Genomic DNA, 230,686 nt, shown 5'->3' on the forward strand with positions numbered 1-230,686 from the left:
GAGGTGGATCGCGGCGGCACCCGCGTGCCGCTCAAGGTCATCCCCGCCCCCGGCCGATGAGCCCGGGCCCCCGTCGCGCCGCGCCGCCGGCTGCTCCTCGTCGACGGCGCTGGGCCGTGCGCCGGCCCAGCGCGGGGTGCCTCGCCTTGCTGTGGGGCCTCGCGGCCGCGCTCCTCGCCTGCGATCGCCGCGAGCCCGCCCCGACCGACGCCGCGGTCCCCGCGAGCGCCGGCGCAGCGGCGGACGCCGAGCCTGCGCCACCTGACGGCGCCGCCGCGGAGCTGCCCGACGCCGCCACGGAGCTGCCCGACGCCGCCACGGAGCTGCCCGACGCCGCGGCGGCCCCGGATGGCGCGACAGCGGAGCCGCCGCCCGACGGCGGCTCGTCGGACGCCGGGCTGCCTGGCAGCTCCGAGGGGTGCCCGGACGACATGGTCCTCGTCGACGGCGACTACTGCCCCCTGGTCCAGCAGATCTGCCTGGAGCACCACAAGGAGTTCCTGAAGGACCAGGCGAGGCGGACGAACCCTTACGGCGAGACGGAGGGCTCGACGAGCGTCAGCGAGCGCTGCCTCGAGTACAAGCAGCCAACCGCGTGCCTCTCGAAGAAGCGCACGCCGATGCGCTACTGCGTCGACCGGTACGAGTGGCCCAACGAGAAGGGCGAGCTCCCCGCGCTGCTCGTCTCGTGGCGCGAGGCCGCCAAGGCGTGCGAGGGCGCGGGCAAGCGCCTCTGCACCGAGGACGAGTTCAACTTCGCCTGCGAGGGCGAGGAGATGCTCCCGTACACGTACGGGTTCGCGCGCGACGCGACGAAGTGCAACATCGACCGGCCCTTCCGCCAGCGCCAGCTGACGCTCTACCGCTACGAGCGGTGCATGCGGCACCCCGAGTGCAAGGCGGAGCTCGAGCGGCTCGATCAGCGCGTCCCTGCCGGCTCGATGCCGGCGTGCGTGTCGCCGTTCGGCGCCTACGACCTCAACGGCAACATCAACGAATGGGTCGTGCGGCCGGGCCGCAAGTCGCCGGATCGGAGCGGGCTCAAGGGCGGCTGGTGGGGCCCGATGCGCGGCCGCTGTCGCCCGACGGTGGGGTTCCACAAGGAAGAGGATTACGGGTACGAGCAAGGGTTTCGTTGCTGCAAGGATGCGGCTCCGCGGTGAGCGCGCGGTGGCGCCTTCATTTTGAGGGGCGCGTGGCCGCCGACCGGGGGTACGCTCGCCTCCAGCGGGCCCGCGGCGCGGCGCTCGCCGGCGAAGGGCCTGCGGTTGCTCCTCCGGGGGGGCCAGGGCTCAGATCTCAGCGGCGGGTCGACCCGGCCCGTTGCCTACGCGGGGGAAAGCCCCGCATCTGCGGGAGACCTTGATGAAGCGATCCATGTGGTTCACCAGCGCGCGCTCGGCTGCGGCGGTCGTCCTTGCTCTCGGGGGCCTCGGGCTCCTGTCCTCCGCGTGCCGGGGCAGCGAGGCCGAGGATCCGTCGACCCAGCAGCAGAACGCCTACAACCAGCAGCCTGGCTACCAGCAGCCTGGCTACCAGCAGCCCGGGCAATATCAGCAGCCTGGGCAGTACCAGCAGCCTGGGCAGTACCAGCAGCCCGGCCAGTACCAGCAGCCCGGGCAATATCAGCAGCCTGGGCAGTACCAGCAGCCGGGCGCGCCCGCCCCGACGACGACGGCGCAGCCGAGCCCGCTCGCGCTCCCGTGTACGAACGACATGGTCTGCGGCACACACAAGTGCAACACGGCCCTGGGCAAGTGTGCCTTCCCCTGCGCCGCGAACACCGACTGTGCGGCGGGCTTCTCGTGCATGGGCGCCGGCTCGGCGACGGCGATCTGCGTCCCCGGCGGGCAGTAGGGAGCGGCTGAGGCCGGCCGCGCGAGGTGCGCGGCGGCGACCGGAGATCCGCAGGAGCCGCCTGTCGCGCCATCCCAGGGATCGGCTCGCGCCGAGGCAGCTGGCAGCCTCGCGGCAACCGGATCCGGTTGTGCCAGGGCAGCTGGCAGCCTCGCGGCAACCGGATCCGGTCGTGCCAGGGCAGCTGGCAGCCTCGCGGCAACCGGATCCGGTCGTGCCAGGGCAGCTGGCAGCCTCGCGGCAACCGGATCCGGTTGTGCCAGGGCAGCTGGCAGCCTCGCGGCAACCGGATCCGGTCGCCCTGGGGCAGCCGAGCTTGCCTCCGGCATCGGATCCGGTCGTGCCAGGGCAGCCGAGCTTGCCTCCGGCACCGGATCCGGTTGTGCGGGATAGCTCAGCTACCTGCCTGCGACCGGACCCCGTCCCGCCGGAGCAGCAGCTGCTCCGCATCCGAGCTGCTCCGCATCAGGAACCCCGGACAGACGCGGCCCCCGCAGAACGGCTTCGCCAGCGCTTGCGTACTTCCTACACCGGTTATCCATCGGCCCCGGCGACGCGCGCCGTCGAGTTCGTGTACAGCGCGCCGCAGTCGGGGGGCGCGTGTTCTACTCGCGCGGGATGGAGCTGGAGCTCCAAGGAATGGGAGCACGACTCAGGGCGGCGCGGCGGCGGACGGCTCCACCGTTTCGCGGGAGAAACCATCAAGCGAACAGATCGGGGCGCTGGGCGACGAAATCGCGCACGGTCGACGCGGGCCGCCCGAGGATCGCCTCGACGTCGTGGGTGAGGCGATCGTACCGATTGTCGGCGTGGAGGCGGGCCATGGTCGCGAGGTGCTCGAAGAGGTGATCGGGCAAGCCCCGACTCCGCAGCTCTTGATCGCGCCACGCTTCGAACGGGACGTCGACATAGTTGACGGTGCGATGGAGCGCATCTCCGTACTCTGCCGCCATGGCCTTCATGTCCAGCGATCGCGGCCCGGTCAGCTCGTATACCTTGCCGACGTGCGCCGTGGGGCTCGCCAGGATGGTGGCCACGACCTCTGCCACGTCGCGCGCGGCGATCGGCGAGGTTCGCCCCGCCCCGAAGGGGAGCCGGATCGTGGCGTCCGCGGCGATCGACTCGGCGGCCCAGGTCGAGAAGAAGGGGTTCTCGAGGAAGACCGTGGGCCTCACCTCCACGACGGGCAGGCCTGACCAGCTCAACACCTGCTCGGCGAGCCAGTGCTGGCGCTGCTGGGCAGAGTCCGTCATATGGGTCAGGCTCATCTGCGAGACGGTCATCTGTGAGATGTTCACCAGCACCTCGAGGTCGCCGCGCGCCCGCGCGACGGCCGCGGCGAGGACCGTCGCCTCCAGGTAACGCGTGGACACGCTCATGCCGAAGTACATGCGCCGGCAGCCCTCGAGAGCGCGCGCGACGTCGGCGGCGCGGGTGAGATCGCCGATGACGATGTCCGCGCCGGTCGCTCGCAGCGGCGCGACGCGCTCGTCCTCGCGGTGGACGAGCGCTCGCACCGGCAGATCGCGCCGGCGCAGCAGCTCCACGATGGTGCGACCCACGCCGCCGATGCGGCCCGCGGCGCCCGTGACGAGGATGGAACCGGCCGTGGACATGAGCGCTCCCTCCAGCGCTCGGTGAGCGCTGGAAGCATCCATAGCTACCGCGTTCTCCGCGGCAAGCTGGCGATCCGGCCCGGCGAGGCAGCGACCGCGAGATCAGGCGCGTCGGAGCGCGTCGCCCTCCTCGTGTGCGCAGACCTAACGCCGACGCCGCCAGCTCGCCGGGCGGTTCGCGACGCGAAGGCGGTGCGGGAGAGCATCGAGCGGCTGCTCGACCCGAATTTCGATCGCGCGGCGATCGCGCGCGGCGAGCCGCTCGCGTCGGGCGCGAAGGCCGCCGCGGCGCACGCCTTCCCGTTCCTCTGATTGGGCGGCGAGGGCGCCTGTCGGGCAGGACGAGCGTGTCATCCCCCGCCCCGAGGCGGCGTCACTCCGCCCCGCCCTCGGATTCGGGCGGCTCGGCGCGGAAATGGCTCACGGCCTGAGCTCCCGCGGGCGCCTCCGGCGAGGCGGCCGGCCTGCGCTGGGCCGCGCCTGCGCACTTGTCGCTCCCCATGGCGAAGCTCCAGATGCTCGTCCAGAGCATGTCGAACTGGCTCTGATCGAAGCTGGATCGGGACTGGAAGAGGTCGTAGCCGCCATAGTTCGGGTCGGTCCCGTCGCCGTCCTCCGGGCTGATGAATCGATAGTGGCCCATGACGTCGGCGTGATCGGCGTCGACAAGGAAGCTCTGCGACGCGTCCGGATAGACCATCGATACACAGTTGACGATCCCGTCGTTCATCGCCGGCGCGAGCGGCTCGAGCCGGGTCGGGTCATCGAGCCGGGGGACGGCGCAGGGCGGTCCGAGGGCCGTCACCACCTCCGGATTCGTGATGTTGGCCGTGATGCCGTAAAAGATGCCAAAGGCGCCGAGGAATGCCCCGCCGGGATCGAGCTTCGCCCGGGTGACGATCGACCGGAGCGCGACGCCCCTCCGCTTGTAGTACCTGCTCAGGTCCTCCTCGACCTCCGCCCCGAGCTGGCTGGCTCTCCCCGCCTGTCTCGCGCTCTCGATGCAGCCCACGAGATCGCGCGGCCAGGCGCCGACGCCGCTCACGGGCTGGCCCGCCGCGAGCTGGCCTTGGCCTGCAGACGACAGCGGATCGAGATCCCCGAACACGTCGGCGTCCTCTGCGACGTGCAGCAGCCAGCGGAGCACGTTGTAGTACTCGCCGCGCGCCTCGGCCCTGGCGAGGCCGTCGCACTCCGTGGCGTGGAAGCGTTCGAGCGTGTCGAGGGCGGCGCGGAAGATGCCGTCCGAGTAGCCGAGCGTCCGCAGGAGCGTCCTGATGTGGCGGGCCACGGCGCTCGCGTCCCTCGGGCGAGCCGCGCGGAGCCACAGGTGGAGGAGCGCGGCCGCGCCCGTGACGAGCGGCCTCCTCCGACGGAAATAGTGGGCGAGGTTCGTCCCGCGGTGCGGCGTCGAGAGGAACTGGATCGAGCAGATGCTCTCGAGGATGCTCTCCGCCGGGACGCCGTAGAGCCGCTCGTGCCGCTCGCTCGCGGAGAGGAGCAGGAGCATGAGCGTCTTGATATCCCTGCCGCCGGTCGAGTGGCCCACGAGATGGAGGCTGTCCCGCTGGCCACGGCCGGCGTTCTCGTGGAACACCCCCTGCCTGAACCGATCCGCGAGCCAGCGGAGGAGCCCCTGCGCGCGGGTGTCCACGCTCGCCGTGGGCAGGTTCGGGAAGCAGTGCACAGAGAGCGGGCCCAGATAGGGCCCGGTGTCCGTCTTCCGGAGGACCTCGGTGACGCCGCAGTAATAGATGACCGAGCCCAGGATATCAAAGCCGGCAAAGCCGGGCACGAGCACGAGATGGCTTCTTGACTGACTCATGCCTTTCCCTCCCACATGGAACAGCCGGGAAGGTTAACGAAGCATCATAGTTCGGGGCAAGCGGAATCGTGGCGCTCGTGAACGGCCCGAGGCTTCGGTCTCCACGCCGGCACGATAGCCCTTGATGCCGTCCAAGTCGTACGAGCGCGCAGGCTTCTGGCGATCTGCGCCGAGGCGGGGGCGCCGGGCAAGGCGCTGCGTCGTCGGGATACGCCGCCACGTGGAAGCTGCGCAGGTTGTAGAACGGGATCCCCGGGAGCTTGTGGTGCTCGTTGTGAAGCACCGGGTGGACACGAGCTACGATGAGCTCGGGCGGGTGCGGCAGATCAAGTATCCCGAGGTACCACCGGCGCTCAGGGGAACCACACCGCGACCTGCACGACCTCGCGCGCTGCTCCGGCCAGGCCGTCGTCGCCCGCGAGCGCCGCGATGAGCGGAGCGAGCCGCACGAGGGTCACGCCGTCGCCTGCGAGCGCGGCACCGCGGTATTCGCCGGCGAGCGCGTCGAGCAGGAGGCCGAACGCCGCGGCGGCGCCCTCGGGCGGGAAATGGCGGGCCAGCGGGACCAGTTCGAGCAGGCACTCCGGCTCGTCGGCGCCGAAACGCAGGGCCAGGGGGAGGGCCTGACGCACCAGCTCGGGCGCGCGCGCGGGATCGTGGCGCGCCAGGATGCGGAAGGCGGTGAGGCGGCTACCGTCGCTGAGCGGCGCGACCGCGGCGAGCAGCGCGTCGCTGTGGCCCGTCGCCGCGAACCAGGGGCAGACGTCGAACAGCATCCAGCCGCGCTCGCGCGGCTCGGCGTTCTGAATGGCCTCGGCGATCCGCGCCCGCAGCCGCGCCGGCTCCGCGGCGAAGGGGAGGCTCCGGGCCAGCGCACGCACGCGCGCCTCGATTGGCAGTGCCTCGAGCAGGTCCTCGGCGGGATCGCCCAGCGCGATGAGGCGCGGGATCAGGTCCTCGAAGAGCTCGGTGGCCCGCTCGCCGAACTGGGGCGCGAGCGCCGCGGCGCGGCGGGCCTCCGGGGCGTCGAGGACCGGCACGAGTTGCGCGAGAGTCCGTTGCATCAGCAGGTCGTACGGATTGACGTGCTGCTCCACCGCGGCGAAGGCGGCGCACACGCGCTCGGGATCGCCGAGGCCCCGCGCGAGCGCGGCGAGCGCTCGCGCCCGCGCGGGCCCAGGCAGCGCCTCCGCGTCGGGCCAGAGCGCCTCGGCGACCGCACGCGGGTAGCGGTCGGCGAACAGGTCGAGATCGCCAGGATCTCCGCCGCCGTCACGGAGGAGGGCGAGCGCCTCGCGCACGACGGCGATCCCTTCCTCTGGAGGCAACCACTTCGCCACGAAGAGCATCTGGTGCGCTCGAGCCTCCGCGCTCTCCGTGGTCCGAAACGTGGCGAGCGCTTCCCGCGCGAACGCGTATCCCCTCTCGCCCCCGACGATTTCGGCGAGGCTCAGGAGGACATCCCCGCGGAAATCGGCCTCCGGGGTGCGCCGTGCAGCGTCCGTGGCCCATTCGAGCACCTCGGCGCGCGCCGGGCCGGCTGTCATCGCCGCGCCGAGCGCGGTGAGCGCCCTGGCCTGATCTCGCTCGTCGGCGAGCCGCTTCTCCCGAACGATGGGCTCGACGCCGACGGGAGCATCGTCGTCCTCGCGGCGGGCGCACCAGTTGATGCTCGCCTCGACAAGGGCCGCGCGCACCGCGAGGGCCGTTGCCTCGTGACCCATTGGAAGCGCCTCGACGGCGCGGCGGCGCACGCGCTCGAGGTCGGCGACGAAGCCGAGATAGGCCTCGGGCCGAGCCATCCAGCGGGCGAGGTGCTCCTCGGTGACCAGCGCGGCGAATGCCTGGAGCGGCGCGGCGGCCTGCTCCAGGTGGGCGCGCACGTAGGCGCACGGATAGCCGTCCGGCGGGAGCGACAGCAGGCGGCGGATCAACGCGTCCCGCGCGCCGCGGTCGAGGTGCTTCTCCACCTCGCGCCGGGCCGCGTTCGAGCGGAACGCGAAGGTGCCATCGATGGCCGTGAGGAGCGGCTCGATCCCGGCGAGGGCATCCTCGATCGGGACCCCGAGGGCGGTCGTGATCTCGTCCTCACGAAGCCGGCCGTAGGCGACGGAGAGCAGGCCGAGGAGCTTGGCTGATGCGGCGCCCGCGGTCGCGAGGAGCTCAGCGGGATCGCCCGGCGCAGGCCAGGGCCGCGCTGGCAGCGGATGGATCGGCGTGCGCGCCGGATCGAAGCCGAGGCGCTGGATCCACGCGCGGGCCGCGGCGTCGTCGCCCTCGACGGTGGCGAGCACCTTGACGCGGGGACCCACGGCGGCAAAAAGCGCCGGCCAGGAGACGAGCGGCTCCGCCTCCTCCACGTCGGTGATCGCGAGCAGCAGCGGCGGCTCGGCCTCGGGCGGCCCCTCGCGCAGGTGCTCTTCTGCGATTCGCGAGCGCAGCAGCCGGGGAGGACCGCCACCGCAACCGGCGAGTAGCCGCGAGGTGAGCAACGCGAGGATGTCACGCTCGAGCTTGAGAACAGGCCCGATCGGCACGAGCTGCGCACCGTAGGCGACTCCTTCGTGCTGTGCACGGACCAGGTGGGCGGCCACGACCGCGCGCCGGCTCGGGCGCGGGCCGTGCAAGATTGCATAGGGCCGGTCTGGCTCCTCGAGCCACCGGCCGAGCGCTGCCAGCGCGCGTTGCTCTGTGGGGTCGAGCGTGGCGCGCAACGCCTCGTCCCAGGCGCAGCGGCAGGCGCGCTCGATGGAAGCGGGGGCGGGGATTCGGGGCCGGGGTTTCGTCATCGCGTGCGTCAGGTGGTGAACGGGGGGGTTGTGGAGCGCGTCGTCCGAATGTTCCGTTGTCGAGAGTGTCTATCCTGGCTGCTCTGCGTGATGTTCCCATCCCACCGCCCCATCTTGTTCACCTTGGTTTCCGTCTCGTCGTTCGGGCCGATCACACCGCCCTTTGCATCGTCCCCGATGTTGGCTGGGTGGAGGCCGAGCTCGCGGAAGATCTGCGCGCACATGGGGCATGGCGCCATGCCCTCGCCGGTCTTGTTCGTGGTCTCGATCGTTGCGCCGTTCCTGAAGCGCTTCTGAAGCTCGGCGCGCACCTCCTCGTTGGTCATTTCCCGCTTCCCCTGCGCTGTTCGCTGTGCGTCCCCTTCGGAGCGGATCTGGCTCGCCATCTTGTGCAGCGCGTCCACTTCCGAGCACGTTGTGTCCCCCGTCGCGGTCTGATTCGGATTGCGCGCCTTCTGCGCGTTCTTGACGGCCTCGGTGATCGCAGGGTCCTTGTACCTCTCGCGCTGAGCCTCTGCCTTCGGCCCGCCGCGCTCTCCCTGGCTCTTGCCCTCGATGTCAGCCGGCACCCCGCGGCGGTTCTTCGGATCGGTAAAATCCTTGCCCCCAGGGTTGTTCCCGGCCGCGTTCCGGACGGTCGAGAACGGCATCAGGCCGCTGGGATCGACGAAGCGTGTCGGCGCGTTGCCGGCGTAATCGAAGCCGTTGAACCCGCCGTCGAGCCCCGCCGGGTCCGCGCTCAGGTACCGGCCCATTGCGGGATCGAAGTAGCGGTAGCGGTTGTAGACGAGCCCCGTCTCCTCGTCCTCGTACTGGCCCGGGAAGCGGAGCGGCGTCGTGGTTCGCCCGCCCTCCTTCACCTTCGCGCCGAACGCGGATCGGTCGAGCTCGCACACCACCTCGCCCGCTGGACCGACCAGGCGCTCCGGCGCGCCCACGTCGTCGTTGAGGTAGTGGAACCACGGGCTCTCCTCGCGCCGTCCGCCCGCCACGCGCGTGTCGCGGTGGGCCCACGGGGCGTACCGGGCCTCCTCGAAGCAGTACGTGCGCTCCTCCACGACGGGATCGCCCGAGACCTGCGCCACGCGCTTGATCTCGTGGACCAGCACGCCGCCGTCCCACACGAAGCGCACGCTCGACAGCTCGCGCCGCTTCCCGTCGGGCGCTCGCTCGAACGTGCGCTTCCCGACGCGCCGCGCGAACGGATCGTAGCTGAGCTCGATCACCTTCCCGTCGGGCCTCTCGACCGCGGCGAGCAGCCCGAGGGCGTCCCAGGTGTAGCGGGTCAGCCGGCCCTCCGCGTCGCGCGCGCTCGTGAGCCTGCCCGACTCGTCCCATGCGTACGTGGTGCCGCCCTTCTGCACCAGGCGGTTCCCGGCGCCGTAAGCGCGCTGCTCGCCGTCCGGCTCGTGCAGGTTGCCCCCGGCGTCGTAAGCAAAGCGCTGCCCCCGGCCCCGCTCGTCGCGGATCCCCAGGAGCTGCCCCGCGGGGTCGTGCTCGAACAGCCTCCGGCCGAGCGCGTCGTCCCACGACTCGGCGAGCTCCGAGCACGGCCCGTAGCGGAACGCCTGGTACACCGTCGTTCCCGGCGGGCGAGGGCCGACCCACTCGGGCCGGCCGGCGCCCGCGCTGGCTTGCCCGGGGTGGCCCACCCAGCGCTGAGCCATGCGGCCGAGCGCGTCGTAGACGACCTGGATGCGCCCTCCGTCCGGCAGCGCGCGGGCGATCTCGCGCCCGAGCGCGTCGTGCGCGACGCCAACCGTGACGCGCCCGTCCAGGACCACCTGCGTGGCCCGGCCGCAGGCGTCCCGCGCGAAGGCGACCGAGTGGCCGAGCGACGTCGTCCGCTGCACCACGTTGCCCATGAGATCGTACGTCCGCCGCACGAAGAACGCTTCCCCCGACGCGATCTGCCGCTCCTCCACGACCCAGCCCACGGCGTTGCGCGTGAACGTGAGCTCCCCGGCGGGCGTGACGGCGGCGATCAGCTGGCCGCAATGATCGTACTCGAACGACTCCGTGGCGCCGTCCGGCAGGGTGCGCTGGACGAGCTGGCCGGCCGCGTCGTAGACGAACTCCGTGATCTCGCCCGCGCCGGTCCGCTCCATGGTGAGCTGTCCGGCCATGTCGTGCCGGTAGTGCTTCTCCAGCCCGGCGAACGTCCGCTCGTACACCATGCGGCCCGCTGTGTCGTAGCGCATGAGGTAGGCGTCTCCCCGCGCGTTCTCGGCCCGCACGAGGCGACCCTCGCGATCGTAGCCGAGCCGGTTCACCTCACCGTTCGGGCGGCGGATCGCGCAGACCTTGTGCAAGCCTCCCCGATCGAAGCGCGTCGATGTGCCGTCCGGGTGGTCGACGCGCACGACGTCCCCGTTGCGGTCGTGGACATAGCGGGTCACGCCCCCGTCCGGGTGGCGCACGGCGACGCGATCGCCCCGATCGTTGTAGGCGTACGACGTGATCTGCCCGAGCGCGTCGCGCACCGAGAGGCAACGTCCCCAGTAGTCGTAGACGTGCTCGGTGACGGCGCCTGTCCCGTCGATCTTCTGGATCACGTTGCCGTGCGCGTCGTGGAGGAAGCGCGTGCGCGCGCCGTTCGGCGCGACGGTCTCCGTGATGAGCCCGCGCGCCTCGACGCGGACCTCGAAGGTCGCGCCGATCGGATCGGTCCAGTACAGGACGCCCGCGGTGCGCGTGACCTCCGTGATGCCGCCGGCCGGGTCGGTGACGCGACGGATATGGCCGCCCGGCTCGCGCTCGATGACGGTGGTGCGGCCCAGCGGATCGCTCACGCGGAGCGTACGGCCGCGGGCGTCGCGGACCCAGGCCGTGGTGGCGCCCAGCGGGTCGGTGAACGAGCGGAGATTGCCGTTCTCGTCGTAGGTGCGACTGTAGACGGCTCCGCCGGACACGGCCTTGTCGAGCTTGCCGAACTCGTTGGCGAAGTAGCGGTGCACGGTGATCGAGTCCGCCACCTCCGAGTACCCGTCGTCGCCGTAGAGGAGCTTGCAGTGGTAGATCCCCCGGGCCTTCGTGCCGTCGGCGAGCGTATCGGGCACGCCTTCGGCGAGGCCGAGGCGCCCGGGATCGGGGTGGACTCCCCAGGTCTCGACGCAGCGGCCGCGCTCGTCGTACCGGAAATGGAAGGTGAGATCCTCGGGATCCGTGCGCGAGGTCAGCCGGTGATCTTCGTAGGTGTACCGGGTGACGCAGCCCTCTGCGTCCGTATCGGCGACAAGGACGCCGCGCTCGTCATAGGTGTAGCTCCGCAGGGTCACCCACCTGCCTTGCTCGGGCGCATTCTTGATATCGAGCGCGGCGATGCGGCCGGCGGGCGTGCGCCGAACGCGCGCGACGCGGCCGGCGGCATCGGCGATCGACTCGATGCGTCCGTCGCGGTAGGCGAGCCGCGTCGTGTTGCCATGGGCGTCGCGCACGGCGGAGAGGCGGTAGATCGAGCCGGCGTGCTCGGAGAACAGGTAGAACGTGCCGGCGGCGTCGTCGAGGACGAACCCGCTGGCGTCGCGGGTCAGGACCCAGCCGTCGGGGCCGAGGCCCGCGTCTCCTTCGGCGATGGCGTCGAACGAGAGCTCCGCGCCCGTGTCGGTCCACAGCACGGTGGTCCGACGCCGCACCTCGACGGCCCACGCGAACGAGTGCACCCAGCCGAAACCGAGGCCGACGTCGCGCTCATGGGCGCTCGTGCTGTAGCGGCGCACGAATCGCAAGCCGAGAGGGCCGAGCAGCTCGAGGTCGACCACGGGATCGGTGAACACGCGGCCGGTGGCGACGTCGACCGGGTCGCCCTTCGATACCTTCCCGCTCTTCTTCGACCCGTGGTGGTTCGGGCAGCCGGAGCCGTCGCCGCCCGCGCCGCCGCAGGCCGATTTTCCCCCTCCACCGGCGCCGTTGCCCCCGTCGGAGCCGTTGGCGCCCTGGTCCTTGCCGCTCCCCTTGCCGCCCTTGCCGTTGCCGCCGCCGCTCTCGCCGCCGCCGCCCATGACGAATACGCCTGGGTTCATGCCGGGGATTGCGGGGATATTCGGGACGGGGGCCGTGCGCGCCATGGGACCGAGCGTAACAGGGGGAGCGCAGCACCTGAAAGGCGCGTCTTCCGGCCACGGCCGCACAGAAGCGCACGTCGACCCGATGGGGCAGTCGCAAGGTCTGTCGCGCTATCCAGCTGCGCCATCCATTGCGCTACCTATCGCGCCAACGATTGCACCCTCACGATATTTGTGCTCGCACGGCGAGCGCCAGGACGGCGAGATCCCGAGGGTTGCGGAGAGGGGCCAGCTGTCGGTATGGTGCCACCATGCGCCCACTTAGGAGCTATCCAGTGCACAAGTTCTACTTCGTCCTCTCCGCTGCCTTCCTCGCGACCTTTGCGGCATGTTCGGATGAATCCGGTTCGAGCGGTACGAACGGGGACCCGGCCAGCAGCAGCGCTTCGACCAGCGGCGCTTCGACCAGCGGTGCCGGGGGCAGCGGCGCGTCGGGGAGCTCGGGCGTCGGAGGAGGCGGGGCTGGTGCGACGGGCGGATCGGGTGGCGCAGGCGAGGGCGGCACCGGGTCAGCAGGCGGGCCCGATGCCGGGTCCGGCGGGGACCCGGGCGGCACAGCGCTGGGCTTCTTCGTGTCCACCCCGAGCGACAGCGGGGGTGATCTGGGAGGGATCGCCGGCGCGGACGCGACTTGCCAGGCGCTGGCAGCCGAGGTGGGCGCCGGCAGCCGCACGTGGCGCGCGTACCTGAGCACGAGCACGGAGGATGCTCGTGATCGCATCGGGCAGGGGCCCTGGGTCAACGCCAAGGGCGTCACGGTGGCCGCCACGCTCGCGGAGCTGCACGCGCTGCCCGGGGGCAACGTGGACCTCTTCGTCGATCATCAGGGCAAGCCCATCAATGGTCAGTGGGCGGGCTCTCCCACGCCCAACGAGCACGACGTGCTCACCGGCTCGGCAGCGGACGGCACGGCCCTGGCCGACACGTGCAACGACTGGACGTCGTCCACCGCCACGCCCGGGCCGCAGGTGGGGCACGCCGACGGCCTCGGTCCGGGCATGAACGGCGCACCCCCCTACAACTCGTGGAACTCCGTGCACGCTCCCGCCGGCTGCAGCCAGCAGCAGCTCGTGGCGGTGGGCGGCGCCGGCCGGTTCTACTGCTTCGCCGCGGACTGAGAGCCGCTCCGAGCCCGGCTCAGGCGGTCACGCCGGGCTGGATCCCGTTCAGCGCCATCATCTTCTGCCGCTCGGCGTCCTTGTTGATGTCGCGGTACCGCTCGTCGAGCTTCGCGATATCGAGCCTCAGGATACGGCCGTACAGCGCGAAGGCGATGCCGACGATCGACGGGTGGCAGGCGGACTTCACCCGCTCATCGTAGTGGGGATACGCCGCCACGTGGAAGCTGCGCAGGTTGTAGAACGGGATCCCCGGGAACTTGTGGTGCTCGTTGTGGTACGTGACGTTGTTCCAGAGGAAATTCGTGACGTGCGCCCGGGTCCCGTAGGTGCGAGAGCTGTACGCGTCCTCCCCCGGGAGCATCTCGTAGTGCTCGATCATCGAGGTCGCGCTGGCGAGGATCGCGCCGAAGACGAACGGCAGGACGTAGAAGAAGAAGAACACCTGCCACGGCATGACCCAGAAGAAGAAGGCCATGAGGCCGTAGAAGCCGAGGAGCTCCAGGTTCATCCTGACGCGCTGGAGCGACGACAGCCGCTTCACGTACCGCGCCATGCAGCCGAGGAAGTAGAGCGGGTAGGCGAACGTGTAGACCGCGAGGAGCAGGAGCTTCGCGAGGACGGGGTTCCGCGTGTAGTCCGTGACGACGAAGTTGTCGACGTCAGGGTACGTGTTCGCGATCTTGTGATGATGAAGGTGGTAGTTCGTGTACAGCGTCACGCTCATGCCGGTCGGCGCCCAGCAGAGCAGGGCGATGAGGTACGAGGTGAGCTTCGAGCGCGAGCAGCTGCCGTGGACGGCGTCGTGCGCCACGGCGCCGAGGCCGCGGACGAGGTTGGCGATCAACCACGAGCAGGCGACCCCGATCGGGATGGCGAGCGCGTGGTGCTGCGTCGCGTACAGCACCCACGTCAGCGCGGCCCAGATGCCGAAATGAAGCGGTATCTTGAGCAGGTGAATCGGGTTGCGCTTGTAGGCAGCCTGCAGCAGCTCCCGCGGTACCGTATCCATGCCGGCCATGCTGATCTCCGTGTTTCTCGCGCTTGCGCGGCCCGGAACTTCGCAAAAAAAGGGCGAGAAAACAAGAGCACGCCCGCTTTTTACCCCGGGGCGCGAAGGCTTTTACGCAGGGGCACGCAGGCGCCGTCGACCGGGCTTCGCGCCGCTTGAGGGGCGCGTTCACTGCCGCTAAGACGCGGCGATGGGGACTCGCATCGAAAAGGACAGCTTCGGGCCGATCGAGGTGCAAGCCGACCGCTACTGGGGGGCGCAGACGCAGCGCTCCCTCGAGAACTTCCGGATCGGCGGCGAGCGCTTCCCGCGGGAGATGATCGCCGCGCTCGCGACGGTCAAGAAGGCGGCCGCGCTCGTCAACCGCGACCTCGGGCTCCTGCCGGCCGACAGGTGCGGGCTCATCGCCGCGGCGGCCGACGAGGTGATCGAGGGGAAGCTCGACGACCATTTCCCGCTCGTCGTCTGGCAGACGGGGAGCGGCACCCAGACCAACATGAACGTGAACGAGGTCATCGGGAACCGCGCGATCGAGCTGAGCGGCGGCGTGATGGGCTCGAAGTCGCCCGTTCACCCGAACGACGACGTGAACCGGTCGCAGAGCTCGAACGACGTGTTCCCGACGGCCATGCACGTCGTCGCCGCGCTCCAGATCGAGCGCCGCCTGCTCCCGGAGGTCCGGCGGCTCCGCGACACCCTGGCCCAGAAGAGCGCGGCGTTCGCCGAGATCGTCAAGATCGGCCGCACGCACCTGCAGGACGCGACCCCGCTCACGCTCGGACAGGAGTTCTCCGGCTACGTGGCGCAGCTCGACGCCGGCGTCGCCGCGATCGAGCGGGCGCTCCCGCCGCTCCACGAGCTCGCGCTCGGGGGCACGGCGGTCGGGACGGGGCTCAACGCCCACCCGGAGTTCCCGGCGCGGGTGGCCGCCAAGATCGCCGAGCTCACCGGGGCGCCCTTCGTCACCGCGCCGAACAAGTTCCAGGCGCTCGCGTCGCACGACGCCCTCGTCGCGGCGCACGGCGCCCTGAAGACGCTCGCCTGCAGCCTGAACAAGATCGCGAACGACATCCGCTGGCTCGCGAGCGGGCCGCGCTGCGGGATCGGCGAGATCACGATCCCCGAGAACGAGCCGGGCAGCTCGATCATGCCGGGCAAGGTGAACCCCACCCAGGCCGAGGCGATGACGATGCTGTGCGCGCAGGTGCTCGGCAACGACGTCGCGGTCGGCGTCGGCGGGGCGAGCGGCAACTTCGAGCTCAACGTGTACAAGCCGCTCATCATCCACAACGTGCTGCAGTCGATCCGGCTGCTCGCCGACGGCTGCGCGTCGTTCGACGAGCACTGCGCGCGCGGCATCGAGCCGAACCGCGAGCGGATCGCGCGCAACGTCCGCGAGAGCCTGATGCTCGTGACCGCGCTGAACCCGCACGTGGGCTACGACAGCGCCGCGAAGATCGCCAAGAAGGCGCACGCGGAAGGGAGCACCCTCCGCGAGGCGGCGCTCGCGCTCGGGCTCCTCGACGCGCGGACGTTCGACGAGGTCGTGAGGCCGGAGCGCATGATCGGCCCGTCGGCGGACAAGGGATGATCGTGGCGCGGGACGACCGCGCTTCTCCGCGAGCTCGCGAGCGCGCGAGTTCTCGTGTGAGTGCGCGCGTTTTCGTGCGAACGCGCGCGTTTTCGCGCGAGCGCGCGCGTTGACACCCTGTCGCGTCCTGGGATAGACGAACAGCGCCTGCCAGCGGCGCCGCTGCAGCTTCGCAGCGGCTCCCACCCTCGCCGCCGGCCGACACGGGATGCCGATGACACCTTGCGCATGGATGCGTGGCAGCGCGGATCCTCGGTGGTCCAGGGTGCGGCGGCGCGCAGGCGTCATCGCCTCGAGGGCCTGCGCCGCCGGAAGGTCCGTCGCCGCCGGAAGGGGCTGCGTCGCCGGAGAGTCCGTCGCCGCCGGAAGGGGCTGCATCGCCGCCGTCGTCTTCGTGGCCGCGGCGGCGCTCTGGTGTCCGCCGGCGGGCGCGCAGCCCAGCCGGCCGCTGCCGGTTCAGCCTCCGGCCGCCGACCCGCTCCCGGTGCTCCCGCCCGCCGCGCCGGCGCCCCCGGACCCGGCGCCGCCCGCCGGCGCCGCCCCGGTCGCGCCGCCCGCCGCCCCGACACCTGCCGCGCCGCCTACCGCCCCCGCGACACCGCCTGCCGCGGCCGCGCCGGGCGGTGCGGCCGCGCCGTCTGCTGACGCCGCCTTGCCACCTGCCGACGCCGTCTTGCCACCTGCCGGCGCCGCCTTGCCGCCGCCCGCCGGCGCCGCCTTGCCGCCTGCCGGCTCCGAGGCCGCGCCCGCATCCGACGGCGCGGCCGGCCCGCCGTTCCAGCTCAGCATCGGCCGGCTCTTGCTCTCCCCCCTCGTGCTCGTGCAGGCGCAGGCCGTGCCGTACGTCGGCGAGCACGCCTTCCTGCAGGCGGGCGACGTCGCCGAGGGGCAGGGGTTCCGCGTGCGGCGCGCCCGCGTCGGCTTCGCGGGGACGCTCGCCGGGTACGTGCCGTTCGCTGTCGCGGGCGAGCTCGCCGCGGGCGAAGACGCCGCTCCGCGGCTCTCCGAGGCGTGGATCGGCTACGCCCACTTCCCGTTCGCGCACCTCTATCTCGGCGCGCACGACGTGCCGTTCAGCCGCTCGGCGATGACGGGCGCCGGGGAGGGCGCGCTCATCGAGCGGCCCTTCGCCGTGCGCGCCATGGCGCCCTTCCGCCAGGTCGGCCTCCACGTCGAGGGGCACTTCCGCGACAGGACGTTCAGCTACTTCGCCGGCATGTTCAACGGCTTCCAGCGCTCGGATCAGTTCTTCACCGGCTACGTCGAGAACGCCGGGAGCCTCGGCAACCGCTTCGACCACGTCGCCTACGTCGCGCGGCTCGCCACCGAGCCGCTCGGCCCCCTCCCGCGCTCGACGCAGGACCTCGCCGTCTCGCGCCCCCGCGTCGGCGCGGGCGCGAGCTACTTCTTCAGCGACGGCGGGACGCGCGACATCCATGGCATCGGCGCCGACGTCCTGGTCCACGCCGCGGGCGCGCACGCGCTCGCCGAGCTCCTCTGGAACCAGAGCGACCCCGAGCGCGCCCCGACGCAGCCGCTCGGCCAGCTCGGCCCGATCACGTCGCTCGGCCTCGTCGGCGAGGTGGGCTACTTCGTGAGGCGCATCAAGCTCGGCGTGAGCGCGCGGTTCGAGTGGCTCGATCCCAACGTCGATCTCTCCGACGAGACCGACAGCTGGGCCCTCACCGCCGGCGCGAGCTACCACTTCATCGACAACGTGCTCAAGGCGCAGGCCGACTTCACCCACCGGCAGGAGATCCACGGCGTCGCGCTCGACAACGACGCCGTGGCGCTGCAGCTCCAGCTCAACCTCTAGCGGCCCACCATGCGCACCCGCCGCTCCGCCCCCGCCTTGCTCGCGCCGCTCGGCGCCGTCGGCCTCGTCGCCCTGGCCGGCTGCGACGAGCCGAACCTGCTGCGCGCCAAGCCGATCGAGAACCGGTTCGAGCTTGTCGGCGGCCCTGTGGCGATGGCCGATGTCGGCGATTTCCTTCTGGAAAACGACCAGATCCGGGTCGCGATCCTCGGGCCGCGCCACTCGCCGGGGCCGGGCGTCTACGGCGGCTCGCTTGTCGACGCCGACCTGCGCCGCCCCGACCCGCGCTTCGCGAGCGCGTCGGGGCGCGATCGCTTCGCCGAGTCGTTCCCTGTCGCCAACCTGCTCGTGCCGGATCCGGGCGCCACCGAGGTCTTCGTGGCGCGCGACGGCTCCGACGGGCAGGAGGCGATCGTCCGGGTCGAGGGCGACGGCGGGTTCCTCTTCCACGCGCTCGGCGTGCTGAGGACCCAGGAGGACCTCCTCGGCCTCCTGTTCGACGGCCTCAAGCCGGACCTGCGCTTCCGCACCGACTACATCCTTCGCCCGGGCGATCGGTTCGTCACGATCCGCACGACGCTCCTCCTGCCGGACAGGGCGGCGGGGTGCCCGAGCGTCGGCTCCTGCGCGCTCGAGTGCGAGCACGGCCTCGCGGCGGGCAACGACGGCTGCCCCGCGTGCGCCTGCGGGGAGCCGCTCTCGCTCGACAACTACACGGGGCCCTCGGACATCTTCCGGGGCATCCTCGGCGACGACCGCACCAAGGGCCCCGAGCGGAAGGGCGGCATCGTCGCCGGCGATTTCGTCTTCTTCGGCAACCAGAACGACATCTTCGGCCCCGGCATCGGGTTCGACGAGGAGAAGGCGGTGTTCGAGGCCCTCTTCTCCGGCCGGGACACGTTCCAGCGGCCGCTCAGCTTCGACTTCGTGGCCGCGGCGGGCGGCGACGTCAGCTACGGCTACTTCACGAAGGCGCGCCCGGGCGACCCGCCCTCCACGGTCAACGTCCCGGTCTTCACGAGCGCGGCCACCGCCTTCCTGAGCGCCGGCAAGAGCTGCCTCGCCGCGGGCGACGACGACGAGGCGTGCGACAGCAAGCGGTCGTTCACCTACGAGCGCTACTTCGCCGTGGGCGAGGGCGACATCGCGAGCGTCGCCGAGGTGATCCACGCCGCCCGCGGCACGGAGACCGGCGCGCTCGAGGGCGTGGTCCGGTGGCGGTCGACCGGCGAGCCCGTGCCGAACGCGCGCGTCCACGTCTTCCGCGACCCCGATCCGGGCGCGCGCTTCGCGAGCGTCGACGCGCTTGTCGAGGCGAACCTCGCGCGCTCGGGCGACGTGGGGCTCCTCGTCTCCATCGACGCCGACGTCGGGCTCGATCCGGTGGAGGACGGCGATTTCCACGCGCGGCTCGTGCCCGGCGGCTACCTGCTCGTCGCGGAGAGCCCGGGGGGCACGGCGCTGTCCGCGCCGATCCGCGTCGCGCTCGGCGCCGGGGCCGCGGTCTCGGTCGCGGCGGACCTGCCGAGCCCGGCGCGCCTCGCGTACCGGGTCGTCGACGAGGGCGGCCGGCTCGCCCCCGCCAAGCTGACGTTCGTCGCGCTCGACGCCGCGGGGCAGCCGCGCGAGGGCGACGGCCTGCGGCGGGTCTACCTCGGCCACAGCCGCCTCGGCAGCGGCGTCCGGCAGATCGAGCGCTCGGCGACGGGCGACGGCTCGGTCGAGCTCGAGCCTGGCCGCTACCGTGTCCTCGTCACACGCGGGCCCGAGTTCGGCCGGTTCGAGGTCCCGGACCTCGAGGTGCGCGCCGGGGAGATGCGGCGGATCGAGGCGGTCGTGCCGCGCGAGGTCGACACGACGGGCTGGATGTCGATCGACATGCACCTGCACCAGCGCCCGAGCTTCGACAGCGGCATGCCGCTCGAGGAGCGGGTGACCTCGGCGGTCGTCGAGGGGCTGGAGGTCGCGGTGGCGACCGATCACGACGTGCACACGGATCTCGAGCCTGCGGTGAAGCAGCTGGGGCTCGAGCCGTTCCTGAAGACGGCGATCGGCGCCGAGGTCTCGACGCTCGAGCTCGGGCATTTCATCGGCTTCCCGCTCCGTTACGACGAGCTCTCGGTGCCGGATCACGGCGTCTTCGACTGGGTTTGCCGCGCGGGCGGGGACGTGATGGACGGCATCCGCGGCACGGCGGCGGACGGGGAGGACGCGCTCATGATCGTCGCTCACCCGCGCGACGGGTTCATCGGGTACATCGACCAGCTCGGCGTCGACCCGTTCACGCTGGACCGGACGATCCCCACGCTCGAGGCGAGCAACCCGCTGTTCCAGGCGGGCAGCTGCGATTTCGACGCGATGGAGGTCTTCAACGCGAAGCGGTTCGATCTGCTCCGGACCCCCACGGTGCAGGAGGTGGTCGATTTCAACCGCTGCCTGTCCCGGATCGACGCTGCGGAGGACGAGGCGTCGCTCGGCGCGGCGTGCAGCGAGCTCCCCTCCGGCCTGCCGGCGTGCCGGCCTGGCGAGCGGTACGCGGTGTGCCAGCAGCGCGCCCGCTCGGCGCTCGCCTGGGCGGTCACGAAGCGGATCCTGACGAGGACGCCCGAGGAGCAGGAGGCGATCTGGGGGTTCGACAGGACCGCGGCCGAGGGGGAGGCGCTCTGTCGGGTCGGCGAGGGGGGAGCGGTCCCGGAGGAGGACGCGGATCGGCCGTGCACCTTCCATGCGGGCCAGGTCGACGACCTGTTCCGCTACCTCGATCACGGCTTCTTCCCGACGCAGATCGCGAGCAGCGACAGCCACGGCGCCTCGCCGGAGCCGGGCTTCCCGCGCACCTACTTCCGCTCGCCGACCGACCAGCCTGCGGCGATCGAGCTCGGCGAGGTCACCGGGTCGCTGCGCGCCGGCAGCGCGTTCGCGACGTACGGTCCGTTCGTGCGCGCGGGCGTCGGCGGCGTGACGTTCGGCGGCGTGGCGCGGGTCGAGGGGGACACGGTGCCGCTCGATCTGCGGATCGAGACGGCGAGCTGGTTCGGCGTGGATCGCGTCGAGGTGTACATGAGCGGCCGGCTGGTCCGGGTGCTCGAGCCGGACGCGGGCCCCTCGGCGATCGTGGACGTCGACACGCGGCTCGAGCTGCCGGCGCCGCCGTCGGACGGCTGGGTCGTGGTGGTGGCGATGGGTCTCCGCGACGAGAACCTCCTCACGCCGGTCGCGTTGCCTGTGTCGTTCGGCGAGCTCCAGCTGCCGCGGGTCGCGAGCCTCGCGTTCACGCAGGTCGAGGCGCTCTCCCGGTTCTTCACGGCCTCTCCGCCGGTGCCCGACTGGTACCCGGTGGCGCCCTATGCGGTGACGAACCCCATCTTCCTGGATCGCGACGGCAACGGCGTTTACGACGCCCCGCGCGGCCCGCCTCCGTTCTGCGCGAGGCCGTGCGACCCGGCGGTGATCGACCCGTCGCAGTGCCCGCAAGGGCAGGAGTGCCTTCAGGAAGAGGCCGTCTGCGGGATCTTCGTGCTGGGGCGCTGCGAGGACAAGCAGGCGTCGCAGTAGCGCCCGGCGGGTGGGCGCGCGGCCGCGCCGACCTCCGGGGCGGCGGCGGTGGCTGGCGGAGCGCGCCGCGGGTTCAGTGGGCCGCTCCGGCGCGGGGCGGCGCGAGCGCGTGGGCGACGGCGCTCTGCAGCGTCGAGTGGGCGACGATGCCGCGAAGGTCGATCCCTCCCTGCACGAGCGCGCGGGCGACCTCCGGCTGCATGCCGGTCAAGATCGCGCGCGCGCCGAGCAGCCGCAGCGCCGACGCGGTGCGGATCAGCGTGTCGGCGACCCCGGCGTCGACGTGCTTCAGGCCCGTGATGTCGATGATCACGACGGACGGGTTGTGGCGCTGGACGCCGACGAGGGTCGCCTCCAGCACCTGCGCGGCGCGCGCCGCGTCCATCGTCCCGATGAGCGGCATGACCAGGACACGATCGGTGATCGGGATGATGGGCGTCGCCATCTCGGAGAGGCGCAGGCGCTGCACCTCGATGACCTCCTCCTGGAGCGCCGCCCGGTCCTGCTCGGCGCGCTCGCGTTCGCGGAGCTCCTCGAGCAGCCGTTCATTGGTCCGGTTCAGCTCTTCTGCCTTCTGCGACAGGCGTTCGTTGACCGAGCAGAGCTCTTCGGTGCGTCGCTGCACCTCGCTCTCGAGCCGGTCGTTCATGGCGCGATGCCCCTCCGAGACCTCCTGCAGGCGACCGTAGAGCAGCGCGTTCTCGAGCGCCGCTGCGACCTGCGCGCCCAGGAGGCGGACCAGCTCGGCCTGCTCCGGGGTGAAGGCGCCGCTGGCGAGCGCGTTCTCGACGTACAGCACGCCCGTGAGCCGGTTCTGGTGGATGAGCGGAAGGCCCATCACCGACTTCGGCCGGCGCGCGGAGAGGTAAGGATCCGCCGCGAAGCGAGGGCTCGCCGCGGCGTCGTCCAGGATGACGAGCTCTCGCGTGCGGGCCACGTAGTGGACGATGCTGACCGGCAGATCCGAGGACTCCTCGAGCGGACGCCGGAGCTCCACCTCGATCGATTCAGGGTCGATCGTGATGGCCGCCTCGATGACCAGCCGTCCCTCGCGCGCGAGCACCAGGAAGCCGCGCTGGCCGCCGGCGCTCGAGAGAACGGCGCGCATCACGCGCTCGAGCGCCCTCCCGAGCACGAGCTCGCTGGAGATCGCGTGCGTCGCCTGCAGCACCGCCGCGACATCGACGAGCTTGTTGAGGAGCGGGTGGCTCACCGACACGGTGCTCGATCGAGAGAGGGTCTGATCGCGCTCCGCCGCGGGCGCTCGATCGACGGAAAGCGCGTCGAGCCCGTGCTGCCGGATCAGCCCCGCGGCCTTTCGTTCAGCCCCCCACTGCCGGTAGGCGTGCATCGCGGCGTTCAGGTAGAGCGTGGCGATGCGCCGCCGGCCCTTGCGAGCGTAGTACAGCCCGGCCAGCTCCGACGCGAGCGCTTCGTACTGTATGAACTCGCTCTGGCGGGCGGCGTCGATGGCGTCGTCGTAGAGCTCCATCGCCTCCCCGTCGCGGCCGGAGGTGCGCGCCATCTCGCCGAGGACCAGGAGGTGCTTCGCGCGGAAGTTGTCAGGGCACTGGCTCGCCCAGAGCTCGAGCTTCTCGAGCGACGCGGAGAGCGCCTCGGCGTGCCGCTGCCGCTCGCGCTCGTCGTGCTCGCCGAGCGCGATCAGCGTGAGCGCGAGATAGAAGTGGTATGTCGCCTCGATCGGCATCGCCATGACGGCCCCGAGGACGGGACGCGCCGCCTCCGCCGCAGCGAGCGCCGCCTCGGGGCGGCCGTGGGAATAGAGCAGGATGAGCCGGATGATATGATAGAAGGCGATGCCGCACCCGAAGCTCGCCCGGGTGAGCGCGGCCAGGCACTCCTCCTCGGCGAAGCCCTCCTCGTTCAGCGAGGCGTCGGCCTCCGTGAGCCCCTTCAGGCTGCGCAGAAACTGCTGCTCCAGGCGGATGGTCTCGAGGACGGCGTGATTGCCTGTCTTGCGCGCGAACGACGCGAAGCGCTCGGCGACGCGGTGGACCTCCGCCAGCGGATCGCCCTTCTCGTAGACCTGCCAGACGGTCTCGAAGGCGAGGTAGCTCGCGTACACGAGGTCGCCGGCCTCGAGGCACGCGAGGAACGCCCTCTCCAGGATGGGCAGGTCGTCCCGGATGTGATGGACCCAGAAGTTGATGTGATCGCCGTGGAGGTGCAGCAGCGTCCCCCGCAGCGCGATGTCCCCGAGCTTCTCGTTCAGGCGGATCGACATCTCCGAGAAGCGGAATCCAGAGGGGATATCGCCGAACGCCGAGACCAGCATGAACCCGTACACGCTGTAGGCGAAGCACGACGCCTCGGTGTTGCCGTGCCGCAGCGACAGGTTCAGCATCTTGAGCGCGATGAGCGGGAACACGCTTGGCCGCCCGATGTACGCGCAGGGCGCGCAGTCGGCGAGCAGGTGGATGACCGCGCGGATGTGCTCATCGGCGAGCAGCGGCGCGTGCAGGATGTCCTCGATGCTCCTGCCCGCCATGCTCTCGGGGATCTGCGCGATCTCGGCGGAGACCGCGGCGCCGATCTCCTCGCTCGTCTCAGGGATCTCGACGTCGAACAGGCGCAGCGCCTCCTGCCCCACGGTGACGCCCTCGTCGTAGCGGCCCGCGACCTGATAGAGCTTCATCCGCAGGCTCTGGACCCGTGCCCGATCGAGGTTTGACCGCGCCACGTCGAGCAGGCGCTGGAACAGCGCCTCGGCCTCGACGAAGCGGCCGCACAGGTACTCGCACTCGGCCGCCTCCAGCGTGAGCGCCCAGCGCAGCGCGTGGTCCCCCGAGGCGCCGTCGTCTCCGATCGCGCACCGTCCGGCGCTGAAGTACTCCGCCGCGGCCCCGTATGCGGTCGAGCCCTTGGCCTTCCTCCCGGCGCGCAGGTTCAGGCGCCCGAGCAGATCGCGCTCGCCGGGATCGGCGATGAGGGGGGCTCCGTAGTTCAGGTGGTTCACGATGTCGAAGAGCTGCTCTTCCTGCGGCTCCCCGCGTTGACTGGCCAGCATCAGGCGGCCGACGCGCAGGTGGGCGGCGCGCTTGTGCTCGTCCGCGATGAGCGCGTAGGCCGCCTGCTGGACGCGATCGTGCAAGAACTGGTAGGAGACGGCGAACGACGCCTCGCTCGCGGGCTCGTCGTGGGATTGCTCTCCCGGCTGCACGAGCCGGTAGTCTGCGTCGATGGGGAGCAGGAGCCCTTCCTGCATGGCCCCCCACAGGTCCTGCGCCGACTGCGCGGCAGGCTGCTCGGAGATCGTCGCGAGCGTGCGCAGATCGAACCTGTGCCCGATGCACGCGGCGAGCTGCAGGGCGCGCTGGGTGGGCGGCGAGAGCCTCTGCAGCTTGGCGATCATGAACTCGACGACGTTGTCCGTCACGGCCCGCGACTCGATGGCCGCGAGGTCCCATGCCCATTGGCCGATCTCCGGCTCGCAGCGGAGGAGCCCGTCGTCGCTCAACATCCGCAGGAACTGCCCGATGAAGAACGGGTTGCCCTGCGTCTTCCCGTGGATGAGCTCGGAGAGCTGCGCGACGTCCTGCGCCGTGCGTCCCAGGGCGTCCGAGACGAGCGCCGCCACGTCCTCCGGCGAGAGCGGCGCGAGGGGGATGTCCGTCACCGCCGCGTTCGCGGCCCGGATGGCGTCGAGGGTGATGATGAGCGGGTGCGCCGGGCTCACCTCGTTGTCGCGGTACGCCCCGACGACGAGGAGATGGCCCGTGTCGGGGTCGGTGAGAAGGAGCCGCAGCAGCCTGAGCGACGCCGGATCCGCCCATTGCAGGTCGTCGAGGAGCAGGACCAGCGGGTGCGACGGGGCGGTGAACACGCCGAGAAAGCTCCGGAACACCATGTCGAAGCGGTTCTGCGACTCGGAGGGGCCGAGGGCCGCGACGGCGGGCACCTCGCCGAGGATGAGCGCGAGCTCGGGGATGAGATCGACCAGGACCCCGGCGTTCGCGCCGAGCGCCGCGCCGAGCTCTGCTCTCCAGCGGGACAGCACCTCGGTCCGCTCGGAGAGGAAGTGCTGCACGAGCCCCCTGAACGCCTGGACGACCGAGGCGCAGGGCACGCCGCGATTCAGCTGATCGAATTTCCCGTGGGCGAAGTGGCCCCCGACCCTGGCGATCGCCTTGTAGGTCTCGTGGACCAGCGCGCTCTTGCCGACGCCGGAGTAGCCGGAGACGAGCACGAGCTCCGCGGCGCCGGCCCGGGCCCGCTCGAAGGCGGAAAGGAGCCGGTCCCGCTCCACGTCCCGGCCGTAGATCTTCTGCGGAACGCGCAGATCGTAGCTGCGATCGCTCCGCCCGATGGGGAAGGGACGGACCCGGCCCGTCTGCTCGAGGGAGCGCAGGCACTCCGCGAGGTCCACCTTGACGCCGTACGCGCTCTGGTAGCGGTCCTCGGGGGTCTTGGCGAGGAGCTTCATGACCACCTCGGACACCGGCTGAGGCACGTCCCCGCGACGCTCGTGCGGCGGGACGGGCGGCCGCGCGATGTGGCTGTAGATGACGTCGATCGGATCGGCGTCCGAGAACGGCAGCGCGCCGGTCAGCATTTCATACAAGGTGACGCCGAACGAGTAGAGATCCGCGCGGTAGTCGATGCCCCTGTTCATGCGCCCGGTCTGCTCGGGCGATATGTACGCGAGCGTCCCTTGCAGGGTGGAGACCGAGGTCGACTCCTGGAACTCCTGCTGGAGCCGCGACGCGGCGCCGAAGTCGATGAGCGTGGCGCGGCGGAGGTCTGAGCTGATGATGATGTTTCTTGGATTGATGTCCTTGTGCGTGATGTGGCAGCGGTGCACCGCGCCGATGGCGTCGGCGATGGCGACCGAGAGCGCCAGCGCCGTGCGTAGATCCGCCCGGCGATCGTGGAGGATTGCCCGCAGGGTCGTGCCCTCGACCGCCTCGGTGACGAGGGCGAGCCCGCCGCGCGTCCTCTCGAGCCCGCACACCCGCACCACGGCATCGAGGTCCAGATCGCGCAGCAGATGGAACTCGTGCCGTAATAGGGCGAGATCGCGGACGCTCGGGTGCTCGCCCTTCAGCGTCTTGATGACGACCGGCCGCTGATCCGCGGCGCGGCGGCCGCGGTAAACGAGGGTCTTGCTGCCTTCATGGATCAGCTGCTCGACGACATGTCCCGCCAAATCGAACGATGCTGTGGTCATGCGTACTTGTGCTCGCGCTCGTGATGGCCCTGTCCGCCGCTGGCGTTTGCTCAACTACAGACCGAGAGCATCAGTATAGGAGAGTCCTCTGCGGGTTTGCGCGTCGAATGCAAATATCAGCGGATCGACGTGTGCTGCGTCACGCTCCCGCGTCGTGTCGCTCGTCGTTGAGCGTCACGCGGAGCGCTTGTCTAGAGTGCATCTCGTTGCATCGTCAGCGCACCTCGCGCGCCGGGGAGGTCGAGCTCTGGCGCTCGGCTTACCCCCCCTGCGAGGTGTGGATCATCGCGATCGGTGGGCCGCGATCGTCCTCGCGTCCCCGTGATCTCCCCTCGATGCGGCAGGATTTATGACGCGATGCGTTATGGTGACTGCACGACCGCGAGGAGCCCTCGCGGCTGCGACGCCAGATCGAGCGTCGGGTCGACGAGGGCGCGGTAGGGCCCTCCGTTCAGCGACGCGACGACCTTGGCCGTGACGATCGGCCGCACCCCGAAGTCCTCCCGCCAGCGGTCGGCGACGTGGTGCGCGAAGTCGACGATCATGTCGGGCCGCGCGCTCATCTCTCCGAGCTGGCGATGGGTGAGCCACGCCTCGAGGTCGAGCGACTCGCGCACGCCGGTCCTCGGATCCAGCACGCGGATGTCGAGCTCGCTCACGTTCTTGTCGCGCAGCTTCATTCGCCACGAGAAGCGGTGTCCGGCCTCGTTCCAGGCGACGTCGCCCGGATAGACCCAGTGGCGGAGCGGCACCACGAGGTGGACCAGGAGATACCCGTGGAGCAGCGCGAGCGGCAGGGCGTGCCGCGGCGCCGCCGAGGGGACCTGGGCGCCGCCGCCCGGGCGCTCGGCGCCATTGAAGAGGAAGGGCAGCCGCCGCCTCGGCCACGAGGGATCTGCGAACAGCGCGAGCGAGGCGATCATCGCGTAGGGGAAGATCCCGATCTTGAACAGGAGAGCATTGGAGAGGTTGAACACCACGGCGAGCGCCGCGCCGAGCGGGAAGGTACGTCGCGAGAAGAGCAGGAAGCCCATCGAGAGGTCGATGAGCAGCCCCGCATACGAGAGCGCGAGCCCCGCGGCCGGCGTGGCGAGGAGCGGCCCGACGAGGGGCGCGCCGCGGTGCTCGGCGAGCCACATCGTGAGCGGCTGTCCCCGGAGCCAGTCGCCGTTCAGCTTCGCGATGCCGCCGTAGAAGTAGACGAGCCCGATCTGGGCCTTCAGGGCGAAGAGGTAGAGGCGCGGCACGGTCTCCGCCGGCGCTCTCTGCCCCTCGTCGGCCGGCGAGGCGCGCCGCGCGCGGAGGCGATCGAGCGAGAGGGCGCGGTGCGCGGGGGCGGCGGCGAGCAGCAGGCCGAGGAGGCAGAGGAGATAGAGGTGGTTGAGGTACTGTGCCTTGTCGAGGAGGAAGACATACGTGAGCGCGGCGCAGAGGAGCGCGGCGCTCACCCGGTAGAAGAGCCCGACGGCGCAGAGGAGCGCGAGCACGAAGAGGGCGGCGAAGTGCCAGTACATCCCTGTCCCGCCCCAGGGGCGGATGAAGGGGACGAAGCTGAAGAAGAAGCCGGGCTCGATGTAATAGCGAGAGATCCGATCGTGGAGGACGTACCGGACGACCTCCCACGCGATCAGGGCGCCATAGCCGACGCGGAAGACGGCGAGCGAGGCGGCGTCGACCTCGGCGGTGAGGTGGGCCGCCCAGCGCCGCGTGAGGTCACTTTCAGTGCCCGTGCCCGTGCCCGTGCTCGTGCTTGTGCCCGTGCTTGTGCTTGTGCCCGTGCTTGTGCTTGCCGTGCACGTGGATGTGGACCGGCCGTCCGTCGTCGTCGTCGTCGTCGTCATCGTGGATCACCACCACGCCTGGGGTCGTCTTGACCTTCACGGCCACGTTCCAGGTCGTCGCCACGATCACGCTCACGGCCGGCGCGCTCGGGCCGACCACGACGTGCACGCCGGGGCGATAGCCGACGAGCACCACGTCGGCGTGCGTCGGGTGGGCCACGACGACGGTGAGCTTCACGGGGTTCACCCTGGCCGCGACCGTGCCGACGCAGTAGAGGCCGTCGGGGCCGGGGGTCAGCAGGACGACCTCGGAGCTCGACCCCACGAAGCCGAGCTTGATCTTGCGGTCGCCGACGGGGATCGGCTTGAGGTTCGCGTCGAGGACATACACCCTCACCTGGCCGGAGGCCTTGTCCGCGACCACCTCGACGGTGTCGTCGCCGACCACCTGGATGATCCCGCCGTTCGGGCCCGTCTTGCCCGGCGGGATGGGCTGCCTCTCGGCCTTCCGCGCGCCCTCGACGAGGACCTTCGTGCCTCCTACGGGCACGTGGAGCGTGCCATTCCACGGGTTTCCGGCGACGACGACGTTGTACTTCACCTCGGTGAGATCGGCCTCGAGCTTGGGCCCGGCCGCGATGAGGAGCCCTGTCTTTGCGTCGAGCGCGAGCGGGACCTGCGCGTCGCCGTTCGGCCCTTTCCAGGTGAGCGTGCCGCTCACCTCCTTGTCGATGGGCTTGCCGTCAGGCGCCCTCACGATCGCCCTCACGGTGCCGTCGGGCGCGATCTCCCATCCGACCGAGCCGCCGTCGTGCTCCTCGGTCAACGGCTCTTCGAGGGCCACCGGGACGGCCTCGATCGACTCCTCGGTCACGGTGGCCTCGGCGGTGCTCTTGCACCCTGCCGCGAGGGAGCTGCCGGCGATCAGGGCGGTCAGGGCGACTACGGAAAGGACGCTCTTGGCGTGCATCAAAGCCTCCAAACCGAGGAGGCTATCGCAGGGGCTCCGCTGCGTCTGTACGAACCCTCTCGCTCGGCGGCGATGGGGGTCATGGGCGACGACATTGGGCGCGCCGAGACCACGTCTCCCGTGATCCTCGCTCGTGCGGCCCTGCGCGACGAGATTGTGAGCGTCGAAGGGGCCTTTGGCAGAGCGCCTCATGGGATGACGAGCGCTGTGGACGCTCGAGGCGGCTCGCCAGGCGCGATCGCGAGCGTTTGCGAATGCCTCTGGCGGCTCGCCAACGCGCCGCCGCGCGCCTCCGTAGGCCCCGGATCGTCCGCGCCGCCGGGCTTCCCTCCAGGGGCTCTTCGGGCTAGCGTCCCGGGCGAGCCCGTCCTGCCATGTCCCAGCGCGTCTATGTCGGCCTCATCGGATACGGCCTCGCCGGCGCCGTCTTCCACGCCCCCCTGATCCGGTCCATCCCTGGGCTGCGCCTCGCCGCCATCGCGACCCGCCGCGAGGGCCAGGTCATGACCGACCACTCGGGCGTCGCCGTGCATCCGACGCCCGAGGTGCTGATCGCCGAGCCCGGGATCGACCTCGTGGTGATCGCCTCGCCCAACGAGACCCACTTCCCGCTCGCGCGCGCGGCGCTCGATGCGGGCAAGCACGTGGTCGTCGACAAGCCGTTCACGATCACGAGCGCCGAGGCGGACGAGCTCATCGCGCTGGCCGCGCGCCGGGGCCGGCTCCTGTCGGTGTTCCAGAACCGCCGCTGGGACGCCGACTTCCTCACGGTGCGCCACTGCATCCAGCAGGGCCTGCTCGGCGAGGTGGCCTCGTACGAGGCGCACTTCGACCGCTTCCGCCCCGCCATCAAGCAAGGCTGGCGGGAGCAGGAGTCGCCGGGCTCGGGGATCCTGTACGACCTCGGCGCGCACCTGATCGATCAGGCCCTCGTGCTCTTCGGCCCGCCGCGCGCCGTCACCGCCGACCTCCTGGCGCAGCGGCCCGAGGCGCGCACCGTCGACTATTTCCACCTCACGCTCGACTACGGCAAGCGCCGGGTGATCGTGCGCTCCTCCACGCTGGTGAGCGAGCCCGGCCCGCGCTTCGCGATCCACGGCGACGGCGGGAGCTTCCTCAAGCACGGGATCGACGGTCAGGAAGACGCCCTCAAGGCGGGCAAGCGCCCGGGCACGCCGGAGTGGGGGCGGGAGGACCCGCGCTGGTTCGGCACGCTGGTCACGGCGGGCGGCGAGCGCCGCGCGATCGAGAGCCTGCCCGGCGCGTACGAGGCCTATTACGAGGGCATCGCGGCGGCGATCCTCGACGGCGCCCCGCCGCCGGTGCGCGCCGAGGAGGCGCGCGATGTGATCCGCGTCATCGAGGCCGCGATGAAGAGCTCGGCCGAGCGGCGGACGATACAGCTCGGCGCGTGATCGGAGCGGCGCGCGCGCCGTTCAAAGAAGGACAGGGGAGGCCACGGCGAGCCCCCTCGCCGTGGGCCTGGCAGCTCGGAAGAGCGGCCGCTGTGCGGGGAGGATCAGCGCGCCGCCGCGAGCGCCGCCTGCATCGCGACGCCCATCTCGGCCGGCGTGGCGGCCACCTTGGCCCCCGCGGCCTCGAGCGCCGCGATCTTCTCGGCCGCGGTGCCCTCGCCGCCCGCGATGATCGCGCCGGCGTGGCCCATGCGCTTGCCCGGAGGCGCCGCGCGGCCGGCGATGAACGCGGCCACCGGCTTCTTCATGTTCTGCTTGATCCAGGCCGCGGCGCGCTGCTCGGCCGTCCCGCCGATCTCGCCGATCAGCACGACCCCGTGCGTGTCGGGATCCTGGTTGAAGAGCTCGAGCACGTCGATGAAGTCCATGCCGCCGACCGGATCGCCGCCGATGCCCACGCAGCTCGACTGGCCGATGCCGAGCGCGCTCAGCTGGCCGACCGCCTCGTAGGTCAGCGTCCCCGAGCGGGAGAGCACGCCGATGTGCCCCTTCTTGTGGATATGGCCCGGCATGATCCCGATCTTGCACTCGCCGGGCGTGATCACGCCGGGACAGTTCGGCCCGATGAGGCGCGCCGGCTTGCCGTCGAGGAAGCGACGCACGCGCACCATGTCGAGCACCGGCACGCCGTCGGTGATGCAGATGACGAGCTTGCAGCCCGCGTCCACGGCCTCGGTGATCGCGTCCGCGGCGCCGACCGGCGGGACGAAGATGCACGAGACGTCGGCGCCCTCGTTGCGCACGGCCTGCTCGACCGTGTCGAAGATCGGCACCTTGTCTTCGAAGCGCTGGCCGCCGCGACCGGGCGTCACGCCGGCGACGACCTTCGTCCCGTACTCGATGCAGGCGCGGGCGTGCTGCGACCCGTAGGCGCCCGTGATGCCCTGGAAGACGACCCGCGTGTCCTTGTTGACGAGGATGCTCATCGCTTGATTACTCTACCTTCAACGTGGACAGGAGCTCGGCAATCGCCGGTCGCTCGCTGCTCAACTGGGTTCGGGGCTCGGTGCTCGCGGGCGCCTAGGCGCCGCTCTGGGCCTTGCCGCCGCGCGTGGCGGCGACGATCTTCTGCGCGCCGTCGGCCATGGAGCTCGCCGACTGGATGGTCAGGCCGCTCTCGTCGAGCAGCTTGCGGCCGGCCTCGACGTTGGTCCCCTCGAGGCGGACCACGAGAGGCACCTTGAGCCCGAGCTCCTTCGCCGCGGCGATGACCCCGGCCGCCACGACGTCGCAGCGCATGATGCCGCCGAAGATGTTCACGAAGATGCCGCGGACCCGCTCGCTCCGGAGGATGATCTGGAACGCGGTCTTGACCTGCTCCTGCGTGGCGCCGCCGCCGACGTCGAGGAAGTTCGCCGGCTTGCCGCCGTAATGGAGGATGATGTCCATCGTCGCCATCGCGAGCCCGGCGCCGTTCACGAGGCAGCCGATGTCGCCGTCGAGCGACACGTAGGAGAGCCCGGACCGCTTCGCCTGGAGCTCGACCGGATCCTCCTCGTCGACGTCGCGCATGGCGTTCCACTCGGGGTGGCGGAACTCGGCGTTGTCGTCGAAGCTCACCTTCGCGTCGAGCGCAAAGACGTCTCCCGCGCGGGTCACGACGAGCGGGTTGATCTCGAGCAGCGAGCAGTCCTCCGCGGTGAAGCACGTGTAGAGCGAGGCCACGAGCTTCAGGAACTGGCGCTGCGTCTCCTTGGCCGTGAGCCCGAGCGCGATCGCGAGCTGCCGCCCCTGGTACGGGGCGAGGCCGAGCACCGGATCGATGAAGAGCTTGACGATCTTCTCCGGCGTGCTGTGGGCCACCTCCTCGATGTCCATGCCGCCCTCGGTCGAGGCGATCACCGCGACGCGGCGGCGCTCGCGATCGACGAGCATCGCGAAGTAGAGCTCGCGCGCGATGTCGAGGCCCTGCTCGATGTAGAGCCGCCGGACCTTCTGCCCCTCGGGGCCCGTCTGCTTGGTGACGAGCTGCATGCCGAGGATCTTCTCGGCGAGCGCGGTCGCTTCGGCGCTGCCGCCCTTGGCGACCTTCACGCCGCCGCCCTTGCCGCGGCCGCCCGCGTGGATCTGCGCCTTCACGACGACGACCGGGTTGCCGGTCTGGGCGATCAGCCGATCGGCGATCGGCGCCACCTCGCTCGCCTGGAAAGCGGGCTCCCCATTCGGTACCGGCACCCCGTAGCGGGCGAAGAGCTGCTTGCCTTGATACTCGTGGATTTTCATGAGAGGGGCCGCCACCCTATCACAAGGGTCGGCCCCGCGAGACGCGAAAAACAGGGTCGCCGGGCGTCAGTCGCGTCGCGCGTGGTCGCGTGGTCGCGTGGTCGCGTGGTCGCGTCGAGCTCGCTACGTTTCGAGTGTTTCGTGCCGACCCCCGCCCATCAATGGAAAAGTCCGGCGCTGCGGCGCTCGACGTCGTCTGCCTCCGTCGCTGTCAGGCGCCCGCCCTGACGCGTCGAGCGCCACAACGCCGCTCCCGTCTCGTCACTTGGCGGCGTACGGGGGCGGCTCGGGCCGCCGGAGGGCCACGAGGGCGAACAGGCCGGGCAGGATGTCGTCCTCGACCTTGGAGACCTTGCCTTCGAGGCTGATCTTGAGCTCGTCGAACGGCGTATAGGTGAGCCCGGCGCTCGCGGAGAGGCTCGGCTGGGGGGCGAACAGGAACGCAGAGAGCGCGCCCCCGGGCTCGTGGAGAGCCTGGACTCGAAAGAGCGGATGGATTGCCACCGTCGGAAGGATATTGGCGATGATCTCGCCTCCCACCCAGGGCTTCAGCTCGATCGCTCCGGCCTCGTCCGCCGCGCCGACCAGCCCGACGCTGCCATCGATCGACACCGACAGCGCCTCGGCCGGATAGAGCTCCAGGGCGACGACCGCCGAGTAGAAATCTATCGTCGGATAGAACGCCACGCCCGACCAGGTCGACCAGAGCGCCTGCATCGTGGTCAGGCCGGCGCCGAACGTGGGCGCGTCGACGTCGAGATCGAGGCCGCCGAAGACGTTGACCTCGTATCCATCGCCGAGGACGAGCCCGGGCTCGACGCCGAGCATCCGGCCAGGGACCGTGTTGATCATCGTCGAGAAGGTCGGGAAGTAGTTGATCCAGCTGTCCCAGTCCTCGATGCCAATCGCGTGCGAGACGATGCCGAGCCGGAGGTGGTAGTCCTCCCGGCCGATCTGGAGCATCGCCCACTCGGGAGGGCCGATCTTCAGCTCCTGCGCCGGCAGGGACCACTCGGGGTAGACGAACGCCGGCAGGCCGAACGCCGGCAGGCCGAGCGGCGCCGAGGTGGCCTGCATGTCGAGATCGAGCCGGAAATACAGCGACTCGCTCGCGAGCCGGAGCCCGACCTCGGCCTGGGCGACGGCGTCGAAGCGGTGGATCCCCGGAGGGTCGCGGTGCACGCCGGCGACGATGCTGGTCCCCCCTCCCACCCACATGTCGATGTCGGCCGGGAGCGCGGCGAAGTGCGTTAGCAGCTGGGCCTCCTCTCTCTGTGTCTCGGATGGGCGTCGATCTCGATCCGCGGGCGGCGAGCCGCGCGCCCGCGGCGATCACCGCTGCGCGCCGGTCGTCGCGGCCCGCAGGCGCTCGATCAGCGGGCGCACGACGTCGCTCCGCAGCTTGTACGACGCGCGATTCGCGATGAGAAGGGTGCTCACCTCGGTGACCGTCTCGAGCACCTCGAGGCGATTCTCGCGCAGCGTGGCGCCCGTCTCGACGATATCGACGATCAGGTGAGAGAGGCCTACGAGCGGCGCGAGCTCCACCGAGCCGTGGACGGGGATGATCTCCGCCACCACGCCCTTGCTCGCGAAGTGATCCCCGGCGATCCGCGGGTACTTCGTGGCGACGCGCGGCAGATCGGGGATGGGCGTGCCCTCCGGCCCGGCCACGACGAGGCGGCAGCGGCCGATCCCGAGATCGAGCGGCGTGTAGAGATCGTGACGGCGCTCGAGGAGCGTGTCGCGGCCGGAGACCCCGAGGTCGGCGGCCCCGTACTCGACGTAGGTCGGCACGTCGTCGGGCTTCAGGAATACGTACCGGAAGGCGCCGTCCGCGGTCGGCCGGACCAGGCGGCGATCGTTCTCCTGGAGCGGCGTGCTGTCGAGCCCGGCGCGCTGCACGAGCGGGATCAGGTCCTTCAGGATCCGCCCCTTGGGCACGGCGATGGTGAGCGGCTTCGTCATCCGGCCCGCCCCTCGACCCGCGCCGTGTCGGCGCCGAGCTGCGCGAGCTTGCGCTCCATGAACTCGTAGCCGCGATCCAGGTGGTAGACGCGCAGCACCTCGGTCTCGCCCTCGGTCGCCACGAGCCCGGCGATGACGAGCGAGGCGCTCGCGCGCAGATCCGTCGCCATCACGGTCGCGCCCGACAGCGGCGCGCCGCCGTGGACGTGCGCCGTGTGGCCGTCCACGTCGATGTGCGCCCCCATGCGCGAGAGCTCGGGCACGTGCATGAAGCGGTTCTCGAAGATGGTCTCGACGATGCGCGACGTGCCCTGCGCGAGGCACATCAGGACCATGAACTGCGCCTGCATGTCGGTCGGGAAGCCCGGGTGCGGCGCGGTCGTGATGTCGACGGCGCGCAGCGGCCGGCCGTCGCGGCGGACGCGCACGCAGTCGCCCTCGCGGCCCACCTCGACGCCCGCCTGGCGGAGCTTGGCCGCGACCGCCTCGAGGTCCTCGAGCGGCGCGTTCTCGATCAGCACGTCGCCGCCGGCCGCGGCCGCCGCGACCATGTACGTGCCGGCCTCGATCCGATCCGAGATGATCGCGTGGTCGAACGGCTCGAGCTCGTCCGCGCCCTCGATGTGGATGACGTCCGTGCCGGCCCCGCTCACGCGCGCGCCCATCTTGTTGAGCACCCGGCCGAGCTCCTCGACCTCGGGCTCGCGGGCGCAGTTCACGAGCGTCGTGCGCCCCTTCGCGAGCGCGGCGGCCATCATCAGGTTCTCGGTGCCGGTCACCGTCGGCAAGTCGAACACGACCTCGGCGCCGCGCAGCCGCTTGCACTCGGCGACGATGTAGCCGCGCGACAGCCGGATCGTCGCGCCGAGCGCCTCGAGCCCCTTGAGGTGCTGGTCCACCGGGCGCGTGCCGATCTGACAGCCGCCGGGGAGCGACACCTTGGCGCGGCCGAAGCGCGCGAGCAGCGGTCCGAGGACCATCACGCTCGCGCGCATCTGCTTGACGAGCTCGTAGGGGGCCTCGGGCCGCACGTTGTCGCCGGCGCCGACCCTGACGAGCGGCGGGGCGACCTCGACGTTGCGGCCGAGGAACCGGAGCAGCGCGGAGGTCGTGTCGATGTCGCGCAGCGCGGGCACGTTGCGGAGCAGGCTCTCGCCGTCGGAGAGCAGCGTCGCGCAGAGGATCGGTAGCGCCGCGTTCTTCGCGCCGCTGATGCGGATCTTGCCGGAGAGCGGCTTGCCGCCCCGGATCCGGATTGAGTCCATGCCCCGCTATCGCACAACCCGCGGCGGAACGCGATGTTTCGGGGACGCCGCCCGCCGCTCGCGTCCGACGCGCGCCGCGCCGGGCCACCTGCCGCTTGCGTCCGGCGCGCGCCGCGCCGGGCCACCTGCCGCTTGCGTCCGGCGCGGCGCGCGCCGGACGACGGGCGCCCCGCTTTGCCCGGCGCTGGTCTAGTCTCCTCCGGCCATGCGACCGAGCGCCATCGCCCTGTCCTCGCTGCTCGCCGCCTCCGTGGTCTCGCCGGCCGCCGCCCAGCCGTCGGTGGACCTGCGCGGGTTCCGCGCCTCGATCGACCCCGGGGCCGGCGTCTACTCCGAGCCCGCCGCCACCCCGGACACGGGCGAGTGGAGCGCGAGCCTCTGGGGCTCGTACGCCTACCGCCCCATCGTGCTCCGCGATCCGGCCTCGAGCGAGGTCCGCTTCGACGTCATCCGCCACCAGGTCAGCGCCGACTTCGCGGCCGGCGTGGGCATCGCGCGGCGCCTCCTCGTGGGGCTCACGCTGCCGGTGGTCCTCTACCAGGCCGGCGACGCGCCCAGGTCCGACGCCACGCGGGTGCTCGGCGACACGTGGGTCCCGGCGCAGGCGCTCGGCGATCTCGGCCTCGTCGGCAAGCTCACGCTCGTGCAGCCCACCGGCGGCGATCTCGGCGGGCTCGCGCTCGCGCTGCACGAGCGCTTCACGCTGCCGACGGGCGACGAGGCGTCGTTCGTGGGCGAGGGGAGCGTCACGAACGAGCTCCGGCTCCTCGCCGAGTACCGCCTGATCGCGTTCGGTGCGCACCTCGCGGCCGGGCTCAAGCTCCGCGCTGCCCAGGCCCGCTTCGCGTGCCAGGCGACCCCGGCCCCTGCCGCGGGCAGAGATCCGTGCCCCACGGTGTTCGGCCACGAGCTCCCCTTTGGCCTGGGCCTCTCGTTCCGGCCGCAGATCCTGGGCATCGACCCGGAGGGGCGCGCCACGATCTTCCTCGAGGCAAGCGGGCACCTGCCGCTCTCGCCGATCGCGCCGTTCGAGAACCAGGAGACGGCCGCGCTGGAGCTCGGCCTCGCGGCGCGCTACGCGATCGGCGACGTCTCGTTCCTGGGCGGCGTCGGCACCGCGCTGGTCGGCGGGGTCGGCACCACGCCGCTGCGCGCCGTCCTCTCGGTCGCGTGGACCCCGCGCGTCCACGACGCCGACGGCGACGGCGTCGACGACGAGGTCGATCAGTGCCGCGAGCTCGCCGAGGACCTCGATGGCTTCCAGGACGAGGACGGGTGCCCCGAGGGGGACAACGACGAGGACGGCGTCTTCGACGACGAGGACCGCTGCCCGACGCAGAAGGAAGACGAGGACGGCGTCGAGGACGAGGACGGATGCCCCGACCCGTGACGGCGGCGGGGACGGCGCCCCGGCGCGCGGGGGACGCGCGCCCGGACGAGCCCCGCGCGGCGCCCGTCCGGCGACGTCGTCGCTACAGCGCGGGGGCGCGCTGCACTAAGCTCCGGGTCTCCGCATGAGCGACGACGGCTACACGAAGCACGGCGGCGGCCGCCACGAGGGGCCCGCCCGCACCTCGCCGTACCCCCTGAGCCGGCTCTCCGCGCCGCACGACCTTGTCGACGTGGCGCGCGAGATCCAGCAAGCAGACGCGCTGCTCGGCGCGGTCACCGGCGGCAAGCTCGCGCAGATCGCCCGGCAGATCCGGTCGCTGCAGGAGCAGGCGCGGCAGGTCCTCGAGGCGGCGCAGCGCGACAGCGAGCTCCACCGGGCGTCGTGCAACTTCAAGAAGCGGCCCGGCCACGTCTACCACCTCTACCGGCGCGACGACGGCGTCCGCTACCTCTCGCTGCTCTCGCCCGAGGAGTGGGGCGGCTCGCCGCCGCACGCGTTCGAGGGCTCGTACCGGCTCGAGCTCGACATGTCGTGGACGCCGGCCGACGAGGCCGAAGCGCACGACGCCGAGGCCGGCGCGCTCGCGCGGCTCCTCGGCCGCGGCGAGTGACGATGCGCTCGCGCGCTCACGCGCCGATCCGGAGCAGGACCTTCCCGAACGAGGCGTTGCTGGCCACGTAAATGTGCGCTGCGGCTGCGTCGTCGATCGAGAAGATCCGGTCGATGACGGGCCGCACGGCGCGGCTCGCGAGCCACGGGGAGATGTTCCGCTCGAGCACCTGCGCCGCCGCGATCTTCTCCTCGAGCGGGCGCGAGCGGAGCACCGTGCCGATGAGCTCGACGCGCTTGCGCAGGAGCTCGCGCAGGTCGAGCTCCGCGGACGCGCCGGCCGTCAGCCCGACGAGCGCGATGCGGGCCTTCGCCGCGCACGCCCTGAGGTCCTCGCCGACATACGCGCCGCCGACGAGATCGAGCACCGCGTCGACCCCCGCGCCGCGCGTCGCCTTCAGCACCTCGTCGGCGAACTTCCCGCCCGACGCCGCGATCCCGGCGTGCAGCCCGAGCTCCCGGCAGCGGTCCAGCTTGTCCTGGGTGCGCGACGTCCCCACGACGAAGCACCCGAGCGCGCGCGCGATCTGGAGGCCGGCCGTCCCCACGCCGCTGCCGACCGCGTGCACGAGCACGCGCTCGCCGGGGGCGAGCCGGGCGCGCGTCACGAGCGCGTCGTAGGCGGTGACGAACGCCTCGGGGACCGCCGCCGCCTCCTCGTCGGAGAGCCCGTCCGGCACCGGCGCGACCTCGCGCTCGTGGGCGACGATCCGCTCGGCGTAGGCGCCGCCCGCGACGAGGCCGAAGACGCGATCGCCCGGCGCGAAGCGGCGCGCGCCCTTGCCCGCGGCCTCGATCACGCCGGCGTACTCGAGCCCCGGCACGTCCGGCGGCGCGCCCGGCGGCGCCGGGTACAGGCCGAGCCGCTGCAGCAGATCGGCGCGGTTCACCCCGGCGAAGCGGGCGGCGATGCGCACGTGCCCCTCGGGCACCTCGGGCGCGTCCACCTCGCGCACCTCGAGGACCTCGGGACCGCCCGGCTCACGAATGAAGACGGCTCGCATGTTCGATGCTCCACATGGACCGCTCAGTCTTCCATGGGCGGCGGGAGCACGCTCTTCCGGTAGAAGTACTCCACCTTCTCCGAGTCCGGATCGACCGGCTCGCCCGTCCGCTCGGCCGGCGCGCCGCCGCCCATGGCCGCGTCGATCTGCACCTGCTCGAGCGCGTCCATCATGGAGGCCGCGCTCGGGAAGCGCTCCTCGCGGTCGAGCGCGAGCGCGCGCATCGTCACGACGTCGAGCGAGTGCGGCACCTCCGGCCGCAGCATGCGCGGGCGGATCGGCTTGACGCGCTGGATCTCGGCGAGCAGCGCCGCCGGCGTCGGCGCCTTGAACGGCAGCTGCCCGGTGAGCATCACGTAGAGCAGCATGCCCACGGAGTAGAGGTCCGCGCGCGCGTCGAGATCGCGGACCCCCTGCGCCTGCTCCGGCGCCATGAAGGCGGGCGTGCCGGCCACCGCGTGGCTCCCCGCGGCGCCCGTCGAGACGAGGAACGACGCCGCCGACCCGGTGTTGAACGCCTCCGCGACGCCGAAATCGAGCACCTTCACGGTGAGCGGGCCGCGGTCGCCGCCGACGAGGCAGATGTTGTCCGGCTTGAGATCGCGGTGGAGGATGCCCTCGTTGTGCGTGACGACCAGGGCGCTCAGGACCTGGACGGCCACGTCCAGCACGACGGGAATGGGCATCGGGCGCTCGCGTCCGAGCCGCTCGGTGATTGTGTCGCCTTCCAGCCGCTCCATCACGAGGTAGGGCGTGCCGTCCTCGAGCACGCCCAGATCGTACACCTCGACGATGTTCGGATGGCCGAAGCGGCCGGCCACAGCGGCCTCGTTGTGGAAGCGGGCGATCGCCGTCTTGCTCTGCGCGTACTGGCCGCGGAGCGTCTTGATCGCGACCCGGCGCCGCAGGCCGATGTGGATCGCGTCATAGACCATCCCCATCCCGCCCTTCGCGATGACGCCGAGGATGCGGTACCGGTCGTGCAGAAGCCGGCCGACGAGCGGGGCCTCCTTCGTCGGCCGGGGCTGATCTGGGTCGATATCTGGCGGCAGCGGGCCGTCCATCGGCCACCCCGACTCGCCCCTGCTCGTCGGCGGCATCCGCGTCGAGGAGGGCGGGGCGATGCTCGGCGTGAGCGCCGTGCCGTGCACCGGGCACCTTTCGGTGTCCGACGGGTGCGGCAACCCGCACGCCTGGCATCGGATAAAGTGCTGCGGCGGCATCGGGGACCCGGTCAGAGTACGGGTACATCCGCCCATGCAGCAAGCTCGTTCAGGGACCAGCGTCCGGGCCGGGGGAACACGCCCACAGCGTGTGGTCGGGTAGCCAACGAATGTCATCTTCAGCAGCTGGGTTGGATCGGCTCGCAGCTTACGGTAGGCTGAGCTCAAACGTGCCGCAGCCGGTCCGGAAGCCAAGCCGACGAGCGCGGGCGGTGCCGCAGCGAGGGCAGGTCCCAGAATTTGCACCTGAACGTAAACCAGGACGTAAGTCGCAAATAGGTCGCACGTTAGCCGAACGTCAGGCGGCGCGTGATGGGCACGGGGTACGCTTTCCCCGAGCGCCAGCAGTGGGGGCCAGCGGGATGGGAAGGGGAAAGAGACACAGGCCATGAGCACGGCGGAGAAGCTTTCGGACGGTGCCTCGGCCAGCGGAGAGTCCGACCCGCTGCTGGGAAAGGTCTTGAATCAGAAGTTCAAGGTCCACTCCCTGCTCGCGACGGGCGGCATGGGCGTCATCTATCGCGGAGAGCAGATCGCCCTCGAGCGGCAGGTCGCGATCAAGGTCCTGACGCCAACGAACTCATCGAATCAAATCGACCCCAACTTTCATAAGCGCTTCTTCCTCGAGGCGAGCATCCTCGCCAGGCTCCAGCACCCGAACATCGTCACGGTCTTCGACTACGGCCGAGTCGAGAACATGGAGCCCGAGCGGTACTTCATGGCCATGGAGTTCCTCGAGGGCGAGACGCTCTTCCGGCGGCTGCGCAAGGCCGGCCGGCTGTCGGCGCCCGACGCGATGGGCGTCGCCCGGCAGATCGCGCGCGGGCTGCGCGAGGCGCACAAGCACGGGGTGGTGCACCGCGACCTGAAGCCGTCGAACGTCATGCTCGTCCCCGGCGAGGACATCGGGGAGCTCGTCAAGATCCTCGATTTCGGCCTCGTGAAGGTGCTCGCCGACGACTCGGAAGAGCTCACGCAGCAGGGCTCGTTCCTCGGCTCCCCGCGCTTCATGTCGCCCGAGCAGATCTCGCACGGCAAGGTCGATCTCCGGACCGACGTGTACTCGCTGGGCGTGATCGTCTATCAGATGCTCTGCGGGAAGGTCCCGTTCGAGGCGCAGAACTCGGTCCAGATCTTGATCGCCCACCTGCAGCAGCCCGTCCCGCGGATGCGCGAGCGCAACCCCGAGGCCGACGTGCCCGAGCCGCTCGAGGCGTTCGTGCTGCGCTGCCTGTCGAAGGAGCCGGACGGCCGCCCGGCCAACATGGAGGCCTTCATCCGTGGCCTCGGCGAGTGCGCGCAGGCGATGGGCCTGTCCCCGGCGTTCGGCTCGACGGGCCTCGTGACCATGGATTCCGGCGGGACCGGCAGGATGCCGACGCCGATGCCGCCCGTGCGCGTGATGACCGCGATCCCGGCGAGCCCCTCGCCGCCGTCGTCCTCCGGCTCGGCCTCGCAGGTGGACGACGCGTCGCTCGGCGCCGCCTCGCGCCCGGCCGACGCCGCGCCGCAGGGCCGCAAGGGCATCGTGCTCGTGGCGGCGGGGGTCCTCGCCGTCGCGGGCATCGGGATCGCGATGTCGCAGATGCGCTCCAGCGAGCCGGCGCCGCTCGCGACGCAGCCGGAGAAGCCGCAGGTCGCCCCGGCGCCGCCGCCGCCGCCGCCGCCCGCCGACGTCGGGACGTTCGTGCTGATGGTCGAGTCCATGCCCTCGGGCGCCGAGGTCCTGGAGGACGGCAAGCCCCTCGGGAACACGCCGCTCCAGCTCTCGATCTCGAACAGCTCGGTGCGCGCCAACCCGCGCCGGCTGACCGTCCGGCAGGAGGGATACGAGCCGTACTCGATCGTCCAGGGTCACTCGGATCAGTCGGTTCGCCTGGTCGCCACGCTCACGAAGCACGCGGCCGCGCCGACGAGCACGCCGGCCGCGCCCACGCCGCCGCCCCAGGCGGCTCCCGCGCCGCGACCCTACTCCGCGCGGCCGGCCCCGAGGCCCACGCCCTCTCCCGACGCGCCGCCCCCTCCTTCTCCCCGGCCGCTGGACATTCAAATCGAACGATGACCTTCCAGCGCCCCGCACGCCTCATCGCCGTCTCCCCGTCTGTCCTCTCGGCGCGGCCGCTCCGGGCGGATGTCCGTGCCGACGTGGAGGCGCCTCGTTCCAGGCTCTCCACCGAGGGGAACCCCCCGCGAGGCGCCGGTGTGCTGCGCTCTGCGGGACGGGCGCATGCGCGCCAGCCCGCGCAGCGGCACGACCAGCCCGCGCAGCGGCACGACCAGCCCGCGCAGCGGCAGGCCCGCGCCGCGCGGGCCGGCGACGTCACCGCCGATCGAAGATCCCGGTATTCATCTGTTCCCGCCGGCAGTAGACTCCAGGCTCTGCGTCCCGCAGACGCGCTTCCCAGGCTGATTCCCAGCGGGATCCGTTGCTGAGGAGCAAGGAAATGAACCCGCTCGTCCCCGACTTCATCATCCAGCAAGACGCTCTCGGCAACACCGAGGGCAGCTTCACGGGGGCGGTGCTGATGATCGACATCCCCGGCTTCACCGAGCTCACGGAGAAGCTGATGCAGCACGGGCGCGCGGGCGCTGAGACGCTCGCGGGCACGCTCCGGTACTACTTCGACCCGCTCATCGCCGCGGTCCACCACGCCGGAGGCTTCATCACGAACTTCGCGGGCGACGCGTTCACGGCGCTGTTCCAGGACACGCCGGACCGCAAGGTCGCGGAGTACGTGCTCGGCGCGGCGCTCTCGATGCGCGATCTCTTCGCCGAGCACCCCGAGCGCGACACGCCCTTCGGCAGCTTCCCGTTCTCGTTCCGGATGGGGCTCGCGTGGGGCTCGGTCGAGTGGGGCATCGTCCGCATCTCCCCGGAGCGCGCTTACTACCACTTCCACGGGCAGGCGCTCGCCGCGTGCGTCGCGATCGAGCGGCAGGCGCAGAAGGGGGACATCCTCCTCGACCGCGCGCTCTGCGATCGCATCCCGCCCGCGAGCGCGAAGTACCACGGCGAGGGCGTCTACAAGCTCGGCGACGTGCCGGCGCCCAGGATGCCGCAGGTCCCGAGGAACCCGCCGCGCGGCGAGGGCACCTCCTTCGTGGCGAGGGGCGTCGCCGACATGCCCCCGGAGGGCGAGTTCCGCAACGTCACGAGCGTCTTCCTCTCGTTCGAGCAGATCCCGAGCTTCGCCGAGCTCACGCGCCTCCTCCACGAGCTCTCGGAGCTCTACGGCGGCACCTTCACCGGCATCGACGCGGGCGATCTCGGCATCGCCGCGCTGATCCACTTCGGCGCCCCGATCACCCACGAGAACGACAACGATCGCGCGCTCGACTTCGCGCTGGAGCTGAAGAAGCGCGGCCTCCGGCAGATGCGCCTCCGCGCGGGGATCACGCGCGACGTCCGCTACGCCGGCTTCAACGGCGGCACCGAGCGCAACGAGTTCGCGTGCATCGGCCGCGCGACGAACCTCGCCGCGCGCCTCGTCGCGAAGGCCCCCTGGTCGGCGATCTGGGCCGACGAGCAGGTCTTCCGCGCCGGCGAGACGAGCTACCAGTGGACGACGGAGAACATCTTCCGGTTCAAGGGCTTCGACCTGCCCATCCTCGTCTACTCGCTGGAGCGCCGCCGCATCTCGGTCCAGAAGGAGTTCTACGACCTCGGCCTCATCGGCCGCGAGGCGGAGATCGAGCAGCTCGCGCGCTACGTCGGGCCGATCTTCGAGGGCAAGCCGGCCGGGATCACCTACATCGACGGCGAGCCGGGGCTCGGGAAGAGCTACCTCGTGCAGCGCTTCCGCCACCGGTGCGAGGAGCACCAGACCGACCGGCCCTTCCTGTGGATCGACGCGCGCTGCGATCAGACGCTCCAGAGCTCGCTGAACGCGTTCGAGTTCGCGCTGAAGGAGTACTTCTGGGAGTCCTCCGCGCTCGGCAAGGAAGAGAAGCTCACGAACTTCGACGACGCGTTCGAGTACCTCCTCGAGCGGCTGCCCGAGAGCCAGGCCGCGCTGAAGCGCGAGCTCGACCGCGCGCGCTCGGTGTTCGCCGCGCTCATCGGCATCCGCTGGGAGGACTCGCCGTACGAGCGCCTGCACCCGAAGCTCCGGTACACGAGCACGCTCTCGGCGCTGAGCTTCGTGTTCCTCGCCGAGGCGTCGCTCCAGCCGGTGATCCTGCACCTCGAGGACGCGCACTGGGCCGACGAGGACTCGCTCGAGGCGGTGCGCGTGATCGCGCGCGCGTGCCGGGGGCTGCCGATCGCGATCATCTGCACGACGCGGCGCAAGGATGACGGCACCCCGGTGCGCATCCCGCTCGATCCCGGCATCTCCGAGAAGGTGATCGAGCTGAAGCCGCTGCCGCGCGAGCAGCTCCTCGCGCTCGCGGTCCCGTTCTTCGGCGGCCCGATGCCGGACATGCTCGCGACGCTCCTCTGCGAGACGGCGGGCGGCAACCCGTTCTTCGCGCAGGAGATCCTCGCCTACTGGCTCGAGGACGGGCGCTACGGCTCGAGCTCGAGCTCCATCTCGATCTCGAACACGTTCATGCCGCCGAAGAACGTGAACAGCCTGCTCATCTCGCGGCTCGACCGGCTCGACGCGAAGGTGAAGCAGACGATCGTCGCCGCGGCCGTCCTCGGGCGCGAGTTCGACCTGCGCGTGCTCGCGCTGATGCTCCCCGACGCCGCCGTGCTCGAGGAGCACGTGCGCATCGGCGAGGCGCAGTGCATCTGGTCGCAGATGACGGAGCGGCGCTTCCAGTTCAGCAACGCGCTCCTCCGCAACGCGGCCTACGAGATGCAGTCGCGCGCGCGCCTGCAGGAGCTCCACCGGCTCGCCGCCGAGGCGATCGAGAGCCTGTACGGCGACGACCTCGAGGACCAGCTCGTGGCGCTCGGGCGCCACTGGCGCCGCGCGGGCAAGGTGGATCACGCGCGCCGCTACTTCCTCGCGGGCGCGCGCAAGGCGGCCGCGCGCTACGCCCACGAGGAGGCGACGCGCCTCTACCGCGTCTACTTCAAGCTCTCGCCGGAGCCGACGCCCGAGAGCGTCGTCGTGCGCTACGAGTTCGCCCGCGACGTCCTCGAGGCGAGGGGGCGGTACCAGGAGGCGCGGCAGGAGCACATCCGCGTGCTCACCGACGCGCAGAAGCTCGGCGATCGCGGGTCGGAGTCGCTCGGCTTCCTCGGCCTGGGCCGCACGCACTGGGCGATGCAGCAGCCCGACGACGCGCGCACGTACTGGGAAGAGGGGCTGCGCGCCGCGCGCGAGGCGGGCAACCTGCCGACCGAGGGGCTCACGCTCGCGAGCTTCGGGATGGCCTACGCCGTCCAGGGCCGATACGACGCCGCCCGCACGCTCTACGCGCGCGCGATCGCGGTCGAGCGGCAGATCGGCAACCGGCGCGAGGAGGCGAGGCTCCTCGCCGAGTTCGCGAAGCTGCACCGGCTGAGCGGCCACCCCGGCGAGGCGGAGGCCCTGCAGGAGCAGGCTGCGGCGATCGAGCGTGAGCTGGGTGCCTCTTGAGCCGGCGCGGGGGGCCGCGGTGCCCCCCGCCCGCCACGCCGCCAGCATCGTCGTCGCGACCCTCGCTGCCGCATACCTGCCCGGCTGCAGAATCGCTATGCTCGGCTCGCCTGCGGAGCGGCGCTAGCGCCGCTCCGGCCTAGAGCGGCGCGGATTTCGCCACATCGTCCGAGAGGTCTCTCAAGAGCATGACACAGCAGGAAGCAGGGGACGTTGCGGAGCCGGTGCGCGAGGAGCAGCGCGGGTCGGCGAAGCGGCTCAAGCTGGTCCAGGCGGCCCTGGCGGCCGCGGTCTCGGGGACGCTGGTCGTCACCTTCGACATCTCGCTGGCCGCGCTCGTGTTCACGCACGACTTCGCGGACCGGCTGTCGAAGGGGATCGGGATCTTCCTTGTCAGCTCGGTGATCGTCGGGGTGATCGTCGCCCTCCTCAGCTCCTTCCGCCCCGTCATCGCCGCCCCGCAGGAGGACGCCGCCGTCATCTTCGCCTCGATGGCCTCGGCCATCGCGGCGGGCGTCCACAAGATCGACCCGAACGCCGACGCGTTCCCGACGGTGATCGTCGCGATCGCGCTCACGTCGGTCGTCGCCGGCGGCTTCTTCCTGCTGCTCGGCATACTCCGCCTCGGGGTGCTCGTCCGCTTCATCCCCTATCCCGTGGCCGGCGGCTTCCTCGCCGGCGCCGGATGGTTGCTCGTCCAGGGGTCGCTCTCGGTCATGTCCGGCAAGCCGGCCACGCTGAACATGCTCCCCCACCTGTTCTCGAGCTCGCTGGACAAGGTCCTCACCGGCCTCGTGTTCGGCGTGCTCCTCGTGGCGCTCCTCCGGCGCTACACGAACCTGCTGCTCCTGCCGATCCTGCTCGTCGGGTCGACCGGCGTCTTCTACCTGATCCTCTACATCTCCGACTCCAACGTGACGCAGGCCTTCGCGGACGGGTGGCTCCTCGGGCCGTTCCCGCGCGAGGCGCTCTGGCCTCCCGTGGAGGTCGCCGACCTCAAGCAGGTGAACTGGCCGGTCCTGTTCGACAGCGGCGGCAACATGGTGGCGGTGACGGTCATGGCGGCCATCACCGTGCTCCTGAGCGCGTCCGGCGTGGAGCTCGCCACCGAGCAGGAGATCGACCTCGATCGAGAGCTGCGGGCCACCGGGGTCGCGAACATCGTCGGGAGCATGTTCGGGTGCGTCGTCGGGTACATGTCGATGCCCGAGTCGTCGATGAACTTCAAGACCGGCGCGAACACCCGGCTCGCGGGCCTCTTCGCGGCGTCGATCAGCGCCCTCGTGCTGGTCATCGGCGCCGACGCGATCAGCTATTACCCGCGCCCGGTGCTCGGGGGGCTCATCGCGTACCTCGGCTTCCACTTCCTGATCAACACGCTGTACGAGGGCTATTTCCGGCTGCGCCGGACCGAGTACCTCGTCGTGGTGCTCATCCTCCTCGTCGTCGCCGTCTGGGGCTTCCTCCTCGGCGTCGCCGTGGGGCTCGGGGTGTCGCTCATCCTGTTCGCGCTCAGCTACAGCCGCATCGAGGTGATCCGCAACGCCATCTCCGGCCTGCACCTCCGCAGCAACGTGGCCCGCAGCGACGGCGAGGAGATGACGCTGCTGGAGCGAGCCAAGCAGCTGTACATCCTCCAGCTCCAGGGCTATGTCTTCTTCGGGACGGCGTACAACCTCCTCGTCAGCGCTCAGCAGCGCATCCAGAGCACGGACGGGGAGATACGGTATCTGCTCCTCGACTTCCGGCACGTCAACGGGCTCGACTCCTCGGCCATCGCCAGCTTCCTCCGGCTCCGCCGGCTGGCGAAGGCGAACGGCGTGAGGCTCATCCTCACCGAGGTCCCGGCGGACATCAGAAACCACCTCGAGCGCGGCGAGGTCGTGATCGAGAACGACGACCAGTGCCGGATCTACCCGGATCTGGACCGCGGCTTGGAGGCGTGTGAGAACGAGATCATCCAGGAGGCGCCCCCGAGCATGCTGCCGCCGCCCATGCTCTTCTACGACCTCCAGGATGTCTTCAACGGCAGGCCGGAGATGCTCCGCTTTCTTAGCTACCTGGAGCGCGTCGAGGTCCCCGCGGGGTTCGACCTGTTCCGGCAAGGGGACATCTCGAAGGACCTATACCTCATCGAGGGCGGTGAGCTGACGGCGTGGCTCGAGATCGACGGGAAGAAGATAAAGCGGCTCCGCACCATGGGACCGGGCTCGGTGGTCGGGGAGTCAGGGCTTTACATGGGCGAGAAACGTTCTGCGACGGTGACCGCGAGCCGCCAGGTCACGCTCTACAGGCTGTCGGAGGAGGCGCTTCAGCGGCTCACCGCCGAGGCGCCCGAGCTGGCAGCCGCGTTTCACCACTTCGTGGTCACGTTGCTCGCGCGCCGAATCGTCCACTCGACTGGTCCTGTCAAATCATTGTTCAACTAGAGCGAAGAACGTCCAGTCACGCCGCGTTCCCGCGAGATGCCTTGAACAAGAAGGAGAAAGGACTGACTGATGCAATACAGACGTAGACCCCTGGTGCTTGTTTCGGTGCTGCTGGGGGTCCTTTCGCTCATGGCTTGCTCCAAGAAGGAGCCCCCGCCGGCGGGGCAGGACCCTGGAGCCGGCGCCAAACCAGCCGCGCCCGCCGAAGTAGGCGAGCTGAACCTGCTGATCTTCCCAGACTATATCGATGAGAAGATCGTCAAGGATTTCGAGGTTCTGACCAAGGCCCAGGTGCGGCTGACCCGATACGACTCCACCGAGGAGATGGAGAGCAAGCTGGCCTACGCGGGCGCGGAGAGCCAGTACGACGTCGTGATCATGGCCAGCCAGATCCTGCCCAGGATGGTGCGGCGCGGCCTGGTCAAGCCGCTGGAGCACGCGCAGATCCCGAACCTCAAGAACCTCGAGCCGCGGTTCTCCGGGGCCGGGTTCGACGACGGCAACAAGCACGGCGTGCCGTACCAGTGGGGCACCGTCGGCATCGTCTACAACAAGAAGAAGCTGCCCAACCTCGATCCTTCGTGGTCGGTGCTGCTCGATCCGAAGAAGGTGGCCGGTACGTTCGTGCTGCTCGACGAGCAGCGGGACATGCTCGGCTCGGTGCTCAAGTACAAGGGGTTCTCGAGCAACACCACGAACGCGGACGAGATCCGCGAGGCCGGGACCGTCCTCAAGGACGTGAAGAAGCAGCCGAAGTGCCTCGGGTTCAAGGGCGGCGTGGGCGCCATGGAGGATGTCAGGGCGGGCTCCGTCGACATGGCGGTCGTCTGGAACGGGGACGCGCAGAAGGCCATCCAGGCGGACAAGGACCGCCTCGCCTTCGTGATCCCGAAGGAGGGCTCCGTCATCTGGGTCGACGTGATGACGATCGCGGCGAAGGCGCCTCACCCTGAGCTGGCCCACAAGTTCATCAATCACGTGCTCACGCCGGAGGGTGGCGCGCAGCTCTCGCTGTACACAAAGTACGCGTCGCCCAACGCCGCAGCGCAGGGCAAGCTGCCGCCGGAAGACCGCACGAACACGCTCATCTATCCGACGAAAGAGGTGTCGGATCGCCTCGAGCACCACCGCGACCTGGGCGAAGCGGCCAAGGTGTTTGACGAGGTCTGGACGGAAGTGAAGTCCCAGTGACTTCGCCGTGCCGTCGTCATCGATGGCAGCGCGGCGCGCCACCGCGGGCTCAGGGAGGCACCTGCGCCCACGTGGACGGACACGCACCCTCTGTAAAGTCTCCTCTCTGACCCTCCGAGACCAGCGGCGTGTGGGATCTGCTTCGGTCCCAGCGCCTCGTGTGAGGCGGAGCGCGACCTCGTGTGCGGCGCGCGGCGCGGACCGCTGGTCGGCGCCTGCGTGCGGTGCGTGCGGTGCGCATCGCACGCAGGCGCCGAGCCTGGATGCACAGTGGACACAATCGGAACGCGCGCCGTGAGATTACCGCACGATGCCGCGGAACGATGATAGGCTGGGCGTTATACCTGGGAGAAGCCCCTGATGAGCAGCCCTCTCGACCTTCCGTTTGCCGTTCATCCTCGTATCGAGACAGAACGCCTTGTACTGCGTGAGATCCAGGAATCCGATGCTGAGGCCCTGTTCTCCGTCTGTTCGGACGCTGAGTGGCTGAGGCTATGGGGCGCTCCCGTTCACAGAGAGGTCGCCGATACTCGGAAAATGATCGGCATGCTCAAGCGTGCGCACCAGGAGGGCTCGCAGCTCCGATGGGGTATCAGCATCCGGGGATCGGAGCACCTGATCGGCGCCGTAGGGTTCTATCGCTTCCTGATGCCGCACTATCGCGCCGAGATCACCTACGAGCAGGCGCGCACGTCGAGCGGCAAGGGGTACATGACGGAGGCGCTGCGCGCGGTCGTGCGGTTCGGGTTCGAGCAGCTCGACCTGCACACGATCGAGGCGGGCATCGACCCCGGGCACGGGCCCTCGCTCCGGGTCGCTGAGCGGCTCGGCTTCCAGCGGGAAGGGTACCTCCGGGAGAACTACTTCTTCCAGGGGAGTTTCTACGACACCATCCTGTGTACGCTGTTCAGCCCGAAGGCGGGGCAGCGGCCCTACAACAAGTAGCGGGGCTCCTGGTGGTTCTGTAGGATCTCAGGTCCGCTCGATGTGCCCGGCCCCCGGCGAGGGGGGTCGTCGCGCGGGGCGGGCGGTGGGCCGAACTCGCCTGGGGCGTCCTGTCCCCGTCGTGCGATGCACGACGGAGACAGGACGCCATTCGGGCTCAAACATCGGCCCATCGCCCACCCCGCGCGACGACCCCCCTCGCCGGGGGCCTGCCGTTTGTCCATGGAATGACCGTCCTCGGCGCCGGCAGACGTCGACGAGCGCGGGCGCCGCTTGACGGTGCGTGCCGCTCGCCTCCGCCTTCGGCGCTGGCAGGCGTCGATGAGCGTGGGCACCGCTTGATGGTGGGTGGTGCGGTCATTTGCCAAGAGAGATTCCACATGAAGGCGGGAAGGTGGGAAGATCATTCAGGTTTTCTTCCCGCCTTCCCGCCTTACTGTTCAAATGACTGCACTACCTGATGGTGCGTGCCGCTCGCTTTCGCCTTCGGCGCTGGCAGGCGTCGACGAGCGCCGGGGGCGCTCGACGGTGCGGGCTGCTGGCTTCCGCCTGGCGGGGATGATCTCGGGGGGACAAAAAGACAGCGCCCCTCCGCTGGAAGGGGAGGGGCGCTTCGCGATGCAGGCAGCTGGCGAGGCCAGCGCCCGCGGTTCTCAGAGGCTCATGTTGAGCGAGGCGAGGAACGTACGGCCGTTCTGAGGCATCTTGGCGATCGTGTACTGCGCGGCCGTGGGCGCCGTGTAGCGCCAGTCGCCGACGTTGTAGACGCCGACGTTGTACCGGAGCCCGCCGACCTCCAGCTGCCCGGAGACCACGATGTCCCAGATCACCGCCGGCTCGGTCTTGGTCTGATTAGGCACGCCGTCCGGCGGAGGTGTCTCGCCCTCGTACGTCTTCACGTTGCGGTCGAACCGCGGCGCCTCGACCGTCAATCGCGACGCCAGGACGACCGCCTTCCCGAAGAGCGGGGCCGCGCCGCGGACCGATCCCATGTGCTCCGGTGAGTTCGGGACCTGGCGCAGCTTGTCCACGCCGTCCTCTTCCAGGTACTGCGCCTTCGCGTAGGAGTACGAGGCCGAGGCCATCCATCCCTGCCGCCACTCGCGGCGCAGCTCAGCCTCGCCGCCCACGACGAGGATGGGGTCCCCGGTGTTCCTGTATTGCGTCGGATCATCCACTGGGATCCCGCTCCCCTGCTGGAAGATCAAGTTGTCGAGGTGGTTCACGTAAGCGGCAGCGAGCATCGATACCGTGGAGGAGAGCCGGTGCGTGAACTCGATCTCTCCCGACCAGACAAATTCGGGCACGAGATCGTCCCCCTGCTTGTAGGTCACGTCAACACCCGTCCCGGCTTCGTTGAGCAAGGCGTACCCGTAGAACATCTCCTGGATGGACGGCGCCCGGAACGCGCGGCCGCCGGTGATCTTCAGGTTACCCTGCTCGTACGGCTTGGCGATGAGCGCGATCCGAGGACTCGGCACGACCTCGCCGAGCGTCGAGTAGTAGTCGAAGCGAGAGCCTGCCGAGATGCGGAGCCGCTCCGACGGGGTGATGTCGACGAGCGCGTACCCGGCGAAGATATTGTAAGGACGCTTGTCCTCTCGGTCCATTTTCGCGAGCTCGTCCGCCGCCTGCGACTCATTCAGACCCTCCAGGTTTGGCAGCGGCAGGTAAATGAACTCGTAGCACCCGGTGCCGTCGCAGACCGTGTCCAGGCCGCGCTGCGTGGCCTGGAAATGTATTTGTGCCTCGGCGCCAACGGTGACCTTCACCTGGGAGATCGGGCTGAACTCGACCCGCTGCTCCGCCAGAAGCCAGAGACCGTTGAAGTCTTCCTGGTCATGGATCTTGTCGAACCCCGGCGGCATCAACGCCGAGTCCGGGTCGTACCAGAGTTTGTCGCGGAAATTGTACCAGTTGAAGCTCGCGCGGGTGAGCGTCGCCAGTTTGTCTCCGAAGCGCGGCGCTAGCGAGAGCTCAACGAACCCGCGGGTGTCTCGATAGGTGGTATTGTCGCCGCCAAGCTGAGTCGTGGCGACGCCGTTCGGGAGCGTCTTCCAGCGGGAGTTCAGGTACGCCTGCGCCGAGAACGACTTCATCCAGAGCCGGCCCTGGAATGTCCCGACGTTGAACTTGTCCGTATCCCGGGCATACCCGTCGAAGCTGGGGGTCGTATAGTGCTCCCTGTAGTCGCCGAAATAATAGTCGCGCCCGAGGCTGCGCCCGGCGGCGGCCGACATCCAGAAGCCGGAGTCGCGCCCGAGCGGCATCTGGGCCGACACGCGGCCTCGGATCAACCCGTTGTCCGCCGTGCCCACGCCGAAGCCGACGCTGGTCGCCGTCGGGCGGCCCTTGGTCACGATGTTGACGACGCCGGAGAACGCGCCCGTACCGTAGAGGACCGAGCCGGGACCTCGCACGATCTCGATCCGCTCCACGTCCTCGAGGTCTGTCCGGGCCAGGTAGTCGAAGTACGACAGGTTGACCCAGCTGTCGTTCATCGAGTGACCGTTGAGCAGGGTCAGCATGCGGTTGCCGAAGTCGCCCGGCAGGTTGATCCCGCGGACGCCCGCGAAGGTGTACGCGCCGTCGTACGTCGTGAAGACGCCGCGCGTGCCCCTCAGGGCCTCCGCGACGGTGGGATAACCCATCGCGCGCAGCTCCGACCCGGGGATGATGGTGACCGAGCCCGGCGCGTCCTCGACGGCCTCCGCCGAACGAGACGCGGCCTCGACCTCCTCGAGCTGGCGGAGCGAGATGTCGATGCGGGTCTGCTGGCTCGCCACGACGTTCGCGACCTGCTCCACAGGGCGGAACCCGCGCAGCGAGACGCGCACCCGGCGCTGGCCGCTCTGCACGTTGAGCACCGCCGGCGTGAAGCCCATCGGCTTGCCGTCGACCTCGACGAGCGCGTCGCGCTCGTCCGCGTTGACCACCAGGCTGCCGGTGAGCGGGTTGAGACGGTAACGCGCGGTCACCGTGCTCGCGGCCCCGACGTTCACGTCCTGCTCCGACGGCTGATACCCCTCCTGCGAGAGGTACAGGCGATGCCGGCCAGGCGGCAGCGTGAGATCGCACGGCGCGGTGCACGCCGGCGGACCGCTCGCGTCGTTGATGCGCACCGTCGTGCCCGCCGTCTCGCCGACCACGCGCACCGTGCCGACGATGCGCTTCAGCTTGATCGCGACGTTCGTCTGCTCGCCGACCTTCGCCTCGACGTTCTCGACCTCCGCCGGCTCGTATCCCTCGAGGTCGACGATGATCTTGTGCTTGCCAGGCTGGAAGCCGAGCAGGCGGGGCGTGTTGCCGCGCCCGCCGAGATCGCGGCGGTTGATGTACACCGTCGCTCCGGGCGGGTCCGACGTCACGTTGATGACAGAGACGTTTGGCCGGATGCGCGCGAGCGCCTCCTCGATCGCGGGCCTGCGCGCGGCGTTTGGCTCGAGATCGAGCGCCTGAACGTAGTAGCGGAACGCGTCCGGGTACTCCTGGAGCGCCTCGTACGTTCGAGCGATGTTGAAGATGACGTTGCGGTTTGGCACGAGACGGTTCGACACCAGGAAGTGCTCCAGGGCGCCCCGGTAATCGCGTGCTGAATAACGCTCCGTGGCGATCCTGAAGTGTAGATCGGCCTCGTCGGCCAGATCGTCCGCCCAGGCAGGCCGACCGGAGAATGTGAGGAGTGAAACGAGTATGAGTAGGAGTGCGGAACGACGAAAGCTCATCTTTCGATCTCGATTCCCAGCGGTCGTAGTGTGGAGCGGAAGGCGCCGTCCGCCGGGTCCAGCAGTGACGCTGAGACACGGCGAGCTTGGGACGAATAGCCGCATTGCCGGGTCAGCTTACCGTAAGCCGTGGGCCGATCCAACCTGTTCGCACAAGCGGTCGATGCCTCCTCCTCCACGTGGACGTCGCTGTGTAGGCGCTTCTGCGCGGCGGGCCTGATAGCGTGAGCAAGACCCAGCGGCGCGGCGCGCACGGAGCGCGGCGCGCGTGGGGATCTCGTCGTGGATGTTCGCGCATCCGAGCGCCGGAAGGCAAGCGACCCGAGGTCGCGCTCGCTCGCGCGCCGCGCCATCGCCCGGGCCCGGTCACAGCGCGCTGGATGCGCCGCCGCCACATGCATAAGCGCTCGTGAGGCGCCGCGCGGAGGCGCCGGCGCCCGCGCCGCCCGCGGGAGCGGCGCGGGCCCCTCAGCGGCCGCGCGGCTCGATCTCGAGCTCGGCCGTGGCGCGGAGGCGACAGCTCAATCGTGCCGCCAGCGGGTCATCCGCTCCAGCATGATGATGAACACGATCACCCCGAACACGAGGAGCGTTGAAATCGCGAACAGGTCCGTCCGCATCCCTCGCACCTGAGAGTGATAGACGAAGAGCGGGAGCGTGACCGAGCGCGGGCCGGACGTGAAAAAGCTGATCACGAAGTCGTTGAGCGACATCGTGAACGCGAGCATCGCGCCCCCCACGATCGCCGGCCACAGGAGGGGGAGCGTGACCCTGCGGAAGTGGATCCAGGACGAGGCGTAGAGATCCATCGCGGCCTCGCTCAGCGTCGGTCCGATGGAGATGAGGCGGCTGCGGACGATGAGCGTGACGAACGCGATCTCGAACGTCACGTGGCCGATGATCATCGTCGTCATGCCCAGATCGAACCAGTCCACCACCCGGCGGAGCAGGTTGAACGCCATGACCAGCACCGCCGCGAACGTGATGTCCGGAGCGACCGCCGGGATGTCCACGATCGACTCGAGCAGGCGGCTCACGGAGCTCGTCCACGGAAAGCGCATCCCGAGCGCGAGCAGCGTCCCGAGGATCGTCGAGATGACCGTCGAGGCGCCGCCGAGCAGCAAGGTGTTCACGGCCACCTCGCGGATCTCCCTCGCGCGCCGGCTCGTCTCGGGATCGGCGAAGAGCTCGATGTACCAGCGCACCGAGAAGCCCGTCCAGACCAGGCCCCGCTCCGCGGCGTTGAACGAGTACATGGCGACCGCGAGCAGCGGCACGTAGAGGAGCCCGAAGCCGAGGAAGGCGGCGACGGTCGTCAGCGCGCGCCAGGGACCGCGGCCGCTGTTCACAGGATCTCCACGGAGCGCCCATTTCGACGGTACAGCGAGACGCCGCCCAGGGTCAGGATGATGAGCAGGAGGCTCAGCGCCGCGCCATAGGGGATGTTCCGGCCCGGGCCGAACTGGTGCTGGATCAGGTTGCCTATCAGCCAGTGCTTCGCGCCGCCGAGCATGTCGCTCACCACGAAGACGCTCATCGCAGGGACGAACGTCAGGATCACGGCGACGCTGAGGCCGGGCAGGGTCTGGGGCAAGATCGCGGCGAAGAAGACGCGGAGCCGCGAGGCGTAGAGGTCCTGCGCCGCCTCGACGAGCGACCAGTCGAGGCGGTCGATGCTCGTGTAGAGGGGGACCACCGCGAACGGGAGCGAGGCCGCGACGAGGCCGAGCGCGACCGCGGTCCAGCTGGGATAGATGTCGCGGCCGGGGTCGATCCAGCCGAGCCAGGCGGCGAGCTTGGCAGGCATCAGCTGCGCCGACAGGAGGAGCTTCCAGCTGAACGTGCGGATGACGAGGTTCGTGCAGAGCGGGACGATGACGAGCGCCAGCCAGAAGAACCGCCGGCGCCGCGAGCCGCGAGCGATGAAGAAGCCCATCGGATACGCGAGCATCACGGAGGCGCTCGTGGCGATCAGCGCGAGGACGATGCTCCGGATGAGGATGCGCGCGTTCTCGCCCGACGCGGAGCCGAAGATGCGCACGAACGACTCGAGCGTCAGCTCCCAGATCAGGACGCCGTCCGCGTCGCGCTTCATGAACGACACGACGAAGAGCGCGAGGCTCGGCAGGAGGAGGAACACGGACAGCCACGAGATGCCGCCCGCGATGAACAGGAAGCCCCGCGCGAGGAGCCTGCGCCGCGTCGTCAGCTGGCCATACCAGACCGTCGGCTCAGTCACTGAGCACCTCGAGCCGCTCGGAGGGCAGCGCGAGCCAGACGGACGAGCCGGGCGTGAGCCGCGAGCGGGGGCTGAGCTGCACGCGCAGCGGCCCGGGCTCGATGATGAGCTCCACGTGATCGCCGCGGTAGAAGCTCTCGCGCACGACGCCGCGCACGCCGTTCTCCGGCGGCTCGTTCTCGCACAGCTCGATCCACTCGGGGTGGATCGCGAGGGTGCCGAACTCCCACTGTGGCGTGGTCTGGACCCTCAGCGCGCCCACCGTCGTGAAGACGAGCGTGGCGCCGACGCGCTGCGCCGAGATGAGGTTGGCCGCGCCGAAGAACTCGGCGGCGAAGCGGCTCTGGGGCCGCTCGTACACCTCGGCCGTCACGCCCTGCTGCTCGATGCGGCCCTTGTTCATCAGCACGATCCGGTCCGAGACGGTCATCGCCTCGTCCTGATCGTGAGTGACGAGCACGAACGTCTTCCCGAGCGCGCGCTGGAGGCGGCGCAGGTCGAGCTGGACCTCGGCGCGCAGCTTGGCGTCGAGGGCCGACATCGGCTCGTCGAGCAGCAGCACCTCAGGCTCGTTGACGACCGCGCGCGCGAGCGCGACTCGCTGCTTCTGACCGCCCGAGATCTGGTGCGGATATCTCTCCCCGAGATCATCGAGCTTGAGCATCGAGAGGCTCGAGCGCACACGATCGCGCACCTCCGGGTCAGGGATGCTGCGCGACCTCAGGCCGAACGCCACGTTCTCGAACACGGTGAGATGCGGGAACAGGGCATAGTTCTGGAACACCGTGTTCACCGGCCTGCGGTTCGCCGGCAGGTGGTCAACCGCCCTGCCCGCGAGGAGGATGCGCCCCCGATCGGAGCGATCGAGCCCCGCGATGATGCGGAGCAGCGTGGTCTTTCCGCAGCCGGAAGGCCCGAGGAGCGTGACGAACTCGCCGGCCTCCGCCGTGAACGACACGTCGTTCAGTATCTGTGTCTTCCCGAAGCTCTTGCTGACATTCTCTACAACGAGGCTGCATCCCGGGTTCCGCGCGGCCTCGCTCTCGGTCGGGGGCCTCGTGATGCGCCGCGCCGATGACGAGAAGAAGTCTCTCAACCTCTGGATCACCCCAGCAAACCCTTTGCGCGTGGCGCTCTCGGAACCGCTTCCGATGCCTCGGAGCGTACTACGCAGACCATGATGCTCTCCCGTTGTCAACTGGGTGCGCGCCGGGTTGACCGGCTGAGCGGCGCGCGTCGGACCGGGTTCTTTTCGCTCGCAGGCCGGGTACGCTACCCCCCTTCCCTTGAGCGTGCCAGCTTTCTGCCGATCCGGCTCGCGGCGCGACGCATGCGCCACGCAGGCCGCGCGCGCCGCCGACGCACGCCGCGCGTCGTGTGCGCTTCCCCCGCGCACGCCGCGCGCTCAGAGGCGCCATCCGCGCGTCTTCCACGCGTCGTCCACGCACTGCTTGCCACCGCTCGGCGCCGGTGATTTCTTGGTCCACGCATGGGCCTGAGGAGCGCGAGACCTGAGTTCGGAGGCACGCGTCGCTTCCAGGTCGTTCGCGTCGTGGGGGTCGGCGGGATGGGGGTTGTCTACGAGGCCTTCGACCGCGAGCGAAAGGGGCGCGTCGCCCTCAAGATCCTCCGGAATCTGAGCGCCGATGCGCGCCTCCGGTTCAAGAACGAGTTCCGTTCGCTGCAGGACATCCAGCACCAGAACCTGGTCAGCCTCGGCGAGCTCCACGAGGAAGAGGGGCAGCTCTTCTTCACGATGGAGCTCATCCGCGGCGTCGACTTCGTGGTGCACGTGCGGCTCCACGAGGAGGGCGACGCCGGGCCGAGGGGCGAGCCCGCGAGCGGCGGGCGGCGCTCCACCCTGCCGTCGATCCCCCTCTGGCATTCGCAGGGCCCCGCGTCCGAGCCGCAGCCCCGGATCACGCGCCCCTTCCACGAGGCCCGGCTCCGCTCGGCGCTGGCGCAGCTCGCCCAGGGGCTCGCGGCGGTGCACGCGGCCTACAAGGTCCACCGCGACATCAAGCCTTCCAACGTGCTCGTCACCGCCGAAGAGCGGGTGGTCGTCCTCGACTTCGGCTTCGTCGCCGACGCGAGCGGCCCAGGGCGCGAGCACGCCGTCGTCGGGACGCTCCACTACATGGCGCCCGAGCAGGCCGAGGGGAAATCGGCCGGGCCCGAGGCGGATATCTACAGCGTGGGGGTGATGCTCTACCTCGCGCTGACCGGCGTCTATCCGTTCCAGACCGCGCCCAAGGCGGCGATGGACATGATGCGGCGGGCCGAGCCGCCGCCGCCGAGCCGGCTCGTCGAGGACATGCCGGCCGACATCGACGAGCTCTGCGTGGACATGCTCCGCATCGATCCGGCCGCCCGCCCGACGGCGCGCGACGTGCTGCGGCGGCTGCGGGTGCAGGAGCTCATCGAGGAGCCGCCCGTCCTCTCGCAGCGCATCGGCTTCGTCGGCCGGCAGAGCGAGCTCGCCGCGCTCGAGGGCGCGTTCGCCGAGGCGAAGATGGGGCGCGGGATAACGCGGTTCATCGAGGGCGAGTCGGGCGTCGGCAAGAGCGCGCTCCTGCGCCGGTTCCTGGAGCGCATCGACAAGGAGGCGCTCGTCCTCGCCGGGCGCTGCTACGAGCGCGAGGCGGTCCCCTACAAGGCGGTGGACGAGCTCATCGACGCGCTGAGCCGGCACCTCGTGCGCCGCCCTCCCGAGGAGATGAGGGCGTTCCTGCCGCCCAACGCCGGCCTGCTCGGCACGGTGTTCCCCGTGCTCCGGACGGTCCCCGCCATCACCGAGGCGCGCGCGCGGCGCAAGGCGATCGACCCGCCCGAGATCCGCGCCCTCGTCTTCACCGCCCTGCGGGAGCTGCTCGGCCGGCTCGCGGCCGAGCGGCCGCTCGTGCTCGCGATCGACGACCTCCAGTGGGCCGACGCCGACAGCGTCGCGCTGCTCTCGGAGGTGATGCGCCCGTGGACCGAGGCCGACCTCTGCGCCGCGAGCCGGCCCGGCTCGTTCGCCGGCCTCGACGGCGCCGCGCCCGCGGGCGCGCCTGTCGATCCCTCGCGCCCGCGGGCGATGATGCTCGTCGCCGCGGTGCGGACCGCATCGGAGACGGCGCCGCCGGTCTCGCGGCAGCTCGGGGTGCCGGTCGACTCGCTCGGGCACATCATCCTCCATCGCCTGTCGCTCGCGGAGGCGCAGGAGCTCTGCGTGCTGCTGCTCCGGGGCGCGCCGCTCGGTCGGCCGCTCAGCATCGAGGCGATCGCGCAGGAGGCGGGCGGCCACCCGCTGTTCATCGACGCCCTCCTGCGCCACCGGCTGGCCCAGGACAACGACGGCAGCCCGGTGCGCCTCGACGACGTCCTCTGGGCGCGGATCAGCCGGCTGGATCCACGGGCGCGCCAGCTGCTCGAGCTCGTCGTCTGCGCCGGCGTGCCGGTGCTGACGTCGGTGGCCGCGCACGCCATGGCGGCGGACTTCGTGGAGCTCACGCGGGTGCTCTCGGCCCTGCGCGCGGCGAACCTCGTGCGCACCGGCGGCTCGGGGCAGGACGAGTTCGCCGAGCCGTTCCACAACCGCATCCGGGAGACCGTGACGAGCCGGCTCGACGAGCAGACGTCGCGCAGCTGGCACGGCCGGCTCGCGCTGGCGCTGGAGGCCTCGGGGCGCGCGGAGCTCGAGGCGCTGGCCGAGCACTGGCGCGCCGCCGGGGACGCCGAGCGCGCGGCCGGCTACGCGGTGCGCGCCGGCGAGCAGGCCGAGGCCGCGTTCGCGTTCGACCACGCGGCGCGCCTCTACCGCATGGCGATCGATCTCCACCTGCCCGGCGGGGCGGAGCGGCGGGTCGTGCTCGCCAAGCTCGGCGACGCGCTGAGCAGCGCCGGCCGCGGCGCCAAGGCCGCGGAGGCCTACATGGCCGCGAGCGACGGCGCCCCGGAGGCCGAGGCGGTCGATCTCGGGCGCCGGGCCGCCGAGAACCTGCTCCGCGCCGGCTACGTCGACGCCGGCATGGCGGGCCTGCGCTCGGTGCTCGGCGCGGTGGGCATGCAGGTGCCGAAGACGCCGGAGCTCGCGGTCGCGTCGCTGATGCTGCGGCGCGCGCAGGTGCGCCTGCGCGGGCTGAACTTCGTCGAGCGGCCGGCCGACGAGGTCTCGCCGGAAGATCTCATGCGCATCGACGTCTGCTGGTCGGCCGCGATGGGGCTCGCGATCGTCGATCCCACGCGCGGCGCGGACTTCCAGGCGCGCAACCTGCTGCTCTCGCTCAAGGCGGGGGAGCCTTACCGCGTGACGCGCGCCCTCGCCTTCGAGGCGACCTACCTCGCGATCGACGGCGGCCCCTCCGCGTCGCGCGTGACCGATCTGCTCTCGACGGCGAGCGCGATCGCGGCGCGCATCGGCCGGCCCCACGCGCTCGGCCTCGTCGGGTTCGTCGGCGGCGTCACGGCCACGCTGTTCGGCCGCTGGCACCAGGGCGTGGCCGATCTCGATCGGGCGGACGTCATCTTTCGCGAGCGCTGCACCGGCGTCACGTGGGAGCGGAGCTGGGCGCACACGTTCTCGGCCTGGGCGCTCTGGTACGGCGGCGAGACGCGCGAGTTCATGCGCCGGGTCCCCATGTACCTGCAGGCGGCGGACGAGCGCGGCGACCGCTACCTCGCCACGAGCCTGCGCTCCTCGCAGAGCAACGCCTACTGGCTCGTGGGCGACGACCCCGACTCCGCGCAGCGCCAGGCGCAGGACGCGATCCGGAGCTGGTCCAAGGCGGGTTTCCAGCTGCAGAGCTACTTCGACCTCGTCGCCCGCGCGCACATCGGCCTGTACCGGGGCGACGGCCAGGCCACGCACCGCCTCTTCGCCGAGCAGCAGTCGGGCATCGAGAGCTCGCTCGCCCTGCGCATCCAGGCCGTGCGCATCATCATCACCCACCTCAGGGCCTGCGCCGCGCTGGCCGCCGCCGCCGCCGTCACGCCGGCCGACGCGGAGCCGCTGTACGAGGAGGCGACGCGCGCCGCCCGCAAGATCGAGGCCGAGCACATGCCCTGGGCCGACCCGCTCGCCGCGGCGGTGCGCGCCGCGGTCGCCGCCGCCCGCGGCCAGGCGGAGGCAGCGGGCCATCAGCTCGCCGACGCCGTCCGCGGCTTCGATGCCGCCGGCATGGCCCTCTACGCCGCGGCCGCGCGCCGCCGCCACGGCGAGCTGCTCAAGGGCGACGAGGGCCGCGCCGCCGTCGCGACGGCGAACGGCTGGATGCACGACCAGGGCATCGTGAGCCCCGATCGCATGACGAACATGCTCCTGCCCGGCTTCTAGTGCGGAGCTCACCCGCTTCGGATACGGGCCCATCTCGACGTTTTCGGTGCTCAGCGTACAGGAGTACGCTTCCGCGCCGAAAACGCCGAGCTGGACCCGTCTCCTGTGCGGGTGAGCTCCGGCTGCGGCAAGGGGGAGGGGGGATGAGCCGGCGGGGGCGCGTCAGGGCTTCACGCGCAGGATGGCCGTGCCCCGCTGCTTTCCGTAGAGCTGCTTGATCTCGATCTTGTACTCGCCCGGCGACGACGCGCTGAACTCGACCGGCGAGGCGCTCTGCGGCTTGCCGGTGGGCAGGTCGCGCAGCACGCGCTCGATGATGATCTTCCCCGAGGGGGAGCGGATCTTGATGTTGAACGGGGGCGTCGCCTCATCGTAGGCGCGGAACACGAGGCGCACGGTGTCTCCAACCGAGACCGGGGTGGTCTGGCTGATCGTCTCGATGTCGCCCTCGTTCTCCACGGTATCGGCCACCCGTCGCTCATCTCGTGAGGTACCGCACCGTGGGCCCTCGACGCTCATTGTAGACGCGTCCGGCGGAGATTCGCGAATTTGGAGCGCGCCGCCGGCCGGCGCCGCCTGCCAGAGGAGGCCGCGCGGCGGCCGCCTCCTCCGGAGGGATCACGTCCGCGACCATCGCAGGCGCGGCTGGCGCGCGGCCCGGGCCTCGTCGAGGCGACCGACCACCGTGCCGTGCGGCGCCTGCTTCACGACGTCCGGCGTCTCCTGCGCCTCCTTGAGGATGCTGAGCATCGCCGCGGCGAACTCGTCGAGGGTCTCGCGGGTCTCCGTCTCCGTCGGCTCGATCATCAGGGCGCCGGGCACGACCAGCGGGAAGTAGACCGTGGGCGCGTGGAAGCCGTAGTCGAGCAGCCGCTTCGCGATGTCGAGCGTCTTGACCCCGGTCTCCTTCTCGATCTGGCTGTCCGAGAGCACCACCTCGTGCATGCACGGCTGCGGCACCGGCGCGCTGTAGTGGTCCTTCAGCTTGGCCCAGAGGTAGCGCGCGTTCAGCACGGCGAGGCTGCTCGCCGTCGTGAGCCCCTCGCCGCCCATCTCCCGGATGTACGCGTACGCCCGGATGAACATCCCGAAGTTGCCGGTGAAGGCCCGGAGCCGCCCGACGCTCAGGGGCCGGTCGCGGTCCCACGCGAACGCGTCGCCGCGCCGCACGAGGACGGGCGACGGCTGGAACGGCTCCAGGTGCTTCTTGAAGCAGACCGGCCCGGCGCCGGGGCCTCCGCCGCCGTGCGGGGTCGTGAACGTCTTGTGCAGGTTGATGTGGATGACGTCCATGCCGACGTCACCCGGCCGCGCGTGCCCCATGATGGCGTTCGTGTTCGCGCCGTCGCCGTAGACGAGCCCCCCCTTGTCGTGGATGAGCTTGATGATCTCGGGCAGGTGCGTCTCGTACGCCCCGAGGGTGTTCGGGTTCGTGATCATCAACCCGCAGACGTCGCCGTCCGACCCGTGGCGCTCGATCGCGGCGAGGACCTGCTCGGGGTGGGTGATGCCGTCGGCGGTCTTCTCGATCCGCACGGCCACGAGCCCGTTGAGCGCGCAGCTCGCCGGGTTCGTGCCGTGGGCGCTCTCCGGGATGAAGACCTTCCGCGGCGAGCGCCCCTTCGACTCGTGGAACGCCCGCATCATCATCAGCCCCGCGAGCTCGCCCTGCGCGCCCGCCGACGGCTGCAGCGAGCAGCCGTCCATCCCGCTGATCTCGCAGAGCGCTTCCTGCAGGCGCCACATCACCTCGAGCGACCCCTGGCTGAGCTCGTCGGGCGTCATCGGGTGCAGCTTCGCGAAGCCCGGGATGCGCGCGGCCCACTCGTTGACCTTCGGGTTGTACTTCATCGTGCACGACCCGAGCGGGTACATCTGCCCGTCGATGCAGAAGTTCCACTGCGACAGCCGGACGAAGTGCCGGAAGGCCTCCGGCTCGCTCACCTCCGGCAGGCCGGCCGGCTCCTTGCGCGCGAGCGCGCCGTAGTGAGCGCCGGGATCGACGTCGGGCACGTCGAGCGGCGGGAGCGACGCGCCGGTCCTGCCCGGCGTGCCGCGCTCGAAGATGGGGGGTTCGCGGAACTGAATGCCTCGCGGCTGCGGTTGGGTCATCGGGGGCTGTTATGTCAGAGGCCGGGGGGCTCGGCAGGTGCTTCGTCGGAGGGGGAGGCGGGCGGCTCGGGCGCCCCGGACTCCTGGTTCTGGCTGTCCCAGTCGCCGCCGCCGATGTCGGCGCTGCCGGTGCCCCCGATCGACTGCAGGTCCGGCAACATGTTGCGCTGCTTGACCGCTTCCCAGGGCTCGCCGACCTCATCCTTGTTGCGGCCGATCTCGCCCACGACCTTGTCGTCGACGTTCTCGCCCTCCGGCCGCGTGTACTTGAGGTACCCCCGGCCTTCCTTCGTCGAGTTCGGCCCGATGGCGCCGATGACGTGCTCGGTCCAGGTGAACTTGATGAGATCGCCCGTCACCGTCCCGTGCAGCTCGCCCCACCGATCCTTGACCGGGCGCATCCAGCGGCCCTCCATGGAGTCGTTGTCCTGGACGAGGTGCAGGTAACCGTAGAGCTCGCTGTAATAGACGCCCGTCCAGTCGCCGCCCTCGGGCATGTCCCCAGCTTGCACCTTGGCCGTCTTGGGCGGGGGGGTCGAGCTGCAGCCCAGCGCCGTCGTCCCCAGCAGCAGGGCACAGGCGGCGCCGGCAATCCAAAGCCGTCGCGATACGTTCATGGCGGCGGAGCCTAGCACAGCACCTACCCGCACCCATACCCCCGCCATGTGCCCCGCGGCAGCGGCAGAGGAACGAACGTGCGTCACGCGCGTCACGTGCGTTACGTGCGCAACGTGAACGACATGCAGCCTACCTGCCCCGCTGAAGGAGGAGCGTAACGCACCGTTCAGCGCATCCGCGACGGCGTCAAATTTCCGCTTCGCCTCTTCGTGGACCGCGAAGCGCTGGTAAGCTTCGGAGCATGATGAAGTCCTTTGTCTGCAACCGAGGTTTTGTAATTCCCGGTAGAATTGCTCTCTTGACCAGCCTCCTCGCCCTTGCGGCCTGCGAGGGGCAGATCGGCAACACCGACGGCACCCTCCCCGACGACGGCGACGACGGCGGCGGCAGCAGCAGCAGCAGCTCCTCGGGCGGCCCTCGCCCGGTCCCCGGGGGCTCCAAGCCGTTGCCGACCGCCGCGTCGTGCGCTCCTGCGGCGAACGGCACCGCCGACGTCGCGGAGCCCCAGCTCCTCCTCCAGCTGTCCGACGACGACGAGAGCGCGTGGCTCGGGTCGCCGGTGGTCGCCGATCTGGACGGCGACGGCGAGAGCGAGATCCTGGTGACGCACAACGGCAACGTCGTCGCCTGGGGCCCCGACGGCGAGCAGAAGTGGCGGTTCGACGAGTCGCGGCAGCACGGCCGCATCTGGGCGAGCCCGATCGTCGCGGATTTCCGCGGCGACGCGCAGCTCGAGGTCGTCTTCGCGGCGCGCACGAGGATCTACATGCTCGACGCGAGCGGCCGGGTGGTGGACGGCTGGCCTGTCACCTGGAACGACGAGATCCGCGCCCTCGCCGCCGGCGACGTCGACGGCGACGGCCAGCTCGACGTCGTGGCCGCGAGCACCGACAGGTCCCCCGACGTCCTGATGGCCTTCCACGCGAGCGGGGCGCGGGTCGCCGGCTTCCCGCCGATCGAGAGCAACACGATCGGGTGCGACGCGCGCCGCAGCGACGACGCCGAGTGCTGGATCGTGGGCGTCTACGACCAGAACCTGGCCATCGGCGATCTCGACGGGGACGGCGCGCAGGACATCGTCGCGCCGATGGACAACTCCTATGCCGGGTTCTACCGCGGCACGGGGGAGGCCTTCGACGCGAATCCCATGTTCGAGGGCCGCCCGAAGACGCCGGGCGTGCGGTACATGCACGACCTCGCGCTCGCGCAGCAGGGCTTCGGCGACAGCCGCGACCTGCAGGCCTATTTCAAGAACTCGGCCCCTGCGATCGCGGACGTCAACGGCGACGGCACGCCGGAGATCATCATGCTCGCGGCGGCCGAGGACGTCGACATGTCGGACCAGTCCCAGGGCGTCGGCCTCTGGGTGGTCCGCAACGACGCGAGCCGCATCGAGGGGTGGGAGAGCCCGTTCTATGCGCCGGACTACCTGTCCGGCGGCGAGGATCTCGGCGGCAACATCGTGGCGGCGACGCAGCAGGTGACCGTGGCCGACCTCGACGCGACGCACCCCGGCCCCGAGATGATCTTCGCGGGCCTGGACGGGCGGATCCACGCGGTCCACGCCGACAAGACGGCGTACTGGGACGTCCAGTACACGGACGACACGCAGGTGCTCACGGGCGGCGTCGTGGTCGGGGACCTGTCGGGCGACGGCATCCCCGAGGTCGTGTTCAACACCTACTCGACCGAGGAGAACCGGAGCCACCTCTTCGTCCTCAACGCGGGCGGCAAGCTCCTCCACAAGATCCCGCTGCCGCGGCTCGGCGCGATGCCCGTGCCGACGCTCGCCGACGTGAACGGCGACGGCACCATCGAGATCGTCGTGTCGCTCCGCGAGATCGGGTGGATCGGCAACCAGCCGGAGCCGTGCACGTACGTGTACACGGTGCCGCAGTCGGCGACGAACTGCCTGCTCTGGCCGACCGCGCGCGGAAACTACTACAGGAACGGCTGGGTCCGCGGCGCGGACTGACGCGCTCCGCGGGGCCCGCGCGGGCAGGCTCCGCGCTCGCGCGCTCGTGAGGAGGGCCGATCGCTCCGGCGGTCGGCCCTTCGCCGGCGGGCCGGTCCGGCCTCAGGCCGCGAGCGCCTCGCGGCAGGCGGAGACCGTCCGCTCGATGTCTTCCTCGGTGTGCGCGCCGCTCAGGAAGGCCGCCTCGTACTGCGACGGAGGCCAGTAGATGCCGCGCGCGAGCATGCCGGCGTGGAAGGCGCTGAAGCGCTTCGTGTCGGAGGTCGCGGCGTCGGCCCAGGAGCGGACCGGGCCCTCCGTGAAGAACAGCGTGATCATCGAGCCGACCCGCTGCACGCACGCGGTCACGCCGGCGCCCTCGGCGGCGGCCCTGAGGCCGCGCTCGAGGGACGCGCCGAGCTGCTCGAGCCGCTCGTAGAGGTCGGGCGTGAGGCGCTCGAGCGTCGCGAGCCCCGCGCTGACCGCGAGCGGGTTGCCGCTGAGCGTGCCGGCCTGGTACACGGGGCCGAGCGGCGAGACGACGCGCATCACGTCGGCGCGGCCGCCGTAGGCCGCGAGGGGAATGCCGCCGCCGACGATCTTGCCGAGCGTCGTCAGGTCCGGCCGGAGGCCGAAGCGCTCCTGCGCGCCGCCGCGGGCGACGCGGCAGCCGGTCATCACCTCGTCGAAGATCGAGAGCGCGCCGTGCTTGCGGCAGAGGTCGATCACGAGGGCGAGGAAGCCCGGCTCCGGCGGGACGCAGCCCATGTTGCCGACAACGGGCTCGAGGATGACCGCGGCGATGTCGCCGCCGCGCGCCGCGAAGGCGGCCTCGAGGGCGGCCGGGTCGTTGTAGGGCAGCGACAGCGTGGCGCGGGCGACGCTCTCGGGGACGCCGGCCGAGTCGGGCGCGCCGAAGGTGGCGAGCCCGCTGCCTGCCTTGACGAGCAGGTGGTCGGCGTGGCCGTGGTAGCAGCCCTCGAACTTGATGATGACGTCGCGGCGGGTGAAGCCGCGCGCGACGCGGATGGCGCTCATCGTGGCCTCGGTGCCGCTGGAGACGCAGCGCAGCATGTCGATGCTCGGGTAGAGCTCGCGGATCTTCTCGGCGAAGCGGACCTCGAGCTCGGTCGGGGCGCCGAACGAGAGGCCGCCGAGGGCGGCTTCGCGGACGGCCTCGACCACGGCGGGGTTCGCGTGGCCGAGGATGGCCGGCCCCCAGGAGCCGACGAAGTCGATGTACTCGGCGCCGTCGACGTCGACCAGCCGCGCTCCCTGCGCGCGGGCGATGAAGAGGGGGTCGCCGCCGACGGCGCGGAAGGCCCGCACCGGGCTGTTCACGCCGCCGGGCAGGACGGCGGCGGCGCGGTCGAACAGGGCCTTGGAGGCGGGGGCTCGGCCCCCGCGGGCAGGCGGAGGAGCGCTTGTCGCGTTCGTCATCGTGCTCCGGCCATAGCAGGGGCAAGGCGGGGGAGCGACGCGGAACGAGGCTGCCGGGCGCGGGGCGTCGAGGTTTGCCGGACGCGGGGCGTCGTGGTGGCGGGGCCTGAACGACGGACGGGGGCTGGTGGCGAGCCGCCTTCGGTCCACACGATCCTTTGCGGCGCGGTCGCGCTTGGCTATGGTGATCGCCTGGAGAGAGGGGGCCGCGCGCTGCGGCCCGGGCTGCTCCTGGGGACCGCGGGCGCGGATCCCCGAGCACAAGCTTCTGGTGAGCCATGCGGATCTCCGAGGACCCCGGTCCGGGGCAGCGTCTCGGGCGATATGAGCTTCTGCGCCTCATCGGCGAGGGCGGGATGGCGCAGGTCTGGGCCGCGCGCATGGAGGGCTCCCGCGGCTTCCACAAGGTCGTCGCGCTGAAGACGCTCATTCCGGCGCTCGCGCGTGATCCGCAGTTCCAGCGCATGTTCCTCGACGAGGCGAACCTCGCCTCGAAGATCCACCACCGCAACGTGGTCGAGATCCTCGATCTCGGCGACACGGACGGCGTGCTCTTCCTCGTGATGGAGTGGATCGACGGGCAGACGATGCAGCGGCTGCTCCGGCCGGGGCTGCGCCCGATGCCGATCTCCCCGGCGATGGCCGCGCGCATCGTGGCCGACGCGGCGCACGGGCTGCACGCGGCGCACGAGCTCCACGACGAGCGCGGGGTGCCGCTCGGCATCGTGCACCGCGACGTCTGCCCGCAGAACATCCTCATCGATCGCGACGGCACGGTGAAGGTGGCCGATTTCGGGATCGTGAAGGCGTTCGAGCGGCTGGGCGACACGACGCAGACCGGCGAGATCAAGGGCAAGGGCGAGTACATGTCGCCCGAGCAGGCGCAGGGGCACCCGGTCGATCGCGGCTCGGACATCTTCTCGCTCGGCGTGGTGCTCTTCGAGGCGGTGACGGGCGCGCTCCCGTTCCAGGTGCTGCACGATCTCGTGCTGCCGCAGACCGGGGTGCCGGAGCCGCCGCGGCCCACGCTGATCGCGCCGCATTGCCCGCGGGATCTGGAGGAGATCATCCTGAAGGCGCTCGCGCGCGACCCGCGGCAGCGCTTCCAGACGGCGGGCGAGATGGCGAGCGCGCTGGAGGACTTCCTGATGCGCAGGTCGGGCGTGATCACGACCGCGCAGGTGGCGGAGCTCCTGATGGCGCGCTGCGGGGACAAGCTGGAGGAGGAGCGGCAGATGATCGCGGCCGCGATCGTCCCGCAGCAGCGCTCCGGGTGGCGGCCGAAGCCCGGCGCGACGCTGAGCTCGGGGCCGCCCTCCTCGAGCCGTTCGCGGGGGTCGCGCACGCCGCCGCGGAGGGGGCTCGGCGGGCTGATGCGCGCCGGCAGCGACGCGCTGCGCCCGGTGGCGCTGCCGTGGCTCGTGGCGTCGGTGTCCACGGGGGTCGCTGTCGCGTCGCTCATGTTCGTCGCGCTGAGCCGGCCGAGGGATCACCGGCCCCTCGTCGATCCGATCGCGGTGCAGACCCAGCCGAGCGTCGCGGTGGTGAAGCTGAACGGCGTGGTGCTCGGCGTGGGCAGCCAGATCATCGCCCGGCCACAGCCGGGGGTGTCGCTGCTCGTGGAGGCGCGGTCGAGCGATGGGGTCTCGCAGACCGTGGAGCTCACGTCGGAGTCCCCCGCGCGGATCCAGATCAACCTGGAGCCGAGGGGCGAGCCGGGCCCTGAGGCCGCGGCGCCGCCGGGCAGCGGGAGCGCGCCGGCGTCGCGGTAGCCGCATGGCGCCGCTCGAGGATCGGGGTGCGGAGCCGCTCGCCGCGCTCGAGGAGGCGGAGGGCGCCGCCGGCGGCGAGCGCGGGGCGGCCTCCGGTGCGCCGGGGTGCCGCGTGCGCTTCGCCCGCGGGATCACCGAGCTGCCCGGCGATCAGGTCGTGGTGGTGCTCCACGAGGACGCGTTCCTGCGCTGGCGGCCCACGCCGGAGCGGCCGGAGGGCGCGCCCTCGCGGCTCGCCGAGGTGACCGTGGGCGCGGCCATCGCGGTCGAGCACGGCGGCATCTGGGACGAGGGGCTCGTCCTCGGCCGCGTTGTGCGCCCTGCGCGCGCGGGCGGCTTCCGGGTCGACGGCGACGTGGAGGGCTACCCATCCATCGCTGACGCCGAGCGGGCGCACGGCCCGCTCGAGGCGGGTGAGCCGCAGGAGCAGCCGGCGAGGGCCGGCGATCCGGCGTTCGAGCTGGGCGAGCCGATCGGGCGCGATGCGCGCGGGACCGGCCGCCGAACGAGGAGATAGCCGCGGGCGTGGTGCCCTCGGGGCGCGCTGCCGAGCGGGCGCGCCGTCGTCCGAGCGCGCTGCCTTGCGAGCGCGCCGCGCGTCCCGCGTTGCTCAATCGAAATCGGTGAGCGCGTCGCCGCGCGCCTCGGTCCAGCTGTCGCGGCTGCGCAGCCGCTCGCGGTACGCGATCACGTTCGGCCAGCGCGCGCCGTCGTCGAGTTGCGACCCGCGGAGCATCGCGAGGGCGGCGCCCACGGCGCAGTCCGCGAGCGACATGGAATTCTTGAGCAGATACTGCTGCTCGTCGAGCTCTGCCTCGAGCAGGTCGAGCGAGCGCGTCGCCTCGTCGGCGGCCCGCTTCAGGACCGCCTCGGCGGGGGCAGGGAAACCGGTCCTCGGCGCGACGATGCTGGCCCACCAGACGACGCCGCAGTGCGGGGTCAGGTGCGCGCTGTCGAAGAACAGCCACTGGAGCGCCCTGGCCTCGGACGTCGGCACGTCGGGCCAGCGCGTCGTCCGGTGGGTGCGGCCGAGGTAGGCGATGATGGCGTTCGACTCCCGGAGCACGAGCGGGTCGTCCTCGAGGACAGGCACCTTCCGGTGCGGGTTCAGCCGGGTGAACGCTTCGGCGCGCTGCTCGCCTCGAAACAGGTCGACCTCGACCGGCTCGTAGGCGAGCCCGAGCTCGGCGAGGGCGAGGCGCACCTTGAGCGCATTGGGCGACCGAAGAAACGTGTAGAGGCGCATGCCGGCGCAGTAGCGCATGCGGCCGGAAGGCGCGAGCGTGCGGGGTGGGGGGACGGTCGGGGGAGCGCCGGGGGAGAAGTGAGCGCCTGGATCAGGCGATGCCGAGGACGGGCGCCTCGCCGGGCGCCGATTCGGGCTTCACGGGGCTGGCATCCGGCTTCTTGTCGGGCCGCGGGGACGCCGGCGTGGAGCGTGTCGCCGTGTACAGGTTGGGGAAGCGGCCTTCGGGATCGTCGTAATAGAAGAGGAACCGGCCGACACGGACGGCCTCGTCGTAATGGCGGAAGAGCAGCTTGGCGGCGCGTGCCTGGTAGCCTTTCCAGAGCGTCTGTTCGGGCGTCGCCGTGGCGCCGAGCAGCCGGAGGATCTGCTCCGCGAGGGCGCTCGCGTCCTGCTCGTCCTCGCTGCGGAAGTTCCGCTTGTCGTCCTTTATCGCGTCGCGATGCTTGCGGTACATGTCGGCGGCGCCGGACAGGTCATTGGCGAGGTCGAGGTGGCCGCTGCCCGCGCGCAGGTGCGCGAGCTGCGCGGTCGCTTCCGCGTCGCCGTCGAGGTGGTACTCGAGCGTCTTCAGCATGCGCGCGCGCGTCTCGTAGGCACGCTCGACGAGCGTGGCCGGGAGCGCCGCGCCGGAATGCGTCGCCGAGGTAAGGAGGAACTTGTACCGGGCGAACCAGGTCGCCCAGGCGACGCTCTCGAGCCCGTCGATCCGCGCGGCATCGAGCGCCCCCGCCGCGGCGATGGCCGCGATGCGCTGGCGCAGCTGCGGCGTGGAGAGCGTCTCGGCCACGCCGATGGCCTGCACGGCGGCTGCCTGGAGGTCGAGCCGCGGCGTGTCCAGCTCGGCGAGCGGTATCGCGTCGAGGTCGGGCTTCACGCGGTGGAAGGCCGCCTCCGCGGTATGGATCTGGGTGGGTTCAACGGCGGGTGTACCTGATCTGTTCGGTTTTTTGGGTTTGGACATGAAGGCAATGACTAAGTCGCGCGGGAGCGAATGTCGCGAGAGAGCACGAAAACGACGCGATTTATGTGGTTGCATCCGGGCGGCGGGGAAGGCCGGGGACACGAGCGCTCAGCGGCGCGGGCGCGAGGGGGGAGCGGAGCACAAAGTGGACGGAACCGACGGTGCTCCGGCCGGTGCGTCGGGGTTGCCGGAGGTGGCTGAGGACGTTGCGGGAAGCGCGCGGGGCTTGGCCGGAGGTGGTGGAGGACGTTGCGGGCAGTGCGCGGGGCTTGGCCGGAGGTGGTGGAGGACGTTGCGGGAAGTGCGCGGGGCTTGGCCGGAGGTGGTGGAGGACGTTGCGGGAAGTGCGCGGGGCTTGATCGGAGGTGGTGGAGGACGTTGCGGGCAGTGCGCGGGACTTGATCGGAGGGGGTGGAGGACGTTGCGGGCAGTGCGCGGGGCTTGGCCGCAGTGGATACGGGGGTGTGGGAGGTTGAACGTGCTGCGTTCAGCTTCGTCGGCGGCTGCGGGTGCACCTTGGTCGCTGAAGCGGTGGCGGAGCCCGCTTATTCGCAACGGGAAGCCGGAAATTAACGCCAAGGCGCAATGGCGCAAAAAGGCAAGGGAGGGGGAAGTCATTCCTGCAATCCGTCGACCACGCGATGGATACCCTGCCTCAAAGGCTGCGATGCACCTCGATCGCCGCGTCGACGACGATCCTGGCCATCTCATTCTCGTCCATTCCTCCTCCGTCGTTTTTGTGCCTTTGCGCCTTTGCGTTGAATTCTCGCTGCTCCGCAGAATGTGCGCTGTGCGTAGGGATAACGTCTCGGCATGTCCTTGGCCGCTTCCATGTCGCGCAGCTGCTCAGCGAGACCGTCGATGCCGTACGTCGCGACGAGGTTGAGCTCTCAGGAAGGCAGGACAGCAGGCCGTGCTGACGACGACACTCGTCCGGCCTGTCTCAAACCTGTTGGTAACTTCCGGGCGCGCGCCCGACCCCGCGGCTCCCGCCACGCCGCGCGCCCGATCGTCGGCCGCGCGCGCCGCTCTGCTACCCTCGCGCCATGGACCGCCACCGCTCGCTCCGCATGACCCTCCTCCTCGCCGCCGGCGCCGCCGGCTGTTCCAGCTCGAACAGCCGTGACATCGCGGTCGTCACGCTCGCCGAGCCACAGGCCGCGGGCGGCGACGCGGGCGCCCTGGACGAGCTGGCGGCGCCCGCGCCCCGGACGCCGCGCGCGGCGGGCTGGGTGCAGGAGCCGGACGGCACGGTGCACCGCGCGTCGCGGGTGCGCTGCGACGCGACCATCGCGCAGCGCGCGTGCAGCGGCGCCGAGCGAACGTTTCAATGCAAGACGGACGCCGACTGCAGAGAGGGACCCCGCGGCAAGTGCGTGAGCGCCTTCGGGCAGATAGGGGCGTATTGCGGCTGCGAGTACGCCTGCGAGAGCGACGTCGAGTGCGGCGCATCCGAGGTGTGCGTCTGCAAGGGGACTGGCGCGCTCCGAGAGGAGCACTCGGTCTGCGCGAAGGCGCAATGCGCGGTCGACGCCGACTGCCCTGACAGCACCTGTGGCCTGTCGGCTTACTTCAACGGGTGCTGGGAGCAGGTCACGCTCGCCTGCCGGACCAAGGACGACACCTGCCGGAGCGACGCCGACTGCGCGTCCGACACGATCCCGGGGGCCGCCTGCGTCGCCCCCGACATCGACGGAGAGAGCGCGCGCTGGCAGTGCGCAGGGATCTCCTGTGCCATCGGGCGCCCCCTCGTCGTCGACGGCCGGCCGCGCGCCGCGCGGGGCGCCCCGCGCGATGACTGGCGCGCGCCCGCGGAGCTCGACGTCGCGTCCCTCTCGCCCGAGGTGCGCGAGCGCGCCGCGGCGCACTATTCCGCCGTGGCCGCGCTCGAGCACGCGTCGATCGCGAGCTTCGCCCGCTTCTCCCTCCAGCTCCTCGCGCTCGGCGCGCCGGCCGCCCTCGTTGGCGAGGCGCACCGGGCCGCGCTCGACGAGGTGGAGCACGCGCGCCTCGCCTACGGCATCGCCTCGCGCCTCGCGGGCCGGGCGATCGGCCCGGGGCCGCTGCTCGAGGCGGCCACGGCGCCGCTCGGCGCAGGCGTCGCGGAGGTGGTGGAGGCGCTCGTCGAGGAGGGGTGCGTCGGCGAGACGCTGGGCGCGGCGGAGGGCCGGGAGCTCTCGCAGATCGCCGGGGATCCTGCGCTGGCGGCCGCGCTCGCGCGCATCGCCGCCGACGAGGAGCGGCACGCGGCCCTCGCGTGGAGGGCGCTCTCGTGGATGCTCGCGACGTTCGGCGAGCCGGCGCGCGCCGCGGCGGAGCGGGCGTTCTCCCGCGCCGTCGCGCGGTATGCGGCCGACCCGGCGCCCGGGCCCGCCGCGCACGAGGCGCTCGGCGTGCTCCCGGCGCGCGCGCTCGGAGCGCTGCGCCGCGAGGTGCTCGCCGAGGTCGTCGCGCCGTGCCGCGCGGCGCTCCCGGGGCTCTCGAGCGACAGCGCTCCCGCCAAGTCGTCGAGCTGGTCACAAGGCATCTCGACCTGACGGCAGCAAAGCGCTCCGTCGCGACGGATGCTGCGATGATGCGCGCCCGCGAGGCGAACACAGGAGTTGCCTGACACCGCTGTGGCTCGGGCTCTATCGCCGCGTCGCCCAAGACCTTCCCTGGCTTCATGTGGGAAGGAACCACAGAGGCACAGCGGACACAGAGTTTCTTTGCTCTGTCCTCTGTGTCCTCTGCGCCTCTGTGGTTCAGTTGCTTCTACAGCCCGCTCGGATCAGGTGAGCGATAGCCAGACGGACTTGAGCTGCGTGAGCTCGTCCAGCACCGCGCGCCCGTTCTCCCGCCCGAAGCCGGATTGCTTCATTCCGCCATACGGGCTCGCGGCGTCGAACCGGTTGTACGTGTTGATCCAGACCGTGCCCGCCTCGAGCCGCGCCGCCAGCGCGTGCGCCTTGCCCACGTCGCGCGTCCAGATGCCCGCCGCGAGGCCGTACTCGGTCGCGTTCGCGATGCGCGCGGCCTCCTCCACGTCGTCGAAGGGGATGACCGCCAGCACGGGGCCGAAGATCTCCTCGCGGGCGACGGTCATCGACGGAGAGACCGCCGAGAACACCGTCGGCTCCACGAAGAACCCCGGACCCTCGCCGCGCCCGCCGATCTCGCGGCGCGCCCCCTCGGCCGCGCCGCGATCGATGTAGCCGAGCACCTTCGTGAAGTGCGCCTCGGAGACGAGAGGGCCCAGCTGCGTCGACGGGTCGAGCGGATCGCCCGAGACGAGCCGGCGCGCGCCGCTCGTGACCGTCTCCAGCACGCGATCGTGCACCGCGCGCTCCACGAGGAGCCGGCTCCCCGCCGTGCAGAGCTCGCCCTGGTTGTAGAAGACGGCCGTCACCGCCGCCTTCGCGGCGCTCTCCACGTCCGCGTCCGCAAAGACGATGTTCGGGCTCTTGCCGCCGAGCTCCAGCGACAGCTTCTTCAGCGTGCCCGCCGCCGCGCGCATGATCGTCCGGCCCGTGTCCGTGCCGCCCGTGAACGAGATCTTCGCCACGCCCGGGTGCTCGACGAGCGCCGCTCCCGCCTCCTCGCCATGGCCCGTGACCACGTTGACGACCCCCGGCGGCACCCCCGCCTCCGCGAGGACGCGGGCGAGCTCCAGCGTCGTCAGGTTCGCCTCCTCCGGCGGCTTGATGACCACCGTGTTGCCCACCGCGAGCGCCGGCGCCACCTTCCGCGCCGCGAGCAGCAGCGGGAAATTCCAGGGGATGATCGCGCCGATGACGCCGAGCGGCTCGCGCACGGTGTAGTTCAGGAACGGGCCCCGCACCGGGATCGTCTCGCCGCCGAGCTTCGTCGCCCACCCGGAGAAATAGAAGAACGTGTCCGCCGTGCGCGGCACGTCGATCGTCCGCGCCGCCGTGATCGGCTTGCCCGTGTCGACGGCCTCGAGGCGCGCGAGCTCCTCGCACCGCGCGAGGATCAACTCCCCCGCCTTCCACAGGATGCGCGCGCGCTCGTTCGGATCCATCGCCGCCCACCGCGGAAACGCCGCGCGCGCCGACGCCACGGCGGCGTCGACGTCCTCGCGCCGGCCGCGGGCGAGCCGCGCGAGCACCCCGCCGGTCGCGGGGTTCGCGGTCTCGAACGTCTCGCCGGAGAGCGCCTCCCTCTCGGCGTTGTCGATCCAGAGCTTCTTCACCGTCTCGCGCGTCTCGGGCATGCCCTCGTCGTAAACCCGCGCACCCGGGCGCGGCAAGCGGCGATGACACGCGCCCTGCCGTGCGGGATACTCGCCCTGCCCATGGACTTCTCCGACCGCCCCACGCTCCCGTCCGTCCCTCCGCGAAGAGTCGTCACCGAGCTGCCAGGGCCGAAGGCGCGCGCCTGGATGGCGCGCGGCGGCTTCGACATGCAGTCGCGCTACCGCGCGGTCGTGATGGACGACATCGCGAGCCGGGGGTGCTCGCTCGTCGACGTGGACGGCAACGTGTTCCTCGACCTGTTCGCGAACTTCGCGCTCGGGGCGCTCGGCTACAACCACCCCTCGCTCGTCGAGGCGGCGCACCGCGACGGCTTCATCCGCGCGGTCGCGAACCCGACGTCGACGCCGTTCGTGACGACGCCGGCCTGGTTCGAGTTCGTGGAGGCGCTCGAGCAGCGGTACGCCCCGCGCGGCATGGCGCGCGTGTTCTGCGTGGACGCGGGGGGCGAGGGCGTCGAGGCGGCGCTCAAGGCGGCGTTCATCCGGCACGGCGAGCGCCGGCGAGAGGCGGCCGGGCTGCCGAGGAACCCGCTGGAGCTCCCGGAGGAGCAGCAGAAGAGCATCCTCGACAACGCGGGGACCGACGCGGTTGTCGTGTCGTTCGCCGGCGCGTTCCACGGCCGCGGCCTCGGGCCGATGTCAGCGACGCACTCCAAGGTCATCCACAAGGCCGATCTGCCCGCATTCCCCTGGCCCGCGGCGCCGTTCCCCGCGAGCCGCTTCCCGCTCGCGCGCTTCGCCGACCAGAACGACCGCGCCGAGGCGGAGGCGCTCGCCGACCTCGAGCGGATCCTCGACGCGCACCAGGGCAGGGTGGCCGCCGTGATCGTCGAGCCCGTGCAGTCCGAGGGCGGCGACCGGCACGCGAGCCCGGTCTTCTTCCGCCGCGCGCAGGAGCTCGCCGGCAAGGCGGGCGCGGCGTTCATCCTGGACGAGGTGCAGACGGGCCTCGGGATCACGGGCACGCTCTGGGCGCACGAGCAGCTGGAGCTGCCGCGCCCGCCCGACCTCATGTGCTTCGGCAAGAAGATGCAGATGGGCGGGTTCTTCGCGACGTCGGCGTACGACGTCGCGCAGTTCGGGCGCATGTACCAGACGCGCAACGGCGACCGCGCGCGGGCCGCGATCGCGCTGGCGACGCTGCGCGCGATCGAGTCGGAGGATCTCCTCGCCAGCGTGCGCGCGGCGGGCCGCCACTTCCTCTCGCGGATCGAGGAGCTCTGCGAGCGCTACCCCGCGCTCGCGAGCGAGCCGCGCGGCCGCGGCTTCCTGCTCGCGTTCGACCTGCCGACGACCGCGGCGCGCGACGATTTCCTCGGGCGCGCGCTGCGCCGCGGGGTGTTCGCGAGCTACACGGGGACGCGCTCGGTGCGGCTCCGCCCGCACCTCATCACGACGATCGCGGACGTCGACGAGGCGGTCTCGGTGTTCGACGCCGTGCTGCGCGAGATGGCCGGATGATCGTCGACCCGCGCGACGTGTGCCCGGGGGAGGGGCCGGAGAAGGTCGCGCGGGCGCTGGCTCAATTCTCCGTGGACGAGGTGCAGGGCGACGCGGCGTTCGACGAGGGCTACAGGGCGCTCGACGCGGTCTTCGGGCCGAAGGGCGAGCTCGAGCGCCGCGAGGTGCTCTCGGCGTGGTTCGCCGGGCAGAAGACGGACCCGGCGGCGCCGATCGTGGCGACGTACCATATGCTGCTCGCGCGCGGCGTGGAGGACGGCGACGGGCGCCTCGCCGGCGTGCGCGACTGCTACGTCACGCTCGACCGCGCGGCGCGGCGCTGCGTCGTGCTGCTCTCGCACGCCCTCGTCCTGCCGGCCTTCCGCCGCACCGGCCTCGCCGCCCTGCTGCGCGCGGCGCCCGTCGCGCTCGCGCGCCGCGCGATCGCCGAAGCCGGGCTCGGCGGGAGCCCGGGGGGCGGCGAAGGCGGCGTGGAGGTGATGCTCGCCGCCGAGATGGAGGCCGTCGACCCGGACGACCGTGACACGGTTGTGCGGCTCATCGCCTACGGCCGCGCGGGGTTCGCGATCATCCCGCCGGCGGTGCTCCCGTACGCGCAGCCCGACTTCCGCGACATCGCCGCGCTCGGCGTCTCGCCGGTGCCGCTGCCGCTGCTCGCGGTGGTGCGCCAGGTCGGCGAGGAGGAGCGCGACGACATCCCGCGCGCCCGGGCCGAGTCGTTCCTGCGCCACTACCAGACCGCCCACGCCGCCGAGGTGAGCCCGGGCGAGCTCGCGCCGATCCGCGAGAACGCGCTCGGGCGCCTCGCGGCGTTCCCGGGCGAGCGCGTGCCCCTGATCCGGATCCCGCGGGGCCCGGCGGAGATCGCGGGGCTCGCGCCGGCGCTCCGGAGCGCGGTGATGCCGCTGTTCCCGCCGGCGTGGCGCGGCAAGGCGCCGCTCGATGACCCGGCGCGGGAGCTCGAGCGGCTCTCTGCGGCGTGGCCCCCGGGATAGCCGCCGTCGGGCATCCCCGGGCACCGCGCCCCGCCGTGCGCGCCGTGCCGCTCGGCGGAGGGCCCTCGCGAGGGCTCCGCCCGGGGCGCCCCGGAGAACGGCCGGCAGCGGCCGGGCGAGCGGCTCCACGCGGAGGCTCCTCGGCGGTTCGCCGCGGGCTACGATGGAGAGCGCCGGACACGCCGCCATGCCGTCAAGCACCACCCACGTTTCGATCCGCAGGATCACCGACGAGAGCGCCGCCGACGCCGAGGATCAGCTCGCCGTCGAGGCGCCCCTCGAGATCGTCGTCGTCGCGCGAGCCCGCGGGGCGCTCCCCTTGGCCCCGCAGGAGCGCGCCGCGCGCCGCCTCGGCATCACGATGCGCACGCCCGGCCACGACCGCGAGCTCGCGATCGGGCTGCTGTTCGCCGAGGGGATCATCTCCCGCGCGGCCGACGTGGTCGCCGTCGACGAGGCTGCCGGCCCCTCGGGCGAGCTCGTGCGCGTCACGCTCGCCGAGGACGTGACCGTCGACCTCGGGCGCACCGAGCGCGCCCTCGCGGTCGCGAACGCGAGCTGCGGCGTCTGCGGCAAGGCGTCGATCGACGTCGCGTCGTGCGCGCCGCCCTCGCCGCTCGAGCGGGGCGCGCCGCGGCTCGCGCCGCGCGTCGTGCACGGGCTCGCCGCGCGTCTCCGCGAGGCGCAGCCGGTGTTCGGGCGGACCGGGGGGCTGCACGCGGCGGCCCTCTTCGACGCGGGCGGCGCGCTCGCCGACCTCCGCGAGGACGTGGGCCGCCACAACGCCGTCGACAAGCTGATCGGCGCCGCGCTGCTCGCCGGGCGGCTGCCCGACCCGGGCGCGGTGCTCATGGTCAGCGGGCGCGCCGGGTTCGAGCTCGTGCAGAAGGCGCTCCGGGCGTCGATCCCGGTGATGGTCGCGGTGGGCGCGCCGTCGAGCCTGGCCGCCGAGCTCGCGTCGGCGCACGGGATGACGCTCGTCGGCTTCGCGCGCGACGGCCGGTTCAACGTGTACGGGGGCCGGGAGCGCATCGCGGTCGCGCCGGAGGCGGCGTCGTGACGGCGCGCGACGTGCGCGACGTGCAGGCCGAGCCGCCGGTCGAGGCCGAGCCGCCCCGGATCGGCGAGCGCAGCGGGGCGGCCGGCGGGCTCGCGGCGGTCGGGGCGACGCTCCGGCACGCGGTCGGCGAGATGGGGGTCGCGCGCGCCGTGCGCACGCTCCTGCGCGTGAACCAGGGCGAGGGCTTCGACTGCCCCGGCTGCGCCTGGCCCGAGCCCGAGGAGAAGCGCTCGGTCGCCGAGTTCTGCGAGAACGGCGCCAAGGCGGTCGCCGAGGAGGCGACGCTCCGGCGCGTCACGCCGGAGTTCTTCCGCGAGCACAGCGTCGAGGCGCTCTCGCGTCAGTCGGACCACTGGCTCGGCAAGCAGGGGCGGCTCGTCCACCCGATGCTGCTCGACGAGGGCGCGTCGCACTACCGCCCTGTGTCGTGGGACGAGGCGCTCGAGCTCGTCGCCTCGTCGCTGCGCGCGCTGGCCTCGCCGGACGAGGCGCTCTTCTACACCTCGGGGCGCACCAGCAACGAGGCGGCGTTCCTCTACCAGCTCTTCGTGCGCGAGCTCGGGACGAACAACCTGCCCGACTGCTCGAACATGTGCCACGAGTCGAGCGGCGTCGGCCTGAGCGAGGCCATCGGGGTCGGCAAAGGTACCGTATCTCTTCATGATTTCGAGCTGGCTGACGCGATCTTCGTCGTCGGTCAGAACCCGGGGACGAACCACCCGCGCATGCTCTCGGCGCTGCGCGAGGCGCGGCTGCGCGGCTGCGAGGTCGTGACCGTGAACCCGCTCCCCGAGGTCGGCAACGAGCGCTTCCAGCACCCGCAGCACCCGCTCGATCTCGTCGGCTCGGGGGTGCCGCTCTCGACGCTCTTCGTCCAGGTGCGCATCAACGGCGACGTCGCGCTCTTCACCGGGATCATCAAGGAGATGCTCGAGGAGGAGGAGCGCAGGCCGGGGGCCGTGCTCGATCGCGCGTTCATCGCGCGCCACACCCACGGCTTCGAGGCGTTCGCGGCCGCCGTGCGCGAGACGCCGTGGGACGACATCGTGGAGCAGAGCGGGGTCCCGCGCGATCGGATCCGGGCGGCGGCCGAGATCGCGATGCGGTCCGAGCGCACGATCGCGTGCTGGGCCATGGGCCTCACGCAGCACCAGAACGGCGTGGCCAACGTGCAGCAGGTCATGAGCTTCCTGCTCCTGCGCGGCAACATCGGGCGGCCGGGCGCGGGCGCGTGCCCGGTGCGCGGGCACAGCAACGTGCAGGGCGACCGGACGATGGGCATCTGGGAGCGCCCGCCCGCCGAGCTCCTCGACCGCATCGAGAAGAACTTCGGCTTCTCGCCGCCGCGCCGCCACGGGCTCGACACCGTCGCCGCGATCGCCGCGATGGCCGACGGGCGCGCCCGCGTCTTCTTCGCGCTGGGCGGCAACTTCCTCTCGGCGACGCCGGACACGGCGTTCACCGCCCGCGCCCTCGCCCGGTGCGAGCTCACGGCGCACGTGTCGACAAAGCTGAACCGGGCGCACCTCGTGACGGGGCGGCGCGCGCTCATCCTGCCTTGCCTCGGGCGCACCGAGCGCGACGTGCAGGCGGGAGGGCCGCAGCTCGTGACGGTCGAGAACTCGATGGGCGTCGTCTCGAGCTCGCGCGGCAACCTCCCGCCGGCCTCGGAGACGCTGCGGAGCGAGGTGGCGATCGTGGCGGGGCTCGCCCGCGCGACGCTGGGCGCGCGCTCGCGCGTGCCCTGGGAGGAGCTCACGGCCGATTACGATCGGATCCGCGATCTCATCGAGCGCACGATCGACGGGTTCGACGATTTCAACGCGCGCATCCGGGACCCGCGCGGCTTCGCCCTGCCGAACGCCGCGGCGCGGCGCGAGTTCCGCACCGCCACGGGCAAGGCGAACTTCATCGCCCACGCGCTCCCGCGGCACGAGCTCGAGCCGGGCGAGCTCCTGATGATGACCATCCGCAGCCACGACCAGTACAACACGACAATCTACGGGCTCGACGACCGCTACCGCGGCGTCCGCGGCGGGCGCCGCGTCGTGTTCATGAACGCCGAGGACGCGGCCGAGCGCGGGCTCGCGCAGGGGGACCTCGTCGACGTCACGAGCCGCTTCTCCGACGGGGAGCGTGCGGCGCGCGCGTTCCGCGTCGTGCTCTACACGATCCCCCGCGGCAACGTCGCGGCCTATTTCCCGGAGGCCAACGTGCTCGTGCCGCTCGGGAGCATCGCCGAGAAGAGCCACACCCCCGCGTCGAAGTCGATCGTCGTGCGCGTCCGGCCGGCCGTCGCGAACGACGGAACCGCGTGACGCTCTGCCGCCCCCCGTCGCACTGGAGTCCGACCATGACCGCTCAGACCAGCATCTCTCCGCCCATCCCCGGTGAGCCCGAGCGCGCCTCGATGCGCACCGCCATCCCGGGGCCCGCGTCCGAGGCGCTCCGCGCTCGCCACCATCGCTACCAGGACGCGCGGCCGATCCACTTCTATCAGGACGCGCGAAAGAGCCTGGGCAACTACATGGTCGATGTGGACGGCAACGTCCTGCTCGACGTGTACGGTCACATCGCGGCCGTGCCCATCGGCTACAACCACCCGGACCTGCTCGCCGCCTGGCGCGATGGCCGCTTTGATTGGGCCGCCGGCTACCGCTCGTCGCTCGGGGTCGCGCCCGCGCCCGAGTGGGTCGACATCGTCGAGAACACGCTGATGCGCGTCGCGCCGAAGGGGCACGCGCACGTGTTCACCTTCACGACCGGCGCCGAGGCGGTGGAGAACGCGCTCAAGGCCGCGTTCATCCGGCTCGCGCGGCGCCGGCGCGGCGGCGCGCAGCCGAGCGACGGCGACCTCGCCGCCGCCATGCTCAACCGGCAGCCCGGCATCAACGCCTTCAAGGTGATCTCCTTCGAGGGCGGGTTCCACGGCCGCAGCATGGGCGCCCTCTCGGCGACGCGGAGCAAGCCGATCCACAAGCTCGATATCCCCGCGTTCGACTGGCCCGTCGTGCCGTTCCCCGCGAACCAGTTCCCCGAGGCGGCCCACGCCGAGCAGAACCGCGCCGCCGAGGCGCGCTCGCTCGAGGCGATCAAGGCGGTGATCGACGCGCACCCGGACGAGATCGCCGCGGTCATCGTCGAGCCCATCCAGGGCGAGGGCGGCGATCGCCACGCGAGCCCCGCGTTCTTCCAGGCGCTCCGCCGCCTCACCTCGGAGCACGGCGTCGCGCTCATCATCGACGAGGTGCAGACCTGCGGCGGCGGGACCGGCGCGCTGTGGGCGCACGAGGCGTGGGACCTGCCCGAGCCGCCGGACATGGTCACGTTCTCCAAGAAGATGCAGCTCGGCGGCTTCTACTGCCGCGAGGAGCTCGCGCCGATCGAGCCGCTGCGCATCTTCAACACCTGGCTCGGCGACCCGATCCGCGGCGCGCAGCTCGAGGTGATCCTCGAGGTCATCGAGCGCGACAGGCTCCTCGAGAACACGCGGGCGACGGGCGCGCGCCTGGTCGCCGGGCTCGAGGACCTCTGCCTCCGCTACCCCGGGGTGCTCTCGGGCGCCCGGGGCAGCGGCACCTTCGCCGCCGTCGACTTCCCCCACGCCGCCCGCCGCGACGCGGCGCTCACCGCGCTCCGCAACCGCGGCCTCGAGGTGGGGGGCTCGGGCGACCGCACGCTCCGCTTCCGGCCGGCGCTCGTCTTCGCCCCGCGCCACCTCGCCGAGGCGCTCGACCTCCTCGAGTCGGTCTGCAAGTGACCGCCGCCTCCGCCTCCGCCTCCGCCTCGCTTCCGATCCGGGTGTTCCACTCGGCGCGCTACTTCGCGGACATCGGCGAGCACGTCATGCCGATGCGCAAGTTCGCGCTCGTGCGCGAGGCGATCGAGCGGAGCGGCCTGCCCGCGCGCATCGACGAGCCCGATCCGGTCAGCGACGAGGACCTCCTCCGCGTGCATACGCCCGAGTACCTCCGGGCGATCGCGACCGGCGAGCCCCGGGCGCTGGCCGAGTCGCAGAAGTTCCCCTGGTCGCCGGCGCTCGCCGGGGCGGTGCGCTTCACGAACGGCGGCTGCATCGCCGCCGTCTCCGCGGCGCTCGAGGGAGGCATCGCGGGCAACCTCGCGAGCGGCTTCCACCACGCGCACGCCGCGCACGGCGAGGGCTTCTGCACCTTCAACGGTCTCGTCGTCGCGATGGAGCGCGCGCGCGCCGAGGGGCGCATCCGCCGCGCCCTGGTCGTCGACATGGACCTCCACTACGGCAACGGCACCGCGTCGCTGCTCGCGTCGCGCCCCTGGGCGTTCGCGCTCTCCATCTACGGCAACTGGTACAAGCAGAACCGGGCGTACCGGGACGTCGAGGGCGAGCGCGCTCCGGACACGGAGAACAGCTGGTCCGTCCCGGTGCCGGGCGGGAGCGGCGGCGCCGCGTACCTCGAGATCCTGGAGCGGCACCTCGGCCCCGCGATCGACCGCGCCGCGCCCGACCTGATCCTGTACCAGGCCGGCGCGGACCCGTTCCGCGAGGACCCCTACTCGCCGCTCGACCTGACGCACGACGACCTGCGCGCGCGCGACGAGATCGTGTTCCGGACCGCGCTCGAGCGGCGTATCCCGATCGCGTGGGTCCTCGCGGGCGGCTACACGCCCGACGTGAGCCGGGTGGTCGAGGTGCACCTCGGCACGTTCGTCGCGGCGGTGCGGGCGCGGGAGGCGCGCCGGGAGGGGCGGTGATCCCGCAAGAAGGGGCCATTCGCTCGACGCGTCTCCGCGCGGCGCAGGTGATGGCTCATCGCGCGGGCGCACACGGCGGCGCGGCGCGGCGCCTGCCCCGGCGCGGCGACCTTCGCGCCGGCCTTTGCTGGTAGACTCGCGCCCATGGCCGATCTGAACGACCCCGTCCGCCTGGCCGAGCTGCACGGCGCCATGCTGCGCACGGACGCGGACGCCATCCTCGACGCCTGCGTGGCGCGGGCCGCCAGGCTCGCGCGGGCGCCGATCGCCTTCGTGAGCCTCGTCGTGCGCCATATCCAGCTCCTGCGCGCGCACCACGGGCTGCCCCTGGAGCTCGCCGTGAGCTGCGCGACCTCGCGGAGCAACTCCTTCTGCCAGCTCGTCGTGCGCGACGAGGTGCCGCTCATCGTCGAGGACGCGCTGCGCGACGAGCGCGTCCCGAAGGAGCTCGTCGAGCATTACGGCATCCGCGCCTACGCCGGGGTGCCGGTGCGCGTGGGCGGGCACGCGATCGGCTCGCTCTGCGTGCTCGACGTCGTGCCCCGCCGCTTCGACCCGCGCGCCATCGACGGCCTCGAGCAGCTCGCGCTGGAGGTCGCCGGCCGGCTCTCCGACCTCGTCGAGCGCGACGCGCCGCTCGGCAGCGCCGACCTGCAGGAGCGCCTCGTCCGCGTCGAGCAGGCCACGCGCGTGCTGGAGCGCGCGCTCCTGGCCCTCGCCCCGGTCGTCGCCGCGGCGCAGAGCGCGGCGGGGCCGCGGCCGCCGGTCGACGCGATGCACGCGACCCCCTCGGCGCTCGTGACGCTCGCCAGCCTGCGCGCGGCCGTCGGGTGCTGGCGCGACATGGGCTCCGTCGCCGAGGAGCTCTGCGACGAGGCCGCGGCCATCGCGAGCTCCGCCCCCGCGGCGTCCGGGCTCGTCGCGGCGGCCCGGGCGCTCGCGCGGGGCATGGCCGAGGTCGGCCCGCTCGTCCGCCTCGCCGAGGGCGTGCTCGAGGGGACGCTCGAGGAGACCGCCGCCGAGCGGGGGAGGTCGCTCGTGCTGCGCGGCGCGCTCGAGGCACACGAGGCCGCCTGCGCTGCGGTGGGCGAGATCCGCGCGGGCGCCCTGCGCGCGCGGGCGGCGCCAGCCGGCAGCGCGGCGTGAGCGCCGGGCGCCGCGGGGAGCGCCGCGGCGGCGCGCGGTAGGTGATTTGCAGCGCGCACATAACGTAGACTCGGCGCTCGAGCCATGCCGCGCCTCTCGCTCTCGTTCGCGTCAAAAGAGGAATCGCTCTCGGTGCGGCGCTTCGCGGTCCGGGAGCAGATGTCGTCGCTCTTCGAGGTGTCGATCCTGGCCGTCTCGGAGCTCGAGGACCTCGATCTCGACAGCATCGTGGGCAAGGCCGCTGCCTTCAAGGTCGAGTCGGCCGTCCTGCAGTCGGTCGTGCCCTCCCGGGTCTGGGCCGGCCTCTGCTCCCACATGGAGCAGGTGCAGGCCGAGCCGACGGGGCTCTCCACCTACCGGCTGCGCATCGTGCCTTTGCTGTTCCGGGCGACGCTCCGGCGCAACAACCGCATTTTTCAGCACATGACAGCGCCCGACATCGCGCTCCTCATGCTCAAGGAGTGGGATATCGAGCCGGAGGTGAAGCTGAGCGCGAAATACCCCGCCTACGAGTACCGAGTGCAGTACGGCGAGACCGATTTCGCGTTCATGTGCCGGCTGCTCGAGGAGGCGGGCATCGCCTTTCATTTCGCGCACCGCCCGGGCAGCGGCATGGGCGCCGAGCTGACCCGCCTCGTCCTGAGCGACGCCCCGCAGCGCAACGAGCCGCGCTCCGAGGCGCCGATCGCCTACGTCGAGAACCCGAACCGCGCCGCCGGGCGGGAGTACGTGAGCGAGGTGATGGTGAGCCACGAGGTGCGGCCGGGTCACGTCACCCTCCGCGACTTCGATTTCAGGATGAGGCCGGATTACCAGCTCTTCGCCGAGGCGAAGGAGGGCCTCGAGGACGAGCTCCGCTACGAGCACTACCACTACCTGCCCGGGGCGTTCGTCGTCGAGCCGGGCAAGGGCGGGGATACGCCGGTCGCCGACGACAGGGGCGTCGCGCGGGTCGACATGAAGGAGGCGGAGGGGCTCGCGACCCGGAGCCTCGAGAGCGAGCGGCGCGGACGGCGCTCGGTCCAGTACCGCACGAACGCCCTCGACCTGTGCCCCGGCGTCGTCCTGTCGATCGGCCAGCACCCCCGCAAGGAGCTCGGCCCGGGCCAGGCGCTGCTCGTCGTCGCCTCCACGTTCGAGGGCGAGCACGACGGCGAGTGGACAACCACCGGCGAGGCCGTGTTCGCGGAGCACCCCTACCGCCCCGCGCGGCGGACGCCGAGGCCGCGGGTCGTGGGCGTGCAGAGCGCGATCGTGGTCGGCCCGCCAGGCGAGGAGATCCATACCGACGAGTTCGGGCGCGTGCGCGTGCAGTTCCACTGGGACCGCGAGGGGCGGTTCAGCGACGCGAGCTCGTGCTGGATCCGCGTCAGCCAGAGCTGGGCGGGGAGCCGCTATGGATTCATGGCCATCCCCCGCGTCGGGCAGGAGGTCCTCGTCGACTTCTTCGACGGCGACCCCGACCGGCCGGTGATCGTGGGCCGCGTCCACAACAACACGACGCGCGTGCCGTACCCGCTGCCCGCCGAGAAGACCAAGAGCGGCTGGAAGAGCGACTCCTCGCCGGGCTCGGGCGGGTTCAACGAGCTCTCGTTCGACGATGCCGCGGGGCGCGAGCTCATCCACGTCCAGGCGCAGCGCGACTACTCCGAGGTGATCAAGCACGATCAGCGCTCGACCGTGCTCTCGAACCGCTCGGCCAGCGTGACCGGCGGCGACTCGGTGACCGTCGGGGGCAGCCAGAGCTCCAGCGTCATCAAGGATCAGAGCCACACGATCGGCGAGCAGCAGATCAACAACATCGGCGCGGGCCGCACGTCGATCATCCGCACCTCCGACGCGGTCGACGCCGGCGACAGCCAGAGCGTCACGGTCGGCGACGGCGTCGGATACACGATCAACAAGGACAGGACCGTCCAGATCACGAACGGCGTCGCGTCGATCCGGATCACGCCGGAAGGCATCTTCATCGACGCGAACGGCAACCTCGAGATCTCGGCGGGCGGGCTGCTCAAGCTGTCCGGCGCGGAGGTCCAGATCGACGGCGGGCCGAACGTGTTCATCAACAGCACGTCCGCGAAGGCGCCCTCGGTGGCGACGATCGGCAAGGCCAGGGCCCCGAGCGCGCCGGGCGGGCCGGGCAGCGGGGGCGCGACGAGCGTGCTCGCGGAGGTGATGCGCGGCGGCGGCGCCGTCGCCTCGCCGGGGGGCATCGCGGACGTCGAGGTGAGGAGCGCTCCGCTGGGGCTCGACCGCGCCATCGCCACGCCGCCGCTCAACCCGGCCGCGGCGCCGGCGTCGCTCCAGATCGGGCCCGGCGCGGGCGCGGCGATCCTGGAGGCGGTCCGCGCGCCCTCCTCGCCGCTCGCCGCGCTGGTGAAGACGGGGGCCGGCGCCGTGCAGCTCTTCCGGCTCGCGGAGGGGGAGAGCCTCGCCTCGCTGCCGTCGACGCTGGACGTGCTCGGTCCGGTGCTCACCCGGCCGATCCCCGCGCTCGGCGACCTGAGCGCGAGCGACATCGGGTCGCTCGTGAACGCGGGCAGCGCGGCCGGCCTCCTCCACGTAGGCGGCGCGGGCGGGCAGGTGATGCAGCTTCTGGCGCTGCGGACCGCCGCGGCGCCGCGGTCGGTGAACGGCGCGGCGGTGAAGGCCGAGGCGCAGGCGACCGAGGCCTCGGGCGCGCCCCCCGAGCGGGCCTACGCGGGGGCGCTGTCGGCCCAGGGCGTGGCGCTTTACCGGGGCGATCTGAAGGGCGGCTTCGCCAGGGTGGAGCCGTGACGCCGGGGGCCCGTGGGATGCCGGAGGGCGAGCGCAGCTCCTCGCGGCGTGGAGGCGGAGACGATGCCGCGAGTTGAGAACACCGACGTGTCCTTCGACGTGCCGCGCGACTGGGAGGACCGCTCGGTGGTGGCCTTCTCGGCGCCGGCGAAGCCCGGGCAGGGGATGGCCGCGAACCTCGTGATGACGCGCGACACGCTCGCGGCGGGCGAGGACATCCGGCGGTACGGCGACCGGCAGCTCGTCGAGATCGCCAGGCGGCTCGACGGCTTCCAGCTGCACGCGCGGCAGGAGATCACGCTCGGTGGCCAGCCGGCGCTGGAGCTCCGGTTCGTGTGGCGGGGACAGAGCGGGCCGCTCGAGCAGCGGATCGTGTTCGTCGCCGGGCGCAAGCCGGCGGTCCTGAGCTTCACGGCGACCATGCCGAAGGGCGAGGCCGCGCGGCTCAACCCGGTCTTCGACCGCATCCTCGCGAGCGTGAAGCTCGGCCAGGACTGAGGGGGCCGTGAGGCCGTGAGTGCCCTCGAAGCGGCCCGGATGGGCGACGAGATCGGCCACACGTCCGCGTGGGCCGGCCTCATCGCGGGGGCGTGCATCGGGCTCGCGATCGGCGGCGCGATCCTGTTCACCGCGGTCACCGGGGGCGCCGGGGCGATCCTCATCGGCGCGGCGATCGCCGGCGGCGTCGGGCTCGGCGCCACCGGCGCGCTGGCCGGCGCCGAGATCGGCAAGATGTTCGAGGGGTCCCCGTGCGGGGCGATCGAGACGGGATCTCCCGACACGTTCATCGAGGCGAGGGCCGCCGCGCGCGCGGAGCTCGACGTCATCGAGCACGGCGACAGGAAGGTCGCGCAGGGCAGCTCCACGGTCCTCGTCAACGGCAAGCTCCTCGGGCGCAAGAGCGAGAAGGCCGAGTGCGGCGGCGTCATCCGAAAGGGGGCGTCGTTCACCTTCATCGGCGGCGACACGCTGACGGTCGTGCCGATCGAGGACGAGGTGCCGTCCTGGCTCATCACGACGCTGCAATGGACGGCGCTCATCGGGGGCGGGGTGGCGCTCGTCCTGACGGGCGTGGGCGTCGGCCTGCTGGCGAGCGCGAGCGCCGGCGTGCTGGCGGGCGTGCGCGCCGGCGTCACCGTCACGGCGCTGGGGCTCGGCGGCTCGCTCGGCGGCGGGTTCATCGGCAAGCACGTGGGCGGGGCGGTGGGCAGCCTCGGCGGCGAGCGCGCGGCGCGGATCGGCGAGATCGTCGGCGAGCTCGGCGGGAGCCTCTACGGCGGCGTCCGCGCCGTGAAGCTCGGTGAGCAGCTCGGAGCGCTCCGGCTGCCCGCCGCGACGCCGGCCACGCCGGGGAGGAGGGCGACGCCGAGCCCGCAGGAGGTGGCGAGGGCGCGCACCTGGACCAACGAGCGGATGGCCGAGGCGCCGCCCCCGGACCCCGCGGCGAACGCGAGGCTCGACGCGAGGATCGCGGAGAACCGCGCGGCGTACGAGCGGGTGCAGCGGGGCGAGCTGGAGCACCCGAACACGACCCCCGAGCGGCTCAAGATGGCCGTCGAGGGAGATGGCGACGGCCAGCGCGTCCCGCTCACGTACAAGGATCGCGCGCAGCTCGACCGGCTGCAGGGGGAAATGAAGAACGTCTTCGAGTCCGAGGGGATCACCGACGCGACCGTGCAGCAGCTCGGCTCGGCCACGGACGGGTTCAAGGGCAACCCGGACAAGCCGTTCGGGTTCTGGTCGTCGAAATCGGACACCGATTTTGCGATTCACAGCGATCAGGCGCTGGTGCAAGCGCAGCAGGCGGGCGCGCCCTACAACGCCAGGTACGGGATCTTCAAGAACGGCGAGGCGCCGAGCGCGCTGAACCCGGAGGGGAGGCCGGGGCTGGCGAACACGTCGCTCGGGAGCAAGCTGAACGCGCTCGCGGAGAGGTGGAACGTCGAGATCTATGGTGAGCCCAACCCGAGCAACGGCGGCTTCGACTTCAAGCTCAACGGGGCGCAGGAGCCGAACGGCAACTTCCCGACGATCTACCGGGGTCCCGAGGCCTACGGCGCGACGCCCCCCGCCCCGCAGATGCCGGCGGGCAGCGCCGGGACGGCCGGCGCGGGCGGGACGAGCGTCTCGACCCCTCCAGGCGACGGCGACCCCTGAGCGGAGGCGATCATGAGCAAGGCAGCCAGCACGACGCTCGCGTGGTCTTTCAAGAGCGATCTCTCGCAGGACGAGATGCGCAGGCGGCTCGACGAGCGATGGCCGTCGGCGTGGGCGATCTCGGACAGCGATCGTCACGGCGACTACCTCGCCGGCAAGCTCACGCCGGAGGCGGCGGCGCGCATCTACGAGGACGGCCCCAGGTTCGTTGTGCACCTGCGCTTCTACTCGGCGGGCGGCGACGTGAGGATGCAGCTCCTGGAGGCGCAGCAGCGGCTCATCGTCGAGGTGCTCCCGCTCGTCGGCGCGCGCGACGTCGAGCCGACGGAGCCGCTCGACTGACGCTCCCCTCGGTCCGGATCAGTCCGACGCGCGCCCGGGCCGCAGCTCGTCCGCGGTGAAGACCCTCCCGAGCGCGATCGCCTTGAGCGCGTAGCGGCTCGGCTCGAGCTGATCCTGCCTGAGGTGCGCCTCCGCGAGGATCCGCACCTTGAGGCTCGTCATCATGGGCAGCCGGTGCTCCAGGGCCTTGGGCAGGTACAGCGGCAGCGCGCGCTGCACGCCCCCCGCGAGCAGCGCGCGGATCCACACGTCGCCGAGCACCTTGCGGGTCTGGTACCGCCGCTGCTCGAGCAGGAGCCGCTCGGTGTACGCCTCGATCTGGCCGGCCGGCAGGGCGCGTTGCGACTGGGCGAGGTGCTCCTTGAGCTGCTGGGTCAGCCGGTCCACGACGCCGGTCGAGCTCTGGAGGTAAGGCGACTTCAAGAGCTCCCCGACCGAGTCGATGGCGTCCTTGAGCTGCTTGTCGAGGCCCGCGAGCGGCGTGACCACGGCGACCGTGGCCCTGAGCGCCTCGAGCTCGTCGAACGGGAAGCGCGCCTCGCCGGTCACGAGCACGAGCGGCGGGGCGAACCGCTTCCGGTCGCCGAGCGACGCGAGGATCGCCTGGTGGACGCCGCCCGGATCGATCGGCGACCCGTCGGTGAGCACGCCGAGGACGTGGTGGCGGTCCCTCGCCGCGGCCGCGTCGTCGGCCGGCAGGTCGTGGCGGGGGTCGAGCTCCTCGAAGTCGAGCTCGAGGATCAGCTCGCGCCATCGAGCGCGGACGCGCGGCAGCGCGTCGGGGTCGAACCAGAGCAGCTCGACGATGTCGTCGGGCTGCGCGGCCGCGGGCCGCGGCGACGGCGCGCTGGCCCTGGCGTCGCCGTCGCTCTCGGTCGAGCGAGGCAGCGGAGGGCGGGCCGCGCTCTCGGCGGCCCCGAACCTTTGACCCACCGTCATCGGCGGCGTCGCGTCTGCCGCCCAGGGCGCGGGCGCGAGGGCGCTCAGCGGCGCCTGCTCGGCGGGGGGCGCGGGCGGAGGCGGCGGGGCTTGCCGCACCACGGACGAGACCGAGAGCGCGGCGAGGCTGCTCAGGGCCTCGGGCGCGCGGAACGGGAGCCCGGCGCCCGAGGGCCGGCTCGAGTGGGGCACGCTGTCGGGCCCGCGTTCCTCCGTCTTCCAGGGCAGCACCGGCGCCTGCTCGGACTGGAGCGCGGGGATCTGCGTCTGGGTCGTGCTCATGCCGGCGCGCCGGGAGGTCGGGGGCATGGACCGCTCGGCCTCGCCCCACGAGAGCTGCGACGGCTCCAGGCTCACCACCACGCGCCCGTGCTCCTCCGGGTGCTCCAGCGCGATCTGCGCGCGCCAGGTCAGCGAGCCGCGCCCCCGCGCGGCGTCGATCCAGAGCGTGTCGCAGCGCATGGCGACCTGTCGGGGGCCGCCACGCCGGCCCTCGACGGTCGCCACGGGGCGGAGGCCGGGCAGGCTGGTCACGAGGCGCGGGTGCTCGGGGTGGAGGTTCTCGAGCACGAGGCGCTCGTCCTCGCGCAGCGACGAGAGCTGCTGATCGGCGGGGGCGATGTTGAAGTAGGCAGGGTCGAACCCGGCGGGCAGCGGCTTGCGGTTCCAGTCGCGATGGGGCCACCCGGCCGCGTGGCGGCCGAGCTTCTCGACGCGCGACGGCCACGTCGCGGCGATCGGGCCGAAGCCGACGGGCTCGATGGACTTGCCCGGCTCCGAGATGACCACCCCCGGAGGCTGGAGGTTGGGGACGGCGAGCTGCCCGTAGGCGTTGCGCGAGGCGCCGCTCACCCCGACCGGATTCCACGACCCCGGCCCCCCCGCGGCGCGCTCGTAGACCAGCGGCATCTGCGAGAACGGCGGGCCCTCGTGGAGCGCCCCGTCCTGGGAGAAGACCCGGTCGCACCACACCTCGATCGACTTGTCGACGTCGCCGACGATCATCCTGGTCGTCAGCGAGCGAACCGGCGCCTTGCCCGGAGCGAACGCGCACCCGACGAGCACGACGTCGGCGCGCGGCTTCGCAGGCGCGAGATCGCTCGCGGACTGCGGGCTCCTCGACGGCGCTTCCTCGGACGTCGCGTCGCTCGGGTTCGGCGCGTCCTGCTCGGGGGCGAACAGCGACTCGCCGGGGCGGAGCAGGAACGTCCCTTTGCAGACGACGGTGAGCACCCAGGAGCCGGCCTGGGGTTGCCAGAGGATCGAGGCGACAGGGAGCGGACCAGCGGCGATGACGTTCATGGTGGAAGGGGTCTCCAGGCGCGCTCGCGCGCCCGCTCGATCACCGCGGCGCGGCGGTCGAGGGCGGCCCCGGCAGCTCGCGGGTGACCTCGCCCGCGTCGGCGCCCTCGGACGGGGGCGGCTCCGACCCCGGCGTGACCGGCGTGCCCTCCCAGGTCGCGCTCCTGTCCCGGCTCCCGTAGACGTACGGCGGACGGGCCTCCAGCTCCCGCGCGATGCGGGCGAGCTCCTCGTCGAGGTAGCGCGGGTTCGCGGCCAGCCGCTCGCGGACGCCGCTGTTCACCACGTAACCGCGGATGTCGGGGCTCTCCGGGTAGTACTTCGTGAACACGTTGTACCGGAAGAGCGGCTTCAGCCGGTGCATGTCCCTGGGCCCGGTCGGCAGCGGCAGGAGCTCGACGAAGCTCTTGCGCTTCGCCCGCTCCTCCAGCCGGTCGAGGACGAGCTGGAGGCTGTTCTCGAGCAGGTGGGGCGCGCAGTGATCCGCGAAGTCGTCGTAGAGCAGCCGCATGAGCGCCCGCGCCTCGTCGATCGGCAGCTGCGCCTGCCGCTCGCGGCCCATGCGCCGGATGAGGACCATGAACGGAGAAGGCTGGTTGCCCGTCGCGCGGATCTCGTCGGGATCGCGGAAGTCGGGCTGGCGGTAGGGGAAGTGGCGCGGGTTGATCGCGTCGAACCCGCCGCGGCCGTAGAACAGGATGCGCTGCCACGACAGGCGCTCTTCGGGCGTGAAGTACTCGACCTCGGCCGCGAGATCGAGGTTCATCCCGAAGTACTTGCCCGGGGCCGCGGGCGCGGGGAGCGTGATCTTCCCCATCGCGTGCAGGTCGGCCAGGTACTGCATGGCGAGCTCGACCGGGGCGATGCGCAGCCAGTACGACAGCACCGTACCGCGCGACTCGGGGATCATGAAGATATGGGCGAGATAGATGACGCAGAGATCCGGCGCGTACGCCGGGTTGATGAGCACGGTGCCGTCGCGCACCCCGCGCACGTTCCCGTCCGAGTCTCGCGCCACGAGCAGGAAGTAGCGCATGTAGGTGCCCGACGGCTCGGGCGTGAACGGGTCGTCGCGCAGGAAGGCGTGGATCGCCTCCTTGCGCTCCATCTCTCCATGAGGGCCGAAGCAGTCCCAGAGGATCTGATACGCCGTGTCGAAGTCCGGGTCGGATGGGTCTTCGATGGACCAGATCTGGTATTTCCGGGTTTCGCGCTCGATCATCTCCACCACGTCCTGGTGGAAGAGATCCTTCATGCAGAGCCGGACACGTCTCTTCAAGCAGGGCTCCCGGGGTCCATGGTGCCAGACGGAGCGTTCATCTGATAGATAATCATCGTGACCCGGGCAGCTCTCGTCGACACGCGCACCCACATCGATTCCGCTCGCTCGGTGTGGAGCGAGGCGGGGCCGGTCTATGAGCCCGTCCCACCGCTGCGCGGGGACGCGGTGGCCGATGTGGTCATCATCGGGGGAGGGTTCACCGGCGTCTCCACGGCATACCATCTAATCCGCCGATTTCCGAGCCTTCGCGTGATGATCCTCGAGGCGCGTCACCTCGCGAACGGCGCGAGCGGGCGCAACGGGGGGATGATGCTGAACTGGATTAACGGGGTGAGCTACCGCGATCCGCTCCTCACGCGCCGCGTCTACGAGGCGACGCGCGCGGGGATCGACGGTATCGTCGCGATGATCCAGGAGCACGACCTCCCGGTGCGTCACCGGCGCGACGGCTGCCTGGAGGTGCTCACGGATGCCCGGCGGGCGGAGGCGGCGCACGCGCGGGTGGAGCGGCTCGCCGGGTGGGGCATTCCGCTACAGTACCTGGACGGCGCGGCGCTCGCGACGCGGCTCGGCATCCGCGGGGCGGCCGGGGCCGTGCTGGACGCGACCGAGGGGCAGCTCAACGGGGTTGACCTGCTGCGCAGTCTGCGCCCGCTCCTCCTCGCGTGGGGGGTCGCCCTCCACGAGGACACACCGGTGCTCCGGATCCAGGAGGGACGCACGATCGAGCTGACAACACCGGGCGGCGTCGTCCGGGCCTCGGCCATCGTGCTCGCGACAAACGGCTACACGCCGCGGCTCGGCTACTTCAAGACCGGAATTTTCCCGCTGCACTCGCACGTGCTCGCGACCGAGCCGCTCGATCCTGGGGTGCGCGCCGCGCTCGGCTGGGGGCAGGTCGCCGGCTTCAGCGACGACCAGGACCGGATCGCGTACGCCAGCATGACCCCCGCCGGCGAGCTCGTGTTCGGCGGGGGCAGCAACGCGGCCTATGCCTATCTCTACGGGAACCAGACGTCCTACCCGGGCTCCCCCGGCTCGGCGGGGCCGGCGTTCGAGGCGATCCGGCGCCGGCTCGTCGGCTATTTCCCCGAGGCCGAGCGGGCGCGGATCGCGCACCGCTGGACGGGGACGCTCGGGATCACGATGAGCCGGATCTGCAGCATGGGCGTGCGCGGCGAGCACCGCAACGTGTACTACGCCCTCGGCTACAGCGGCCACGGCGTGACGCTCGGCAACCTCGCGGGCCGCGTGCTGTGCGACATCTACGCGGGCGACGACGCGCGGTGGCAGGACTTGCCCTTCTACATGTACCCGCTCGGGGGCGTCCCGCCCGAGCCGCTCCGCTGGCTCGGCTATCACGCGTACACGAAGCTGACGGGGCGCTCGCCGCGCAAGGCGGCGTGAGCGCGGCGCCGAGGTGAGCGCGGCGCCGAGGCGCGCGCGGCGCCGAGGTGAGCGCGGAGCGCTTGCATGGCCGGAGCGCGGGGCGCTATTCGATGCGGGGCCATGTTCTGCGCGCGCTGCCACCGGGAGTACGACGCGGGCCATCGGTTCTGCCCCTACGACGGCGCGGAGCTCGCCGAGGCGCGGCGCGTCGACCTGTTCCGGTTCAAGCCGACCCGGCTGCGGGGGACCGTCCTCGGGGAGCGCTACGAGGTGCGCGGCTACCTCGGCAAGGGCGCGATGGCGCGCGTCTACCTCGCGATCGAGCTCGAGACAGGGCAGCCGGTCGCGATCAAGGTCCTGGAGTCGTTCGCGGCCCGGGCGGAGCGGACGCGCGAGCGGTTCGTGCGCGAGGCGCAGAGCGCCGCGATGATCGGGCACCCGAACATCGTCAGGGTGCTCGACGCCGGCACGCGCTCCTCCGACGGCGCGCCGTACATCGTCATGGAGTACCTCTTCGGCGAGTCGCTCGGCGACTGGCTCCGGCGCGAGCGCCGCATGGAGGCGGACCTCGCCATCCCGGTGCTCGCCCAGGCCGCGTCCGGGCTCGCCGCCGCGCACCGGGCCGGGATCATCCACCGCGACGTGAAGCCCGACAACCTCTACCTCGTGGGCGCGCAGGGGGACCCGTACGCGGTCAGGGTGCTCGATTTCGGTCTGGCGAAGATGCAGGCCGCGGACCACATCACGGCGACCGGCACCGCGGTGGGCACGCTCGAGTACATGGCGCCCGAGCAGGTCGTGAGCGACAGGCCCGACGCCCGCACCGACGTCTACGGGCTCGGCGTCGTCATGTTCCGGACCTTCACCGGGGAGCTCCCGTTCCCGCGCTCGGATCAGTCCGAGCTCCTCGCCCGGCAGCTCGTGACGCCGCCGCCCCGCCCCTCGGAGCGGCGCCCGAGCATCGATCCGCTGCTCGAGTCGGTGATCCTGAAGGCGATCCGCAAGCGCCCGGAGAACCGCTATCCCTCGATGGAGGCGTTCGTCGCGGACCTCGAGCGGCTGGCCGGCGACCGCGACGGGCCGCTCTCGGCGGAGGAGCCGCTCCCCGAGCCGGACGACGTCTACGTCCCGCAGGGATCGTTTGCCAGGAACGCGGCGATCTACTTCTATAGGCGGCTCGGCATGGAAGCCCCACGCTTCGACTGAACCCAACACCACCTCCCGCGGGCGCTTCCCGCCACCCAGGAGATCCGTATCGCCATGGCCTACTCTGCTGCATTCCGATGTCTGACCGGCTGCCCCGGGAGCTACCCGCTGACGCAGCCCCTCTACCGCTGCCCGACCTGCGGCGGCCTCCTCGACGTCGCCCACGACATCGACGCGCTCCGCGATCGGAGCCCCGCCACGTGGATGAAGCTCTTCGACGAGCGCTACAAGCGCACGGTGTGGCCCTACGGCTCCGGGGTCTGGGGCAAGCGGGAGTGGGTCTCTCCCCAGGTCCCGGACGATGCCATCGTGTCGATGGACGAGGGCGGCACCAACCTGTTCTGGGCAGATCGCTACGGCCGCTCGCTCGGGCTCGATGAGGTCTGGGTGAAGCTCTGCGGCAACAGCCACACGGGGTCGTTCAAGGACCTCGGGATGACGGTGCTCGTCTCGGTGGTGAACAAGGCGATCCGCGAGGGCCTCGAGGTGCGCGCGATCGCGTGCGCGTCGACCGGGGACACGTCGGCCTCGCTCGCGGCGTACGGCGCGGCGGCCGGCCTGCCGGTGGTCGTGCTCCTGCCGCGCGGCAAGGTGTCGACGGCGCAGCTGGTCCAGCCGATCGCGTCGGGGGCGCTGGTCCTCTCGCTGGACACCGACTTCGACGGCTGCATGGCCATCGTGCAGCGGCTCTCGGCCGACGGCGTTGTCTACCTGGCGAACTCGATGAACGCCCTGCGCCTCGAGGGCCAGAAGACCGTGGCGTTCGAGATCGTGCAGCAGTTCGACTGGACGCTGCCCGACTGGGTCGTCCTGCCGAGCGGCAACCTGGGCAACGCCTACGCCCTCTACGCCGGCTTCAAGATGCTGAAGGATCTCGGCCTGACGACGCGCTTCCCCCGCCTGTGCGTGGCGCAGTCGGCGCGGGCCAACCCGCTCTACCGGGCGTGGGCCGAGGGGCGGAGCGAGGTCGAGCCGATGAAGGCGGGCGAGACGCTGGCGAGCGCGATCCAGATCGGCAACCCGGTGAGCGCGCCGAGGGCGATGCTGGCCCTCCAGGCGATGAACGGGGTCGCCGAGGAGGTGACCGAGGACGAGCTCTGCGACGCGGCGGCGCGCGCCGATCGCACCGGGATGTACACGTGCCCGCACACGGCGGTCGCCCTCGCCGCCCTGGAGAAGCTCGTGAAGAAGGGCCTCGTGGAGAAGCGCCAGCGGGTCGTCGTGGTCTCGACCGCGAACGGCCTCAAGTTCACGGAATTCAAGGTGAAATACCACGAGCGCGCGCTCGCGGACGTGACGAGCCGGCACGCCAACCCGCCGGTCGAGGTGCCGCCCGACTACGACCGCGTCCTCGCCGCCCTCGACAGACACGCGGGCAAGCGCTGAGCGGAGCAGGCCTGCCGATGCGCTGAGCGGTCGCGACGTGCGATGATCGGCGCGCCCGATCGGGGCCGGAGGGGGCGTCGAGCCTGCGGGACAGCGGCGCGGGCGCGTCGTGACGCGCTCGGTCCCCCCGGCATCCTCGTTCGGCAGAGGCCTCCGTGGACATCCGCCATCGCACGCTGCTCTCGTTCGCCCCCCTCCTGACGGTGGCGGTCGCGCTGGCTGTCTTCCTCCCCCGGGTCAACTCGACGCTATCGCGGATCTCGGCGCAGCAGCTCTATCTCCTGGGCGACCTCGTCGCCATGCAGGACATGGAGCTCGCGGTGATCACCCAGCGCGAGGGCGTCGGACAGGCGCTGCGCGGGTTCAACGTGTCGCTGGCCGCGACCGATTACGCGCGCAGCCGGGACCATACGCTCGTTCATTTCAATGGGTCGCGGGGCGAGCAGGGCTCGCCGCAAGAGCAGCTGTGGCAGCACCTCGCCGCCGTGTACGCCGATCTCGACGCGCAGCACGCGGCGATCTTCGACGCGATGCAGGAGGGCGACGCGGCGCGGGCGACGTCGGTGTTCTACGGCGATGCCCAGGAGCTGACCTACGTGCTCCTCTCGACCGCGCGGGTGGGCCAGTCGCAGAACAAGGAGATGCTGAGCGACCTCCAGGCGAGGAGCGGCACGCTCAAGCAGCGCGCGCTGTTCGGGCTCGCCATGGGCGTGGGCGGCAGCCTCTTCCTGGCGCTGACCTTCGGGTGGCTCCTGATCCGCGAGATCGTGCGCCCCATCGAGCGCCTCGCCGCGGACGCCGCGCGGTACGCCTCGGGCGACGTCTCCGGGGAGCTCAGCCCGGCCGGTAAAATCAAGCAGATCAAGCACTTGCGCGACGCCTTCCAGCACCTGCTCGGCGTGACCCTGGCGCGGCAGGGCCGGCTCCAGCACGCCTACGCGGACCTCACGGATCGGGTCGCCCGCGAGCAGCAGCTCCGGGAGACGGTGCAGGCCCTCAACGAGGATCTGGAGCGCGCCAAGGGCGAGCTGGAGCGGCGCGTGGCGGAGCGGACCGGGGAGCTCATCGTCGCCAACGAGCGGCTCCAGGTCGAGCTGGCCGAGCGCGGCCGCGCGGAGGCGGCGCTGAAGGCGAGCGAGGAGCAGCTCCGGCAGCTGAACGAGGCGCTCGAGCAGCGGGTCGTGGAGCGGACGGCGGAGCTCGCGACGGCCCAGCGCCAGCTCCTCGACACGGCGCGGCGCGCGGGCATGGCGGAGGTCGCCACGAACGTCGTGCACAACATCGGCAACGTGCTGAACACCGTCAACGTGTCCGCCAAGCTCATCGCGGAGGAGCTCGGAGGGCTCAAGCTGGAGAGGCTCCAGCGGGCGACCCAGCTGCTGTCGAGCCACCGGGACGACCCCGGGCGGTTCCTCGCCGAGGACGAGCGGGGGCGACACCTCATCTCCTACCTGGAGGCGCTGTCCGCCGCGCTGGAGAGCGATCGCCAGCGCACCCTGCTCTACGTGGATCAGCTGGGCAAGAGCGTCGACCACATCAAGGACATCGTCCGGACGCAGCAGACCTATGCCGGCACCACCACGGTCGTCGAGCCGGTGCAGCTCTCGGAGCTCCTGGAGGACGCCGTCCGGATGAACGACGCGGCCCTCTCGCGCCCGCACCTCAGGATCGTGCGGGCGTTCGCGTGCCCGCGCCCGGTCTACGTCGACAAGCACAAGCTCTTGCAGATCCTGATGAACCTCATCAGCAACGCGAAGTACGCGATGGACGAGCTGCCCGGCAGGGAGCACGAGCTCACGCTGCGGATCGAGGCGAGCGGGGCGGAGCGGGAGGGCGTCGTCCGGATCTGCGTGCAGGACACGGGGGTGGGCATCGCGAGCGATCACCTGACCCGGATCTTCTCCCACGGGTTCACGACGCGCAGGGGCGGCCACGGCTTCGGGCTGCACAGCTGCGCGCTCGCCGCCGAGGAGATGAGCGGCGTGCTGTCGGTGAAGAGCGACGGCGCGGGGCGCGGGGCCACCTTCACGCTCGAGCTCCCGCTGCGGCTCGGGAGCGCCGCCGCGCTGCGATCCGCGGCGCCGTGAGCGGCCGGCGCCGGCGTTGCGCGCCGCCCCGCCGCTACCTGCGCCGCCTCGCGCGGCGCCGCCCGGGCCTCCGGCGCGCGCCCGCGGAGGTCATCGCCGAGGCGATGCCGTCCTGCAGGGTGGCGTGCGTGACGATCCCGCTCATGTCGACGCCGAGCGCGACGAGGGTCCTGGCCACATCGGGGCTCAGGCCCGTGATGATCACCTCCGAGCCGAGCAGGCGCACCGCGGTGGCGGCGCGCAGGAGCTCGTCGGCGCACTGGCCGTCGATCCGCGGCACCCCGGTGATGTCGAGGATCGCGACGCGCGCGCGGCGGGACGCGACGCCGCGGACCAGCGTCTCCTGCACGCGGCGCGCCCGCTGCGCGTCGAGGGCGCCGACGAGCGGCATCACGACGATATCGTCGCTGATGGGGATGAGCGGGGTCGACAGCGCCGCCAGGATCTCGTTCTGCGCCCGGAGGGCCTCCTCCCGGGCGCGCCGCGCCTCGGTCTCCGCCTCGGCGCGCTTGCGCTCGGTGATGTCCCGCACGATCACGACCGCCTCGGCCCGATCGCTGCCGGCGATCCGGACCTCGTAGTCGCGCGTGCCCTCTCGGAGCTGCTCCTGGTACTCGAAGACGTGCGTCGCGTCGTCGGCCAGCGCCCGCGCGACGAGCTCGGTGATCTGCTCTGCCACGCGGGCAGGGAACACGTCGGCGACGTGCCGGTGCAGGAAATCCTCGGCGCGGAGCGACGGCCTCGACTCCCTCGACGCCTTGAAGTCCAGGCAGATGCCGTCGCTGCTGATCCGGAGGATCGTGTCGGGGATGGCGTAGAGCAGCGCGCGGTTGTTCGCCTCGCTCCGGCGCAGGGCCGCCTCGACGCGCTTGCTGCCGATGAAGTGGCCGGCCTTGGCGGCGATGGCGAGCAGCACGTCGAGCAGCCCCGGGTCGGGCTCGCGCGGCTCGGCATCCATGAGCTCCAGCACGGCCGCGACCCGCGCGTCGGCGCGGACCGCGATGGGGAGCTCGACCGCGAAGCGGAGGCCGGCGCCCCGCGCCGCCCGCGCGCGCGGGTCGTCCTCGACCGCGTCGAGGTCGCAGAACCAGCTCGGCTCCCCCTGGGCGAGCGCGCGGCCGGGCAGCCCCGCGTCGCGCGCGAACCGGGTACCCCGGGTCGCCGCCTCGAGCGCGGCCGAGTCGTCGGGCGCAGCGCTCCAGGTGTGCTCGCAGCGCAGCCCGTCGCTCTCGTCGTCGCCGAGCCACAGGGCGCCGAACCGGAAGCCGAGCGTCTCCCCGAGCGCGCTGAGGAGCGCGAGGACGCCCGAAGACAGCGTCGTCGACTCGACAAGGATCTTGGTCACCGTGTACTGCGCCGACACCTTGTGGTTGGCCCCGGACAGGGCGCGGCGCTGGTTCCACTTCTCGGTGAGCGCAAAGGCCATCTGGCGGACCTCGTTCGGGTCGAACGGCTTTGCGAGGATGAGGAGGTTGTCGGTGTTCCCGAACCGGGTGGAGATCTCCTCCCAGGCGTAATCCGAGTACGCTGAGCAGAGGACCGCCTGGATCGCGCCGTCTTCCTGCCAGATGCGCGAGAGCGTCTCGATGCCGTCCCACCCCGGCGGCATGCGCACGTCGACGAAGGCGAGGGCGTACGGCGCGCCGCGCTGCTGCGCCTCACGGACCTTCTCCAGCCCCTCCGCGCCCTGGGTCGCGGTCGTGAGCTCGAACCTCACCGGCCTCCGGCCGGGCGCTTCGCGGAAGAGCGCCGACTCGAGGCCATCGAAGGTCGACCGCTCCGCGTCGGACCGGAGGATCCTGCGGAAATCCCCGTGGATGGCCTCGTTGTCGTCGATCAGCAGAATGCGCCGGTTCTGCTGCCAGCTGGGGTCCCGCATGGCCTTGTCCTTGGAGCGTGAGGTCGAGATCCTATTCGACCGGAGGCGCGCCCTCGCCCCCCGCGGGCGGAGGAGGCGTCGGCCGTGACCGCGCCTCGCCCGTGGGGGATTCATCCTCGGTGGACGGCGGCGGCGGCGGCGGCGGCGGCGGCGGCATCAGCGGAGGAGGGCTCGCCTCCTCCTCGCTGTCCCGCGCGGGGGCCTCCGAGGCGCCGAGGGGGAGGTTCACGCCGCCGGGCTTCCTGGCGGTCGCGGCCGCGCCCGAGCCCGCAGCGTCGCCGGCCTTGCCGCGGCCCCGCGCGGCGGGCGAGTCCGCCGCGTGCGGATCGAACCGCGGCCGCTTCAGCGCGCCGTGGACGTGCCAGCCGTAGAAACCGTCGGCGCGCTTCGACCGCTTCATCTTGGGCTGCTGCATCTCGATCAGCCCGGGCACGCTCGACCCCGGCGCGCCGAGCAGCGACTTTGTGACGTCGTTCTTCGACCGGTAGGCGTCGGCGAACTTGAAGCGGACGTAGAGGTCCGCCGTGGAGTTGTTCCACGGCTCGCGCATGTTGACCTTGCCGTCGCCGTCGAGCTCCAGGTCCCGGCCGTTCGCGGTCATCTTCGTGATCTTGAGGACGCCGTCCTTCGCCTCCGCCGACAGGAGGAGCTCGCCGAGCTTCGCCTCCGGGAGCGCGATGAGCCCCTGGATCTTCGTCTTGCCGTCGCCGACCGAGACCTCCTTGGCCGAGACCTCGAGCGCGCCGTTCGCCTTGTTGAACTTGCCTTCGGGCGCGCTGAGATCGAGGTTCGCGCTCAGCGTGCCGGCGATCGGCAGGCCGAGGATGTCCCCGAGCGGCTCCACCTGGGCGAGCTCCACGTCCGAGACCTCGACGTGCACGTCGCCGTCCGACTTGCCCATCGGGACCACGCCCTCGACCTCCCCGCCGAACACGCTCGCCCAGAACGAGATCCGCGTCCGCCCGATCAGGAAGGGCAGGATCTTCACCCGGGCGTGCGCCTCCTCGATCTCGATGACGCTCGGCTTCGGCGCGCTGTCCTTGGCGGCGTCGCCCGAGGTGAAGGCGGCGGCGCCGCTCGACCTGCTGCTCGATCCGAGCTCGTTCGGCGGCAGGATGAGCCGCACGCCCTTCATCTCCACGCCCGTGAACCAGTACGAGTCGAGCTCGTCGATCTCGAGGCGCTGCGCCGGGCCGGAGCCCCGCTTCTGCTGCGTGCGATCGAACTCGGCGATCAGCCGATCCTTGAGCCGGTCGTAGGGGAACGTGAGGTAGCCGAAGAGGCCCAGACAGAAGAGGTAAAAGAGCGGGTAGGCCGCCCACTTCGCGATCTTGACGAGGCGCTCCTTCATGGCTCTTGCTCCTCGTCGTCGGCCGCGGGCGCGGCCGGCGCAGGGCTCGCCGGCTGGGGGTCGCCCTTCCGGTCGAACGCGGAGACGCCGAGCTCCACCTCGTACGAGTCCGGCTCGCCGGCGCGCGGCTTGATGTTGAGCTTCGTCACGGCGACCGGGTGGCCCGAGCTCTCGATGCGCTCGAGCATCTTGGCGAGCCCGAGCATCCCGATCCGGTGCATCTTCACCACCGTGACCCGCTCGGTGTACTTCTTGCCGTGCGGGACGTCGGGGCGATCCTGCGACTCGGCCGCGGCGAGCCCCTGCTGCTTCGCCGCGTCCTCGATGAAGCCGGCGAGGGGCGGCGCAGGCCGCGCGTAGCGCGCGAGCAGCGCGTCCTTCTGCGCCTTTCGCTCGCTGACCTTCCCCGAGGCCTCGTAGATCGACTGGAGCAGATCGCGCACCTCGTGGTTCTCGGCGCGCTTGCCGGAGGCGATGCTCGCCAGCCCGATCGGCACGAGCAGGAGCACGATCACCCCGAGGAATCCGAGGAGGATGGTGAGGAGCCGGCGCTCGCGCGGCTCCAGCTTGTCGAGTCGCTCGCGGAGCGTCATCGCGATCCCTCGGGTTTATCCGGCGCGCCCGCCGAGGCGCTGTCCGCTCCATCCGCGGCGCCGGTCTTCTTCTTCTTCTTGTCCTCGCACTTGAGATCCAGCTCGAGGACGTACTTGTGCTTGCCCTCCGTGAACTGGCTCGTCCGCCCGATCTTCACGTCGCGGAAGCAGCGGTGTTCCTTCAGGTGATCCGCGATGATCTGCGCGTCCGACACCGACGGGACGACGCCCTGGAGGGTCACGTGGCCGCGGTTCACGTCGAGCTCGAGGACGTCGTGCGTGATCTCCTTCGGCACGGCCTTCGAGAGCTGCACCATGACGTCGAAGGCGTCGACGCGGGGCATCGGGTCCTCGTCGGCCGCGGCGGGGCCCTGGTCGAGCAGCTCGCGCGCCTTCTGCGGGTCGCTCGTCTCCTCGCCGAGCACGTCGCGCGAGGCGGTCGCGAGCGACGCGAGCAGGAGCTCGCGCTCCGCGTCGAGGGTGCGCAGCTCCGCGACGATGGAGAACCCGAAGCTCAGCGCGATGACGGTGCCGAGGCCGGCGAGGATCGGGATCTTCTCGCGCAGGAAGGGGTAGCTGCGCTCGGCCTCGAGCGCGCCCCGCCTCAGGTTGAACCCCTTGGTCTTCGGCGTCAGCCCGAGCGCCAGCCCGAGCGCCTTGGCGAAGCGGGGCAGCGCCGTGGCCTGCTCGGGCGTGAGCCCTTCGAGCCGCGGGGTCGGCAGCGGCAGGATGGTGAGGCCGAGCTGGGTCGACAGGAACATCTCCGCGCCCTGGGCGGTCGCGCCGCCGCCGACGAGGTACAGCCCGGCGAGCGGCTCGCCGCCGAGGTTGCGCCACGCCGCGAGCGTCTGGCGGAGCTCGCGCGCGAGCGCCGGCGCCGAGCCGGGGAGCCCGGCCGTCCCCCGCGACAGCGTGCGGGCGAAGACCGGCTCGCCGCCGGAGAGGATCACGATCTCGGAGGTGAGGTGGTCGAGATCGAGCAGCGCGATCGGCACGCTCGCGCCGGCGGGCGACGGCGAGGCGAGCTCCGGCATCACGGCCTCGAGGTTGGCGAGCGCCACCGCGCCGAGCGCGACGCGCTCCGGCTCGAAGCCGAGCGCCTCCTTCACGACGGCGATGCGCTCGCGCACGTCGTCCGTGCGCGCGACCGCGGCGAAGATCGGCAGCGTCTCGGCGTTGAGCGGCCGCTTGAGCACGCGGTAGTCGAAGACCGCGTCCTCCATCTCGAACGGCACCGTGGCCTCGAGCTCGAAGCCGAGGACGTTCTCGACCTCCTTGTGCGCGGCCGCGGGCAGATCGAGGCGGCGGTAGAACGACCGCTCCCCGGAGAGCGCGATCGCCGCGCCGTCGGGGCGGTGGAGCCCGACGGCGGCGCGGATCGCCTCGGCCTCGGAGACCGCGTCCGTGACGGCCGCCTCGCCGAGGGCCTCGACGAAGACCCTCCTGTACGAGGTGCGGATGAGCGCCGCCCGCACCACGGATTTTCCAGCATCTATCCCGAGCAGCCTGTGCATTTCCGCGCTTCTTCCCGGAGGGGTGTCCTATTCGATGCGATAGTAGATGATCGTCCCGGCGGGGTTCGATCGTACCTGCTTTTCGTACGTCTCCGGCGTCGCGGGGGCGCCGGTCTGATTCGCGTTGAGCTGATTGGGGTCGAACCCTGGGGAGCCCGGCCCGCCCGGCTTGTTATCGGTGATCTTCGTTGCCCCCGTGAGATCGAGCACAGCATGTACGCGCACGCGCGTCTCACGCTTGTTCCCCGGGACGATGCCATCGGCATAGATGCTCAGGAAGCTGGTCCTGTTGCCGAGGGACTTCGTGGCGTTCGCCTTGAACTTGACCGCTTCGACGCCCATCGCCTTGAGCTGCTGCCCGAGCATCGCCCCGAGCGTATTGCCGGTCTTCTGGGTCATGGCGTCGACGAAATCTTTCGGGGTGGGGAAGAGGATCCCGCCCGTCATGCTCTGCACGAGCGACGCCACGGTCAGGAACGCCGTCTGCTGGTTCACGTCGGTGCAGAGCGGCGTCGTCGCGATGTCCACGAACTGGTCGCTGCAGGTGAGCGTGAGGAGCATCTGCGCGTTCGCCGACGTCACGTTCACCTTCTGCTTCCGGCTGCCCCAGACGGTCAGGACCCGCTTGTCCGGGTTGTTCGGGTCCGGGTCGACGAACGTCGCCCAGAAGTCGTCGCTCATGCCCCGGATCAGCCGGAGCTCCTCGAACGAGTCGAAGGGGGCGTTCTTGCGCTGATAGGGGAGGCCGACCGTCTGGTAGAAGCTGTCCTCCGCGCCGGTGGAGCTCGGGGCGTTCGTCGACGTGTCGCAGGAGAACGTCTGGTCGCCGGGGTCGGCCCAGTCGATGAGCGCGCTGCAGATGGTCGCGCGATCCGAGAACTGGCCGTCGCCGTCGCGCTCCTCGAAGAGCGCATTGTACTGGGCGGGGCTCATCAGGCTGACCAGCTGTGCCCCGACGGCGATCTGATCCGCGATGCCGCCCACGTCGTCGGCGGCGCGGTTGATGTTGATCTTCGAGTCCTCGTCGACGATCTTGAGCTCGAAGCGGCCGCCGCCGGTGAGCCCGAGGTTCTTGCCCGCCGCGGCGCCGGCCTCGGCGGGCGGCGCCGCGCCCGGCTCGACGAGCTGCGCGTTGAACGGGCCGAGGAACATGTCGGTGAACTTCCAGACCGGCACCTGGAAATTGCCCTTGAGCCCGATGATCGCGAGCATCGGCCCGAGCGTCGAGCTGACGCTCGGCTCGGCGGCGATGAGCATCCGCGACAGGTTCACGGCGCTCCGCGCGTAGTACTCGGCCCGGAGCGCGTCGCGATCGGCGAGCGCCGCGGAGAGCTCGGTGGAGGTCTCTTCCTGGAGCTCGGTCAGGAACACGGTGAGCACCGTGATCGCGCCGAGCACCATGACGAGCGCCACGCCCCGCCGGTCGCGCCGCCTCCGGAGGCGGCGGCGGCCGCGTCCACCCGGCGGGGTGGGGGCGGCGCGCTCCTCGGCGTGGGGGCTCCTCGGGTGGCTCATGGCTCAGTTGGCCCCGAAGGCGATGGGGACCTGCATCGCGATGGGCACCTTCGTCTCGAACTGGATGGGCTTGCCGCCCGGCCCGCCGTTCAGGACCAGCGTTACCCACACCTGCGACGGGAGCCGCTCGAACTGCGCCGCCGGCTGGGTCGAGTCCCACGAGTCGACCCACTCGCCGGTGACGGGATCGAGGTACTGGACATTGAAGCTCTCGATGTCCTCGGCGAGCACGTTGACGACGCCTCCCCTCGTCGGCTCGAGGTCGATGACCTTCGCCTCCCTCCGCACGAGATCGAGCTTGTCGCGATCGGGGTCGCGCGAGCCGAAATAGCCGATCTCGCACTGGTCCGACTCGTGCGTGTTCCTGAGGAGCCTCCGGTGCGCGAACGCGGTGAAATCGACGCGGTCGGCGGGCGACGAGTCCTGCCCGGCGAAGGCCGTGAGCCGCACCGCGGCGTTCTTGTCGGCCGGCTGGTGCCGGGACAGGAAGGCCGCCTGGAGCTCGCGCGAGATGCGGGCGATCGCGCCGCGGCCCTGGTGGTAGCGGTCGCTGATGCGCGAGATGCCCGCGCGCGACCGGCTCATGCCGTCGAACGCGCCGTAGATGAGCGTCCCGATGAGCGCCAGGATGGCGATCGAGACGAGGATCTCGAGGAGGGTCACCCCGCCCGAGCGGCCGCGGCGCCTGCGGAGAGAGCTCGCCCTTCGCGCCGTCATGGTCAGCCCCCTCCTCCCTGGCCCGCGCCGCCCGCGCCGGTCTCGTCGGGCTGGCCCATCTGGGGCACCGTGACCCACTGCACGAGCTCGAGCGCGTGCTCCTGCGACCCTTGCTGCCAGGTCAGCCTGACCGTCACCCGCCGCGCGCTCGCCTCGAAGATCGGCTGGAGCGTCGGCGCGAGCATGTCCACGAACGGCTGCAGGAGCCCCGCGATCCCGCCGGCGGACTCGCCGCTCCCTTCGCCGCCCGGCGCGCCGACGAGCGACTGCGCGAGATCATCGAGGCTGCCGCTCGGGGCGGCGGAGCCGCTCGACTCGGGCGGCTTGGTGAGCTCGCCGAGCCCCTCGAGGTTCGTATCGAGATCCAGCTCGCCGTAGTTGGGCTCGGGCATCTCCGGCTTCTCGATGCGCCAGGAGCACTTGATGAAGGTCGACTCGTCGCCCTCGCAGCACGGCCCGTTGTCGGCCTCGTCGAGCGCCGGCAGGCCGTCCCTGGCGAGCCGCTCCTCGATCTCGGTCATCTTGCAGCGCGCGAGCCCGTTCGCGAGGCTGATGTTCCGCGCGTGCGCCGCCGCCGAGAAGGCGCCGGCCTGGGCGGAGAGGATCGCGGTGAGCCCGAGGCCGAGGATGGCCACCGCCACCATGATCTCGAGCAGGGTGAAGCCGCGGGCGCGCATCAGAACCCCGTGTCCTCGCGCTCCGACTCGTCGGCGTCGTCGCGCGGCCTCGGCATGCTCACCTTGCCTCGCCTGATCTCGGTCTTGCCGGTCAGGGGCGAGACGAGCAGCGTCATCACGGCGTCCTCGGTCTCCTGGCCGCCGAGCGAGAGCTGGACGGCCGCGCGCTCGGTCTGGCCGCCCGGCCAGAAGTACAGGTAGGCGCGCCCCTCCGTCACGGGCTCGTCCTGGTGCCCTGTCTCCACCTGGAGGAAGCGGACGCCGCTCGACAGCTCCTTGCCGGGCTTGTCGCTCGTGGGGTCGAAGCCGAACGCCTTCGTCGGCTGGAACGACGGCCGCGGCGCGCGCGGCCCCTTCAGGATCGCCTCGGCCTCGGCCACCGCCGCCCGCTCGGCCTCCGTGGCCGCGGCGGCGCCGCCGGTCCGGTCGTTCCTCTCGACGAGGAGCTCGCCCGTGGACTCCTCGAGCACGATCATCCGCTCCTCGAAATCGAAGACCAGGCGCATCGGCTTCGACTTCGCGTTCGCGTGGGCGTAGGCGACCCGGACGGCGCCCGCGGCCAGCGCCGCGCTCCGCTTCAGCCGGGCGCTCGTGACCGCGCCCATGCCGAGGATCACCGAGCCGCTGATGAGCGCGATCACCGTGACGGTGATCAGCACCTCGACCAGCGTGACTCCCCTCGTGCGCAGGCGGCGTGTCATGAGCGCTCCCTCCGCGTCGGCGTCACATCTCCGCGATCTTGCTGATCTCGGATTGCCTCATGTTGTCCCGGATGTCGTCCGGGGTGTTCTCCTTCTTGTCCTTGCCGATCGAGTAGACGCGGATATCGCCCTCTTCGCACTTGATCCGGTACGGCTGCCCCCAGGGGTCGTCCGTCTTGTTGGCGTCGATCTGCTTCGCGCTCACGAGCGCTTGCATGGTCGGGCAGCCCTCGCCGCCCGCGCCGAGGTTCTGGTACTGATCCGCCGCCGTCTTGATGACCGACGTGCCGGTGTACGCGCTCCTGACCTTCGCGGCCTCGAGCTTCGGCCACAGCACGAGCGTGGCGCCGCCGGCGATGATCGCCATGATCGTCACCACGATCAGCACCTCGACCAGGGTCACGCCCCGCGAGAGCCTCCGGCCCAACCTTCGAATCCTCTTTGCCCTGTTCGTCTCCATGTCCCTCACTCCACCCTGTCAAGGCCGCCGATTTCGCCGTCCGGACCGTCGCTCATCAGATCGTATCTCTCCGCGTCCGTCCTGCCAGGGCAGGTGAGCCGGAGCGGCCTCCCCCAGGCGTCGACCGCATCGATCGCGAGGTATCCCTCGCGCTTCAGCTCTTCCAGCGAAGCCGGGCACCGCCGCTCGTGGTCGGCGCGGTACAGCGTGACGGCCCCGTGGACGACAGACAACGTGGCGCGCGTCGAGCGAATTCCCACGAGCCGCCGCTCGCGCGCGCCGAGGAGCAGGAGCAGGAGCACCATCCCCAGGCCAGCGGCGAACGGCCGCGCGCGCGCCATGCCGCTCCGCCGGAAGAGCCCGCCGCCGCGCTCCCACGGGAAGAAAATCGTGCTCTCTCGGTGTCTCCGGCGCCCCATGAAGCCCTCTACCCGACGAAGTTCGACATCTGCATGAGCGGCATGAGGATGGATATCGCGATGAACGCGACCGTGCCGCCCATGATGACGATCATGAGCGGCTCGAGCAGGCTCGTGAGCACCTGGACGCGGGTCTCGACCTCGGAGTCGTAGGCGTTGGCGACGTTCTCCAGCATCGCCTCGAGCTGCCCGCTCCTCTCGCCGATGGCGATCATGTGGATGACGATCGGCGGGAAGCGGCCGCTGCGCTTCAGCGGATCGGCGATGCTCTGGCCCTCGCGGATCGAGCCGATCGCGTCGGCGATGACCTTCTCCAGGGCGGCGTTGCCGAGCACGCTCCGCACGATGTCCATCGCGCTGAGGAGCGCGACGCCCGACGACAGCAGGGTCGCGAGGGTCCGCGCGAAGCGCGCGATGGACAGCATCTGGATGAGCTTGCCGAAGATGGGCGCGCCGAGCACGAACGTGTCCCACTTGAGGCGCCCCTTCGGCGTGCGCAGCCAGCGGCGGAACCCGTACACCGCGGAGACCATCACGATCAGCACGAGCCACCAGTAGCTCGAGGCGAACGCCGACGTGCCGATGAGCGCCGAGGTGTACCAGGGCAGCGTCTGGTCCATCGACGCGAAGATGTCCTTCACGTTCGGCACGACCGCGATCATGAGGACCGAGATGAGCCCCATGCCGATGATCGCCATGAGCGCCGGGTAGGCGAGGGCCGCGGTCACCTTGCCGACGAGCTTCGCCTGGTTCTCCATGAAGACCGTGAGGCGGAGCAGCACGCCCTCGAGCGTGCCGGACGCCTCGCCGGCGCGCACCATGCTGACGTAGAGCGGCGGGAAGACCGTGGGGTGCCCCTCCAGCGCCTTCGCGAAGCTCGTGCCCTCGCGCACCTGCTCGCGCACCTGCGTGAGGGCCCGCTTCAGGGACTCCTTCTCGACCTGCTCGATGAGCGCGTTGAGCGACTCGAAGAGGGGGATGCCGGCGCCGATGAGCGTCGCGAGCTGGCGGGTCATCATGGCGACCTCGGACGTCGAGGGGCGGCCCGCGAAGGCGAAGAGCTTGAGATCGCGCTTCGCCTTCGCCTTCGCGGCCTGCTCCTCGGTCGCGCCGGTGAGCATGATGCCGTCCTTGCGCAGGGCGACCCGGAGGGACTTCGCGTTCTCCGCGTCGCGGACCCCTTTGACCGGTTTGCCGGTGCCGACGAGGATGCCTTTGTATTCGAATACCGCCACGGCCTTCCCTACTCGTCGACGATGACGTCTTCCTGCGTCGCCGCGAGGACCTCCTCGACGGTGGTGATGCCCTTGAGCACCTTGCGCGCCCCGTCGTCGCGGAGCGTATCCATCCCCTGGGAGATGGCGACCCGCTTGATGGTCTGCGCGTCTGCGCTCTTCAGGATGAGCGGACCCACGGCGTCGTCGATGACCATCAGCTCGTAGATGCCCCGCCGGCCGACGAAGCCCTTCTGGTTGCAGGCGTCGCAGCCCCCGGGTTTGTAGAACACCGCCCGGTCGAGGTCCTGCCCGATGTAGTCATATTTCTGCCCGTGCACGCTGTAGCGGTTCGAGACCTTGCGCCGCACCTTCCAGGCGATCCGGTCCTGGTCGAGGCCGAGCTGCTGGAGCTCGTAGTCCGAGGGGCGGTAGGCGACCTTGCACGCCGGGCAGAGCAGGCGCACGAGGCGCTGGGCGAGGATGCCGATCACGCTGCTCCGCACGAGGAACGGCTCGATCTCCATCTCGACGAGGCGCGTCACGGCGCCGGCCGCGTCGTTCGTGTGGATGGTCGAGAGCACGAGGTGGCCGGTCAGCGACGCGTGGATGGCGATCTCGGCGGTCTCCTTGTCGCGGATCTCGCCGACCATGATCACGTCCGGATCCTGGCGGAGGAACGCGCGGAGCGCCGAGGCGAAGGTGAGCCCGATGCCGGGGTGGACGTGGATCTGGTGGATGCCGCCGATCTCGTACTCGACCGGGTCCTCGGCGGTGAGGATGTTCCGGCTCGGCTCGTTGATCCGGTTGAGGCAGGCGTAGAGCGTCGTCGTCTTGCCGCTGCCGGTCGGGCCGGTGACGAGGATGATGCCGTCCGGCCGCTGGATGAGCGCGTCCATGATGGCGTACTCGCGCGGCGCGAAGCCGAGGTCGTCGAGCCCGAGCAGGACCGACGCCTTGTGCAGGATGCGCATCACGATCCGCTCGAAGCCGCGGCTCGTCGGCACCGTCGAGACGCGGATGTCGACGCTGTTGCCCGCGATCTTCAGGGTGATGCGGCCGTCCTGGGGCAGCCGCTTCTCGGCGATGTTGAGCGACGCCATGATCTTCACGCGGGCGATGATCGGCGCCATGAACTGCTTCGAGGCGCGCTTCGCGATGTAGAGCTCGCCGTCGATCCGGTAGCGGACGACGACGTCGCGCTCCTCGGGCTCGATGTGGATGTCGCTCGCCCGCTCGCGGACCGCCTGCGCGAAGAGGCCGTTGACCCAGGCGATGATCGGGGCGTCGTCGTCCGAGTCGATGATGTCGACGAGGTTGTCCTCCTCGAGCGCCGTGTCGCCCTCGAGCTTCGCGCCGCCGTCCTCCTTGCGCTCCCAGATGCGGTTGATCGCGTTCAGCACCGCGTCGCTCGTGGCGACCGCGATCTCGACCGGCTTGCCGAACAGCGCCCGCACGTCATCGATCGCGGTCGTGTCGAGGGGGTCGGCGACCGCGCAGTAGACGACCCCGTCCTGCTCGGCGAGCGGCAGGATCTTGTGCTGCTTGGCGTAGGTGATCGGCACCCGGCTCGCGAGCTCGAGCGGCACCGCGTCGATGTCGATGCGCGGGAGGAGGCCGACCTCGCACTCCTCGGCGAGCGCCTTCGCGATGCTCGCCTCGTCGGCGATGTTGGAGGAGACGATGAGGTCCGCGAGCAGCTGCCCGCGCTCGCGGACGGTGTCGTAGAGCGGCGCGAGCCGCTCCGCGGGGACGACGCCCCGCCGGACCAGGATCTCGCCGAGGTACTGCTGCTGCATGCTCATTCGACGCGCTCCATCTGCCGTCCGCCGACCGGTCGCCGCGGGCGCGCCGGCGGCGCAACGTTCGGGGGCGGGGGCGCGTCGCCCTCCATGTCGACCATACCAGGAGCCATCGGCCCGCCGGCCTTGCCGCCGAACGTCGGCAGCCCGACCGGCTCCACCGGCGCGTGCTCCTGCGGCACCCTCGGCCGCGCCTCCTCCTCGAGGCGCGCCCGCTCCTCCTCGGTCAGGATCGACTGACGGATATCCTCGACGAGCCCGTTCGCCCGGCTGAAGTCGCGCGGCGGCTCCCAGGCGGCGCTGTCGCTGAAGACGAAGTAGCGATCGATGAACTCCTGTCGCTCCTGCATCTTGCGCTCGAAGATGGCCCGGAGGTCCTCCTGGTCGCGGATGACGTAGGGCGTCAGCACGAGGAGCAGGTTCGCCTTGGTCATGGTCTTGACCCGCTGCCGGAACAGGAATCCGAGCACCGGGATGTCCCCCAGCACCGGGATCTTGGTCTCCTGGCTGGTCTGGGCGTCGCGCACCAGGCCGCCGATCACCACGGTCTGCTGATCCCTGACGACGAGGGTCGTGCTCGCGGTGCGCTTGTTGATGGGGATCGCGCCGAGCGCGCCCAGGGGGGCGCCGGCGTCCGAGATCTCCTCGGTGAGCTCCAGCCGCACCTGGTCCGAGTCGTTGACGTGGGGGATGACCTTGATCTTCGTGCCGACGTCCTGGCGCGCGGCCGTGCCGCCGAGCCCGCCGAGCCCGCCGAGCAGGCCGCCGAGGCCGCCGAGCGCCCCCGCCGCGCCGCCCGCGCCGCCCGCGAGGCTCGCGAGCTGGCCGAGCCCGCCGCCGCCCACGTTGGTCTGGAGCGGGATGTTCTGGCCGATCGAGATCTCGGCCGGCACGTTGTCGGTCGCGAGGATGTGCGGCGTCGCGAGGATGTTGGAGTCGCCGTCCTGGGCCAGCGCGTGGAGGACGACGCCGAACGCCGGGATCGAGATGCCCGTCCCGAGGATGTTGCTCGTGCCCTGGATCTCGGGGCCCCGGACGCCCAGCGCGAGCGCGCCGAGCTGCGTCGGCAGGCCGCCGACCGAGGGGACGATGTTGTTGCCGCCGTAGATCACGCTGTCGTCCGCCGCCTGGCCGGTGAACGGCGCGCCGGCGTGGTAGCCGATGCCGAAGTCGAGCGAGCGCTTGACGTCGACGTCCATGATCACGGCCTCGATGAACACCTGCCGCCGCGGCTCGTCGAGCTGGTCGATCACGGTGCGCAGCTGGGCGTAATCGTGGGGCGACGAGGTGATGAGGAGCTTGTTGCTCGCCTCGTCGCAGGTGACCTTGACCTGGCCCTCGAAGATGTCGTCGGTCGAGCCGGGCACCGCAGGCGCGTTGCGCGCGGCCGCCCTGCCGCCCACGGCGGCGCCGCCGCCGCCGCCCCCGCTGCCGCCGAGGACCTGGTTCAGCGTCGCCGACAGCTCCTTGCAGCCGGCGTGCTGGAGCGAGAGCACGTGGACCTGCCCCTCCCCCGACTGCGGCACGTCGAGGCGCTTCAGGATGCCGAGGACGCGCAGGTAGTCCGGCTCGGAGGCGGTGATGATGAGCGAGTTGGTCCTGTCGTCGGCGATGATGCGCGCGCCGGTGCCGCCCGCGCCCGGAGCGCCCCTGCCGGCCCTGCCGCCGCCGCCGCCGCCGGCCCTCGGGTCCACGATCTCGTTCAGCTTCGTCGCGACCTCCGCGGCGGAGCCATAGTGGACCGGCTGCACCCACAGCTGGTCGCCGGCGCCGCCGACGTCGATCTCCTCGACGATCCGGAGCATGCGCTGGATGTTCGACCCGGTGTCCGTGATGATGAGCAGGTTGCCGGGCGGGTAGACGGTGACGTCGCCGTCCTTCGATTTGAACTTGGTCAGGACGCCGCCCGCGTCGTTGGCGTCGATATGGGACAGCCGGTACAGGCGGGTGACGAACCGGTCCTCCGCGGGCACGGGCGCGGCGGTGCCGAATATGGGGGTCGTCTCCGAGACCGCGCCGGGCGTCTCCACGATCTTGAGGAAGCGGCCGTGGGGGATGACGGTGAGGTCGTTCGAGGCGAGGATCGACAGGAACGCGCTGTACGCCTCGGCGACGGTCACCTTCTCCGGCGCGTACACCGTGGCCTTGATCTGCCGGAGCTTGCCGCCGTAGATGAACCTGCGCCCTGTGATGTTGCTGATCGCCTTCACCAGCTCGGGCAGGTCGGCCTCGTCGAGGTTGAAGCTGACCTTGTAGCCGCCGGGCTTCGGCTTGAACTCGATCTCCTGGACCCCTTGCTTGACCCCGGCGAGCGGGTCGTCCCCCGGTTCGCCCGCGGCGCCCGGCGCGCCTGCAGCGGGAGCGCCCGGCGCTGTCGAGGGGGCCCCGGGGCGGCCGGGCGCCGGCGTGCCCTGGCCAGGGGTCCGCAGCACGGGGGTGCTGCGATTCGCGGGCTGCGCTGCGGCCGGCGGGGCCGCCGCGGCGAGCACGAGCGCCGCCACCGGCGCGGCGAGGAGCCTCCTCCGGAGGCAGCAGGGTCGCTCGAGGGTCGTCATCACCATCAGTCGGCTCGATATTCTCTGCGTGGGGTTGGTATGGAGGGGGGGCGGCGCCGCTCAGTCGGCGCTCGGCGCGCCTTCGCGCTCGGCCGGCGAGGGGGGCCGCGGCCGCTTCGAGCGGGATGTCCTGCCCAGGGCGCTCTTGCTCGTCCCGGTGGTGGCCTCGCCCTCGGCCTGCTCCGCCGTGTCCGACGCGGATCCATCGGCGCCGTGGGGCGGCAGGACGGTCTTGGCGACCGACACGAGGACCAGGCTCGTGACCCCGACGAACGTGAGTGAGCCGAGGACGAACGTGCCGATATACACCAGCGTTCGGCGGAGCAGGCTCCCCTCGTTCAATCTACCTATCCATCGCGCCATGCCACTACCCTGCTTTCGTCCCTGGAATTCAGTCCGCAGCGCTCATTTGATGTTGAAGTCGATGTTCATCGGCTTGCCCTTGCGGTTGATGCTCACCGTGAGCCGGTCCGCCGTCCGGAGCCGCGCATAGGCCTCGAGGGCCTTCTGCGGATCGCTCATCTCAAACCCGTTGATGCTGGACAGCCGATCGCCGTTCTCCAGCCCGAGCGTCCCGAGCAGCGAGTCCGGTCGAATCCCGAAGAGACGGATCCCGACCACCTTGTCGCCTTCCTTTTCGGGGACGATACGCGCAGAGCGCATCAGCTCGCCCTGGTTCTCGAGGATATGGTCGACGGCGCTGCGCTCCACGTTGAACTCCGTCTCGCTCACCCGCTGGATCTTCGAGGCGATCTCGGGCGGGACCTTCTTGCCGCCGCGGGCGGTCGCCTTCGACGTCGTGGCCGTCGGCGCGGGCGCGGGCGTCGGCGCCGCGGCGGTGCGCGCGCCGGCGTTCTTGCCGCCCACGATGGACTGGCACCGCGAGCTGCCGGAGGTCAGCCAGACCCGGTCCCACCCCACGTAGTAAACGGTCTGCCCGCTGATCTCATCCCCCTGCCGCCGCAAGATCGCCTTGCCGTCCGAGCCGGCCATGGCCGCGAACGACCACTCGGGATCGTCGGCCTGCGTGATGAGCAGGACGCGGGCGCCGTCGCACGACGGGTCCGCGTACGGGTCCTTGTTGTTCATCTCCTGCTCGATGGTCGGGAGCTCGACCGGCTTGCCGTCGAGCGGCCCGGTCACCGAGTCGAACGGGTTGCGCGAGAGGATCGGCCCGGCGTGCGTCGCGTGGTCCGTGTTCGCGGTCGACCCGAACGACGGCGATCGCGGCGGCGGGCTGACCGGCGCCGGCGGCGCGTCGACCGCGACGCTCGAGGCCACGAGCTGACCCATGCCAGACGCCTGGAAATAGGCGGCAAGCGCGATCAGCACGCCCAAGAGCCAGGGAAAATACCGCTTCAGGATCGCGTCGATGCCCATGCGCCCATGCTCCTCTAAGCGGGTTCCATGCCAGGGGTCAATCGCTGGCAGTTCCCCCGCTTTTTCACGGAAATTCGGAGGTTGCCCCGCCAAGGTGACGCACCCGAGGCGCGCGGGACAGCCTCCCTTGCCAAAGTGACAAGCGGATCTTCACGGGGGGTGCCGGCGCGCCGGAGCGCGCCCGGTCCGCCGGGCGGCGCGCGCGGGGTCACTCCAGCTCGCCGAGCTTTCGGTAGATCGTGCGGGTGGAGATGCCGAGCAGCTGCGCGGCCACGGACTTGTCCCCGCGGGCGTGCCGGAGCGTCTCGCGGATGAGCCGGCGCTCGACCTCGTCGAGGGGCGTGCCGACCGAGAACGTGAGCGAGCTCGGCTCGGCGGGGGCGGCCTCGCGGATGAAGTCGGGCAGGTCGTCGACCGAGATCTGGTCGCCGCGGCAGAGCACCACGGCGCGCTCGATCACGTTCTCGAGCTCGCGGACGTTGCCTGGCCACGTGTAGTCGGTCAGGCGCGCGAGCACGTCGCGCGGCGCCTCCAGGCGGGGGCGGTTGTTCTTCGAGCAGTAGACGCCGAGGAAGTGGTCGACGAGGAGCGGGATGTCCTCGCGCCGGGTCCGGAGCGGGGGCGCCGTGATCGCGATCACGTTGAGCCGGTAGAACAGGTCCTCGCGGAAGCGCCCCGCGGCGACCTCGGCGCGGAGGTCCTTGTTGGTGGCCGCGACGACGCGCACGTCGGCGCGGACCGTGTCGCCGCCGACGGGCTCGTACTCGCCCTCCTGCAGCACGCGGAGGAGCTTCACCTGCACCGCCGGCGAGAGCTCGCCGATCTCGTCGAGGAACAGCGTGCCGCCGGCCGCCTTGGCGAAGCGGCCGTCGCGCTTCGCGAGGGCGCCGGTGAACGCGCCGCGCTCGTGGCCGAAGAGCTCGGCCTCGAGGATGGTCTCCGGGATGGCCGCGCAGTTGACCGCGACGAACGGCCCCCGCGACCGCGCGCTGCGCTCGTGGATGAAGCGCGCGAGCAGCTCCTTGCCGGTGCCGCTCTCGCCGAGCACGAGCACCGTGGCGCTCGAGGGCGCCGCCTGGGTCGCGATGTCGAGCACGCGGCGGAGCGTCGGGCTCGAGCCGACGATCTCGCGCTTCATGAGCAGCTTGATCTCTTGCCGCAGCGAGCGATTCTCGGCGACGAGCGACTGGCGCTCGGCGGCCTTGCGGACGCTCTTGATGATCGTCATCCGCTTGAGCGGCTTCTCCACGAAGTCGTAAGCGCCCTCGCGCATGGCCTGGACCGCGGTCTCGACGGTGCCGTACGCGGTCATCATCACGACCTCGGTGTCGGGCGCGAGCTGCTTCAGCGCGCGGAGCAGCTCGAGCCCGCTGACCCCCGGCATCATGAGGTCGGTGAGGACGACCTCGACGCGGCGGCTGCGCACGATCTCGAGCGCCGTCTTCGCGCTGTCCGCCGTGATGACGCGCATGCCGTCGCGCTGGAAGATCTTCTCGATCGAGGCGACGTTCGACGGCTCGTCGTCGACCACGAGGACCGTCGGCGCGCCGGGCGGCGGCGCGGCGCCGGCGGGCGGCGGCGCGCTCGGGGGAGCTCCGCCTTGTGCCAGATCGTCAGCCATGCGTCACCATGTCACAGGCGGCGCCGCCGTGTCCAGCTGAGCACGAGTCTGACAACGTCCGAGCCGGCGGCTGACAAATTGACACGGCGACCTTGTCGCCGCGCGCTGCGGCGGAGAGGGGGGCCGTCTCAGCGGATGAGCTTCGACAGGTGCTTGAAGTCGTCCGTTCCGGCGACCCTGAGCCAGTCGAAGACGACGGTCTCGGCGGTGGTGATTGTGGCGCCTGCGGCGCGGCAGAGGTCGAGGCCGGCGAGCCGGTGGTCGTCGCGGCGCGAGGCGACGCCGTCGAGCGGCACGTGGACCGCGACGCCGCGGGCGGCGAGCTCGCGCACGGTCTGGAAGACGCAGACGTGCGCCTCCATGCCGACGACGATGGCGGCGCGGGGCGCGCGCTCGTTGAAGGCGCGCTCGAAATCGAGCGCGTCGCAGGCGGAGAACTCCAGCTTGTGGATGACCGGCGCGCCCGCGTGGGCGAGCTTCTCGGCGATGGGCGCGACCGTGCGCCCGAGCCCGGCGGGGTACTGCTCGGTCGCGATGACCGCCGCGCCGAGCCGCCGCGCCGCCTCGATCAGCACCGTGGCCGCGCGGGTCAGGGCGTCCATCTGGGGCGCCGGCATCGCGGCCGCGAGCTTCTCCTGGACGTCGATGACGATGACCGCGCTGGTGGAGGGGTCGATCCTTCGCATGGCTACCTCGTGGTCCGGAAGCTCCTGAGGAACCGGAGCAGGTCGCTCCGCAGGTCGAAGCGGAGGAGCGCCTCGCCGAGGACGGCGCCCCCGTCGCCGACGAGGACCCCGGGCAGGACGGTCATCGACGCCAGGAGATCGCGGGGGCGCACGGTCTTCCGGCCGGCGAACGCGCAGCGGCGGCCGTCGTTCGCGGTGAACTCGAACGAGTAGGGCAGGGTGCCGGTGCGCGCGAGATCGAGGCCGAGCCGCCCGGACAGGTAGCGGTGGTCGGCGAACCCCTCGGCGTCGATCTCGCCCTCGATCTCGACCTCGGGCCTGCGCAGGAAGTCGAGGAGGCCGCGCGAGCGCGCGCGGATGGTGAACGACATGGGCCGCTCGTCGGCGGGGGACTCGACGAGGTGGAAGCTCCCGGCCATGGTCTCGCAGAACTCGAAGCCGCGCATCACGCCTCCGCCCATCACGCCTCCGGGGGCGCGCCGCGGGGCGGCGCCGGCAGCGGCGGGCCGGCCGTGGCCTCGGTGAAGTCCTCGGGCGGGAGCACGAGCCGCTCGACGCGGCGGCCCGCGGCGAGGGCGTCGACGATCTCCGGGATGTCCGCGGGGGTCACGCGGCCGTAGAAGTAGCCGTCGGGCTCGACGGCGATGACGGGGCCGACCCAGCAGACGTCGAGGCAGCTGGCGGAGCAGGCGCGCGCCTCGAGCTTCGCGAGGCCGCGCTCGGCGAGGGCGGCCTTGAGCTGCGCGTGGATGCCCTCGGCGCCGCGCTGGGCGCAGGAGCCCTTGGGGACCCCGTCCGGGCGGCGGTTGACGCAGACGAAGAGGTAGCGTTTTCGCTGGGGCACGGGGCGGATCCTCGTGCGGGGCGGGCGCCAGGTCAAGCCAGGCGCCGGCGCAGCGCGAGGTTCACGAGCCCGATCGGCGCCACGACGAGCGCGAGCGCGAACCCCACGGCGCCCACAACGAGCCCCGCGAGGCTCGCGAGCGCGAGCCAGAGCACGTCGAGCGCCGTCGGGCTGGGAAAAGGCGCATCCACGCGCATCTCCCTGCGGAGATCGCCCACCGTGCGGCCCAGCAGCTCCTCGAAGGGGCGACCGTACAGGCTCTCGCTGCGGCGGCCGCGGAGGAACGCCCGCACCGTCCGGCGCGGGGCCGAGAGCAGCCCCGCGAAGAGACCGCCCAGGTTGAGCTGCCACGCCGCGACGAAGTCCTTGCAGCCGGCGCCGAGCTCCCAGGCCGAGATCTCGAACTCGCCGATCGTGTTCGTGTCGTAGCCCGTGAGCACGTGGTGCAGGTCGTGGTACCGCACCGCCCGCACGCGCCCCTGGGTGTTCGGGAACGGGACGGGCAGCGGGCCGAGCTTGAAGTCGACCCACGCATCCCCGTACCCGCCGTCTGCGCCGAACCGGTTCACCTCGAAGTAGATCGCCCGCGCCTCCCGCATCGTGAGGCCGTCGTCGTAATGCACAAGCGCCATGGCACCACCCTCGTTCAATGACTTCAGTCACTGACCATGGTCATTCATCGAGGCTGATCTGTCAAGGAGATCCGGCTTGACTTGGGGACAGGTGCGGCAACACATTGCGCAGTCGATGAGCAAGGTCAGCCAGATGGCGGCGAGGCGCCGGAAGGGAGCCGCCTCGCCGGACGCGCCTCCGGCGCCGGCGCCCGAGCGCGGCGGTCGCGCCCAGCAGAAGCTCGACACCCGCCGCCGGATCCGGGACGCCGCGTGGGCGCTCTTCACCGAGCTCGGTTACGACGGCACGACGACAAAGGCGGTGGCGGAGCGCGCGGAGGTCGCGGCGGGGACGGTGTTCGTGCACGCGCGCGACAAGGCCGACCTGCTCATGATGGTGATGCACGACCGGCTCGCGGCCGCGGTCGACGCGGCGTTCGAGACGCTGCCGCGGAGAGAGCCCCTGCTCCCCCAGCTGCTCCACGTGTTCCAGCAGCTGTTCGCGATGTACGGCGAGCAGCCGGTCGTGTCGCAGGCGTTCGTGAAGGCCTTCCCCGGCGCGTCAGGCCCGAACGGAGAGCGGCTGAACGCCCTCACGTTCGCGTTCCTGCACCGCATCGCGGGCCTCGTGCGCGACGCCCAGGCGCGCGGCGAGGTGGGCTGCGACATCGACCCGCTCGCCGCGGCGCACAACGTGTTCGCCCTCTACTTCGCGGCGCTCCTGTCCTGGCTCAGCGGCTTCGTGACGCTCGGCGCAGCGCTGGACCCGGTGCTGAAGAACGCCCTCGCCCTCCAGTACCGAGGGCTCCGGGCATGAGGCAAGGCTCCGGCGCGCCACCGTCAGCGAGCGTCCCGCTCCGGTAGGCCGGCGCGGAGCGCGGCGAGCACCTCGGCGTGGGCGCGCGGGTCGCCGGCGGCCACCACATCGCCGGCGCTCGCTGCGTCGAGCGGGCGCCCCTCCCAGTCGGTCATGAGCCCGCCGGCGCCGGTGATCACGGGGACGAGCGCCGCGAAGTCGTGGAGCTTGAGGCCGTGCTCGACGACCACGTCGATGCTGCCGCTCGCCACGAGGCCGTACTGGTAGCAGTCGCCGCCGTAGCTCAGGAGCTTCGCCCGGGCCGCGACCGCCCCGAAGGCGCGCGCCGCCGCGGGCGGGAAGTACTGCGGGCCCGTGGTGGAGAGGCGCGCCAGGGACAGCCCCGCGCAGGCGCGGACGCGCGCCGGGCTGCCGTTGAAGAGCGTCGGCCGGCCCAGGGCGCCGAGCCAGCGATCGCCGAGCACGGGCTGGTCGATGACGCCGAGCACCGGCTTCCCCCGGTGCAGCAGGGCGATGAGCGTTCCGAAGAGCGGCTTGCCCGTGATGAACGCCTTCGTCCCGTCGATGGGATCGAGCACCCACACGAGCTCTGCCCCCTCGTTCTCGCGGCCAAGCTCCTCTCCCACGATCCCGTGCCCCGGCGCGCGCGCCGCGAGCAGCTCCCGTATCGCCGCCTCGGCCTCGCGATCCGCGACCGTGACCGGGCTCGCGTCCGCCTTGTCGTCGGCCTCGATGCCCTTGCGGAAATACCGCCGGATCACGGCGCCGCTCGCGTCCGCCAGCCGCTCGGCCAGATCGATCAGGTCTTGGGAAGGCGTCATCGTCTCCTCCGTGGGGCTCGAGGTGATCCTGAGGGGCGCCATTGGAGTACGCGTGGCGCCCGCCCACCGCAAGAGGCGCCTTGCCGTCGGCGGGCGGGAGGAAAGTGAGCAGGAGCGACGCCCGAGCGTGCAGCGGTGGCGACGCTCGGAACGCGCGCCGAGGCACGGAAGCTGGTGCGCGACATCGGTGGCCTGCTCGCCCTGCGTCATGGCATCAGGCCGAGCGCGAAGAGCGCATCCGACCAGAGCGGCCAGAGCGTGCGGTACGGGTGGGTCGCTAGCACCACGCCGCCACTCGGGAGGCGCCGGACGTGGAACCGGGCGTGGTGGACCAGGAACTCGAAGTGGTCGAGGGTGATCTCGACCTGCGAGAGGGGCGAGCCGTTGCCCGTCTCCGTGCCCTGCTCGTCGCGCCCCCTGAATGGGAGCGTCCGCTCGTAGATCTCGCGCGCGCGCGGCTCTGCGGCGCGCCACGCGCCATCGGGCTTCTCCGCCGCTGCTTCGAGCGCCTCGAGCAGGGCGGAGGGCGGCGTCGCCAGCGCCTTGAGAACGGTTTCACGGGAGAGCGAGCTCGAGTGCCCGCTGCTATGTCTCAGCGCGACGCACGCCCCAGGCGGCGCGGCTTCCACCCGCGCGCGGAGCGCTTCCAGCGGCAGGCCCGCGATGCGCGACACCCTGTCCTTGTCGTGGAGGCAGAGCCACGAGAGGGCGAGATCGCGCGCGATGTCGCGGGCGTCCGCGTTGTACGTCGCGCACAGGGCGACCGGCGCGAGCCAGGTCCGCGCCGTCGTGCAGCCGCCGGTCGGGACGCGCCCGCTCGCGTCCGGCGCGCAGAGGCGGAGCAGGACGTCGTCGATGTCTTCCAGCGCCATGTGCCACGCGAGCACGGCCTCGGCCTGCACGGAGCGCGGGCCCCTCCCCAGGGCGAGGTCCATGTGCATGGGGGCAAAGGCCTCGATCCGGCGGCCGTGCATGTGGATGGGGCCCATCGGCTTGAGACGCTCGCTCCTGTCGGTGAAGCAGCGAAGGATGCAATGGACGAAGTGTTCGTGACTCAACGATGCGACGAAATAGGTTTCCGCGTCGGTGCGCCCGAAGTGGGCGCGGAGCATCGCGACCACCTCGTCCACGGAGGTCGTGTTGCATTCCGTGTCGCGGTCCATGATCGCGCGCATACTGTACTGTGGCTCCTTGATGAGGGCCGACAGCGCCGCGCCGAACGCATCGACCCTCTGTGCCTCGTCACACCAGGCGAAGAAAAACGGCCCTTCTCTCATCGCTTGATCATCCTCATGAGGTAGCCTGCGTCAGGACAGGAGGCCGAGCACGAAGAGCGCGTCGGCCCAGAGCGGCCAGAGCGTGCGGTACGGGTGCGTGGCCAGCAGCACGCCGCCGCTCGGCAGGCGGCGGACGTGGAAGGGGGCGTGCTCTTCCAGGAAGCGCGTGTGCCCGCGCGTCGTGACGTCTACCCAGAAGGCGGGTGGGACCTCCCCCGCGGCTTCGTCGTCAAGCTGGCGGCGTAGCTCCAGGAGCTCGCGCGCTTTTGGCTCGGCCGCGCGCCACGCCTCGTCGGGCACCGCCGCGGCCTCGAGCGCTTCGAGCAGCGTGGCCGGCGGCGTCGCGAGCGCCTTGAGCACGGTCTCGCGCGAGAGCGAGCCCGTGAGCTCGCTCGTGCTTTTCATGGGCACGCGCGCGCCGCGCGGCGCGGCTTCCACCCGCGCGCGGAGCGCCTCCAGCGGCGTGCCCGCGATGCGCGAGACGCTCTCCTTGTCGTGGAGGCTCACCCACGAGAGGGCGAGGTCGCGCGCGAGCTCTGCGGCGTTCGCGTTGCAGGTCGCGCACATCTCGACCGGGGCGATCCAGTCCTCCTCGCCCGTGCAGGCGCCGGTCGGGACGCGCCCGCTCGCGTCCGGCGCGCAGAGGCGGAGCAGGAGGTCCTCAATGTCGCCCTGAACCAGATGGTAGGCGACCGCGGCCTCGGCCTCCACGGAGCGGGGGCCCTTGCCCACGGGAATCTCGTAGGGGTAAAAGTCCCGCTTGCGTTCGCCCGCATCCACCCTGAGGGGGCCGTAAGGATGGCGACGTTCGCTTTCTTCGGGGTAGCACGCGAGGTCGAACCTCATGACGCGCTTGGAATCGTTCGGCCTCACGCTTGAGCCCACGTGAGCGCTCTTCAAACCTCCGAAGTGGGCGCGTACCATGGCGAGCACCTCGTCGATGGAGCACGTCTTGCACGTTAGGCTCGCACTCATCCCCAAGCTGATCATATACCCTGGGATGACCAGCGCGGACAGCGCCGCCGCGAACGCATCGATCCGTTCTGGCTCGTCGCACCAGGCGACGAATTGAGGTCCTGAATAGCTCATAGCCGGATCACCATGATGGGTTTGTTGAAACCCTCGAGGGTAACGGTCTCGCCAGCATCCCAATCGAACAGGTAGCCGTCCTTCACGGTAAACTTGTTCGGATCGAACTTCGCCCCCTGCTCGATGATGATCTCGACCCGCGCCACGTCTCCATCGAGCCTCCTCTTCTTCAACGCCTCCATCGCGTTCAAAAGCTGATCGCGCACCTTGAAGAAGGGGATCGTTCCGCCGCCCTTGGCCTCACTCACGATCAGCTTGTGCCCGCTGGATATCGACAAGAAGTCGGGCGCTGCCCCCTCGCTACCCCCAGCGCTCGATTCCCTCGGAATCTTGAGCACGTCGCGCACGCCGTCGTCGCCGACCCCGATGAGCGATCGGCCGTCGTCCACCAGGAACTTGGCCGCCTTCTTCTCGAAGATGTCCACATCGAACTTGGTGATCGCCCCGGTGAGCCCCTTGTACCCCCTGACGCGGTTCGTTTTCACGATCTTGGCGAACGCCTCCTCGATCTCGGCGATCTCCCCGGCCACCCGGATCGCCGACGGCCTGAGCCCCCCGCTGGTCTTGATCACCCGCCACATCGGCCCGACCGCCCCGAGCCCGAAGCCCAGCCCCGAGAAGATCCGCTCCTCGTCGCTCAGCTCCTGCCCCGACGGCAGGCACCACGCCTTCCCGGTGACCGCCTCGCACAGGTCGAGCGCCGGCCCCACCACCGGCACGAAGCCGACTCCGATGCGCGTCGTCGCGTGCACCAGCGTCTGCATCACCCCCGCGTACGCCTCGAAGCCCTCGCCGACCGTCGACATCGCCCCCGCGAACGCGCTGATCGTCTGGTAGAGCTGCGTCTGTTCCAGGTCGAGCCCGTCCCCCGTCCACTGGTTCAGGCTGTCCTTCATCTGGTCGGCCAGCGCGTCGAACCGCGGCTTCAGCACCCTGTCCACCTGCGCCCGCAGGTCCGCCGGCACCGGCGAGTCCTCGAACCAGTCCGACGCATCCATGAACTGCCGCACGAACCCGGTGATCCGGTTCTGCGCCTTCAGGAACGCGTTCGTCTCCGCGAGCGACACCCCCATCCGGTCGCGCAGCGCGATCTCCAGCGCCGCGCTGTTCGCCCGCCACGCCCGCACGTTCGCCACGAAGTCCGCCCGAAGGACCACCACCCGGCCGCTCACGTCCGCCGAAAGCGCCGCGAGCACCGCATCCGCGTACGCCGCGTACGGGTCCCTCCCCTCGTCGAACGCCCCGTCCACCTCCGCGATGTCCGGCACCTCGACCCACGGCACCTCGCTCTCCCCGAGCGCATACGCGCCCGGGTCGTCCGGGTCCCATCCCTCGGCGCGCGCGTCCTGCGTCGCGAGGTCCGCCACCTCGTCCGCCTGCGCGCCGAACTCGTCCATCAGCCGCGCGAGCTCGTCCGCGAGATCGCTGACGCTCTTCTTCAGATCGTCGACGAGCTGCTCCATCGCCGCCCGCGTCTCCGCGCCGACCGCGTCCTTGTACCGGTCGAGGATCGCGTCGAGATCGGTCCGCGAGATCTCGTCGAGCGGCCGGCTGACCAGGTCCTTCAGCTCGGTGTCGAGCTGCTGGAGCAGGTCCATCTTCTCCGCCAGGCGCGCCACCCGCGGGGCGTTCGCCACGAGATCCCTGCGCTCCTTGGCGATCTCGGCCAGCAGGATCTCGATGTCGCGCGCGAGCGCCGGGTTGATCTCCGCGAGGCTCAGGTCGAGGGTCGTGTCGCCGGAGAACGCCACCCCGCGCCGCCGGACGTCGAAGAGCGGCTTGTTCAGCCCGAGCGGCACCGACACGAGGTTCACCACCTCGCGCGCATTGACGCAGGTGTTGTCGCCCCCCTCCCTGCTGGCGCGGAAGTGGAAGTCGTTCATGCCCATCCCGAGCAACACCGAATCGAACGCCGCCTCCATCCGATTGCTCTCCGAGCCATCGTCATGGAACGCGAACTCGCCCGGGACCTCGTAGGTGGGAAGCGGCGTATCGTTCACGCGAAAGTACGGCGCTCCAGGGTTGGCGAGCTCGGGGGTGAGACACCCCGGGTTGAACTGGGTGGAGACCCAGTCGAGGGTGTACGGCGTGCCAGCCCACGCGAACGAGGGCGCCACCAACACCACCGCAGTGATCAGCGCGACGAGCTTCTGCAGCGCCGCGGCGCGAAAGCCAGGCCGCGCCACATCCTTCGAGCCTCTCATGTCCCCTCCGCGCCGCGCACGGCGGCGTCATACGCGACCGCGGCGCCCTTCACGTCGCCCGCGTCGAGCCTCGCCTGCGCCGCGTCGAGCGCCGCCACCGCCATCCCCTTCTCCCGCAGCGCCGCCAGGCCCTCCGCGATCTTCCGCGGCAATCCCGTCCTGAGCTCGGCCTCTGCGGCGTCGAACCGCTCCCGAAGCGCCGCGCACCCGGCCTCGCGCCACGACGACCCCGCCGCCTCGCAGAGCGGCCGCATCTGCACGAGCCCCGCCAGCTCCCCGCACCGCTCGGCCAGCAACGGCAGCCCGAGCTTCTCACTCACCGGCGGCGCCGCCGACAGCGCCGCGACCTGCGCGCGCGCACGCTCCCCGAAGGTCTCCGACGCCCTCCGGGTCCGCGCCCTTGCGATCGCCTCACGCGCCCCCTCGTCCATCCGCAACACGCGGAGCGCCTGCCGGCGCAGCGCGATCCCGCCGAGCAGCGCCGCCGCGGTCGCGTCGCTCCGGCCGACCCGCCGCTGCACGTAACCCAGCATCGCGCTCAGCGAGCGCAGCGCCCCCGAGGTCATGTCCGGCAGGACCGCGCCGTGCGTCGCGAGGAACTCCCTGTGCGGCGCCATCGCCTCGTCGAAGGAGGCCGCGAAGACTTGGAGCGCCGCCGACGACCTCAGGATCTCCGCGGCGAGCTCGCCGGGCGCCCGGCTCGCCTCGCGCGCCGCCGCGAGCACCGCCTGCTCCACGCCGTCGAGGCCGTCGATGTCCGACCGCGACGCCTGCTCCGAGAGCGCCGCATACGCCGCCGTCTCGGCCGCTTCGGTCGCGCGGTACGCGGCGAACCGCGTTGCAGCGCCCGCGTACCTCGATCGCAGCGGCGCGGCCTCGTCCCTGGCCTGGTCGAAGATCGCCTGCACGACCGCCATGGCCTGCTTGTCGGCCGCGAGCGCGGCGGCGAGCGGCTCCGTCTCGGCGCTCGCCTTCTCGATCATCGCCGCCTTGAAGCTGCCTGTCGCGTCGACCGGCGCCCGCGCGAGCAGCGCCCTCTGGCGGTCCCCCGCCTCGTCGAGCAGCGACTCGAGCTTGCCCGAGAGCGTCGCCCGCAGCGACTCGGCGTTCCTCGCGTCGTCCCGCACGTAGTCGATCGCCTCGTCCACATGGCGGAACCAGACGTCGAGCGAGGTGCCGCTCGCGACGATCTCCTCCAGCGTCCTGTTGGTCGGCCACGTGGCCCACATCTCGATGGGCAGCGCGCCATCCTTCTCGGCCTGGGTCCACGCGGCGCCAGGGCCCAGGTTCTCACCCACGCAATGCTCCTCGCCACCCACCGAGGCCGCGCAGAAGCTCCCGAACGTGCGGTCCTCCCGCTCCCACAAACACCCGGCCCCCGCCGCGCCAAGCGCCAGGACGCCGACAGCCACCGCAAGGATCGTCCTCCGTCGCCACGGTCTCGATCTCTCGCTCATGCTCATTCCCTCCACCCCGCGATTTTTCTCGCCCGCGCACGCTCGTCCGCACCACCCCCCGAGGCAAGCATTCCCACGAGAGCGGTAGGACATTGCTCAGCCGAGGCGCGAGCCCATGGCGAGACGACGCTGGAGCCGCTCCGCGGGCGACGAGCCCATGGCGAGACGACGCTGGAGCCGCTCCGCAGGCGACGAGCCCAGGGCGAGACGACGGCGGAGCCGTCGGATAAGGCGAGGTCCGGCGGCGCAGGAGCTGCCGACCGCCTCGGAAGGGCTGCGCCCGCGGCGACGGCCGAGGGGAACGGCTCGGAACGCGGCTCGCCGCGGGAACATCGCGTTTCCCCGCCGTGGCAGCGCGATTTGGGGGAGCGCGGGGGCCTCTTTCAGGTTCGGCCGGCGGTCAGCCGCCTTCGGCTTGATCTCCGCGTCCCGCAGGGCGCTCGCGACCCGCTCGCCGCTCGTCACGAGCACGGAGGGGTCCTCGGGCACGGCCCCGTCCAGCCGCAGCTTGCCGCCTCGCAGTGCCCCGGCGCGAGCTCCTCACCCCGGCGCGTCGCCCGAGCGGGCGCCCGACGACAGGCTCGCTCGGAGATACGATCCCAGGGGGCCTGTGCCCCGCACCCCCTCCGGGGGGTAGTCGGCCAGGACCGGCCGCGCGTACGCGTTGGCCCCGCGTCAGCGCCGCTTCCGCGGATCGCCCCGGAGGATGGGGTACGCCATCAGGAGGCTCAGCCACACCACAATGAACTTCGGATCGGCCAGCGTCTCGAACGGGATCTCGAAGCGCTCGCTCGTGGACTCCACCTTGCGCTGCTGCGCCTGCGCCGCCGCGGGGCCCACGACCGCGGGCAACCGCCTCCTGCCGCCCTCGATGCTCGCGCCGCCGGCCGCGGGCAGATTCGGCAGCAGGGCGCCCTCGGCCGCCAGCGCCTGCTCCTCGGGCGTCCGCCGCGTCACGAGATCCGGATCGATGATCACCGCCGCCGGCGCGATCTCCTCGGGACGCTCGGCGCCGGGCTCGTCGCGACGCTCGGCGTCGGAACGCTCCCCGGTCGCGATCCGCCCGTCCCCCTCCGGCTCCTCCGGGCGGTCCAGCGGGGCGTAGCGCGGTGCGATCTCGCCCCGCTTCCGGTCGCGGAGCTCGACCGTCACGCGGGTCGGGATGTACAGGCGCCGCACCTCCTCGACCGTGACCACGGTGGCCTCGGCCGACCCCCCGGCGAGCTCGGGCACCTTCGCGCGCGCGGCGTCGATCTCCGCCTGCTCCGCGTCCATCGCGGCCCTGCAGCTCGGGAGGGACGGGTCGAAGTCGAGGCCGACGGCGCTGCTGTCCCCCCTTCTCTGCTCGGGGCTCGCCGTGCACTCCTGGAGCACGCGCTCCGCGACGGCGTCGTCCTCCCGGTGCAGGAGCCCGAGCGCGATCTCCTTGCGATCGTCGATGGTGTTCGCGACCTCCGGCCGGGCGACGAAGCGGTAGCGCACGCGGAGCGCGACGTTGCGCCGCCCCGACGCCGTATCGACGACGGTCACGGCCTCCTTGACGAGGTTGTCCATGGTCGCGCCCTGGACCTCGCGCCGGCTCACCATCACCCGGGACCGCCGCAGCCCCGTGAACACCGAGCGCGTCTGCGCCCGCACGCGCTCGAGGATCTTGAAATCGCTCGTCTCGGCCGGGACGTAGATGTAGCCGTCGAACTCCATCCGGGCGGGCGGACGCTTCACGTTCTCGTTGCCCGCCGTCTTGCCCCGATCGCCACACCCCGCGAGCGCCACTACCCCGACGAACGGGATAACGCGGAACACTGCACGGAGAAGTACTACCACAACGGATCTCCCCGACGGCGAGGGTGCAATCTCGGTGAATCTAGCGCTGCCGCCCTTCTGAAGAAACCCTTACCCTCCGGAAAAGCCGAGCGAGGATGCGGGGATCGCGGTGCCGCGACCTGAACGTCAGGACCCGGCGCGCAGCTCCCGACCTCGGGTCAGGTCTCGACCTGTGACCCCGTGAGCCCCCACCTCGGCAGCGAGCGCCATCGCCGGTGAGCCCCGCTGCGTGAGCCGCCTCGCGAGCGCGCGCCGTGGAGGGGGGAGCGCCGAGCAACGCGACGCCCCGCGGCGTGGTCCGCATGTCGCTCCGCAGCGCGCCAGGGGATTGCCCTTTCGAAAATCGGATCCATTTGGTCGCCGAGATGAACACGGAAAGCCAGAACCCCGAAACCAGCGGTGCCACGCCCTCTGCCGAGCCCACGGGCGCGGCTCCGGGCCCCCAGCCGCCCGCGTCGACCGCGTCCGAGGAGGCCACGGCGGCCGGCGCGGTCGAGCTCCCCTTCCAGGCCGAGGTGCAGCAGGTCCTCGCGCTGGTCATCAACTCGCTCTACGCGAACCAGGAGGTCTTCCTGCGCGAGCTCATCTCGAACGCGTCGGACGCCCTCGACAAGGGCCGCTTCCTGGCCCTCACGCGCGAAGGCGTCGCCGAGCAGGCCGGCGAGCCCGCGATCCTCATCACGCTCGACGACGACGCCCGGACCCTCACCATCGAGGACAACGGCATCGGGATGACCCGCGACGAGGTGGTGGAGAACCTCGGCACCATCGCCCGCTCGGGGTCCCTGGAGTTCCTGAAGGCCAACGCCGAGGCCGCGAAGCAGAAGAAGGACGGCGGCAAGCTCCAGCTCATCGGCCAGTTCGGCGTCGGCTTCTACGCCGCGTTCATGGTCGCCTCGCGCGTCGACGTGCAGACCCGCTCGATGCTGCCGGGCGCCGAGCCCGTGCTGTGGCGCTCGTCCGGCGCGGGCTCCTTCACCGTGGCCCCCGGCGACCGCGAGCACCCCGGCACGAAGATCGTCCTCCACCTCAAGGAGGACGCGCGCGAGTACGCGAAGGCCTGGCGGGTCAAGGAGATCATCCGCAAGTACTCCGACTTCGTTCATTTCCCCATCAAGGTGAACGACGAGGTCGCGAACCGCTCGGCCGCCCTCTGGACGCTGCCCAAGTCGCAGATCACCGAGGAGCAGCACGCGGAGTTCTTCCGGCACGTGACCGGCGGCTACGAGGGCGACAAGCCGCTGCTCACGGTGCACCTGTCGATCGACGCGCCCGTGCAGTTCCACGCCCTGCTCTACGTGCCCGAGAAGGCGCCGGCGGACATGTTCCACAAGGACCGCAGGGCGATGCGCCTCTACGCGAAGCGGGTCCTCATCGTCGAGGAGTGCGACAAGCTCACGCCGATGTACCTGCGCTTCCTGCGCGGCGTCGTCGACTCCGAGGACCTCTCGCTGAACGTCTCGCGCGAGATGCTCCAGGAGAACCGCACGCTCTCCCAGATCGAGCAGCAGATCGTCAAGCAGGTGCTCAAGTCGCTGAAGGACCTCTCCGAGTCGGATCCCGAGCGCTACACGACCTTCTGGAAGGAGTTCGGCCGGGTCATCAAGGAAGGGGCCACCAGCGACTGGAAGAACAAGGACGCGATCGCCGAGCTCTGCCGGTTCGAGTCGATGAACACGGAGGACGGCAAGTTCATCTCGCTCCGCGACTACGTGGAGAAGATGCCGGAGGGGCAGAAGGAGATCTACTACGTGACGGGGCTCGGCCGCCGCGCGGTGGAGCAGAGCCCGCACCTCGAGGCGTTCCGGAAGCGCGGCTACGACGTGCTCTTCCTCGTGGATCCGGTCGACGAGTGGCTGGTGAAGGCGCTGAACGAGTTCGACAAGCGCCGCCTCAAGAGCGTGACGCACGGCGACGTCGACCTCGGCGGCGAGCCGGAGAAGAAGGACCAGCCGGAGGAGTCCGTCGACGCGGCCGTGGCGGCGGTCAAGGCGGCGCTGGGCGACCGCGTGAAGGACGTGCGCGTCTCGCGGCGCCTGACCGACAGCGCGAGCTGCCTCGTCGCCGCCGAGGGCGACCCAGGGGCGAACCTCGAGCGGATCATGAAGCTCATCGACCAGAACACCGAGGAATCCAAGCGGATCCTGGAGCTCAACCCGGGCCACCCGGTCGTGAAGAACCTCAACATCCTGGCAGGGCGCGAGCCCGGCTCGGAGCGGGTGCAGCAGTGGTCCGAGCTCCTCCTCGACCAGGCCCTCCTCGTCGAGGGCGTGGTGCAGGAGCCGGCGAAGCTCGTCCGGCGCATCCAGGACCTCCTCGCGCAGGTGAGCACGGCGGCGGTCAGCAGCAACTCCTGAATCGGCGAGCGGGCTGAAGCGAAAGCCGCCAGGACGCCACGAACGCCAAGGGGAGCAATTCTCTTGGCGTTCTTGCTTCCGGGCTCCGGCGCCCTCTCGGTTTCTTGGCCCGGATCGGGCGCCCGGGGTACGCGCGGGTGGCATCGGACGAGGTCGCCACGATGTCCCGCTTCGCAACTCCCGCGCTCAGCCGTCGGACCTTCCTCCATGCGCTCGGCGCGGCGGGGGGCGCGGTGGCCGCGTCCGCGCTCCTCGGGCCGGCGCCGGCGCTCGCCAGGGGGGCCTCGAAGGTGAAGCGCGTCGAGGCCTCGGACATCGGCGTGACGCTGAAGCTCGAGCTGTCGCACGCGCCGTTCCCCTGCGACGGGGCCCCGTACAGGGACGCGACGGTGCTGGTCTTCGTGCCGGCCCACTACCGCGCGCCGGAGAGCGGTGAGCTCGACCTCGTGATGCACTTCCACGGTCACGTCACGACCGCGGAGCGGGCCATCGCGGCGCACAAACTCCGCGAGCAGCTCCACGAGAGCAAGCAGAACGCGGTGCTCGTCGTGCCGCAGGGCGCGGTGAACGCCGCCGAGTCGCCCCCGGGCCAGCTGGGGCAGCCGGGCGGCCTCCGGCGGCTGTGCGGAGAGCTCGCGGCGGTGCTCGCGAGCCCGGCGGCGCGGCGGGCGCTCGGCGACTGCGCCGTCCCGAGGCAGGCGAAGCTCGGGATGCTCTGCCTGTCGGCGCACTCGGGCGGGTACCGCGTCGCGGCCGCGTGCCTCCGCCACGGCGGCTGCGAGGTGAACGAGGTGTACCTGTTCGACGCGCTGTACGGGGAGGTCGACGCGTTCCGCGACTGGGTGCTCGCCCGGAAGGACAGGGCGGGGCGGGACAGGCACAAGCTCATCAGCCACTTCGTCGCGGGCGACGTGCGGCGGCTCAACCTCGAGCTCGAGCGCGCGCTCGAGGCCAAGGGCGTCGCCTGCCTGCACGAGCGCCGCCCGGGCGAGCTCTCGCGCAAGCAGCTCCTGAACGGCCGCGCCATCTTCATCGAGACCGCGCTCGCGCACAGCGCGGTGACCTTCCAGCAGAACGCGTTCCGCGATTGCCTGTTCGCGTCGGGCCTCCGCCGCCAGCTCCGATCCAGCTGGTTCAAGAGGAAGAACGAGCCGCGCCAGATCGACGTGCGCCCCCCGTCCTGAGGCGACCCGCCGCGCCGCGCCGGCGCGGGCGTCAGCGCCGGGCGCGGCGGCGGGCGTCAGTGCCGGAGCGAGACGTCGGCCAGCGCGAGGCGCGCGTCGTTGATGTACGCGCTGTCCGGGAAGCGGCGAATGAACGACCGCAGCGTCGTCTTCGCGTCGTTCCAGGCCTGGATGTCGAGGAGGCACTCGGCGAGGAGGAAGGTCGCGTCATCCATGACCTCGCGGTCGGGCGACGCCTCGGAGAGCGTCATGAGCAGCGGGATCGCGTCGCGCTGCCGGTTCAGCCTGCGGTAGGCGCGCGCCAGGTTGAGGCGGGCCGACGGGGTGTGCGACGCGGTCTCCTTCTGGCGGATCGCGTCCTCGAAGGCGACCGCGGCCTCGTGCCAGCGGCCCGTCCGCATGTGATCGAGGCCCGTCTGGTACGATTTGATCGAGAGCTCCGAGCGCGCCTTGTCGACCGCGTCCGTGAAGAAGGCGAGCTCGGCCCGGGTGAGCGGCGCCTTGCGCAGCGCCTCGAACCCCTCGAGCACCTCCTGCCGCCGCTCGGCGCGGATGAGCTCGTAGAAGGCCGCGGCGTCGCTCTCGGCCTTGGCGCGCGCGTCGTTCCGCTGCTGCATCTCCTTGAGATCCGCCTCGTGCTTCGCGATGCGGTCCCGGGCGCCCTTCGTCTCGGCCTGGACGGCGTCGACGCGCGCGTCCCAGGCGAGCTTGACCACGCCGATCACCACGATCACGAAGAGCAGGTTCGCGCTCGCGCTGTTCCAGAAGGCGCGCCGCTCGTACGCCATCTGGCGCTTGGAGATGCTCTTCAGGTCCGCCGCGAGGGCGTTCGTGAGGTTGTTCGTCTTGATGATGAGCCCACGGGACTCCACGATCTCACGCTTGATCTCCCGGAGCTCGTCGTCGAAGTCGTGCATTTTCAGGTCCTGAAACCGCGCGCTGTGCAGGGGGCCACGCTCGTGCTAAGGGGGCCGCGACGCGGACCCCTCAGCCGCGCCCCGGAGGCCGCGGACGCGGGCTCCCGGGCCGCGCCAGGGGCCGATGACGCGGATCCCCGGCCTCGCCGACAGGCCGCCCTTACGCTACCAGGAAGCTCTGCCCATGGACACAAGCGACATCCGAAAAGGCCTCAAGATGATGGTCGACGGCCAGCCCTACTCGGTCATCGACTTCCAGTTCGTCAAGCCGGGAAAGGGGCAGGCGTTCACCCGCGTCAAGATCCGGAACATGGCGACGGGCGCGGTGCTCGAGCGCACGTACAAATCGGGCGAGAAGCTTGAGCCGGCGGACGTGGAGGAGCGCAGCCTCCAGTACATCTATCCCGAGGGCACCGACTTCGTGTTCATGGACCCGGCGACCGGCGAGCAGCTCACGGTCCCCGGCGAGAAGATCGGCGAGGATTCGCAGTGGCTGAGCGACGGGATGTCAATCGATGTGACCCTGTTCAACGGGCAGCCGATCGGCGTCAGCATGCCCCCGCACGTGGTGCTCCAGATCGTGACCAGCGAGCCGGGCGTGAAGGGCGACACGGCGAGCGGCGCCACAAAGCCCGCCACGGTGTCGACCGGCGCGACCGTGAACGTCCCGCTCTTCGTGAAGGAGGGCGAGTGGATCAAGATCGACACGACCGACGGCAAGTACCTGGAGCGCGTCAACAAGGGCTGACCCTCGGCTGACCCCCGGGGCCACGGCCGCGGGGGTCACTTCGCCTCGAAGATCACCGCGGCCGCGCCGGCGACGCACGCGACGCGGGCGCCTCCGTTGGCCGGCGCGCACGCGGTCGCCTGCGCGAGGTCGCCGCCCGACCAGAGGCGCGCGGCGCCGCCGGCCGTCGCCACGAGGAACCCGCCGGCGGCGGGGACGGCGAGCGTGGTGCCGTCCGGCGACCGCGCCGCGCCCTGCGGGGCGGGCGTGGTGAGCGGGAACGAGAGCGCGGACGAGGCCGGCGCGGCCGCGCGCAGGTCGATCGAGACCAGCGCGGCGCCGAGGGCGATGTCGAAGCCGCCCTCGGACGCGGCGAGCGGGGAGTACGGCAGCCGCTCGGTCCCGGCGCAGCGCTCGGGCGAGGCCGCGCCCGCCCGGGCGCGGGGCCCCTGGCCGCGGAGCAGCGGGAGGGGGACCTCCATCTCGCCGACGGCATCGGGCGAGCTGCGGAAGAGCGCGAGCAGCGTGGGCGCGTCGCAGCGCCGCTCGACGGCGACGAGCTCCGCGGGCCCGGCGCGGACGGCGGTGGGCCAGGGGGGGATGTCCGTCGCGGACTCGGTGGACGCCGCGGGGTCGACGCGGACGACGCCCTGCGCGGTCCGGACGAGCAGGGCGCCGCTCGCCTCGAACGCGAGCGGGCCGAAGGCGCCGGGCCGGGTCGGCTGCGGGGCGGCGGCGGTGCGGTACACGGCGCTGGGGGTCACCGGCGGCGCGAGCTTCGCGAGGAGCTTGCCTTCCTCCTTGGTGCGGGGCTCGGCGCCGCCGCGGTCGAGCGCCGCGACGGCCGCGAGCGGCGCGCCTCGCGTCGAGGCCGCGACCGCCTCGGCGTGGTCGATCGCCGCCGCGAGCCCCGGCTCGCCGCAGCGCACCGGGCCGGCGCCCGTCCAGACGCGGGCCTCGCCGGCGCGCGCGGCGTCGCGGCCGGCGATCGCGCCGCCGCCGCCCGCGGCGTCCGCGCAGAGGAGCGCGTGGAGCCGGCGCAGCCGCTGGGCGGAGGCGGCCACGGCCGGCGCGGTGGACTTGCCGCGCGCGTCGCGGAGCAGGGAGGCGGCGAGGGCGCGCAGCGTCTCGCCGGGCTGCGCCGCGTCGCGCGACAGGCCGGCGGGGCGATCGAGGAAGACGAGCGGGGCGCGCAGCTCGGAGGCGGCGCCCGCCGGGGCGGGGAACGGGCGCAGCGCGCCTTCGATTCCGACGGAGACGACGAGGTCGTCGCGGCCGTCCGCGTCGCGGTCGGCGACCTCGAGGGCGGCGGAGAGCGCTTCCGCCGGCGGCGGCGCGCGGAGGCGGAGCTCCAGGGCGAGCTCCGGCGGCGCGCCCGCGCCCGCGGCGGGCCCGGGGAGGCGGATCACGGCGATCCAGCGCGCGGCGCCCGCGCCGGCGGCGCGCTGCGGATCGGCGCACTGCGGCGCGAAATCGAGGGCGAGCGTCGAGGGGCCGATCTGGCTGAGGCCGACGCGCGGGGTGCACCCCTGCGCGGCGAGATCGCCGGGGAGCGCGGTGAGCGTGCGCAGCGCCTGGGGCCGCGCGGCGGGCGCGAACAGGAGCTCGCCGCGCAGGCCGTCGGGCGCCCGCGTCCAGGCGACGAGATCGCGCGCGCCGTCCCCGTCGAGGTCGAGGAGGAGGCCGGTCTCGAAGGTGCGCCCGGTCGGCGCGGCGACCACGGCGCCGCCGTCGAGCGGCCACCGCTTGCCGCCCTCGGGCGCCGGGACGCTCGGCACGGCCGCGAACCGGGGCGGGGCGGCGGCGTCGGGCGCGCCGGCGTCGGGCGCGCCGGCGTCGGCATCGGGGCCCGGGTCCGGGGCGCCGGGGCCGACGCCGCTCGGCGGGGGCGGGGCGCCGGAGGGCGCCGCCGAGCCGAGCGTGTAGGGCGTGTAAGGCTTGGAGCTCGGGCAGCCGTCGCAGCCGGTCGCGGCGAGGAGCGGGAGCAGGGCGCGGAGGAGCTTCGAGCAGGATCGATCGGGCATTGCGGGCGGACCCGCCGGATCAGCGGCGTGCGGCGGGCGGCGCAGGCGTAGCACGGGCGGCGCGCGGGCGGCGTGGAGCCGGCGCGCCCCGGGGCCGGATGGCGCCGGCGCGCGTTTCGGAGTAGCTTGATCGAGGGCAGATGCGCGGGCCGAAACCTCCCAGGGCCATCGAAGGCGAAGACTATTACCTCGAGGGAGGCCGGGTGGTGTTCACAGAGGCGTATCACCTGAAGCGGGGATACTGCTGTAACTCGAAATGCCGTCATTGCCCTTACCGTGAGAGCGCGCCGACGGAATCGATAACCGTCATGGCACCTCGCGTGAAACTTCTCTGAAGCAGGGGCAGCGCTCGGGCGCCCGCGGCGGAGCGCGGCGTTCCGCCGTCAGCATGAGGCGACATGGCGGTCTCTGTTGCGCGGCTCGCACGTGCCGCCGGTCCGCGGCGATCTCCGCGCCACACATCGTCGCGCTGTCGATGACGTTGGAGGCTCGCGCTCGCGATGGAATGCCGGTTGATCCGGATTGTGCGGAGCGTCTAGCCTTTCGCGTCCCACACTCGCGCAGGAGTTCCTATGCGTCGCAGTCTTCGCCCTCTGCTCTACTGCCTCTTGCTCTCGGCGCCCGTCGGTTGCAACGCCGCGCCGGACGACAACGCGCCGCCGCCGGCGGTCGACCCGGAGCCGACGGTCGAGGACACGGATGAGGATGGCATCAGCGACGCGGAGGAGGGGCGCGACGAGGCCGTGGACACGGACGACGACGGCGTGCCGGATTTCGAGGACACCGACTCCGACGACGACGGCGTGTCCGATGCGGTCGAGGGCGCCATCCCGCGAGGGCAAACCGGGCGGCCTGACAGCGACAGCGACGGCGTGCCCGATTTTCGCGACGAGGACTCCGACAACAACGGTCGTCCCGACGGAGAGGACGGCGAGGACGACCTCGACGGCGACGGCAGGGCCGATTACGCGGACCTCGACGATGACGGCGACGGCCTCTTCGACAAGGACGAGCTGGGAGCGGACCCGCTCGACCCGGTGAACTCCGACGACGACCGGTGGCCTGACTTCCGCGACACCGACTCCGATAATGACGGCATCCTGGATCGGTTCGAGCGGGATCTCGACGCCGATGGCGACGGGATCCCGGCGTTCCGAGATCTCGACTCGGACAATGACTGTCGGCCCGATTCGGTCGAGCGGGGCGGGGGCGAGCGCGAGCATCCGCCCATCGACAGCGACAACGACGGCGGGGCCGATTTCGTCGATCTGGACAGCGACAACGACGGCCTCCTCGACCAGCTCGAGGACGTCGACTGCGACGGCGTGCTCGACCCGGGCGAGTCCAGCGTCGCGAGCGAGGACACGGACGAGGACGGCGTGAGCGACCTCATCGAGCAGTCCGCCGGCACGAACCCGAACGACGACATGGATAACCCGCGGGCCAACGGGGACTTCGTGTTCGTCGTGCCCTATCGGGCCGATCCGGATCCGGCGCAGGACACGCTCGACTTCTCGACCAACATCTCGCAGGCCGACGTGGTGTTCGCGATGGATACCACCAGCTCGATGGGCGGTGTGATCGCGAAGTTGAAAGAGAGGCTCCAGGAGATCATCGCGCAGCTCACCCGGGAGATCCCGAGCATCGGCTTCGGGGTGACTCACTACAGGGACTTTCCGACCAGTCCGTACGGGGCCACCACCGATCGGCCGTTCTATCTGCAGCACCGGGTGATGAGCGTCATCACGCCGGAAGGGCGGGAATCGGTGCAGGACGCGGTGAACTCCCTCTCGGCCGCGGGGGGCGCCGATATTCCGGAGAGCGGCTGGGAGGCTCTCTATCAGATCGCCACCGGGGCGGGCACGCACGCGGGAGGCGCCAACGTGCCTGCGTTCAATCCGGCGACCGCGCCGCCGAGCGCGATCCCGGCGGGCGAGTCGGTCGGAGTCCTCGGCGGTGTGGGCTTCCGCGCCGGGTCGCTGCCCATCGTGGTGATGATCTCCGACGCGCCGAGCCACAACGGGAGGACGCCGGAGTACAGCTACTCGTCGACGCACTCGTCGCCGGACTACACGCAGGCGCTGAACGAGTTGACCGGCCTGGGCGGCCGCTTCATCGGCATGGTGACGACCTCCGACGAGAGCGCGGCGAAGGCCGACTTCACGGCCGGCGCGCTGGCGACGGGCTCGGTGGTCCCGCCGACGGTGTGGGGGGCAGAGGGCATACGCCCGCCGCGGTGCGCGGTCGACCAGTGCTGCACCGGCGAGGACGGGAAGGGCGTGGCGGCCGCCAACGGCAAGTGCCCGCTCGTGTTCCAGGTCGCCAGCAGCGGCGCCGGCCTGAACCTGGCTGTCGTGCAGGCGATCAAGGTGCTCACGACCTACGTCACGCTCGACATCTCGGCGGCGGCGGAGGACGACCAGACCGACACGGTCGACGCCGTGAGCGCGTTCGTCGACAGGATCATCGCGAACAACATGGCTCCGGAGCCCTGCACCTCCGGGCTCAGGGTCGTGGACAGGAACCGCGACAGCGTCGCGGACACCTACGCCAACGTCTTCCCGGGGCCGACGGTCTGCTTCGACGTGATCCCGAAGATCAACGTCTCGGTGCCCCCGACGACCGAGCCGCAGGTGTTCACGGCGAAGATCGTCGTCACCGGCGACGGCGTGACCACGCTGAGCACCCGCAAGGTCTTCTTCCTCGTTCCGCCGGAGATCCCGGAGCCCCCCATCCAGTGACGAGCGGCCGGCGCTCGCCGGCACGCGCCCGGAGCCGCCGAGGGGTCGCCCTGGCGGCCCTCTCGAGGCCGTTCGGGGCCCGCTTCTGGTACACAACGGGCATGGTCGACGGCTCGGTCAGCGGGGGTGCCCGGGCGCCCGGGGAGACCCGCGGCGCGGCGCTCTGGGAGCTCGCGCGGCTCTTCTTCCGGCTGGGCGCCACGGCCTTCGGCGGCCCCGCGGCCCACGTCGCGATGATGGAGGACGAGGTGGTCCGCCGGCGCGGCTGGATGACGCGCGAGGATTTCCTCGATCTCTACGGTGTGACGAACCTGATCCCGGGACCCAGCTCGACCGAGCTCGCGATCCACATCGGGCACCGCCGCGCCGGCTGGGCGGGGCTGCTCGTGGCCGGGGCGTGCTTCATTGTCCCGGCGACGCTCATCACGCTCGGGTTCGCGTGGGGCTATGTCCGGTTCGGCGCCGTGCCGGAGATGTCGGCGCTCCTCTACGGGGTGAAGCCGGTGATCATCGCGGTGGTGGTCCAGGCGCTCTGGGGGCTCGGCCGCGCCGGCTTGCGCTCGAAGCGCTCGATGGGCCTCGCGGCGCTCTGCGCTGGCGCGAACCTGCTCGGCGTCCACGAGCTCGCGGTCCTGGCCGGCGCCGGCGCGCTCGCGGTGGCGCACCGGCTCGCGGCCGGGCGTCCTGCGGGCCCGTCTCCCGGCGTGGCGGCCTTCGCCGTCCCGCTCGTCGGGGGCGCCGCGACGGCCGCGGCCGCGGGCGTTCCGTTCGGGCTCCTGCCGCTGTTCCTGTTCTTTCTCAAGGTCGGCTCGGTCCTCTTCGGGAGCGGCTACGTGCTCCTCGCGTTCCTCCGCGCGGACCTCGTCGAGCGATACGGGTGGATGACCGAGGCGCAGCTGCTCGACGCCGTGGCGGTCGGCCAGGTGACGCCCGGTCCCGTCTTCACGACGGCGACGTTCATCGGATATCTCCTGGGCCGCGTCCCGGGCGCTCTGGTCGCCACGGTGGGCATCTTCCTTCCGGCGTTCTTCTTCGTCGCGCTGAGCGGCCCGCTGATCCCCCGCCTCCGCCGTTCGGCCGTGGCCTCGGCCTTCCTTGACGGCGTGAACGCGGCGTCGCTCGCGCTGATGGCGGTCGTCTCCTACCGCCTCGCCCGCGCGGCCGTTGTCGACTGGCTCACCGGCGCCCTGGCCCTCGTCGCGGCGCTCCTCCTCGTCCGTTACCGCGTGAGCTCGCTCTGGCTCATCGTGGCCGGCGCGGCCCTCGGCGTCCTCTCCGTTCATCTCTAGAGCGACCCGCCGGCTCGAATAGGCGTCCAGCCAGCGCGAGCGGGGCCGCGCGGCCGGGCAGCGTCAGCTGCTCATGCGGCCGATCAGCTCTCGCGTGATGTTCTTTTGATGGGACTCGAGCGTACCGCCGCCGATCTCGAGCAGCTTCGCGTCTCGGAAGAACCGCTCCACCTTGTACTCGGTGCAGTAGCCCCAGCCGCCGAGCACCTGCATGGCGTTGTCGGCCACCTCCTTGCCCACCGGCGCCGCGAAGAGCTTCGCCGCGTCCGTCCCGAGGCGGTTTCTCCGGTCGGGGCTGACGCCGCGGGCCACCGAGTAGATGAGGGCGCGCGCCGCCTCGGTCTTGGCGTAGCTCTCCGCGATGTAGCGCTGGATCTGCCCGTGCTCGGCGATGGGCTTGCCAAAGCTCCTCCGCTCTCCTGCGTACTGGATCATGATGTCCATGCAGCGATCCGCGATTCCGAGGCTCATGGCGGCCAGGGTGAGGCGCTCCAGCTCCAGGTTCCTCATCATGTTGCGGATCCCGCCCCCCTCCTGGCCCAGGACGTTCCGGGCGGGCACCACGCAGTCATCGAAGATGAGCTCGCTCATCGTGCTGGCGCGCATTCCCATCTTCGGCGTCTTCTCGTCCGTCGAGAACCCGGGGAACCCGCGCTCCACCACGAAGGTCGTGACCCTGCCCTCGATGGTCGCGTAGACAAGGAAGATCCGGGCTTCGGGGGCGTTCGTGATGAGCGCCTTGCGCCCTTTCAGGATGAACCGATCCCCATCGCGCCGGGCGAACGTCTTCATGCCGAGCACGTCTGTCCCGCTCGTGGGCTCGGTCATGCCCATCGCGCCGATCCACTCGCCCGAGAGCACCTTCGGCAGGTACCGCGCGCGCTGCTCGTCGTTGCCGGCGTGGAAGAGGTTGTTCACGAACAGCATCGCGTGGGCGAGATACGCGAGCGTGAACCCGGGGTCGCTCTTTGCGAGCTCGTGGTGGACGATCACGGCGGCGACCGCGTCCATGCCCGCGCCCCCGTGCTCCGAGGGCACCGTCACGCCGAGCAGGCCGAGCTCGCCCAGCCGCTGCATCAGGGGGATGTTGAGGGTCGCGCTCCGGTCGTGCTCGTCGGCCTGCGGCTCGACGACCTCACGGGCGAAATCCCGCACCATTTGCCGCAGCATCCGGTGCTCTTCCGTCGGGTTTTCCAGATCGCTTTCCATGGCGGAGGATGACGCGCTCATCACCGCCGAACGTAGCACGTGGAAGCGCGCACCCGCGACGGCGTGGCACGCGATTCGCTTCATCCCTGGACGAACCCTCTCGAAAGGGGCCGAATGAAACACTGGACCGATGGGGTGCTCTGGGGCGTGGCCCTAGTGTCGCTGCTGATCTGGCTGCTCGCCGTGCTCGCCGTGCGGCCCATGAACGACTGGATCCACGTGCTCCTGGTGATCTCGGCCTCGTTCGCCGTGACCGGCTTGCTCCGGCAGATGCCCGCGCGGCCGCGGCGCTGAGCCGGCGGGCGCCGCCGGCGGCGACTCCATCTCTGTCGCGGTCGGCGTCGGCCCGTCCTGGCAGCAGCGGACGCCGGTCGAGTAATCGAGGTAGCTCCTCGGGTGGGCCGTGATGAGCGCCTCGCAGCCCGACCGGGTCGAGCGCGCGTAGAAGCCGCCGGCGAACGCGCCGCCCGGCTCGTCCACCCACTCATCGAGGTTGCCCACGAGATCGTAGACCGCGTCGCTGCCCCAGCGGCTCCTGCACCGGGGGCTCCCGCCCGTCTCGCGCAGCAGGGGCTCTCGGGCGCTGCGCACGCGGTTCAGCCGGGGGTCGAGGTGGCCGATCGACGCGTTGCCGTGGAGCAGGGAGGCGGGGTGCGCTGGCCGGAAGACATTGCACGCGCCCTCCTCGAACGTGTCGCCGTACGGGTACAGGGTGTCGTCCTCGCCGCGGCACGCCGTGACGAACTCCTCGACCGAGCAGAGCCGCTTGCCCGCGGCGGCGCAGGAGCTCTCGGCGACGAGGCCGGTCGCGTAGCCGCTCGGCCGCGCCCCGGACCGGGAGCGGGCCAGGGCGGCGATCGTCCGGCCGCGCTGCCAGCCGGGGAGCAGCGGCAGCGGGAAGGCGCGGGCGTGGACGTCGCCGATCCGCCGCCGGCCGGTCGACCACTCGGCGAGCGTGAGCTCGAGGAGGTTCGGGGTCGACGGGTAGTCGGGCGAGAGCGCCTGTCCCGTGGCGCCGTCGACGAGCATCGCCTCGAAGCGATCGATGCAGAAGCGGCCGCCCTCGATGGCGACCATGTCGGCGGGGCACGCGGGCGCGGCCGGCAGCGCGGGGGCGGGCGCCTCTGTCGGCTCTCCCGCGGCCGGGCGCAGCGCCGCGACCGCGCTCTCGGGCAGCGCGGGGCGCGCGACGCCCGCCTCGGCCTGCGCGTCGAGGCCGCTCACCGCGCTCCCGAACCACCGCAGGCCGCCGTCGGCGGCCCAGACGACGTCGCCCACCACGCAGGCGCCGGGGGCCGCGAGCTCCGGCACGGTCACGAAGGCGCCCGGCGAAGGCGCCGGGACCGCGCGCCGCGCCGGCTGCCCGTCGACGCAGAGCGCGCCGGTGTCGTCCTCCGGCCACGGCTGCGACGCGAGCTCCGCGCCGTCGTCGTCCAGCCAGACCACGTGGCGCCGGGCCGCGTCGCTGAGCAGCGCGCCCCCCTCGGGCAGGGCGACGAGCCGCACCGCGAGGTCGCCCTCGGCGAGCGGCAGCGACGTCTCGCGCGCCGCGCCGGGCCGGCCGAGCGCGTCGATCGAGAGCGCCACGACCCTGCGTGGGTCGCCGGCGCTCACGCCGGCGACGATGGCTCCGCCGCCCCGGCGCTCGCACGCGTCGAACCCCGCGCGCACCGGCGACGCGATCGCGACGGCGGGCGCCGCGGGGCGTGCCGCGGCGGCGTGGGGCGCCGCGGGGCGTGCCGCGGCGGCGTGGGGCGGCGCGGGGCGTGCCGCGGCGGCGTGGGGCGCCGCCGGCGCGAGCGCGCCCGGCCCGGCGAGCGCGCCCGAGGCGTCGATGCCGGTGATCTGGAGCCGGTCGCCGAGCACCTCGAGGAAGAGCCCCCGCTCGCGCCCGCCGACGAGCGCCGTGCCGCCCTCGTGGGCGCGCCCCCGCAGCGCGGGCACCACGAAGGGCTCGGGCACGAGCCGCACGACGTCGGTCCTCGCGAGCCACCAGGACGCTCCGATGCGCGCGGCGCGCCGCCTGTCGGCGGGGCGCTCCGGCTCGTCGAGCGGCGTGCCCGGCGCGCCCCCCGACGGCGCGGCGCCGATTCCGTCCGGCGCCGCCGCCGCCGAGATCGACCCGCGCGGGTCGAGCCGGTGGAGCTGCCCGGCGGCGAAGGCGAGCCCCTCGCCGTCGGTCGCGAGCGCGCCCCACGCGATGCGCGCGCGCCGCGCCGGGAACGGGTCCGGCTCGCGGCGCGGCTGCCCGTCGGCGCGCGACGCCGAGGAGAGCTCGCCGGAGGTCGTCTGGAAGTAGGCGCGATCTCCCGCCCACGCGGCGAGCCCCGGGTCGTACGCCGGCTGCCCTGTGGCGCGCCGGGCGCCGCTCGCGGCGATGCGCGCGAGCGCGTCGATCTCGGCCGGCGCGAGCGGGGTCGCGTCGGCGAGGCGCGCCGGATCCACGGCGCAGACCGCCCTGGGCGCGGCGCCGGCGGGGAGCCGCTGGAGCGAGGGCGCGACGCGCGTCGCCTGGCAGGCCCCGTTGCGGCCGGTGACGTCGACGACCACGGCGCCCGCGCTCGCGGTCACGAGGCGCGGATCCAGGTGGCCGCGCAGCGTGCCGTAGTCGAGATCCCCCTCGGCCACGACGGCGCGCCGGCGCGGGTCGAGCTTGCCGTCCTCTCCGAGCGACGCGAAGGCGATCTGCGCGCTCCCGAGCCATGACGTGCTCGTCTTCTTCGTGCTCGCCGCGTAGTAGAGCAGATCGATCGCGCCCGGCCTCCCGCCGGCGTCGATGAGCCCCATGCCGTCGAGCGGCGGCCGGAACCGGAGCCCGGTGGGCGACGACGTGGTCGCGATCCCGCCGGCCGGCGAGATCCAGCGGACCCGCACCTCGACCTCGGGCAGCGGGTCCGGCCGCTTCGGCCGGGGCGCGGGGCGCGGGGCCTTCTTGGGCCGGCCTTCGCGCTCTCGATCCGCGCCGCGCTTCTTCTTCGCGACCGCCGCGCCGCGCGCGCCGGTCGCCTTTTCGGGTCGGCTCGCCGCGGGCGTCTTGCGGGCCGGCGCCTTGCGGGCGGTCTTGGCCGGGGCGGGGCGCTGGCGCGCCTTCGCGGTGCCCCTGTCGCGCTTCGCGGCATCGGCGACCTCGAGCTCGAGCAGCGCGACGCGCTCGCCCACGGCCGCCGCCGCGTGCGCGCGGGCCCTCGCGCACGAGCGGGACGCGGCCGAGGTCTCGCCGGGGAGGAACGTCGTCACGCAGATCTCGCCGTCCTGCGAGGTGAGCAGCGTGGTGCTCCCGCCGGGCGAGGAGAGGGCGCCGGCGAGGTCCTCGTCGACGAGCGGGAGCGGCGGCCCGAGCTCGCCGGTCGCGGCGTCGAGGCGCCTGACCCAGCCGGACCGGTCCGACGACGCCTTCGAGAGCAGCAGCACCGAGCGGCCGTCGAGCGACGGCTCGATGAGGAACGGGAGCGGCTCGACCTCGGGCGCGCCGAGCGGCGTGCGGCCGGGGGGAGCCGCGCTCGGCAGGAGGGTGGTCGCGGCGGCGCCTGTCGCGGGCGCGCTTTCCGGGGCCGGGCTGCTGCCGGGCGCGTGCACCGCGGCGCTGGTCTGTGCGGGCGAGTCCCGCAGAGCGCCGCCGGAGCACGCCCCCGCGCCGCAGGCGAGCGGCACGAGCAGGGCAGGGATCACGGATCGGGGGGAGAGGGGGGATCGGGGACGTCGCATCCTTCGCACGCTCGGCCTCTCTCGCGGCGCGGCCGCTCGGGGCGGCGGCCGAGCCTAGAGGTGAGCAGGCAGAAACCCGAGGAAAATCATAACGGGAGGCGCGGAATCGGGGAGGAACGACGACGATCTCGCTGTCTCGACGCCGCGGCCGGGCGTGGGGGGACGCCGGCCGGCGTGCGGCGGGGCGTGGGGGGACGCCGGCCGGCGTGCGGCGGGGCGTGGGGGGACGCCGGCCGGCGTGCGGCGGGGCGTGGGGGGACGCCGGCCGGCGTGCAGCGGGGCGTGGGGGGACGCCGGCCGGCGTGCGGCGGGGCGTGGGGGGACGCCGGCCGGCGTGCGGCGGGGCGTGGGGGGACGCCGGCCGGCGTGCGGCGGCGGGTCGTGGGGTCATTTGAACCTGAAGGCGGGAAGGCGGGAAGAAAATCATCAATGATCTTCCCGCCTTCATGTGACATCTCTCCGGGCAAATGCCCCCACCACCCGGCGGCGCGTCGAAAGCGTGCTGCCGCCTTGCCGGGTCATTGCGAGCTTGGTAACCGGATCTTATGGGAAAAGCCGCATTTCTCGCCCGCCGGCTCACGCCGAGCGGGTGCATCATTGCAGGTACCAAGCTCGCCGCTCACCGGGAGGCCTTGAAATCGAAGAAGCTCAAGCTCGCTGCCAAGGTCGACGCAGCGGTCCAGTTCGTCATTGTGTCCACCGAGGCCCTCGAGGCGCTCGGGAGTATCGACGCCACGATGGTGGAGATCGATCGCGGCACCGACCGGTGCATCGGAGCGTTCAACAGCCAGCTCGCCAGCGTCGAGCGCGCGTTCGATCATACCGACATCCTGCCGCTGACGGATGACGAGGCGGCGCGCCGTCGCGATGCGCTGCTGGTGCGCTCCGAGGTGCTGTCGTCGGGCACCGACTTCATCCGCCTCGTCTACTCCCAGCAGTGGGTGCGCATGAGCGCGATGATCAAGGCGCTCGACGGCAAGGACGTGAAGGCCGCGGTCGAGCGCCTCGGCCTCTCGGCCGAGGTAGGCCGCCTGCAGCGCTGGACGGAGCTGTACGGCAAGAAGCTCGGCGTCACCGAGGCGAAGGCCGCGGATCCGGCCGTCAAGGCGATCGAGGCGTGGCACGAGGCCTACGGCACGCTCCTGATCCGGGTCCATGCCGAGTACGACGACGACAAGGACGAGACTCACGCGCTCCTCCGCGACCGGCTGCTCTCGCCGTACGAGGACGCGGCGGAAGAAGAGCGGCGCGCCGAACAGCGGGCCCGCGCCGCCAGCGCGAGGAAGAAGACCGAGGCCGAGCCTGAGCCGATCGGATAGCGCTGCTCCTCGCATGCCCGCCGGCAGGCGACCGGGCCTCCCATTCATCGCGCGAGGACGCCGCCGTTCGCCGGTCACCTCGCAACACCGCCACAGTCCCGATCTCAGGTGACATCTCTCTCAGGTTCGGGGGAGATGTCGGCGGTAAACCTCGTGTATTCCTTTTCGGCTCCGGCGCACGAGTTCGTAACAATCCGGGGGACCTTTCCGGAAATAGTATGGATGGCGACGGATGACGGAGGAGGAAGTTCCGCTCATGTCCGGCCCGCTCCTCATCCGCAACCGGATCCGGAGGATGAAACGCGCCGCGCTGTCGCTCGCCGCGTCGCTCTTCCTGGCGGCGCCCGTGGCGCTCGCGCAGGTCGCGCCGCGCGGCGCGCGCCTGTCCTACACGCGGGGGCCTGACACCGAGGGGTGCCCCGAGGAGCCGAGCCTCCGGGGGATCGTCGCGAGCCAGCTCGTTCGACAACGAAGAAGCGATCGAAGAAGAAGAAGAAGGAGCGCGCCGCGCCGACCATTCTGGCGGAGACGAGCGGTGTGCCGAGCGCCGCGCGCTCCGAGGTGCCACCCCAAGGGTCGCGAGCCGCCGCGACGAGCCTCGGCGACGGCGTGGTGCCGCCCGTGTTCGCCCGTATCGACTGGGCGTCGCTTCTGAAACGCGTCTACTTGGAAGATGTGCTCGCGTGTCCATGCGGCGGGCGCCGGCGTGTGATCGGCGACATCACGCAGCAGGAGCACGGAGCGACGGGATGCCACGCGAGGGCCAACGTGTGCCCGCGTGGTCCGGTTCGTGCGCGAGGGGGCGGGGAGCGCCGCCGGGGCGGTCCCTCGACGCGGGTGCGGAGGTCGCCGGCGGGCGGGTGGCGGCGCGGGATGGGCCTTGCTCGTCCTAGCCGCCGAAATCCGTCGTATCGGGGCTCGCTCGCTCCTGCCGCTGACCGGGGTTGAAGTTACCCATGCATCCAGGGCGCCGCCCTCACGCCACGGCCTGCGGGGCCCGGGCGCGCGCCAGGACATGCCGGGAGAGCGCGGCCGGCGAGGGGTCGCCGGTCTGGCAAGGAGATCGACCTCGCCTCGTGGTTCCAGAGCGCCCGGTCGAGTGCTAAGATTCCAGCGACGGCGGCCCCGGTGGAGCGCCAGATGGAGCAGGAATGCCGACAAGGCATGTGATTCAGCAAGGAGAGAGCGTGGTCAGCCTCTCCGAGCGCCATGGCCTCTTCGTCGAGACCATCTGGAACCACCCCGAGAACGCCGAGCTCAAGAGGAAGCGCAAGGACATGAACGTCCTCGCCCCCGGCGATGTCCTGTTCATCCCGGACAAGCGGCTCAAGGAGGAGCAGGCGGCGACGGGGCGGAGGCACGTCTACCGCCGGAAGGGCGTCCCCGCGCTCTTCCGGCTCCAGGTCTTCGACGGCCAGGAGCCCCGCAAGAGACAGCGCTACAAGCTCACGGTGGACGGCCGCTCCTCCGAGGGCACCACCGACGACAAGGGGATCCTGATCGAGTTCGTGGCCACGGGCGCGTCGCGGGGTGAGCTCGTGATCGGGCCGGACGAGCTCCGGGTTCAGATCGATTTCGGCCATATGGACCCGATCGATACGCTCTCGGGCACCCAGAAGCGGCTCGCCAACCTCGGCTACGACTGCGGGGGGACGGACGGCCGCCCGAGCGAGGCGACCGAGGCCGCGATCCGCGCCTTCCAGCGCCGCTTCAGGCTCCCGGAGACCGGCGAGCCGGATGAGGCCACCCTGCGGAAGCTCGAGGAGGTCCATGACGCGCCGAATGAGTTCCCCGAGGCGACGGCGTCCGCGGGGAGTTGACAGGGAGCAGGCGGGAGGCGAGGGGGACCACCGGAGCGTGATACGATGAGCACCAACGGCCCTACCGGCTTCGGGACAATCTCGGTGAGCCTGAGCAACTCGGACGAGCTGCAGGGGGCGAACAACACGGTCGCGACGCCGCCTCCCGAGGGCTATTACGTCATCGTCGGGCGGGGCGTCACGGCCTGGTATAACCACCTCACCCTGCTCCTCTCCGAATGGGGGCAGAAGCGCCTCAGCAACGCGGCGAGCGCAGGCCCGGACCTGCCGCCGGTGATGCACATCGGCTACGAGGAGCCGTGGTCGCGGCGCCGCAAGGAGCGGATGGGGCAGTGGCCGCGCATGCTCGATTTTTTCAAGGACCTGGCCCCGCGGCTCGGCCTGCGCGGGATCCCGCCCGAGGACGAGCAGAGCGACTGGCTCGAGTCGGCCATCTTCGCCCGGTCGATCCGGGAGGCCCAGGACCATGTGTGCTCGCGGTACCGCCACGTCCGCTCCGAGGGGCAGCTCAAGCGCACGAACGACGACGCGGAGCAGGCGCGCGCGATCGAGCTCCGCAGCGGCTTCGTGAGCATCATCGAGAGCCTAGCGGGGTGGGCCAGCGGGCGACCCGAGAATACCCCTGATCCGGGGGAGTACCTCCCCAAGCTCGAGCTAGACCGCTGGAACGAGGCCGAGAAGCTCACGGGGGACGGCGCCAGATGGGCGAACCCTGACTGTCCGTACCGCCTCTCGGTCTACCATGAGGGCAAGCACTCGTATGTGTATGCCTACAAGATCGATATCTGCACCGGCCCTGGGCAGCCTCGCCTCTTCGCGCCGAAGGCCAAGTGGGAGGAGAAATTCGCGACCCCGGAGCTCTACAAAGAGCACCTCCCTCGTCTCGGCGTCCCGCCCGCGGAGCCCACCGAGCGGATCATCGACGGGAACGTGTATATCGGGAGCAAGAACGATCATAGAAAGACGGTGATCGTCTTCAAGGGCAACCCCGTCGGCGCTCAGTCGGTCCAGTCCGCGCTCGACATGCCCCGCTGCGAGGACCCGGTGCGGAGGGTGTGGTGGGTCGTCAACAAGGGCATGATCGCGGGAAACGACGCCGACGTCCCCGGCAAGCGGAACCTCCTCGAGATGATCGGCAACATGCCGATCAAGCAGACCGACGAGGCGATGATCACCGCGGTCAGCGTGAACCACGGCGAGTCATGGGTGCCCCAGTACCACCGCAACGAGCTCTTGCGAGAGCGGCTGCACCGCGTGGGCTGGCACGAGATCGAGAAGATCTCCGAGGGGTCGAACCGGAAGATCAAGTGCACCTTCACGCTGCACCCCTATGGCGACCTGCTAAAGGACGTCCCGCTGGGCACGGCCGACAAGGCGGCGGCGAGCCTCGCGGAGATGCTCATCCTCGCGGAGCCGTTCGACGGCGATCTGCTGCCCGGGATGACGACAGCGACCCAGGCGGGCAAGAAGATCCTCGCGTCGATCACCGCCGATCTCCTGGTCTATTCCCTCGGGCAGGAGCGGGGGGCGACCGCCGAGGGCACGGTGCTTTACATGACGCAGAAGCTCGGCGCGCTGAGCCCGGTCTTCGATCCGGGCACGGGCTTCCCGATGGCCGTCACCAACAATTTCGCGGATCCCGACGCGGACGGCATCGGCCGGGTGCGGGCCCTCGGCGCCGCGATCATGGGCGCCAGCACCCGGGAGGCCGATACCCAGCACAACAACCACGGCGCCACGCTCCCGCAGGAGATGCCGGCGGGGGGCGGCGGGCTGAACCTCGCCATCACCAATATCCGGCGGGCGAATCGCTTCAAGCAGACGCCGGTCCGGGTGAACACGGCCAGCGTGGCGGAGCTCGTGGAGGCCGGGCTCAGCGCGGAGTGCGCGAGGGTGATCGTGGCCGAGCGCTCCGCCACCGACCGCGGCTACTCGATCGATGGGCTCATCGGCAAGCTCATCGTGCTCGCGGTCGACCAGAGCTCGACGCTCACGCAGCAGGAGCGGACAAAGATCACGGAAGATCTCGGCAAGCTCCAGTACGGGAAGTTCGCCTTCTGAACGGCGCCCCGCGCCTCGTCACGGCGGAGGGGGAGCCCGGCACGGGTTGGGAGGGTAGTCGAGCGCTGACTCCGTGTTGAAATGGAGCCATGGGATGTGGCCGTACGTCGCTTCCAGGGCCTCGCCCTCCCTGGGGAGGTCGACGTGGCTGATGGAGTACCCCTCGTAGCCGGCGGTCTCCCGCGGGTCCACGCGCGCGCCGGTCAGGCCGACGTACCTGAGCCGCGGAAGCGTGACGGACGCCGCCAGGGCCGTGATGCCCCGCATCCCTACCGGATTGAAGCCGAGATCGAGCCACCAGAGGCGCTTCATGTGGGGCGAGCGGGCGAGGTGCTCGACGTCGTCGTCCGTGAGGCCATCCTCGATGAGCGAGAGCGCGCGGACGCGGACGAGCTCCGGTGAATCGAACAGCGCGGGGCCGACGTCCGCGTAGCGGGTGAGCCGGACGGAGGCAATGGGGGCGCGGTCGAAGAGGAGCGCGGCGTGCTGGAGGAAGGCCTGAGCCGACAGCGTGACGTGGGCGATGAAGCCTCGGTCGAACGTGTACGCATCGACGAGGGCCGCGATGGGGCCCGCGAAGGAGGCGGCGTGGGCGGCGAGGAGGTCCCGCTCCAGATCCGTGGCCCGGAGCCAGGCGACGCGGCGGGCGAGCTCGCTGGACGGGGTGGCCGCGCCGCCCGCCGCGGGCCTCGCGAAGCTCTCCCTGGCGAGGAGGATCTGCGCCCGGATGAGCTCGGCGCGAGGATGGGGATCTGCGCCCTCGCCGAGGCTCCTGTCCAGCGCGTCCGCGTAGGCCAGGCGGGGCGCGTCGTCGTCGGGGCTGGAGAGGACGGCCTCGAGCAGCAGCTCTTCGTCGGTCACCGGGGCGACTCCTTTTCACTCAGCGCGGGCGCGAGAGGGTAGGCGGGGAGTCTAGCAGCGACGGGGGCCGCCGTGGGCCTGTGGCGTCGAGGTGGGCGTGAGGACCCCCGCGCTGGCAGGGAGGCCCGTGCTGCTCGAGCGACCGGACGACGTCCGCGAGAGCAGACCCGCGGTGCGCTTCAGCCGAGCCGCGCCGGCTTGTGCGCCGGAAGCGCGAAGCTCGAACTAAGGGGCCAGGAACACCGTCGCGGCGCCCTTCTGCATCTTGCCGGAGGGATCCCTGCACTTGTCGTAAGCGCCGTCGTCGAGCTCCCGGCTGCAGACGTCATCGCAGTCCCCGAGCACCTCGATGGGGGAGCAGCCCTGGAGGGAGGGCCCGCACACCCGCGGGATCTGCGACGCGCCGGGCGCGACACAGGCATAGAGCTTCTGCGGGTTCGCGAAGATGTCCCCGAAATAGGCGCCCTCGCGCTCGGTGTAATCCGAGCGCTCCTCACTCGTGCTCGCGAGCGCCTTGTCCTTCCCCCGGACCGAGACCATGACGCTCTGGCCGAGGTAGTTGACCCGGGAGATCACGCACGCGGACACGCCGGCCTTGCAGTTGTCGCCGCACTCGCCGTCGTCCTCGCCCCACGCGGGCGCGAGGCCAACCGAGCCCTCGAAGGAATAGTCGACGCCCTCGATGTTCAGGCCGATGGCCTCCCCCTCGGGGAGCGCGCAGCTCACGATGGCGGACAGCAGCATGCGGCCCAGCGGATCCGAGAGCTCCTCCATGACAAGCCCGTTGAACGTCAGGCCGTTGAACGTCAACCCGTTGAACGTCAGCCCGTTGAACGTCAACCCGTTGAACGTCAACCCGTTGAACGTCAGCCCGTTCCCCATGAGCGCGGCCTGCCGGTCCGCACCGATGGGCTCGTCAGCCGTCTCCTCCGGGAGCACAGCACAGCCAATTTGCACGAGGGATGCCGCGGTGGCGATGACGAGCGCGAGTCGTGGCGACTTTGTCATGGTGCTTAACAATTGCCTGCCCCGCGCGGGTGTTCAATTTTTTCTTTCGAGGGCAATGCGCGCTTTTGTGCGTTCTCGAGCCTGCAGCGGGGCACGCTCTCCACCACGACGTCGTGCAGAGTTGAACGATGGAGCATTCACAGAGCGATCGATTCGATAAACTCACCGTCGCGCTGGAAGAAGGGCGGCTCTCATGGCCAGCCGGTCGCGGCTCGCAGGGATTGGCGCCCGCATGCGCGCCCTCGACGTGGGCTGCGGTCGCGGGGCCGCCAATTCGTCCTTGAGGTGCTCCCCTTCATCGCGCGAGGACGCCGCCGTTCGCCGGTCACCTCGCAACACCGCCGCAGTCCCGATCTCAGGTGACATCTCTCTCAGGTTCGGGGGAGATGTCGGCGGTAAACCTCGTGTATTCCTTTTCGGCTCCGGCGCACGAGTTCGTAACAATCCGGGGGACCTTTCCGGAAATAGTATGGATGGCGACGGATGACGGAGGAGGAAGTTCCGCTCATGTCCGGCGGGTGCCCCGAGGAGCCGAGCCTCCGGCAGGAACCCCAGGGCGCCGCCAGACCAACCCTGGGCAGACCCTCTTCGGTTCGAACGCATTACCAAGAGTGAGATAATTTCTCATCTTTCGCCAAGCGACAGCCCGCGCCGCCCTTCATGAGCGCTCGAGCTGTCCCCGTCGTGCGCCCGTCTCCCGTCTGCCGCCAGAACGAGCGCCCTGGCGCCCCCTGGATACGCGGGCCCGTCGATTGTGCAGCGAGAAGCGGGGCAGTCCAGGAAACCGCTCCGATGAAGACCCCATTGCCGATCCCTCCCCGGCGGGAGGGCCGCCGCCTGTCCTTCGATGCGCCGGGATCCCGGCCGCGTCGCCGCGCACGCAGCGCGCCGAACGAGGCGCTCCACCCGGTGGTCTCGCCGTCGGTCGAGGCCCTCTGGGCCGAGCGGCCGTTCGTCGCCCTCCTGCTCCGCTCCCTCCGCGTTCCCGCCCGCGACCGAGCGGATCTCCTCCAGACGGTGCTCCTCGGCGCCTGGGAAGCCATCCGAGTATGCAGGTACCGCCCGGACCCGCTGCGGCACCCGCGCCGCGCTCCCCGTGGGCCATCGCGAGGTCCTCCTCGCAGCGGCCGGGCCCCTGAGCCTCGTCGCCTGGGCACGAGCGCGCGGCATGAACCCCAGTTCCGCCGCCAGCCGGCTGCGTTGCGCCAGGAGGGCGCTGGCCGAGAGGCTCGCCTCACCGAAGCTGCCGTGCGGTGAGGGCGCCGTTCGGTGACGCTGCCGCCGAGCTGAGGCCTCCGCTCGGTACCCGCTCGGCCGGTCGTGTCGAGCCGGTGTACGATTTCGCAACGATCCGGGCGGTCTCGCCGGAATACCTATCCATGAAAGAGCCCCGAGCACGCCCAGCGCCCTCTCCCGCGCCTGCACCCGCCCGCGGCGCGCCCGCCGCGCCCGACGCCGTTGTGAACGCTGGACCCCCGGCGGCCGTGGACGTGGCGGCCGGGGCGCCGTCACGCGCCCCCTCTCGCATGGCGGCTCCGCCCAGCGAGCACGGCACGGCCGAGGAGAGCGCCTTGCTCAGCAGCGCCGGCCTCGCGCTTTGCTCGGCATCGCTCGCCGGCATCGCTTCTGCTCGCCCGGCGGTCTGGCTGTACAGCATGGCGTGCAGCGCGGTGCCGGTACGCGCCGGCAGGGTGCGCGCCTCGAGATCCCGCCAGCCGGCACGGCACCTGCAGCGCGGCAGCGCTGAGCGACTCGCGCGAGCAGGATTGCCGAGCCGGCGTTCGCCGCCCGATCGAGGCCGGCCGGGAGGACCCCAGGAGCCCGTCGGATCGGATCGAGCGCCGGCCCGCGCACCCGCTCGACCCGGGTCGATGTCGCGCGGGGCGGGGGACCGACCTGCGCCAGAGCCCACCAGGAGGCCTCCATGAACGCGTCGATTCTCCGCATGCACGTAACTCTGGGCTCCGTCGCGCTCCTCGCGCTCGCCTCCGGGTGCGGCGGCGAGCGGCGGCCGGCCCAGCCGATCGGCAGGACGCCGACGTTCGAGTCCGAGGCGCCCTACGCCGCCGAGCCGCAGCCGCACGCCGCCGATCAGCGCCCGCCGGGCGCCGCTCCGGGGCGCGCGCCGGAGCCCGGCCCGGACGAGCGCGGTCGGCGCCCCACCGAGCCCACCGAGGAGGATCGGACGCGCCACGGTGCCGCGGGCGGCCTGGACGAGCACGAGCTCTGCGAGGAGATCTCGGCGTCGTCGAGCGTCACGGCGGAGGACATCCCGGGCGGCGTGCAGATCGTGATGACGCCGAGCCCCGGCGCCAGCACGACGTCGCTCGACATGCTCGCTCGCCGGCTCGACGCGCACCTCGGCGCGCTCCGCCAGGCGGGGCAGCAGCCGCCGGAGGACATCGTGACGCGCTGCCGCCTGTTCGACATGGCCCGCATGGGCGCGCGCGGCAGGGTCGTCGAGGCGGCGGACGGGCTCCGCATTATCTTCACGGCCGACGACGCCGCGAGCGTCTCGATCCTCCGCGAGCAGGCGCGCCAGTTCGTCCAGTCCGCTCGCGAGGGACAAGTCCGGTAGGGTTGTCCAGCGCCGCGGGGGTGCCGCCGGCCGGGATCGAGCCGTGCAGGTGGCGCTCGACCGGTCGCGGGGCGCGGGCTAGCCTGTGGGGGCGCGGGCTAGCCTGTGCCTGAAGGGTCCCCACGATGAGCAAGAAGCTGGATGAAGAGTTGGCTCAGGCGCTGTCTCTGGTGGAGCAGCAGGACACGCCCGCGGTGGTGAAGCCGGCGGCGGCGAGCCCGCCGACCAGGCCGCGCTCGTCGCGCAGCCTCGGCCTGCTCGCGACGCTGCTCGTCATGGTGGGCGCGCTCGTCTCCCTGTTCCTCGTCGGCTTCAAGGAAGCGGCCGTCTACGCGACGCCGGTCGATCAGCTGCTCACCTCGAAGGAGAAGCTCGTCGGCCGCAAGGTCCGCGTCGAGGGCGAGCTCGTGCCCGGCACGCTGGCCAAGCGCGACACCCCCTGCGAGTACCGCTTCCAGATCCACGGCACGCAGGCGGCGCTGCCGGTGCGCTACGCCCAGTGCGTCATTCCCGACACCTTCCGCGACATTCCGGCCGGCGGCGTCGAGGTGACCGTCGAGGGCACGCTCCAGCAGGACGGCAACTTCGAGGCGAGCCTCGTGATGGCGAAGTGCACCTCGAAGTACGATCCCAACTCGCACGAGATGAAGGGCGGCGCCGCGGCCGTCGAGGGTCCGCTCTCGCTCAAGTGAGCGGACGCGCCCGTCCGCTGCCCCTGCGCAGCGCGCGCGGCGCAGCCCCGGCAGACCCGGTGGCGCTCGCCTTCGCCCGCGCATCCTCCACACTGCGACGATGACCTCCCGTGACCGCCGGTTGCTGAGCCCCGTCGGCGACGGACGCAGCTCGCCCGTTCCGGGCGAGCCGCCCTCTGGCCGCGGCGCCGCGAGCGACGGCGCGTCGAAGCGCATCGGCCCGATCCTGATCGCTCACGGGGCCTTGAGCCTCCTCGACAAGCTGGTCAAGACATCCCCGGATTGACGCCCGAGGAGGAGGCATTTGAGCCAGGATCGCGACCTCGTCATTCTGACCCAGAACATCTGGGGGGGAGCCGCCCTCTGGGAGCGGCGCCGGGCGATGTTGGCCCGGCTCATCAGCGATCTGCGCCCCGGCATCATCGGGCTCCAGGAGGTGCACGCACCGGGCGCGAGCGGCGATCTCGGCCAGGCCGGCGAGCTCTCGCGGCTCGCCGGCGGATACAGGGCCTGGTTCGCGCCCGGCCGGGTCGCCGCGGGCGGCGAGTGCGAGGGGGTCGCGCTGCTCTGCAGGGAGGACATCGAGGTGCTCGATCACTCCCTGGAGGCGCTCACGCTCGATCGCGAGGACCCGTTCGAGCGCGACAGCCAGCGCGTGGTCCTGCGCGCCGCGATCCGGCACGCGGGCGCGGTGATCGACGTGCTCGTCACCCACCTCTCGCTGTCGAGGCACGCGCGGGCGCGCACCGTGCGCGAGCTCGTCCGCTTCGCCACGCGCGAGCGCGAGAAATCGAGGAGCCTCGGCGCCGTCCTGATGGGCGACTTCAACGCGCTCCCGAGCGAGGAGGCGGTCTGTTACCTCCAGGCGAGCGCCGGAGACGGCCGCTGGCTCGACGCCTGGACGCAGGCGCACCCCGGCAAGGCCGGCGGCACCTGGCCGGCGGGCCTGCCGCTGCGCCGCATCGATTATGTCTTCGTTCAACCGGGGGAGGGGTGGACGATCACGCGCTGCGAGCGGGCGCCGTTCTCCGGCTCGGATCACCACGGCGTCGTCGCGTGGCTGCGGCTCGGCGCCTGACGGGCGGAGCGCCGCTCGCCCGGATCCCGGGCAGATCTCGATGGATGAGGCCGGCGTCCCGCCCCCGGCGGCGCGCCTGCGGCCTCACGACGCAGGACGAGGTTCGGGGATCATTCGTATCGGTGAGTCGGGGGTTGCCAGTGTCGTCTTGTGAGCACACCCAGGATTCGCTCACGCGGCGAGCGTGAGCGACAGCGCGCCTCCGCGGCGCGTCACGACGCGCGTGTTGAACCCGCCGCGGCAGACCGGGTAAGCTGGCGGCACATGAGCAGACTGCTGATCTTGGGGGCGACCGGGGGCACGGGCGCCGCGTTGGTCCGTCAGGCCCTGGAGGCTGGCCACGAGGTCTCCGCATTCGCGCGCACGCCGGCCACCCTCCCTGTCCCGCACCACGAGCGGCTGCGCGCGCTCCGGGGCGACATCATGGATGCCGAGCAGGTGTCGCGCGCCGTGCGCGGCCACGACGCCGTCCTCTCCGCCCTCGGGGCGCGCGGCATGAGGCCGACGCGCGTCTACTCCGAGGGCATCGCCAATGTCCTCCGCGCGATGAAGGAGCACGGGGTCCGCCGCCTGATCGCCGTCACCTCGGCGGGCATCGGCGAGGAGCAGCAGAGCGCGCTCTGGTTCCGGCTCCTGGTCAAGCCGCTGCTCCGCAACCGGCACTCCGACATGACGCGCATGGAAGACGCCATCCGCCGGAGCGATGTGACCTGGACCGTCGTGCGCCCCTCCAAGCTCACGGATGGACGGCTCACAAAGGAGTACCGCGCCAGCGTCGACCACCTGCCGCTGGGCGGCTACGTCTTCGGTGGTCCCACGATCTCGCGCGAGGACGTGGCGCATTTCATGCTCTCCCAGATCGACGGCGACGAGTACCTGCGCAAGACGGTCGTCGTGACGTACTGAGGCACGGCACGCGCGCTGTCCCTTGACGCGACGGCGGGGCGTCGGTCTGCTGCCGGTCGCGGCGCCTCGGAGAGCCTGTAACGCTCCTACCGTGATAGCCGCGATTGCCATGATCACGCCGAGCCGAGGCCTCAGACTTCATGATTTTCGATCACAGGACCGTGCTTCCGTTGCTCCTTGGTCTGGCGGCTCCGGCCCTGGGCGGGTGCGAGCTGCTCGTCACCGCGGACCGCAGCAAGATTGATGCGCCTCCCGCCGGCAGCGGCGGCGGCGCCGGCGGCGACGGCGGCGAAGGTGGCCGAGGCGGCAGCGGCGGCGATGGGGGCAGCGGCGGCGCGCCCGGCGCGGTGTGTGGCGACGGGGCTGTCGACGCGCCCGCCGAGGGGTGCGACGACGGGAATCGGACGGCCGGCGACGGGTGCGACCCGGGCTGCGCGATCGAGCCCGGATTCGCATGCGCCGGGGCGCCGAGCACGTGCACCGACGGGTGCGGCAATGGCGCGCTGGGCGGCTCGGAGACCTGCGACGACGGCGGCAGCGAGGACGGCGATTGCTGCTCGCGCGCATGTCAGGTGGAGCCCGGGTGCGAGGTCGAGCCGAACGACCGCCTCACGTCGGCCAATGACGCCTTCGCCATCGCGCCCGACGGCCGGATCCGCGCGTTCATCGATCCCGAAGGCGATGTGGACGTGTTCTCTGTGACGGTCCCCGATGGGTCGATCGGGCGCATCAGGGCAGAGACGCTCGACGGCCCGCTGGGCACGACGTGCAGCTCGCTCGGCGTCGATACCTACGTGACGATCGTCGACGCGAGCCTGGCGACCCTCGCGGACCACGACGATATCGCCAGCGACAACTACTGTTCGTCTCTGGTGCTGGAGAGGCTGAGCCCTGGTGAGTACCTCGTCAGCGTGCAGGGCTCCCCTACAGCGCCGCCCGGGACGTTCGACTACACGCTCTGGCTCACGCTGGACACCTCGGTGTGCGGCGACGGCGCGCTGGAGGGCCCGGAGCTCTGCGACGACGGGAACACGACCGGCGGCGACGGGTGCAGCGCGGCGTGCGAGCTGGACACCCCGCTGGCCGAGGTCGAGCCGAACGACATCGCGGCGGAGGCCGACGAGCGCGCCGCGCTCCGGCCGAACGCGCTCGTCTCCGGGGCGATCGAGCCGCTCGGCGACGTCGACGTCTTCGCCATCGAGGTGCCGAGTCGCGCGGAGATCCTGCTCGCCACGTTCAGCCCCGGGACCCTGAGCGCGTGTGTCCAGGGGGTCGACACCTTCCTCCAGCTGCTCGACGTGGACGGCGCGACGGTGCTGGCGAGCGACGACGACAGCGGCCCCGAGGCCTGCTCGCTCATCGACGCGAGCGTCGCCCCCTGGGCGACCCAGCTCCAGGCGGGCACGTATTACGTGTCCGTCGAGGAGTTCAGCAACGACGCCACGATCCCCGGTTACAACCTCCTTGTCGTGTTCACCGCGCTCTGCGGCGATGGCGTGGTGGAGGGGGCCGAGGCGTGCGACGGCGGCGCGGGGTGTTCCCCGGAGTGCGCGCGGATCCAGGTGTGCGGCGACGGATCCGTCGACGGCACCGAGACATGCGACGACGGCGACACCGAGAGCGGAGACGGCTGCAGCGCCGCGTGCGAGCTCGAGGGGACGCTCCCGGAGGTCGAGCCGAACGACGCGCTGGAACAGGCGACCCCGGGGCAGGCGACCGCGATGGGCGCGCTGTTCACCGCGTCGATCTATCCGACGGGCGAGGTCGACTATTTTGCCATCGACGTCCCCGGCGTGGCCGACCTCGAGGTGGAGACGTTCGACACGTCCGGCCCGACCTCCTGCCGCGACATCGATACGGTGATGCAGCTCCTTTCGCCGGATGGCGACGTGATGGCCGAGGACGACGACGGCGGCGAGGACACCTGCTCGCGCATCCAGGCCGCCATCGCCTTGCCGGGCACCTATTACGTGCGCGTCGAGGAGTTCGCTGGGGGCTACATCGCCGGATACACCCTGCGCGCTCGGACGACGACCGTCTGCGGCGACGGCCTCGTCGAGGGGCTGGAGGAGTGCGACGGCGGCGCCGCGTGCGGGCCGGCGTGCCAGCGCATCCCTGTGTGCGGCGACGGCTTCATCGACGCTCCCGAGGTCTGCGACGACGGCAACACCGGAGGCGGGGACGGCTGTGACGCCGCGTGCCGGCTCGAGGGGGCGACGGACGAGATCGAGCCCAACTCGACCCTCGCCGAGGCCGACGCGAACGGCCCTGTGGCGCCGGGAGCGCTCGTGTCCGGCGCGATCGAGCCGGAGAGCGATGTCGATCTCTTCGCCTTGCGGCTCACGACGATATCCGACCTCCGGATCGAGACCTTCGACTCGAGCGGCCCCGCGCGCTGCGCCGACAGCGTCGACACCGCCCTCTCGCTCCTCGCGGCGGACGGCGTGACCGTGCTCGCGTCCGACGACGACGGCGGCGTCGGCGCCTGCTCGCTCATCGACTCGACGAGCCCGGGCGGCGCCGCGGCGCGCGGCCTGGAGCCGGGGACCTACTATGTCCGCGTCCGCGGCTTCCCCGGGCTGCCGGCGGCGCGCTACACGCTGCGCGTCTCGCTCGACGCCTCGTGCGGCAACGGCGTGCGCGAGGGCGCGGAGGAGTGCGACGGCGGCGCGCTCTGCGGTCCGCGCTGCGAGCGGGTCGCGGTCTGCGGCGACGGCCTCCTCGACGCGCCGGAGGGGTGCGACGACGGCAATGCCGCGGGCGGCGACGGGTGCAGCGCCGCCTGCCAGCTCGAGGCGGTGACCGCGGAGATCGAGCCGAACGACACCCCCGCTGAAGCGGGGGCGAGCGATCTCGTGATCGCGGGCGACGCGCTCGTCGCGGCGAGCATCGCCGCGGGCGGCGACAGGGACGTATTCCACCTGAGCTTGTCGGCCGCCTCGGTCGTGCGCCTCGAGGTCTTCGACGGCACCGCCGCGGGCTGCGAGGGCGGTATCGTCACGACGCTCCGCGTGCTCGACGCGGAGGGGGCTCCGGTCGCGACCGACGAGGGGCTCTCCGACGCCGAGTATGCGGGCGGCATCGGCGGCTGCTCGGCGCTCGTCGTGGGGCTGCCTGCCGGCGAATACGACGTCGAGGCGGCGGCGCGCGACGGCGGCGCGACGATCCCGCGCTATCTCCTCCAGGTGAAGATCCTCGCGCCCGCGGGCGCCGAGGAGGAGCCGAACGGCACCACCGCCGACGCGAACGGGCCAGTCGGCTCCGATGTGTTCATCGCTGGCACGCGGGAGCGCGACGACTTCGACGTCTACGCCGTGGACCTCCTCGAGGGCCGGTCGATCCGCGCGGAGATCGTCGAGGGCGGCGCGGAGACGTGCGAGTCGCTCGAGATGGACAGCCGGCTCTCGCTGCTCGACGCGGAGGGCTCGCTCATCGCGGACGACGACGACGGCGGCCGGGGGAGCTGCTCGATCCTCGACGGCACCGGGGACGCCCCGCGCCACCCCGGGGCGCACGCGCTCCCGGCGGGAACGTACTTCCTCCGCGTCCGCGCCGCGTCGGGCGCCTCGGGCTCCGCGGCCCTCTTCGATTACCGGCTGGCCGTCACGCTCCGCTGACGAGCGGCGCCGCCGGGGGTCCGGGGCCTCCGCGCCCCACGTCCAGCCGGCATGCCGCGCGCCCGCTCCGGGCGCCGCCGGGAGGCCGGGACGAACCCGGCGCGCCGCGACGACTCGAGTTCTTGATATGCCATCATCGCGGGACTGCCGTGCTCCGTCGCGCCGCCCTGCGGTGTGGCTCCGCGGTGCTCATCGGCGTCCCATGGAGGGGCAGGGCCCACAAGGCGCCTCGTGAATCGAGCGCGTGGGCCCCGCGCGGGTTCCCCGTGTTCCCTCCTCTCGCGCCCGGCGCGCGCCTGCGCCGGCGTCCTCCCGGCCACGCGGGCCTGGACCGCTCTTCGCGGCGCCGCCGCACAGCGCCTCTCGCGGCGCGGGTGCGTGATATTTCGGCTGGATGTGGGAGCGCCATGGGGTGCGTTCCAGGCAGAGGGTATGAGAGCACAGTCGAGGAGTGTCGTTATTCTCTCTGGTTCTATCTCCGTCGTGTTTTCGACCGGAAAGATGCCAGTCAAAAGTGCTTGCGTGAGCCCGCGGGGAGAATAGTCTCCTGTTGTTCGCGGCATGACCTCGGGGCGGGTTCCTCCGGGGGCGTGGCCATGACGGGCCGACGACAACGCGCGTCGCACCCGTCGGGCACCGCTCTCCTGGCGCAGGCCCCGGGGCATGGATCCCTTGGCTGACGATCTGGATAGGTATCTGCATCAAACTTCACCACAGATTCGATTCCTCGGAGGTATTTCTCATGAAGAAGATTGCTCGTTGGGCGCTCGCCTTTGCGGCGGTCGTGTCGGTCTCTGGCAGCGCCATGGCCCTCCCTGAGGGTTTGGTCTACAAGGTCACGCTCAACACGGGGCTGAGGAAGGTCCCCTGCGGTAGGGTCGCGTTCTCCTGGGTCGAGCAGGCGGGCAGTATGTGGAACGACACCTGCATCAGCGCGGTCAAATGGTGCACCGATTATGGTTTGCCGTCGTGCTCCAACATGCTCGTTCACGAGGAGCTGACGTCGTTGGATCAAGATTGCGAGTACCGCGCGGTGTACCCGGCGGACGCGGTCCTCTACAACGACCCTCTCTACGAGAACTGGGGCTACAATTCTCGGCAGCAGAAGGCGCGCGTGGCGCGGCTGAGCGCGATGCAGGATGGCGTGAACTTCGTGATCAAGGGCGTGTGCCAGTTCAATACGGCGCTGTCGATACCCCAGAGCTTCTCGATGACTCAAGCAACGAGCCCTTGATGCCGGTGCGTCGTTAAGACCGGTCTCCATCCGGCGACAAGACGACGCCCAGCGCTCGGCCGATCGGCGGGAGCCTCCCTGCAGAAAGCCCTCTGTAACGGCCCCGGGCAGGACGGGGAGGCGCTCGCCGATCGCGTCATGCGGATCAGTATCGAGGAGGAGGGGCGCCGGCTGCTGCCGGCAGCCCCTTTCTCTTTCTCCGCCTCCGTCGAGCGTCAGGCGCAGAGCTCTCGCCAGGTCCATTTGTCTGGAGGAACAATGATGCAAGCGAACACGTCGCAACGGAAACCTTCGCGCCGGCCTCTGTGGATCGCCGCCGGACTGCTCCTGGCCGCCCTCGCCGGTGTCGCGCTCTTCCTCGTCCTCCGCCCGCGAGACGAGCAGACCGCCGGCTCGCGGGCCCCGGCCGCGGGGGCGGAGAAGCGCGTCCGCTATCGCAACAGGGCGCTCCTCCGCGGCGGCGCGCTCGCGGCGCGGCCGGAGGCGCGGCCCACGATCAGCGGCCATGTCTACGGGACCGACGGGAGCACCATCGCGGGCGTGACGGTCGTCGCGTCGACCTTCGAGGTGGCCGGCAACGTGCTCTCGGCGGCAGGTTCCGTGAGGAGCGACGACAGCGGGCGGTTCGAGCTCACGCTCCCGGACGGCACCTACCAGCTGAGCGCGAGCGCCGAGGGGTACGGGACCACGTCGACAACGGCCCACCCCGGCGACGCGGTGAGCCTCGTGCTGCCGAAGAGCGGCGTCGTCGAGGGGCGCGTGCTGGACGAGCGGGGCGAGCCCGTGCGGCGCTTCGCGATCGACGTCCTCTCGTCGGTGACGGCGGAGACCCCCGCGACGCCGCCCCTGTTCTCTCGCACGTTCGAGAGCGCGGACGGCTCGTTCCGCATCGATCAGCTGCCCTCCTGGGAGTTCACCGTCAGGGCGACGGCGGCCGAGTTTGCGCCGGCGTTCTCTTCGCTGATCATCGTTCGCGCCGGGGATGTCGAGAAGGTGGATCTGACCCTCTCCAAGGGTTGTACCCTGACCGGCCGGGCGGTGGACCCGTCCGGCGCTCCGCTGCCGGGCGTGTACGTCGACGCCGAGTCGTTGCTCGTCGTCGGCGAGATGAGCAACGTCGCCATGGAAGCCGCCGCCCAGGCCCAGACCGAGGACGACGGCTCGTTCAGCCTGCCGCACGTGCCGAAGGGCACGGTGCTCGTCCGCGGCTACGACGGGAGCAACGCCGTGAGCTCGACGGAGATCGAGGTCTCGAGCTGCGACAGCCTCTCGCCGGTGAAGCTCGTGATGTCGCCCGGCGGCAGCCTCTCCGGCGTGGCGCGCGACGCTGACGGCAAGCCCATCGCTGGCGCCCGGCTCACCCTGGCGCACCGGCCGATCGGCTTCGTGAACACGGTGAGCGACGCGGAGGGCCGCTTCCGCTTCGACCAGGTCCCGGCCGGCCCGCTCCGCGTGATCCTGCGGCACGGTGAGCAGGTGATGCTGGCGGGCGTCGAGATCCAGGAGGGGAAGACCACGCAGCAGGACATCGTCCTTGCGCCCCAGGGCACCGGGCAGGTTCGCGGCCGCGTCACGGTCGGCGGCAAGCCGCTCCCCGGAGCTCGCCTCATGGTGGCCACCTCGGTCGGGGACGAGGGCGCGATCGGCATGTACTACCCCGTCACCGCGGAGGACGGCTCGTACCGCGTGTCCGGGCTCCCGCCCGGGCCCTACATCATCAACGTCGAGTCGACGAGCGTCGGCGCCGGCATGCGGGTGAAGCCGGGCGAGGTCACGACGATGGATCTCCAGGTCGTCGACCTGCCGAGCATCAAGGGCAAGGAGGTTGCGACCCCGCCACCGCAGTGAACGCAGCGTCGGCGGCGATCCCCGGCTGTCCGGAGGCGGCGCCTCCCGGACGGCCGGTTCGCATTTCTCGCCCCGGCACGCGCCTCTCGCGGCCCCTGCCGTGGAATCGCGGCGAGCTCGCCCCCCGCGGGGCGCCCTCGCTCACCTAAAGCTCACTCCGCCGGTGCGATCGTCAGACTGAACGGCCCCGAGGACCTGGCGCCGTAGCTGTCGATGAAGATGTCGATCGGCTCTCCCGCCGTGGCCGTCACCGTGATCGACTCGGGGAGCGCGGCGTCGAGCGGATCATCCGAGCACGCGAGCTCGCTGTCCCGGTCTGTGCAGTCGGTCCGCGCGTAGAGGACGACATCGGTGCTGCCCTCCGGCGTCGCGGTGATCGTCACGTCGCCGCTCGCCGCGGGGGTGTACCGGACCACGAGCTCCTTTCCGGCGCCCCCGCACGACCCCGTGAAGCCCTCCGTGCCCTCGGACGTGTCCCCTGCCGTCTCCGCCTCCGTGAGCGCCGCCGCGTTCGCGCACAGGAACGAGGTGTTCACCACGCACGCGCTCGTGCACACGTCGTCGTCGACGGCATTCCCGTCGTCGCACTCCTCCGTGCCGACGAGCTCTCCGTCCCCGCAGACCTGCTCCACGAACGACACGTTGAGCTCATACGCCGTGTCTGCCCCGCTCAGGGCCTCGATGAAGATGACGTGGGTGTCGCCGGTGTCGACGAGGAGCTCCACGGGGGCGGCGTCCGGGGCGAACGAAACAAGGCAGCCGAGCAGCGTCGCCGCGTCGTCACAGCGGGTCCGGACGTACCAGTCGAACTCGCTCTCCGGCGCGGTCGAGCGCGCGGCGATCTGGACCACGCCCCTGGCCGGCGCGACGAACTGGAAGACCTTCTCCTTGAGCCCCCCGCCGGCGGCGTACGTGCCGAGGCCCGAGCAGATCGCGCCGAACACGTTGGTGCCGTCCTCGGTCGTGCCGGTGAACGCCCCTCCCGCCGACACGTCGGTCGCCTCCGCGCACGCCGCCGTGATGCCCTCGGAGCACGCTCTCAGCGCGGAGCAGTCGCGCTCCTCGCAGTCCTGCAGGCCGTCTCCGTCGTCGTCCTCGGCGTTGTCGCAGGCCTCGCCCGTCGCGGTGCAGAACCCGAAATCGTCGTCGCAGGCGCCCTCGCACTGCGTATCGGCGTCGCAGCCGCCAACGCACATCTGCCAGCCGTCCCCGCTCACATCGATGCAGGTCTGCCCCGCTCTCCCGCAGTCGGCCGTCTCTCCGCAGGACGTGAGGCAGAGCGAGTAGCTGCCCTGGGGCAGACACTCGGACCCAGCCGCGCAAGGCAAGAGCTCCGCGTCGCAGAGCGAAGAGCAGTATCCGCCCGCCCACCCGAAGAACTCCTCCGTCAAGCAGAGCCCGCCGAGACACTCCTCGTTGTCCGCGCAGGCCTCGCCGTCCGCCTTCGCCTCCGGGGCGCTGCCGCCGTCGCCACCCTGGGCGTCGTCGTCGCCGCCGCCCTGGCCGCCGTCGCCGCCCCGGCCGCCGTCACCGCCGTCGCCGCCCGTGCCGGCCGTCGCCCCTGGCGAGCTCGGATCATCGTCGCCGCACGCGGCGACCGACAGGCACATCGCGGCAACCGCTGACAGAGAAAGACCAAGTCGCATCTTGTTTCTCCTTGGTAGAAGTACGGCGCTCGTGACGCCGTGTACGCCACCACGTGTCCCACCGGGAGAAAAGTCAGGAAGGACTGTAATAATTGCGTCCATAGCGAAATGCAGTGGTAAGGAAATTGTCCTTACAATCGTTCAACGCTGAGATCGCGGCGTTTCAGAATCGAAACAGGGAAGGGATGTCCCCGACGCACTGCCGCAATTCTGGCGGGTTCTAGGGATCCTCCGGATGGCATGGTCAGTGCTTCATGGGAGACCAGCGCCGCCGCGTGGCCTTCGCCCCCCTGAGGCCCCGGCGGCGCTGTACTTTTGTCTGTCGTTCTCCCGGCGGTCGCGTCCTGCCACGCCTGAGCCCTCCCGCTCGCTTGGCCCGGCGCGGCCGGGGCCCGGCGGTGAACCGGCAGGCGCGGACGCGGATCGAGAGCGCAGCTCGCCGTCGCGTTGTATCGTCCGCCGCCCCATGGCGACGAAGCTCTCCTCTCCGCCGGACCAGAAGTTCGAGTGCCGCGACTGCCCGGCTCGGTGCTGCCGGCTGCCGTGGAACATCCGCTTCAGCAGCGACGAAGCCAGGCGGTACCTCGCCGAGCCCTGGGTGCGGGAGCGCGCCGGGGACGAGGGGGCCCTCGTCATTTCGCGCGGCGTCCTGCCCATGCGGGAGAAGGACCACCGGCTCCAGTGCGTCTTCCTCGACGACGACATGCTCTGCAGCATGCAGAAGCGGTTTGGCCACGAGTACATCCCGAAATCGTGCCAGGCGTTCCCCTTCGGGTTCGTCCGCGATGAGAAGGACGTCGTTGTCGCGCAGCTCTCCCAGCTCTGCCCGTCGATCCGCGACAACTACGGCAAGCCCGTGGACCGCCAGCTCAAGGCCAAGCTCCAGCAGCGCGGCGACACCGAGCGGATGTCGAAGGCGCTGGCGACGCTGAGCGGCGTCATCCTCCCCCAGCCGCAGTACCTGCGCGCCGTGAAGCACTGGGAAGAGCAGCTCGCGACCGACGCCTCGCCGGCGTCGACGCTGGCGCGGCTCTACGACTGGACAGCCGCCTTCGAGCGCGCCCTCCCTCAGGGCGGAGGCCGCGCCGCGGACGCCTCGGTCGACGCCGCCCTCGCGCACGCCAGCGCCGAGGCGCCCGCGCCGCTCGAGCCCCGCAAGAAGCCCTCTTTCTATGCCCGGGTGCTGTTCGCCTATCTCCTCGGCAACCTCTCTTATCCGTCGCGGGTCCTGGAGGCCCACCGCGTCGAGAAGGCCTCGTGGACGGAGCTCCAGGCGCTGCGCAGCTTCGGGAACAAGGTCGCCTGGATGCTCGGGCGAGGCACCGTCGACCTGCTGTTCATCCCCAGGCCGTTCAAGCTGCAGCGGGTGAGGACGGTCGATCGCTTCCTCGCCGGCGACGAGGGGACCGTCGTCAAGGACTACCTGCGCGTCGTGCTCCAGCGCCGGCACATCTTCTCGGCGCCCCGGCACCTCCTGGCCGCCGTGCTCGACCTGTCGCTCGCCACCGTCGTGATCTCCCGCTTCGCCCGCTGCCGCGCCGCGGCGGACGGCCGGGTCAAGGTCTCCCTGGAGGACGTCCGGGAGGGCATCAGCGTCGCCGAGCTCACCCTCCTGAGCCACGCCGCCCTCTCGGAGCAAGGCAAGCTCATGAAGAACCTGCGCTGGCTCCTCCTCACGAAGCGCGAGGGCTTACGGGCCCTGCTGGCGACCGAGGCCTAGTTCGGCGCGTCAGAAATCCCGCCTGGTACTACAGCCGCACGTCGCGGAATCTCCGCGGATTTCGATGAGCGGGCGGACGATCGGGACGCTTGGCTCGTTCGCACACTGGTGGAGCCCAGTTCGTTCGGTGCTCACCGATGTGCGGCTGTAGTACTAGCTAGTCCTCGTCCGGCACACCACGGGCGCGCCGCTCGCGTGCCCGACCCTCGTCCAGCCAGCATCTGGCATACACGAAGAGCGCGAGCGGAAGCCCGAGGTGCGCTATGTCCCCCCACGAGTAGCCGCGCGCCTCCGACGGCGTGGTCAGGGCGGCGGCAATCAGCGCAGCCCCGGAGATGAAAATCCCTATGGTTCTCGGGATCTTGTGCATATCCACCGGCGGTCAGAAGAAGGCGCACATGATCGAGATGCCTCCGAAGCCTGCATCTGACCAGTTCTGGCAGCGCTTCATGTCGCGCGGATTGCGCGCTCTCGGGCAGATCGCGCGGGTGGCGATGAGACTGGACCCCAACACGAAGACGGCACACCCGAGGGAGAAGGGGCTCAGTGCCTGCTGATCCGTCTCGATCGGCTCGTCGCCCTCTTCGAAGAGCGGCGCGGGGCTCGTGTCCTCAGCCACGGCGCCGCCATGGAGCACCGAGGCGCAGGGCACGTCCGCGAAGGCGCCGGGGTCGAGCGGGTTGAAGATGCGGACCAGCGCTTCGGGGCTGTCGGCACAGGCCGCCGCGAGCTCGGGCCGCCCGGCTTGGACGATCTGCGGGATCACGCTTTCGGCCGTCGTCGCTCGGTCGAGCGCCACCACGAAGCTACGCGGTGCGGGCCCGGCGTCCTCCTCGCCGGCGTCCTCCTCTACCCCTCGGCTCGGTTCCTCTGGTGCTCCACAGGCCGGCGCTCCCACAAGCACGGCGAGGGCAAGGGCGATCCTGGTGTGCATGAGCCACCCCTCCGCGCGACGGCGCTCGTTGCGCACGGAATGGCTTTGCGAACGACATGCCAGAGGGACAGCGGGAGGGGGCGAGGGGACCGAGCAGATCCAGGAAGGGAGCGAGGAGGCGACGCAGCGAGGGGAAGGCCAGGAGGAAGCCGAGGATCGAGCCGAGCAGCGCGCGCATGGGAACCCGGTGCGTCACACACGCTGCCACCCTAGATGCTTGTTCCACCTGGTTCCCCTGCTTCGTGGTGCGCGGCGGCCTTGGCACCGGCGTTCCGCCCGCTGACGGAGCCTCGCTCGTCTCCGGTCCTCGCTCCTTCGCCTTCTCTTCCGCGCCGCCCCGCTCCAGGGCTGGCGTCCTGCTCGCCTTCTCTGCGAGGGCCGCTCCCGTACCTGGCGCCAAGATCCCCGGGGATGCGACGGATCGCGGCGGTTCGTCCCCGCGGAACAGTCCCGCCAGGGCTAGCCCAGCGCGTCAGGTGTTCGCGGGGCTCGCTTACCGGCCGAGCATGACTATCCTTCCGCGCCCACGGGCCGCCAGGCCCATGGAGGCACGCGCATGATCGTCATGAAGTTCGGCGGCAGCTCGGTCGAGAGCCGCGCGCAGATCGAGAAGGTCCTTCTCATCGTCAGAGCTCGTCTGGATCGCCGCCCCGTCGTCGTGAGCTCCGCCCACAAGGGCATGACCGACGCGCTGATCAACGCGGCCAGGCTCGCCGCCACCGGGCGGTTCGACCCCTCCATCCCGGTGAGCAAGCAGCGCGCGGTCGCCGAGTCGCTCGGCTGCGCGCCCGACCTCCTCGCGCCCTTCTACGAGGAGATCGCGGACCTCTTGCGCGGCATCAGCCTCGTCAAGGAGCTCAGCCCGAGGAGCCTCGACTACATCGCGAGCTTCGGAGAGCGCCTGGCCGTCCGCTGCATCGCGGACTTCTTCGCCCGGAGCGGCGTGCCGGCCCGCGCCTACGACGTCTGGGACCTCGGCTTCATCACCGACGCGAGCTTCGGCCGCGCGCGCCCGCTGTCCGGCTTCGACGCCCGGGTCAAGGCCATGTTCGCCGAGCGCGTCCCCGAGGGCGTGGTCCCGATCGTCACCGGCTTCGTCGGCCGCAACGAGGCCGGCGAGATCACGACCGTCGGCCGCAACGGGAGCGACCTCACGGCCACGCTGCTCGCCGCGGGCCTCGGCGCCGAGGAGGCGCAGATCTGGAGCGACACCGACGGCGTGATGACCGCCGACCCGAGCGTCGTGAAGACGGCCCGGAACATCCCCACGATGCGCTTCGACGAGGCCGCGGAGCTCGCGTTCTTCGGCTCCCGCGTCCTGCACCCCTCCACGCTCCTGCCCGCCATGGAGAGGGGCATCCCGGTGCGGGTGCTCAACACGAACCGGCCGGATCACCCCGGCACGGTCATCGACTTCAACACCGACGCCGCGTCCCCGCCCGTGACCAGCATCGCGTACCGCGAGCGGCAGGTCGTGCTCAAGATCAGCTCGACCCGGATGTTCGGCGAGGTCGGCTTCCTCGCGCAGGTCCTCGCCGTGCTGGCCCGGCACGAGGTCGTGATCGACGTGATCACCACGTCCGAGGTGTCGGTCTCGATGACCACCGACGACCTCGGGAAGCTCAGCCGCGCGCTGCCCGAGCTCGAGCGGTTCGGCGCCTGCGAGGTCCTGCCCAACCGGACGACGCTCGTGATCGTCGGCCAGGGCCTGCCCAACCGGAAGGGCGTCGCCGCGCAGGTGCTCGACGCGATGGCCGAGGCCGGCGTCAACGTCGAGATGCTGAGCTACGCCATGGGCAGCATCAACCTGTCGATGGTCATCGAGGACGCGAGCGTCGCGGCCGCGGTCGCGGTGCTGCACCGCTCTCTCTTCGAGAGGGCGCGGTAACACCCTTCGATCCCAGGAGAAGGCGCGGCAACGCTCCTCGAGGAGGGCGAGGTCGCGCCGCGGCGCCGCGATGGCTCGATGCGGCCGGCCGCCGCCCGGGTGACGGGACGTTGACAGGCGTGACGCGACGCGGGCGCCGCAGTAGGCGTAGCCCTCGGCCGGACCCGGCGTCCGGCCCCGGGAGACCATGACAGCGGCACACCTCGACGGCGGCGCGGCGGCGGCATCAGCATCGATCCCGCGCGAGAGCACGAGCGACATCCTGCGGAGGATCGAGGCTGCGCACGGGGCCGTCGGCCCGGGCGCCCTCGCGTTCGACGCGGACGGCACCCTCTGGGAGGGGGACGTGGGCGTCGACCTGTTCGAGGCGTTCCTCGCCGGGCGCCACGCGCGGCCCGAGGCCGAGGCGGCGCTGCGCCGCGAGGCCGAGGCGTTCGGCGTCGCCGCGGAGGGCGGCGCGCACGAGATCGCCGGCGCGCTCTACGCGGCGTTCGCCGCCGAGCGCTACCCGGAGGACCGGGCCTTCGCGATGATGGCCTGGGCCTTCGCGGGGTGGCGCGAGGACGAGCTCGCCGCCCTGGTCGACCGCGTGCTCGAGGAGAAGGGCCACGCGGGGCGGATCCGGCCGGCGCTCCTGCCGATCCTCGACTGGGCGCGGTCGCGCGGCGTCCCTGTGTACGTCGTGTCCGCCTCCCCGCGCGCCGTGATCGAGCGCGCCGTCCGGCGGCTCGGCGTCGCGCCCGAGCGGATCGCCGCCATGACCCCGGCCGTCCGCGAGGGCCGGCTCGCCCCCGAGCTCGGCGCGGTCGCGACCTACGGCGACGGGAAGATCCGCGCCCTCGAGCGCCTCTTCCCCGAGCTCGCGGTGCTTGCGGCCTTCGGCGACAGCGCGTACGACGCCGCCCTGCTGAGGACGGCGCGGGTGCCCGTCGCGGTCTCCCCGAGCCCGAAGCTGCTCGCGGTCGCGGACACGATCCCCGGGCTCGTCCTGCTCGCCACCTGAGCTGCCGCCATGGCCACCCTCTCGCTCCGCGGCCTGACCCGCCGCTTCCCCAACGCCGAGCGCCCCGCCCTCGCCGGTCTGGATCTCGAGGTCGAGGACGGCGAGCTGCTCGTCCTCGTCGGCCCCTCCGGCTGCGGCAAATCCACGGCGCTCCGGCTGATCGCGGGCCTCGACAGCCCCGACGGCGGCGCGATCTCGATCGGCGGCCGCGACGTCAGCCGCGTCGCGCCGGAGGACCGCGACGTGGCCATGGTCTTCCAGGGCTATGCCCTGTACCCGCACATGACCGCGCGCGACATCATGGGCTTCCCGCTCAGGATGCGCGGGGTCGCGCGGGCGGAGCGGGCGCGCCGCGTCGAGGAGGCGGCGGCGCTGCTCGGCGTCGGCCACCTGCTCGACCGGCGCCCCGGCGAGCTCTCGGGCGGCGAGCGCCAGCGCGTGGCCATGGGCCGCGCGATCGTGCGCGCCCCGGCGGCGTTCCTCTTCGACGAGCCGCTCTCGAACCTCGACGCCGCGCTGCGGGCCGAGCTCCGGGTCGAGCTCGCGGCGCTCGTGCGCCGCCTCGGCACGACGTCGGTCTACGTGACCCACGACCAGATCGAGGCGATGACCCTGGGCGACCGCATCGCCGTGCTGCGCGCCGGCGAGCTCCAGCAGGTCGGCCCGCCGCGCGCCATCTACGAGGCGCCGGCGAACACCTTCGTGGCCGGGTTCCTGGGCACGCCGGCGATCAACCTGGTCCCGCTCGAGCGCGCCGGCGATCGGTACGAGGGCGCGGCGCTCTCGCTGCCCGCCCCGCCGGGGATGGCGCTGCCCGACCGGGCCATCGCGGGCGTGCGGCCCGAGCACCTGCGCGTCGCGCCGGGGCCGGGCGACGCGGGGGCGTGGGGCGACGCCGGGGCCGCGGCGCGGGGCGAGGTGGAGGTCGAGGCGCGCGTCGTGATCGCCGAGCCGCTCGGCGCCGAGACGTACCTGTACCTCGACGCCGGCGGGACGCGGCTGCGCGCGAGGGCGCACGGCTTCGCGACGCCCGCGCCCGGCGAGGCGGTGCGCGCGCGGCTCGATCCGCGCGTCGTGCTCTGGTTCGACGCGGGCACCGGCGCGCGGATCGCCCCGCCGCGGGCCGCGTCATGAGCGGACGAGGCCGCGCCGCGCGCGGGGAGGCCGCCTCGTGAGCGGGCGCGCGCGCGGCGCGGCGCGGTCCGGGGCGAGCGCCGCCTGCTCGCGGCGCGACGCGCTCCGGGCGCTCGCCGCGTCGATCGCCGCGGCCGCGTCCGGCGCGACCGGCTGCGCGCGGCGCGCGCCGGACGGGCGCATCGAGGCCTCGCTGTGGTTCGCCTACGGCGGCAAGAACCGCGAGGTGCTCCTGTCGCTCATCGACCAGTTCCACCGCGAGCAGGGCCGCTACCGCATCGACGCGGTGTACCAGGGCGACTACTTCGAGGCGCTCGCCAAGCTGCGGACCGCGCTCGCGGCGCGCGCGGCGCCCGCGCTGACGCACGTCGTCGGCGAGGTGGTGCCTTACCTGGCCGAGGCGGGCGTGCTCGAGCCGCTCGATCGGTTCCTCGGCGCGCCCGGCGCCGGGCACGCCGATCTCGACGTTGTCGAGGCGCTCGGCCAGGCGGGGACGTTCGTCGGCGGGGGCGAGCGCCCGCTCGTGTGCCTGCCGTTCAACCGGTCGACGCCGATCGCCTATTACAACCGCGATGTGTTCCGCGAGCTCGGGCTGTCGCCGCCGTCGACCTGGGACGAGCTCCGCGCGGCGGCGGCGCGGCTCATGGTGCGTGACGGAGGTGGCACGCGGCGGTGGGGGTTCGAGTGCCCGATCGACTGGTGGTTCTGGGCGGCGCTCGTGGGGCAGGCGGGCGGCGAGCTCCTCGGCCCGGACGGCGCGCCGGCGTTCGGCGGCGAGGCGGGCGTGCGCGCGCTCCGGTTCTGGCAGACGCTCGTGCACGAGGACCGCACGATGAAGCCGCCGCCGGGGCGCGACTACAACGCGTGGCAGGTGACGAACACCGACTTCCTCTCGGGCCGGGTCGCGATGATCTGGACCTCGACCGCGTTCCTCCGGTACCTGGAGGAGAACGCGGGGCAGGCGGGCGCGGGGAAGTTCGAGGTCGGCGCGGCCCCGCTGCCGCGCGACGTGCGCTCCTCGGTGCCCACGGGCGGGACGATGTTCGTGATGCCGCGGGGCGCGGCGCCGGCGGCGCAGGAGGCGGCGTTCGCGTTCCTGCGCTGGATGATGCAGCCGTCGCAGGCGAACGCGTGGGCGACGCGGACGGGCTACATGCCCGTCTCGCGGCGCGGCCTCGAGGAGCTCACGCGGGGCGGCTACTACGCCGCGCACCCGAACGACCGTGTCGCCGTGGACCAGCTCGCGCACGCCGCGCCCTGGCCCTGGTCTCCGGACCTGTTCCGCGTCCAGCGCGAGGCGGTGCAGCCCCGGCTCGAAGAGGCGGTGCTCGCTCAGCGCGACGCCGCCGAGACCCTCTCCGAGGCCGTCCGCGTGGCGCGCGAGCGATGAAGCCCAGGCACCCCCTCTCGCCTTATCTGCTCCTCCTGCCGACCGCGGCCTTCCTGGCCGTGTTCTTCCTGGTCCCGCTCCTGCTCGCGGCCAGGAACAGCTTCTACGCGTGGGACCTGCTCACGCCGCCGCGTTACGTCGGGCTGCGGAACTACGAGGTCCTCGCCGGGAGCGGCGAGCTCATGGGCACGCTCCTCCGCACGCTCGGCTACAGCGCCGTCGTTGTGACGCTCTCCGGCTCTCTCGGGCTCGCGCTGGCGGTGGCGCTCGATCGGCCGGGGCCTGTCTATGCCTTCGTGCGGGGCGCGGTGTTCAGCGCCTATGTCGTGTCGTGGGTCGCGGTGGCGCTCCTCTGGATGTGGATCCTCGACGCCGACGGGGTCTTCTCGGCGGCGCTCCGCGGGCTCGGCCTCCCGACGATGAGCTGGCTCGGCGACCCCCGGTCGGCGTTGCTCGCGCTGGCCGCGGTGAGCGTCTGGAAGATCACCGGGTATGCGATGGTCATCTTCCTGGCGGGCCTCCAGGACATCCCCCGCGCGCTGCACGAGGCGGCGGCGCTCGACGGCGCCGGCCCGTGGCGGCGGTTCCGCCACGTGACGTGGCCGCTGCTCCGCCCGAGCGCCGCCTTCGTGGCGACGACGAGCCTCATCCTCTCCTTCCAGGCGTTCGACGTGATCCGCGTGATGACGCAGGGGGGACCGGTCAAGTCGACGACCCTCTTCGTTTACGCCATCTACGAGCATGTCTTCGTGAACCTGCGGGTCGGCCGGGCGAGCGCGATGATCGTGATCTTCTTCGGGTTTTTGCTCCTCCTGACGGTCCTTCAGCTCTGGGCGCTCCGCGCGGACGCGCCGCGCGAGGGGAGGCGGTCGTCATGACGGCGTTGCGCAGCGGCGGCGCGGCCGCGGGGCGCTTCGGCGCGCGCCGGCTCATCTCGGACGTCGTGCTCCTCCTCGTGGCCGTCGTGTGGCTCGGGCCGTACGCGTGGATGACGATCACCTCGCTGAAGACGCTGCCCGAGATCACCCGTGCTCCGGCGTACCCGTTGCCGCAGGCGATCCAGCTCGGCGCGTACCGCGAGGTGCTCCAGGCGGTGCCGGTGATGCGGTATTTCGCCAACACCGTGCTCATGGCGACGGCCATCGCGCTCCTGCAGATCGCGCTGGCGCTCCCGGCCGGCTATGCCCTCGCGAAGCTCCGGTTCGTCGGTCGGAACGCCGCGTTCGTCCTGGTGCTCTCGTGCCTGCTCATCCCGGCGCAGGTGACGTTCGTCCCCGTGTTCACGATGCTCGGCGCGGCCGGCCTCGTGAACACGTTCGCGGCGCTGATCCTCCCCTTCGGGGTCAGCGCGCTCGGGACGTTCCTTGTGCGCCAGGCGCTGCTCTCGGTCCCTGACGAGATCATCGAGGCGGCCAGGATGGATGGGGCGGGCGAGCTCAGGATCATCTATCTGATCCTCGGCCCGATGCTGCGGCCGACGCTCTCGGCGCTGTTCCTGTTCAGCTTCGTCTTTCACTACAACGATTACTTCTGGCCGCTCGTCATGACGACCGACGATCAGGTGCGCACGCTGCCGCTCGCGATTGCCCTCCTACGGGAGCAGGGGACGGGGGTCCGCTGGCACCTCGTGATGGCGGGCAACGTCCTCCTGAGCCTGCCGGTGCTGCTCGTGTTCGCGGCGGCGCAACGGCAGCTCCTGCGCGCGGTGACGGCGCGGGTCTGAGCGGGTCTGGAGCGGATCGGGCGCCCGAGCACGGCCGGTGTCGGAGGCCGCCGAGCCGCCGGTGACAGCGCGGTTTGCCCGGCCGGCGTGTGCATCGACGTGGCAGTGAGCGGCCGGGCGCGATCGCACCTTTCATTGACGCCGGCGATCGCCTCGCCGCGCAGCGCGCCTCGGCGCCGGATCGAGGGGAATCGCTGCGCTGTTTGTTCCCGTCCGGACGCCCTCGCTTCTGGCCCGGTCGTCGCACCGGCTCGCAGCGGCAAGCGCAGCGCCGGCCGGGCGCCGCGGAAGGAGATCCACGATGACGACGACCGAACCAATGATGAAGAAGGAAGAGGGCAAGGTCACGACGAAGATCGAGGAGAGGACCGGCAGGGTCCCGTCCGGCGCTTACCTCGGGCTGGCGATCGGCTCGATGCTGGCCTCGGCCGGCTTCATGCTGGCCGGCAAGAAGCAGATCGCGAACTTCGTCGGCCAGTGGGTGCCGTCCCTGCTCGTGATCGGCCTGTACAACAAGCTGGTCAAGATCGAGCACGAGATGGGATTCGGCGGCTACCGCTGACAGCGACCTGCCGCGGACGGCGGGGGGTCGCGATCTCCCTCCGCCTCCGCGCGCGTGACGACACGCTACGGACTGCCGGCGGGGCGGAGCGGCTGCCCGGCGAGGCGTAACGGCTGCCCGATGGCGTGATCGAAGCATCCCGTCCCAGAAAAGAGCCAGTTTATTGAGCAGTACGCGATGGCTCAAGGTGGCAAGTTTTGGAGCAATGATTGTTGACGACGAATGTTTTCGCTGAGCATGATTGATGACGACGGCCCGAGCCCGTAGCACGACGACTCCCGGCCGAATGACGGCGAGCTCCGCCTCGGATGACGATGGCTCCTCGCGGCGTGACGACGGCCTCCGCCTCGATGCCGGCGGCGCGGCGCCGCGCGACACGCGCCGCGCCGTCGTAGTCAAGAGACATGCTCCCGCAGGCGCTGGCCGGCTCGATGACCAAAACGTGCGATCCCCTGGACGTCCCTTTCCGCACGCACCTGGCCTTGGGTCAGGGCCAAACCTACCTCTCTTCCCGAAGAGGCAGACGACAACGACCCGACGCTCGAAGCTCCGGCCGCGAAGCTGGTCGACCAGGACTACGTCGAGCGCCTCGACGAGGCCGCCGAGGAGCTGACCCAGGTGGCGAAGACCGCGGCCGCGCGGCCCGCAGGACAGAAGGTCACGAGCGGCGACCTCGACCGGACCGACGGTATCAACCTGAGCCTGCTCGAGCCGATCGTGCGGGTGCTCGAGCGCGCCAACGAGCAGGATCCGACCATTCCGCGGCTCGTGCCCATCGCGACCCGGAGGCTGTTCAGCCGCAAGATCCGGAAGAAGACCACCGGGACGTCCGTCGGGGGCGGCACCGGGGACGGCACCGCCGGCGACGGCGGCGCCGCCGGCACGCCGCCGGACGAGGAGGATCCGCTCGAAGGCGACGACACGCCGGTCTGAACCGAGAGCGCCCTCCGCCGGGAGCGCGCGCCGCTGCTCCCGACACCGCCGGGTCGTACTCGGATCGCCCGCCGCCCGCCACGCAGCGCGCGCCTTCGTTCACACCACCCCCGAGAACACCTCTCCCTCTCCGGCCTCCGGCCTCCGGCCGCCGCGCGCCGCTAACCATCGTCCAGATCTCGACATTTCCATGGAATCCTTCTTGCTGAGCTCGCGCGCGCGACGAACGGAGGAACTCATGCGTCAGCCACTTTCTCGTTCTCTTGTCCTGGTAGGGCTCGTGTCCACGAGCGTTTTCTCGTCCTTCCTCGGGGCCTGCGGGTCGGAGGGGCCCGCACCGATGCCCGGCCTCGGTATCGAGGGCTCTGATCCGCGGATCACGGTGACGGAGGTCCCGCCGCCGGCCATCAGCGGCGGGACGCTGCTCATCGCCCGCGACGGCCGCACGGCGGTGGCGGCGGACGCCGACCGCGACCGCGTCTGGATCGTCGATCTCGACGGCGGCGAGGTGGCGGCGGTCGCGCTGGAGCGCGGCGACGAGCCGGGGCGGCTCGTCGAGGACGCGAGCGGCCAGGTCCACGTGGCGCTCCGGCGCGCCGGGGCCGTGGCGACCGTCGATATCGAGGCGCGGTCGGTCGTCGCGCGCAGGGAGGTCTGCCGCGCGCCCCGCGGGGTCGCCTTCGACGCCTCCCTCGACGCCATCCACGTCGCCTGCGCCGGCGGTGAGCTCGTGACGCTCCCGGCCTCCGGCGGCCCCGCCATCCGGAAGCTCCGCCCCGCCGCCGATCTGCGCGACGTCGTGGTCGACGGCGACCGGCTCCTCGTCAGCCGCTTCAAGTCCGCCGAGACGCTGGTCGTGGGCCCGGACGGCGAGGTGCTCTCGCGCCGCGCGCTCCCCGCCTTCCGCTCGACCGGGTTCCGCTCCTCGGACTACGCGCCTTCCGTGGCCTGGCGCATGACGCCGCGCCCAGGCGGCGGCGCGATGATGGTGCACCAGCGCGCGATGTCGTCACAGGTCACCCTCGCGCCGGGCGGTTATTACCAGGCGGCCGACTGCGATGGGAACATCGTGCACGGCACGATCAGCAGGATCGACCCGGCGGACGCTCCCGACTCACCGGCCACCGCGCCGCCTGCGGCCGCGATCCCGGGCGTCTCGCTGCCGGTCGACATCGCTGTCGCGCCCGACGGCGCGCGCCTCGCCGTCGTGGGCGCCGGCAACAACGTTGTCGTGACCACGACGGTCGGCGACATGACGAACAGCTCCGCGACAGCCAACTGCAATCCCGAGGTCACCTCGCAGCCGCTGAGCGGGCAGCCGATCGCCGTGGCCTTCGACGGCCGGGGCGCCGTCGTCGTGCAGCTGCGCGAGCCGGCCGCCCTGGAGGTGCTCGGCGGGCGCACCATCGCGCTGCCGGGCGAGAGCGTGAGAGACACAGGTCATGAGATGTTCCATCGCCCGCCGAACGGCTTCAGCGCCGTCGCGTGCGCGTCGTGCCACCCCGAGGGACACGAGGACGGGCAGACGTGGAACTTCGATCCCGTGGGCCTGCGGCGGACGCAGGCCATGGGCGGCGGCATCCTGCAGACAGCGCCCCTCCACTGGAGCGGCGACATGCAGGATCTCGCGGGCCTGATGGGGGAGGTGTTCGTCTCCCGCATGGGCGGCCCGAAGCCCGGCGCCCGGCGGCTCGACCTGATGGCCCGTTACATCGACAGCCTGCCCGCCTTCCCGGCGTCGCCGCCCGAGGACGAGGCCGCCGTGTCGCGCGGCGCGGCGCTCTTCCATGACAAGAAGGTGGCCTGCGCCGACTGCCACAGCGGCCCGATGCTCACCAACAACCGGAACGAGGATGTCGGGACCGGCGAGCTCCTGCAGGTGCCCTCGCTCATCGGCATCTCCGGGCGCGCCCCGTTCATGCACGACGGCTGCGCCGCGACGCTCCACGATCGCTTCGATCCCGCGTGCGGAGGCGACGATCACGGCGACGTCTCCGGTCTGACCCCGGCGCAGGTCGACGATCTCGTCGCCTATCTCGAGTCCCTCTGAGCGCTCGCCCGGCCGCGCTCCCCGCGCGACACGATTGAGGCGTTCCTCATCACCCGGGGCCGATTGCCACGATCGCGCCCCGTGATCTTCCGACCAGCGCGACGCCAGCGCCGCAACCGACGGGAAATCCGGACGCGCGTCAGGGGACGTCGCGGCTCCCCCGGACGGCACAGCGGTTGCTCCGCCATCGGGCAGACACCGCGATTCGATGGATCCGAGCCACAGGCACGGTCTTGTCTTCTTCTCACGACAGGGCGAGCCGGGGCTTCCAGCGGAGAAGCGGAACCGCGCGGAGGCGCGAGCTCGCAAGGAGGAGACCATGCCGAGAGGCGACAAATCCAGCTACACAGGCAAGCAGAAGCGACAGGCCGAGCACATCGAGGAGGGGTACGAGAAGCGCGGCGTGCCGGAAGAGGAGGCCGAGCGGCGGGCCTGGGCGACCGTCAACAAGATGACCGGCGGAGGGAAGAAGTCGGGCTCGGGGGTGGGCAAACCGGTGAACAAGGAGCCGGCGAAGAAGGGAGGCCGCAAGGGCGGCGCGGCGTCCAGGGCGCGGCCGGCTGCCGCGAGGAGCGCGGCGGCGAAGAAGGCGGCCGCGACCCGCAAGCGGAACGCCGCGGCGAGCGCCGGGCGGGGGACGGCCGCGAAGAAGGCGCCGAGGAGCGCGAGCGCGAAGAGCGCGACGAAGAAGCGCGCGACGAGCGCGACGAAGAAGAGCGCCGCGCCCGGCGCGCGCTCGGGCAGCGCCTCGCGCACGACGACGAGCCGCCGCGCCCGCGCGACGCAGGGCACGGCGCGCCGCAGCGGGGCAGGGGCCTCGCGCAAGACGACCTCGCGGCGGACCGGGACAGGCGCGCGGCGCGCCGCGAGCGGGTCCTGACCTCGGCGTGAGGAGGGGAGAGGGGACGAACATGCAGGAACTTCGGAGCAATGAGGCATCGGACGGCGAGGGCCGCGTGGAGAGCGACGAGTCCGGACCGCAGGAGGAGAGCCCGAGGGGGCGCGCGTTCCTCGCGACCCTCGTCCGCGAGCTGTTCCAGACGGAGCGCTCGGCGAAGGCGCATCCGCTTGTCGAGGCGCAGCGACTCGGCGATGTGCCGCCGGCGCACGCCCTGCGGGCGATCTCGGCCCACGCGGAGGCCGTGCTGTCGGAGCTCCCCTCGCTCCTCGGCGAGCGCGGGCTGCCCGTCAGCGTGGGTGGGAGCGCGGTGGGCCAGGCCTTCTCGGCGCTGCGCAATCACATCGCCGATCACCTGCTGAGCACCGAGAAGTCCTACCGCGGGACGCTCCTCGGGATGCGCCACGGCGTCGACCTTGTCGAGCTGATCCAGTACGTCGCCGCGGCGGAGGGCGACACGCTCCTCGCCGCGTGGTGCGCGCGCTGGCTCTCGACGCGCCGGCCCCTCGTCGAGGCGGCGGCGTGCGAGCTCGCGTGGTTCGCGGCGCGCCCGGCGCGCGCCACCCGGGCGGCGAAGGACAACGTCGTCGCCCACCTGCTCCAGGGCCTCGTCTACCGCGCCGAGCTCGCGGCGCAGCTGCTCCGCCGCCTCGCCCCGCTCGCGAGGTGACCCCTGCCGGCCGCGCGAGCGGCGGCCCTTTTGCTGGAGATACGGTGGTGATGCGTCGATCCATGGCTGTCCTGTTGAACTTCTCTTCCCGGTCGAACCGCGCGGCGGAGCAGCGCGTGCGGCTCGCGGAGCTCCTGAAAGAGAGCGGCTTCGACGCCGAGATGCTGTGCGCCGAGAAGGGCCAGCACATGGGGGAGCTCGCCCGCCGCGCGGCGCGGGGGCCTCACGATCTCGTCGTGGCGGGCGGCGGCGACGGCACGATGAACACGGTCGCCGCCGCGATCGCCGACACCGACAAGACGATGGGGGTCTTGCCGCTCGGGACGGTGAACCATTTCGCCAAGTACCTCGGCGTTCCGCTGACCCTCGAGGGCGCCGTGCGCACGCTTGTCGAGGGGCGGCGCGTCCGGGTCGACCTGGGCGAGGTCAACGGACGGGTGTTCGTGAACAACTCGACGCTGGGCATCTACCCGAGCATCGTGCGCGAGCGCGAGGCGCTCCGGAAGCGGAGCGGGCTGAACAAGTGGTTCGCCCTTGCGCTGGCGACCGCCTCGGGGATCCGGCGGCACGAGGGCGTCCGTCTCCGGCTCCTCCTGGACGGGCAGGAGCTCCAGCTGGACACGCCGTTCGTGTTCGTGGCGAACAACGACTTCAAGCTCGGCGACGTCGATCTCGCCCGCCAGCGCCCGCCGAGCTCGGGCGAGCTCGGCGTGTGCGTCGCGCACGCGGACAGCCGCCTCTCCAGGGTCAAGCTCATCGCCAGCGCCCTCGCCGGGCGCATCCATAAGGCGAGCGATTTCAGCATCTTGCGCACGACGGAGCTCCGGGTGGAGGCGCCGCATCGGCGCCGCCTCCACGTGGCCGCGGACGGCGAGATCCTCAGGATGACGCCGCCGCTGTGCTATCGCACGCGGCCTGAAGCGCTCAGCGTCATCGTGCCCCTGTCGTCCGACGTCAGCTCGGGCCCACGACGGCAGGAGGGCTCATCGGAGCACGCCACCGCGCTGGGGGGATGATGCATCATGCGCACGCTCGTGCACCTGTCGGATCTGCACTTCGGCCGAGTCAACAAGGACATCCTCCGCCCGCTGATCCAGAGGATAGGGGGGCTCGAGCCGCACGTGGTCGTGATCTCGGGCGATCTGACCCAGCGGGCGCGCAGCGCCGAGTTCGTCGAGGCGCGCGCCTTCCTCGACGCGCTGCCCTCGCCGCAGATCGTGGTGCCGGGCAACCATGATGTCCCGCTCTACAACCTGTTCGACAGGTTCTTTCGCCCGCTGGACAGGTACCGGAGCCACATCACGGACGACCTCTCGCCGTTCCACCTCGACGCCGAGCTCGCCGTCCTGGGCATCAACACCGCGCGCTCGCTGACGATCAAGGACGGGCGCATCAACGAACACCAGATCCAGGGGATCAAGGCGAGGCTGTGCGATCTCGGCCCCGAGATCGCGAAGATCGTGGTCACGCATCATCCGTTCGATCTGCCCGAGAGCTCGCCGCATGCGATCGTCGGGCGCGCGAGGCAGGCGATGGCGGCGATCGCGGGCTGCGGCGTCGACGTCATCCTGTCCGGTCATCTGCACCTGAGCCATACGGGGCACTCGGCGGAGCGGTTCGAGGCCGGCGGCCACTCGTCGCTCATCATCCAGGCCGGCACGGCGACCTCGACGCGCGGGCGTGGCGAGCAGAACGCGTTCAACGTGATCCGCATCGACGGGCGGAAGATCGAGATCGAGCGGAACTTCTGGCAGCCGGACAGCAGCGTCTTCGGGATCGCGAGCGCCGAGCATTTCGAGGAGACGGCGCGGGGGTGGGTGCGGGCGGCGTAGGCCTGGCGCGCTGGGCGGTGCTGTCATTGGCCCAGAGCGGTTTCACATGAAGACGGGAAGTCGGTAAGAGCCTTGGGAGCTTCTTCCCGCCTTCCGGCCTTCATGTTCGAATGGCAGCACCACCGCGCGCTGTCTGATGAGTCGAGTGAACGGTGGGCGCCCGGAGCGGGCGCCGTGGCGCCCCGGCTCCCTTCACCCGATCAAGCGAGCTTCCCGAGCTCCCGGAACCGCCCGCGCAGGTCGTTGTAGAGCCCCCGGTACACCGCGTGGATCTCCCGGTACCGCGCCGCGCGCGCCGGATCCGGCGCGACGCGCGAGACGACATGGACGAACGCGTCCGCCGCCTCCTCGACCGACGAGAACAGCCCCGCGCCCGCCGCGCCGAGGAGCGCCGCGCCGTAGGCCGGCCCCTCGGTCGACGTGGTGATCGCCACCGGCGCCTCGAAGACGTCGGCCATCAGCTGGCGCCAGAACGCGCTGCGCGCCCCGCCGCCGGTCAGCCGGATCTCGTCGATCGTGACCGCCGCCGCGCCGTTCGTCTGCCCCACGCCGCGCATCAGATCCAGCGAGTCCGCCAGCCCGAACGTGATGCCCTCCAGCACCGCGCGCGAGACGTCGGCCTTCGTCGTCCGGGCGCTCAGCCCCACGAACGCGCCGCGCGCCGCCGCGTCGTTGTGCGGCGTGCGCTCGCCCATCAGGTACGGCAGGAAGACGACGCCGCCCGCGCCGGGGCGCGCCGTCGACGCCGTGTCGGCGATGATCTCGTACGGATCGACCTTGCGGATCTCGGCCGCCATGCGCTCCCCGTCGCCGAGGACGTCGCGGTACCAGCGCAGCGCGCCGCCGGCGGCGAGCATCACCCCCATCAGGTAAAACCGGCCCGGGACCGCGTGGCAGAAGCTGTGGAGCCGCATCTCGGGCTCCACGATCCAGGAGTCGGTGTGCGCGAGGATCACGCCGCTCGTGCCGACCGACGCCATCGCCCGGCCGCTGCGCACGATGCCGAGCCCCACCGCGCCCGCCGCGTTGTCCGCGGCGCCCCGCACGACGAGCGTGCCCGCCGGCAGGCCCGTCGCGGTCGCGACCTCGGACGTGAGCTGGCCGAGCGGCGCGTTCGAGGGCGCGGACCGCGGGAACACCGCGCGCGGGACCCCGACCGCCCCGAGGAGCTCGGCGCTGAAGGAGCGATCCCCCGGCGAGAACGCCAGCGTGCCGCTCGCGTCGCTGTCGTCCGTCCCGAGCTCGCCCGTCAGCCGCAAGCCCACGAAATCCTTCGGCATCAGCACCGCGCGCACGCGGGCGAACGCCTCGGGCTCGTGCTCCCGGAGCCAGAGCAGCTTCGGCAGCGTGAACCCCTCGAGCGCGCGGTTGCCGACGAGGCGCGCGAGCCCCGCGTCGCCGACCTTCGGGTTCGCGCGGATCGCCTCGCACTCGGCCGTGGTGCGCGTGTCGCACCACAGGATCGCCGGCCGGATGACGGCCTGCTGCTCGTCCAGCAAGACCGCCGAGTGCATCTGCCCCGTCAGCCCGATCGCGCGCACCTCGTCCCGGCGCGGGCCGAGGGCGCGGGCGAGCTCGCCGAGGGCGCTCAGCGCCGCCGCGGCGAAGTCCTCGGGATCCTGCTCGGCCCACCCGGCGTGCGGCGTGGAGAGCGGATATTCGCGGTGCGCCGACGCGACCGCCGCGCCGCGCTCCGTTTCGACTGCGATGGCCTTGAGGCCGCTGGTCCCGACGTCGATTCCGATCACGATGGCCATGAAGAGCGTCCTTTTTCGTAAAGTGAAAGTGAGCGGCTAGAACACGACCTGGAGCTTCATGGGCGCGGTGCCCTTCTTCATCATCTCCAGCCCGCGCTGGAGCTCCTCGACGGGCATCGCCTCGGAGAGGAGCCGCTTCACGTCGACGGCCCCGCGCTCCATCAGCTTGAATGCCCGGTCGTACGTCCTCCTGATCGCGAAGCTGCCGATGATCTCGAGATCGCGCCGGTACAGCTCGAACGGCGAGATCTCGACTTTGTCGTGCGGCCCACACACGCCGAACACGAGGTACCGGCCGCCATTCTTGACGTACTGGAGCGAGTCGCCGAGGACCCGCGCGATGCCGGTCGCGTCGATCACGACGTCGAAGCCGTAGGGCGCGATCTTCTTGAGCTTCGCCGCGAGCGCGTTGTCGGCGAGGACCACCTCGGTCGCGCCGTGCTGGCGCGCCAGATCGAGCTTCGACTCGACGACGTCGACCACGGTGACGGCGGCCGCGCCGTTCGCGCGGCTCGCCTGGAGGTGGAGCTGGCCGATCGGGCCGGCGCCGAGGACCAGGACCTCCGAGCCGATCTCGATGCGCGCGCGATCCTGGCCGAAGACGACGCACGCGAGCGGCTCGCAGAACGCCGCCTCGGCGAACGAGACGCGCTCGAAGCGATAACAGTTCTTCGCGGGCACCCGGACGAGCTCGGCGAAGCCGCCGTCGCGGGTCACGCCCACGGCGTTCCACTTCAGGCAGTGGTTCTGCCGGTTGATCATGCAGAAATGGCACTCCTCGCAGGTCACGGTCGGGTCGACCATCACCCGATCGCCGGGCCGGAGGCCCTCGACCTCGTCGCCCACGGCGGCCACCTCGCCGGCGAGCTCGTGCCCCGGGATCAGCGGGAACGTCGGGAAGAAATCGCCCTCCCAGATGTGCACGTCGGTCCCGCAGATGCCACACGCCTTGGCCCGGACGAGGACGTCGCGCGGGCCGATCTGCGGCGGCGCGACGTCGTTGCGTACGACGATCTTCTTCACGGCTTCGAGCACGGCTGCCTTCATGCGAGACCCTCCTCGGGCCGCCGCGGAGGCAGCGCGCGGCTGCTCGCTGCGAGGCCCTCTCGTGGTCGTCGCATAGGCGCGCCGCGGCCGCGCGTCGAGATCCCTCGAGCGCCGCCCGGCGCGCCGTCGCGCAGGGCGGGCTGACGCGGGATGTCAGGACTTCGCGGACTGCTTGGGCGGGGAGATCGTGCGCCAGAGGAACGCGTAGACGTCCATCAGATCGCGCGGGGCGAGGCTGCGCTCGCGCAGGCGCCGCTCGAGGTCGCGCGCGAGCGACTGCATCCGGGCATAGCCCTCGGCGCTCGGCACGCGATCGTAGGCGAGGTTGAAGCCGAGCACGACGGCCTGCTTCTCGAAGAAGGAGGGCTTCACGAAGACGTGCTCGCCCGGGTAGACGAGCGCGCTCAGGATCGTCGCGAGCGGCCACGTGACGACCTTGGCCGCCGCGAGCACGCCGGCGAACCGGTCGAAGCGCGCGGCGTAGTCGTCCGCGCCATAGAGGAGATCGACGACCGCCTCGGCATAGGCGCGGTGGTGCTCGGCCGGCATCTTGTTGAAGGGGATGAGGTCGCCGAGCGGGTGCAGGAGGCCGGTCGCCGCCTTGTGGACCTTGGTGATCCGCTCCATGAAATCGGTGAGGTTGCCCGCCGCGAGGAGCGCCTCGAGCTCGCCCTTGCTGAGGAGCGCGCGGGCGGTCTCGATGGCGCCCTGCTTGAAGGCCTTGCTCTTCTTCTTCCCGCCCTCGGGCGCGTGGGCCCCGACGGCGCCGCGCTCCTCGGCGACGAAGTGCGGGCCCCCGAACCCGCCCTCGAACTGCGACTCGAAGCTCGTGACCTGCTCGTCGAAGCTCGTGAGCGGCGGCGCGACAACGCGCGCGCGCTGCTTCCTGGCGGCGGACGACGGCCGGTCGCGGAGCCCGCGGATCCTGGCCTCGAGCGCGTTCGCCTCGTCGTCGCCGAGCTGCACCGGCTCGAGCTTCGACCAGAAAGCCTTGGCGATGGAGTGATTGTGGCCGTCTTCGAAATCGTAGAAGCGCTTTTCGTCGCGCTCCTCGACGAGGTATCCGAGTCCCCACTGGGGACACCCCGGGTGCTTGACGATGATCGGGGCTGAAGGTTCCGTTGAACGAGAGGTCGCCATAGGCGGCGCAGCCTACTCTATCTTGGGACGACCGCACCCCGCTCCGGAGCCGCTTCTGGACTCGTGTTCAGGTATGGCGCTCCGGCGGCGCGCAATCGGGCCCATCCGCGCCGGCCCCCGGTCGCGACGCGAGGCGCTAGTTGACGTCGCGCGCCGCCGAGGCGAGCGCGAGCTGCTGGAGCGCGAGCGCCTCGGTCACCCGGCGCACCCGCGCGACGACGTCGAGGGTCTCCAGCACCGCCTGCCGCTCCCGGGCGTCGAGGATCAGGTGGTGGGCGCAGAGGTCCGCGATGAGCGAGGTGGCCGCGTCGCGCGGCAGCCGGAACTCGAAATTGCGGTCCCGCTCGCGGACGAGCGAAGAGAACGAGGCCGCGGTGGAGATGAGCGCGGCGTGATCCTGGGCCGAGACCTCCCCGGGCTCGTCCTCGAGGACGGTCGCAACGGCCGCGCGGTACGGCGGCACGAACGGGCGCTCGGCCAGGCGGACGCGGGCGCGGCCCCGCAGCACGATGTTGTAGCGGCCCCCCGGCAGATCGGCGTGATCGATGATCTCGCCCGCGCCGGCCACCCCCGCGATCGCCGGGTGGCCGTGCGCGTCGACCGCCCGGGGGTCCGTGATGAGGACGACCGAGAGGATGCGGTGCGTCTCGAGCGCGTCGCGCACGAGCGCCCGATAGCGCGGCTCGAAAATGTGGAGCGGCAGGAGGGCGCCGGGAAAGAGCACCGTCTGCGGCAGCGGGAACAGCGGGAGATCGAGCAAGGCCGCGTTGAGGTCGCCCGGTCGCGGAGGCGTCGTTTCCACAAGTCGTAGGCTAGCACGCCAGGGGGGAACGGGTGTGGCGGCCCCACGTACATCGGTCTCGGCGGGCAGGCCGGGCCGCGCGCGGTCGGCGGGGGATCGACGACGCCGGGGCACGCCAGCCGAGCCTGCTCGGCCGAGCCTCGTCAGCCGAACATCTCGAGCGCCGAGCCGGTCACGGCGTCGGGGGCGTCGAGCGCGGCGTACACGATGAGCTGCGCCACGTCGTCGGCGCTCATCTGCGGGGGGAAGCCGCTCCCGGCGAGCATGTCGGTGTCGACCGAGCCGGGGAGCACGGCGATGGACTGGAGCCCCGTCCCGCGCAGCTCCTCGGCCAGGCTCTTCGAGAGGCCGACGAGGCCCCACTTGGAGGCGGCGTACGAGGCGTTGCCCGGGGACGCGAGGGTCGAGGAGATGCTGCCGACGTGGACGAGCCGGCCGCGGCCCTGCGCCAGCATGGCCGGGAGGAAGGCGCGCGCGACGAGGAAGGGGCCGCGCAGGTTGACGGCGATCACCTCGTCCCAGGCGGCGGGCGCGGTCTCGTGGACCCGCGTCCCGCGGCGCACGACGCCCGCGTTGTTCACGACGACGCGGGGCGCGCCGAGCCACGCCACGACCTCGGCGGAGGCGCGCGCCACCTGCTCCTCGGAGGCGACGTCGCAGGGGACCGGCAGCGCGGCGACGTCGAGCCGGCGGACCTGGTCGGTGACCGCGTCGAGGCGCGGGCTCGGGCGGCCGAGCAGCGCGACGGACAGGCCGCGGCGCGCGAACGCGAGCGCCGTCGCGCGGCCGATGCCGCGGCTCGGCCCCGTGACGACCGCGACGCCGCTCACGCCCGCCCCCCGGAGAGCGCGGCGGCGAAGGCGAGATCGCGCTCCGGGCCGGGATCGGCGAACGCGCCGGCGACCGCGACGGTCTCGATGAGGGCGCCGGCCTTGCGCTCGCCGCGGGCGATGAGGCAGGTGTGGGTCAGCGTGAGCTTGCACAGCGCGCCGCGCGCGCCGAGCTCGGCGACGAGCAGCTCGACGAGCTGCCCGCCGATGCGCTCCTGCAGGGTCAGCCGTCGCGCGAGCGCGTCGAGCACGTGCGCGATCGTGCCGATGCCGGCGACCCGCGCGCCCGGCAGGTAGGCGACGATCCCGGTGCCGTGCCCCGGCAGCAGGTGGTGCGGGCACATCGTGGTCACCGAGAGATCGCGCGCGACGACGAGGCCGCGCTCGAAGGGGCCCGTCTCCATGGCGCCCTCGCGGAGCACCGCGGCCACGTCGATGGCCTCGCCCTCGATCAGATCGTCGGCCCATGCGTCGGCGACGCGCTCGCCCGTGCCCGCGAGCTCCCCCTCGACGTCGCGCCCGAGGGCGCGGAGGAACTCCTCGATCGCCCGGGCTGCTCTCTGCCGATCGATCACCGGGGCCCCATCAGTTGAGCAGCTGCCGGCGCGTGGCGGCGGTGATCGGCCTGCGCCCGGCGTAGCCGGCCTCGAGCCCGTGGTAGTGGTCGACCGCCGGCTCACCGTAGCGCCAGCAGAGCCAGACGAGGGCGTCGCCGAGGCGGCCATAGAAGTCGCAGAGCCCGATCCGCTGGTCCTTCACGACGACCCCGAGCTCCTCGACCTCCTGCCACCCGGACTCGTACGCCGCGATCTTCTCCGAGAGCGCGCGCTCGCGCGCCCGCGCCTGCTCGCTGCCGCTGCGCGCCAGCTCGATGAGCTGGTCGGGCGTGACCGCCGGGCTCTGCACGGCGTGCACGAGCTCCTGCCAGCTGCGCTCGATATCGCTCGCCAGGGCGAGCTGCCGGCGGATCAGCGACGAGAGCTCCGGGACGAGCGCGTTCGCCTCTTCGATCGTCCAGATGCGGGGAGTGTTCACGGGACCTCACCTGAAAGGCGGCGCGACAACCCAGTCATGCAGGGCCGGTAAGCGGAGGAGAGTGCGGTGTCAAGGGCTTGTCCGGAAGGATGCGCCGCGCGGGCACGGTCGACGTGCCGCGGCCGCGGCCGCGGCCGCGGCCGGGCCCGCCGACGCGCGACAACGTCGCCTGCGCTGACCACGCGCCGCGGGCCCGCCCTCGCGCCGCGGAGGTCACGAAGAACGACAGCCAGGGTGGCCGCGTTCACCTCCGCCGTGTCCGCCCCTTCCCCTTCACCCGGCAATGTGTTGCAACCGGCGTTCCTCAAGCGATACGCTCGCGCAGCGATCCTGTAAGATTGCGAGGCCGCCGCATGCGACTCCGGACGATGTCGGGCATCAAGCTGTCGAATCTGCTCCTCTGCGGCTGGAGCGGGCTCGTGCTCATTTACCTGTATCTCCCGATCCTGCTCCTCGTCGTCTACTCGTTCAACGACTCGAGGATGAGCGTGGTGTGGGAGGGGTTCACCTTCAAGTGGTATGGGCAGCTCTTTGACGAGCTCGTCGCGCACCTCGGGGACGAGCGCCGGTCGCCGCTCATCGAGTCGCTGAGCAACAGCGTGATCATCGCCGCGATCACCACCGCGTTCTCGGTCGTCCTCGGCACGGCGGGCGCCTTCCTGCTCTACCGGTACAGGTTCCCCGCGCTCCGGTCGATCACCGCGCTGATCTTCATTCCCATGATCATCCCGGAGATCATCATGGGGATCAGCCTGCTCATCTTCTTCAAGACGGTGGAGCTCGAGCTCGGCTTCACGACGGTCATCATCTCGCACGTCACCTTCTGTTTCCCGTTCGTGCTCATCGCCGTCCAGGCGCGGCTCGCGGGGCTCGACCCGTCCCTCGAGGAGGCCGCCCTGGACCTCGGGGCGACGCCGCTCGAGGCGTTCTTCCTCATCATGGTGCCTTACCTTCTGCCCGCGATCATCTCCGGTGCGCTGATGTCGTTCACGCTGTCGATGGACGAGCTCATCGTCACGTATTTCACGCGCGGGCCCAAGTCCGAGACCTTGCCGATCAAGGTGTTCGGCATGGCGAAGGTCGGTTTGAACCCGATGCTGAACACGATCTCGACCGTGTTCATCGTCGCGACCGCGATGCTCGTCGTGGTCGCCGAGTCGCTGAAGGGCACCGCGAGGCGGCTCCCCGACGAGAGCTGAAGGGGACCGACGCGCGGCGCGAGCGCCTGCGCCGGCGCAGGCAAGACAAGGAACAGGCCAATGAAACGCATCTCAGCGCTCCTCATCCTGATGTTCGTCCCCCTCGTGGCCCTGCTCGGCTGCGGGAAGAAGGAGGGCCCGGCGCCCCAGGCGACCGGCTCGGGCAGCGCGCCCGAGCCGAAGGCCGGCGGCGAGCTCAACCTCTTCGGGTGGTCCGAGTACATCCCGCAGGAGATCCTGGACGGCTTCACGAAGGAGACGGGGATCAAGGTCAACTACGAGACCTACGCCTCGAACGAGGAGATGCTGTCGAAGCTCCTCGCGGGGAGCACCCGGTACGACCTCATCCAGCCTTCGGAGTACGCGATCGAGGCGCTCGTCAAGCAGAAGAAGCTGAAGCCGCTCGATCAGGCGCGCATCCCGAACCTGAAGAACATCGCGCCCGCGTTCAGGAACCAGCCGCACGATCCGGAGCTCAAGTACACGGTCCCGTGGATGGGCACGACGGTCGGCATCGTCGTCAACACCGAGAAGGTGAAGGAGCCCGTGAAGGGCTTCAAGGACGTGTTCCAGCCGAAGTACAAGGGGCGCATCGTGGCCCTGAACGACGCCCGCGAGATCGTGTCCTGGGTGATGGTGACGATGGGGATGAACGCCAACGATGTGACGCCGGAGAACCTCGCGAAGGTCAAGCCGACCCTGGCGGAGTGGATCAAGCTCGTGAAGGTGTTCGACTCCGACAGCCCGAAGACGGCGCTGCTCAACGGCGACGTCGACATCGGCGTCATCTGGAGCGGGGAGGCGGCTTTGCTCTACCAGGAGGACAGGAACAAGTTCCAGTTCATCCTGCCGACCGAGGGGACGCACAAGGCGATCGACAGCCTGGCGATCCCCGAGAACGCCGAGAACAAGATCGGCGCGGAGATGTTCATGAACTACATCCTCCGTCCGGAGGTCAGCAAGCTCATCTCGGACAAGTTCCCCTACACGAACCCGAACGCGGAGGCGCGCAAGCTGCTCACGCCCGAGCAGCTCGCCAACCCGGCGAGCTACCCGCCCCTCGCGGGGATGGAGACCTTCCACGACATCGGGAAGGCGGCGGCGGACGTGGACAAGCTGGTGACGGACCTCAAGGCATCGCAGTGAGCGGCGGGGCGTCATGAACACGGCCACCGGGCAGGTCATCGAGCTCCAGGGCCCGCGGCGCAGGCCGGGGGTCCGCGGGTGGCTGCTGCTCGCCCCGCTGTTGCTCTGGCTGTTCGCCTTCGTCGTGGCGCCCACCGCGATCATGCTCGTCTACAGCTTCTGCGAGCGGGACGAGCTCGGGCAGGTGGTCTTCGAGCTCTCGCTGTCGAGCTACGCGCGGGTCTTCGACGCGACCTACCTCAAGATCCTCGTGAGCTCGATGAAGTATGCCGCCATCACGACGGTGATCTGCCTCGTGGCGGGCTATCCGGTGGCGTACTTCATCGGGCGGTCCCGGGAGGGCGTCCGGAACAGGCTGCTCATGCTGGTGATGGTGCCGTTCTGGACCAGCTTCCTCATCCGGACGTATGCGTGGATGTCGATCCTCAAGTCGGAGGGGCTCCTCAACGGGCTCTTGCTCTACCTGCAGATCATCTCGGCGCCGCTCGACATCATGTACACGCCGACGGCGGTGGTCATCGGGCTCGTCTATTCTTATTTGCCGTTCATGATCCTGCCGATTTACGGGAGCGTCGAGAAGCTCGACAACGCGCTCATCGAGGCGGCGTTCGATCTGGGCGCAGGGCCCGTGTCCGCCTTCTCGCACGTCATCGTCCCGCTCACGCGCCCGGGGATCCTCGCGGGCGTCCTGCTCGTGTTCATCCCGGCGCTCGGGATGTTCGCGATCACGGATCTCATGGGCGGGTCGCGCGTGCCGATGGTCGGCAATGTCATCCAGAACCAGTTCGGGCAGGCGCGCGACTGGCCGTTCGGCGCCGCGCTCGGGATGGCGCTGCTGCTCCTGTTTTCGCTGTTTTTCCTGCTCGGCCTGCGCAAGGAGCAGGAAGCGTGATGAGCACGGTGATGATTTCGTTGCGGGTCTTCGGTGAACCTCGTTCGGTCTCCGGCGCCGCCGAGTCGTCCTCCTTGTTCCTCGAGGTGAATCGATGGACGTGATGGTCGAGCTCCGCGCGGTCACCAAGCGATTCGGCAGCTTCCACGCCGTGAGCGAGGTCGAGCTCCAGATCGAGGCGGGCGAGTTCATCACCCTCCTCGGCCCCTCGGGGTGCGGGAAGACGACGCTGCTCCGGATGATCTCGGGCTTCGAGACGCCGACGAGCGGCGCCGTCCTGCTCGACGGGAAGGACGTCACGCACGAGCCGCCCTACCGGCGGGACGTCAACCAGGTGTTCCAGAGCTACGCGCTGTTTCCTCACATGACCGTGCAGGAGAACATCAGCTTCGGCTTGCGGATGAAGAAGGTCCCGAAGCAAGAGCTGGCCGAGCGGGTCCGCGCCGCGGTCGCGATGGTGTCGCTCGGGGGCATGGAGCAGCGCAGGCCGTCGCAGCTCTCCGGCGGGCAGCGGCAGCGGGTCGCGCTCGCGCGGGCCATCGTCTGCCGCCCGAAGGTGCTGCTCCTCGACGAGCCCCTCTCCGCGCTCGACGCGAAGCTCCGGCACGCCATGCAGGTGGAGCTCAAGGAGCTCCAGAAGAAGCTCGGGATCACGTTCGTGTTCGTGACCCACGACCAGGAAGAGGCGCTCACCATGAGCGACCGCATCGCCGTGATCAACAAGGGCCGGATCGAGCAGCTCGGCGACGCGTCGCAGATCTACCACCGCCCGAAGACCACGTTCGTCGCGAGCTTCATCGGCCAGGCCAACATCCTCCGGACGACCGTCCTCTCGCGGAGCGGCGAGCGCGCGCGGGTCCGGCTCGACGGAAACATCGAGCTCCTCGTCAACGCCGAGCACCTCGCGGGCGGGGCCGAGAGCGCGCTCATCTCCATCCGACCGGAGAAGATCGCGCTCCGCAAGGAGCGGCACGGCGTCCTGGAGAACTGCTTCGAGGCGCACGTCGAGGACGAGCTGTTCAAGGGCGCCACCGACCAGCTGCGGCTCCGGACCGACTCCGGGCTCGCGCTCACGGCGGTGGTGGCCAACGAGAGCTCCGTCCAGGCCGCGCTGCACGCCGGCGACAGGGTGTTCTGCCACCTCCACCCCGACGACATCGTCATCGTCCACGAGGAGTGACCCGCCGCGGGGCGCCGGTGTGGCGCCGGGGCGCCGTGAACTGCGGTTCTCATCCGGACGCGACAGCGTGGAAGTCGGGCTCGAATGCCGCGTACGATGAAAGGCATGGGGCTTGCCAATCGGCCTCGCATGCCCCGACGGTCGCTTGCGCTTGTGGTTCCTGCGGTCCTCTTCTCGTTCCCCGGCGACGTCCTCGCCGCGGGGGCGTGGCTGCCCGGCGCCGGACAGGCGTCCGTCGAGCAGCGCGTCGCCGTCGCGGCGGGGCCGGAGCGCACGACGCTCTGGACGAGCCTGCGGTTCGACGGGGCGCGCGGGCCCGTGGCGGTCGTCGTGCCGGTGCCGCCGCTCGCGGCGCTCGACGTGAGCTCGGACGCGTGGTTCGAGGCCCTCGAGGCGGCGACCGCGCCGCGCGTGCTCCCGCCCGAGGGCGTCGCCCCGCGCTGCCCCGGGGAGGAGGGCGCGCCGGGCCCGTTCCACACGGTCGGGCAGCTCGCGCACGAGGCGACGCTCGAGCCGCTCGAGGTGACGGTGCTCGAGGACGCTGTCGCGGTCGCGCGCTGGGCGGAGTCGGCGGGGCTCGCGCTCTCCTCCGAGACGGCCGCGCAGCTCGGCGAGCTGCAGGGGATGCGCTTCGCGGCGGCCCGGTTCGATGCGCCCGGCGGGCCGGCGATCACGCGGACGCTGCGCATCGCCATGGGCGGCGGCGAGCCGCGCCTGCCGCTGTCGCTGGCCAGGGCGGGCGAGGGCGACGTGCGCGTGACCGCGTGGCTCCTCGGCGACGGCCGGGGCGCGCTGACGGGCGCGGCCCCGGTGACGCTCCCGCCGGCCTCGCTGAGCTGGGACGCGGGCGCGCAGCGCAGCGATTACGAGGCGCTGCGCGCCGTGGCCCTCGGCCAGGCGGGGCTCCACGGGGCGCTCGTCGAGGGCGCGGGCCACGAGGCGCTGAGCCGCCGAATCGCCATCGGCAGCGACAGCGTGGACAGCGTGATCGCGGCCTATTTCGCGCGCGTGAGCGCGTACGGCGACGCCGGCGACGGCCCGGGAGCGTGCGCCGCGGTGGCCGCGGCCGCGCTGGAGTCGAGCCTCGCGGTCGCCGCGAGCTGCCCGCGCGCCGCGCTCGGCGTGGTCGACGGGTCGCTCGACTGCGCGGAGTCGCCCCGGCGGGACGAGACGGATCCCGATCTCCTGCGCTGCGGCCCGGTCGCCGACGATCTCGCGGTCGGGCTCTCCGGGCTCGCGCCGTCGTCGGTGTGGCTCACCCGCGTCTCGCTCCGGCTCGCTGCCGGGCAGGCCGGCGCCGACTGGCCGCTGACGTTCGGGGCCGGTGCGTCCGTCTCGCCGATCGTGAGGGCCGGCGCCGTCCGCCTGGATGCGTGCTCCAGCGAGACCGGCGCGGGCGGCGCGGGCGGCGCGGGCGGCGCGGGCGGCTCGTCGGGCGTGGGCGGACCCGGGGGCCTGGGCGGCGGGCCGAGCACCGGCGAATCGAGCACGACCGGCGGCTCGTCGGGTGTGGGTATCGTCGACGACCACTACGACGACGAGCCGGTCGCCGACATGGGCTGCGGCTGCGCCGGCACCGCCGATACGGTCGTCGTGGACGACTACGAGCCGCAGGGCGAGGACGACTATTACGACGAGGAGTACGAGGACGACGGCTGCAGCGGCGACACGAGCGAGCCTGCGCCCGAGGACGAGTACTACGCGGAGGACGACGGCTGCAGCGGCGACACGAGCGAGTCCGAGGACGAGTATTACGCGGAGGACGACGGCTGCAGCGGCGACACGAGCGAGTCCGAGGACGAGTATTACGCGGAGGACGACGGCTGCAGCGGGGGCTCCGACGACTCCGCCGAGTCGGAGGACTGCTCGATCGCGGGCGAGCGGCAGCCGAGCGCCCGGAAGAAGCGGGGGCCGAAGCTGTCGGTCATGGCGCTCGGGGTGTTCGCGCTGATCGCGCCGCTCCGGCGGGCGAGCCGGCCGCGGCGGAGCAACCGGCGGTAAGCCGGCGGTAAGGATCGGGCGGGCCGGCGCCGCGGCGGGGGCTCGTGGCGCCGCGGCGGGAGCGGGCGGTGCCGGAGGAGGGCTTCCCGTGGCATACTCCCGCGGGAGGCCATGACGTGAACGCACCCGCCCGCAAGCTCTCCTTCCCCTACGCCGAGTACCTCGAGCAGGAGCAGGCGAGCCCTACAAAGCACGAGTTTCTCGGCGGCGAGATCTTCGACATGGCCGGCGGCACGCCGGAGCACGCGCGGCTCGCGGCCCGGGTGACGGTGACGCTCGGCGCGCAGCTCCACCGGCGCCCCTGCGAGGTGTTCTCGTCCGACCTCCGCGTGCGCGTGCTCGCGACGGGCCTCGCGACCTACCCGGACGTGAGCGTCGTCTGCGGCCAGCTTGTGCGCGATCCGGAGGACAAGGACGCGGTGGTCAACCCGCTTGTGCTCGTCGAGGTGCTGTCGGACTCCTCGGAGGCGTACGACCGGGGAGAGAAGTTCGCGCACTACCGCCGCATCCCTTCGCTGAAGGAGTACGTGCTCGTCTCGCAGGCGCACCGGAGGATCGAGGTCTTCCGGCGCAACGAGGACGACTCGTGGACGCTCTACGAGGCCGGGCCGGGCGAGCGGGCGAGGCTCGCGTCGATCGATGGCGCGCTCGACGTCGACGAGGTCTACCGCGGCGCGCTCGAGACCTCCGCTGCGGGCTGAGGGGCCGTCGGTCCACGGAGCCCTGACCACGGAGCCCTGATGCGCGACGTCCGGATGCGAGGATTTCGCGAGCAGACGACGGTCGAGCGAGCTCTCGATGTGCTGGAGCAGCGCGTCCGGCGCCTCGGCGACGAGCCGGTGCCGATCGCCCGGTCGGCGGGGCGGGTCGCGGCCGAGCGCGTGCTGGCCCGGGTGAGCGTGCCGCACTTCGCCCGCGCGGCCATGGACGGCTACGCGCTCGCCGGCGAGGCGACCTCCGGCGCGACCGCCGGCGCGCCGGTCGAGCTCGCGCTCGTGGGCGCGTCGTTCCCCGGGCGCCCTCACGCGGGGGCGATCCGCCGGGGCGAGGCGGTGCGGATCACGACCGGCGCGCCGGTGCCCGAGGGGGCCGACGCGGTGCTGATGGCGGAGCACGCGGAGGAGGCGGCGGGCCGGGACGGGGTGGCGGTCGTGCGGATGCGCGCGCCCGTGCCGGCCGGCAAGCACGTCGCGTCGATCGGCGAGGACGTGCTGGAGTGCGCGGAGGTCGTGCCGGCCGGACGCCGGCTGCGCCCGCAGGACGTCGGCGTGCTGGCCTCGACCGGGGTCGCCGAGGTGCGCGTCGTGCGGAGGCCGTCGGTGCGGATCCTGATCACGGGCGACGAGCTCCTGCCGCCGGGGAGCGTGCCGAGCGGCGCGTGCATCGTCGACACGAACAGCCTGGTGCTCACGGCGCTCGCGCGCCGCGACGGCGTCGAGGACGTGGCCGTCATTTACGTCCCCGACCGGCGCGAGGCCGTCCGGAGCGCCCTCGAGGCGGCCGGCGGGGATGTGGTGCTGGTCTCGGGCGGGTCGTCGGTCGGCTCGGAGGACCACGCCCCGCTCGTGCTCGCGGAGCTGGGCGAGGTGGTGGTCCACGGCGTCGCGATGCGCCCGGCGAAGCCCGCCGGGTTCGGCTTTCTGGCGGGCGAGCGCCCGGTGTTCCTGCTGCCGGGAAACCCGGTGTCGTGCCTCTGCGCCTACGAGTTCTTCGCCGGGCCCTCGATCCGCGCCCTGGGCGGCCTGTCGCGCGCGTGGCCGCACCGGCGGAAGCGGTGCGTGGTGGCGGGCGAGATCGCCTCGCTGCCGGGGCGCGTCGATTACGTGAGGGTGCGTGTCGAGGGGGACCGGGTGTTTCCGTTGGCGACGAGCGGCGCGTCCATCCTGTCGTCGACGACGCGCGCGGACGGCGTTGTCATCGTGCGAGCCGAGGATGTGGCGGTTGGAGAGGGCGCCGAGGTCGAGGTGCTGCTCTACGACGCGTGAGGCGAGGCGGCGGGGGTCGGTCGAGGCCGGAGCCTTGTACACGGTGAGGTGCCGGCCGGCGAACAACGTGCCACTCAGAATCAGGATCTTCATGGGCCGTCCGTGTGCACCGCGAACGCAGGCTGGCAAGCCGAAGCGTCGCTGACCGGCTCAGCCGGCGCCGGCGGCGCTTGGTGCCGCCGCTGAACGGCAGTACCCTCGGGCAAGACACATGACCCTCCGCCTTCCCTTCTCCGTTCTGCTTATCCTCGCATCGGCCGGCTGCCTTGCGAGCTGCAGCGACGGCGAGCACGACACGACCCCCGAAGGCTCCACCTCGGGCGGGGGCGCCGGCGGAGGCGGCGCGAACGCCGGCGCCGCGACGGGAGCGACGATCCCCGCAGCCACCGGCGCGGGCGGCGACACGGCCGCGAGCGGCACGACCACGAGCGCAACGACCTCCGGCGGCGGCGGCGCGGAAGCCGTCGCGCCCGGGATCGTCAAGCTCGCCGAGGGAAAGCTCGCGGAGTCGGGGCTCACCGTGGTGTCTTATGGTGGTTACCTCAACGGCGAATCCTTCCAGCAGGACGCGATCGTGTCGTTCGGCGGCTACCAGTACACGGCCTTCTGGAACACGAACCGCAACGTCGTCCTCGCGCGCCGGCAGCTGCCGGCCAGCCCGGGAGGGGGCGCCGGGGCGTGGCAGAAGTTCGACTTCAAGGACCACCGGCTCAGCGCCGACGACGCCCACAACACGATCTCTCTCGGGATCGCGCCAGGTGACGGCACGCTTCACCTCGCCTTCGATCACCACGGCAGCACGCTGCACTACCGCCGCTCGGTCGCCGGGCTGCTGACCGACCCGGAGGGCACGGCCTGGGCCGCCGCGAGCTTCAGCGCCGTCTCGAGCGCGCTGGTCGGATCGACCACCGTGCGTCTCGTGACGTACCCGCGGTTCGTCACCGAGCCCGGCGGCAACAAGCTCCTCCTGAGCGCGCGGATCGGCGAGAGCGGGAGCGGCGACGAGCACCTGTGGGAGTACGACACGACGACGCACGCCTGGAGCGCGCTCGGCGAGTACATCGAGGGGACGGACGCCAGCATCAACGCCTACCTGCACGGCCTCGCGTATACGCGCGGCGGCTCGCGCCTGCACGCCGCCTGGTGCTGGCGCGACACGCCCGACGCGACAACGAACCACGGCCTCCTGTACGTCTACAGCGATGATCACGGGCGCACCTGGCAGAACAACGCGGGTGACAAGGTCGCGACCACCGGCGCCTCCTTCGTCACCCGGAGCACGGCGGGCCTCTCCGTGTGGGCCATCGGCCAGAACCGAGGGCTCATCAACCAGGAGCACATGGCGGTCGACGCGAGCGGCCGGGTCCACGTGCTGCTCTCGCACCTCCCCGACGCCGAGGCCGACAGCGCGAACTTCACGAATGCCCGGGCGCGCAGCGAGTTCTTCCACTACGTCCGGGAACCCGAGGGGACCTGGGCGCGACACGGCCTCGGCCTGCGCGTCATCGAGAACTTCCGGGGCAAGCTCGCGATCTCCTCCACCGAGAACGTCTACGCGATCCTCCCGGATCTGCGCATCGCCGGCGCCTCGCCGAGCGACGGTTATGCGACCTGGACGCTCCTCGACGCCTCCGACTCGGGCCGCTTCTTCTCCGATCCCCTGATCGACACAGCCCGGCTCGAGACCTCGGACGAGCTCACCGTGTACTATCCGGAGCGGGGCTCCGTGAACATCTGGGGCCTGGAGTACGCCCTCCGGTGAGCCGCGCGAGGAACGCTCCTCCGCCCTGAGCGCGCGCCTGCCCGGGCCGGACTCCCGCCGGCGCGCCGCGATCCACCCGTGAGCGGGCACGCTCGGTGCTCGTCCTGACACGCAGTGTTGCCGGTGGCGAGGGCGTGCACTGCCGCGACCGCCGCGGCGGCAAGGGACACGCGCGCTGCGAGCCCCGGCGCGCTCCCGCCAGGAGGAGCGTTACCAATGAGCCCCGACGCGTTCGTCAAGCGCGGATTCATATTCATCTTGGGAGGAATGGTCGCGGTCTCCGCGTATTATCAGGCCTCCGGGGTATCTCACCTCATCGCCCACCAGATCGCGCGGGACGGCGCCCCTCCCGCTGCCCGGGCGACAGCGCTCGTCGAGGAGCCGCCCTCCGAGGACCGCTCGCCGAGCGCGGCGCCGATCCTGGAGCGCAATCCGTTCGACTCGATCACAGGGCCGCTCGTGCCCCGGCCGAGCGATGCGCTCGCCGGTCAGGCGGATCTCTCCAGTCTCGATCCCTACCTCGCGCCTCCGTGCGACACAGGCCGCGTCGTGCTGATCGCGGTGTCCGAGGATCCGGAATGGTCGTTCGCGGCCGTCGAGGCGGAAGGCGGACGCACGGCGCTCGGGCGGCGCGGCGGGCAGATCGCCGGCAGGAAGGTCGAGCACATCGCCTGGGACCGGGTGTGGATGACGTCGGGGGGCGCGCGCTGCCAGATGCAGCTCGGCAAGAAGGGCGGCAATGACGGCAAGAAGGCGCCCGAGTCGCAGCCCAGGGCGCCGGAGCCGCCCCGCGAGCGCCCGTCCCGCGCGTCCGGCAGGAGCGACGTCCCGCCCGAGATCGCCTCGCGCATGAAGCGCGTGAGCGAGACGGAGTTCGACATCGATCGATCGGCCGCCGCGAAGATCTTCGAGAATCCCGAGATCGTGACGAACACATCGGCGGCGATCCCGGAGATGCGGGACAACCAGGTGGTCGGGCTGAAGATGATGGTCAAGCCCGGCTCGTTGCTCGAGTCGTTCGGGCTGCAGACCGGCGATCTCGTGAAGTCGATCAACAGCATCGACCTGACCGACCCGCAGAAGGCCATGATGGCCTACACGCGCATGCAGTCCGACAAGAGCCTGTCCGTCGTCGTCGAGCGCAACGGCCGTCCGGTGAGGCTCAAGGTCAACATCCGCTGACGCGAGGTGGCGGCCAGGTCCCCGGCGACAGCGTCGCGGTCGTGCCGACCGCGATGGCGCGATCGCGCCGTCGCCGCGGGAGGCTAGGCGCGTCGGGGCAAGCCTGCTCTACTCGGCGCCACGAGACGCGCCGTGCCGGCAACATCCTTTTCATCGAGACGACCGCTCGCGACGCCATCACCGCTCATCGCAGCCGCGCTGCTCCTCGGCGGTTGCGGCGCGGAGCCGGAGGACACCTCGGCCGCGGCGCTGCGCCTGCGCTTTCCGGCGCACGCGGACGCGGTGCTGTCGGCGCGCGAGGCGTTCGCCCCGGCGGCGGGCGGGTTCCGGCTGGCGGCGACCGAGCCGGGCGGGGCGTGGGTGCGGGCTGCGCGGCCGGAGGTGGAGCTGCCCCGTGACGGGAGCGGCGTGATCCGGTTCCGCCTCGCGGGCGGCGGCGAGATCCGGGTGAGGGAGCTCGGCGCTGCGGGCGAGGGCGTGATGGCGGAGCGCGCGGTGAGCTACCGGCGCGCGGGCGGGACGTCGTTCTGGACGGCGACCGAGGGGGGCGTGGAGGAGTGGCTGCTGCTCGACGAGGGCGTCGCGCAGGGCGGCGCGGTGGTGGCCGCGTGGGAGGTGGAGGGCGCGGCGCTGCGGCCGCGGGGTGAGGCGGTGGAGCTCCTGGACGAGGAGAGCGGGGCGCCGGTGCTGCGCGTGACGGCGCCGCGCGCCCATGCGGCCTCGGGGCGGGCTGTCGCGCCGGCGCTCCGGGTGCGCGGCGCGCGCGTCGAGCTGTCGGTCGACATGGGCGACGCGGGCGGCGAGGCGGCGCTCGTGGATCCCGCCTGGGAGCCGGCCGGCAGGATGAACGTTGCACCCAGGGATAGGCACAGCGCGACGCTGTTGCTGCCGAGCGGCAAGGTCCTGGTGGCGGGCGGTTCTACCGCCGCCGTGGAGCTGTACGACCCGACAGATGACACGTGGAGCCTCGTTGCTCCCCTGCGCGCAGGGCGCCGCTATCACACCGCGACGCGGTTGCAGAACGGCGAGGTCCTCGTGGTCGGGGGTGAAGCCGAGGCCCCCAGGGTTGGGTCCGAGGGCGCCCGGTGGGCGACCGTGGACACCGTGGAGCGCTACGACCCAGAGACCGACACCTGGACGCTCGGCGCATCCATGGCCAAGGCTCGGCGCTTGCACACCGCGACGCTGCTGCCGAACGGCAAGGTCCTCGTGGCGGGCGGCATACACAGCGACCGTACTCTCCCCTCCAGCGCGGAGCTGTACGACCCCGCGACCGACACCTGGACGCCCGTGGCACCGATGAACGTCGCTCGCGCGTTCCACGCCGCGACGCTCTTGCGGCCGAGCGGCAAGGTCCTCGTGGTGGGAGGAGGGCGCCTGCGCGGCGCTCCTCAGGGCAGCGCGGAGCTGTACGACCCGGAGGCCGACACATGGACGCTCACGGGCTCGACGAAGGCCATAGACGATGTTCCCGTGATCCTGGCGCAGCTGCCGAGCGGCGAGGTCCTGGCCGTGGGCCGCCCGGGCGCGGAGCGGTACGATCCGACCGCTGGCACGTGGTTCCCGGCGAGCCCGATGGTCGTGCGCGACAACGTGTTCAGCGCGACGCCGTTGCTCAACGGCAAGGTCCTTGTGGCGGGTGAGTCGTACGACGTGGACAGCCCGTCAGCCAGGATCGCGGAGCTGTACGACCCGGAGGCCGACACCTGGACCGTCGCGGGATCCACGAGCGCCTGGTACTCGGAGCACTCCGCGACACGGTTGCTGAACGGCGACGTGCTGCTGGTCGGCTCTTCAGCTTATCCCGAGCGGTACTCGATCATCGGCGGCGAGTGCGCGTCGGACGCCGATTGCGGGCGCGCCGCCTGCGTCGACGGTGTCTGTTGCGAATCGCGGTGCTCCGAGCCCTGCCACTCGTGCGCCATGCCCTCGTCTCTCGGCCGCTGTGTCCTTCAGCCGAGGGGCCGGGATGCTCGCGGTGAATGTGCGCTCCAGGGCTGTGATGGATCGTGCGACGGGCTCGGCGCCTGCTCCGCCGTGCCCAAGGACGGCGTGTGCGCCCCGGCGCAGTGCAGCGACGACACGCACAGCATGACGCAGGTCCTCTGCCCCGCCGATGGGGCCAGCTGCGCGGTCCCGAGCAGCGAGGCCAGGGAGATCGTGGCTTGCGCGCCCTACCATTGCGATCCGGCCAGCGGCACCTGTAAGGTCACGTGCAGCTCGCTGCAGGACTGCGTGCCAGGCCATGCATGCGACTTCTCCGGCCATTGCGTGCGCCCTCCACCCGCCGCGAATCCGGGTTGCAGCGTCGCGCCAGCCGTCGCGGCGGCGGGCGCCTCGTGGGGCGGCCTCGGCGCCGTGGTCCTCGCGCTCCTCGCCGTCGCGCAGCGGAGAGCCTCGGTTTTCTGGGGGGAATCCAAGCGACGGCCGGGGGACTCCTGATGTCCCGGTGCGGTTTTCTCAGGCGCGTCCTGCCGCGCTCCGCCCTGCTGCTCTGGGTTGCCGCATGCCTCTCCGGCTGCAGCGCCGAGCCGGAGCCGCCTGCGTCCGCCGACAGCCTGCGCCGCCAGTTCCCGGGCCAGTCTGCCGCCGTGCTCGAGGCGCGCGAGGCGTTCGCCGGCGACGGCGAGGGGTTTCATCTGGGCTCGGCAGAGGTGAGCGGGAGGCCCTCGCGGCCTCATGTGGTGCTGCCGCGCGAGGGCAGCGAGCCCATCCGGTTCCGCACGCCGGCGGGGGTCGAGGTGCAGGTGCGAGAGCTCGGCGCCGCGGGGGAGGGGACACCGGTGGGGCAGGCCGTGGCCTACCGGCGGAGCGGGGGGACGTCGTTCTGGTCCGCGACCGAGCACGGGGTGGAGGAGTGGCTGCTGCTCGACGAAGGCATCGCGCGCGGCGAGGTGGTGGCGGCGTGGGAGGTGGAGGGCGTGACGCTGCGCGCGCGCGGCGAGGCGGTGGAGCTCGTCGAGGCGGGGAGGGGGGCTGCCGTGCTGCGCGTCTCGGCGCCGCGGGCCTATGCGTCCTCGGGGCGGCCTGTCGCCATGGCGCTCAGGGCGCGGGGCTCGCGTATCGAGCTCTCGGTGGACGCGGGCGGCGAGGCGGTGCTGGTCGACCCAGCGTGGGTGCTGACCTCTGGCGCGATGAACGCTGCGCGGCGCGGTCATACCGCGACGCTGTTGCCGAGCGGCCTCGTCCTCGTGGCGGGCGGCTGGGACGTGCGCCTCGCAGAAGAGGCGTTCCTCACGCTCGACAGCGCGGAGCTGTACGACCCGGCGGCCGACTCCTGGAGCTTCACGGGGAGCATGAACCACGCGCGTGGCGGGCACACGGCGACGCTGCTCTCGAGCGGCAAGGTCCTCGTGGCGGGCGGCGAGCGGCCTGACTTCCACGATAGAATCAGTCTCGAGAGCGCGGAGGTGTACGACCCGGAGACCGGCGCATGGACCGTCGTGACGCCGATGCATCAGCTGCGCGGTGGGCACACGGCGACGCTGCTCCCGAGCGGCGAGGTCCTCGTGGTGGGCGGCAGCGGCGATCCAGAGGCGGACGTGGAGCTGTACGACCCCGAGGCCGACACATGGACCGTCCCGGCTCTGATGGACGTCATGCGCATTTGGCACACGGCGACGCTGCTTTCGAGCGGCGAGGTCCTCGTGGCAGGCGGAACTCTCGCTTCCGACACGCTCTCCAGCGCGGAGCTGTACGACCCCGAGGCCGACACATGGACGCCCACGGCTCCGATGAATCGAGCGCGCGCTGGGCACACGATGACGTTGCTGCCGAACGGCGAGGTCCTGGTGGCGGGCGGCGACTATGATGCTCACACCCCGTCCGCGAGCGCGGAGCGATACGATCCGGAGGCTGACCGCTGGACGTTCACGCGCTCGATGACCCGCGAGCGGCATGGCCACACCGCAACGCTGCTACCAGACGGCCTGGTCCTCCTGGTGGCCGGAGACGGCGAGCGCACGTTGCATGGCAGCGCGGAGCGGTACGATCCGGCGGTCGACACCTGGTCCGTCACGACCTCGATGACCTACGCGCGCAGCGGGCACACCGCGACGCGCTTGTCGAGCGGCGAGGTGCTGGTGGCAGGGGGAGAAAACGCCGACGGCACGCTCGCGGAGGCCGAGCGGTTCGCCGTGGCCCCGGGGGAGGCATGTACCGCCGCGTCCGCTTGCTTCTCCACCGACTTCTGCGTCGATGGGATCTGCTGCGACGCGCCCTGTCCCTGCGGCACCTGCAGCGCCCAGGGTGCGGAGGGGCGCTGCGGCGAGGCAGGCAGCCCGGCGAAGGCCGGCTCGATCTGCGCGCCGTCCAGGTGCGACGGCGACCTCCTCACCGTCGAGCCGGCGCGGTGCACGCTGGCGTCCTCCGCCTGTCCAGCGCAGGTGAGTGTGGCCTGCATCGCCTATCGATGCGACCCGCAGATCGGCGCCTGCCGGCAGAGCTGCGCCTCGCTCGACGACTGCTTGCCGGGCTTCGTCTGCAACCTGCGAGGCCACTGCGTCTCGCCCCCACCCGCGCCGGGCGCCGCGGCCGGCTGCAGCGCCGGGCCGGGCAGGGCCGCCTCCGCCGCGGCGTGCGCCGCCGGTGCGTTGCTCCTCGCGCTCGGCGCCGCGCGCCGGCGGCGTCGCCGCGCCGCCGGCGCGTTCTTCACCCTCTTCGCACTCGCCGCCGCCTTCGGCGCGGAGGCCGCCGCGCTCGCCCAGCCCGCCGCGGCTCCGGCCCCCCCTGCGCCGTCTCTGGCGGCGCCGCCCGCGGCCGCGCCTCCCGCGGCGCCGCCCGCGGCCGCGCCTCCCGCGGCGCCGCCCGCGGCCGCGTCGCCTCCGGACGTCGCCGAGCCTCCACCCGCCGAAGATCCCGTCGCCGAGGCGCGCGCCCACTTCGAGCGCGGCCTCGATCTCTATCGCCAAGGCGCCTGGGAGGCAGCGCTCGCCGAGTTCCTCGCGTCGCGGCAGCACTATCCGACCTGGAGCGCCACCTCGAGCGCGGCGCTGTGCCTCCAGCAGCTCCGCCGCTACGACGAGGCGCTCGCGCTCTTCGAGATCCTGCTCCGCGACTTCTCGCAGCGGCTGCCGGCGGACACCAGGAACGCCGCGCAGCAGGCCGTCGTGCGGCTGCGCGGGCTGGTCGGCACCGTCGACGTCGCGGACGCCGAGATCGGCGCCTCGATCCTGGTCGACGGCCAGCACCGCGGCGACTACCCGCTGCCCGCCCCGCTGCGCATCGGCGCGGGCAGCCACGTGGTCCGCGTCTACAAGGAGGGCTTCGAGCCGTTCGAGACCCGCGTCGACGTCGCCGGAGGGCAGGTGGTCCGCATCCTGTCGCGCCTCCAGAAGCTCGTGGAGTCGGGGCGCCTGCGCGTCACGGAGCAGAGGGGCGAGGCGCTCGACGTGCTCGTCGACGGCTACACCGTCGGCAAGACGCCGTGGGAGGGGCCGCTCTCGCCCGGCCGGCACACGGTGGAGCTGCGCGGCGCGGGGGATCTCGGGACCATGCCCGCCTCCGTGCTCATCGGGCTGAAGCAGACGACGCCCCTCGCCCTGCGCGCCGAGGAGCTGAGCGCGACGCTCCGGATCGAGCCCACGCCGGTGTGCGCGAGCGTCGCCGTCGACGGCGTGCCGCTCGGCAGCGGCATCTGGGAGGGGCGCCTGAGCCCCGGCCGGCACCGGGTCGAGGTCTCCGCGGGCGGCTTCGTCATCGCGCGGCGCCAGGCGATCCTCGCCCGCGACGCGCGCGTGGTCGTCTCCGTCGCGCTCGAACGCGTCGCGCTCGGGCGCCCGCCGGGGCGGCTCCTCGTCGAGCTCGACGCGGGCCCGGCGTTCCTGCCGACATTCGGCGGCGGCGCCGCGGGCCAGTGCCGGGGGTCCTGCTCGCTGGGGATCGGCGCAGGCGGCCTCGGCGCGGTCCACGCGGGCTACGAGCTCCGGTCCGGCTTCGGCTTCGGCGTGACGACCGGCTACCTCCAGGTGCAACAGACCGTGACCGCCCGGCGCACGTCGCTGGAGATCCAGGATCGCCTGCCGGAGAGCTCCGGCGAAGCCGACGATGCCCTCGCGCTCCGCGGCTTTCTGGCGGGCGGCTGGGCCGGCCTGTCGCTCGGCGACCGCCACCGCTTCTCGGCGCGGCTCGGCGCCGGTGCCCTGCTCGGCACGGTGAGCGACGAGCGCAGCGGCACGTTCACTTCCAGCAGCAGCGTGGAATTCCACCTCGATCCGACGGTGGCGCGGGCCCCCGCGAGGTTCTTCGTGATGTCGCCGGAGGTGCGCGGCGGCCTGCGCCTCGGCGATCACCTCGAGGTGACGGCCGGCCTCGCGGCGGCGGTCCTGGTCCGGCTGAACGAGCCCGTGTGGACCAACCCCCCGGAGGGCGTCTACGGCAGGATCGACGCCGAGCGCGGGTTCTTCGCCAGGTTCGAGGAGGAGCCGCTCGCCGGCGAGGTGATGGTCGCGATCGCGCCCAAGATCGGCGTGCGTTACACGTTCTGACGCGGTGCGCGCGGTCGGCCGGCACCCGGTCGGACCCCGGCGCGTGAGAACGCAAGAATCCAACGGTCGAGCACGGATGCCCCGGATCCGCGGGTCGATGTAGCATCGGGATTGAGACGCCGACTACATCTTCTAGAGTAAACCTTTCTTGTGGACGGCACGACCCTGAACGGCAGGTACACCCTGGTCCGGCTCCTCGGCCGAGGCGGGATGGGGGCTGTCTACGAGGCTGACGACGCGGAGCAGGGGCGCCGCGTCGCCGTGAAGATCATGAACACGGAGATCGTCCGCAGCCGCTCTGCGCTGGAGCGGTTCGAGCGCGAGGCGAGGGCCGCGAGCGCCATCCAGACCGAGCACATCGTCCGCGTGCTCGATACGGGCGTGGATGCGGAGACGGGCTCGCCGTTCCTCGTGATGGAGCTGCTCCGCGGCGAGGACCTCGCGCAGCTCCTCTCGCGCCTCGGCCCGCTGCCCCCGCGGCTCGCGCTCCGGATCGTGGCGCAGGCCTGCGTCGGCCTGCAGAAGGCGCACGACGCCGGCGTCGTGCACCGCGACATCAAGCCCGCCAACCTGTTCCTCGCGCGGCGCGAGGAGGGCGCCGGGCTCATCGTGAAGCTGCTCGACTTCGGCATCGCCAAGATCAAGCCGGCCCACGAGCCGCGCCGGGATACGACGGGGCTCACCCGGTCCGGGAGCATGATCGGGACGCCCCGCTACATGTCCCCGGAGCAGGCGCGGGGCATCAAGGACATCGATCACCGGACCGATCTCTGGGCGCTCGGGATCGTGCTCTATCACGCGCTCGCGGGGCGCACGCCGACCGAGGACATCGAGGCCTTCGGCGATCTCATCGCCACCCTGGTCGCCGAGCTGCCGGCGCCGGTCCAGGCGTTCGCGCCGTGGATCGCCCCCGAGATCGCCGCGATCGTCGACGGCGCGCTCCAGTACCAGCCCGTCGCCCGGTATCCGTGCGCCTCGGTGATGCTCGACGCGATCAGGCCGCTCCTCGGGGACGACCCGCTCTCGCTCGACGAGGGCATGCTGGTCCCGCTCTCGCCGTCGGAGCGCCAGACGGTCGCGTCCAGGTTCGAGCTCCGGGCGGGCCCGCGCGTGCACCGGCGGGGCAGCCCTGCGGTCGCGGCGCCGAGGAGCCCCGCGGGCCGCTGGAGAGACCCGTCGATCGACTACGCGACGGCGCCCGCGCTCGAGACGGGCGAGGCGCCGGGGGGGAGGCAGGGGGCGCCTGCGCCGCGGCGTCCCTGGATCAAGGCGCACGTGGCGGTCGCCGCGCTGCTCGTGGCGGGCCTCGGCTGGGTCGTGACGCACCGTGAGGGCGCCCCGGCGAGCGCGGCCATGACCGGCATGCACCTCGTCTCCCGCGAGCTCTCGACGGCGCTCTCCGCCCTCCCGCGCGCGGCGCCCTCGGCGGCCCCGCACGCGCCCGTCCAGCACCGGGTCGAGCTGGCGATCGTCCCCGCGGACGCCTCGGTGGAGGTCGACGGGGTGCCCGCGCCCCCGAAGGACGGCGCGATCGAGCTCACGGGCGCGCTCGGGAGCCTCCACAAGGTGCGTGTCTTCAAGGGCCGATCCGAGATCGAACGCGACGTTTCCATCACCGAGGCGGGCTCGCTCCCCCCGAAGCTGGAGCTGCCGCTTCCCCGGACGCGCGCTCCGGCGAGGAGACCCCGGCCTGCGGCGACGGTGAGATCGGCCCCTGCCGGCGCACCCGCCGGCGCGCCGAGCGCCGCACCCGCCGTCACGATCGCGCATGACCCGCTCATGCCCCCGCGCTTCATCGAGTAGCAGGCGACCCCGCGCCCTCGTCCGCCCGAGCGGTGCGGCGGGCCTGTGCGCGATCTCTGCCGAACATCGTTCTTCCGGCGCTGTCTACGCGGATATCCTCGGCGGCATCGCGGCGGCGCCGTCCCGGGAGCGGAGCGACAGAACGGAAGCGGCGCTGGCCCGTCTGACCGAGCACCCGCTCGGTCCGCGGGGAGGGAGAAGATCATGGGCGAACTCGGAATGGCGTGGGCGAAGCGCGCGCTCCTCGGCGGCGGGCTGCTGCTGGGGCTCTGGGCGGGAGGGATCGCGTGCAGCCCCAGGGGGTCGTCCGATGCACCGGCGCCCTCCGGGCCGTCTCCGGCAACGGCGTCGCTGGAGACCTCGGAGGCGCAGCGCGGCGAGCCGGCCGCGAGGGACAGGCTCGAGGCGGCGCGGGCGCCCGCCGCGCCCGGGGACGTCATGAGGCTCCGGAAGGGGGTCGCTGGCACCGGCGGCCCACCGCCGCCCACCGCCGCCCCCACCGCCGCGGCGGGAGGGAGCGAGGGCGCGGCCCGCGAGGCTGCCCTCGACCCGAACGGCCGCTTCGCCACCACGTACCGCCCCGGCGGCGGACACCTCGCGGCGTTCGAGTCGGCCGTCGCGCGCGGCATCATCCCGGCCGGCGAGCGCGAGCTCGTGAGCGACGTCGGCGCCCGGTACGCGCCCGCGATCGACGTCCCGAAGGGCGTGACGCTCGCCCTGCGCACCGACCTCGAGCGCGCGAAGGTCCCGCCGGGCGGCGGCCCGGTGCACGTGCGCGTCGCGCTCCGCTCCACGGCGCAGGCGCCCGCGGCGCGGCCGCACCTGTCGGTGCACCTCGTGCTCGACGTGAGCGGATCCATGACGGGCGAGCCGATGGCGCGTGCGCGCGACGCGGCGCAGGCGCTCGTCGACAAGCTCGACGCGAACGACGACTTCTCGCTGGTCACCTTCTCGAGCGACGCCGCGGTGAAGATCCCTGACGGGCCCGTCGGGGCCCGGCGCGCGGCCATCAAGGCCACGATCGCCGGCATCACCGAGGGCGGCGGCACCAACATCGGCCGCGGCCTGGAGCTCGGCTACGCGCAGGCCGCCCGGCCGGGCATCCCCGACGGCGCCGTGAAGGTCGTGCTGCTGCTCTCCGACGGGCGCGCGAACGCCGGGATCACGAGCTCGGAGCGGCTGTCCAGGCTCGCGCTCGACGCCTTCCAGGGCGGCATCCAGACGAGCACCTTCGGGCTCGGCGCCGACTACGACGGCGCGCTCATGAGCGGCATCGCGAGCGACGGGGCCGGCGGGTACTACTACCTGCGCGACCCGGATCAGATCGCCCCGGCGCTCGCGACCGAGCTCGACAAGCGGCTCGATCCGGTCGCGACCGCGGTCGAGCTCCGGGTGCGGCTGAAGCCGGACGTGAAGCTGCTCCAGGTCTACGGGTCGCGCCGGCTGAGCGAGGCCGAGGCGGCGCGCGTGCGGGCGATCGAGGTGGCCGCGGACGCGCAGGCGCAGACGCGGGATCGCATCGCGAAGGACCGCGAGGACGACGCCGAGGGCGGGATGCGGTTCTTCATCCCGGCGTTCTCGCGCGACGACGGCCACGCGCTGCTCCTCGAGCTCGGCCTGCCCGCCGGCGTGGATGCGCGGACCCTCGCGTCGATCGAGCTCAAGTACAAGGATCGGGTCACGAAGAAGAACGTCGTCGACGAGGCGCCGCTCCGGGTCGCGTATGCGACCGGCGACGCCGACAGCGCCGCGAGCGTCGATCCGTCGGTCGCCCGGACGATCCAGGGCTTCGCCGCCGGCGAGACCCTGTCCGAGGCTGCCCGGCAGATCGCGCTCGGCGATCGCACCCGCGCCGCCGCGCTGCTCTCCGAGCGGGAGGGCATCCTGCGCGCCGCGGCCGGCGCGCTCGGCGAGCCGCTGTTCCTGAAGGACGCGGACCGCCTCGCCCGCCTCCGCAGCCACACGGGCGCCGCGGGCGGCCTGGGGGAGCCGCTTGTGCTCGCGATGCTCCTCGAGACCGCCTCGCGGGCGCACCTCCGCTGAGGGCTGGGCGCATGGCCACGATGCCTCGAGCGCGGCGAGCCACCGGCACCCTGGAGGTGCGGACATGACCCAGACCTTCCCTCTCCGGCGCGACCGCGCGGCGCAGCACGTCGACGTGGCGCCGGGCGGCGAGATCGTCCTTCGCGGCAAGCTCGTTTGCTCGACGGACGCCTCGGTCATCGACGCGGTGACGACGACCTGGCCCGCGGGGGCGCCCGGCGGCGCCTCGGTCGACAGCGGCGGGCTCGTCGACTTCGAGCAGGGCGGCTTTCACGTGACGAGCCGCGATCCGGTGACCCACGAGGTCCACGCAATCGCGACCGGCGATCCGGCGCCCGCGTGCGCGCTGGCGGGCGTGGAGGCGCCGTGCCTTCCGCTCCGGCTGCTGCCGCTCGCGCGCACGCGGCTCCAGACGGCGCAGGAGCTGAGCGGCTGCCTGCATGGGGGCATCACGGTCGAGGTGCCGGACGCGCTGGTCCCGCCCGTTCCGCCCGCGGTCGCCCCTTACGTGCAGGGCGCGGCCGTGCTCCTCGGGCTCGGCGTGCTCGCCTCGGTGGGGTGGGCGGTGCATCGCCGGCGCGCCCGCTCGCCGTTCGGCCAGCTGATCGATCTCGCGAACCGCACGCGGGCCAAGCTGAAGGCCGCTGACCCCGTGGTGGCCGCGCCGCTCGTGCCGGCCGTGGAGGCCGCGCTGGGCGCGCTGAAGCGGCGGCGTGTGGACGCCGCCTCGACGGAGGGCAAGCGGGTCGCGGAGGTGCTGCGGCGGGTGGAGCTGCGCCTCGACGCGTCGGCCGTGGAGGCGCGCGCCGACAGGGAGCAGCAGGCGGCGGACGAGCTCGTCCGCGAGATCGAGAGCGCGCTCGAGGCGGCCGACGAGGTGGACGGCGCGCGGCGCGGGGGTGCCTGAGGAGGAAGGCCGACATGACGGCGTCCCCGCCCCGGGGAGGGCGGCTGAAGACGGCCGATTTCGACCGCCATGATTTCGTCGGCTACGAAGGCATGCCCGGGCAAAGCCCGAAGACGGCGGGGCTCCTCCGCGCGCGAGGCCGTGCGCGCGGCGGAGGCCTTCGCCGAGACGGCCGCGCACGCGTCCGATCGCGGCGACGGCGGGATCGTGCGGCTCACGGCGGCGACCGGCATGGTCCGGCACGTCCTCGCGCCGCTCGTGGGCGAGCTCGCGCGCGTGCATCCGGGCATCCGGGTCGAGGTTACAGGTCGGGCACGCGAGCACATCGATCGCGAACGTGCGGCGCAGCGGTGGACGAGAACCGGTACAGCTCTCGCACGGCGGCCGAGCATGAGAGAGAAGTAGCCGGGAGGATCTCGGCTAGAGCACTGATCAGCTTGAAACGTCCGGGAATGAAGAGATTTGAACCACAGAGACACGGAGGACATAGAGGAACAAAAATGAACAACTCTGTGCCCTCTGTGGTTCATTTTTTTTTCTCGGCGGTTTCAACCTGTTCGGTGTCCTGGCCATCACGTGTGAACGCAACGCCGTCTGCCGTGACGCCGATCCTCTTTTCGCAAGGGCCAGCGCGGAAGCTGCCGCGGCGCCCTGCGGCAGCGATCGCCGCTGGCGTGCAGAGGAACGGCGTTGCGTCGATGTCCTCCTGGTCAGGACACAATCCGTTTGAGGCGTTCCTGTAGCGGCCTGTAAAGGAGCAACCCATGGCAGTCGCGCAGCAGCATGCGGGTCAGCAAAGCCTGCTCACCGATGATTTTCTCTACTTCGTCCTGAGGCTCCGAAAGTCCCGTATCCGCCAGGTGGCGGACCGCGTGCGGCGCATGTATCCGGACGAGTCACCCGAGCAGCAGGCGCGCCACCTGGTCGGATCGACCGCGGCGATCGCGTTCGCCGCGGGCGGCGTCGTCCATACGCCCGCCATCATCCCCGGGTTCGGCGTCATGTACGAAGGCCTGGGGTTCGTCGCCGGCACATCCATCCTCACCAGGATGCACCTTTACCTGATCCTCGAGATAGCGCTGCTCTTCGGGAAGGATATCGACGAATCCGACCGCGTGAAGGAGATCGCGGCCGTGGTGGCGACTTGCGCTGCCAGCGCCGCCGCTCCGATGGCTGTCCTCGTGACGACGATGAACCCGGCCTTCGCCGTGGCGACAGGGGCGCTCGCCGCGACCGCCGCGACCCGGACGATCGGGGAATCGGCGATCCGCCGCTACAAGCGCTCGACGGCGCCCGAGGCGGCGGCGGTCCCCGCGCCCGCGGTCGGCGGGCGTCAAGACGGCTGATCTCGCCGGGGTGCCCGGCTCCATGAGCCCTTCCGGGTCGGGTTGAAGGACGTGCCCGCCGCTCCGCCTGGGGTGGCCGCCGAGCTCCCGCGCGGTCGGGACTTTTCGCGGGGGTCGCCGTGTCCTTGGATCGTCCGGGGGACGAGGCGGCGTGAAGCCTCCCCGCTCTCCCCCCCAGCCCATGCCCACGTTTCCCCGTACCTCGTTCGTCGATCGGCTCCTCGCCGAGCTCCCGTGGCTCCTGCGCGCGGCGCGTCGCCCGACGCGCTCGGAGCAGGACGCCGAGGATCTGGCGCAGGCGACGGTCGTGCGCGCGATCGAGCGGTGGGGCTAATCGCGATCGGTCGGCGCGCCGCCCGGGAAGTAGTGGCGATAGGGGCGGCCGCCCTCCACAGCGCGATCGACGGACGGGCGCTCGCGCAGGCGGCGGTAGTAGGCGCGGAGGTTGGGGCGGTCGTCGAAGGGGTGGACCCAGTCGGCGTAGAACAGCGACGGGGCGGCGGCGCAGTCGGCGAGGGTAAAGGCGTCGCCCGTCGCCCAGGTGCGGCCGGCGAGCTGGCCGTCGAGCCAGGCGTAGACCTTGTCCAGGGCGGCGCGGGCCTGAACCTCCCCGTGCTCATCGCGCGGGTTGGACTGCATCTGGCGGATGCGGTTGTTCACGATCACCTGCATCGTATTCATGACGTAGTTGTCGAAGATACGGTCGAACATCCGCACCTGGAGTGCGGCGGCCGGATCGGGCGGGATCAGGCGGGCAGGATCCGGATGCGCCTGGTCGAGCCACTCGACCACGATGGTCGCCTCCCACAGGGTGACGTCGCCGACCCTGAGCACCGGGAACTTGCCGAGCGGCCAGCGCGCCGCCAGCTCGGCGCCGGCCTGCGGGTTGGAAGGCTCCAGCAGGCGCAGCTCGAAAGGGACGTCCTTTTCATGGAAGGCGATGAAGGCCTTCTGGGAGTAGGACGAGAAGGGGTGGGCGTAGAGGATCGGTATCGTCATGGTGGCCTTATTGCTTCGCGTGTCTGCGAGCGGTTCGTGTCTGCAAGCGGTCATGGTCCGGCGAGACCGTCGAGCGTTCCATCGGAGCGCCCGAAATTTTCACGAAATCAGCCGGATCGATGCTCTAGCCGGGCCTCTGCGCGCCCCTCGCCAGCTCCTCGCCGAGCGCGTCCAGCATCTGGAGCCAGCTCGGGTGCGCGCCGGTCCGGCGAGCGAGCGCCTCGCTCACGTTCTGCTCGAGCCTCACCAGCGTCCGCCCGTTTCGCTCGATGAAGGTGATCGACACGAGCGTCTCCTCGGGCCAGTCCCGATCGTGCCCCTGGCTCTCGGAGGAGACGGGATTCCCGTTCGCGTCAGCGATCCGCATGGTGAACGCGAGCCGCTCCGGCCGCACGACCTCGCGGTAGACACCGACGGTCCAGCAATCGCCGAACTGCGGGTTGTGGATGCACGAGTGGAAGCCTCCTCCCGGTCGGACGTCGATCCGCGCGAAGCGGATGATGCACCCCCGCGGCGCGAACCAGCGCGCCAGCAGGTCGGGGTTCGTCCACGCATCGAACACCACGTCGCGCGGAAAATCAAACGTGCGCTCGATGAGGACCGTGGGCTCATGAGGGGTTTGAGAAAATTGCATCGTGACGTGATCACCCTTTCTTTGGCGGATGCAGCTCGTGCAGGAGGTCGTCCAGGCGGCAGAACGCCTCCTCCCAGTGCTGCCGGTACTGCTCGACCCAGATCGCCACCTCCTGCATCGGCGCGGGATTGAGCTGGCAAACGTGCTGCCGTCCGTCGCGCCGCTTCTCGATCAGACCCGCTCGTTCCAGGGTTGCCAGGTGCTTGGAGATGGCCTGTTGCGAGATCTGAAACGGCTGCGCCAGCTCGTGCACCGACGCAGGCCCCGCCTTGAGCCGCACGAGGATCGCGCGCCGGGTGGCGTCGCTCAGGGCGGCCAGGGTCGTGTTCAACGAATCCACAACCATATGGTTGTGGATTGGCTCCCGGAAGTCAAGCGAAGGTCGAAGACCTCGAGAACCTCGCGAGGCGGATGACCCCCTGGAGGCGTCGTCGGACGCGAAGCTGGCGCTCGCCTGCCTCGCTGGCGCCGAACGCCACGGTCGCGCTGTGCGGACGATGTGCAATCAAATGGTTGCACATCGCTGCGCGGCTCGGTAGGGTCGCTGAAGGCACCCTGCTCACCATCGTGGAGTCCGGCTTCGACCGTGTCCCAGCGCATCGACGCGAGCGCGCGTTCCGCATGAACGAGGGGGGATGGGCCGGTCAGGCCGAGAACCTCGCGAAGTATGTCGAAGGCACCTGAACAGGCGGTCGCTGACGTCTTCTTCGCCCTCGGCGACGGGACACGGCTGTCGGTGGTGACGCGGCTCGGGGCCGGAGGGGCGCTGTCGGCGACCGCGCTCTCCGACGGAGCGAAGGTGACGCGACAGGCGATCGTGAAGCACCTTCGGGTGCTCGAGGGTGCGGGCCTCGTGACGCACGAGCGGCGCGGGCGCGAGGTCCTGTACGCGCTCGAGCCGCGGCGGATCGAGGAAGCCCGAGTGTTCCTCGACGGCATCTCCGCAGGCTGGGATCGCGCGCTCGAGCGGCTGCGCCGGATGGTCGAGGAGCCGTCGCCTCCGCCGAGGAGACGGGAAATGCGATAGGGGAGCGGCTTAGAGGTTAACGCTCCTCCGCGTCGTCGACCTCGACAAGCTCGTGCATCACCTCGCGGAGGCGATCGAGGAACAGGTCGACCTCCGCCTCCGAGATCGTGAGCGGTGGGGTGAGCTTGAGGTACGAGGGCGCGTGGGCCGCGACGGTGACGATCACCCCGCGCTCGCGCAGCGCCTGGCAGAAGGCGAGCGCGCCGAGCGCGTCGTCCGGCTGCTCGACGCCGGCGATGCCGACCCCGAGGAGCAGCCCGCGCCCGCGCACGTCGCAGACGGCGATCTCCTCGTCCTGCAGCCGGCGCAGCCCGGACGCCAGGCGCTCGCCGAGGACGGCCGCGCGCTCGACGAGCCCCTCCCGGGCGATGACGTCCAGCGTGCAGAGCCCCGCCGTCACGGCCGCCGCGTTCGCCGAGAACGTCGAGCCGTGGATGTTCACGTGCCCCTTCGGGCCGTAGGCCGCGTGGAACACGTCGTCGGTCATCAGCACGGCGGAGAGCGGGATCACGCCGCCCGTCAGCCCCTTCGAGGTCACCACGATGTCGGGGCGCAGCCCGGGCGCGACGCCCTGGAACGCGAACCAGGCGCCCGTGCGCCCGAGGCCGGTGAGCACCTCGTCGAGGATCAGGAGCGCGCCGTGGCGCCGGCACAGCCGCTCCAGCGCGCCGAGCGCGTCGCCCGACAAGGCGCGCGCCCCGCCGACGCCCTGCACCACCTCCACGACGACGGCGGCGACGCCCCCCTCCTCCAGCAGGCGCTCCACCGCCGCGAGATCCCCGAAGGGCGCGAGCCGCCCGAGGCGAGGGGCGTGCTCCAGCGGACCCCGCCACGGACCGCCGCCCATGAGGCCCAGCGCCCCGAGCGTCAAGCCGTGGTATCCGCCCTCGAAGCTGATGAACGCGGCGCGCCCGGTCCGGATCATCGCGAGCTTCATCGCGGCCTCGATCCCCTCGGCGCCGCTGTTGCCGAAGTACACCTTCTGCAGATCGGCGCCGGCGAGGGCGCACAGCCGCCCGGCGAGCGCCCCGACGTCGGCGGGGATCCCGAACGGCATCGTGCACGGGCGCCCCGACGCGAGGAGCGCCGACAGCGCCGCGTCCAGGTCTCTCGAGTGGTGCCCGAGCGCCACCGCGCCGAAGCAGCCGGACATGTCGAGGAACCGGCGCCCCGAGGCATCCACGAGGAAGCTCCCGCGCGCCTCGACGAACTCCTCGGTCCAGCCGAGCGCCTCGAAGCCTTCCACCCGGTAGGGGTTGACGTGGGCGCGGTAGGACTCGACGCGATCCTGGCGAGGGGGCAGGAGCATCAGCGCCTCTCGCCCCCGCGGCGGTAGACCTCGGGATCGTAGAGCTCCATGAAGATCTCCGGCCGCTTCAGGAAAGTCCACCCGAGCTTCACGTAGAGCCAGGGCGCCGTGCTCGTCGCGAGCAACCACCGCCGGAAGCCCTGCAGATCGGGGTGCGCCATCACCGACTCCGTCAGCCAGCGACCGAGCTTTCGCCCGCGGTACGCCTCGATCACGAAGACATCGGCGAGGTAGCCGAAGGTCGTGTAATCGGTCGTCACGCGGGCGAAGCCGATCTGGCGATCGCCGTGGTAGAGGCCGAAGGGGAGCGAGCTCTCGATCGAGCGTACGACGAGATCGCGCGCGATGCCGGCGGCCCATGACGAGGTCACGAGGAAGCCGTGAATCGTGTCGATGTCCAGCCGACGCCGGTCCGTGCTGATGAGGAATTCGCCCTGCCGCCACTCCGCCAGGTGGTCCGTCCCTTCGCTCATCCCGGGAGCTCCTCCGCCGTCGGCGCCCGCGAGCGCCACGGATCGGACGCGCCGTACTGATCCAGCAGATCGTCCCAGGCGCGGTAGTTGAGCTCGAGCAGCAGCAGCATGAAGTCGATCGCGGCCGACTGCGCTCCTTCGGACACGGACGCCACGTCGGCCATGAACAGCCGGGACAGGCTCGTGTGGTTGTACTCCTCGTTGAGCGCCGCGTGCCGACCTGCCCCGTCGTCGAAGCGCTCCCCCTCTCCCGTCAGCCGGCGCAGCGGGCTGTCCAGCGGCGGCGCGACGCCGAGCAGCCCCTCCGTGATGAAGAGCGACACGAAGTACCCGACGGCATCGACCTCGGCCAGGTGCGTGAAGGCGTCGACGTACGCGACATGCAGCGGGAGCGGCTCGCTGTCGACGATCTGCTCGTGGGTGAGGCCGAGGCTGCGGCAGCTCTGGTACTCGAACGCTTCGTGCCCGACCTCCTCCGCGTAGTACTTGAACATCCGTCGCCGGAGCGGCGGCGCGAGGCGCTTCGCCATCATCGGCGTGAGGATCTCGACGAAGCGCAAGGTGACGTGGTACTCTTGGAGATAGCAGCCCTGCGCGAGGGCGCGCGGCGCGCCGGGCTCGCTGACCGCCGCGAGGAAACGCGGCGTGCCGATCCGGCTCGACGCCTCGGCGACCACCCGCTCGACATCCACCATGAAGACGAGCCCCGACTTGCGGCCGTCCGGGCGGAACGCCGCGCGGCAGAAGCGGCCAGCGTCGCCGCCGGTGCTGCGGACCAGGAAGGTCGCCAGGCAGTCGACGTGCACGCGGGTATCCCGCGACGCATAGACGCCGCCCGAGAGCTCTTCCTGGACGCGGCGGGCGAAGGCCCGCCCCCCCTCGCGGCCGGGCAGGCCGAGCCGCCCGGCGACGTCGAGCAGGAGGAGGTAGCTCGCAACGAGCGAGGCCGGCGCGCTGCGGCGCTCGTACATCGCCTGGATCATCGCCACCTGGAGGTAGAAGTTGTCGAGCGCGAGCACCGCCGCGAGCGGCGCCGCCTCGCCGGGGGGCGCCAGAGGCGCGAGGTCGGGGAACGACGTCCTCGTCAGGTCGAGGAGGAGCCCCTCCGCGTGCCCGAGCATCCGACCGACGCCCTCGCGGAGCGCCGCGACCGCGGCGTCGGGCGTGCGGGCGAGCACCCAGGCGGCGGCCCGGGCGATCGCGCCGTCGAGCGCGCGGCGCTCCCGCTCCGGCACGTCGGCCGCGTGCGCGCCCTTGGACGCGTCTCGCAGGAGCCCGAGGTAATCCATCTGCTGCAGGAGCTCCGCCCACGCGCGCGCGCCGCCCTCGCCGCGCACCTCCTGCCAGAGCGCGGCGCCCGGGCTGCGGAGCGACTCGAGCCGCCCGGCCGTCTCCTCGTCGGCGCCCCCCTCGCGCTCGATGACGTACTCCCCGTTCGCTGCCTCCACGATGAGCTCGCCGCTCCCGGCGTCGAGGCGGATCGCGCGGACATCGAGGTAGGGCTGCTCGTACTTCTGGATGCTCCAAGCCTCCATGGGTCCTCTCAATCGAAGCAGCGAGGGATCGTGCCCCCGGCCTTGCCGTAGTGGTCGATGATCTGCCGCTCCATCAGGAGGAGCGACTCCACGAGGATGCAGATGTGGCGCTTCACGACGTGCTGCTCCTCCTCGGAGATGCACGGGACGTCGGCGAAGAGCAGCTCGCTGATGTGGTCGTGCTCGCCCTCCTCGTTGATGGAGGCGTGCTCGAAGATCGGGTCGTAGAACTCCTTCGGGAGGCCGAGCGCGTCGCACCGCGCCTTGAAGGCGGCGTTGAAATCGCCGTCGGGCTCCTCGAAGAGGAAGAGGGCCGCCTTGAACGTCATGGGGTGAAGGCGCGCGTACACGCCGAGGGAGCAGCACACGGAGAAGGTCATCGGCAACGGCACCAGCCGATCGAGCTCTGACCGGCCGACGCCCACCGCGGCGAGCGAGCGCTCGAGCAGGACGTCGTGGTTCAGCTCCGAGACGAAGAACCCCTGGAGGATCTCGCGCGTCTTGCGGCTCTCGTGGTGTGACAGGGAGGGGGCGAGCAGGCCGGGGCACATCCGCACGATGTGGTAGTACTCCAGCGCATAGCCGATGAGCTGCTCGCGGCCGATGGTGCCGCTCAGCAGGCCCTGGTAGTAAGGGCGCGTGTTGTACCTGCGCTTGACGCGCTCGATGAGGCGCCCGAGCTCCCGGTAGAACTGCGACCCCCGCTTCGCCTCCACGGGCTTCAAGGATGTCTCCGTGAGCAGGCTGAAGCGGTCGAGATCGCGGCAGATCGTGCCCACCTCGTCGGCCAGGGACGGCAGCTTCCGCGACAGCTCGTCGAGCGAGTGCCCCCCGGCCCGGAGCATCTCGAGCAGGAGCAGCGCGTCGGACCGCGTCTCCGGCGCGAGCTCTATCTCGTACTCCTGCTCGCGGTAGCGCAGGACGCACCTCGCGTCGTTCACCTGGATGCTGACGTTGGCGCGCAGGCGCGGCTTTTCGAAGAAGTCGGTCGTTACGGTCATGGCAGACTCTCCCACGATCAGAGGGTCGACATCCTGCGAACCAGATTGGTCGTCGTAGAGTAGAAGCTCCAGATGGACGAGTAGAAGTCGTCGTACATCTCCACGAACAGGCGCATCTGCCGCCGCATCCGCGCCATCGTCTCGTCGTCGATGAAGGGGATCTCCGCGAAGATGAGCCGCGTCAGGTTCCCGTGCTCCGCCTTGCGGTTGATGTCCGAGTGCTGCCGCATCGGGCCGATGAACCCGGGGGGGAGCTCGTTCTTTTCGCACGCCTCGATGAAGAGATCGACCTCCGGATCCTTGCCCTCGAGGACACCCAGCGTCGCGAAGAAGAAGAGTGGATCGCAGCTCGCCCAGTAGGAGAGCGCGTTGCAGAGGGCCAGCGTCTCGGGCAGAGGCAGCGAGTCGTCCGCGTCGGCGCGGCTGACGCCGATGGCGTTGAGCGCCCGCAGCACGAGCTCGTCGTGGCCGTACTCGCTGCAATAAAACTCGTTCATCAGGTGCCGCGCCCGGGCGCTGGGGACGAACGGCAGGACAGGAGAGTCGAAGAGGCTCTCCCGGAAGAGGAAGTGGTAATTCTCGATGGCGAGGCCGTAGAAGACGCTCTTCGGGCACTTCCCGGGCTCGCCGAGGACGCTCGTCCAGAAGATGTTGCGGTTGATGCTCTTCTCCATGAGCTCGCTGGAGAGATCCTCGAGCTCGAGCAGCGCCTGCGTGCCCGAGCGGATCTTCACCCGGCCGGCGTCGTCGAGCAGCCGGTAGCGGTCGAGATCTTCGAGGAACGTCTTCAGCCGCTGCCGCTGACCCGCATCGAGCTCCCGCTGGATGTCGCTCAGCTTTCGCGTCCCGTCGAGATAGGTGAGGAAGCTCTTGAGCTCCTCCGCGGACGAGCCCTCGGGCTCGATGGCGAACTCCAGGCCATCCCGCACGAGGACGATCTCTTTGCCCTGTGAAGCGACCTCACAGGCCAGGCGGGGCTGCAAATCCGATGACTCCAACATGACCCAATCTCCTTCGGCAGCGTCGAAAAGAGTCCCGGAGCCCTGCGGGCAGCAACGCTCCGGGACGCTCGTGCGACGCAGAGCGCGCTTGAAGTCACGGGACGGCCGCGCGACCTGGGTCGCGCTCGCGATCACGGGACCACCGCGCGATCCGCGTCGCGCTTGCGATCACAGGTGGACCGCGACGACCGGGCCGGCCATGACGCCCGTCTTCAGGCGGATCTTCATGGCGCGCTTCTCGTTCGTCGCCTCTTCCTTCTTGGGCTGCTCCTGCTGCTCGGCGACCTTGTTCTCGACCTTGTTCTCCATACATTGCCTCCTTGTGACTGCATTAGGCAGCTGTGCCCCGGGACGTGCGGGCACGCACAAAGCGATCACCCATGTCAGGAGCGACGTCAAGCGTCCATCAATCGCGCTCATGTCATTGCCTGTCCGATCACGGTGTCTTACGGTGTCATACCGAGATCGCGCGCCGGCTGCCTGCGTCCACGGAGAAAAGTACCATTGCATCGCCGTGTCGTTTCGTTTTCTTGCGTGTCTCGCGTTGACCTCGACGCAGCGTGACTGGATGTTTATAGCGCTTGCCTTCGAGCGCGAGGGCAGGGACGCGCGCTACGGGTGCGCGATGACGAGCAGTGTCGGGGCGCGCTCGAGCGCGCAGCGGAGCGCTCCCCGGAGCGTCTCGGGATCGAGGGCGGCGAAGCTCTCGTCGAGGATGACGAGATCCGCGCACTGGAGCAGCGTGCGCGCGAGGTAGAGGCGGCTCTTCTCGCCGTGGGAGAGCTGCCAGCCCGTCTCCCCCACGAGCTGGAGCATGCCGCCCGGCATCCGATCGAGCAGCGGGCCGAGGCCGAGCTCGCGGCAGACCGCCTCGGCCTCCTCCAGATCGCCGGCGCGGGGCGGCCACCGCCGGCCCATGAGCAGGTTGAAGGCGAACGGCGCGGAGAGGACGTGGTTGTCCTGGAACTGCGGCGCCGAGGCGACGCGCTGTCGCCAGCCGCTCCGGCCGAGGGTGTGGAAGTCGAGGCCGCCGAGCAGGAGCAGGCCGCTCTCCGGCGGGCGCAGCCCGGCGAGGATGGAGCCGAGCGTGGACTTGCCCGCGCCGGAGCTGCCCTCGAGCAGCAGGCGGTCGCCGTGGACGATGCGCAGGCTGGCCTCGCGCAGGACGGGGGCCGGTCGGCCCGGGTGCGCGTAGCTCAGCTCCTGCGCGTCGAGGAGCACGCGCTCGCCCCGGCGGTCGGCGCCCGTGACGCCCAGCAGGGCCGCCGGCGAGGCGTGCCGCTCGCGCGCCGCCGCCCCCTGGAGCGGCGAGACTTGCTCCCACGCGACGCCCGCGCCGGCGAGATCCGTGATGCCGGCGACCAGCGTGCGGAACGCGCGGAAGGCGAGCAGCACGCCGCCGAGGCTCACGGCCAGCCCCGAGGCCTGCGCCTCGCCGGAGATGAACGCGGGCGCGAGCGCGAGCGCGCCGAGGAGCAGCCACCCGCGCGGGATCAGCGCCGAGAGCGCCGCCTGCACGCGATCCAGCCGCGTCGACTCGGCGAGGTACGCCGAGAGCCCGGCGTCCTCGCGCTCGTGCCAGCGCTCTTCCTTCTCTTGCGCGACGCGCGTCCGGCTGCCGAGGATGCCCTCGACGAGCTCGCCGGTCATCGCGAGCCGCGCGCGCGTCCAGCGGCGCCGGCGCGCGTGGTACCGCCACGCGAGGAGCGCCGTCGCCGCGACGCACGCGCCGAGGGCCGCGAGCTGTGCCCCGGCGCGCGGGCCGGCCCAGAGCACAGCGCCCGCCATGAGCAGCTCGACAACCGCGACCAGCGACACCAGCCCGCCCCCGAGCGCCAGCGACTCGACAGCGTCCGCCTCGAGCACCGTGCCGAGCAGCCCGCCCGCGCCGCGGCGCCGGATCTCGTTCGGGTCGAGCTGCATGGCCCCGGCCAGGAGGCGCTGCCGGAGGAGCGTCGCCGCGTCGATGGCGAAGAGGCCGCTGAACCACGTCGCGAGGAGGCGGAACGGGATGACCGTGAGCAGGAGCAGCCCCCACGCCCAGAGCCAGCCCCGGTCGACGTGGCCGGCGAGGATGCCGCGGCCGACCACCCACCACGAGAGCAGCCAGAGGCCGTACTCGATCGCGTGCGCGAGGAAGAGGGCCGCGAGGCGGCGCGCGAGGCCGAGCTGCGCCGCGAGCTCGCGCAGGGGCGCCGAGGGCGGCCGGCGGAGGAGCCAGAAGCCCCGGAGGACGATGCCTCCGAGCTGCTGCTGCAGGATGGCCCGCGCGGCCCGCTCGCGGCGCGCGACCCCCGCGTCGGCGAGCACCCGATCGAGCGCCGGGAGGAGCGGGGCCTCCAGGGTCGAGCAGAGCGCGGACCGCACGGGCTCGACGTCCACCTCGATCACCGCGTGGTCGAGCCCGACGAGCCGCGCGCGCCCCCTCGACACGCCGACCAGCGCGAGGAAGCGGCCCTCCGGGCCCTGCACGCGGAGCACGGCCGGTCCCGCGCGGCGGATCAGCGCCTCGACGTCGCCGTAGCGGGCCTCGACCGGCTCCGCCTCGAGGCCGAGCAAGCTGGCGGCGCCCTCCATCCAGCGCCCGAGCGGGAGGCCGCCCGGCTGCGTGACCTCGGGGCGGAGCAGATCCGCGGGCGGGGCGGGGGCGCCGGCGCCCTTCACGGGCAGCGCGGCGGCGCGCGCCAGCGCCTCCATCGCCTCGCCGAGGCGCGCCGCCGGCCAGCTTGCGCTGTCGAGCGAGGCGCTCATCCCCGGAGCTTCCCCTCCACGACCTGGCCGTGCTCGACGCGCAGCCTGCGCCACGCGGCGCTCGCCCACAGCGTCTCTTGCACCTCGCGCTCGGCGTCGAGCAGGGCGCGGTAGCGGGAGCCTTCGCGGGCGGCGAGCACCTCGGGCGGCGCGTCCTCGACGACGCGGCCCTCCTCGACGACGAGCACGCGGCCGAACGACGTCGTCTCGCCGACGTCGTGCGTGATGCAGAGCAGCGTCGTCCCTGCCCACACCTCGCGGGCGCGGGCGAGCAGCGCGCGGCGGCGCGCGCGATCGAGCCCGCGGAACGGCTCGTCGAGCAGCACGAGGCCGGGGCGCTTCCGGAGCATGGCGCGGCCGAGGCGGACGCGCTGGCCCTCGCCGCCGGAGAGGAGCCCGCCGCCCTCGCCGAGGTCGGTCTGCAGCCCGTCGGGCAACGTGCGGAGCAGCGTCACGAGATCGGCGTCGTCGAGGACGGTGCCGGTGCCCGAGAGCTCGTCGGTGCCGTAGGTGAGGTTGTCGAGCAGCGGCCGGTTCCAGAGCTGCACCTCCGGATCGACCCAGGCCGTGCGGGCCCGCAGCCTGCGCAGGCGAGCGCCCGACAGCGGGAGCCCGTCCACGAGGACAGCGCCGGCCGCGGGTCGATGCCACCCGAGCAGGAGCCCCACAAGGCTCGACTTGCCGGCGCCCGACGGGCCGACGATGGCGACGTGCTCGCCGGGCTCGATGGCGACGTTCACGTCGTCGAGGATCGTGTGGCCGCCGGCGACAACGCGCACGCCCTCGAGGCGTACCCCCCTGGGCGCGTCCCCTGGCTCGGCGTCCTCCTCGACCCGCTCGCCGCCGGCCGGCGACTCCTCGGCGGCCCCGAGCGGCTCGAGCAGGCGGAGCATGACGTTGCGGTGCCCCGGGAGCTGGCGCGCGATGAGGGCGATCTCCTGGCCGAGCGCGGGGAGGTTGAGCGCCCAGAACAGCATGAGCAGGGCCGCCGACGTGCTGCCCGTGCGGCCCACGTGACCGGCGAGCAGCAGCGCCGCGAGCCCGTACGCGACGAGCGTGTTCACCCCCTCGACGGAGACGACCGCCCGCGCCATCGAGCGCGAGGCGCGGGCCCACTCGACGAGGATGCCCTCGTGCTCCCGGCGGACGCTGCGCTCGGCGCCGTGCGTGCGGATCGCGAGCAGGCCGAGGAGCGCGTCGAGGTAGAACCTCGTGAGCGTCCCGCCGTGGCTGCGCACCCTGAGGTCCCGCTCGGTGAGGGGCGGCTGCGTCGCGAGCGGCACGGCGACGGAGGAGACGCACGCGGCGATCGCGGCCGGCGCGCCCTGCGGATCGAGCCAGATGATGCCGGCCGTCGTGAGCACGAGCTCCATCGAGAAGCGGATGAACCGCCCGAGCAGGTCCGGCAGCTGCCGGAGCCGCTGGCCGGCGTGGCAGCGCTCCGCCATGTCCGAGGCCAGGCGGCTCCGGAGGTAGCGATCGCCGAGGCGCGGGATCTTGCGCAGGAACGCCGCGCGCAGGCGCACCTCCAGGTGGCGCCCCATCCACTGCACGCCGAGGGCCGTCGGGACCTCGAGCGCGATCAGGGTCAGGATGAAGCCGAGGAGCCCGGCGATGGCCACGAGGCGCTGCTCGTGCAGGCCGAGCTGGGCGCCGATCTCGAGCAGCGCCTTGAAGAGCACGGTCAGCACGACGATGCCGAGCGTCGTGAGCGCGAGCGCGCACGCGAGCGCGGCGGGCACGGTGAGGCCGCCCTCGCGGAGCAGGCGCAGGAGCTCCCGCGCCGGCCGCGCCGCGGGCGCGCGGAGCGCCAGGGCGAGCTCCGGCGAGGTCGGCGCCGGGGCGGGCGGCGCGCCGCGAGGGCCCGCCTCCCCGCGGCGCGCACCGGCGGGCTTCGCGGCGGCGCGGCGGCCCGAGACGGCGACGAGCACCGCGCCGCGCAGGAACAGCCGTGGCTCGCCCGGAGGCGACTCTGGCCCGGGCCACGCGGTCCAGAACATCTGGGGGACCGCCCACGCTTCCGGCGGGCCGTCGAGCGGGCTGTCGCGCAGCCGATCGAGGAACGACTCGAGCACGCGCGCGCTCTGGCCGCCGCGCGACAGGCCTCCTGTGGCGCAGATCGTGTCGACCATCCGCGCCGCCGCGTCGAGCTCTGCGATGGGCCGGAAGGAGGCGGCGTCGGCGGCCGCGGCCACCCGCCGCGCCGCGCCGGCGACGCCGAGGCGCTCGAGCCGCCGCGTGAGGACGCGCGCCGCCAGCTCCGACGCGGCGAAGGCGCGGTAGGTGCTCTCCGGCACCGTCGTTGTGTGCACGTAGACGTCGGCGAGCAGCTCCGAGGCGCGCATCCACCGGCGCCCCGTGGCCGGGTCCATGACCTGCACGAAGCCCCCGTGGCGCGACCAGAGGACGACGAAGTGGGCCGCGCCGTTGGGGAGCCGCACGACGAGCAGCGAGGGTGTCGCCCGCGCCTCCGGCAGCAGCAGGTAATCGACGGGGAGCATGATCTGCTCGGCCTCGAGGCCGAGCTGGACGGCGATCTCCTCGAGCATGTCGATGGACGTCCCGTCGACGTCGGTCTGGCACGCCTCGCGGAGCCGGCCGTAGCTGACGGGGATGCCGAAGCCGTCGAGCAGGCACTTCAACGCGGCCGGCCCGCAATCCATGCTGGATGTCTGGATGACCTCGGGGGCGAGGAAGCGGTGCTGTCGCAAGGGGCCTCGGGGGCTCAGAGGGGCTCGACGGGGGCGCTCTGCAGCGCTCGGCCCGCGGCGCGAACCACGAGATCGAGCGGCTTGATCCGCTCGATCTCGACCTCGACCATGCCGGGGAGGCCGTGCTGCAGCGGCACGCCGGCCGGAGGGGTCCCCGCGATGCGCAGCTCGACGCGCACCTTGCCGTCGCGGAGCTCGCTCCCGACGCCGGTCACGGTGAGCGGCAGGGTCCCGTACTGCACCCAGGGAAAACCGTCGAGCCGCATCCACCCGGGCTGACCCGGGCGCACGCGGCCCACGACCGTCGCGGGGGGGAAATCGGCGACGACGCGCAGCTCCCGCCGCGGCACGACGACGGCGACGCGAGCGCCCTCCTCGAGCACGGCGCCCACCTGCAGCGGCGCCGCCTCGCCGAGCTGGCCGGCGATGGGGGCCCGGAGGGTGCGCAGCTCGATCTGGTGGGTCGCCGCGGCGATCGACGCCTCGAGCGAGCCCTTCTGGGTGCGCAGCTCCTCCGCGGTGCGCTCGAGCTCCGCGACGTCCGCCTCGATGTCGCGCTCGGCCATGAGCTGCTCGGCGGCGAGGCGACCCACCGCGAGGCGCTGCGCATCGGCGGCCGCGCGGCGGGCGAGCCCCTCCGAGCGGCTGCGCGCGAGGTCGACATCGGAGACGAGGCCGTCCTCACGGAGCAGGGTCGCGCGTTTCGCCTCCGCCTCCGTGAACCCCGCGACGGCGTCCGCCTCGCGCTGCCGCGCGCGCGCCTCGGCCGTGTGCGCTGCGGTGGCGCGCCTGTGCTCCTGCAGCGCCGCCTGCTTCGCGGCGATCTGCTTCTCGAGCGCCGCGAGCTGCGCCGGAATGCCGGCGAGGCGCGCCCGCTTCTCGGCGCGGTCGAGCCGCAGCGCCTCCGCGTCGAGCTCGACGAGCGGGTCCCCCACCTCGACCCACCTGTCGAGGGCGAGGTTCAGGGAGACGACCCTGCCCGAGGCGGACGCCTGCACCGGGTGGGCCGCCCGCTCGACCTCGATGCGCGCGCTCTCGGTGACGGCGTACACCGACACGCGCGACCGCAGGAACCACCCCGCCCAGACCGCCGCGATCACGGCCCCCGCGGCGACGCCCAACGTCACCCCGCGGTGCCCGTCCCCTGCGAGGGCGCGTAACGATCGCTGGAACGGCGCGGACATGGAAGACCTCGACAAGGAGAGCCACGCGAAGCAGGGCACGACATCTTAGGGCGCGGGTTGTCGGGCCGTAAAGCGCGCAGGGGCGCCGCGGCGCCGCGGCCCATGCGGTGGCCGGCGGGTGGGATGCTGGCCCGCTCGGCACCCCCCGCGCAGCTCCGGACGCCCGCGCGCGGAGCGGAGAGGACAGGCAAGCGCGTTCCGCAAAGTCAAGAGTCTCGGAGCCGTTCCTGACTCGTGACGCCGCGGCCCAGCCGCCGCGCGAAGGCGCGGCCCAGGCCTCGCTCACGCGCTGGTCGTTCATGGGCATCCGGGAGACGTATGAGCGACTCCAGGCGTGCATCGCCGCCATCCATCGCCTCAGGCGACCGCGGACGCCGGCGCGCGGCTGCGCGCAGCCTCGGGTGTGGCGCCGAAGCGCGTCGCTACGAGGTGGTCGCACCAGCGCTCCACGCTCGTCTGGATCGGCGGCATCGCCAGCCCGATCGTGCGGGCGTGGGCGTCGGCCGCGCTGGTGTCATAGGCGTCCTCGGCGAGGAACGACAGGCTCTCTCGCGGCACCCCGGTGAGCGCCTCCGGCAGCAGGCGTACAAGGCCGACGGGCAGCACCCACCTCGGGGGGCGGCGCTTCAGGTGGGCGGCGATGCCGCGGATCAGCGCGGGCAGCCGCGGAGTCGCCTGATCGAGGACGCAGAGGTCCTGTCCCGTCGTCTCGGGGCGCTCGGGCACGCTCGCCAGGAAGCGCGCAAGGTAGTCGACGGTCAAGAGCGGCAGGAAGGTGCGCTCGCTGCCGACCAGGGCCGGCAGGCGGCCCTGCCAGAGCCGCTCGACCGTCTCCCCGAGGCCCGTGAGCTGCGTTGTCTCGCCGGTGCGTGAGTCGCCGATGACGCTGCTCGGGTGCACGGCCGTCCAGCGCAGCCCGCGCTCGGCCGCGAAGCGGCGCACGGCGAGATACGACTCGTGCTTCGACGCCTCGTAGGCGCCGTGCTGACGGTACAGCCCGCCCCGCGCGCGCTCGGTCAGCGCGCCCTCCGCGCCCGGCCGGGTGCTCGCGTGCAGCATGCGGTAGCCGCCGAGATAGACGAAGCGCCGCAGGGAGGGCAGCGCGAGCGCCCACCCGGCCGCGCGCAGCGAGCCATCGACATTGCAGCGCCGCGCCTCCTGCACGCCGAGCCCGAAGGCGAAGCGCGCCGCCAGGTGATAGACGTCGCGCACGTGCTCGAAGCGGTCCACCAGACCGAGCGACGCCTCCTCCACATCGCCCTCGACCACCAGGAGCCGCCGCGAATCGCCGCCGTGCGCGTCGACGAACGCGGAGAGCGCCGCGGCCCGCTGCCGCGCGCGGCGCACCGGCGCCGCCACGACCTTCGTCCGGGTCAGCTCGGCCAGCAGCCAGCGCCCGATGAACCCCGTACCCCCCGTCACCAGGACCTCGACGTCGCTCACCCTCATAGGCCGCTCAGCATGCGCCGCTGGACCCATGAGGAAAATGGGATGTATCTCATACCAGACATGAGCGAGATCGATATCCGCAGCGTCAACCTGAACCTCCTCCCCGCCCTCGAGGCGCTGCTCATCGAGAGCAGCGTCAGCGC

At 71.7% G+C, this 230,686-nt stretch carries 170 protein-coding genes and 2 pseudogenes (2 of these 172 running past the window's edge); 86 read left to right on the forward strand and 86 right to left on the reverse strand.

Translation table 11 applies throughout. The annotated features are described in order from the left end of the window. From WMF17_RS45000 to WMF17_RS45010, 3 genes are all read left to right on the forward strand, one after another. Window positions 1-60, forward strand: the 3' portion of a protein-coding gene (locus WMF17_RS45000; RefSeq protein ID WP_437647094.1) for a M20/M25/M40 family metallo-hydrolase. 2,019 nt of this gene lie to the left of the window's left edge; 60 of the gene's 2,079 nt are visible here — the last part of the coding sequence; the start codon falls outside the window, past its left edge; its stop codon occupies window positions 58-60. Window positions 61-116: 56 nt separating this feature from the next. Next, window positions 117-1,163 (forward strand): formylglycine-generating enzyme family protein, encoded by a 1,047-nt coding sequence (locus WMF17_RS45005; protein WP_437647096.1) that lies wholly within the window; start codon window positions 117-119, stop codon window positions 1,161-1,163. Window positions 1,164-1,365: 202 nt separating this feature from the next. Continuing rightward, entirely contained in the window at window positions 1,366-1,857 is a 492-nt protein-coding gene (locus WMF17_RS45010; RefSeq protein ID WP_437599699.1) for a hypothetical protein, read from the forward strand. A 701-nt stretch (window positions 1,858-2,558) separates the two neighbouring features. On the opposite strand, the gene WMF17_RS45015 is transcribed toward WMF17_RS45010, so the two are convergent. Continuing rightward, a complete protein-coding gene (locus WMF17_RS45015) occupies window positions 2,559-3,473 on the reverse strand; it encodes an NAD(P)H-binding protein (protein ID WP_437599700.1) in 915 nt (304 codons plus the stop codon). Window positions 3,474-3,494: 21 nt separating this feature from the next. Here WMF17_RS45015 and WMF17_RS45020 point away from each other — a divergent pair, with 21 nt between their 5' ends. Beyond that, entirely contained in the window at window positions 3,495-3,785 is a 291-nt protein-coding gene (locus WMF17_RS45020; RefSeq protein WP_437599701.1) for a hypothetical protein, read from the forward strand. A gap of 61 nt (window positions 3,786-3,846) precedes the next feature. Here WMF17_RS45020 and WMF17_RS45025 read toward each other — a convergent pair whose 3' ends face one another. From WMF17_RS45025 to WMF17_RS45035, 3 genes are all read right to left on the reverse strand, one after another. Then, a complete protein-coding gene (locus WMF17_RS45025; RefSeq protein WP_437647098.1) occupies window positions 3,847-5,298 on the reverse strand; it encodes a hypothetical protein in 1,452 nt (483 codons plus the stop codon). 353 nt (window positions 5,299-5,651) lie between these two features. Then, on the reverse strand, window positions 5,652-8,087 hold the full coding sequence (locus WMF17_RS45030; RefSeq protein ID WP_437647100.1) for a hypothetical protein: 2,436 nt from the start codon (window positions 8,085-8,087) through the stop codon (window positions 5,652-5,654). Between the two features lie 8 nt (window positions 8,088-8,095). Then, window positions 8,096-12,109, reverse strand: coding sequence for an RHS repeat-associated core domain-containing protein (locus tag WMF17_RS45035; RefSeq protein WP_437647102.1), 4,014 nt, complete (start codon window positions 12,107-12,109; stop codon window positions 8,096-8,098). A gap of 614 nt (window positions 12,110-12,723) precedes the next feature. On the opposite strand from WMF17_RS45035, the gene WMF17_RS45040 reads away from it, so the two are divergent. Then, the gene (locus tag WMF17_RS45040) at window positions 12,724-13,269 is read left to right on the forward strand and encodes a hypothetical protein (RefSeq protein ID WP_437599703.1); all 546 of its coding nucleotides are present in this window, start codon (window positions 12,724-12,726) and stop codon (window positions 13,267-13,269) included. 19 nt (window positions 13,270-13,288) lie between these two features. Here WMF17_RS45040 and WMF17_RS45045 read toward each other — a convergent pair whose 3' ends face one another. Further along, entirely contained in the window at window positions 13,289-14,281 is a 993-nt protein-coding gene (locus WMF17_RS45045) for a fatty acid desaturase family protein (RefSeq protein WP_437647104.1), read from the reverse strand. A 190-nt stretch (window positions 14,282-14,471) separates the two neighbouring features. Here WMF17_RS45045 and fumC point away from each other — a divergent pair, with 190 nt between their 5' ends. Further along, on the forward strand, window positions 14,472-15,872 hold the full coding sequence (gene fumC, locus WMF17_RS45050) for a class II fumarate hydratase (protein WP_437647106.1): 1,401 nt from the start codon (window positions 14,472-14,474) through the stop codon (window positions 15,870-15,872). A 456-nt stretch (window positions 15,873-16,328) separates the two neighbouring features. Here the strand turns inward: fumC and WMF17_RS45055 are convergent, their stop codons facing one another. Further along, complete coding sequence (locus tag WMF17_RS45055) at window positions 16,329-16,661, reverse strand: hypothetical protein (protein ID WP_437599706.1); 333 nt, start codon at window positions 16,659-16,661, stop codon at window positions 16,329-16,331. A gap of 10 nt (window positions 16,662-16,671) precedes the next feature. Between WMF17_RS45055 and WMF17_RS45060 the strand changes: the two genes are divergently transcribed. After that, complete coding sequence (locus WMF17_RS45060) at window positions 16,672-17,688, forward strand: porin (RefSeq protein WP_437647108.1); 1,017 nt, start codon at window positions 16,672-16,674, stop codon at window positions 17,686-17,688. 9 nt (window positions 17,689-17,697) lie between these two features. Continuing rightward, window positions 17,698-21,243 carry a PHP domain-containing protein gene (locus WMF17_RS45065; protein WP_437647110.1) on the forward strand — a complete coding sequence of 1,182 codons (3,546 nt, stop codon included), beginning with the start codon at window positions 17,698-17,700 and terminating at the stop codon, window positions 21,241-21,243. Between the two features lie 73 nt (window positions 21,244-21,316). On the opposite strand, the gene WMF17_RS45070 is transcribed toward WMF17_RS45065, so the two are convergent. From WMF17_RS45070 to WMF17_RS45085, 4 genes and pseudogenes are all read right to left on the reverse strand, one after another. Then, window positions 21,317-26,431, reverse strand: a complete 5,115-nt coding sequence (locus WMF17_RS45070) for an AAA family ATPase (protein ID WP_437647112.1) — start codon at window positions 26,429-26,431, stop codon at window positions 21,317-21,319. A 362-nt stretch (window positions 26,432-26,793) separates the two neighbouring features. Continuing rightward, on the reverse strand, window positions 26,794-27,354 hold the full coding sequence (locus tag WMF17_RS45075) for a hypothetical protein (protein ID WP_437651471.1): 561 nt from the start codon (window positions 27,352-27,354) through the stop codon (window positions 26,794-26,796). Continuing rightward, window positions 27,328-28,098: pseudogene (locus tag WMF17_RS45080) on the reverse strand (HTTM domain-containing protein); the annotation flags it as partial. The gene WMF17_RS45075 and the pseudogene WMF17_RS45080, both read right to left, overlap by 27 nt. Window positions 28,099-28,150: 52 nt before the next feature. Then, window positions 28,151-29,182, reverse strand: a complete 1,032-nt coding sequence (locus WMF17_RS45085; protein ID WP_437647114.1) for a hypothetical protein — start codon at window positions 29,180-29,182, stop codon at window positions 28,151-28,153. A 374-nt stretch (window positions 29,183-29,556) separates the two neighbouring features. On the opposite strand from WMF17_RS45085, the gene WMF17_RS45090 reads away from it, so the two are divergent. Next, window positions 29,557-30,597 (forward strand): oxidoreductase, encoded by a 1,041-nt coding sequence (locus tag WMF17_RS45090; RefSeq protein ID WP_437647116.1) that lies wholly within the window; start codon window positions 29,557-29,559, stop codon window positions 30,595-30,597. A 104-nt stretch (window positions 30,598-30,701) separates the two neighbouring features. On the opposite strand, the gene sucD is transcribed toward WMF17_RS45090, so the two are convergent. The 5 genes from sucD to murA all read right to left on the reverse strand — a co-directional run bounded on the left by sucD (window position 30,702) and on the right by murA (window position 36,113). Then, window positions 30,702-31,583 carry a succinate--CoA ligase subunit alpha gene (gene sucD, locus WMF17_RS45095; protein ID WP_437599712.1) on the reverse strand — a complete coding sequence of 294 codons (882 nt, stop codon included), beginning with the start codon at window positions 31,581-31,583 and terminating at the stop codon, window positions 30,702-30,704. 94 nt (window positions 31,584-31,677) lie between these two features. Continuing rightward, window positions 31,678-32,880 carry an ADP-forming succinate--CoA ligase subunit beta gene (gene sucC / locus WMF17_RS45100; protein WP_437599713.1) on the reverse strand — a complete coding sequence of 401 codons (1,203 nt, stop codon included), beginning with the start codon at window positions 32,878-32,880 and terminating at the stop codon, window positions 31,678-31,680. Between the two features lie 261 nt (window positions 32,881-33,141). Beyond that, on the reverse strand, window positions 33,142-34,098 hold the full coding sequence (locus tag WMF17_RS45105; RefSeq protein WP_437599714.1) for a hypothetical protein: 957 nt from the start codon (window positions 34,096-34,098) through the stop codon (window positions 33,142-33,144). Between the two features lie 114 nt (window positions 34,099-34,212). Then, on the reverse strand, window positions 34,213-34,848 hold the full coding sequence (gene hisG / locus WMF17_RS45110) for an ATP phosphoribosyltransferase (RefSeq protein ID WP_437577337.1): 636 nt from the start codon (window positions 34,846-34,848) through the stop codon (window positions 34,213-34,215). Next, complete coding sequence (gene murA, locus WMF17_RS45115; RefSeq protein ID WP_437599716.1) at window positions 34,845-36,113, reverse strand: UDP-N-acetylglucosamine 1-carboxyvinyltransferase; 1,269 nt, start codon at window positions 36,111-36,113, stop codon at window positions 34,845-34,847. The genes hisG and murA overlap by 4 nt, the downstream gene beginning before the upstream one ends. A gap of 205 nt (window positions 36,114-36,318) precedes the next feature. Between murA and WMF17_RS45120 the strand changes: the two genes are divergently transcribed. Together WMF17_RS45120 and WMF17_RS45125 are read left to right on the forward strand one after the other, a co-directional pair. Beyond that, window positions 36,319-37,503 carry a hypothetical protein gene (locus WMF17_RS45120; RefSeq protein ID WP_437647118.1) on the forward strand — a complete coding sequence of 395 codons (1,185 nt, stop codon included), beginning with the start codon at window positions 36,319-36,321 and terminating at the stop codon, window positions 37,501-37,503. A gap of 124 nt (window positions 37,504-37,627) precedes the next feature. Then, entirely contained in the window at window positions 37,628-38,116 is a 489-nt protein-coding gene (locus WMF17_RS45125) for a DUF2452 domain-containing protein (protein WP_437599718.1), read from the forward strand. A gap of 16 nt (window positions 38,117-38,132) precedes the next feature. Here WMF17_RS45125 and WMF17_RS45130 read toward each other — a convergent pair whose 3' ends face one another. Beyond that, a complete protein-coding gene (locus WMF17_RS45130; RefSeq protein WP_437599719.1) occupies window positions 38,133-39,119 on the reverse strand; it encodes an NAD(P)H-quinone oxidoreductase in 987 nt (328 codons plus the stop codon). A 23-nt stretch (window positions 39,120-39,142) separates the two neighbouring features. After that, window positions 39,143-40,270 (reverse strand): serine/threonine-protein kinase, encoded by a 1,128-nt coding sequence (locus WMF17_RS45135; protein WP_437599720.1) that lies wholly within the window; start codon window positions 40,268-40,270, stop codon window positions 39,143-39,145. Window positions 40,271-40,730: 460 nt separating this feature from the next. On the opposite strand from WMF17_RS45135, the gene WMF17_RS45140 reads away from it, so the two are divergent. The 5 genes from WMF17_RS45140 (at window position 40,731) to WMF17_RS45160 (ending at window position 50,438) form a co-directional block, all read left to right on the forward strand. After that, on the forward strand, window positions 40,731-42,404 hold the full coding sequence (locus WMF17_RS45140; RefSeq protein ID WP_437599721.1) for a serine/threonine protein kinase: 1,674 nt from the start codon (window positions 40,731-40,733) through the stop codon (window positions 42,402-42,404). Window positions 42,405-42,786: 382 nt separating this feature from the next. Further along, window positions 42,787-45,873 carry an AAA family ATPase gene (locus tag WMF17_RS45145; RefSeq protein WP_437647119.1) on the forward strand — a complete coding sequence of 1,029 codons (3,087 nt, stop codon included), beginning with the start codon at window positions 42,787-42,789 and terminating at the stop codon, window positions 45,871-45,873. 188 nt (window positions 45,874-46,061) lie between these two features. Continuing rightward, on the forward strand, window positions 46,062-48,302 hold the full coding sequence (locus WMF17_RS45150) for an SLC26A/SulP transporter family protein (protein ID WP_437599723.1): 2,241 nt from the start codon (window positions 46,062-46,064) through the stop codon (window positions 48,300-48,302). Between the two features lie 129 nt (window positions 48,303-48,431). Then, a complete protein-coding gene (locus tag WMF17_RS45155) occupies window positions 48,432-49,493 on the forward strand; it encodes a polyamine ABC transporter substrate-binding protein (RefSeq protein ID WP_437599724.1) in 1,062 nt (353 codons plus the stop codon). Between the two features lie 360 nt (window positions 49,494-49,853). Further along, window positions 49,854-50,438, forward strand: a complete 585-nt coding sequence (locus tag WMF17_RS45160) for a GNAT family N-acetyltransferase (RefSeq protein ID WP_437599726.1) — start codon at window positions 49,854-49,856, stop codon at window positions 50,436-50,438. A 653-nt stretch (window positions 50,439-51,091) separates the two neighbouring features. Here the strand turns inward: WMF17_RS45160 and WMF17_RS45165 are convergent. From WMF17_RS45165 to WMF17_RS45180, 4 genes are all read right to left on the reverse strand, one after another. Beyond that, window positions 51,092-53,995, reverse strand: coding sequence for a TonB-dependent receptor domain-containing protein (locus tag WMF17_RS45165; RefSeq protein ID WP_437647121.1), 2,904 nt, complete (start codon window positions 53,993-53,995; stop codon window positions 51,092-51,094). 689 nt (window positions 53,996-54,684) lie between these two features. Next, window positions 54,685-55,512, reverse strand: coding sequence for an ABC transporter permease (locus WMF17_RS45170; protein ID WP_437599728.1), 828 nt, complete (start codon window positions 55,510-55,512; stop codon window positions 54,685-54,687). Continuing rightward, the gene (locus WMF17_RS45175; RefSeq protein ID WP_437599729.1) at window positions 55,509-56,402 is read right to left on the reverse strand and encodes an ABC transporter permease; all 894 of its coding nucleotides are present in this window, start codon (window positions 56,400-56,402) and stop codon (window positions 55,509-55,511) included. Before WMF17_RS45175 ends, WMF17_RS45170 begins: the two co-directional genes overlap by 4 nt. Further along, on the reverse strand, window positions 56,395-57,510 hold the full coding sequence (locus WMF17_RS45180; protein WP_437599730.1) for an ABC transporter ATP-binding protein: 1,116 nt from the start codon (window positions 57,508-57,510) through the stop codon (window positions 56,395-56,397). The genes WMF17_RS45175 and WMF17_RS45180 overlap by 8 nt, the downstream gene beginning before the upstream one ends. A gap of 381 nt (window positions 57,511-57,891) precedes the next feature. Between WMF17_RS45180 and WMF17_RS45185 the strand changes: the two genes are divergently transcribed. Further along, window positions 57,892-61,716 carry a serine/threonine-protein kinase gene (locus WMF17_RS45185; RefSeq protein ID WP_437599731.1) on the forward strand — a complete coding sequence of 1,275 codons (3,825 nt, stop codon included), beginning with the start codon at window positions 57,892-57,894 and terminating at the stop codon, window positions 61,714-61,716. Between the two features lie 162 nt (window positions 61,717-61,878). Here WMF17_RS45185 and WMF17_RS45190 read toward each other — a convergent pair whose 3' ends face one another. From WMF17_RS45190 to WMF17_RS45200, 3 genes are all read right to left on the reverse strand, one after another. After that, on the reverse strand, window positions 61,879-62,187 hold the full coding sequence (locus WMF17_RS45190; protein WP_437599732.1) for a hypothetical protein: 309 nt from the start codon (window positions 62,185-62,187) through the stop codon (window positions 61,879-61,881). A 147-nt stretch (window positions 62,188-62,334) separates the two neighbouring features. After that, window positions 62,335-63,828: an aminomethyl-transferring glycine dehydrogenase subunit GcvPB gene (gcvPB, locus tag WMF17_RS45195; protein WP_437599733.1), complete on the reverse strand. Its 1,494-nt coding sequence runs from the start codon at window positions 63,826-63,828 to the stop codon at window positions 62,335-62,337. A 14-nt stretch (window positions 63,829-63,842) separates the two neighbouring features. After that, on the reverse strand, window positions 63,843-64,445 hold the full coding sequence (locus WMF17_RS45200; protein WP_437599734.1) for a hypothetical protein: 603 nt from the start codon (window positions 64,443-64,445) through the stop codon (window positions 63,843-63,845). Between the two features lie 299 nt (window positions 64,446-64,744). Between WMF17_RS45200 and WMF17_RS45205 the strand changes: the two genes are divergently transcribed. Then, the gene (locus tag WMF17_RS45205) at window positions 64,745-66,421 is read left to right on the forward strand and encodes an FG-GAP repeat domain-containing protein (protein WP_437599735.1); all 1,677 of its coding nucleotides are present in this window, start codon (window positions 64,745-64,747) and stop codon (window positions 66,419-66,421) included. Between the two features lie 102 nt (window positions 66,422-66,523). Here WMF17_RS45205 and hemL read toward each other — a convergent pair whose 3' ends face one another. Beyond that, on the reverse strand, window positions 66,524-67,840 hold the full coding sequence (hemL, locus tag WMF17_RS45210; protein ID WP_437647123.1) for a glutamate-1-semialdehyde 2,1-aminomutase: 1,317 nt from the start codon (window positions 67,838-67,840) through the stop codon (window positions 66,524-66,526). Window positions 67,841-68,118: 278 nt separating this feature from the next. Here hemL and WMF17_RS45215 point away from each other — a divergent pair, with 278 nt between their 5' ends. Both WMF17_RS45215 and WMF17_RS45220 read left to right on the forward strand, forming a co-directional pair. After that, the gene (locus tag WMF17_RS45215) at window positions 68,119-69,612 is read left to right on the forward strand and encodes a serine/threonine-protein kinase (protein WP_437599737.1); all 1,494 of its coding nucleotides are present in this window, start codon (window positions 68,119-68,121) and stop codon (window positions 69,610-69,612) included. 4 nt (window positions 69,613-69,616) lie between these two features. Continuing rightward, window positions 69,617-70,129: a hypothetical protein gene (locus tag WMF17_RS45220; protein ID WP_437599738.1), complete on the forward strand. Its 513-nt coding sequence runs from the start codon at window positions 69,617-69,619 to the stop codon at window positions 70,127-70,129. 93 nt (window positions 70,130-70,222) lie between these two features. Here WMF17_RS45220 and WMF17_RS45225 read toward each other — a convergent pair whose 3' ends face one another. After that, window positions 70,223-70,858, reverse strand: a complete 636-nt coding sequence (locus WMF17_RS45225) for a glutathione S-transferase family protein (RefSeq protein WP_437599739.1) — start codon at window positions 70,856-70,858, stop codon at window positions 70,223-70,225. Window positions 70,859-70,949: 91 nt separating this feature from the next. Beyond that, a complete protein-coding gene (locus WMF17_RS45230) occupies window positions 70,950-71,924 on the reverse strand; it encodes a hypothetical protein (RefSeq protein ID WP_437599741.1) in 975 nt (324 codons plus the stop codon). 944 nt (window positions 71,925-72,868) lie between these two features. Here WMF17_RS45230 and WMF17_RS45235 point away from each other — a divergent pair. Then, on the forward strand, window positions 72,869-74,359 hold the full coding sequence (locus WMF17_RS45235; protein WP_437599742.1) for a ferritin-like domain-containing protein: 1,491 nt from the start codon (window positions 72,869-72,871) through the stop codon (window positions 74,357-74,359). A gap of 233 nt (window positions 74,360-74,592) precedes the next feature. Here the strand turns inward: WMF17_RS45235 and WMF17_RS45240 are convergent, their stop codons facing one another. Next, the gene (locus WMF17_RS45240) at window positions 74,593-76,035 is read right to left on the reverse strand and encodes an aldehyde dehydrogenase family protein (RefSeq protein ID WP_437647125.1); all 1,443 of its coding nucleotides are present in this window, start codon (window positions 76,033-76,035) and stop codon (window positions 74,593-74,595) included. A gap of 81 nt (window positions 76,036-76,116) precedes the next feature. On the opposite strand from WMF17_RS45240, the gene WMF17_RS45245 reads away from it, so the two are divergent. From WMF17_RS45245 to WMF17_RS45295, 11 genes are all read left to right on the forward strand, one after another. Next, a complete protein-coding gene (locus WMF17_RS45245; RefSeq protein ID WP_437647127.1) occupies window positions 76,117-77,538 on the forward strand; it encodes an aminotransferase class III-fold pyridoxal phosphate-dependent enzyme in 1,422 nt (473 codons plus the stop codon). Next, entirely contained in the window at window positions 77,535-78,533 is a 999-nt protein-coding gene (locus WMF17_RS45250) for a hypothetical protein (protein ID WP_437647129.1), read from the forward strand. Before WMF17_RS45245 ends, WMF17_RS45250 begins: the two co-directional genes overlap by 4 nt. A 187-nt stretch (window positions 78,534-78,720) precedes the next feature. Continuing rightward, window positions 78,721-79,593, forward strand: a complete 873-nt coding sequence (locus WMF17_RS45255) for a formate dehydrogenase accessory sulfurtransferase FdhD (protein ID WP_437599746.1) — start codon at window positions 78,721-78,723, stop codon at window positions 79,591-79,593. After that, complete coding sequence (locus WMF17_RS45260) at window positions 79,590-81,911, forward strand: FdhF/YdeP family oxidoreductase (RefSeq protein ID WP_437647130.1); 2,322 nt, start codon at window positions 79,590-79,592, stop codon at window positions 81,909-81,911. The genes WMF17_RS45255 and WMF17_RS45260 overlap by 4 nt, the downstream gene beginning before the upstream one ends. 35 nt (window positions 81,912-81,946) lie before the next feature. Continuing rightward, entirely contained in the window at window positions 81,947-83,353 is a 1,407-nt protein-coding gene (locus WMF17_RS45265) for an aminotransferase class III-fold pyridoxal phosphate-dependent enzyme (RefSeq protein WP_437647132.1), read from the forward strand. Next, window positions 83,350-84,327: a histone deacetylase family protein gene (locus WMF17_RS45270; protein WP_437647134.1), complete on the forward strand. Its 978-nt coding sequence runs from the start codon at window positions 83,350-83,352 to the stop codon at window positions 84,325-84,327. Before WMF17_RS45265 ends, WMF17_RS45270 begins: the two co-directional genes overlap by 4 nt. A gap of 144 nt (window positions 84,328-84,471) precedes the next feature. Further along, entirely contained in the window at window positions 84,472-85,473 is a 1,002-nt protein-coding gene (locus WMF17_RS45275) for a GAF domain-containing protein (protein WP_437599750.1), read from the forward strand. A gap of 84 nt (window positions 85,474-85,557) precedes the next feature. Then, window positions 85,558-88,251 (forward strand): type VI secretion system Vgr family protein, encoded by a 2,694-nt coding sequence (locus WMF17_RS45280; RefSeq protein WP_437647136.1) that lies wholly within the window; start codon window positions 85,558-85,560, stop codon window positions 88,249-88,251. Between the two features lie 63 nt (window positions 88,252-88,314). Continuing rightward, the gene (locus tag WMF17_RS45285) at window positions 88,315-88,749 is read left to right on the forward strand and encodes a DcrB-related protein (protein ID WP_437647137.1); all 435 of its coding nucleotides are present in this window, start codon (window positions 88,315-88,317) and stop codon (window positions 88,747-88,749) included. Window positions 88,750-88,764: 15 nt separating this feature from the next. After that, a complete protein-coding gene (locus tag WMF17_RS45290; RefSeq protein WP_437647139.1) occupies window positions 88,765-90,408 on the forward strand; it encodes a PAAR domain-containing protein in 1,644 nt (547 codons plus the stop codon). Between the two features lie 12 nt (window positions 90,409-90,420). Next, entirely contained in the window at window positions 90,421-90,750 is a 330-nt protein-coding gene (locus tag WMF17_RS45295) for a hypothetical protein (protein ID WP_437599754.1), read from the forward strand. 18 nt (window positions 90,751-90,768) lie between these two features. Here the strand turns inward: WMF17_RS45295 and WMF17_RS45300 are convergent, their stop codons facing one another. Both WMF17_RS45300 and WMF17_RS45305 read right to left on the reverse strand, forming a co-directional pair. Next, complete coding sequence (locus tag WMF17_RS45300; RefSeq protein ID WP_437599755.1) at window positions 90,769-92,991, reverse strand: DUF2169 family type VI secretion system accessory protein; 2,223 nt, start codon at window positions 92,989-92,991, stop codon at window positions 90,769-90,771. A gap of 40 nt (window positions 92,992-93,031) precedes the next feature. Then, window positions 93,032-94,270, reverse strand: coding sequence for a hypothetical protein (locus tag WMF17_RS45305; protein ID WP_437647140.1), 1,239 nt, complete (start codon window positions 94,268-94,270; stop codon window positions 93,032-93,034). A gap of 111 nt (window positions 94,271-94,381) precedes the next feature. On the opposite strand from WMF17_RS45305, the gene WMF17_RS45310 reads away from it, so the two are divergent. The 4 genes from WMF17_RS45310 (at window position 94,382) to WMF17_RS45325 (ending at window position 100,341) form a co-directional block, all read left to right on the forward strand. Continuing rightward, window positions 94,382-95,680, forward strand: a complete 1,299-nt coding sequence (locus WMF17_RS45310; protein WP_437651473.1) for an NAD(P)/FAD-dependent oxidoreductase — start codon at window positions 94,382-94,384, stop codon at window positions 95,678-95,680. A 102-nt stretch (window positions 95,681-95,782) separates the two neighbouring features. After that, entirely contained in the window at window positions 95,783-96,868 is a 1,086-nt protein-coding gene (locus WMF17_RS45315) for a serine/threonine-protein kinase (RefSeq protein ID WP_437599758.1), read from the forward strand. A gap of 54 nt (window positions 96,869-96,922) precedes the next feature. Then, window positions 96,923-98,254: a threonine synthase gene (thrC, locus tag WMF17_RS45320; RefSeq protein WP_437599759.1), complete on the forward strand. Its 1,332-nt coding sequence runs from the start codon at window positions 96,923-96,925 to the stop codon at window positions 98,252-98,254. 155 nt (window positions 98,255-98,409) lie between these two features. Then, window positions 98,410-100,341, forward strand: a complete 1,932-nt coding sequence (locus WMF17_RS45325; RefSeq protein WP_437647142.1) for a sensor histidine kinase — start codon at window positions 98,410-98,412, stop codon at window positions 100,339-100,341. Window positions 100,342-100,375: 34 nt separating this feature from the next. Here WMF17_RS45325 and WMF17_RS45330 read toward each other — a convergent pair whose 3' ends face one another. The 20 genes from WMF17_RS45330 to WMF17_RS45425 form a co-directional block, all read right to left on the reverse strand. Then, window positions 100,376-102,220, reverse strand: coding sequence for an STAS domain-containing protein (locus WMF17_RS45330; protein ID WP_437647144.1), 1,845 nt, complete (start codon window positions 102,218-102,220; stop codon window positions 100,376-100,378). Between the two features lie 31 nt (window positions 102,221-102,251). Further along, window positions 102,252-103,571, reverse strand: a complete 1,320-nt coding sequence (gspN, locus tag WMF17_RS45335; protein WP_437647146.1) for a type II secretion system protein GspN — start codon at window positions 103,569-103,571, stop codon at window positions 102,252-102,254. After that, the gene (locus WMF17_RS45340; RefSeq protein ID WP_437599764.1) at window positions 103,568-104,164 is read right to left on the reverse strand and encodes a hypothetical protein; all 597 of its coding nucleotides are present in this window, start codon (window positions 104,162-104,164) and stop codon (window positions 103,568-103,570) included. Before WMF17_RS45340 ends, gspN begins: the two co-directional genes overlap by 4 nt. Then, window positions 104,161-105,678 (reverse strand): type IV pilus biogenesis protein PilM, encoded by a 1,518-nt coding sequence (gene pilM / locus WMF17_RS45345; protein ID WP_437599765.1) that lies wholly within the window; start codon window positions 105,676-105,678, stop codon window positions 104,161-104,163. The genes WMF17_RS45340 and pilM overlap by 4 nt, the downstream gene beginning before the upstream one ends. A gap of 27 nt (window positions 105,679-105,705) precedes the next feature. Beyond that, window positions 105,706-107,193, reverse strand: coding sequence for a general secretion pathway protein GspK (locus WMF17_RS45350; RefSeq protein ID WP_437599766.1), 1,488 nt, complete (start codon window positions 107,191-107,193; stop codon window positions 105,706-105,708). Between the two features lie 3 nt (window positions 107,194-107,196). Next, complete coding sequence (locus WMF17_RS45355; RefSeq protein ID WP_437599767.1) at window positions 107,197-107,910, reverse strand: type II secretion system protein GspJ; 714 nt, start codon at window positions 107,908-107,910, stop codon at window positions 107,197-107,199. 2 nt (window positions 107,911-107,912) lie between these two features. Further along, window positions 107,913-108,587, reverse strand: a complete 675-nt coding sequence (locus tag WMF17_RS45360; protein WP_437647147.1) for a type IV pilus modification PilV family protein — start codon at window positions 108,585-108,587, stop codon at window positions 107,913-107,915. Continuing rightward, entirely contained in the window at window positions 108,587-109,288 is a 702-nt protein-coding gene (locus WMF17_RS45365) for a pilus assembly FimT family protein (protein ID WP_437599769.1), read from the reverse strand. Before WMF17_RS45365 ends, WMF17_RS45360 begins: the two co-directional genes overlap by 1 nt. Before the next feature lie 22 nt (window positions 109,289-109,310). Continuing rightward, window positions 109,311-109,715: a prepilin-type N-terminal cleavage/methylation domain-containing protein gene (locus WMF17_RS45370; RefSeq protein WP_437599770.1), complete on the reverse strand. Its 405-nt coding sequence runs from the start codon at window positions 109,713-109,715 to the stop codon at window positions 109,311-109,313. Window positions 109,716-109,753: 38 nt separating this feature from the next. Next, window positions 109,754-110,167 carry a type II secretion system protein GspG gene (locus tag WMF17_RS45375; RefSeq protein ID WP_437647149.1) on the reverse strand — a complete coding sequence of 138 codons (414 nt, stop codon included), beginning with the start codon at window positions 110,165-110,167 and terminating at the stop codon, window positions 109,754-109,756. 8 nt (window positions 110,168-110,175) lie between these two features. Then, window positions 110,176-111,402, reverse strand: coding sequence for a type II secretion system inner membrane protein GspF (gene gspF, locus WMF17_RS45380; RefSeq protein WP_437599772.1), 1,227 nt, complete (start codon window positions 111,400-111,402; stop codon window positions 110,176-110,178). Between the two features lie 8 nt (window positions 111,403-111,410). Next, window positions 111,411-113,186, reverse strand: a complete 1,776-nt coding sequence (gene gspE, locus WMF17_RS45385; protein WP_437599773.1) for a type II secretion system ATPase GspE — start codon at window positions 113,184-113,186, stop codon at window positions 111,411-111,413. After that, the gene (gene gspD / locus WMF17_RS45390) at window positions 113,183-115,744 is read right to left on the reverse strand and encodes a type II secretion system secretin GspD (RefSeq protein WP_437599774.1); all 2,562 of its coding nucleotides are present in this window, start codon (window positions 115,742-115,744) and stop codon (window positions 113,183-113,185) included. Before gspD ends, gspE begins: the two co-directional genes overlap by 4 nt. 54 nt (window positions 115,745-115,798) lie before the next feature. After that, a complete protein-coding gene (locus WMF17_RS45395; protein ID WP_437647151.1) occupies window positions 115,799-116,101 on the reverse strand; it encodes a hypothetical protein in 303 nt (100 codons plus the stop codon). A 42-nt stretch (window positions 116,102-116,143) separates the two neighbouring features. Continuing rightward, a complete protein-coding gene (gspC, locus tag WMF17_RS45400) occupies window positions 116,144-117,118 on the reverse strand; it encodes a type II secretion system protein GspC (protein WP_437599776.1) in 975 nt (324 codons plus the stop codon). Between the two features lie 208 nt (window positions 117,119-117,326). Continuing rightward, window positions 117,327-118,739: a sigma-54-dependent transcriptional regulator gene (locus tag WMF17_RS45405; protein ID WP_437599777.1), complete on the reverse strand. Its 1,413-nt coding sequence runs from the start codon at window positions 118,737-118,739 to the stop codon at window positions 117,327-117,329. A gap of 128 nt (window positions 118,740-118,867) precedes the next feature. Continuing rightward, on the reverse strand, window positions 118,868-119,425 hold the full coding sequence (locus WMF17_RS45410; RefSeq protein ID WP_437599778.1) for an isochorismatase family protein: 558 nt from the start codon (window positions 119,423-119,425) through the stop codon (window positions 118,868-118,870). 2 nt (window positions 119,426-119,427) lie between these two features. Then, window positions 119,428-119,871, reverse strand: coding sequence for a hypothetical protein (locus WMF17_RS45415; protein WP_437599779.1), 444 nt, complete (start codon window positions 119,869-119,871; stop codon window positions 119,428-119,430). Window positions 119,872-119,885: 14 nt separating this feature from the next. Next, window positions 119,886-120,269 (reverse strand): (2Fe-2S) ferredoxin domain-containing protein, encoded by a 384-nt coding sequence (locus WMF17_RS45420; RefSeq protein ID WP_437599780.1) that lies wholly within the window; start codon window positions 120,267-120,269, stop codon window positions 119,886-119,888. A 32-nt stretch (window positions 120,270-120,301) separates the two neighbouring features. Continuing rightward, entirely contained in the window at window positions 120,302-120,901 is a 600-nt protein-coding gene (locus tag WMF17_RS45425; RefSeq protein ID WP_437647153.1) for a hypothetical protein, read from the reverse strand. Window positions 120,902-121,016: 115 nt separating this feature from the next. Between WMF17_RS45425 and WMF17_RS45430 the strand changes: the two genes are divergently transcribed. Next, a complete protein-coding gene (locus WMF17_RS45430) occupies window positions 121,017-121,697 on the forward strand; it encodes a TetR/AcrR family transcriptional regulator (protein ID WP_437647155.1) in 681 nt (226 codons plus the stop codon). A gap of 23 nt (window positions 121,698-121,720) precedes the next feature. Here WMF17_RS45430 and hisN read toward each other — a convergent pair whose 3' ends face one another. The 6 genes from hisN to WMF17_RS45460 all read right to left on the reverse strand — a co-directional run bounded on the left by hisN (window position 121,721) and on the right by WMF17_RS45460 (window position 130,348). Further along, complete coding sequence (gene hisN, locus WMF17_RS45435; protein WP_437647157.1) at window positions 121,721-122,518, reverse strand: histidinol-phosphatase; 798 nt, start codon at window positions 122,516-122,518, stop codon at window positions 121,721-121,723. A 206-nt stretch (window positions 122,519-122,724) separates the two neighbouring features. Beyond that, complete coding sequence (locus WMF17_RS45440) at window positions 122,725-123,795, reverse strand: hypothetical protein (protein WP_437647159.1); 1,071 nt, start codon at window positions 123,793-123,795, stop codon at window positions 122,725-122,727. Between the two features lie 30 nt (window positions 123,796-123,825). Next, window positions 123,826-124,527, reverse strand: a complete 702-nt coding sequence (locus WMF17_RS45445; RefSeq protein ID WP_437647161.1) for a hypothetical protein — start codon at window positions 124,525-124,527, stop codon at window positions 123,826-123,828. A 353-nt stretch (window positions 124,528-124,880) separates the two neighbouring features. Next, the gene (locus WMF17_RS45450) at window positions 124,881-127,088 is read right to left on the reverse strand and encodes a hypothetical protein (RefSeq protein ID WP_437647162.1); all 2,208 of its coding nucleotides are present in this window, start codon (window positions 127,086-127,088) and stop codon (window positions 124,881-124,883) included. Continuing rightward, entirely contained in the window at window positions 127,085-128,500 is a 1,416-nt protein-coding gene (locus WMF17_RS45455; RefSeq protein WP_437647164.1) for a hypothetical protein, read from the reverse strand. The genes WMF17_RS45450 and WMF17_RS45455 overlap by 4 nt, the downstream gene beginning before the upstream one ends. Window positions 128,501-129,220: 720 nt before the next feature. Continuing rightward, window positions 129,221-130,348, reverse strand: coding sequence for a hypothetical protein (locus WMF17_RS45460; RefSeq protein WP_437599789.1), 1,128 nt, complete (start codon window positions 130,346-130,348; stop codon window positions 129,221-129,223). A gap of 386 nt (window positions 130,349-130,734) precedes the next feature. On the opposite strand from WMF17_RS45460, the gene htpG reads away from it, so the two are divergent. Together htpG and WMF17_RS45470 are read left to right on the forward strand one after the other, a co-directional pair. Next, a complete protein-coding gene (gene htpG, locus WMF17_RS45465; RefSeq protein WP_437599790.1) occupies window positions 130,735-132,726 on the forward strand; it encodes a molecular chaperone HtpG in 1,992 nt (663 codons plus the stop codon). 161 nt (window positions 132,727-132,887) lie between these two features. Then, window positions 132,888-133,910: a twin-arginine translocation signal domain-containing protein gene (locus WMF17_RS45470; RefSeq protein WP_437647166.1), complete on the forward strand. Its 1,023-nt coding sequence runs from the start codon at window positions 132,888-132,890 to the stop codon at window positions 133,908-133,910. 56 nt (window positions 133,911-133,966) lie between these two features. Here the strand turns inward: WMF17_RS45470 and WMF17_RS45475 are convergent, their stop codons facing one another. After that, window positions 133,967-134,827, reverse strand: a complete 861-nt coding sequence (locus WMF17_RS45475) for a tetratricopeptide repeat protein (protein ID WP_437599792.1) — start codon at window positions 134,825-134,827, stop codon at window positions 133,967-133,969. Window positions 134,828-135,011: 184 nt separating this feature from the next. Between WMF17_RS45475 and efp the strand changes: the two genes are divergently transcribed. After that, on the forward strand, window positions 135,012-135,575 hold the full coding sequence (gene efp, locus WMF17_RS45480) for an elongation factor P (protein ID WP_437599793.1): 564 nt from the start codon (window positions 135,012-135,014) through the stop codon (window positions 135,573-135,575). A gap of 35 nt (window positions 135,576-135,610) precedes the next feature. Here the strand turns inward: efp and WMF17_RS45485 are convergent, their stop codons facing one another. Continuing rightward, window positions 135,611-137,578, reverse strand: coding sequence for a hypothetical protein (locus tag WMF17_RS45485; protein WP_437647168.1), 1,968 nt, complete (start codon window positions 137,576-137,578; stop codon window positions 135,611-135,613). A 140-nt stretch (window positions 137,579-137,718) separates the two neighbouring features. Here WMF17_RS45485 and WMF17_RS45490 point away from each other — a divergent pair, with 140 nt between their 5' ends. The 3 genes from WMF17_RS45490 (at window position 137,719) to chrA (ending at window position 141,608) form a co-directional block, all read left to right on the forward strand. Then, entirely contained in the window at window positions 137,719-137,913 is a 195-nt protein-coding gene (locus WMF17_RS45490; RefSeq protein ID WP_437599796.1) for a DUF5522 domain-containing protein, read from the forward strand. Window positions 137,914-138,150: 237 nt separating this feature from the next. After that, entirely contained in the window at window positions 138,151-140,319 is a 2,169-nt protein-coding gene (locus WMF17_RS45495) for a VWA domain-containing protein (protein WP_437647170.1), read from the forward strand. Window positions 140,320-140,420: 101 nt separating this feature from the next. Next, entirely contained in the window at window positions 140,421-141,608 is a 1,188-nt protein-coding gene (gene chrA, locus WMF17_RS45500; protein WP_437599798.1) for a chromate efflux transporter, read from the forward strand. A gap of 63 nt (window positions 141,609-141,671) precedes the next feature. Here chrA and WMF17_RS45505 read toward each other — a convergent pair whose 3' ends face one another. After that, entirely contained in the window at window positions 141,672-142,817 is a 1,146-nt protein-coding gene (locus WMF17_RS45505) for an acyl-CoA dehydrogenase family protein (protein WP_437604380.1), read from the reverse strand. A gap of 153 nt (window positions 142,818-142,970) precedes the next feature. Further along, the gene (locus tag WMF17_RS45510; protein WP_437647171.1) at window positions 142,971-146,486 is read right to left on the reverse strand and encodes a hypothetical protein; all 3,516 of its coding nucleotides are present in this window, start codon (window positions 146,484-146,486) and stop codon (window positions 142,971-142,973) included. 581 nt (window positions 146,487-147,067) lie between these two features. Between WMF17_RS45510 and WMF17_RS45515 the strand changes: the two genes are divergently transcribed. The 3 genes from WMF17_RS45515 to WMF17_RS45525 all read left to right on the forward strand — a co-directional run bounded on the left by WMF17_RS45515 (window position 147,068) and on the right by WMF17_RS45525 (window position 151,722). Continuing rightward, window positions 147,068-147,841 (forward strand): phosphoenolpyruvate--protein phosphotransferase, encoded by a 774-nt coding sequence (locus WMF17_RS45515; protein ID WP_437599801.1) that lies wholly within the window; start codon window positions 147,068-147,070, stop codon window positions 147,839-147,841. Window positions 147,842-149,028: 1,187 nt separating this feature from the next. Then, on the forward strand, window positions 149,029-149,661 hold the full coding sequence (locus tag WMF17_RS45520; protein ID WP_437599802.1) for a peptidoglycan-binding domain-containing protein: 633 nt from the start codon (window positions 149,029-149,031) through the stop codon (window positions 149,659-149,661). Between the two features lie 45 nt (window positions 149,662-149,706). Then, window positions 149,707-151,722, forward strand: coding sequence for a hypothetical protein (locus WMF17_RS45525; RefSeq protein ID WP_437647173.1), 2,016 nt, complete (start codon window positions 149,707-149,709; stop codon window positions 151,720-151,722). Between the two features lie 18 nt (window positions 151,723-151,740). On the opposite strand, the gene WMF17_RS45530 is transcribed toward WMF17_RS45525, so the two are convergent. Then, the gene (locus WMF17_RS45530; protein WP_437599804.1) at window positions 151,741-152,583 is read right to left on the reverse strand and encodes a TIGR02996 domain-containing protein; all 843 of its coding nucleotides are present in this window, start codon (window positions 152,581-152,583) and stop codon (window positions 151,741-151,743) included. 225 nt (window positions 152,584-152,808) lie between these two features. After that, entirely contained in the window at window positions 152,809-153,591 is a 783-nt protein-coding gene (locus WMF17_RS45535; RefSeq protein ID WP_437647175.1) for a hypothetical protein, read from the reverse strand. A gap of 1,924 nt (window positions 153,592-155,515) precedes the next feature. On the opposite strand from WMF17_RS45535, the gene WMF17_RS45540 reads away from it, so the two are divergent. The 8 genes from WMF17_RS45540 (at window position 155,516) to WMF17_RS45575 (ending at window position 165,544) form a co-directional block, all read left to right on the forward strand. After that, a complete protein-coding gene (locus tag WMF17_RS45540) occupies window positions 155,516-156,169 on the forward strand; it encodes a hypothetical protein (RefSeq protein ID WP_437647177.1) in 654 nt (217 codons plus the stop codon). Window positions 156,170-156,294: 125 nt separating this feature from the next. After that, window positions 156,295-156,861: a cytochrome c maturation protein CcmE gene (locus tag WMF17_RS45545; RefSeq protein WP_437647179.1), complete on the forward strand. Its 567-nt coding sequence runs from the start codon at window positions 156,295-156,297 to the stop codon at window positions 156,859-156,861. A gap of 100 nt (window positions 156,862-156,961) precedes the next feature. Continuing rightward, window positions 156,962-157,147 (forward strand): hypothetical protein, encoded by a 186-nt coding sequence (locus tag WMF17_RS45550; RefSeq protein WP_437647181.1) that lies wholly within the window; start codon window positions 156,962-156,964, stop codon window positions 157,145-157,147. 18 nt (window positions 157,148-157,165) lie between these two features. Beyond that, entirely contained in the window at window positions 157,166-157,939 is a 774-nt protein-coding gene (locus WMF17_RS45555; protein WP_437647182.1) for an endonuclease/exonuclease/phosphatase family protein, read from the forward strand. Window positions 157,940-158,203: 264 nt separating this feature from the next. Then, a complete protein-coding gene (locus tag WMF17_RS45560) occupies window positions 158,204-158,845 on the forward strand; it encodes an NAD(P)-dependent oxidoreductase (RefSeq protein ID WP_437599810.1) in 642 nt (213 codons plus the stop codon). A gap of 140 nt (window positions 158,846-158,985) precedes the next feature. After that, window positions 158,986-162,462, forward strand: a complete 3,477-nt coding sequence (locus WMF17_RS45565) for a DUF4215 domain-containing protein (RefSeq protein ID WP_437647184.1) — start codon at window positions 158,986-158,988, stop codon at window positions 162,460-162,462. 742 nt (window positions 162,463-163,204) lie between these two features. Next, window positions 163,205-163,696 carry a hypothetical protein gene (locus WMF17_RS45570; protein WP_437599812.1) on the forward strand — a complete coding sequence of 164 codons (492 nt, stop codon included), beginning with the start codon at window positions 163,205-163,207 and terminating at the stop codon, window positions 163,694-163,696. A 258-nt stretch (window positions 163,697-163,954) separates the two neighbouring features. Then, a complete protein-coding gene (locus WMF17_RS45575; RefSeq protein ID WP_437647186.1) occupies window positions 163,955-165,544 on the forward strand; it encodes an MSCRAMM family protein in 1,590 nt (529 codons plus the stop codon). A gap of 152 nt (window positions 165,545-165,696) precedes the next feature. Here the strand turns inward: WMF17_RS45575 and WMF17_RS45580 are convergent, their stop codons facing one another. After that, complete coding sequence (locus tag WMF17_RS45580; protein WP_437647188.1) at window positions 165,697-167,190, reverse strand: DUF4215 domain-containing protein; 1,494 nt, start codon at window positions 167,188-167,190, stop codon at window positions 165,697-165,699. Window positions 167,191-167,656: 466 nt separating this feature from the next. Between WMF17_RS45580 and WMF17_RS45585 the strand changes: the two genes are divergently transcribed. After that, a complete protein-coding gene (locus WMF17_RS45585; RefSeq protein WP_437599815.1) occupies window positions 167,657-168,910 on the forward strand; it encodes a YkgJ family cysteine cluster protein in 1,254 nt (417 codons plus the stop codon). A gap of 157 nt (window positions 168,911-169,067) precedes the next feature. Here WMF17_RS45585 and WMF17_RS45590 read toward each other — a convergent pair whose 3' ends face one another. Together WMF17_RS45590 and WMF17_RS45595 are read right to left on the reverse strand one after the other, a co-directional pair. Continuing rightward, window positions 169,068-169,280: a hypothetical protein gene (locus WMF17_RS45590; protein ID WP_437599816.1), complete on the reverse strand. Its 213-nt coding sequence runs from the start codon at window positions 169,278-169,280 to the stop codon at window positions 169,068-169,070. A 12-nt stretch (window positions 169,281-169,292) separates the two neighbouring features. Further along, entirely contained in the window at window positions 169,293-169,844 is a 552-nt protein-coding gene (locus tag WMF17_RS45595; RefSeq protein ID WP_437599817.1) for a hypothetical protein, read from the reverse strand. Window positions 169,845-170,400: 556 nt separating this feature from the next. Here WMF17_RS45595 and WMF17_RS45600 point away from each other — a divergent pair. The 13 genes and pseudogenes from WMF17_RS45600 (at window position 170,401) to WMF17_RS45660 (ending at window position 183,927) form a co-directional block, all read left to right on the forward strand. Beyond that, window positions 170,401-171,732 carry an aspartate kinase gene (locus WMF17_RS45600; protein WP_437647190.1) on the forward strand — a complete coding sequence of 444 codons (1,332 nt, stop codon included), beginning with the start codon at window positions 170,401-170,403 and terminating at the stop codon, window positions 171,730-171,732. 187 nt (window positions 171,733-171,919) lie between these two features. Then, the gene (locus tag WMF17_RS45605; RefSeq protein ID WP_437599819.1) at window positions 171,920-172,735 is read left to right on the forward strand and encodes an HAD family hydrolase; all 816 of its coding nucleotides are present in this window, start codon (window positions 171,920-171,922) and stop codon (window positions 172,733-172,735) included. A 9-nt stretch (window positions 172,736-172,744) separates the two neighbouring features. Then, window positions 172,745-173,869: an ABC transporter ATP-binding protein gene (locus WMF17_RS45610; RefSeq protein WP_437647192.1), complete on the forward strand. Its 1,125-nt coding sequence runs from the start codon at window positions 172,745-172,747 to the stop codon at window positions 173,867-173,869. 37 nt (window positions 173,870-173,906) lie between these two features. Further along, on the forward strand, window positions 173,907-175,259 hold the full coding sequence (locus WMF17_RS45615; RefSeq protein ID WP_437647193.1) for an ABC transporter substrate-binding protein: 1,353 nt from the start codon (window positions 173,907-173,909) through the stop codon (window positions 175,257-175,259). Then, a complete protein-coding gene (locus WMF17_RS45620; RefSeq protein WP_437599823.1) occupies window positions 175,256-176,137 on the forward strand; it encodes a carbohydrate ABC transporter permease in 882 nt (293 codons plus the stop codon). Before WMF17_RS45615 ends, WMF17_RS45620 begins: the two co-directional genes overlap by 4 nt. Next, window positions 176,134-176,982, forward strand: coding sequence for a carbohydrate ABC transporter permease (locus WMF17_RS45625; protein ID WP_437599824.1), 849 nt, complete (start codon window positions 176,134-176,136; stop codon window positions 176,980-176,982). The genes WMF17_RS45620 and WMF17_RS45625 overlap by 4 nt, the downstream gene beginning before the upstream one ends. Window positions 176,983-177,283: 301 nt before the next feature. Then, window positions 177,284-177,544 (forward strand): hypothetical protein, encoded by a 261-nt coding sequence (locus tag WMF17_RS45630; RefSeq protein WP_437599825.1) that lies wholly within the window; start codon window positions 177,284-177,286, stop codon window positions 177,542-177,544. 618 nt (window positions 177,545-178,162) lie between these two features. Further along, a complete protein-coding gene (locus tag WMF17_RS45635; RefSeq protein WP_437647195.1) occupies window positions 178,163-178,477 on the forward strand; it encodes a hypothetical protein in 315 nt (104 codons plus the stop codon). A gap of 280 nt (window positions 178,478-178,757) precedes the next feature. Further along, window positions 178,758-180,527 carry a cytochrome-c peroxidase gene (locus WMF17_RS45640; RefSeq protein WP_437599827.1) on the forward strand — a complete coding sequence of 590 codons (1,770 nt, stop codon included), beginning with the start codon at window positions 178,758-178,760 and terminating at the stop codon, window positions 180,525-180,527. 319 nt (window positions 180,528-180,846) lie between these two features. Then, a pseudogene (locus WMF17_RS45645) lies at window positions 180,847-181,149 on the forward strand (hypothetical protein); the annotation flags it as partial. Between the two features lie 289 nt (window positions 181,150-181,438). Next, window positions 181,439-182,095, forward strand: coding sequence for a hypothetical protein (locus WMF17_RS45650; RefSeq protein ID WP_437647197.1), 657 nt, complete (start codon window positions 181,439-181,441; stop codon window positions 182,093-182,095). Between the two features lie 62 nt (window positions 182,096-182,157). Next, the gene (locus WMF17_RS45655; RefSeq protein ID WP_437647199.1) at window positions 182,158-183,111 is read left to right on the forward strand and encodes a diacylglycerol/lipid kinase family protein; all 954 of its coding nucleotides are present in this window, start codon (window positions 182,158-182,160) and stop codon (window positions 183,109-183,111) included. Window positions 183,112-183,117: 6 nt separating this feature from the next. After that, window positions 183,118-183,927 (forward strand): metallophosphoesterase family protein, encoded by an 810-nt coding sequence (locus WMF17_RS45660; protein WP_437647201.1) that lies wholly within the window; start codon window positions 183,118-183,120, stop codon window positions 183,925-183,927. A gap of 200 nt (window positions 183,928-184,127) precedes the next feature. Here WMF17_RS45660 and xylB read toward each other — a convergent pair whose 3' ends face one another. The 7 genes from xylB to WMF17_RS45695 all read right to left on the reverse strand — a co-directional run bounded on the left by xylB (window position 184,128) and on the right by WMF17_RS45695 (window position 190,538). Continuing rightward, window positions 184,128-185,684, reverse strand: a complete 1,557-nt coding sequence (gene xylB, locus WMF17_RS45665) for a xylulokinase (RefSeq protein WP_437599831.1) — start codon at window positions 185,682-185,684, stop codon at window positions 184,128-184,130. 36 nt (window positions 185,685-185,720) lie between these two features. Beyond that, the gene (locus tag WMF17_RS45670; protein WP_437599832.1) at window positions 185,721-186,731 is read right to left on the reverse strand and encodes a zinc-dependent alcohol dehydrogenase family protein; all 1,011 of its coding nucleotides are present in this window, start codon (window positions 186,729-186,731) and stop codon (window positions 185,721-185,723) included. Window positions 186,732-186,884: 153 nt separating this feature from the next. Next, on the reverse strand, window positions 186,885-187,871 hold the full coding sequence (locus WMF17_RS45675; protein WP_437599833.1) for a hypothetical protein: 987 nt from the start codon (window positions 187,869-187,871) through the stop codon (window positions 186,885-186,887). Window positions 187,872-188,007: 136 nt separating this feature from the next. Next, complete coding sequence (locus tag WMF17_RS45680; protein ID WP_437599834.1) at window positions 188,008-188,673, reverse strand: LON peptidase substrate-binding domain-containing protein; 666 nt, start codon at window positions 188,671-188,673, stop codon at window positions 188,008-188,010. Window positions 188,674-188,816: 143 nt separating this feature from the next. Continuing rightward, entirely contained in the window at window positions 188,817-189,503 is a 687-nt protein-coding gene (locus tag WMF17_RS45685; protein WP_437647203.1) for an SDR family NAD(P)-dependent oxidoreductase, read from the reverse strand. Beyond that, entirely contained in the window at window positions 189,500-190,078 is a 579-nt protein-coding gene (folE, locus tag WMF17_RS45690) for a GTP cyclohydrolase I (RefSeq protein WP_437647205.1), read from the reverse strand. The genes WMF17_RS45685 and folE overlap by 4 nt, the downstream gene beginning before the upstream one ends. A 10-nt stretch (window positions 190,079-190,088) precedes the next feature. Then, complete coding sequence (locus WMF17_RS45695) at window positions 190,089-190,538, reverse strand: DUF2203 domain-containing protein (protein ID WP_437599838.1); 450 nt, start codon at window positions 190,536-190,538, stop codon at window positions 190,089-190,091. A gap of 353 nt (window positions 190,539-190,891) precedes the next feature. On the opposite strand from WMF17_RS45695, the gene WMF17_RS45700 reads away from it, so the two are divergent. The 14 genes from WMF17_RS45700 to WMF17_RS45765 all read left to right on the forward strand — a co-directional run bounded on the left by WMF17_RS45700 (window position 190,892) and on the right by WMF17_RS45765 (window position 213,123). Beyond that, window positions 190,892-191,737, forward strand: a complete 846-nt coding sequence (locus WMF17_RS45700) for an ABC transporter permease (protein WP_437599839.1) — start codon at window positions 190,892-190,894, stop codon at window positions 191,735-191,737. 60 nt (window positions 191,738-191,797) lie between these two features. Next, on the forward strand, window positions 191,798-192,883 hold the full coding sequence (locus WMF17_RS45705; protein WP_437599840.1) for a polyamine ABC transporter substrate-binding protein: 1,086 nt from the start codon (window positions 191,798-191,800) through the stop codon (window positions 192,881-192,883). A gap of 13 nt (window positions 192,884-192,896) precedes the next feature. Continuing rightward, window positions 192,897-193,775 (forward strand): ABC transporter permease, encoded by an 879-nt coding sequence (locus tag WMF17_RS45710; RefSeq protein ID WP_437647207.1) that lies wholly within the window; start codon window positions 192,897-192,899, stop codon window positions 193,773-193,775. A gap of 94 nt (window positions 193,776-193,869) precedes the next feature. Beyond that, window positions 193,870-194,955: an ABC transporter ATP-binding protein gene (locus WMF17_RS45715; RefSeq protein ID WP_437647209.1), complete on the forward strand. Its 1,086-nt coding sequence runs from the start codon at window positions 193,870-193,872 to the stop codon at window positions 194,953-194,955. 129 nt (window positions 194,956-195,084) lie between these two features. Beyond that, a complete protein-coding gene (locus WMF17_RS45720; RefSeq protein WP_437647211.1) occupies window positions 195,085-196,956 on the forward strand; it encodes a DUF2330 domain-containing protein in 1,872 nt (623 codons plus the stop codon). Window positions 196,957-197,072: 116 nt separating this feature from the next. Then, window positions 197,073-197,657, forward strand: coding sequence for a Uma2 family endonuclease (locus WMF17_RS45725; protein ID WP_437599845.1), 585 nt, complete (start codon window positions 197,073-197,075; stop codon window positions 197,655-197,657). A 54-nt stretch (window positions 197,658-197,711) separates the two neighbouring features. Next, window positions 197,712-198,941: a molybdopterin molybdotransferase MoeA gene (locus WMF17_RS45730; RefSeq protein WP_437599846.1), complete on the forward strand. Its 1,230-nt coding sequence runs from the start codon at window positions 197,712-197,714 to the stop codon at window positions 198,939-198,941. Window positions 198,942-199,152: 211 nt separating this feature from the next. Then, window positions 199,153-200,703, forward strand: a complete 1,551-nt coding sequence (locus tag WMF17_RS45735; protein WP_437599847.1) for a BNR repeat-containing protein — start codon at window positions 199,153-199,155, stop codon at window positions 200,701-200,703. A 216-nt stretch (window positions 200,704-200,919) separates the two neighbouring features. Next, a complete protein-coding gene (gene gspC, locus WMF17_RS45740) occupies window positions 200,920-201,885 on the forward strand; it encodes a type II secretion system protein GspC (RefSeq protein ID WP_437647213.1) in 966 nt (321 codons plus the stop codon). A 132-nt stretch (window positions 201,886-202,017) separates the two neighbouring features. Beyond that, window positions 202,018-204,327: a Kelch repeat-containing protein gene (locus tag WMF17_RS45745; protein WP_437647215.1), complete on the forward strand. Its 2,310-nt coding sequence runs from the start codon at window positions 202,018-202,020 to the stop codon at window positions 204,325-204,327. After that, entirely contained in the window at window positions 204,327-208,370 is a 4,044-nt protein-coding gene (locus tag WMF17_RS45750) for a kelch repeat-containing protein (RefSeq protein ID WP_437647217.1), read from the forward strand. The genes WMF17_RS45745 and WMF17_RS45750 overlap by 1 nt, the downstream gene beginning before the upstream one ends. 150 nt (window positions 208,371-208,520) lie before the next feature. Continuing rightward, window positions 208,521-210,173, forward strand: coding sequence for a protein kinase domain-containing protein (locus WMF17_RS45755; RefSeq protein WP_437647219.1), 1,653 nt, complete (start codon window positions 208,521-208,523; stop codon window positions 210,171-210,173). A gap of 204 nt (window positions 210,174-210,377) precedes the next feature. Next, complete coding sequence (locus tag WMF17_RS45760) at window positions 210,378-212,216, forward strand: vWA domain-containing protein (RefSeq protein ID WP_437647221.1); 1,839 nt, start codon at window positions 210,378-210,380, stop codon at window positions 212,214-212,216. 64 nt (window positions 212,217-212,280) lie between these two features. Further along, the gene (locus tag WMF17_RS45765; protein ID WP_437647222.1) at window positions 212,281-213,123 is read left to right on the forward strand and encodes a hypothetical protein; all 843 of its coding nucleotides are present in this window, start codon (window positions 212,281-212,283) and stop codon (window positions 213,121-213,123) included. Between the two features lie 526 nt (window positions 213,124-213,649). On the opposite strand, the gene WMF17_RS45770 is transcribed toward WMF17_RS45765, so the two are convergent. After that, window positions 213,650-213,889, reverse strand: a complete 240-nt coding sequence (locus WMF17_RS45770; protein ID WP_437647224.1) for a hypothetical protein — start codon at window positions 213,887-213,889, stop codon at window positions 213,650-213,652. Between WMF17_RS45770 and WMF17_RS45775 the strand changes: the two genes are divergently transcribed. Next, on the forward strand, window positions 213,888-214,469 hold the full coding sequence (locus tag WMF17_RS45775; protein WP_437647226.1) for a hypothetical protein: 582 nt from the start codon (window positions 213,888-213,890) through the stop codon (window positions 214,467-214,469). The two genes, WMF17_RS45770 and WMF17_RS45775, sit on opposite strands and share 2 nt — an antisense overlap. A gap of 181 nt (window positions 214,470-214,650) precedes the next feature. After that, on the forward strand, window positions 214,651-214,803 hold the full coding sequence (locus WMF17_RS45780; RefSeq protein WP_437647228.1) for a sigma factor: 153 nt from the start codon (window positions 214,651-214,653) through the stop codon (window positions 214,801-214,803). On the opposite strand, the gene WMF17_RS45785 is transcribed toward WMF17_RS45780, so the two are convergent. The 3 genes from WMF17_RS45785 to WMF17_RS45795 all read right to left on the reverse strand — a co-directional run bounded on the left by WMF17_RS45785 (window position 214,800) and on the right by WMF17_RS45795 (window position 216,442). Continuing rightward, window positions 214,800-215,468 carry a glutathione S-transferase family protein gene (locus tag WMF17_RS45785; protein WP_437647229.1) on the reverse strand — a complete coding sequence of 223 codons (669 nt, stop codon included), beginning with the start codon at window positions 215,466-215,468 and terminating at the stop codon, window positions 214,800-214,802. The two genes, WMF17_RS45780 and WMF17_RS45785, sit on opposite strands and share 4 nt — an antisense overlap. 124 nt (window positions 215,469-215,592) lie before the next feature. Next, complete coding sequence (locus WMF17_RS45790) at window positions 215,593-216,102, reverse strand: SRPBCC family protein (RefSeq protein WP_437647231.1); 510 nt, start codon at window positions 216,100-216,102, stop codon at window positions 215,593-215,595. A gap of 10 nt (window positions 216,103-216,112) precedes the next feature. Then, entirely contained in the window at window positions 216,113-216,442 is a 330-nt protein-coding gene (locus tag WMF17_RS45795; RefSeq protein WP_437599866.1) for an ArsR/SmtB family transcription factor, read from the reverse strand. Between the two features lie 327 nt (window positions 216,443-216,769). Between WMF17_RS45795 and WMF17_RS45800 the strand changes: the two genes are divergently transcribed. Next, entirely contained in the window at window positions 216,770-217,129 is a 360-nt protein-coding gene (locus WMF17_RS45800; protein ID WP_437599867.1) for an ArsR/SmtB family transcription factor, read from the forward strand. A gap of 16 nt (window positions 217,130-217,145) precedes the next feature. On the opposite strand, the gene WMF17_RS45805 is transcribed toward WMF17_RS45800, so the two are convergent. From WMF17_RS45805 to WMF17_RS45850, 10 genes are all read right to left on the reverse strand, one after another. Then, on the reverse strand, window positions 217,146-218,438 hold the full coding sequence (locus tag WMF17_RS45805) for an aminotransferase class III-fold pyridoxal phosphate-dependent enzyme (RefSeq protein ID WP_437599868.1): 1,293 nt from the start codon (window positions 218,436-218,438) through the stop codon (window positions 217,146-217,148). Beyond that, complete coding sequence (locus WMF17_RS45810; RefSeq protein WP_437599870.1) at window positions 218,438-218,911, reverse strand: GNAT family N-acetyltransferase; 474 nt, start codon at window positions 218,909-218,911, stop codon at window positions 218,438-218,440. Before WMF17_RS45810 ends, WMF17_RS45805 begins: the two co-directional genes overlap by 1 nt. Further along, complete coding sequence (locus WMF17_RS45815; RefSeq protein ID WP_437599871.1) at window positions 218,908-220,446, reverse strand: hypothetical protein; 1,539 nt, start codon at window positions 220,444-220,446, stop codon at window positions 218,908-218,910. Before WMF17_RS45815 ends, WMF17_RS45810 begins: the two co-directional genes overlap by 4 nt. Before the next feature lie 8 nt (window positions 220,447-220,454). After that, the gene (locus WMF17_RS45820) at window positions 220,455-221,447 is read right to left on the reverse strand and encodes an iron-containing redox enzyme family protein (RefSeq protein ID WP_437599872.1); all 993 of its coding nucleotides are present in this window, start codon (window positions 221,445-221,447) and stop codon (window positions 220,455-220,457) included. Between the two features lie 17 nt (window positions 221,448-221,464). Then, window positions 221,465-222,448 (reverse strand): iron-containing redox enzyme family protein, encoded by a 984-nt coding sequence (locus tag WMF17_RS45825; RefSeq protein ID WP_437599873.1) that lies wholly within the window; start codon window positions 222,446-222,448, stop codon window positions 221,465-221,467. Between the two features lie 168 nt (window positions 222,449-222,616). Then, complete coding sequence (locus WMF17_RS45830) at window positions 222,617-222,757, reverse strand: hypothetical protein (RefSeq protein ID WP_437604392.1); 141 nt, start codon at window positions 222,755-222,757, stop codon at window positions 222,617-222,619. 303 nt (window positions 222,758-223,060) lie between these two features. After that, window positions 223,061-225,199 (reverse strand): ATP-binding cassette domain-containing protein, encoded by a 2,139-nt coding sequence (locus WMF17_RS45835; RefSeq protein WP_437599874.1) that lies wholly within the window; start codon window positions 225,197-225,199, stop codon window positions 223,061-223,063. Further along, window positions 225,196-227,910, reverse strand: coding sequence for an ATP-binding cassette domain-containing protein (locus WMF17_RS45840; protein WP_437647233.1), 2,715 nt, complete (start codon window positions 227,908-227,910; stop codon window positions 225,196-225,198). The genes WMF17_RS45835 and WMF17_RS45840 overlap by 4 nt, the downstream gene beginning before the upstream one ends. A 14-nt stretch (window positions 227,911-227,924) precedes the next feature. Further along, complete coding sequence (locus tag WMF17_RS45845; RefSeq protein WP_437647235.1) at window positions 227,925-229,037, reverse strand: HlyD family secretion protein; 1,113 nt, start codon at window positions 229,035-229,037, stop codon at window positions 227,925-227,927. Window positions 229,038-229,451: 414 nt separating this feature from the next. Next, a complete protein-coding gene (locus tag WMF17_RS45850) occupies window positions 229,452-230,543 on the reverse strand; it encodes an SDR family oxidoreductase (RefSeq protein WP_437647237.1) in 1,092 nt (363 codons plus the stop codon). Window positions 230,544-230,585: 42 nt separating this feature from the next. Between WMF17_RS45850 and WMF17_RS45855 the strand changes: the two genes are divergently transcribed. Next, window positions 230,586-230,686, forward strand: partial view of a LysR family transcriptional regulator gene (locus WMF17_RS45855; RefSeq protein WP_437647238.1) — the start only. 871 nt of this gene lie beyond the right edge of the window; the window shows 101 of its 972 coding nt (coding positions 1-101); it begins with the start codon at window positions 230,586-230,588; the stop codon falls past the right edge of the window.

It is taken from the genome of Sorangium sp. So ce362 (assembly GCF_051519845.1).
GTDB lineage: Bacteria > Myxococcota_A > Polyangia > Polyangiales > Polyangiaceae > Sorangium.

Coding starts and splice junctions, on each gene's coding strand:
- WMF17_RS45705 (WP_437599840.1), top strand. CDS start 191,798: ATGAAACGCATCTCAGCGCTCCTCATCCTGATGTTCGTCCCCCTCGTG.
- sucC (WP_437599713.1), bottom strand. CDS start 32,880: ATGAAAATCCACGAGTATCAAGGCAAGCAGCTCTTCGCCCGCTACGGG.
- xylB (WP_437599831.1), bottom strand. CDS start 185,684: ATGGCCATCGTGATCGGAATCGACGTCGGGACCAGCGGCCTCAAGGCC.
- WMF17_RS45765 (WP_437647222.1), top strand. CDS start 212,281: ATGACCCAGACCTTCCCTCTCCGGCGCGACCGCGCGGCGCAGCACGTC.
- WMF17_RS45775 (WP_437647226.1), top strand. CDS start 213,888: ATGGCAGTCGCGCAGCAGCATGCGGGTCAGCAAAGCCTGCTCACCGAT.
- WMF17_RS45425 (WP_437647153.1), bottom strand. CDS start 120,901: ATGGCGCTTGTGCATTACGACGACGGCCTCACGATGCGGGAGGCGCGG.
- WMF17_RS45620 (WP_437599823.1), top strand. CDS start 175,256: ATGAAGCCCAGGCACCCCCTCTCGCCTTATCTGCTCCTCCTGCCGACC.
- WMF17_RS45025 (WP_437647098.1), bottom strand. CDS start 5,298: ATGAGTCAGTCAAGAAGCCATCTCGTGCTCGTGCCCGGCTTTGCCGGC.
- WMF17_RS45760 (WP_437647221.1), top strand. CDS start 210,378: ATGGGCGAACTCGGAATGGCGTGGGCGAAGCGCGCGCTCCTCGGCGGC.
- WMF17_RS45240 (WP_437647125.1), bottom strand. CDS start 76,035: ATGCCCGAGACGCGCGAGACGGTGAAGAAGCTCTGGATCGACAACGCC.
- WMF17_RS45720 (WP_437647211.1), top strand. CDS start 195,085: ATGCCCCGACGGTCGCTTGCGCTTGTGGTTCCTGCGGTCCTCTTCTCG.
- WMF17_RS45215 (WP_437599737.1), top strand. CDS start 68,119: ATGCGGATCTCCGAGGACCCCGGTCCGGGGCAGCGTCTCGGGCGATAT.
- WMF17_RS45155 (WP_437599724.1), top strand. CDS start 48,432: ATGGCTTGCTCCAAGAAGGAGCCCCCGCCGGCGGGGCAGGACCCTGGA.
- gspE (WP_437599773.1), bottom strand. CDS start 113,186: ATGAGCATGCAGCAGCAGTACCTCGGCGAGATCCTGGTCCGGCGGGGC.
- WMF17_RS45820 (WP_437599872.1), bottom strand. CDS start 221,447: ATGACCGTAACGACCGACTTCTTCGAAAAGCCGCGCCTGCGCGCCAAC.
- WMF17_RS45600 (WP_437647190.1), top strand. CDS start 170,401: ATGATCGTCATGAAGTTCGGCGGCAGCTCGGTCGAGAGCCGCGCGCAG.
- WMF17_RS45045 (WP_437647104.1), bottom strand. CDS start 14,281: ATGGATACGGTACCGCGGGAGCTGCTGCAGGCTGCCTACAAGCGCAAC.
- WMF17_RS45140 (WP_437599721.1), top strand. CDS start 40,731: ATGAGCACGGCGGAGAAGCTTTCGGACGGTGCCTCGGCCAGCGGAGAG.
- WMF17_RS45350 (WP_437599766.1), bottom strand. CDS start 107,193: ATGAGCCACCCGAGGAGCCCCCACGCCGAGGAGCGCGCCGCCCCCACC.
- WMF17_RS45365 (WP_437599769.1), bottom strand. CDS start 109,288: ATGACACGCCGCCTGCGCACGAGGGGAGTCACGCTGGTCGAGGTGCTG.
- WMF17_RS45070 (WP_437647112.1), bottom strand. CDS start 26,431: ATGACCACAGCATCGTTCGATTTGGCGGGACATGTCGTCGAGCAGCTG.
- WMF17_RS45675 (WP_437599833.1), bottom strand. CDS start 187,871: ATGGCGACCTCTCGTTCAACGGAACCTTCAGCCCCGATCATCGTCAAG.
- WMF17_RS45700 (WP_437599839.1), top strand. CDS start 190,892: ATGCGACTCCGGACGATGTCGGGCATCAAGCTGTCGAATCTGCTCCTC.
- WMF17_RS45735 (WP_437599847.1), top strand. CDS start 199,153: ATGACCCTCCGCCTTCCCTTCTCCGTTCTGCTTATCCTCGCATCGGCC.
- chrA (WP_437599798.1), top strand. CDS start 140,421: ATGGTCGACGGCTCGGTCAGCGGGGGTGCCCGGGCGCCCGGGGAGACC.
- WMF17_RS45185 (WP_437599731.1), top strand. CDS start 57,892: ATGGGCCTGAGGAGCGCGAGACCTGAGTTCGGAGGCACGCGTCGCTTC.
- WMF17_RS45250 (WP_437647129.1), top strand. CDS start 77,535: ATGATCGTCGACCCGCGCGACGTGTGCCCGGGGGAGGGGCCGGAGAAG.
- WMF17_RS45785 (WP_437647229.1), bottom strand. CDS start 215,468: ATGACGATACCGATCCTCTACGCCCACCCCTTCTCGTCCTACTCCCAG.
- WMF17_RS45225 (WP_437599739.1), bottom strand. CDS start 70,858: ATGCGCCTCTACACGTTTCTTCGGTCGCCCAATGCGCTCAAGGTGCGC.
- WMF17_RS45570 (WP_437599812.1), top strand. CDS start 163,205: ATGAAGAAGATTGCTCGTTGGGCGCTCGCCTTTGCGGCGGTCGTGTCG.
- WMF17_RS45550 (WP_437647181.1), top strand. CDS start 156,962: ATGACCTCCCGTGACCGCCGGTTGCTGAGCCCCGTCGGCGACGGACGC.
- WMF17_RS45475 (WP_437599792.1), bottom strand. CDS start 134,827: ATGCACGACTTCGACGACGAGCTCCGGGAGATCAAGCGTGAGATCGTG.
- fumC (WP_437647106.1), top strand. CDS start 14,472: ATGGGGACTCGCATCGAAAAGGACAGCTTCGGGCCGATCGAGGTGCAA.
- WMF17_RS45730 (WP_437599846.1), top strand. CDS start 197,712: ATGCGAGGATTTCGCGAGCAGACGACGGTCGAGCGAGCTCTCGATGTG.
- WMF17_RS45825 (WP_437599873.1), bottom strand. CDS start 222,448: ATGTTGGAGTCATCGGATTTGCAGCCCCGCCTGGCCTGTGAGGTCGCT.
- WMF17_RS45545 (WP_437647179.1), top strand. CDS start 156,295: ATGAGCAAGAAGCTGGATGAAGAGTTGGCTCAGGCGCTGTCTCTGGTG.
- WMF17_RS45670 (WP_437599832.1), bottom strand. CDS start 186,731: ATGAAGGCAGCCGTGCTCGAAGCCGTGAAGAAGATCGTCGTACGCAAC.
- hemL (WP_437647123.1), bottom strand. CDS start 67,840: ATGACGAACGCGACAAGCGCTCCTCCGCCTGCCCGCGGGGGCCGAGCC.
- WMF17_RS45805 (WP_437599868.1), bottom strand. CDS start 218,438: ATGCTCCTGCCCCCTCGCCAGGATCGCGTCGAGTCCTACCGCGCCCAC.
- efp (WP_437599793.1), top strand. CDS start 135,012: ATGGACACAAGCGACATCCGAAAAGGCCTCAAGATGATGGTCGACGGC.
- WMF17_RS45565 (WP_437647184.1), top strand. CDS start 158,986: ATGATTTTCGATCACAGGACCGTGCTTCCGTTGCTCCTTGGTCTGGCG.
- WMF17_RS45770 (WP_437647224.1), bottom strand. CDS start 213,889: ATGGGTTGCTCCTTTACAGGCCGCTACAGGAACGCCTCAAACGGATTG.
- WMF17_RS45395 (WP_437647151.1), bottom strand. CDS start 116,101: ATGGCGCGATGGATAGGTAGATTGAACGAGGGGAGCCTGCTCCGCCGA.
- WMF17_RS45535 (WP_437647175.1), bottom strand. CDS start 153,591: ATGACAAAGTCGCCACGACTCGCGCTCGTCATCGCCACCGCGGCATCC.
- WMF17_RS45130 (WP_437599719.1), bottom strand. CDS start 39,119: ATGCGAGCCGTCTTCATTCGTGAGCCGGGCGGTCCCGAGGTCCTCGAG.
- gspC (WP_437647213.1), top strand. CDS start 200,920: ATGAGCCCCGACGCGTTCGTCAAGCGCGGATTCATATTCATCTTGGGA.
- hisG (WP_437577337.1), bottom strand. CDS start 34,848: ATGACGAAGCCGCTCACCATCGCCGTGCCCAAGGGGCGGATCCTGAAG.
- WMF17_RS45575 (WP_437647186.1), top strand. CDS start 163,955: ATGATGCAAGCGAACACGTCGCAACGGAAACCTTCGCGCCGGCCTCTG.
- WMF17_RS45660 (WP_437647201.1), top strand. CDS start 183,118: ATGCGCACGCTCGTGCACCTGTCGGATCTGCACTTCGGCCGAGTCAAC.
- WMF17_RS45485 (WP_437647168.1), bottom strand. CDS start 137,578: ATGCCCGATCGATCCTGCTCGAAGCTCCTCCGCGCCCTGCTCCCGCTC.
- WMF17_RS45650 (WP_437647197.1), top strand. CDS start 181,439: ATGCAGGAACTTCGGAGCAATGAGGCATCGGACGGCGAGGGCCGCGTG.
- WMF17_RS45495 (WP_437647170.1), top strand. CDS start 138,151: ATGCGTCGCAGTCTTCGCCCTCTGCTCTACTGCCTCTTGCTCTCGGCG.
- WMF17_RS45150 (WP_437599723.1), top strand. CDS start 46,062: ATGACACAGCAGGAAGCAGGGGACGTTGCGGAGCCGGTGCGCGAGGAG.
- WMF17_RS45415 (WP_437599779.1), bottom strand. CDS start 119,871: ATGCGCGGCTTCGAGTTCTGCGAGACCATGGCCGGGAGCTTCCACCTC.
- WMF17_RS45710 (WP_437647207.1), top strand. CDS start 192,897: ATGAACACGGCCACCGGGCAGGTCATCGAGCTCCAGGGCCCGCGGCGC.
- WMF17_RS45035 (WP_437647102.1), bottom strand. CDS start 12,109: ATGAACCCAGGCGTATTCGTCATGGGCGGCGGCGGCGAGAGCGGCGGC.
- WMF17_RS45715 (WP_437647209.1), top strand. CDS start 193,870: ATGGACGTGATGGTCGAGCTCCGCGCGGTCACCAAGCGATTCGGCAGC.
- WMF17_RS45540 (WP_437647177.1), top strand. CDS start 155,516: ATGAACGCGTCGATTCTCCGCATGCACGTAACTCTGGGCTCCGTCGCG.
- WMF17_RS45300 (WP_437599755.1), bottom strand. CDS start 92,991: ATGAACGTCATCGCCGCTGGTCCGCTCCCTGTCGCCTCGATCCTCTGG.
- WMF17_RS45440 (WP_437647159.1), bottom strand. CDS start 123,795: ATGAGAGAAGGGCCGTTTTTCTTCGCCTGGTGTGACGAGGCACAGAGG.
- gspD (WP_437599774.1), bottom strand. CDS start 115,744: ATGGTGATGACGACCCTCGAGCGACCCTGCTGCCTCCGGAGGAGGCTC.
- WMF17_RS45630 (WP_437599825.1), top strand. CDS start 177,284: ATGACGACGACCGAACCAATGATGAAGAAGGAAGAGGGCAAGGTCACG.
- WMF17_RS45835 (WP_437599874.1), bottom strand. CDS start 225,199: ATGAGCGCCTCGCTCGACAGCGCAAGCTGGCCGGCGGCGCGCCTCGGC.
- htpG (WP_437599790.1), top strand. CDS start 130,735: ATGAACACGGAAAGCCAGAACCCCGAAACCAGCGGTGCCACGCCCTCT.
- WMF17_RS45830 (WP_437604392.1), bottom strand. CDS start 222,757: ATGGAGAACAAGGTCGAGAACAAGGTCGCCGAGCAGCAGGAGCAGCCC.
- WMF17_RS45315 (WP_437599758.1), top strand. CDS start 95,783: ATGTTCTGCGCGCGCTGCCACCGGGAGTACGACGCGGGCCATCGGTTC.
- WMF17_RS45490 (WP_437599796.1), top strand. CDS start 137,719: ATGCGCGGGCCGAAACCTCCCAGGGCCATCGAAGGCGAAGACTATTAC.
- WMF17_RS45280 (WP_437647136.1), top strand. CDS start 85,558: ATGCCGCGCCTCTCGCTCTCGTTCGCGTCAAAAGAGGAATCGCTCTCG.
- WMF17_RS45355 (WP_437599767.1), bottom strand. CDS start 107,910: ATGACGGCGCGAAGGGCGAGCTCTCTCCGCAGGCGCCGCGGCCGCTCG.
- WMF17_RS45590 (WP_437599816.1), bottom strand. CDS start 169,280: ATGCACAAGATCCCGAGAACCATAGGGATTTTCATCTCCGGGGCTGCG.
- WMF17_RS45470 (WP_437647166.1), top strand. CDS start 132,888: ATGTCCCGCTTCGCAACTCCCGCGCTCAGCCGTCGGACCTTCCTCCAT.
- WMF17_RS45265 (WP_437647132.1), top strand. CDS start 81,947: ATGACCGCTCAGACCAGCATCTCTCCGCCCATCCCCGGTGAGCCCGAG.
- WMF17_RS45410 (WP_437599778.1), bottom strand. CDS start 119,425: ATGCGAAGGATCGACCCCTCCACCAGCGCGGTCATCGTCATCGACGTC.
- WMF17_RS45580 (WP_437647188.1), bottom strand. CDS start 167,190: ATGCGACTTGGTCTTTCTCTGTCAGCGGTTGCCGCGATGTGCCTGTCG.
- WMF17_RS45285 (WP_437647137.1), top strand. CDS start 88,315: ATGCCGCGAGTTGAGAACACCGACGTGTCCTTCGACGTGCCGCGCGAC.
- WMF17_RS45610 (WP_437647192.1), top strand. CDS start 172,745: ATGGCCACCCTCTCGCTCCGCGGCCTGACCCGCCGCTTCCCCAACGCC.
- WMF17_RS45790 (WP_437647231.1), bottom strand. CDS start 216,102: ATGCAATTTTCTCAAACCCCTCATGAGCCCACGGTCCTCATCGAGCGC.
- WMF17_RS45065 (WP_437647110.1), top strand. CDS start 17,698: ATGCGCACCCGCCGCTCCGCCCCCGCCTTGCTCGCGCCGCTCGGCGCC.
- WMF17_RS45200 (WP_437599734.1), bottom strand. CDS start 64,445: ATGAACGTATCGCGACGGCTTTGGATTGCCGGCGCCGCCTGTGCCCTG.
- WMF17_RS45525 (WP_437647173.1), top strand. CDS start 149,707: ATGAGCACCAACGGCCCTACCGGCTTCGGGACAATCTCGGTGAGCCTG.
- gspN (WP_437647146.1), bottom strand. CDS start 103,571: ATGAAGGAGCGCCTCGTCAAGATCGCGAAGTGGGCGGCCTACCCGCTC.
- WMF17_RS45360 (WP_437647147.1), bottom strand. CDS start 108,587: ATGCGCGCCCGCGGCTTCACCCTGCTCGAGATCATGGTGGCGGTGGCC.
- WMF17_RS45750 (WP_437647217.1), top strand. CDS start 204,327: ATGTCCCGGTGCGGTTTTCTCAGGCGCGTCCTGCCGCGCTCCGCCCTG.
- WMF17_RS45560 (WP_437599810.1), top strand. CDS start 158,204: ATGAGCAGACTGCTGATCTTGGGGGCGACCGGGGGCACGGGCGCCGCG.
- WMF17_RS45030 (WP_437647100.1), bottom strand. CDS start 8,087: ATGACGAAACCCCGGCCCCGAATCCCCGCCCCCGCTTCCATCGAGCGC.
- WMF17_RS45010 (WP_437599699.1), top strand. CDS start 1,366: ATGAAGCGATCCATGTGGTTCACCAGCGCGCGCTCGGCTGCGGCGGTC.
- WMF17_RS45120 (WP_437647118.1), top strand. CDS start 36,319: ATGCGACCGAGCGCCATCGCCCTGTCCTCGCTGCTCGCCGCCTCCGTG.
- WMF17_RS45145 (WP_437647119.1), top strand. CDS start 42,787: ATGAACCCGCTCGTCCCCGACTTCATCATCCAGCAAGACGCTCTCGGC.
- WMF17_RS45585 (WP_437599815.1), top strand. CDS start 167,657: ATGGCGACGAAGCTCTCCTCTCCGCCGGACCAGAAGTTCGAGTGCCGC.
- WMF17_RS45125 (WP_437599718.1), top strand. CDS start 37,628: ATGAGCGACGACGGCTACACGAAGCACGGCGGCGGCCGCCACGAGGGG.
- WMF17_RS45625 (WP_437599824.1), top strand. CDS start 176,134: ATGACGGCGTTGCGCAGCGGCGGCGCGGCCGCGGGGCGCTTCGGCGCG.
- pilM (WP_437599765.1), bottom strand. CDS start 105,678: ATGCACAGGCTGCTCGGGATAGATGCTGGAAAATCCGTGGTGCGGGCG.
- WMF17_RS45330 (WP_437647144.1), bottom strand. CDS start 102,220: ATGCGGGACCCCAGCTGGCAGCAGAACCGGCGCATTCTGCTGATCGAC.
- WMF17_RS45605 (WP_437599819.1), top strand. CDS start 171,920: ATGACAGCGGCACACCTCGACGGCGGCGCGGCGGCGGCATCAGCATCG.
- WMF17_RS45105 (WP_437599714.1), bottom strand. CDS start 34,098: ATGTGGGTGGGAGGGGGGACCAGCATCGTCGCCGGCGTGCACCGCGAC.
- sucD (WP_437599712.1), bottom strand. CDS start 31,583: ATGAGCATCCTCGTCAACAAGGACACGCGGGTCGTCTTCCAGGGCATC.
- WMF17_RS45340 (WP_437599764.1), bottom strand. CDS start 104,164: ATGACGCTCCGCGAGCGACTCGACAAGCTGGAGCCGCGCGAGCGCCGG.
- WMF17_RS45810 (WP_437599870.1), bottom strand. CDS start 218,911: ATGAGCGAAGGGACGGACCACCTGGCGGAGTGGCGGCAGGGCGAATTC.
- WMF17_RS45245 (WP_437647127.1), top strand. CDS start 76,117: ATGGACTTCTCCGACCGCCCCACGCTCCCGTCCGTCCCTCCGCGAAGA.
- WMF17_RS45295 (WP_437599754.1), top strand. CDS start 90,421: ATGAGCAAGGCAGCCAGCACGACGCTCGCGTGGTCTTTCAAGAGCGAT.
- hisN (WP_437647157.1), bottom strand. CDS start 122,518: ATGACGCCTTCCCAAGACCTGATCGATCTGGCCGAGCGGCTGGCGGAC.
- murA (WP_437599716.1), bottom strand. CDS start 36,113: ATGGACTCAATCCGGATCCGGGGCGGCAAGCCGCTCTCCGGCAAGATC.
- WMF17_RS45405 (WP_437599777.1), bottom strand. CDS start 118,739: ATGGCTGACGATCTGGCACAAGGCGGAGCTCCCCCGAGCGCGCCGCCG.
- WMF17_RS45090 (WP_437647116.1), top strand. CDS start 29,557: ATGTCCCAGCGCGTCTATGTCGGCCTCATCGGATACGGCCTCGCCGGC.
- gspC (WP_437599776.1), bottom strand. CDS start 117,118: ATGGGCATCGACGCGATCCTGAAGCGGTATTTTCCCTGGCTCTTGGGC.
- WMF17_RS45595 (WP_437599817.1), bottom strand. CDS start 169,844: ATGCACACCAGGATCGCCCTTGCCCTCGCCGTGCTTGTGGGAGCGCCG.
- WMF17_RS45015 (WP_437599700.1), bottom strand. CDS start 3,473: ATGTCCACGGCCGGTTCCATCCTCGTCACGGGCGCCGCGGGCCGCATC.
- WMF17_RS45255 (WP_437599746.1), top strand. CDS start 78,721: ATGCCGTCAAGCACCACCCACGTTTCGATCCGCAGGATCACCGACGAG.
- WMF17_RS45800 (WP_437599867.1), top strand. CDS start 216,770: ATGTCGAAGGCACCTGAACAGGCGGTCGCTGACGTCTTCTTCGCCCTC.
- WMF17_RS45515 (WP_437599801.1), top strand. CDS start 147,068: ATGGGAAAAGCCGCATTTCTCGCCCGCCGGCTCACGCCGAGCGGGTGC.
- WMF17_RS45085 (WP_437647114.1), bottom strand. CDS start 29,182: ATGCACGCCAAGAGCGTCCTTTCCGTAGTCGCCCTGACCGCCCTGATC.
- WMF17_RS45055 (WP_437599706.1), bottom strand. CDS start 16,661: ATGCTGAGCTGGAACGGCGGGCCGGCCGCGCCGTCGGATGCGGGCGCG.
- WMF17_RS45275 (WP_437599750.1), top strand. CDS start 84,472: ATGGCCGATCTGAACGACCCCGTCCGCCTGGCCGAGCTGCACGGCGCC.
- WMF17_RS45815 (WP_437599871.1), bottom strand. CDS start 220,446: ATGGAGGCTTGGAGCATCCAGAAGTACGAGCAGCCCTACCTCGATGTC.
- WMF17_RS45235 (WP_437599742.1), top strand. CDS start 72,869: ATGGACCGCCACCGCTCGCTCCGCATGACCCTCCTCCTCGCCGCCGGC.
- WMF17_RS45505 (WP_437604380.1), bottom strand. CDS start 142,817: ATGGAAAGCGATCTGGAAAACCCGACGGAAGAGCACCGGATGCTGCGG.
- WMF17_RS45430 (WP_437647155.1), top strand. CDS start 121,017: ATGAGCAAGGTCAGCCAGATGGCGGCGAGGCGCCGGAAGGGAGCCGCC.
- WMF17_RS45160 (WP_437599726.1), top strand. CDS start 49,854: ATGAGCAGCCCTCTCGACCTTCCGTTTGCCGTTCATCCTCGTATCGAG.
- WMF17_RS45850 (WP_437647237.1), bottom strand. CDS start 230,543: ATGAGGGTGAGCGACGTCGAGGTCCTGGTGACGGGGGGTACGGGGTTC.
- WMF17_RS45375 (WP_437647149.1), bottom strand. CDS start 110,167: ATGGGGCGCCGGAGACACCGAGAGAGCACGATTTTCTTCCCGTGGGAG.
- WMF17_RS45450 (WP_437647162.1), bottom strand. CDS start 127,088: ATGAGAGGCTCGAAGGATGTGGCGCGGCCTGGCTTTCGCGCCGCGGCG.
- WMF17_RS45220 (WP_437599738.1), top strand. CDS start 69,617: ATGGCGCCGCTCGAGGATCGGGGTGCGGAGCCGCTCGCCGCGCTCGAG.
- WMF17_RS45780 (WP_437647228.1), top strand. CDS start 214,651: ATGCCCACGTTTCCCCGTACCTCGTTCGTCGATCGGCTCCTCGCCGAG.
- thrC (WP_437599759.1), top strand. CDS start 96,923: ATGGCCTACTCTGCTGCATTCCGATGTCTGACCGGCTGCCCCGGGAGC.
- WMF17_RS45655 (WP_437647199.1), top strand. CDS start 182,158: ATGGCTGTCCTGTTGAACTTCTCTTCCCGGTCGAACCGCGCGGCGGAG.
- WMF17_RS45075 (WP_437651471.1), bottom strand. CDS start 27,354: ATGATCGCCTCGCTCGCGCTGTTCGCAGATCCCTCGTGGCCGAGGCGG.
- gcvPB (WP_437599733.1), bottom strand. CDS start 63,828: ATGACCCAACCGCAGCCGCGAGGCATTCAGTTCCGCGAACCCCCCATC.